Consider the following 230,686-nt stretch of genomic DNA (forward strand, 5'->3'; position numbering starts at 1 on the left):
ACTAAAACGGAAAGCAACTTGATTTTCAATTAATTCACCGCCGACAGCAACTGCTGCTTCACGCTGACCATTTTGACCAACAGTAATACGAGTTTTACCACTCCACTCATAAGTTGGTTGTTCTGTAGTAATCCAAATTGCACCCGCTAACGCATTACGCCCTTGGAGTGTTGATTGGGGTCCACGCAAAACTTCAACTTGGTTTACATCCCAAACATTAAATGCACCTTGTTGAATCATTCGATATGGAAGAACAGCGCCGTCTACATATACGCTCGTTAAATAACTTGTACCACCACCAGAAACGTTGAAAGAATTAATACCACGAATACTAAAATCACGCCCAAACTGACCTGATACATTAGGTATTTGATCCAAAACTTCGTACAAATTAATTAATTGCTCATCTTCGATTTGAGACTCAGTAATCACAGCAACACTCGTTGGTGTTTCTTGCAATTCACGATCTATCTTTTGACCTGTTACGATGATTTTTTCGATTTTTTCATCTTCTGCGAAAACATTTACTGAAAGCGCTGCGGTTGAAAGTAAACCAATCTTAATTAAACGAGCTAGATATGTAGGTTTCATTGTCCCTTCACCAATCCATATGTTAATGCGAATTATTTTCGTTAACATTATAAGATCGTTTATCAATTAAATAAATCAATATTTCATACTGTAACCATTGATTTATTTTACGACAGCGAAAAAAGTGCATTTCATTTATGGGAACTCGTCACTTTCAAAAACTTAAGTAAATTCAAATAAAAGATCATCAATTGTTAAATTTGTGTAACATTGAACTGTTTCACATAAAAATCACAATAAAACCAATAGGCATGAAATTTATGAACGCTACGAAAGGAATGTTATGGTTCGCAAGTTTGCTTTCTATAACTATTTTGCAAGGATGTGGTGGTTCCGATGATAAAAAGGAATCAAGTAGTCCCACAACTCAACCTGTCACTCAACAACCTACAGCACCTAAACTAAACATCGCTGGCGAAAGTGACTTATCAATCAGGATAAATGAATCCATACTCTTTGAAATAACAAACTCTGGAGATCCGGTCACTGATTGCTCAATTTCACCCGCTCTATCGCAGCCACTAGAACTAAGGAAAATCGGTAGTACTTGCGTATTAAGCGGAATAGCTAATTCTGAATTTGAAAAAAAGAATTTCACAGTTACGGGAAGTAATGATGTTGGGTCATCATCTGTTGAATTATCTTTAGAAGTCGTTCAAACAGTACCTGTATTTACAAGCACCCTCGAATCACTTTATCAACTACAGATTCAACAGCCTTTTGAGCTATTCATTACGACTCAATTAGCGAATGCTGAAACATGTACGACTTCACCAGAGTTGCCACCCGGTTTAAGCGTGACTAACAGCGGTGGTCACTGTGTCATTAATGGTGCTCCCACTGAAGCAAGCACAAGTACGTCCTATACCCTTTCAGCTAAAAACAGTGGTGGAACGACGCAAACTTCATTCAATATTCAGGTAGATCCACTCAGTGAATATTCAGGTGATGGACCTAACCCAAGCAATTTTGATTTTGTCTCTGAAATTAGCGAGAAAGACAACCCTAACTTAAATGTCATTGCAGTAAGAGAAGATAACTTCGACTATGACACTGTACTACGTCTCCAGAGTAATGGGTTTCCGAATATCATCCAATCTATCAAAACCAGTTCAGGATTAAATTTAACTTCGGCAGAAGATATTGCCTCTTTGTTTAAATTGCACATTGATCCGAATAGCGGTGAAGTTGAAGTACATTTAACTCGTCAGCTCAACTTTGAACAAGACGCTGCTTTTTATGAGCTTAACTTAGAGCTTGGTTCAAAACCTGTTACCTTGCTTGTTCGCCTCTTCAATGTGCAAAACGGCACTGAAGCAGAGCCGCTAACCGTCAGTAGTCTTTCTGAATTGAGAAGCTTTGCTGATGGCCAGTTCATCACAGAAAACATTGGCTTTGATGATATTGATTTAGGCGAACATACTAACCGTAATGATCAGAACTTAGCTAATTTGATCATCACCTTAGACCGAGATATTGATGCCTCAGCGTCAGCAACGTCTCCTTGGGAGGCTTTTGAGCTAGAAGGTACAATCGACGGAACTAAGCATGTTATTTTCAACTTAACGACTGCTAATAACGGCTTTATCTATAACAATGACCACAATGACTTAGCGAAAATAAAGAATATTGGTTTTGACAATGCTTCGTTTAAATCAAGATTTATTTACGTTGCAAATGGTGAGCTAAACAGTATTTATTTAACTGGAACTGCCACTCCCGATGAAAGTGCATCTCTATACTTTTCCCCGCTTTCTGCTGCAATAAACCCTATCACTCGGGTTTACACAAACCTCTATGTTGATTTAGGTGAAAACTTAACCATTAATAGAGTTGAAATCGGTGGAATATTTGGAGGAATTGGTTCTTTCTTTTATCTAGAGTCCGCATACAGTAATGGAACCATTACTGGTAGCTTTGAAAGTGTAGGCTCTAACGCACAAATAGGCGGAATTGTAGGTGCAAGTATCTTTAACTATTCAGACCGTTTTAGACCTTCACTAATTTATAGCGCAATGAAACTTGATGTCAGTGGTAATCAAGGGAGAATTGGTGTCGGTGGGCTTGGAAGTCAATACCTTGAGTACCCCGAAGGAGAGGTAAGCAGTAGCGATTATCAATGGCGATTTGTCAAAGATAGAGGAAACCCATCCATCACCAGAAATGTTGGTAATCTACATCGTGATTTAAATAATGATGGTATTGCTGATGAAAATGGTGAAGGTCCAGATGTATCAGGCTCTGGCATAACCGAAGCACAACTGAAGCTTGCTGAAACCTTTACGGGCTTATGGATAGCTGAAGACAGTCATTTTGATATACAAGATGGTGAATTCCCCGTCCTCAAAGGTATGCCTTATCCACATACTTTAGGTGCGAGCTGGCTTAATGCGGAAGATCCTGGTGTCGCTCATCAACGCGCTACTTATAACGACTATCTAACAAAGCCTTAAAGCTCTATAGCTTTTTACGAATAAGTGTCGGTAATTTCAATGGTTATTACCGACCTTTCTCGAACTGTAACTTACAAAATGTGATCGTGCATATAATTCTTCATAAACTCAACGATTGAGCAAAATAAACACTACATATGTAATAAAATTACATTTATAATCTACGGCTGTATTCTTAATTTTAGGCCGAAGAGTGTTTGAGAAATTACATTTATCATTAACTACTCCAGCATTACTATTTCCAGCAATTTCTTTGTTGTTGCTTGCATATACAAATCGATTTTTCTCATTGGCTGCCTTGATCAGAAATTTAAGCTCTGACCAAAAACCAATATTGAATGATCAAATAAAGAACCTACACAAACGGATTGCGATCATAAAGCGAATGCAAGAGTCAGGCGTAGTTGCATTCGCTTTATGTGTAGTAAGTATGATCTTACTTTACATAGGCTTTAACGAAGTGGGTTCAATCGTATTTGGTTTAAGTTTATTACTATTACTTTATTCACTAATTCTATCAGTGATAGAAATTAGAATTTCTGTAGACGCACTCAACATTCACCTTAAGGAAATAAGTAAAAAATGAGTCAATGGATTTACTTCTTTGATTTATGGGGCACAGCGGTTTTTGCACTAACTGGCGCTTTAGCTGCCGGCCACCATAGGATGGATCCGTTTGGGGTTCTCGTTTTAGCTGGTGTAACAGCTGTTGGTGGCGGAAGTATCCGTGATTTACTCATGGGCTCTACACCTGTTTTTTGGTTGCAAGATACAAATTATATTTTAGCGATTCTACTTACTGTCGCTTTAACATTGCTGTTGTTACGTTCGAATAACAACCGAAATGCACCTTGGTTCATTTTACCTGTTGCCGATGCTTTCGGCTTAGCATTGTTCACTATTATTGGAACTGAAAAGGCACTCCTATTGGGGTTAGATGAAATTTCTGCAGTCATCATGGGAGTCGTAACAGGGATTGGTGGCGGTATTCTCCGTGACGTTATTTGCAGACAGGTGCCGATGGTACTACGTACAGAAATTTACGCTACAGCTTGTATGATTGGCGCTATTTGTTATGTATTATTCCTGAGTGCTGGTTTCGATCAAAAAACAACGATGTTTATTGCTATGGGTACCACGTTATCAATTAGATTAGCCGCGATTCGCTGGCGTTTATCATTGCCTGCTTTTGATTTAAGTTTAAAGAGTTCATAGATGAGAAGTTTGTTATTTGCTATTGTATTTTTTGTTTCTTTTTCAACGCTTGCATCAAATGGAAAAATTCCACCAGAGCAAAAGCTGGCGCTGAATTACATACATGCGCTCACAAATAACGACATGAAAGAACTCAGCACCTTCTATAGTAGAGAAAGTGTTTTTCAGGATAAAACTGCCGATAAAAAATATGTTGGCCGTAGCCATATTTTAGAGTTTATCCATAGAGCTCATGAAGGTTTAATCGAGTATAAATTTACTATCGAACACATGTTTAATTCGGGCTCTTTGGTCGTCATTGTAGGAAGCTACAGTTATAGAGGGTTGGGTCGACTTTTTGGAAAACCGGGGAAGGTAATCAATATTTCTGTATCTGGGGTTACAACCTTAGATGTTGATGTAAAAAACCATAGAATTAAAAAACACGTTGATATGATTGATTACCAAACAATGAATGACCAACTAGAAGTACAATAATTCATATGCGTTATGCCCGTATATACATTTACGGGCATAACGTAAACTTTACTTCGAATCGTATTCCTTCTTTAACTTAATATATCGCTCATTAAGTTGTGAAGTGTACAAAGCAAGTAAGACAGAATAATTGACTGACTTTTTGGGTACATCAAAAAAATCAGATACTAATTCAAACATCATACAAATCGCTTTATCTAGGCTATGTTTCGCAATTGACAGCGATTTAACAAAAACCACTTTTTTATTCTGATTTATCACACACTTTACAGCCCAACCTGATTTTTTCTGAGGAGGAACAATAATAATATGTTTCAACTTACCATCAGGATGACAAAACATAGACATTAAAGAATTATTCGAAGATATTTGTTTATCTGCAAGCTCATTATCTAACTGTTTAGCTTCATACTTTTTTAACGCAAGCTCTTTACCTAAAAGACCTGTAACATTAATAAATCGGTTAAACTCTTCTTTATTTACCTTGCGATGAACGTGAAGGTACTCTCGCCCATCGAGCTCTCTATATACTACTGACATAACGCCTCTCTCAGAAGGCGCATCCTTGCTAATGTAACCTTTCTAATACTTAAAAGGCTTAAAAAATGATATTGAAGGATTTTATCAAAAGTTGTGAACCGAAAACTAGCAATCATTGTGTAAAATTTTATAAAGGCAAAATATAAACTTAGTACAATTCGATTAATTTTCTATAAACAAGCGAATTGCTCGTTATTATTACTGTTACACACGCTCTGCTTTTATAGTAAAATACCTACCTTCAAGGTAATTCATAGTCATCACGTCCCAATAACGTACTTTCTCTGAAACCCTTACTATTACTGAATTTTACCGAGGAACATCAACAAAGTGGCGTTATTAATTGATGACAGTTGTATCAATTGCGATATGTGTGACCCAGAGTGCCCAAACGAAGCAATTAGTTTAGGCGAAGAAATTTTTGAGATTGAACCTGACCTTTGCACCGAGTGCGTTGGCCATTATGACAAACCAACATGTGTATCAGTTTGCCCTATCGATTGTATTGCTCCAGACCCAAACCATAAAGAATCACAAGATGAACTCTTAGTAAAATATGGTATTTTAACTGGGAAAATTAAGGTTTAGCAGCCTGTGGTTACCGCTTGTACTGTGGCAGCGGTTGATCCTTTTGCTATAAAGTAACGGATATAGCACTCAGTATTTGAGGGTGTAACCCCACTCCCAGAGCCTGTTCCATCTTTTGATAAGACACCAAAGCCTATATCCATTGCAAGCCTTCTTACTCCGTCAGCTTCTCGCTCGCCCATTCCTTGATAAACCCAGTCGAGTTCAGTGTTATTTGCATTTACGCTGTATAACCCAATACTACCGATATCAACACTTGCAAATAAGCCTGTATTTAAAAAATTCGGATAACCAGGAAGCTTAGGGTATCCATAACTAATCTCAACATCTTTGCCTGCAATTTTTATCACCGCACTTTGTTCTTCAGCAACACCTGCGACTTCAGCTTTCATATGAACCATTGCAATGGCACTTTTTATCGAACCGGCAGTTTGCTCTAAAGTAGCCTTACGAGCATCTGATGAAAAGTCAAAAAGCTTTGGCGCAGCGATTACGGCTAAAACGCCTAAAATCACAATAACAATCACGAGCTCAATTAACGTAAATCCGTTTTGAAGTTTGCTTTGTTTATTCATTGGGTAAAGAAGATAAATGAGTTAACTTACGTATTTACTCTACAGTAACTCCAACAATAAAAATATCGATAAAATCAATATTTTTATCTGCTTATGTTTTCTTTAAGTCAAACAAATAAGAGATGGTGCTTTTATGCTGAGCAAAATATGAACTCAACTTCCTTCATAAACACTCGTACTCATATCTGAATGAACGAGCCATTTTCCATTACTTAAATTTTCCAGTGTAATATAGCGCCCACTATTTATCGTTTGTCCACCAATGTGACCAAACTATAGTTCGAACGCAAAAGTTTAGAGCATTATAGTCGGCTTTTTTATCACCTAAGAAAATGAAAATATCATCATTTTTTGTAGCTAAACTCTGAGCTTCAGTAACTTTTCTTGAGTTTTTACCAACGAAGGCTTTGGTGTGAATTCTTATTGAGACCAGTGAATCACAACTTTCACAGCCAAAGCTTGTGGTATCAGAAAAAGCCAGCAACTTAACATTGTTACCAAGTTCACTTACAACATCGACAGCTGTTTCATCGGCCGACTCCAAAGGGTTGGATAAGATTTCACCGAGGTTTCTGCCATCAGGCTCAATTGAAATTCAGGAGCCATTATCGATACTACCTGAATCATAGAGTTTACTTCCATTCCACTCTTGTTTTGGGTTATAAGAATGATGGACAGATAACGAATTATCTTTATTAGTTAGCCCACATAACTGGCAGATAGCATCAGCAAAAAAGTACCTTCATAAAAAGTTAATTTTTATTCATTGCTTGAATCGTACAGATAGCTGTTTTCTTATAAAGCTAAATAGATCAGACCTTAACGAGGTTTATTAAAAATGGAGTTGCGTAAGGCGACTTGGATATATATTGTTTTAAATTCCCTGAAAAGGTTTGAACACTACCGTCATTGTGTATAACCCATTTATCGTTACCTAAGTTTTCAAGAGTTATATAGTGCCTTAAATTAACCTTACCTGAGCCAAGGTAAAAAACAATTGTGTTTATTTTAAAATTTGCAAAAACCTTGTGATGAGAAGTTTCTGCACCTCTTTTTTTTATACCTTTTTCGCTATCAAATTTCTTTCTAAAGCTGACAGGGATACAGTCATTATTACCATACAACAATGCTTGAGCTTCTATTGGTTTTCTTACATCAGGGTAATCAACAAGTCCAATAGCTATTCTTAGAGATATATCACGCTCCAATGGACCACTAGCGATACTTTGAAATAATACAGCATCCAGCTTTTCTATTCTGTCGCCTTTCTTAACTTCGAAAGTAGAAGCCTTATCAGCCAAAACCTCATCGGATAATTCTACAGATAATGATCTTCCTTGTGGGTGAATTAAAAAATAAGCGCCGCCTCCAGATACATCTGACTGAACGGGTTTACCAAACAATTCGGACTGTTCAGATTTAATTTGATACCTCTGTCTTCTGTAGAGTAAGTTTTCGGTTTTATATAACCTGAACAATACACAAAGGCTATCAGCAAAGTCTCTTGAATCATGTTGTTGCTGTAGTTGACTTGAAAACATCAACTTCAGATTATTGTGAGCCGCTTTATCTTCAGCACTCATTGTTTTATAGTTTTTCGATGCCAATGATTGAAGCTCGTTAAAAAAACGATCATATGCTTTGGGTACATCAGATGAACAACCTTGAGACCTTCTGACTTTATAAAATGCATTCAAAAGATTAGAAAATGCTTCAGCTAATGGTTTCACATAAACAGGAACCGCTTTTACATCAATATCTTGATTACCAGGTTCTAGTATTAATTGTTTTAATGCAGCATGAGCAAAACAGCGATTAATGCCACCACTAAATCCAGGAGTTATAGCTACTATATTTTGAGTTTTTCTATCTAGGGTCGATGGGGTTGCTTTGCTTAATTTCTCAGTTTTCTTTCCTAAAATAGATGGAGTAGCTCCTTTTGAGCACTCAACTTTGTGAGTCTCTTTAGCTTTTAATGAAAGTTGTTCAACAACCCATCGTGATAACGCTTTACTTTCAGGTGTTTCGGTAATCACAGTAAAGCCATCTTCCTCGAAAAACGAAAGGAATTGCATACTCACCGTTTGGCCTTTTCCCGTATCTTGGGTATTTTGAACTTGGCATACAAGATACTGTTGTGTTTTTTCAGGTTTACCGCTTTCATTTAAAAAATTAACATTCAGTAATTTTGGGTTGATATGGCTATACTTTGAAAATAGCTCAAACTGACTAGCAGAAGCTCTGTAACCTAAGCTATTTTGATATATATAAAAGTAAAACTGTTGTCTCATCAGGGATGTTAAACTCAAACTTTGGAATTTATTTTAAACTCATTTTTTTAAATAATGATTAATCTTTATTAATGTGATGTAAGCAATGCAACATAAAAATTCCTCGCTGTAAGTCATAAAAAATTATCAAAATTGACCCTTCCGACATTTTTGTTATAAAAAATTTAAAACAACAAAAATTTAGATCTAAATCACTTTATCTAGTTAGTTTCATTGTTAATTTAGTACTCAGTAGAGAATTAGAATTTTAAAAATTAACTTTAAGTTTATAGGAGTGAGCATGGCCGCTAAATTTTTTATCCCATCTGTGAACGTTTTAGGACAAGGCGCTGTAGATGATGCAATTGGTGATATTCAAACTTTAGGTTTTCAACGTGCACTTATCGTAACTGATAAACCATTAGTTGAAATCGGTATTGCTGGCGGTTTAGTTGCTAAACTTGCCGACGTAAGTATTGAAGCCTTCATTTTTGACGGTACTCAACCTAACCCAACAATGGGCAATGTAGAAGCGGGTCTAAAAATCTTAAAAGAAAACGATTGTGATTTCGTTATCTCTCTAGGTGGTGGCTCTCCACATGATTGTGCTAAAGGTATCGCTCTTGTTGCAACTAATGGTGGCAGCATTAAAGATTACGAAGGTGTTGACGTTTCCAAGCAACCTCAACTTCCATTAGTTGCAATCAACACTACTGCTGGTACTGCGAGCGAAATGACTCGTTTCTGCATCATCACTGATGAAGAACGTCATATCAAGATGGCTATCGTTGATAAGAATACTACACCGATCTTATCTGTTAACGACCCAGAATTAATGCTTAAAAAGCCTAAAGCATTGACTGCTGCAACTGGTATGGACGCACTGACTCATGCAATCGAAGCTTACGTTTCTATTGCTGCTAACCCAATCACTGATGCTTGTGCAATCAAAGCGATTGAGCTTATCCGTGACAACTTAGCAACTGCAGTTAAAGACGGTCAAAATGTTGATGCACGTGAACAAATGGCTTACGCACAGTTCTTAGCGGGTATGGCATTCAACAATGCAAGCCTTGGTTATGTACACGCTATGGCGCACCAATTGGGTGGTTTCTACGACCTACCACACGGTGTTTGTAACGCATTACTTCTTCCACATGTTCAAGAGTACAACGCACAAGTTGTTCCTAACTTATTGAAAGATGTTGCTGTTGCAATGGGAGTTGACGTTACTGGTCTAAGTGATGAACAAGGCGCTGCGGCAGCTATTGATGCAATTAAGAGCCTTGCAGCTTCTATCGATATTCCTGCTTCACTTACAGAGCTTGGTGTTCAAGAAAAAGACATCCCAACTCTTGCAGATAACGCACTTAAAGATGCTTGTGGTTTCACTAACCCTAAACAAGCTACTCATGAAGAAATCTGCCAAATCTTCAAAAACGCTCTGTAATTCCATTCAGAGATAAGATTTTCAGGCAGCTTAGGCTGCCTGAATTTTTTTGCGTTTCAATAATCTAACTTTCATATTTGTGCTTAGTAAACCCGAAATAACAATGAGCACAAGCCCTATGCCATAAGCTGGATAAAATGGTTCGTGAAAAAAGACCATTAAATACATCATTGCTAATATCGGCGTAAAATACACAAACGGTGCTAAACAAGAAGCGTCTGATTTTCTCAACGCCCACATCCAAATCAAATCAGTCAAGCCGTTAATTACAGCTCCTACAAATATCACTGAGAACCAATCTAGTCCCTGTGGCCATACGAACCTGGATTTAATTAACACTGCAATAAAAGAGCACAGAGTCGCTACGCTAAAAAACACCACAAATAGGCTTGTTGCTTCAAGCTTTAAGTGTTTCATGCCCAAATTAAATATGGCAAAACAAAGTGCACCTAAAGCTACGAAGCCTAGTAACTTTGGATTTTGTAACGAAAAATCATCCACGCTACCTTTAGAAAGTACGATAACAACAGCACATAAACCTAATGTTGTGGCAATTACCTTTCGCCAGTTAAGACTTTCCTTAAAGAAAAACACCGATAAAAATGACAACATCAGCGGCCATGTATATTGAATGATGATGATATTAATGCCTTTGCCCTCAGAAAAACCCTCATACAAAAACAAATAATATAAAAATGTACCAACAAACCCGACACTGGTCGCCATCAACCAATCTATTTTTCGATACTTGAGAGGCGTAGATAAAGTGCCTTTCCAAAAAGAAACGGCAACAACGGCAATGAGTGAAAAAAGACTCGACCAAAATAAAAATTGAAAATGATCTAATGAGTTGTGACTCAGACGCAAAACACTTGCTGTTGAAGCCCAAACCAACACACAAAAAAGAGCAATTAAAACACCTTGTCTTTGCGCTGTCATTATCACAATCTCATAGCCAAAATAAAGAGAGGCTAAGTGTAGTAACACAAGGCGATATGCGATATTGATATATACTGATTTTTAGTATCATTTTTTGTGAAGTGTTTTACATAGGTGACACAATGGAGTTTAAGCAATTAAAGACATTCAGAACTGCTGCTCGAACAGAAAGCTTTTCAGAGACGGCTGATATTCTTTGCTACGTTCAATCAGCGGTAACAGCTCACATTAAAGCACTGGAAACTGAGCTTAATGTAAAACTCTTTGATCGGCTCGGCAGAAATGTAAAGCTTACTCAAGCAGGCATTCAACTTTATCAATATACGGAACAGTTGTTTAATTTACGTGAACAAGCTGAAACCGCCGTTCGTTCGACTCAAAGCGTCGTTGGCAAACTCAATATCTCAGCTTATGAAACGGTGCTGACTTATCGACTTCCGCCTCTCATTACCGAGTTCAGTAAACAATTTCCTGAAGTAAACCTGTTTGTTAGTTCATTAAATGTAAGAAGACTGTCTGAACAAGTCATCAATCATCAGGTCGACATCGCATTTACTTTAGGTCATGAAGATATTGCTGAGCGGTTTTCAAAATTAGCCTTAAGAAAAGAGCAAATTGTTGTCATTGCAGCACCGGAGCACCCATTAGTAACCCGAAATTCAATAACAGCGGAAGACTTTAAAGGTGAAACCATCCTTCTTACTGAGCAAGGTTGTCAATATAGGAAAAAATTTCTGACGGCTTTGAACGATGTAAAACCGGTACAAATGAAATATTTAGAATTTGTAAGTATTGAAGCAATCAAATCTTGTGTCAGCATGGGACTCGGAATTGCTGCCATTAGTCGAATTTCTGCACAAAAAGACATAGACGCAGGAAAGCTCGCCGTATTAGATTGGGCAGGACCTGACCTTTCTTTAACTTTAAATATGATTTGGAGTAACAATCGCTGGCTATCTCCTGCTGTAAAAACGTTCATAGAGTTATCAAAATCACGTTTATTTAAGCAGATTGAACACTAACTCAACAATCGAAACAATTTTAAAAAAAAGAGCTTGCAGCCCAGAACCTCTCGCTATATTATTTAGCCCGCTTTGAAGGAGACGAGTTAGAAATGACTTGATACAACTTCATCAAATGCCCGAATAGCTCAGTCGGTAGAGCAGAGGATTGAAAATCCTCGTGTCCCTGGTTCGATTCCGGGTTCGGGCACCATTCTTTAATTAAGGCTCTTTTTTATAAAGGTTTTTATTTAAGAATACGCCGACATAGCTCAGTTGGTAGAGCAACTGACTTGTAATCAGTAGGTCCCGAGTTCGACTCTTGGTGTCGGCACCATTTTTACTCTTTTAATTAAGAGCGTTAGATTTGCCCGAATAGCTCAGTCGGTAGAGCAGAGGATTGAAAATCCTCGTGTCCCTGGTTCGATTCCGGGTTCGGGCACCACTCTTCTTTTTATGAAGAGATATATTTGGAATGCCGACATAGCTCAGTTGGTAGAGCAACTGACTTGTAATCAGTAGGTCCCGAGTTCGACTCTTGGTGTCGGCACCATTCCAAATCCTCATTATAATTAAATCTAAAATCCACCAATTATAAATTCTCATTTTATTGATAATTGAAACCCCACAATTAAGCTTTATTCATCATTATTGAAACCGATAAACATTCCATTTTAGAATCTCGCCTCACATTTCATCTCACGAGATTACTTTAATGAAGCTTGTCCAATTTAAAAAGATTTTGAACAAGGCTCCAATATGCGTAGCTATTATTTCAGCTCTTGTACTCAGCGCTTGCGGCGGAAGTAATTCTTCTGCGAAAGACTCAACACCAACGATAAACAAGCCGAACGTTTCCCCAAACAAGAACACCCCCAATCCAAACAATCACTCACTCGTTACAGATTTTACTTGCCCAACAACATCACAGATAAAACAAACTTTCTCTTCTTTTCAATTCGCAGTCCCGAAAGATGAGGGTTATCTAGCTTACGACCTAAGACCCTCGAACAATCTCACTTTGACGTACATAATTGGACTCAGGCTAGCAACAGTGCATGATGAAACTACAGCCAAAAGTGAAGCCGATAAATTTTGGGCAGAAAATAACAGTAACTTTAATGAAGAACCCACCGTCATAAGAAGACCTGACCATAACGGTCATGAAACTCAACTTTGTATATACTCAGGAAGTATCAGCAACATGTCTGAGCCATTACTCTTTGTTTCAGCATTCGATACATCAAAAAAAGCAAACAACTTTAACCTGTAACCCAAAAGTTGTGAATTCATATAAGGCTTAATCAAGAGCTTTGATCGTATCGATTAGCTTTCTATTGAATTCACTATCCGTTACTTTCCCAATTTCAAAATCAAAGTTCTCGTAAAAGCTCGGTAATGAAATAGCACTTAAAACTTCTGCGCCAAAATAATGTGCTGAATTCGCAGCAACAGATAGAACACTATTTGCCCCACCTGGACCTGGTGATGTTGCTAACATGATCACAGGCTTTCCCTGAAACACTTTCATATCGATTCTTGAAGTCCAATCGAACAAGTTTTTATATGCTGCAGTGTACGAGCCATTATGCTCCGCAAATGAAATGATAATGAGATCAGCATTGCCAATCAATTTAAAAAAATCGATGGCTTGTTTTGGAGAACCTAACTCTTTCTCTCTATCTTCACTGAAAATTGGCATTTCAAACTCATTAAGATCCACTACGTTCACTTCAGCGCCTTGTACTAAGTTAGCGGAATACTTTGCCAACGTCTGATTAATAGAATTCCGACTGTTACTTGCGCCAATCGCTAAAACTTTCATTATTTTTTCCTCATAAAGTGAATATGTGAAATACTCTAATCTATTTCCTAATGGTTATTAATATGCCATTTGTGCATAGATAATTTCCATATAACACTTAATAAAGTTAAATAGTATGAAATCAAACTTACTCGATGGGATGGTAACTTTTGCTAATGTTGTTGATAATGGTAGCTTTACATTAGCCGCTCAAAATTGCGGGCATTCGCCCTCTTATATCAGTAAAGAAATTAATAGACTTGAACACAGGCTGGGAGTAAGGCTACTGCAAAGGACCACTCGCACGTTAAAATTGACGCCTGAAGGAGAGCTTTATTATCAAACCTGCAAGCAGATTATCGAAAGTGCCGAAACTGCGCAGTGTGGATTGGAAGGAAAACAAATAGAACCACAAGGCCAGATTAAAATTAGTTGTCCCGTCGGGTTTGGTATTGTTCAATTGAGCCCAATTTTTGCTAATTTTATGAAGGCTTATCCTAAAGTCACCCTAAATGTAGAACTGAATGACAGAAAAGTAGACTTAATTGCAGAGGGTATTGATATTGCAGTTAGAGCAATTCATTCCACAGAAGATTCAAGCTTAATCAGTCGAAAATTTGGTAGTTCATATACCGTAACTGTTGCAGCGCCAAAATATTTACAAGAATATGGTTCACCAAGATGCCCTTCCGAATTAAACCAACACAAAGCTATTACATATAGTAACCACAAAACGCCCAATTCATGGGGTTATACTGACGAAATGAAACACACAATCAAAGCTGAACTTAATAGTGTATTTACTGCGAATAACTTAGATATGGCAATGCAACTTTGCATTGAAGGCGTAGGTATCGCTCGACTCCCAATAGCCCTTGCAGAGCAAGCCATCGCTACGGGGCGTTTAGTGGAGCTATTCAGTCATTTACCAAAGGATAATATCGAACTATGTTTAATTTACCCAAGCCGTAAAAATGTATCTGCAAAAGTCAGAGCTTTCATTGATTTTATGCTAGAGAATTTTAAGTAGTAACTTACCGCTGAGGTAGATTACTACTACTTTGTGGTTGTTAATGTAGCTTAAGCTTAGGTCGATGCCAGCGAAGTAGTTTTTGTGCGAAACGATAAATCAAAGCAGAAAAATACCCGTACAAACTGGATAAGTGACGTTGATAAAGTGACATATACATAAATCGTGCAATGTGCCCCTCAACAAAGAATTCACCAGAGCGCAGACTGCCCATCAAGTTGCCAACTGCAGAGAAGCGGCTTAAAGAAACTAATGAACCATAATCTTTATAAACGAACTCACTCTCTGCTTTGCCTTTAAATTTGTTCACTAAATTTTTATGTAAACGGTGCGCCATTTGATCAGCCGCTTGAGCTCGCGGCGGTGACATTCTTCCATCCTGAAGCTCCATTGCCGCACAATCGCCTATTACATAAACATCTTCAACACCATCTACTTGCATAAAACGGTCAACTTCTATTTGATTCCGCTTGGTTACAGGAAGTTGTGCCAAATTTGCAAAAATTTTAGGGCCCATTACTCCGGCAGCCCATACCTTGATATTGGCGGGTATGAGGTTTCCATCATGAGTAATAAAACCATCTTTAGTCACTTCTTGAACTTGTACGCCAATATGTAATTTAACCCCTATTCTGTCTAGTAAAGACTGGGCTCTAGCACTGATACGTTCAGGTAATTGAGGTAATATTTTGGGTGAAGCTTCGATTAAGTGAACATCTAAGTGACCATCAGAAACGTTGTCATAACCAAAGTCTTTTACTGAGTCGATTACGTGGAATAATTCTGCAGCGAGCTCTACACCTGTTGCTCCAGCGCCGACGATCCCTATACTCAGCTTCTTATCTTCACTTTCACTTAGTTGCAATAAAGCATCCAACAATTTTTGATGGAAAAATTCTGCACTTGGAAGGTTATCAAGAAAAATACAGTGCTCATTGGCACCAGGTGTACCAAAAGTATTTGAAACGCTACCTAACGCTAACACCATAATGTCGTAATCAATATTACGCGATGACAAGAGAAGCTCACCATCTTCAGCGTAAACTGGTGCTAAATCGATTGTCTTATTATTAACATCACAACCCGTAAACTCACCACGAATAAAGCGGTAACCATTTTTAAGGCCATGATCTCGATACAGTAGACCATCGATAGATCGATCAATGGCACCTACTGCAACTTCATGTAATTTGGGTTTCCATAGGTGTACTGGGCTTTTATCAATCAAGCAAATATCAAACTTATCCGTTTTTCCAAGCTTACGTCCTAATCTTGATGCCAAAGCTAAACCACCTGCCCCACCACCTACAATGACAATTTTCTTTACCGTCATAGAAACCTCAAAAGTTACCGATAGGAATACTTTTACCCAACCAAATTGGTCAGACCAAATTACCAATACAATTTAGCATAAAGCGCCGTAAAACATAAGCATAAAGACTTAAACAACTAAAAAACTACATTAATAATAGTTAACAATTGCGAGAAAGAAGTATTAAGTAGACTTTTTAAATGAAAGAGAATAAAAAACCATGGGTGGCCATGGTTTTTATAAGCTAATGAGAAAACACTAAAAATTCTTAAACCGCATCTTCGTTTTCTTCGCCAGTTCGAATACGAATGACTCTTTCAATATCCGTCACGAATATTTTACCATCGCCTATTTTGTTGGTTCTAGCCGTTTCGACTATTGCTTCTAACGCTTGCTCTAACATTTCATCTTGAACAACGATTTCTAATTTTACTTTCGGAAGAAAATCAACCATATATTCAGCACCACGATAAAGCTCCGTATGCCCTTTTTGGCGACCAAAGCCTTTTACTTCCATTACCGTCATACCGCTGATGCCTATCTCAGCCAAAGACTCTCGAACATCATCCAATTTAAATGGTTTGATGATCGCTTCAATTTTCTTCATCGTTTTTCCTCAATGCAACTATTTACACTATTTCAACAACATCCAAGTCTCAGTGTTGTAAGCATAGATTATTTAAACTGCCCTTATTTTAGCCTTTAGCAATTCATTTGCATACAGTGAAATCTGAGATATTAAATTCTATCACTCCTAGTAGAAAGGGATTATTCCCTCAATTTTTTAGATCAGCTAAACTTAATGAATAATTAGGATTCAAGGATGAAACCGTGTTTAAGGTTAAAGGATTTACCTTATTGGAGCTCATGGTGACAATTGCGGTTGCTGCAATACTGCTTGTTATAGGTGCGCCCTCCCTCAATAATTTATATCAGAGCGTCCGAACTGACATGGGTGCTAAGAAGCTTCACCAAACAATTGCTTATGCAAGAGGTCAGGCTGTTTCTTTAGGCCAAAATATCACTGTATGCCATAGAAAGGAAACTAACTGCACGAATGATTGGTCGAAAGGGCTCACTGTCTTTGTTGACCAAAATAGTAATAATATATTCGACGGTGACGATATGGACCTTACTCATACTGAAAACTTTAATGAGCACGACTCCATAAACACCAATCAAACATCCATACAATTTCAGGCAGATGGAATGGCTTTTGGCAATCAAGCTACCGTCGTATATTGCCCGGAAAACTCTACCAGTGTTACACCGAAAAAAGTGGTTGTGGCACCAACAGGAAGAATCAAGATGGAAGATGCAACTTCAGCTGAATGCCCGCAAAACTAACTTAAGCACCAACTAATACTAAAGGATGATTTAAACTAATTATTTATATATACTCGACTTTGTAATTAGGGAGTTTGTCTATGTTGAGTATGAAAGGATTTACATTAGTTGAGTTAATGGTAACGATTGCAGTTGCTTCGATTCTTTTAGTTATTGGCGCACCTTCTCTTACCTCTTTATACGAAACCACCCGAGCAGACCAAAGTATTAGGAAAGTTCAGACCATCATTGCTTATGCTCGTAATCAAGCCATTAGCTATAACCAAGTTATCAATTTGTGTCCTCAAGCCAACAATGTATGTGGAAATGATTGGAAAACGGGAATCCAAGTTTTTCGACCTGCACAAGGTGGACAAGATTTAGCACAATTGCGCTATATAGAAGCCTTCAATGATAGCGATTTAATTAAGTTCGGCTTCAATCAACTTCAATTTACGCCCGATGGAAGAGTAAGTTTTCTTGCTAATGGAGCAGAAAATACAGACACTTTCTCTGCAACACTTTCTTATTGCCCGAGTGACAAAAATAATGAACACTCACAATCTATTACCATTGACTCTGGTGGTGGTACTCATATCACAAAGTCTGGTGTAAATTGTAACACCTCCTCCTAAACCATCTACTGGTTAGAAATATCAATAAACAGTATACTAGCGCCAATTAACGATAGTATTGCGAGACACTTTTTTGAACCTTTCATATATTCCTTTAGATGAATATCGTCGTAAATGGATCTTTAATCACAATGAAATTCCAGTGTGTGATGAAGACAAAGACGCTATTAAGCCTTTGACTGAAAAAAGCGCAATGCAAATTTGGAACAAGCTCATCAGTAATAAGAGCATTAGACCCGATCTTATATCAAAAGGTGATTGGGCAGCCAGAAGTAACAGCTGGAAAAAAGAAGGATTGTGGCAAGCAGCATGGGACAGCGAAGAACCTCAACTTCCTGAACCAATAGCTGAATCAATCGAATGGAATGATGACACCCAAGTCTTTTTTTGTTATGAAAAGTATCAAGTTATAGAAACTACATGGGAAGTCTTCAAACGAAATTGGAAGTGTTTCCTTTTCTTTGATGATGGCCCATTTCTTATTTCTTCAACTGAAAAACAAGCCATTTGGTTCCAACAAAATGGCGAATTTCAACTAGGGATCAGAAGTTAGACTAAACTCATGGAAGTTATTTTAGTTTTAATCAATTTATGAGGTAGTTATGAAACTTCTATCAAAATTGCTATTAATCACAATAGTACTTTTTGGCAGTCAAGCTATTGCAAAAGATATGAAAGTATCTGGTGTTTCTGTAGCCGACAACCTGAATATCGAAAGTAAGCCAATGTTACTTAACGGTAGTGGCGTAAGAAGTAAGTTCTTTTTCGATCTTTACGTAGGCAGCTTATACCTTTCAAACAAAACGAAAGATGCAAATAAAGCCATGAACGAAAAGTTTGCAGCTATTCGTTTAAATATCATCTCAGGCTTGATCACAAAAGACAAAATGCAGGAAGCTATCGTCGAGGGCTTTGAGCATTCGACCCATGACAATGTAAAGCCGATACAGCCCCAGATTGATGAATTTATGTCTCTATTTGATACAGGCATCAAAGAAGGTGATCAATTTACTTTCGTGTTTCATAAAGGGGTGGGGGTTACTGCATATAAAAACATGAATAAGTTAACTGACATTAAAAACGAAACGTTTCGAAAAGCGTTAATTGCCATTTGGCTCGGCGACAAGCCAGCACAAAGAAGCTTAAAAAAAGATATGCTTGCTCAGTGAATAAATCGTTTAATACAAGGCACCCATTAGCGTGCCTTGTATTTTAACTACACTTTATGTGCCTTTAAAAACAATCTTGCTGATTCAGCAATAAACTCTGACCGCATTTCTACAAGGTTTCCAGTCTCTAAACCAAGTTCTAATCTCACTTTCAACTCACCAAACAACATCGAACACAGTCTAATTGCGCTATCTCTGCAATTTCCGAAATGATATAAACCAATTTGCTCGACTTTAATGAAATACTCTTCAAGCATATTAAAGATGTGCGTTGGTCCTGCGTCATAAAACATTCTGGATAATTCAGGATGACTATCTGAATTTGCAATACAAGCCTTATATGCCGTAATAGCTTCGTGGCTTACTATCATCTCACCAAATTTATGCGCAAACTCAGTAATACATCGCTCTGCATCTTCTGGATCATTCAACAAACGGCCAGATAACTGATGCGCTAAGCAACGAGATTCAATTGCTGCAACGAATAAATCATCTTTAGAACCAAAGTGGGAGTAGACCGTTTGCTTTGACACTCCAGCAATTTTTGCGACTTCATCCATACTGGTATGCGGAAAACCGTGCTCACAAAATAATTGGATCGCTGCGGTTAAGATATTTAAACGCTTTTGTTCACTCTTAGAAAGTACAACTTTTTCACTCATGTTCATTTTCTTGTAAAACATTTCTGTTGAATTAAAGCACAGAATAGACTGGACAGTCTAGTTTTAAGCCTCTAAACTACAATTCTAGACTAGACAGTCTAGTTTGATGTGGAATATACCAACTAAAGCTTAGGATAACTTCATGGACGACATAACTACTTTCATAAGAAAAATTATTGCCAGCTACATTATATTAGTCATGATTTCTGCCTGCTCAAAGCCTAACGTTGAGAGTAAAACATCAAAAACGCCTTCAGTAGAAGCAATAGAAATTAAAGTTCAACCTAACTATTTTGTGCAGCGTACATTTATAGGTTCATCAGAATCCCTCAATAATTCAAGACTCGGATTTGAATTGGCAGGCAAGATTACTTATCTTTATGCCGACTTAGGTGACAACGTTTTAAAAGATCAAAAATTAGCCACACTAGACACTGCCTTGTTACAGAATCAAAAGTCTCAGGTTGGCGCTGCAATGAACCGAGTACAGCAGCAGTTGAATTTAGCGATACGTACTTTACGACGAAGTGAAACAATGAGCGAATCATCATTTGTTTCCGCACAAATCATTGATGAACAGCAAACGCAAGTATCCCAGTTAAAAGCTCAACTAAATGAGTTGTCCGCAAAACAACTATCCTTAGATATACAAATTGATAAATCAAACATAATTGCCCCTTTTAACGGCCAAGTTACAAAGAGATATCAATCAATAGGTGATAATATATCAGCAGGTCATCCTGTTTTTCAGCTAAACCAATCAGAACAACATCAAGCAATTATTGATGTACCTTCTCAACACTTATCCATATTCAATATTGGTAAGTCGTACTCTATCGAAATACAAGGTACTGAGCATAAAGGAAAGCTAATCTCTATCACCAAACAGCTCAACCAACAAACGCAAACCCACCAACTTAGATTTCAGCTACCACCAATCAACAATCATAAGCCAAATTCAATTGCTATTTTAACTGTCCATCAAACTGTGGTATCGGAAGGTGCATGGGTGCCTAACTCAGCATTGATAGATGGAATGAGGGGGCTATGGAATATTTTTGTTCTTCAGCCCGATGCAAGCGGCCAACTACAAGTCACTAAGCGTAATGTAGAAGTGATTCATACGTCTGAAAACCGATCTTTTGTTACTGGTGCTTTTAAAAACAAAGAGCTACTGATGTCTAAAGGCACGCACAAAGTCGCTCCAGAGCAATACGTTACTGCCTCTCATATAACGGAGGCAAAATGATTCGCGCGTTTATTGAAAATGCTCGCTTAAGTGCACTCATCATCGCACTTATTTTAGTTGCTGGATTAGGGGCGCTAAGTAACTTACCTCGCGCGGAAGACCCAACCGTGACCAACCGCTTTGCGAGCGTGGTAACACATTATCCGGGAGCATCAGCTGAACGAGTTGAGGCTTTAGTTTCTGACGTACTCGAAAACCAACTTAGAAGGCTTGAAGAATTAAAAAGGATCTCTTCGACATCACGTCCTGGCATTTCAGTTATCCAACTTGAACTCAAAGACAACGTCATGAAAACGGATCCGGTTTGGTCCAGAGCAAGAGATTTAGTTGCAGACAGCACACCGTTACTTCCTCAGAATACCAGTCGCCCTACCCTTGACGATCAGGTTGGTTTTGCGAGTACGGTCGTTTTAGGGGTCACTTGGAATAGCGACACTGAACCAAGAATCGACTTCATGAATCGCTACGCTAAAGAGCTACAAAGTCGAATTAGGCTTATTACAGGCACTGACTTTGTGAAACTCTATGGCGAGCCTCAAGAAGAAGTGTTAGTCACGCTTGATAAAAATAATTTAGCCGCTTTAAAAGTGACGCCTTCGAATATTGCTCAGCAAATTCAAGCCGCTGACAGTAAAGTCTCCGCAGGTGAGATCAATAACCAAACACTTAAGGCAACGATAGAAGTAAGTGGTGAGTTGGACTCTTTAAAACGCATCAAACAACTGCCTATAAACATTGGTGCCGACAAACCCATCATCAAGTTACAAGATATTGCCGACATTAAAAAACAGGTAAAAAAGCCAGAGCAAAGTATTGCGCTGATTAATGGTCAGCAAGGTATTATGGTTGCAGTCACAATGCTAGATAATGTTCGCATCGATAAGTGGCAGCAGAAAGTAAAAGTGGCCGTTGACAACCTAAGTAAAGAGTTACCTTCTAATGTCAAAATCGACTGGCTATTTGAGCAGCAAAGTTATACTGAAATCCGATTAGGTGAACTGGCAATCAACCTATTACAAGGTTTTGTACTGATTCTAATCGTACTCATGATCACACTTGGCAAGCGAAACGCAATAATCGTAGCCGCAGCACTTCCATTAACGGCTCTATTTACACTAGCTTGTATGAAGTTAGTGAATTTACCTATTCATCAAATGTCTGTTACAGGGTTAGTTGTCGCTCTCGGAATCATGGTCGATAACGCCATTGTCATCGTCGATGCAATCAGCCAGAAAAGACAGCAAGGACAAGGTCGATTACAAGCGGTAACAGAGAGCCTTAAGCACCTCTGGCTACCATTAGCTGGCTCAACCATCACGACTATTTTAGCCTTCACCCCTATTGTATTAATGCCCGGCCCTGCTGGTGAGTTCGTAGGTGGCATTGCAATCTCCGTCATTTTTGCCTTAATTGGCTCGTACATTATTTCACATACATTGATTGCCGGATTCGCAGGTCGATTCAGTGGCGGTAAAGATAAAAAATCGTGGAGCAGCCAAGGTATTTCAACACCGTGGTTGTCTGACAAGTTTTCTCGCTTGCTTTCGCTGGTATTAACAAGACCACTTGCTTCAACAGTTATTATTGGTGCACTGCCCATTTTAGGGTTTGTTGCAGCGTCTAAACTGACTGAACAGTTTTTCCCACCATCAGACAGGGATATGTTTCATATCGAAGTATTTTTATCTCCACAATCCAGTCTCGATAATACGCTCTCTACAGTAAAAGCAATGCATCGCTTCCTTGGTGAAACTCAAGGAGTGAAAAAAGTTGATTGGATGGTCGGTGACAATACACCCTCGTTTTATTACAACATGACACAACGTCAACAAGGTGCTGCAAATTATGCACAAGCAATGGTTAAAACATCCCACTTTGATGTAGCAAATGCACTCATTCCGCAATTACAAAAACAATTAGATAATAAGTTTACAGAAGCTCAAGTACTTGTCAGAAAATTAGAACAAGGGCCTCCATTTAACGCCCCAGTTGAATTCAGAGTTTATGGTTCAGATTTAGAGAAGCTGCACCTGATTGGTGACAAAATCAGGCAACGGTTGAACCAGTCTGATTTAGTCACTCACTCGAGAACAACACTATTTTCTGGGGCTCCAAAAGTTTGGGTGAATGCTAACGAGAATATCGTTAGCAAAATAGGACTAAGCCTCACAGATATAGCCAGACAAATTGAAATGTCGACGACGGGTATTTTAAGTGGGAGTGTACTAGAACAAACCGAATCACTGCCTGTTCGAGTCCGACTTACTGATGAATTCCATCAATCTCCCGATAAGCTGAATGACATCCAAATCATTTCATCAGATGGTGCTCGCATTCCGCTTTCGGCAATCAGTACCCAAGAATTCAAAGTGAGTCGAGGAGCCATAACTAGACGAAACGGACAAAGAGTGAATACCATTGAAGCCTATGTTCATTCTGGTGTCTTACCCGCAAAAGTGTTAACTGAAGTCATGGAGGACATCAATTCAATTTCATTGCCTGCTGGCTATAATATTGAGGTTGGCGGTGAAAGTGCAAAACGAAACGAAGCTGTAGGTAAATTGCTTTCAAGCGTTGCGCTCGTCATGGCATTACTGATTACTGTTGTTGTTTTATCTTTTAATTCATTTAGGTTAACGGCAATTATTTTATTAAGCGCAATTCAATCGGCGGGACTAGGTTTATTGGCCATTTACATTTTTGATTTTGCCTTTGGCTTTAATGTCATTATTGGATTATTGGGCTTAATGGGATTAGCCATTAATGCAGCCATTGTTATTATCGCAGAGCTGGAATCATCTGAACTTCCAAGAGAAGGAAATGATAAAGCCATCATAAGAGACGTAAGCAGCTGCACTCGCCATATTAGCTCCACAACCATCACTACAATCGGTGGTTTTTTACCGTTAATTCTCGCAGGAGGTGGATTTTGGCCTCCATTTGCAACGGCTATTGCAGGCGGTACTCTTTTAACAACATTGATTTCGTTACTGTGGGTGCCAGCAGTTTATAAGCTGATAATGAGACCTAGAAAAGTCAGTTTACTTGATGAAGAACATAACCATAGTGCCGCCGAAGCTTAAATCGGCGGCCAACTCGCTTAATGATCAGGTGAGTTCCATCTCTTGGATAGTTTCATAAGCAATTTCTGGACTTGTGCATTTTGGCTTTTCGTGTCTATCTGCTTTCAAATGACCTTTTCTATGTTTTAACGCAGCATCAAGACGCTTTCCGGCTTCTGTAATTGCAGGAAACATAACTTCGTTTGAACCCGAAGCTGAGATAGCAGCTCCTTCGTAATTCGTTCTTATTTCTACTTCAAACTTATGATGCTCTTTAGCAATGGTAACGTCGAGTGAAATGAGTGATGGAAAATGATTGGCTATTTTGGCAAATTTTTCGTCTATGAATTGTCTTACGTTGTCAGTGACATCAACGTGATGACCAGATAAATTTATTTTCATATATTTTCCTTATGCTGTAACTCATTGATGTAGCCAAATGAGAAAGTTTGCACTTTCAATAAAATAACTCATGACAAAAAAATTATTGGTTAATGTCAAAAGGCATTTTAACGGCATGAACGGTTTTTATATCACTCCCGCATAATTTAAGAAGTGATCTTGATCACTAGTTAATCTTTCGCTCCTAAAAGTCTTCCTAAAAATACGCTTAACCCTATCTTTGTTCGGATTTTCTCAGCCCACTTGATACCGAAGCCTAATCCTAAAGCAGCGCCTATAGACATTGTTTCAATCAATAGGCCATTACTATCACCTATCACAGCACCTATAATACCGCCGAGTAACGTTGGAGATATAGCTACGCCACACCAAAGAAGAGATAAAACAAAATATTCTATAAACTTCATAAATATCCTTATTTTTCCGTCCATAATGTTATACCGTTAAGTGAACCAATTTTGCAAGTAATAAGGTAATAACAATGAGTTTTCATACTTATATTCAATGGAATAAACAAATTAAAGAGGATGGTGAGTTCAGTCGTGATCACACAATAACTTATGGGAGTGGTCAAAAAGTTAATGCCTCTTCAGCTCCTGAATATAAGGGAAATGATACGTTTGTGAATCCTGAAGAAAGTTTACTTGCAGCATTATCTTCCTGTCATATGCTGACATTTCTCGCTATTGCTCATTTAAAACGCTTACCCGTCGAAAGCTACGAAGACAATGCCAGCGCAACGTTAAGTAAATTAGACTCAGGGAAGCTGGCAGTCACTGAAATGACACTTTCTCCCAAAATAAAATTTATAGAAGGTGTTGAAGTAGACGAAGAAACCATTCAAAAAATTCATGACAAAGCTCACGCTAACTGTTTCATCGCAAACAGTATTACCTCAAAAGTCACGATTAATCGTTAAGTTTCAATCAGTATTGCAACTTCTTTTATGAAAAAGGCCAAAGTATCACTTTGGCCTTCTTTAATATCGGGTTAATGAGTCTTCATTACTTATCTAAAATATCATCGGCCTTTCCTGTTCCAGGCAAGGGCATGGCATTTAGTTCAGCTCTTGGCTCTTTCGCCATAGCTTTCTTTAAGTAATCAATCGCTTTGTTTAACTGCGCATCGTCACCTTTAAATGTTGCTACCGGAAGGTTATCAACTTTGATATCCGGTTCAACACCATGGCCCTCAACAATCCAGCGGCCATCCATTGCATATTGTGGATACTCAGCAACTCGTGCCATACCATTATCAGAAAGACGGTTACGTCCAGATAGCCAAACTCCTGCACCTGCGGTTTGATTACCTATCACTGGCGCTAACTTTAATGCTTTAACCCCTGAGGTGAAAGTTTCACCATCCGAATAGGTAAGTTGATCAGCCAGTACTACCAGCTTACCTCTAAAGGTTTGTTGCATATTAGTACTGGCATCACCATGCGTGGGTTTCCAAAATGCCCACGCTTTACGCAGTAGTTTTTCTATAACCCAGCTATCAATGTTGCCACCACGATTACGGCGTACATCAATGATCAAACCATCTTTGTCATAGTTTGCATAAAACTCTCTGGCAAAGTTTGCCATGTCGTTACCGCCCATCGCATAAAGATGTAGATAACCAACTTTATTGTCTGTGGCCTTTTCTACTTTGGTCTCATTAGTCTCAACCCAGTCTTGATAACGCATCTTTGAGTTCACACCAGCGCTCACCGGTTTAACAACGGTAAACAACTCTTTCTCACCACGTTTTAAGGTTAACAATACTTGCTTACCTTTTTGATTACGCAGCAATTGATTTACGTCAGCAACATTACCCACAGGGTTTTGATTGATGGCAACAATGACATCGCCTTCTTCTGCATTCACACCTTGACGCTTCAATGGTGATGCCATATCTGGCAATTCAGGATCATTTTTGTAAATATCAGCAATAACAACACCGTGCTGAGTTTGCTTTAACCAAGCACCTAAGTTGGCTGCTTGAGATTTCTCAGAGTTTTTAGCGATATCTCCACCACGAACTTGTGAGTGTAATGAATCAAGCTCGGCCATCATTTGCTTGAAGACATCATTAAGTTCACTGCGATCTGTCACTCTATCGACCAATTTTTGATATTTAGCTTTGGCTTTCTTCCAATCAACACCACGCATGTTTTTATCAAAAAATTGATCACGATGCATCAACCACGCATCGTTAAAGATCTGTTGCCATTCATCTTTAGGATCGATAGCAAAAGTCCAATCTTTAATCTGCACAGTATTCTTGCTGGCATCTTTAGGCATTTTTGTAACAGTATCTACTATCACTAAAGATTTATTCGCATTCTGTACAATCAGCTTTTTACGATCAGACGAAACATCATAGCCACGAATGCCTTTAGCTACAGTGTCAACTTTTGGCTTAGCATCACCGAATGAAACAAACTTAAGATCTTTGTCTTGTTTGAAGTAAAGCCCTTTATCAGTAACATTCAAGTCAACAAAGTCGCCCGCCTTTACAGGTACTTGCCATAAGCGTGCATTGAGGCCAATCCAATCGACTTTCGTTGAGGCATCATCAGATTTATTAGGCTTTTGAGTTAATTCTGTTTTCTCTGCAAACGGAAACGTTGCGCTTTTATCTAAGGCAATAGCATAAATGAAGGCACGATCATTAAATTCAGCACCTAAATTCCTGTCCCCCCATGGGGAGCCATTCGCTAATTTAAATGAACGATTTGACAGGAAATACAACCACTTTCCGTCAGAACTAAAGCTCGGAGAAAACGACTCATATTTATCAGTGGTAAGAGTGACGGCTTTATTTTCAGCTAATGAATATAAAACTACCTGTGAACGAAGCTTACCTATCTCGGCTTTAGTTACCGCAAGAAACTCATCATCTGCTGACCATCGCACATCGGCGTAAGGACCTAAGCCTTGCCCATGAGTCATTACTTTCTTATTTTTGCCCGTTTTGGTATCGAACAACCACAGATTACCATCATAATCATCATTCGCTAGGTAACGGCCATTGTGAGATTGCACTAGGCTCATGCGTTGAGTGTGACCATCAAAAGTCATCTGCTTACTTTTACGGCTACCATTTGCTGCAAAGCGCCAAATCTCTTGTTCACCTGAAGCATCAGAAATCGCATAAACCCACTTACCATCTTCGCTCAATACACCATTTCGGCTACGGCTATGCTCAGGTGACGTCACGTTTATGGTTCTTCGATGATCAGTTGTCGCAATACCAATATGGCCACGAGCCGTAATCACTAATTTATCACCGTCAGATGAAACATTTGCGGAAGTCATATAATTAAGCGGTTTTTTCACCCACTTTTCACGCTGATGAGGTGAATCAGATATCAAATTAATGTCTAAGGTTTTGGCTTTACTTGACTCAATATCAAACAAAACGATATCAGCACCATGTTGATATACTACTTTGCCTTTATCTAAACTTGCAGCTCTGATCGGAAAGTCTTTGTAGTGAGTGTGTTGCCATAAATCATGTCCTTCTGTCGACATCGACCATAAATTATCCGTGCCACCTTTATCACTGATAAAATACACTCGGTTATCCCAATACATCGGCTGCCTCACCGAGCCTTGTTCCACTTTAGTTAGCTTTGTCGCTTCTTTATTGCTGCCAATCTTATATCGCCAAATTTCACCAACGGCTCCGCCTCGATAAACACGAGCATTATCCCCTGTCGTTTGTAAACCAAATCGAGTGAAATAGACGTTTTGGTCTTTATCATCAACACTGCCTTCAACGGCATCGGCTAACGGTAGATCTTTGGTCACTAAAGAATCAGGGTTAACTAGGCGTAATACCCAAAAATTTGCAGGACCATGAGCATTATCCGTTGAATATAAAACTTGCCCTTGCTCAGTCCAACCTTGCAGACGTACTCGGCTGTTTTCAAATGTGACTCGCTTGGCAATACCACCTTTTGTCGGCATTACATAGACTTCTTGTGTACCATCATAATCAGCAAGATAAGCGACCCACTGACCATCTTTTGATATTGACGCATCAATTTCTTGTGAAGGAATACTGGTTAAACGGCTTGCAGTGTGCTGAGACAGGTTTTGCGTCCATAAATCTCCCTCTGCGGTAAAGATAAGTTGATTATTGTGTAATGTCGGCGATCTATAATAGCCATGATGGTCATTCGCCATCACATTAAAAGAGCTGGTTACTCCCAACGCTAATAATACGCTGGCCATGCAAGAGGTGAGTTTCATTGTTTGACTTCCTGTTTTTATAGTTTTTCGAAAGTATCAAATTATTCAGGAAGTTTCAGGAGGAAATTTTAAGAAAATGTGTTTTGTTTTTTCTGATAAAACAAAACACACAAAAGTGGTGAGCTTTTGTATGTGCTCTTGTATTCCACTGTTACTCTTTTATTTATTCTATTGGTTAGCGTGATTAATACTCAAAACTTCTACGAAGTTTTTAACGTCGTAGGCTTTCTGCCCACACCCGAGGAAGAAGGGAGTTCACCAGCAAACTCCCCTCTTCCATCTCCCCATGCCGCCCAGCAAAGTTAGGCGTTATTCGTCTTACAGCAAAAATATTCTAACGTTTCCGATGGTACATCCATGTACCTCGGAAACTAGCGCAGCTTCCCTGCTGCGCTTACGATATTTTCACTGACAACTCATAACAACTTTGCCATGGGGAATCACCGTAGCCTTTAAAGGTTTTGAAAAATTAATATTGTGGTTGCCTAAACTGTAATTTTCTTCAAAGAAGTTAAATGGCTGATGGTACCCGTCGAAGCTGTTGAAGATATTGTTGAATATGAAATGACATGGGCGAGACATGGATGTCGAGCCAAGCTCTGAGGTACATGGATGTACCATCAGAGCTGTTAGGAATTTATTCAACAATATCTGAAACGCTCAGCTTCGTTAGGGCGGCACGGTGAGATCCAAGAGAGGATTTGCTGGAGAATCCTTTCTTGGTCGGGTGTGGGCAGAAAGCCCACGACTTTGCTCTTTGAAAATGAAATTCCCCATCAAAAAAATTACTTCATGATATATTGAGACTTTTTAAAAATACTTGATAAAAACACAAGGAAATAAATCGAAAAATGGATGTATCAAATAACAATACTTCTCCAAATTTATCGTTAAGCCATGTTGAACTCTACGTTAAAGATATAAAGAGCATGGAAAGCTTTTATACAAATAAATTAGGCTTTGTTGTTACAGATAGAAGCCCAAAACAAGGTGGAATGGTGTTTCTTAGTCGGAATCCAAATGAACACCATCAAATTGTTTTAAGTCCATCCCCTGATGAAAAGGAAGTGCATAGTCCTGTTGATCATATTTCATTCAGAGTTACCTCACTTTCTGACTTAAGAGCATTTTATATTTCACTTAAACCATTATTGGGTAACAAGATTCAAACAGTATCTCATGGTAGTACTTGGTCAATTTACTTCAGAGATCCTGAAAATAACCGCTTTGAAATTTTCACTGAAACGCCTTGGTATGTGAATCAGCCATGTAGGTTTGAGGTAGATTTAGAGTTGTCAGATGAAAAGTTATCTGAATACACATTAAACCAAATAAAAACTATGTCGGGCTTTACTGATGGAGCAAGGTGGAAAGAGTCTCACCAAAACAAACTACTTTGATAATTCTAAGTTTAGTCTGTTAGAAAATCGCTTATTTTAAAGTATAAAAAAGGTCAGACTTTCACCTGACCTTTTCAATCAAAAATCAAGTTACCCTAACTTAACTCTCGCATTACGGAACATGCGCATCCATGGACTATCTTCGCCCCACTCATCTGGGTGCCATGAATTTGCTACGGTTCTGAATACACGCTCAGGGTGCGGCATCATAATGGTTACTCGACCATCAGTGGTTGTTAAACCAGTAATACCATTTGGCGAGCCATTCGGGTTTTGCGGATACTGAGTCGCAATTTCACCGTGACCATTTACATAGCGCAGTGCAATAGTACCGGTAGATTCTGCATGTGCTAAAGCATCTGTGTTAGCAAACTCGGCATGACCTTCACCATGAGAAACCGCAATTGGCATTCTTGACCCTTTCATACCTTCAAAGAAGATAGATGGGTTTTCTTGTACCTCAACTAAACTGAAACGCGCTTCAAAACGCTCAGATTTGTTGCGTACAAAGTGTGGCCAATGCTCACTACCCGGAATGATTTCTTTCAGGTTCGACAACATCTGACAACCGTTACACACACCCAGTGAGAAACTGTTATCACGAGCAAAGAAAGCACTAAATTCGTCACGTGCGCGTTGATTGAACAGAATAGATTTTGCCCAGCCTTCACCAGCCCCTAAAACGTCACCGTACGAGAAACCACCACAAGCTACAAGGCCTTGGAACGCTTCTAGGCTGATGCGACCAGAAAGAATATCCGACATGTGAACGTCAACACTTTCAAACCCTGCACGATTAAATGATGCCGCCATTTCTACGTGTGAGTTAACGCCCTGCTCACGTAAAATCGCCATCTTAGGTGAAGCACCTTTTAAGATAAACGGCGCTGCAACGTCTTGTTGTGGATCAAAGCTTAAATCAACCGTGAGTCCTGGCTCGTCCGCTTTAAGCTTTAGATCGAACTCTTGCTTAGCACACTCAGGGTTATCACGCATCGCTTGCATGCGGTATGTTGTCTCAGACCATAACTTGCGCAGTGCAATACGGCTGTCTTCAAATACCACTTCTGCTGCATCGGTAATACGAATGTTATCGCCAGAAGTCAAATGACCCACTACGTGACAATCCACACCACCCGCTTGATACTGAGCTTGAATTGTTGCCACATCATCCGCTTTCACTTGAATAACGGCGCCAAGTTCTTCATTAAATAAACGCTCTAAGTGAGTGCCTTTTAGTGATGCTAAATCAATATTTAAACCCGTGTTACCAGCAAACGCCATCTCCACTAATGTGGTGAACAGACCACCGTCACTACGGTCGTGGTAAGCAATGATATTTTTACCAGCCACCAGCTGTTGCGTAGTTTCAAAGAAGTGACGCATTACCGCTGGGTTATCTAAATCAGGTGCGTTATCACCTAACTCGTTATAAACCTGAGCCAAACATGAACCACCTAAGCGGTTTTGACCTTGGCTTAAATCCAACGCTAATAAACGCGTATCGCCTTTATCACTTCGAAGCTCAGGCGTTATCGTTTTACGAATGTCTGTTACGGCACCAAATGCCGTAATCACCAGTGACATAGGTGAAGTAACGGCTTTATCTTCACCGTTTTCATTCCACGCCGTTTTCATCGACATAGAATCTTTACCTACAGGAATGGTTAAATCCAACTCAGGGCACAACTCTTCACCCACGGCTTTTACTGCTTCGTAAAGACCAGCGTCTTCGCCCGGGTGACCTGCAGCCGACATCCAGTTTGCAGAAAGCTTAATGCGCTTGAACGAACCAATATCCGTACCCGCTATGTTCATGATAGATTCAGCGACGGCCATACGCGCCGATGCACCGAAATCTAGCAATGCTAGTGGAGTACGTTCCCCCATAGACATAGCTTCACCAGTGTAGCTGTCAAAGCTTGATGCGGTAACGGCGCAATCTGCCACTGGTACTTGCCAAGGGCCAACCATTTGGTCACGATTCACCAAACCTGTTACGGTTCTATCACCAATGGTGACTAGGAAGGTTTTATCAGCCACTGTTGGTAATGTTAAAACCCGCTTAACGGCATCGTTGATTTCAATATTTGCTTGCGCAACTGGCGTACCTTGAGCTTGTTTTGATACTACATCACGGCTCATTTTTGGCGCTTTACCTAATAAAACCTCTAACGGTAAATCAATCGGCTGATTGTCGAAATGCGGATCGTCCAGAATCAAATCTTCTTTGATAGTAGCTTCACCTACAACCGCAAACGGTGCACGTTCACGCTCACAAATTTTTGTGAATACGTCTAAGTTTTCAGGCGCAACCGACATGACATAGCGCTCTTGCGACTCGTTACACCAGATCTCTAACGGACTCATGCCACGTTCGTCTGACAACACATCACGTAAGTTGAATCGACCACCACGACCACCATCGCTTACAAGCTCAGGCAGTGCGTTTGAAAGACCACCAGCACCTACGTCATGGATAAACTGAATTGGGTTGTCGTCACCCAACTGCCAACAACGGTCAATTACTTCCTGACAACGACGTTCCATTTCTGGGTTTTCACGTTGCACTGAAGCAAAGTCTAAATCTTCGCTTGATTGACCTGACGCCATTGACGATGCAGCACCACCGCCAAGACCAATGTTCATTGCAGGGCCACCCAGTACGATAAGTTTCGCACCTTCGGTGATTTCACCTTTTTGAACGTGATCTTCACGAATGTTACCAAGGCCACCTGCCAACATGATTGGTTTGTGATAACCACGAACTTCATTGCCGTTGTGGCTGGTCACTTGTTGTTCATACGTTCGGAAGTAACCCAAAAGCGCTGGACGACCAAATTCGTTATTGAATGCAGCGCCGCCTAATGGACCTTCGGTCATGATATCCAGAGCGCTAACAATGCGACTTGGTTTGCCGTAATCGCCTTCCCAAGGTTGTTCAAAACCCGGAATATTTAGGTTAGATACGCTAAAGCCCGTTAAACCTGCTTTCGGTTTTGAGCCACGACCTGTTGCACCTTCGTCACGAATTTCACCACCTGAACCCGTCGCTGCACCAGGATATGGGCTGATTGCAGTTGGATGGTTATGCGTTTCTACCTTCATCAGAATGTGCATCGGTTCTGTGTGGTAGTTGTAAGTGCCATCAGGATCTGGGAAGAAACGACCCGCTACACTGCCTTCCATTACCGCAGCGTTATCTTTGTATGCTGATAACACGCCATCTGGCGTCGTCTCGAAAGTATTTTTGATCATCTTAAACAATGATTTTGGCTGTACTTCGCCATCAATTGTCCAATCTGCATTAAAAATTTTATGACGACAATGCTCTGAGTTCGCTTGAGCAAACATCATCAATTCGATGTCATTCGGGTTACGACCTAGCTGAGTGAAATTCTCAACTAAGTAATCAATCTCGTCTTCTGCTAAGGCTAAGCCCATTTCCACATTGGCTTTCGCTAAGGCATCACGGCCTTCATCCAGTACGTTTACGCTGGTAAACGGCTTTGGTTCAGTTTGCTCAAACAAAATTGTCGCAGATTCTAAATCACTGAATACTGCTTCAACCATACGGTCATGAATCAACGCAATTAATGACTTTTCTTGTTCTTCAGTTATCGCATCAGCGTCAACGTAATACGCTACACCACGCTCTAAACGGTTTACTTTCCCAAGGTCACAGTTATGGGCGATATCAGTAGCTTTAGAAGACCAAGGAGAAATAGTGCCGGGGCGTGGAGTGATGAAGTAGAGAGAGCCTTGAGGAAGTTGAGTTTCGATTTTAGGACCATAAGTGAGCAGTTTTTTTAATTGTTGTCGCTCGTTATCGTCCAAGGCTTGGGATAAATCAGCTAAATGAATAAACTCGGCGTAAATACTCTTAACTGGAAGTGCCTGACTGTTACATGCTTGCAGCAGTTTCTGCACATTAAACTCTGAGAGTGCAGGGGCTCCGCGGATGATCTCCATCACGTCTGTTCACCTTATAGTTTGTAGGGTAGTTATGGGATATTATTTGGGCGGTATTATATTGAAAATACGCTGACAAATCATCATTTGCTGTTGTTTAAACAACCTTTTCTTGTGTTATAAAGTGGTCGGTTTTCCAAAAACTCTTTTCTCATTATCCGAACGATTTTTAATTGCTTATGAAGTTAACTTGGTGTTTCGCATGGATGATACTCATTTTATCAGGCTGTAGAGCAACAGTTGAACCCTCTATGACGCCTGAAAACCCTGAACCTATGCGGGTTTTAAAGGTTGGTACTCTTTATGGTGCTCACACTTATATGCAAACCAACAACGGAGCAACTGGGTTCGATTATGAAATGGCGCTTAAGTTTGCGAAATACCTTAAGATCCCATTAAAAGTAGAAGTGTACTCGGACCGAACTCGTTTATATCGTGCATTAAATAACGGAAAAATCGATATTATTGCCGCCGGTCAGCAAGAAACACCATCAAGAGAACGAAAATATCGCTCTAGCCCTCCTCTGTATTTTGTTGACCAAGTGTTGGTCTACCGCAAAGGCACAAAAAAAGTCACCTCACTCAAAAATATTGTTGAGCCCATCGATGTTATGGCTAACTCATCTTTTGAAGAGCAACTTAAACAATTGTCATCAAACTACCCGAACTTAAAGTGGAAAAAGCTCTTTGGGATGGATAATGAAGAATTGCTCGATATGATCAATCAAGGTGAAATTGTGTATACCGTTGCAGACTCGAATATCATAAAAGTTAATCAACGATTCATGCCTGAAATCATAAAGGGGTTAACGATTGCAGAGCATCAACCAATTGTTTGGTTTTTTAAGAAACATCATTCCAATCGCCTGTTTAGCAAGATTTTAGATTTCTGGAATACGCAAATTAAGTCGGCTACGTTCAAATTTATGCGTGAAAAGTACTTCGGCCACGTAAAAAGTTTTGACTATGTCGACACGAAAGCTTTTATCAGAGCGTTTAATCGAGTGCTCCCTAGATACCGCCCAATATTTAAAAAACACGCCAAAGAACTCGATTGGCGTAAACTGGCTGCAGCGTCCTATCAAGAGTCTCACTGGAAACCAAAAGCTCGTTCTTTTACTGGCGTGAGAGGCATGATGATGCTCACGAACCAAACGGCTAAACATGTCGGTATAGATAATCGATTAGACCCAGAACAAAGCATTAAAGGTGGCGCTATATATTTAAGAGAAATGATTGAAAAGCTGCCTGATGCAATACCTGAAAGACAACGAATGTGGTTTGCATTAGCGTCATATAATATCGGCATTGGTCATGTACTTGATGCGCAGAAACTTGCGAAACAAATAGACCTTAACCCAAATACTTGGCGAGATATGAAAAAAGTCTTACCACTGTTACAACAAAGAAAATATTATCAGAAAACAAAATATGGTTATGGACGAGGAACTCAAGCCGTGCATTATGTTGATAGCATTCGCCGCTATTACGACACATTAGTATGGCTCGATGAAAAATCACAGCACCAACAAATGAAAGAGCAACTACTGGCGAAGAATAACGTTGCTGGTATTGAAAATATGAAATAAGCCCATATGTATTATTTCTGTAACATAGTTAAGGTAAAACCTAGCTCTACACCAAACAGAAATTATCGAGGTAACATGAAAAGAAAATTCAATAACACATCTTCACGAAGACGATTGCACAATAAAACGAAACATCTACGAACCATCAAGCGTCAAAAACTGTTCTTTAACTTCTTAACAGCTGAAAATTAATCTTACCTTTCAGCTGCTTTTTTTGCTTTTTTCAACGCTTTTATTTCTTCCCTTCTACGTTTAAAAAATGCACTTAATTGCTGACTACACTCTTCTGACATTACACCCGACTCTACTTCAACAATATGGTTGGCAGATGAATGTTGTAAAACATTATGCACCGTACCAGCAGCACCAGTTTTCTCATCTTTTGCTCCAAACACTACTCTGCCAACTCGAGCATGAATGATTGCGCCAGCACACATACTGCAAGGCTCCAATGTGACATAAAGAGTAGTATCTATGAGGCGGTAGTTTTCAAGCGCTTTTCCTGCCTGTTGCAAGCAGCGTATCTCAGCATGACCACACGGGTTATGGTCGGTAATTGAAAGGTTGTAGCTAGTAGCAATAACTTCATTATCTTTAACTAATACTGCACCAACAGGCACTTCACCTTTTGCTTCTGCTTTGGCCGCCATTTCAATGGCCAATTGCATCCATTTTTTATCTGTTAAATTTTCCAAAACCAATTTTATTTTTAGACATATCATCTCTATTATATCAAATTTAGAATATATGTAATTCAATTGACAATGTTCATTTAGATTTCAATATTTCCATCTCTATTTCTACGAAGTCATCATCCGGCGTACTCTCAGTTTCTAGATCTTTAACTTCTATTTCTACAAATTCATCATCCAGTGAACTTTCTGTTTCTACACCTATAGAATCTGGAAGTACTGCCACTCCCTTTTTGAACTGCCGAGAAGAAGTATAAATTTCGAAAGCTGGTTCTTGTTGTTCATCTCTTAAACGTGGATTTGCATTTTTTTGAAGCAATAAATCCCTAATATTTATAGCCTTAAACTTTGAAGCCCAGTGTAAAGCAGTTGTTCCCGCTTTCACTTTAGGAAATGCCTTTAGAGTTTGAAAGTTGATATCAGTTAATGGCATTTTATCAATTAATAGGGTTGCAAATTGCCCCCTCAACTTTTCATCTTTTAATTCTGAAACAAACATCAAGGCTGTAACGCCACAAAAATTTTGTTGATTAAAATTATTTGCCCCTCGAGACAAAAGATAATCTAGCATTTCAACCGACCCTGACTGAATAGCATTGATAATAAGAGTGTTTTTTCCAGTTTTCTTTTCAGGGTTTACATCACTTGATTTAAAGCCACTCACGATGGGTTGGTTTAAATCAAGTGGAGAAACTTCACATAACTCTTTGACAAAGCCAACATCTCCCTCTAACACCTTTTTACTCAATAATCGATAAAAACTACCTCTTGAGATAATAGATTTTTTAAGGAACGCTTTTGCAATGGGGGCGGTTAAAAACTCTATAATGTCACAATCTCTGGGCTGAGATGTATAGTACCCCTTAAAAACTTCGTAAATATCAACCTTTCTACCAATATTTACCTTGCGGTCTAACAAATAAAGTAAGACCGTATCATCACCTGTTCTCTTAAACCTTTCAGCAGCAAAGCAAAGAGCGTTATAAAAACTTAATGGATGCCAATTGGGGTTTACTTCATGTTGAACTGTAAAATACATGCAAGTATTAACTTGAAATTTGCCGAAGCATTGGGCTATAAACTCTACACTGGCGTCTTCTGCCGCAACCATCAATAAGGTTTTACCACCATAAAATGGTTTGTTAATATCTGCACCAGAATTTAAAAGAGCCATACAAACCTCAAACTTCTTTCGTTTTGCAGCCCAACCAAGTAGTGTTGTATTAACTCTTCCATAATATTCTAAACGGTCTTCAGTTTCGATATCATGGTTTAGTAAACCTCCCGAACATTTACTCGCAATGAGCTCTACAATTGCACTGTTTCCATATTCTACGGCTCGATAAAGCAGGGCTTTTGCTTCTCTACTCTTTAAGGAGTTAGGGTCAAACTTGCTCACAAGTACAGCAACAAGGTCAACGTTTCCTTTGGTAACAGCTGACTCTAGAAAGGTATAGATTCCACCTACTGAGTCTATTGAATCTACTGAGGTTAATATCAAGCTAATGAGCTTAATATTATTATTTTTGATCGCTTTTGAGAGTAACTCTGAAGCATTAGATATCTTATAGCCTTTACTCAATAAAACCTTAACGATATCAATATTGTTTTTGCTTACCGCCAGCTTCAAAAGATCATGTAATTCTGGAACTGAGGTTACTGAGTTAAATAACATTTCAACTAACTGAACATTACCACTTTTTACTGCAGCCTTTAATATTGCTTTAGGGTTTAATACTCTTGCTCCGGCGGTCAATAACATTTGAACAATTTCGGTATTTCCTTGCTCAACGGCTAGAAATAAAACCGATTTACCCCCATCACGATAATTGACATTTATCCCACGTTCAATTTCATCATTAACTTCATTAGCATTTTTAGACTTTATAGCTTCAATGAGGGAATCTGGCCTACTGTTTAACTTTTCACGTATTTTAAAAGCACACTTATTCGCTAACTCATCCTCAACATGTTGAGCCCGACTTGCAATAGATACCAGCTCGAAATCATGTTCAGCGGCCTCTGAAATCAAATTTTGCTGATGCCCCCCTACCGCACAGTTTGTATGAAAGTAATATAGATTCCATCTTTGTGTTTTCGCAGATTCTGGGGTAATAAGCTTTAAACGGTAAACCGACCCATCACCATTCACAGCCCTTCTTACGGTAAGTTTACATTCTAGTTCTTGGCTGACTTCATTTAGGCGGGAGGTTGAAACCTGAGAATCAACATCGTCACAATTTAACGGCAATATTAATTCGATAGAGGCGACGCTGTTAGTTGCTGTCATGATATTTAAACCTGAACGCAATTCTCACACATCCAGAGAACTTAACAGGGTATGACTTTTTTATTCCGTTTTTAAACATTGATTAACGTTAAATTAATCAATAAAAAAATCAATTAAACACTTTGAGTTGTTGATTCAATCGATAAGGGCTCTACCAGCATTAACTCTCTAAAAAAGATTAACATTCAGTGTTCTGGCCCATATTCTATTTAAGTCAATATTGAGTTTTTTATATTACCCTCCCACTCTAATTCCAACATTTGCTCAAGCTCTACCTCTCATTTCAATTCTCTGAATTCATTTTTAACACAAGACCCATTTATTTATATTTGAATACTTAAGACAACTTAATTTATTAATCATTTATTAAACAAGATTAATTGGCAAGAAAATACACAGAGACCAATAATGAATTTTAGGTTTATTTAAAATAATTAACAGTAAGAGGGAATAATGGAGGCTGCAGCTAAAACGACTTTACAGATGTCACTAAAATTTATGGGGGAGAATCATGGTGACGCTTCGGATGAAAGTCTTGACGTACCTTCAAATAGAAATACCGATGTCACCACAATCTTCAAAAATGGACAAGAAATCCTAGTAACAGTACCTGAAACTTCAAAGCAATATACCGTTACCTTCAAAAACTCAACATTCGGAATTGTCGTTCCACCTTCTTGGTTTTTGGGCAGAGATAAAACAGTTTATTTAGGAGATGATTGCGAACCTAACCACCGTGATGCATATGAAGTCTTGAAGACAATGATCTTATCTAAAAGTATTTATGAGCCCAATGCTATTTCCACACTAAAAAATGTAAAAGATAGTGCTTTTATCCGTGTCTATAGAGACTTAAAAGCTGCTTCGCCAAACCAAGCAAAACTATTATTAAGAGGCTTAGAGCAAAAAAAATTCAAAAGCATTCTTACTCATGCTGATATTGACGCTATCATTGAACTTACTAATGATTTATTAACCACTGATAATACATGGAAGCCTCAAGATGAAATTAAATCTGACCAACAGCCTCATCACAAAATGTTTGTTGCTGCATTGGAAAGCAAGTTTGGAAGCTCCCCTTCTCAATTACAATCACTGTGTGAGAAATTAAAAGATAAACCTGCATTTCCAATTATCGTAAGCCTTTTATCCGATCGCTGTAAACGTACAGTGCTACCGGATTTATCTTCAAAGATGATTACAATTCTTTTTAATGCTTATCCAAAGTCTATAAGTCATTTTATGAAATGTTGTCCTGCTCTGACACTAAGTAGAACGGACTCTAAGGGTGCTACAGCAGAAACTGACGATAAGTCATTAGAAGGTATCTTAGTCCACTGCTCTACTTGTGCTGCTGCTCAAATTCTCCTAGCAAATTTTGCCAAGAATACGCAGTGGTGTCATAAAATTCTACTTGAACATAACGATACCGCTGAGCTATTTTGCGAAACATTGGCATCTTCATCTGAAACAAAAGCAGAACGAGAATTATTGAAAGAACTATTCAAAGAAGAGCTTGATACAAACATAGTTCAAGCCCAAAGAAAAATTCTTAGATTATGTGAAAGGAATGAGCTTGAAAGTTTCAATACTCTTTTAAGTTGCTGCACTAATCATCAAAAGCTAATACTACTCAGACAAGCGTCTTCACTCCCTCTTTGTAAAGCAATTGAAGAGGAATGTATTCGGGATTCAAGTTTTGTATTGGAATGTCTTGAATACAATAAAGAAAAATCTCCCGTAAAACCTTTAATTAATGAATCATTTGACAAGAAACAAGAAAGCTTTTCACAACTTCTTGTTCACTTGCCATTAAAGGTGACCATCGAAATTATCAATTGCGGTGAAATTTCGCCTGGTAATTTTGCCAATCTTTTACTTGATTGTGCGGAGAGCTCAAAGCCTAAGTTATTGTCTATTTTAAATGCGATAAATAGTGACAAGTTGCATCAGACATTTAACGCAATAGGCAAAGATGAGTGCCAAGCGTTTTTCTCGTTGTTAGAAAAAAAACAACAGGTTAGGTTGTTAGAAGAAGACTTAACTAAAACCCCAAAAGAACAAGTGTTATTGGCTTCTATTGTGCCCGATGAGCTTATTAGGCTTGTACTTGAACTCCCAAAGAAAGATCAAGCCAAACTTTGTGAACTGCTCGACTCGAGAAGTGATAGCAAATACGCTTCAAAAATCATTGTAAAAGCAAAAGAAGATGGAGAGCTCGCAAAGCTGCTTATTGAGCTACCAAAAGAATCAATCACCAAACATCTGAGTGAAATCCCTTTAACTGATCAAATCATCGCTGAAATCTCCACCTTTGCAAGCTCACAGCAACTTGCAAAAATACTGAACACATTACCTTTTGAAAACAGAATAAAGTTTTTTAATCAGCCTGAAAATAAAAAACTCTTCATTGACTGTTTAAGTGAAATGGAACCAGAAAAAGCAGCTGAAATCGTAGCGCACTTAATGAATATTGAATTTCAGAACCGAAAGGTATCAGATACTAGTTGGGCAAAAGCTATTTCAGAGATGAAAAAAGAACCTCTAATAAAGGTATTCTCATCAATTGATTTTAAGCTCACTTTATTATGCTTAAAGTACCTTAAACTTAATAAAAAAGCTGAGTATGTAACTAGACTATGCCAATTAAACCCTGAACAAGCAGGAGCTGTTTTTAAGAGATTATATAAATCCAATCCTACTGAGCTTGTTCAAATAGCAGTTAAATATGGCGACAAAGAAACTAACTCAATGCTTACGTCTTTATCTACCGATCAAATTATACAAGCTTGTATTTTTCATAACCCTGCACAGTTTGCACACCTACTGAACTCATTAGAAAAATCTACTGCTGTAGACGTTGTTTTAAAAGCGCTTGATAATGAGGCCTACAACGGCAAACTTTCAGAGGTAGATGAACAGATCGTAAGAGAAACGTTCAAGCAAGTTACTGATGACAAGAACAAAACAAAGCTCTTAGAAGAAATTCATAAAAGCGCTGTAAATTTTTTCTATTTGTTCGATTATCATCGAGATTTTATCGAGATAGCATTCCCTCATTTTAGCGATGATATGCTCCATTCAGTAGTTGCCGTGGACTCTATCCCAGACAGATTAATCATAGCTTTACATCAACGAGCAGAAAAATGTTTAAACAGTGCACAAAAGACCATTTTTTACTCAGCATTCACGGCATCAAAAATTGAGAGAATATGGAGGCAATTACCTGCCGAGCATAAAGATAACTTTCTGGATTCAGTTAAAAAGAATGGTGATCCTAAGCAAATGGAAGAGTTTCAGCAAACTGCGAAGGCGACTTAACTTAAACCTGGTATTGTTCTCTTTAATCAAGTTGTTCATTAGTGAACAATTAAAAAAGGCTTACTTTTTCAAGTAAGCCTTTATTGTTACTTTAAGACTTTTTATTCCCACTCAATCGTCGCAGGTGGTTTGCCTGAAATATCGTAAACAACGCGAGAAATACCATCAATTTCATTGATGATACGGTTTGATACCCGGCCTAAGAAATCATACGGCAAGTGTGCCCAATGTGCGGTCATAAAGTCGATGGTTTCGACTGCACGCAGTGACACTACCCAATCGTATTTTCGACCATCACCCATTACGCCAACAGAGCGTACTGGTAAGAACACGGTAAACGCTTGGCTGACTTTATTGTATAAATCCGCAGCGTGCAGCTCTTCAATGAAGATATGATCGGCACGGCGTAATAAGTCACAATATTCTTTTTTGATTTCACCCAAAACTCGTACACCAAGACCAGGCCCAGGAAACGGATGACGATATAACATGTTATATGGCAAGCCTAACTCTAGTCCGATTTTACGCACTTCGTCTTTAAACAATTCACGTAATGGCTCAACTAAACCAAGCTCCATATCATCTGGTAAGCCACCTACGTTGTGGTGAGACTTAATCACATGCGCTTTACCCGTTTTGCTGCCCGCAGATTCAATCACGTCAGGATAAATGGTACCTTGAGCAAGCCATTTAGCATTCACGCATTTCTTCGATTCTTCATCAAAAATCTCAACGAAAACATGGCCAATCTTTTTACGCTTAGCTTCAGGATCATCAATGCATTTTAATGCATCAAGGAAACGAGTTTCAGCATCAACATGAACAATATTTAGGCCAAAATGGTCACCAAACATTTCCATCACTTGCTCAGCTTCGTTTAAGCGAAGCAGACCATTATCGACAAAAACACACGTCAGCTTATCGCCGATAGCACGATGCAACAACATCGCAACGACAGATGAATCAACACCACCAGACAAACCAAGGATGACTTCATCATCGCCTATTTGCTCTTTTAATCGAGCAACCGCATCTTCGATAATCGCACTCGATTTCCAATTAGCTTCACACCCACAAATGTCTAATGCAAAGTGAGAAAGAATGCGTTCACCTTGACGTGTGTGTGTCACCTCTGGATGGAATTGAACACCGTAGAACTTCTTATCTTCATTTGCCATCGCAGCAAATGGACAAGTATCCGTTTTAGCAACGACTTTAAAGCCTTCAGGGATTTCTGACACTTTATCGCCGTGACTCATCCAAACATCAAGTAGAGGCTGACCACTCTCGCTGACTGCATCTTCAATCGCTTTGAATAACGGAGACTCAGTCATCACTTCAACTTGAGCATAACCAAATTCACCTTCGCCAACACCTTGAATAACTTTACCACCGAGTTGCTCTGACATGGTTTGCATGCCATAGCAAATGCCCAAAACAGGCACACCAGCATTAAATACGTACTCAGGCGCACGAGGAGAGTCTTCAGCAGTAACGCTTTCAGGGCCACCAGCTAAGATAATGCCGTTTGGAGCGAATTCACGAATGTATTCTTCAGAAACATCCCATGCCCAAAGTTCACAATAAACACCAATTTCACGAATACGACGTGCAATCAATTGTGTGTACTGAGAACCAAAATCTAAAATGAGGATCTTATGCTCATGAATATCGTTCATTTTTGACCTTTAAAACTGTTTGAATTGTTATAAAAAGAGCGACCGAAGTCGCTCATTAAAACTTACACGCCAGTGCGGTAGTTTGGTGCTTCTTTTGTCATGGTGACATCGTGGACATGAGATTCACCCATCCCCGCAGATGTTACTTTCACAAATTCAGCCTTAGTATTTAGTTCATGAATCGTGCCGCAACCGGTTAAGCCCATACAAGAACGCAAACCACCCATCTGCTGATGGATAATTTCTTTTAGGTGTCCTTTATAAGGAACACGTCCTTCAATGCCTTCTGGTACTAATTTGTCAGCCGCATTATCCGACTGGAAGTAACGATCTGAAGAACCTTGTGACATGGCGCCTAACGAGCCCATACCACGGTATGACTTATAAGCACGGCCTTGGTACAACTCCGTTTCACCCGGTGCTTCATCGGTACCAGCAAACATTGAGCCTGCCATAATGCATGATGCCCCCGCCGCTAATGCTTTTGCTAAATCACCAGAGAAGCGAATGCCGCCATCAGCAATAACAGGAATGTCTAAATCTTTTAATGCTTGAGCAGCGTCAGATACAGCAGTAATTTGCGGAACACCAACTCCAGTGACGATTCGAGTAGTACAAATTGAACCAGGACCAATACCTACTTTTACAGCGTTAACGCCAGCTTCAACCAATGCTAATGCACCTTCAGCTGTCGCCACGTTACCACCAACGATTTGTAATTCAGGATGTTTAGCACGAGTTTCACGAATGCGTTGCAGTACGCCTTCTGAGTGACCATGTGAAGAGTCGATAAGCAATACATCAACACCCGCTTTTACAAGTGCATCAACGCGCTCTTCATTACCTGCACCTGCGCCAACGGCAGCACCAACACGCAGACGGCCTAGCTCATCTTTACATGCGTTAGGCTTACGCTCAGCCTTTTCAAAGTCTTTAACGGTGATCAAACCTTTCAATTTAAAGTTATCATCAACCACAAGCACTTTTTCAATACGATGAGAGTGCATTAACGTTTGCACTTGATCTAATGGAGTACCTTCTTTAACGGTCACAAGACGATCTTTTGTCGTCATTACTTCGGCAACGGTATTCGTCCAGTCAGTAACGAAACGAACATCACGGCCAGTAATAATACCAACAAGTTCATTAGAACCATTGATAACAGGGTAACCAGCAAAACCGTTTCTATGGGTTAACTCTCGTAATTCAGTCAGAGTCGTTTCAGGTGATACGGTAACAGGTTGTTGAACAATACCCGCTTCGTAGATTTTCACTTTACGAACTTCTTCTGCTTGTTGTTCAATACTCATATTTTTATGAATAAAACCTAAACCGCCTTCTTGAGCCATCGCAATAGCAAGACGAGCTTCAGTTACTGTATCCATCGCAGCGGACACAATTGGCATATTCAAATTAATTTTATTTGTGAGTCGAGTTTTTAAGACAGCAGTGTTTGGGAGGACAGTTGAATGCGCAGGCACAAGTAAAACATCATCAAATGTGAGCGCTTCTTTCTTCAATCTTAGCACGGCAACATCTCCCTTATTGTGTAGGGTTAAAGGTGAAATATTGCGGCGGGATTATACTCTGAATCACTGTTGCGGTAAATGGAAAATATGAGATTTTTAAGCGTTTGGTCAGTAAAAGCAGGTAGATAAGCAAAAACAGTGTTTTCTTATTTTAGACTAATCACCTAGGATCATTAATAATAACCTAAAATATTCAACGCTATAATCGTTTTACTAATCTCCGAGTTTATTGAACACCTGATCTTACTTGAATAATTTAAAATCTTTTTTCAGCGGCCTTATGAAGTGATATAAAATGCTCTGATAATACCATTGAGTTTACGATATAAATGACAAAAACCATCTACACCGTTTCACGTCTCAACGGCGAAGTAAGGCGAACCCTTGAAGGTCAAATTGGACGAGTTTGGTTGAGCGCAGAAGTATCTAACTTTTCTTCTCCAAGCTCAGGGCATTGGTATCTGACTCTCAAAGATCATTTCTCCCAAATTCGTTGCGCTATGTTTAAGGGGAAAAATCGAAATGTCTCTTTTCGTCCAACCAATGGACAGCAGGTTTTAGTTCAAGGCAATATCAGCGTTTATGAACCTAGAGGTGATTACCAGCTGATTATCGATTCGATGCAACCCGCTGGTGATGGCTTACTTGCTCAACAGTTTGAAACATTAAAGCTTAAGTTGGCTGCTGATGGGTTATTTTCTGCCGAAGACAAACGTCCACTGCCAGATTCAATTCAAAAGATTGGTGTCATTACTTCTCCAACTGGTGCGGCCATTCGAGACATATTGCATGTTTTGAATCGTCGAGATCCTTCTATTGAAGTCATCATTTATCCTGCACAAGTGCAAGGTGAATATGCGACTCAACTACTCTGTAATGCCATTAACCTTGCCAATGAACGCGATGAAGTCGATGTATTATTACTCACTCGTGGTGGTGGTTCATTAGAGGATTTGTGGTGTTTTAACGAAGAGGCACTGGCTCACACCATTTATAACTCTGGTTTGCCTATTGTGAGCGCTGTTGGTCATGAAGTCGATACAACTATTAGTGATTATGTTGCAGATGTTAGAGCCCCTACACCGTCGGCGGGCGCCGAGTTACTTTCTAAAGATGTCAGCCATAAGTCTGAAAAAGTAATAACGCTAAACAATCGCCTAATTCATGCATTTAAACACTACAATTTGCAAAAATCTGCTGTTCTTAACCGTTTGCAAGCACAGCTTCAAAGACATGAACCAGAAAATAAGCTGATTCAATGGCAACAACGTTTTGATGAGGCTCAATTGAAGTTAGATGCACTGATTCAGCAAAAACTGCATCATGCTCAATTGAAACAACAGAACTTACAAAACCGGCTTTTGGGTCTGTCACCAAAACACAGAGTAGAGTTATCGTTGTCACAACTAGAAAAACTAGAGAGTGCTTTAAAAGACTCTATGGCGATTAAAATTACACAAGCACAGTCAACGTTTTCACATTTAGCACAACAGCTTGATATCGTCAGTCCACTCGCAACACTCAGCCGTGGTTACAGTATTACTACGGATGAAAATGACGATGTAGTTACCGACTCAAGTACACTCGAAGTCGGCAGTCATATTTTGACTCGTCTCGATAATGGTAAAGTAACGTCGAAAATTGAAAAAATCGAACACTAGGTAGAATAATGAAAAAACTGGTATTAGCGCTATTAGTAAGCGGAATGTTATCGGGCTGCGGTGACAATGAAGTTGGTGATGTATCTCTTGGTTTATTTACCATGAAAGACATTAAATTAAATACCCTCGTTGACCCTGATGTGCCTGGTGTTACCTGCCACATCGCCTCGATTGAAGCCGACTTTTCGTTATCTGATCCAAGTGACAGTTCAATCTCATGTCGTCAAACCGGAGAGATTACGCCTGAAATGATCGCCAAAATCGATAAGAGCGACTCAGGCGAAGTGGTATTTAAAAAATCGAAGAGCATTTTCTTGAAAGCAATGAAGGTAAGACGCATTTTTGATGCTAAAAATCAGACGTTAATGTACTTATCTTATTCCACCAAAGAAACGTCAGGCAGTTTCAAGCATAGCCTATCTACCGTTCCTTTGTGGGGAACGAAAGCTTACAGAGTTAGCCCTCAACAAAACTGATGGTAAAGAAAGCCGGGTTCCCCGGCTTTTTCTTTATTAAATCGACATACAAATGTATTTCGTTTCCAAATATTCAGATAGACCTTGATGGCCACCCTCTCTTCCTAAGCCTGAGGACTTTACCCCACCAAAAGGGGCAACTTCTGTAGAAATAATGCCTGTATTAACACCAACCATCCCGTATTCAAGTGCCTCTGATACCTGCCAAACCGTAGAAATATCTCGAGCGAAAAAATAGGCCGCTAGACCGAACTCTGTTTCATTGGCTTGTTTAATCACATCGTCAACGGTCTCAAATTTGAATAACGGCGCCACAGGCCCAAACGTTTCTTCATGAGCAATCAGCATTTTATTATTGGCATTTTTTATGATCGTAGGTTCAAAAAAGTTTCCGTGTTCGAATCTTTCTCCATGCATTCTTGAGCCGCCAGTTAACAACTCACCGCCAAGCTTTAGCGCATCGGCTATATGATTTTCAACTTTGTCTATGGCGGCTGAATTGATCAGTGGACCAACATCTATACCTTCAGCACTCCCTTGACCAACGTTCAGCTTCTCAACTACCACTTTCAATTTTTGAGCAAATTCATCATACACTTCTGCTTGAATATACAGACGATTAGCACAAACACACGTTTGTCCTGCGTTTCTGAATTTACAAAGGATTGCACCTGCAACAGCGGCATCAATATCAGCATCATTGAAAACAATAAACGGCGCATTACCACCAAGCTCGAGGGAGAGCTTTTTTAGCGTCTTAGCACTTTGTGCCATCAATAAGCGTCCTACGGGTGTTGAGCCAGTAAATGACAACTTCCTCACCACAGGGCTATCACATAAGGTTTCACCTATTTGTTTAGCATCACCACAAATTACATTGAATACTCCGGCTGGAATACCAGCTCTGTCTGCGAGTTCAGCCATAGCCAATGCCGTTAAAGGAGTGTCAGGCGCGGGTTTAACTATCATAGTACAACCCGCAGCTAAAGCGGCTGCTGCCTTTCGGGTTATCATTGCAGCGGGGAAATTCCAAGGTGTAATGGCTGCCGTAACACCGACAGGCTGCTTCACTACCATTAAACGTTTATCAGATTGATGAGGCGTGATCACTTCGCCGTATACTCGTTTTGCTTCCTCTGCATACCAACGAATGAATGATGCGGCGTAGGTAACTTCACCTTTCGATTCGGCAAACGGCTTACCTTGTTCTAGAGTGATCAACTCAGCCAATTCATCAGTATTTTTCACGATTAGTTCGTACCATTGCATCAGGACAGAGGCTCTTTCTGAAGCGGTCAACTTTTTCCACGGGGATAGCGCTTGGTTGGCACACTCTATTGCGACTTGAGTTTCACTTTTACCCAATTGATAGACATGAGTAATTTCTTCAGAAGTCGCTGGATTGGTTATTGAGGCTGATAAATGAGAATCATCACCTATCCACTTGCCATTAATATAACTTTTCTGACGAATCAAACCACTACTGATTAATGACATCGGGTATCTCCAAGAAATGTATACATTTTTTTTACAATTGCTCTTTTTTAGAGCTTGAATGTTCGATAATATATCAAACAGTTAGCTAAATCCCATAAGGGAATAAAATTAAAACAAGGACGCTAATCAAATGTTTGGTTTAAAAGAACTTCAATGGTTCACTTCAAAAATGACTCGCTCAGTTGTTCTCTTCGGAACAATTTTAATGAGCTTTAGCAGCTTGGCTAACTTTAACCCCGTTGAAGACCGAGTCACACTCAACATTTTTTCACTCCCTTTGGAAGTTAACGTTCCTTCAAACTGGAAGCAAATCCGCCAAGATCAACTCTCAAATATGTACTCAGCGGAGTTTCTTCCAGAAAATGAAACCATGAATCAATGGACGCAACTTATTTGTGTACAGGGGTTTAATAATGTCTCTGACTCTATGAGCCCAGAGACATTTCTCGAGTCATTTTCTTTAACCTATAACGAACATTGCCAAGGTGACATTATTTTTGAGCCATTAGGTGACATAGAAGTTAAAGGATATGAAGGTACTCACGGCCTGTTGGGATGTACCAAAATGCCTAATACTCATACCATCCAAATTGGCGAGCGACACTCATTTGTGACCAAACCTCAAGGTGAAATGGGGTATTACACTGTGTTGATGGCAGATAATAAACTCATCCTTTTCCACAAATCGATAAGAGATAAAGTCTTCTCACCGAATCACCCGCCTTTTTCCAAAGAAAACTATCAGGCTTTCGTTGGTAAAATATTTCCAAATAAACTCTAGACAAACAGACGTTTAGACGTCTAAAATGACACCGTCAACTTTGATGGTGCTTTTTGTTGTAAGGCAAAAAGATAATCGGGAAATCAGTGAAAGCCTGATACTGCCCCCGCAACGGTGATGGTTAGGAAGTTAACTGAATGAGTTTATTTCCATTAATGCTCTTTTTTAAATAAATTTAGCATTAGAAGCCTCAGTCCGGAGACCGGCCAACAAAGTGATTTCGATGATTTCGGTGGGCAGATCTCGAAATGCGATGCTAATTCTATCAGGTATGAATAGTCTTGTGACGCCTATGCCTCATTTTCCTCTAACTATGAAAATGAGAACAATGAAAAAACAATTTACTCTTTCAATCGCAGCAGTGCTAACTGCATCGTACCTTTATGCTCCATCAGTGCAAGCTGAAACTAAAGCTGAAACTAAGCCACTTGAAGTTATTGTTGTTACAGGTCGCCAAGCTAAAAATGATTTAGATATACCAAGCAACATTAAAGTTATCGACAGCAGTGATATTGAAGCGAGTGGTGCGACCAATTTAGAAGATGTTTTGCGTGGTCAATCTGGCATACAAGTTTCAGACACTAACTCAGGCGCAGTGTTTTCTATCCGCGGTTTTAATGGCGGGCAAGCGGCGAATAACACCTTAATCTTAATTGACGGTCGTCGTCTGAACAATATCGACATTGCAGCTCCAGCAATCAGCGCAATTCCTCTTAATCGAATTGAACGTATTGAAGTACTATCTGGCAGTGCTGGCGTACTTTACGGTGACCAAGCTGTTGGTGGTGTCGTTAACATTATCACTAAGTCACCAACGAATGCTGGCGGCTCAGTCTACTTAGCAGGCGGTAGTTTCGATAGCCAAGAAGTTAGAGCTGATTATTCAAACCAGATTAACGATGATTGGAGTTACTATTTAACTGCAAATCATCAAAAAAGTGATAACTATCGTCGTCATAATGCTAATGAAACAGGTTCTGTTTTAGGTCGTTTACAGTATGAGAGCGGCGACACTCGCTTCTTCGCTGAATCAAGTTATTACGACAATGATAGAGAGTATGCTGGCTCACTTACTGAAGATCAGTTAAAGCAAGACCCAAGACAGAGTAACTCAAGTACTGACTACGGGCATCAAATTTCAAAGGTATATCGTTTAGGTTATTCCCAAGCAATAAATAAGGTGTGGGCCTTTGATTCTGAACTGAACTTTAATGACTCCAACACGAATGGTTCAAGTTTTGGTTCATCTGCTACAAATAGCCGTGAATTACTCAGGTTTACTCCTAAATTCATTGCAAATTACAAGACCGATTCAGGTAATTTAAATCTGCTATTCGGAAGTGATTTAAGCCGAGGAAAATCTGAGTTTATTGGCGGTTTTACTAACGGTCGTTCAAACACTCAAAAATTAGTCAGCCTATATACACAGGCAACTGTGCCATTAACTAAAGAGCTGGATTATGTTGTTGGTGGACGTTATTCTGATATCACTGACGAAATCAAAGATCCAAACACTTTTGCTCAAGGCGCAAATTTAGACAATGACGCCCATGCTGTAGAGTTTGGTTTTAACTACCGTCCAAATACGAACAATCGTTTATATATTCGCACTGAAGACAACTTCCGTTTTGCTAAAGTTGATGAACAAGCCTACAGCAATGAAAATGGCTTAAAACCTCAAACGGGTCGCTCATATGAAGCGGGTTGGGACTTCAATAGCCAAAAGCAAAGTCTAAAAATCAGTCTTTATCAACTCGAGCTTGAAGATGAAATTGTATTTGATCCTACTGCACCGACACCTCCTGGTGGTTTTTTCCAAGGTGCCAACGTTAACGCTGATGCTTCGAAGCGATTAGGATTTGATGCTGATTGGAATCTTCAGCTGATTGAACGTTTGAATGTTGGTGCAGAATATCATTACATTGATTCAGAATTTACTGAAGGCTCCAATAAAGGTAAAGAACTACCTTGGGTGGCTAAAAATACCGGACGCATTTACAGCACTTTCGATATTACTGACTCGTTTCAATTCTTTGCTGAAGCCAACTACGTCGGTAAACGTTTCTTAGAAGGTGATAATGCCAACACTGGTGACAAACTTGATAGTTATACACTATTAAATACCGCAATTAACTATCGTAAAAATAACTGGCTTGCGAGCTTAAGATTGGATAATTTATTAGATAAAGAATATGTTAGTGCTGGCTACAGTTACGGTGCTTTCTACCCTGGTGAAGGCAGAAGTTGGAAATTGAGCTTACAGTACCAATTCTAATCAAATTTTAGCACCAATTATTATTGGTCATTTGGAGTTTTTATGTTTAAAGGACTACGTCGTTACCTGTTTATATTAGTGGCTTGCGTTGTAGTTCTTTTTATTATCAATGGTAATAAACACTCACCCATCGAGCTGAATGATGGTGCAAAAGTTTTAGCCTTTGGTGACAGTTTAACTCAAGGCATTGGCGCTTCAGAAAACCAAGACTACCCCTCACAACTTTCCAAAATTCTGGGGCAAAAAGTAATCAACGCAGGAATTTCTGGTGAAACAACATCAGAGGGTCTCAAACGCTTTGAGCAAACAATTAGTAAATATTCACCCGATGCCATCATCTTACTCGAAGGTGGAAATGACTTTATTAGAAATGTTCCTCGAAGTGTGACTCATCAAAACTTATTTCAGATGATCGACATAGCAAAAACACAAGGTATAAAAGTATTACTGGTTTCTGTTCCAGAAAAAGGCATCTTTCTTTCTGATGCTGAAATCTATCGCTCTCTGGCTAAAGAGCATAGCATTCACCTGTTAACTGACACCTTATCTGACTTACTTGGCACTCCTGCAAAGAAGTCTGATCTAATTCATTTGAATAATCAGGGTTATTTTGACTTAGCGTTGGCAATATCTAAACAATTTAACTTCACAAAATAGTTTTTTTATAACTTAATTTATCAAAGTTACTTAAATATTGAGCTGTTGTGCCGATACCCCTTAAGAATGGTTTTTTTTCTGTTAGTATGTGGCGCTATAAGGCGTGGATTGAGAAGCAATTAACAGTTTTACCTAACTAAACTTTGTAAAATTTTATAGCGTTAAATTGTGAATGCGAAAGTAGGCAAATGCTACAACAAAAAGTCACTGAGAGTACGACAGAACTTGAGCAGAAACTATTTACTCAAGTAAAGGCAATAGTATCAAACGAAGAACAAGTAATTGGTCGTCGTGGAATTCTTATCCCTTTAAAAAAGGCCATCATTGCTGATGGCGACATCCAAAATGTGATCGATATTATTGCAAGTGATCCAGCATTAGCAGCTCACTTATTGTGGCGCACAAATACTGCGCATGCCGAACTAAATACAAAAGGTAAAGCCAGAACACTAAAAGAAGCTCTGATTCGCCTTGGCCAAGTTAATATTTACCGATATTCATTTACTTTCTACTTGAAAGAGCAATTTGATGAATTACCTCAACCTTACAAAAAACTTGTAAAGGGTTATTGGGCGCTTACAGAGTCTATTGCAGAAGAAGCACTTGTTTTATTACACGAGTCAGAAAATCAATTGCTTGACGCAGACGAGCTTCAAACTCTAGCGTTATTTAGCGTATTTGGACAAATCATTTCTCTAACGGCTTTTGCATATTTAGAAAGCCACCTTAAACAAGCACTTCCACTTAAGATAGTGAAAAGCCTAATTGACTCTGAGCAGCAGCAATTCACAATGTATGCCTTTAAATCAATGGGGTTAGACAGCGAATTACAGAAAGAATTTTTAATTGCTCATGATGTAATTAGTAGCAGTAACTCTGAATCTGTTGGCTTACTTTTAAGAGAAGTTCTTTCCAAGAGAAATATCTTACTTAAATCGTAATTATTTATGTCACAGATTTATCCAATAAACTCTGTGACATTGTTTTCATATCATTGTTTCGATTAACTCTCATTACTCCTCACCGTAAATTCATTTTTCGTATTATGAAATGCTAATTAAACCTCCTTAAGGTTTCTAGTAAAATTAACTTAGCTCTGCTTTACTTTATTTAGGCTTTAGAAGTAGAAGTCTACGGAGTTAAGCATATGGGCACATTAGAATACTCACTTAAATCACTGGCAGGTCAAAGTTACTCTGCCCACCTAGATTCGGCGCCAGAAACAACAGGAAGACAAGTAACGCTTAATATATTTGATTATGCAGTAAAACAAGCCACTTCTACTCTCGATAAGTCTTTCTCAAACTTTTTGGATGCTGAACACACCGAAGTTGAACACAGATCAGAACCAAATTTACCAACATATGCTTGCTCCTCACAACGGGTGTCTACTCGTGAAAATGATTTGTTAACCTGCTTAACTGTTGAAGAACCGGTAAATTCACCTCAAAAACCAACATCATCAACTTTTACACGCTTTCTAATGCGAACTTTTGATTTTAGTAGAAAGAGTGTCAGCCCAAATGACCAAGAAACATCACCAATAAATAGTTTGACTCCAAGAGGCAATAATCGAAGTGTCCATGAAGGCACTAAATCGAACCCTTTAGAGAGCTCTCTATATCACTCAACTTTTGAAGAAAGCGCTCTTGAACGTACAGGAACTGGGTTTAAGCATGAAGCTAGTGCCTGCGATTCATCAATGGTGAAACCCTTCAAGAGCGTACCCAAACAACAATTTACAGTAGAAACTCTTGAGCAACCAACTGTTCTCATTTCGAGAAAGTATGATGAAGCTAAAAGAGATTGTGTAAAGGAAATAGCTGAACGTCATGCTCAAGAAATAATAAACTCGGGTGAAGTAAGCAGCCTTGAGTCACTCATTGACTGCGGTGTAATGAGTTTAAATGAAGGCCCTGTGACATTAGAATCAATCAAGTTTGATGAAAAAGATACAAAACTGGAGCGATACAAAAAACAATGTCACCTTTCTTGCACACCATGGCTTATTTCTTCGAAATTAGCTTTAAAAACTTTAGAGGAGCTCGTTTCAAAAGGTGAACATCCCAGTCTTTCAGATGGTTTATTAAGCCTCGATGCATTAGAACAACTAATTGAAACTAAAGAGTTTCAAGAAATGGAGTTAAATCGGCCATTTGAAGCAGCCGTAAAAATGTTTAGCCAAGATACACAAAAACCGACCCATGTTAGCGTTTCAAAGTTCTTAAATGCACTCAGGTTACAATATGAACACCAGGCAGGTGAAGAAAGCCAATTATCACATTCAAAGATCAGACTAACTTCTGCTGGACAGCTTCGCGCAGCTTCTAATGGTGGCCTTTATTACAATGCAGTTGAAGGTAGCCAACAAACAGTACCTTTAACATGTAATCACCTGTATCAGATTGATAAAAACAATAGCCTTTCTTTGCAACGAAAATTAGATATTAACCGTCAAGCAATTGAGAATACATGTGATGTAACGGAACTTTTGAAGTACCGCCATCATATTTATAACAACAGTTCCGATATCGCCATAGAACTACAACAACTTGTTGATGAAAGGCTAGAAAAACTAATTCTTCATTCAAGTGTATCTTTCAAATCAACTGATATTGATTTGCAAAAAATCAATGATATTGATCTGAATGGTTTTCCACCAAAAATTCGTGATTGCCTTCTAGAATCTGTCATCTGTGAATGTACCGAACCAGATAAGTTAACCTATGCTCTCTCCGTCATCAGATCTTCAGAACATAAATTAGGGGATGAATTACCGATAGAAACAATGTCAGAAATGATAACAAATAGATTACAAGTTGTTGAATTTAAAAAAAGAGTATTAAGCGATGAAGACTTAGGAGGATGTATTAAGCAATACTACACCTTTAAAACAGAAGAAAATCCCTTAGCTGAATCACTTTTCGGTGAACTTATATATATTTCTATCGTTCCAGAGAAACAACAACAACTTATCAAATGGATGAACTCTGAAGACGGTCGTGATTGGTTGGAACAATCTCATGAGCATCAACTATTTCTTACCGAAACGCTAAGAAAACTCTGCATTAATGTAAGTTCCGATCATAAACCTTCAGCTGTTGCTACTACAAAAACAAATGGTTCAGGACAAACTTCAGTATCCTCATCCCAAACTTCACCTGAGAGTAAATCAGTATTTGAAGAAACTGTTGAAGTTTCACACGATTACGAGTCTGATTTAGAAAAGACATTAACGTTATCATCGATTCCAGCTCCCACTTACATTAAGCCAACGGTGAGCCTTAGTGACTGTTCAAGAGAGGATTTGAATACAAAAATGCTAGAGAGCATAGCAAAAAATGATAAAGACACGTTTAGAGCAGCAATAGCCAATGGCGCCGACCTTGATTTATTAAGTCAAACATTAGATATAGATACTCAGAACAAATTGAGTCTCCCCTATATGATGATTAATGATGCTCTATGTGACTGGATGGCAGAAAATAAGCCCGCATTCTTAGAGTGCTTAGGTACGACGTCACCTAAAAGAATGCGTACTTCATCTGATGCCTATAGAGTGAACCCGCTTTTAAATACTCTATGCCGCACTGGTCAAGCTAATGCACTTGATAACTTATTGAGAAATCATATCTACAGCGTCGAGCCCGGAAGCCAAGCCGCCATTAGTATGAAAAAAAATGGAGTTCACAGCTATAAAATAATGGCAATCTTAAGCCGTCATGCCATTACATAACTTACTTAACCGTCTTAACACCTTCAGGTGTACCAACAAGAAGTACATCTGCACCACGATCTGCAAATAAACCATTAGTTACAACACCAACAATGGCATTGATTTGAACTTCTAGCTTTTTAGGCTCCATGATTTCAAGATTGTAAACGTCTAAAATCACATTACCATTATCAGTGACTACACCTTCACGATATACAGGATCGCCGCCAAGTTTAACTAACTCACGAGCAACGTATGAGCGTGCCATTGGAATCACTTCAACAGGAAGTGGGAACTTACCTAAAATATCAACTTGTTTGGTGTTATCAACGATACAAATAAATTTATCCGCAACAGCTGCAACGATTTTTTCACGTGTAAGCGCTGCGCCACCACCTTTAATCATATCCATGTGGCCATTGATTTCATCAGCACCATCAACGTATATAGACAAATCATCTACGGCATTCAAATCAAATACTGGAATCCCTAACGCTTTCATTTTTTGAGTTGAAGCCTCAGAGCTTGAAACTGCACCTTCAATGTCCGCTTTCATCGTTGCAAGCGCATCAATAAAATGATTAACCGTTGAACCTGTACCAACACCTACAATTGTATCTTTTTCTACATATTCAAGTGCAGCCCAACCTGCCGCTTTTTTCATTTCATCTTGAGTCATAACTGATTCCGATAAGACATTAATAAATTGGCGATAGTATACCTGTTTTATTTAGAAAAAATGATAAGTGGGTTAGGATATTGAGCATCAATTAGATTTAAAAGGATTTACTATGGCTGGTGCAAGCCTGCTAACCTTACTCGATGACATTGCGACTATTCTTGATGATGTTGCTGTTATGAGCAAAGTCGCTGCGAAAAAAACAGCGGGCGTATTAGGTGATGATCTTGCGCTTAATGCTCAGCAAGTCACAGGGGTGAGTACCGACAGAGAACTTCCGGTTGTCTGGGCCGTTGCCAAAGGCTCTTTTAAAAATAAGCTTATCTTAGTGCCTTCTGCGCTGCTCATCAGTTCATTTACTCCTTGGTTAATTACGCCATTATTGATGTTTGGAGGCTTATATCTGTGCTTTGAAGGTTACGAAAAAATTCATGAAAAACTGTTTCATCACGACACTACTGACAATGATGAAAGCGATCTTAAAAGTAAGCAAGCTAACTTAAGTGACGAAGAACTCATTGAGTATGAAAAAACGAAAGTAACCGGAGCAATTCGTACTGACTTCGTACTTTCGGCCGAAATCATTGCAATTACACTTGGTGTCGTGGCTCATGAAGATTTAATTACTCAGGCTTCAACACTTACCATTATCGCTATCATCATGACGATAGGCGTTTATGGCCTGGTTGCTGCCATTGTTCGAATGGATGATGCTGGCGCTTATTTGCTAAGAAAGAATGCACAAAAAAAGATAGGAATACTGGGCAAATACCTAGGGGTTCTACTGTTAAATTCGGCGCCAAAGTTAATGAAGTTTCTCACTTTTGCAGGCACCGTTGCTATGTTTATGGTTGGCGGCGGTATCATTGATCACGGCGTGCATATTCTTGATGAACCTATCCGCTATGTGAACACTCTTTGGCAGTCTGTTCCTGCCATATCAGGTTTCATGAGTGCAATTACACCAAGCTTATTACATACCGTTTTTGGGATTATTGTCGGCTCAGTTGCACTGGCAAGTACCAGCATAATTAAAAACATATTTTCATCTAAAACTTAGAAAAGCAGTCTCTAAGTCCCACAAAATGTCTGGTAATGAAGATTAAATTCGTGATCAGACATTTTGTAATTTCTTGCTAATTCAGAGTCCTGATATGGCACTTTCAAGACCTTTAAAAACGCCATCACAGAGTCCGATTTCCCCGTTGTTTCACACTCTTCGATTATGCTTTCTACAATGTAATTTCTTGGAATAATCACTGGGTTAGATTTTCGCATGAGCAGCTGAATATCAACCGCTTTGCTTTCATCAAGCTCGTCACGCCATAATGTAATCCAACCACCAAGCCTTTCTGTCACAAGCTCAAGCGCTTTGTCACACGTTAATGAGCGAGTCAACAAATCAAAGGTTTCTGTATAATCCAGTTTGTGCTCTAGCATCAAGCTTGTCAGTGTTGAAAGTAACTCATGATTTATTGTTTTCAAGCCCAGCTTCTGGTGCATCATCGCTACATAAGTCTGATTAAACTTATCAGAAAAACCATCAATTAACTCCTGCATTGGCTCAAGTAAGTCATTATCATCATTTGCGAGTTGCAGCAGTGCCTCGGCAAATCTAGCCATATTCCAGTGAGCAATTTGCGCTTGGTTTCCAAAAGCATAACGACCGTTTCTATCAATTGAACTGTATACCGTTTTAGGATCGTATGATCCCATCATAGCGCAAGGACCATAATCGATGGTTTCACCTGAAATAGCAGTATTATCGGTATTCATAACCCCATGGATAAATCCAACTCTTAACCACTGAACGACAAGTTTAATTTGCTTCTCAATTACACTCGCAAGTAACAGAGCATACTTATTTTCTGTTCTTTGAAGTACTTCAGGGTAGTGACGTTCAATCGTGTAATCAGCCAAACGCCTTAATGACTCAATATCTCCATTTGCAGCAAAATACTGAAATGTGCCCACTCTGATGTGACTTGATGCGATACGAGTAACAACGGCGCCTTCATTTTGGATTTGGCGATAAACGCTTTCTCCTGTTTTAGTTATCGCTAGACATCGAGTGGTAGGTACTCCCAAATAATACATAGCTTCACTCATAATAAACTCACGTATGGCGGGACCTAATGCGCAACGCCCATCACCATTTCGAGAAAAAGCACTTTGACCTGAGCCTTTGAGTTGCAGATCCCAGCGGTTACCTTGTACATCCAAAATCTCACCCAAAAGATGCGCCCTGCCATCACCAAGTTGTGGATTGAAGTGTCCAAACTGATGCCCTGCATAAGCCATAGAAAGTGGTTTTGAAGTAGGAAGTTGCCTGTTACCCGAGAAGTAGTGAGCTTGTTCGATCTCAGAATTAAACTCGCCGCTCAAATTTAATTGCTCTTCGACTTCTGTATTCCACAAAAACAAAGACGGATTTCTAAAAGAGGCTGGAGAGTTAAGCTCGAAAAAGCGTTCTCCGAGCTCAAAGTAGGTATGAGTAAACTGCATGAATGTATCGTTTTAAGGTATTGTTATTTCGACATTGTATCACTGATTGATTTAAGTAATATCATCAATCGGCTTCAATGGTAAATAGATATCGGTAACAATTTCGTCTATGTGTTGTACGGCTCCGGGTAATACAACATAGTGGAAAAAGCAGGGTTCTTCCGTTCTAGACTCACCACTTGCTGGAAGCCAGTCATCGATAAATTCTCTGAATGTTTTCGAGAGAGTCTCATAACTTCCGGTATGTCTGGCTTTTGCGTAGCGTCCACCAGCAATGACACCATTTCTCACATCATAATAATTTTCTGGTACTTCATGACTTACTGAACCACCAATGTCAAAGCGAAAACCTTTGTCACCAACTTCATCAGGATCTGTTACAAATATTCCGTACGAATTAGATTCTTTTATTGGTGAATATCCTGTTTCAAATCGCCAAAGGTCGAACTTAATTGCAGTATCTCCAACGTCAGCAGGTTCACCTTCATGTGGAATAAAAGCAATTGACTCTTCTTCCAAATTTACGATTTCAACATCCATCATCTACCTCGGCAGCTTAGGTTTCTCCGTTTAGTATAGATAGAAACTAAAAATTTACTTAAATTTAAAAGCTATATGTATAAACTTTTTCTGGCGTGATAATTTGTTTCAGTGGTACATCCCAAGATTGGACAGGTAAGCGCTCCACCTTTTGGCATTCAAGTGCAAAACCAGCGACTTCAATTGAGTCAGATTCATTTAAGGATGATAAAGTTCGATCATAATATCCCCCGCCCATCCCCATACGATTTCCAGAATCATCAAACGCTACTAATGGAGTAAAAATCACATCTAACTTAGAAGCTGGAATCAATTTCGTGACATCTAATTTAGGTTCAGATATCCCATAATGATTCTTTACCATGGGTGATGTTGGTGAGTATTCAATAAAAACTAAGTGACCGTCGCAGAAAGGGTGTAAAACGGGAACATAGACTTTTTTTCCTAACTCCCACAGTGCTTGAATAAGCGGCTGAGTATCAAGCTCACCATCATGAGTAAGGTACAACGCAACCTTTTCTGACTTGACGGTCTCTAACCAATTGATGGCCAATAATGAGGCTTTCGATGCAAAAACGTGTTGTTCACTCTGTGAGATTGCTTTCCTTTTTTTCCTAACGGATGTTCTTATCGTGTTTCTATCCATAAATACTCCAGGCACAAAAAAGCCGGAATTAATCCGGCTTATTAATCAGCGAAACTTAAATTGAGAAGCTAGCCCCACAACCACAAGTTGTCGTAGCGTTTGGATTGCGAACAAAGAATCGAGAACCTTCCAAGCCTGAAGTGTAATCAACTTCACCGCCCATTAGATATTGAAGGCTCATAGGGTCAACCACTAAAGAAACACCTTGTTTCTCAATCATGAAATCACCATCGTTGCTTTTCTCATCAAAAGTGAAACCGTACTGGAAACCTGAGCAACCACCACCTGTAACATAAACACGAAGTTTAAGTTCTGGGTTTTCCTCATCTTCTAGCAGTTCTTTTACCTTGCTTGCAGCTTGGTCGGTAAATTTAATTGGCAAGCTCGCATCAGCTTGATCTTCATTTTGCTCGTTTGGCTCAATTTCTTGAACGACCGCTTCAGTTTGTTCCGTCATTAAAACCTCTTACATCACACATTTGTGGAACGCGCTCAGTTAATTATTCTCATACTCATAAGTATAATTATCTAATACCTTAGTGAACTGTTCAAGTATTCTGCTCAAGAAGCTGGAACTTCACCTTTAGTGGCTTGCTCAACACCTTTTTGTTGCTTCTTCATATATTCGTCTATGGCTTGTTGAGTTTCTTGAGTTTCATCTGCAAGTAATTTCTTCAAGTCAAAAGTGCGTTCTGTTTCTTCTGCACTAGACCAACGAGTCGCAGGCACCTTGACCTTCACCTGAACTTCTTTCCAATCTGTGCCAACTGGTAATGTCAATCGAGCTTCTAACATCTGGAAAAATCGAAACTTAAACTTAAACTCATTTGAAACGAGTTTATTAATTGACTGAGTGACTTCTTTACCATCTTTTACGCCAATCAAGGTCAGCTCAGCAAAACCAGCTAGAGAACGACGACGCTTTTTTTGTTGAGTGAGGATCAAAGTCAAATCGTGTTGACCACCGACAATCGATGGTTCAAACGTTAAATCATGGATACTGACACCTTGAGCTGCTTTTTCTGGTGCCATAATACTTCGGTAAAATGCTAACTCTCTTTCTAAATCCTTTAGCTTGTTTCGTTGCTCAACAAACATCATCTCCATATTGGCATTCGCTTGTTTCTCAAGCGTAATTTCAAGATTTTTGCTGGCCAGATCCTGTAAGTGCTTGCTGTTCTCTTGCTTGAGCGTCTCAAATTGTGCTGACTTTTTCACTTTGACAGGTAAAACATCTTGATAAGCATGATAGCCAAGTGCGCCAATTAGAAACGAAATAATAATAACGATAAATAAATATCTATTGATAGGAAGATAATTACGCTCTATCACTTGCAGGCGGTTTCGCCAACGCTCATAATTTACCATTAGCTTTTGCTCAAAAAATTAAAGGATTAGGTTTATTTAGTGCATTCTACATTAAAAGCGATAATTAATTCTCATAGAATTACCAAAGCACGTCAGTACTTAACGGTTGATTTACGCAATCACCTTTCTGAAGGTAAAACGAGTATTCAACTTTGCTTGCTCGCATTACTGTTTGCACTGATCGCATCTGGCATAATTATTCTCTTCAGACTTTTATTGAATGCCTCTTTTCACTTTACAGAACTTAAACATATTAACCTCCGAGACAGTCTTTGGGATTGGCGGTATTATTTACCCATATTAGGCGCAATAGTAATATGGCTTTTGGCCCGTTATACCAGTTCGAAACGCTACAAACGGATGGGGATAGCTTATGTGATGCATCGCTATAAACTCCATTATGGAAAAATCCCACTTCAATCAGCTCCCGGACAATTTTTTCAAGCTCTCGCAGCATTAGCCTCCAATTTCTCTGTAGGTCGTGAAGGCCCAGCAATTCATTTGGGCGCAGTGAGCGCCAGTGTACTCGCAGAAAAATTTAATCTTCCAGACAATAGCGTCAGGATCATGTGTGCCAGTGGTATCGCAGCAGGTATTTCAGCCACCTTCAATGCCCCTTTAGCCGCAGTAATTTTTGTCTTCGAAGTCATTATTCGTGAATATCGCATTCACTATTTTTTTCCTATTTTATTATCCGCAGTATGTGGCGCCGTAACCAGTCGGTTAGTATTTGGTAATGTGCATGAGTTTGATCTTATTCAAGTGATTCATATTCCATTGAGCCATTATCCAGTCCTATTGATTGGTGGAGTCATGCTCGGTTGTTACTCTGCATTTTTTAATTTTTCACTATTAAAAATCACCAAATTAAGCCATGAATGGCCCTTGCATACCAAATTCCTGTTGGCCGGTGTTGTTACTACCATTATTGGATTGTTTTTACCTCATGCATTAGGCAGCGGTGATTTAGCCATAAATCTCGCCATTGAAAATAAAACCGCAATATCTTTATTGATAGCCTTATTACTTGCAAAAACACTAGCAACCGTTTGTGCTGTTGGCTTGAGTATTCCTGGAGGTCTTATTGGTCCTCTTTATGGAATTGGTGCGCTTTTAGGCGCTATATTAGCCTTGATCAGTGCGATGCTATTCCCTTCTAGCATTCCCTACATTGGCCTCTATACCGTGATTGGAATGACGGCCGTAATGGGAGTTAGCCTTAGTGCACCGCTTGCAGCATTAGTCGCACTTTTAGAACTAACAAACGATGCATCCATCATTTTGCCTGCAATGTTTGTTACCATTCCTGCTTTCTTGACTGCTTATCAATGGTTTAATTGTCGCTCAATATTTTTTAAACAATGTGAAATGATGGGGCTAGGCTACAAAGTTCCCCCTCTGAACCTAGGGCTGCAAAAAACTGGTGTCAGAGCCTTGATGGACTCTCGTTTATTAGTCGTCAAACAAAATAGCGAGTTGCTGCTTGAAGTGATGAAACGAGCCCAAGGTCGACCTGTTTTAAGCAGAACAGAAAACGGACACGTTGAAATGCTCAAGCTTGAGTTTCAAGCGGATGGTGAAAACACGGTACTGTCATCCCATCCTGTTAAGCTTTTACCTGATACAGCATCTGTTGATGAAGCTTATAAACTCCTTGCAATAAAACGAAGTGGCGAAGTGGCTATTTATCAAGGGACAAAAGATAACTTAGTTGGCCTCATAAGCTGGGCGCACTTACAACAAGAAATAAGAAAAGGCCATGTTTAGCCTCACATGAAAATACACTTAAAACATTCACCTCCATTTGGTCTCGGCTTTCTAGGTTTAACAACTGACTGAGCTTTGGTACAATTGCGCCTCAGCCAACCCTACATAATAATTTGGCAGTAATTACTGCCCCAAGCTACTGGAATACAGGCTGATGACACATTTAGAAGGACAGCACATCCTTTCGGTTAATCAACTTAACCTAGATACAATCAACACTATTTTCTCTGTCGCAGATCGTATGCAACCTTATGCATTACGTCATAGAAGAACCAATGTTCTCGAAGGTGCCATTTTAGGAAATTTATTCTTTGAACCGAGTACACGTACTCGTGTCAGCTTTGCCAGCGCCTTTAACCTTTTGGGAGGCAGTGTTTCTGAAACTGTCGGTATCGGTTCCTCTTCATTATCGAAGGGCGAGTCACTTTATGATACGGCGATGATGATGGCAACATACTCTGATGTCATAGCTATGCGTCATCCAAAACCGTTTTCAGTAGAAGAGTTCTCAAAAGGCAGTACTGTTCCCGTAATTAACGGTGGTGATGGCGCAAATGAGCACCCTACCCAAGCATTGCTTGATTTATTTACTATCAAAAAAGAACTTGAATCAAAAGCGAGAAATATTGATGGCATGCACATCGCTTTACTTGGCGATTTAAAACATGGCAGAACGGTTCACTCATTGTCAAAGTTGTTAGCACAATATGAAAATATTCATTTCAGCTTATTAGCACCGAACGAGCTGCAAATGCCTCAATATGTGGTTGATGAAATTACAAATGCTGGTCATCAAGTTTCCATCCACGATTCGATTGAGGGTCATGCGGCTGGTGCTGATATTTTGTATCAAACCCGAATTCAAGAGGAGCGCTTCCCCTCACAAGAAGAAGCAAATAAATACCGCGGAAAATTCAAACTCAATAAAGCAATTTATCAGGGTCACTGTAAAGACAGTGCGGTAATTATGCACCCTCTACCTCGTGATTCACGCTCTGACGCTAACGAGCTGGATAACGATTTAAATGACCATCCAAACTTGGCGATTTTCCGCCAAGCGGATAACGGTTTGCTTATTCGCATGGCTTTATTTGCACTCACACTGGGTGTTGACAGCCAGCTTGAGCAATACGAGCTACCGGTAAACTGGTACTCACGCAAAGGCTAACTTAAATTTTAGAAGGACAAATCAATGACCCGTTCTGATACGCTGTTTGAACAGGCTAAACAAAGCATCCCTGGTGGTGTTAATTCTCCAGTGCGTGCCTTTAATGGTGTAGGCGGTACTCCTCGCTTTATTGAAAAAGCAGATGGCGCTTATGTTTATGACGCTGATGGTAATGCATATATCGATTACGTTGGTTCATGGGGGCCTATGATTTTAGGTCATAACCATCCTAAAATACGCCAAGCAGTATTAGATGCGGTTCAGAACGGTTTATCTTTTGGTGCACCAACAGAACTTGAAATCACTATGGCTGAAAAAGTCATCGAGATGGTGCCATCAATGGAACAAGTTCGTATGGTAAGTTCCGGTACTGAAGCGACAATGAGCGCAATCCGTCTTGCTCGTGGGTTCACTAGTCGAGACAAAATTCTTAAGTTTCAAGGCTGTTATCATGGCCATGCTGATTGCTTATTAGTGAATGCGGGATCAGGTGCGCTTACCTTAGGTCAACCAAGTTCTCCAGGCGTGCCTGAAGATTTTGCTAAGCACACACTAACAGCAACGTATAACGATATTGATTCAGTTAAAGCATTGTTCGAAACATACCCTGAAGATATTGCTTGTATCATCCTTGAGCCTGTAGCGGGCAATATGAACTGCATTCCTCCTGTAGATGGTTTCTTACAAGACTTACGTGATGTCTGCGACCAATATGGGGCACTTCTCGTCATCGACGAAGTAATGACTGGCTTTCGTGTTGCGAAAGCTGGTGCACAAGCTCATTACGGCGTAACACCAGATCTAACAACCTTAGGTAAAGTGATTGGTGGTGGTATGCCTGTAGGTGCATTCGGTGGTAAGAAAGAAGTAATGCAGTACATTGCGCCGACAGGTCCAGTTTACCAAGCTGGTACGCTTTCAGGTAATCCAATAGCAATGGCTGCTGGCCTTGCACAAATGGAAGCCTTGGAAGAAGCAGGTTTATACGAAGAGTTAGCTCGTAAAACGAAATATATTGCTGAAGGCTTTAAAGCATTAGCTGATAAGCACAACATCCCAATGGCGATCAACTATGTTGGCGGCATGTTCGGTTTCTTCTTTACTGAAGAGCAAAACATCACTCGTTTCGATCAAGTAACGAAGTGCGATATGGAGCGTTTTAAAGCTTTCTACCACGGTATGCTTAACGAAGGCGTTTACTTAGCACCGAGTGCTTATGAAGCTGGTTTCTTGTCTATGGCTCATGATGACGCAGCATTAGAGAGAACGCTTGAAGCTGCGGATAAAGTTTTAGCTTCTTTGTAGTTCGTTCATTATAGTCAACTCATGCCTCGTTTTTACGAGGCATTTTTGTATTAAAACAAAAATCACTTTGCATCAATAAACTCTTATATTTCAACCTACTAAATACAACCTTGTTAAAAAAACTAAACTATAATTAACTTTACTTTCAATCGTATTGATCAATATTAAGAACTATCTAACTTAGCTATTATCTTCGCTATTTAGGAGGTCTCTCATGAGGGCTGCTCTATCAATACTCTCACTACTCGCCTGTTTTAATGCACACGCACTTACTGTAGGAAACCAAAAGCTTGATCATAAATTTGCTGCGTATGAATGCTCAGCAAAAGGAAATTCAAATGGACTAATCTGTTTGTTTAAGAAAAATCAAGTTTGTATATCTGCACCATATTCTTCAGATACAAACGGCGTTTTATTTAACGTTGTAAACTCAAAGTTTGATGACCATATCAAGGATTATACAGTTGAAAGTGATCAAAATATTTCAATAATTCAAGCCCAAAATGATACGCAAAAAAAATCGATGATTATCTCTTTAAACAAACCTTACAACGTGGTTGTCACTCCAGTATCTGATACCTGCAATTTCTATACTCCACCGAATAACTTTAATGAAAAAGCTAAATAGTATCAGTACTCATTGAAGATAACTTTAATGGAAAAAACACTATAACTAAGTGATATTTTACATCACTTAGTTTGTTTCCTCATTCTAACTGGCATGCCATTCCATAATGGTTTCATCATACTCGTCTTGTTCAACCACATGAAAATCAAAACGCTCGAAAAAACCTTTCATCACATCATGTCCTTCAACGTAACAAATCGAAATTGCGTTACAGTTTGGAATGTGCTTTATCTCTTCTAGTACAAGCCTTACAGCTTCAGTACCATAGCCCTTCCCTTGATGCTGAACATCAATCATCAACTGGTCGATAAATACCTCATTTACTCTATTATCTTTGTGATTTGGGTAATACTGAATAAAACCAACAGCTTCATCATTCAGATATACACCTCGATTAACATAATCATCATGAAATTTTGAAGCGGCAATCGACTCTGAATTTAGGGCTACATAATTTTCTTGTTCTTTAGTAATTTCAAGCTCTACCATATCAACCCAGTTATCCTTGGTGATATCCCTCAAATTTATACTCATTAATAACATCCTTTGTAATCATGAAATTAAGATATAAGGATAAATTTATACATTTAAAGTCGTCATGCTCTAATTGATAACAACTTCACGGTAGATAACACCTAAATACTATTTAAATGCTTAATTAATGGTGTTAGCTTAAATTCGATTTGCTGCAATTCGATAAAAGATTTACTCAGAGAATAGATAAAACTTTAAGGAATTATCATGAACATGGACAGCCAACTTCAAAACTACTTGAATGACCTTCCGGAACAATCTTATGCAATTCAAGTTGATATCACGGATCAACGTTGCTATGTCTTCAAGCAAAACTCTGAAGTATTTCGTATATATGATGTTTCAACTTCTAAAAATGGAATTTCTAACGAATCGGGAAGTAATGGAACACCAACAGGATATCATTATATCCACGATTGCATTGGTGAGGGCGAACCAATAGGTCGTTGTTTTAAAGGAAGAAAAGCACAACAAGAAATTATTCCTATTGATTATGTCCAGCCTGACTCTGAAAGTTCTCATGATTATGTGCTTACTCGAATATTGTGGCTAAAAGGCCTACAAGAGGGGGTTAACTTAGGAGGCAATGTTGATACTTACAATCGATTCATCTATTTCCATGGCACAAATGCTGAATATTTGATTGGCACTCCATCGTCTCACGGTTGTATCAGAATGAGAAATGCAGACATCGTAGACTTATACTCGTTCATCCAACCAGACACCCCTGTGTTTATTGGGTAATGAGCTTAATTTAACCTTTGCAAAGTTAGGTATTAGCCTTTTATAAGTATGAAAATTAAGACGAAGGGCATGTGCCCAAGATAGAGCATTTTTGGCAATAACTGCCTGAAAGTTCACTCTATCATTTGCGTTTGATGCCAAAGATTAAAGCCTTACTCATGCTAAAACATGCGTACTATCTCCCTTAGGCTCAAAGCGCACTCATTAATGCCTTAATAAAAATTATTATTGGCACAGAGAATGTGTAATATTTAAGTCAGCCTAATAATTAAATACTCGGGTGAAATATGCGATCTTATTTGTCAGAGGCTCAAATTTCAGATTACGCAGAAAATGGGTTTATCTGTCCCATTCAAGTCTTACCCCTTGCACAGACAGCTGAGTTAAGAAAACGGCTAGAATTAATAGAGCAAACTCAAGGTGGAAAATACACTCAATTTCAGTCCAATAAATCTTACTTGCTATATGATTGGGCTGACCAACTGGTTAATCTCCCTACTATTCTTGATGCCATAGAGTCCTTAATAGGCAAAGATATTATTTGCTTAATGACAAATTTATTCATTAAGGAGCCCGGCAGCAAATCGTTTGTTTCAATGCATCAGGATGCCGCTTATTGGGGAGTTGAAGCCGATGACGTCATAACGGCTTGGGTTGCCCTCAGTCCTGCCACAAAAACATCTGGCGTAATGAAAGTTGAGCCTGGTAGTCATCACCATCTCCGGAAACAAGTTAATACTTACTCATCAGATAATTTGCTTTCTCGTGGTCAAACGATTCCAGAGCAAGCTCTCTCTCCAAGTAACAACGTTTATATGGAGTTGGCACCGGGTGAAATGTCACTTCATCATTTCAAGCTTGTGCATGGTTCAGATCCGAACACCTCTAACGACAGGCGCATTGGTTTCGCAATTCGGTATATAGCAGCAAAAGCAACAGTAAGCGCCAATAACCAATCAGGGCTTTTAGTTAGGGGAACAAATAAGAGCAATATAAAACTTGAAAAAAGAATTACGCAATTAAGTCAAAGAGAGAGAATCATCGAGCACGCAAAAGCAATGAGAAAATTAGTTACCGTTATGCTTTCCTCAGGGAAAGAAACACCGTTTTTTGAGCGTGTAAGGCTTTTTATATTTCGTTGGGCTGCTATTTGTCTCACCTATTGGAGACAAATAATGTACTAATATTTTTAGGTATCCCTAAGAAGCTACGCCTTTTGTTGCTGTGCCTGATAATTGAATATTGAGGTTACAGTATGAGTTATCCCTCTAATAAACTTGGTAAAAAAGAATAACCCTCTATCGCCACCAAGCATATATTCTTCAGCATAGAGAAAGTTTTTAGGGAATTCGATATCTACAGGATTATTGTTTGAGTAGACTTCTGTACTTAAATGCCCTCTAAGAACATCTGCTGAATATGAATCACTCTTTATATGCTCTTCACTTTTAGGATAATTAGGGTTTACTCTGAACTCTTCTTCATCTGTCTGTTTTGCTGACCAGTAAACTATTTCTTTTGCCGTTTTAGTAAAGTAATTCTCATAATCCTCATCAGAGAGTTGAAGAACTTTTTGTAATGATAGATCATAGTCATTGAAATAACCTTGTATTAATAAGGTCATACATTTTTCTAAAATTTCTCTGACCTCTTTGCAAGATTGAGGGTTTTTATAGTGATAATTAGGGTTTCCTCTCATAAATCGAGCCACTAAGACTTGCGAGGCAAATAATCCTTGAGCTAAGAATTCTCCAAACAGTAACTGTTCTTGAATATCATCCGGGTGAATGTCTGAATTTAAATCAAACGCTTTAAATTCTTCTCGAATTTTACTGAATAAAACGCTATCTCCAATGTCACGTAAACCATCATGACCAATATCCGGCTGGTCAGTTGCTTGAGCCAACCACGTTGTTAGCACCCCTGTATGAGTAAATTGGGTATCCCTTCCGTATAAAGAGTGGAACATCAACAACCTTCTATCTTCAGTAACATTATGAAAAGCAGGAATAACACTGGTAAATACAATGCCTAAGGAAGCAAAAACACCAATATCATGTATTGCATTGTATATCCCCTCAAGCCCTTCAAAACCTTCTTTTCCTTTGGCTGCATTCTCAGGAGCCTTAACTTTAAAAGCAGGTAAACCATATTCTTTTGAAGCAGTGTAATGAAATACTTGATAATACTGTTTACCGTCTACTTCTATCTTTTCTAAATCATCTTTAAATTGATGTCCTTGAGCATCTAATACCTCACATGGAATTTTGAATAATCCTTTAAATTTTGGATAACGACTTTTTAGCCTCTGCTCAAGCTCAGGGGTCTTACTCAAAGTATCATAATAACCAGCCTCTCTTGCCAAATCTTCGAACTTTTCACCCTTTCGAAGTATCTTTAAGTGATGGCATTGGTCTTCTTGTTCTGCTCGCAGAGTTCTCCCACTTATCACTTTATAATCTACTTGGCTTTCAGGAAGCTCAACTCTTATTTCTCCTGAAGCCGAAGCAATAAACTGCTCGACCTTAGTTTCAAATTTTTCTCCTTGGTTAAAACAACTTGGCTCAAAACCTGTATTTTTGTAGCAAGATAATAACAGCTCAAGTACAAAAGGATTATGAGTCTCACGCTGAAATCTAGCTTTTAATAATGGATTAACTTCATCATAGAGTTCGCTTGCTTCAACATTACAATTTGGCATTTCATCAGGCCTGAATAGAAAATTAGCCACCATTTCAAACTCTTGAGGAGTCAGAAGGTCTCCAAACCACTCTTGGTCATCCTTATAGTCATTTTCTAGGAACAAATCGAATACATTTGCTTTTGAAGTCATAACAATAATTTTTATCAGACTTTTCCTAATTTCTGGAGAAGTTACGATTTTAAAGAGCTTTAATTTTTCGCTATCATTGAAATAAATAAATGATTCAAGAATACTTTGTTCAACTAGCGCTTTATTTTGTGTTTCCGCAAGTTGATGAGACTGCTCAAGATCAGAATTTTTAATACAGCGAAGTAAAAAGTAGCGCTTAGCTTTTGTATCTAATAACTGGCTTCTATCAGCATCAGGTAAGTCAAGAATAAATTGAGCGATAACTTTTGCATTTTTAGCAACACCAACGGATTGCAGGTGCACTGTTTGCATAGAGACCCCATTTAAATACGTACTCAAAAATTCAGTATTTAAACTGGAAGGGCTAACCTCACATATTTTATCTCTGTTCAGTAAACATGCTTTAAGCTCAAATTGCGCTACGGTTAAATCTACATCTTCGAGCGTTTTAAAGATTTTCACAACTTCAGTTAATGATTGAATATCCCCACGACACAGCCCTAATAAAATTTTAGTGGTTAATTTATTCTTAGGAATTTCATCAAGCTGAATGTAACGATTACAAGTGACCATTTGCAGATAATCTTCTGAAGACCACCTATTTTTTATAACTTCTGGTACATATTTTAGTGGGCTACTGACTTCTCGATAACCATCTTTCACACTTACGAAGTGAATTTGAGGCCTTAAGCAAAGCGCTTTGCATACTTTTTCGGTTCGTTCAGCTTCACTGAGTCTTAGAAATAATGTGGGGCATAGAGTCACAGCCTGAGTAACTACGTCTTCATTTTTTAAATGGTTAGGAATGATGAGTTTTTCTGGCTGATAAATGCTGCTACACGCCACGAATAGCATTTCTTTTGTTTGATAAGATATTGGTAAACTTGAAAAAGCACTTCCCTTCAATCGGCATAATTTATGATAAAACGCCTCTTGTGCTCCATCTATTTTGGCTTCTAATGCTGCACTCCCAATTAGAGAGGCGTCTTTTCTACATGCATGTAATAGCAAAGCTTCATATGCTTCGCTTTTTTGTATTTTATCAGGCAATACAAAAACACTTTCTGGAGAAACTCCGACGAATACTCTTGCCAGTTCTATATCAATTAAATCTTCTCTTTCAGCTAAAATTTTAGCGACTAAATCAGTCTCTGCTCTGCTTTTTTGTAAAGCCCTCTTACATGTTGATGTATACCAAAGTGAACTTGGAATATCAGTTAACGGATTAAACTTTTCAACGTAAGCTATTTGAAGTTCTTCTTTTGCCTTTAAATCATCATCTAACTTGAGAAAGTGTTCAGAATTGTTTTCTATCAAGCTGACAAGCTCTTTCGTGCTCATACTTCTATAGTCAACTGGTTCTGTATTGGCCTTTTCGTGTTTATCTACATTAAATTTATTTCTTGATTTAAATGGTTCGTTATAAAGAAAACGTCGTGGAATTTGACGAAATAAAGTCCTACCAAAATAACTACGCAAAGCTTGAGTTTCTTCTTTACTTAAAGGCTCAATCTTTTCAAAATAACTTTTACCTTTTAATTTAGACAAATGGATTAAAGCATTTCGAGTTTCTTCGGAAATGATGGAGGGACGCTCTGTTTTGTCAGATTCTTTTTTACTTTCAACTCCAGTAATTTGATATTTTTGTTTTATCGATTTAGCAGCTCCTTCCGTTTGCACTAAAGGGGGAGTAGTTTTGATAAATTGAGCAAGTTTTATAGGATCACTTTCACTCTGTTCAACTTTTAGTTTTACTCCCACAGCTGAAAGTGTTACCGGAGCTTCTTCTTCAAATGTACAACTATAATCGACAGGTTTTATATCTGCTTGTTCAGTTTTTAGAGTAGACATAGCGCTCTTGGGGTGCTGTATTTCCTTCCAAATTAGCACCATAGAGCTTTAATAAAATGATGATTAATAGAGGTTAACTTGAATTAAATATATAAAATTTAATTCATTTTTTTGCTTAAAACACTTTAGTTCACAGTCAATTGATTTGTAATTTACCCAAATTGATTTTAATTAAAAATATTTGATTTTGTTATCACTTCACCGAATATTTTTTAGGTTAATGTTCAAAAAAATGCTTTGAACAAATGGCATTTGATATCTTAATATCTATTCAAAATAGCCATAAATATACCAAATGCCAAAATACTAATTATCAATAATTAATTTTTAAAAGCCTAAAGCTGCAGCTCCTGGCCTTCTAGGATCTGCTGAGCCATAAAAATACCCGTCTTTAAACATAATCGACTGAGTACTGCCCATTGAATTTTGCGAAGTTACAACCTTATGTCCTTTGGCTTTTAAAAGCTCAATTGTGTCACTATTAAGCCCTGGCTCTACAAGAATTTGATCTGGTAGCCATTGATGGTGAACACGAACAGCATGTGTCGCTTCTGCAATATTCATATCATGATCTACCACATTCAAAATCACTTGCATTACCGTCGTGATAATTCGGCTACCACCAGGGCTTCCTGTAACCAAAAACGGTTTACCATCTTTCATCACAATGGTTGGCGTCATCGAGCTTAATGCACGTTTTTTGGGCGCAATAGCATTGGCCTCACCTCCAACTAAACCATAACCATTTGGCGAACCCGGTTTAGCCGAAAAGTCATCCATAACGTTATTCAATAAAATACCGGTACCTTTAGCTACAATGCCTGAGCCATAAGAATAATTAAGCGAATAAGTGTTAGATACCACATTGCCAAACTTATCCATCACTGAGAAATGAGTCGTATCAGGACTCTCAGGTAATGGAGGTGTTCCCGGATTCACATCTTTTGAGGTGCGAGCTTTAGCCAATGAGATTTGAGCAACAGTTTGCTTGGCATACTCATCACCGGTTAACCATTTTATAGGAATATTATTGAAATCAGGATCGCCCAAATGCTTGCTTCTATCAGCATAGGCTTGACGCATAGTTTCACTCATCAAGTGAATCGTCGCAGCAGTATTGTGCCCCATGTTTTTCAAGTCGAATTGCTTAAACACGTTGAGCATTTGTGCGATGTGAACACCGCCAGAACTTGGTGGAGGCATAATCACTAAGTCATGGTTTCGATAGCTTGTTCGAACAGGTTCGCGTTCAGCAACGACATAGCTTCCCATATCAGCTTGAGTAACCAAGCCACCACCATGTTTCATGTCAGTAGCAATTCGTTTAGCAATTTCACCTTTATAAAAAGCATCAGGCCCTTTTTTTGCAATTTGCTCAAGCGACCACGCTAAATCTTTTTGATACAGGGTTTCGCCAGCTTTTAACGGTGTACCATCTTCGTTAAAGAAGATTCGTTTTGCTTCAGGATCTTTCCCTAAGCGTTTTGAAGCATAAACCAGTGAGAAAGCTAAATCATCAGTCACTTTAATGCCGTTACGAGCCAAATCAATCGAAGGTTGTAATACTTCAGCAAGGCTCATGGTGCCATGCTCTTTTAATGCTTTAGCAAAAGCTGCAACCGTACCCGGTACACCAAACCCTTTACGAGTGTAACGCACAGTATGTTTGTCGACACTACCATCTGATTTGATATACATGTTACGGCTCGCCGCAGCCGGAGCCATTTCTTTGTAGTCTAAAGCAACAAATTTATCTTGCTCTGCTAGATAAACCAACATAAAACCGCCACCTGCAAGATTACCTGCTCGGGGTAAAGTGACTGCCAACGCGAACCCAACTGCCACAGCCGCATCAATGGCATTCCCACCACGCTTTAAGATATCGACACCCACTTGGGAAGCTAACACTTCTTGGCTGGCCACCATGCCATTACGCGCAATGACAGGATGAACAATGCTGCTGTATTCCAATAATGGCGTAGCACTTTGAGAAGACAGTGTTATAGCTGATGAAGCCAATTTATTGTTTGATTCAGCAATGGCTTGGCCTGCTGAAAGAAAAAAAACAGCACTTAATATTGATACCGTTTTTTTGAATCCTCTATTGATAAACACCAACTTCTCCATTTTTAACGACTCAGTAACTTTTACTTTGAAAAATAAAAATGCCAGAGACAAGCTCTGGCATTCAACATCATCAGCTTAAAAACTGTTTAATACTTATATTTAGCTGTTAAGTAATAATAACCGCCATTGAACCCAAATGGCGCATTCGCCTGTGGGTATACAAAGTTACCGAAGAAGCGGTTATCTTCAGGACGCTCATCAGGGTATGTATCAAATAGGTTTTGAATGCCACCAGATAAACTTAAGTTATCAGTAAGTTGATAATTAGCGGCAATATCCATAGTCCACTTTCCACCAAACTTCACGTTTCCAGCTGAATAACCAATGATGTAAGAACCAAAGTAGTTAGCTCTAACCGTTGTAGTTAAATCACCATAAGAGTGAGTAAAACCAATGTTACCTGTGTTTGCCGGGGTCGCTTCAGTCATTCTTACACGTTCACGACGGTCAAATAAGTCATCTTCTGTACCGCTAAGTACTCCCGGCAAGTGAATGCTATCAATCTCAGTTTTCTTATATGAATAAGCTAAGCTGAAATCAAATTCACCAAGACTTTGAGTTTCAACCTTTTGAGAAGCTACAAGCTCTAAACCTTTAGTTGTAGTATCTACCCCATTAACAAAGAAACGCGCATTTTCTGCAGCCGTGTTTGCTAAAATAGCGGCAACTTCAGGAGATGTTTCATCGTTAACAGTACCAGAAAGTACAATACGATCTTCTAGCTTAATTTGATAAGCATCTAGCGTCACGCTAAAGCCATCATGGTTATTAAATACAATACCTGCAGTTACTGAGCGAGACTTCTCAGGATTTAAATCACCACCACCGAGTGCATGGGTGATGTCACTAACAGTATTAAACGTACCAGTCTCTTGTGGTTCAAGAAGACCAGTAGCAGGGTTTAAATTGAACTGCGTAGAAATACTGGTGTAGTAAAGCTGCTGAACACTCGGTGCACGGAAACCTGAATCAACCGAACCACGGAATGCTAAAGAGTCAGTTAAATCATAACGTGCAGAAAGCTTAGCGCTGGTGTTTGAACCAAAATCAGAATAGTTCTCATAACGTAATGCTGCAGTCCAATTAAAGTCATCCGTTAATTGGTTTTCGGCTTGTACGTATACACCTTTGTTGTTACGGCTTTCATTAACTTCAGATTCTGGGGTAAAACCAGTGAAGCCCTGGCTTCCACCAGATTTACCTTGATAATCACCTCTGTCATACGAACCTAGCTCGCCGGCTTCAATTTCATAAGCATTACGACGATAGCTAACACCTACAGCTAAACCAAGCTCAGAATCGTTGAAAAAATCAAAGCTGTTTGATGCATCAACGCTAATGTTTGTTTCACGAGTCGCTAAAGTACCAGCGTAAAACTCGTTAGGGCTTGATGGACCATATGAAGCGTTAATGGTTTCTGCTACATGATATTCAAATTCATTAGTGCCGTGACCAATAGAAACATCGAAGTCCCACTCTGCCGCAGTAAATTTAGTTCCAACGTAAAGTGAAGCATCTAATACTTCAGGCTCAAGTTTTGGTAAGAAACCATCTGGGTAAACTTCTAATACGTTTCTGCTATCTGCTGGACGACGGAAGAAAGCGCCAGAACTAGTCTTACGATCACTCACGCCACCAAACGCATATAAAGATACGTCTTCAGTTACTGAGTATTCACCGTTAAGCATAAAGGCGTAGTTTCTGAAATCAGCATCACCAATTTCGAATACGTCTTTGTTTACTGTTTCTTCGCGAGGGTCTGGGCTACCATCCGCTAATTCAGGATAAAAATCACGGTTATAAACGCCTGAGCGATCTGTTGCAGCTTTATCATGGATTTCAAGGCTAGTATTGATAAAGCCTTTACCACCTAAGTCAAAACCTTGGTTCCAGCCAAAACGAACTTGCTCACCGTCACCTTCATAAGTTTGACCCGTAGTTAGTTCTAACTCACCACCTTGAGCGTTATCTTTTAATACGATGTTGATCACACCAGCAATAGCATCTGAGCCATAAAGTGCCGCTGCACCATCACGTAATACTTCAATACGTTTGATTGATGTTAAAGGAATTGCGTTTAAGTCTACGCTAGAAGAACCTTTACCCACGGTACCGTTAGTGTGAACTAAAGCACTGCCATGGCGGCGCTTACCGTTAACCAAAACTAATGTGTGATCTGGAGATAAGCCACGTAAGCTTGCAGGACGAACAGCATCAGTACCATCTGTAATTGCAGATGTTGGGAAGCTAAAGCTTGGTACTGCATATTGCAGAGCTTTAGAGGTTTCAAGAAGACCAGTAGCTTGAAGCTGTTCACCGCTAATTACATCTACAGGAAGTACCGTATCCGTTTCACTTCTTACGGCAATTCGAGAACCAACAACAGTAATTTTTTCAATTGAAGATGTTTCGTTGGCTGCCATAGCACTTGGCAGAGAAACGAAACCTAGGCTAATAGCCATTGCTAAAGATGTAACGCGCATGTGACCCCAGAGATAAATTTTGGTTATACGTAAAAATAGGGTGCGATACTAACAAATACGTTTTTATAACAAAAAGTACTAAAAAGGATTTATTATATAAAAATGTTTTAAAAATAGAGCAAATGTCAACCAAATAAACATTGATTAATTAAAAGAGACTTTTTTGATACAAAACGTCAGCACTTTTTTAGTAAGGATTTAGCACAGTTATCCCAAATTCTTCTCGTAACTGCCAAAGCGGTGTGTCCAAATAAGGTTCTGGCTCAAACCAAGCCCACTTCTTTTTCATTCTAATTCCACGAGACACAGCAAGAATGCAAATTGGAATTAATGAAACCAATCTTAGATATACTCTAAACTTGCTTTTGTATCGTTTTACATAGCTATTAAGCACGACATCATAATCAACGAGTTCAAAAAATTTTAAGTATTTTTTTATCGTCATATCCGTACCAAATAACGTCAGCACGTCATTAATTGATTCGCCTCTAAGTTGAAATGGAATGGTGCCAAAAATAACGTGGGTGCAGTCATGGCAATAAAACCAACGGCTGGCTTCACTCTCACCATCATTGTTATTTAAGTGTTCGTAACCAGCAGTATACTCTTCAACCCCTTGCCTTAGGGTTAATTCGCTGTTTTGTTGAAGATATTCGAAATTGCGTTTCATGAGTGCACCACTTGGAATTGATGATCTATAAATATAGTCCGATAAGTGTCGAACAAGTAGTGCATTTAATAGGTCTTTTCTATGTATATTGAAGGCATTGGAATATATTTTTATAACACTGTATCTCCCTCGGTAAGGGCAGATACTATTTCAAACTCACTTATAGAACGTTCTTGAAGAGACACAGAAAACACTAAATTTTGTCTTAATGATTCCATAAACTTTCTATATTCAGGGTTCTTACTAGACTCTTTAGCTAATTGAATTACATCTTTTCCATCAGAGTTTTTAATTTTCAAAAGTTGAGGTAATAAACCTACTTTTTTTGCATGTCCGATTATCAATCGAGCACAGGTAATATGCCCATATTGTGCAGTGTTTAAAAGAGGAGAATTATTTGGTCCATTATTAAGAATCTTGGCATTTTTACTTAATAAACACTCCAGGATTTGTATTCTATTATAACCTGCAGCCAAATATACTGCAGACCACCCATTTTTATCCTTAACGTCTATATCACCTGATTTATCAAGAACCTGCTCAAATATATCAAAATCACCCAAACGAATGGTTTCCATTAAAGGTGTGTTACCACTTTTGTCAGCAACATCAAGCTTTACTCCTGCCTCAATCATCATCTCAACAATGTCTTGATCCTTAGATTTTAATGCTAAAAGTATCGCAGGGACACCTGCAGAATTTTTAACATTTAAATCTATACTTTGTTGTATGAACAATCTAATCAGATTAGGTGCAGGACTTTTAAGTGCTAACGCTAAAGTTAAAGCAGGTGAGCCATCTGAATCTTTAACATTTACACTTGCTCCATATTTCAATAATAATCTAATTAGATTCGGGTCAGGGTTTTCTGATTTTAGCGCTAATATTAGAGCTGTAACACCTGATGAATCTTTAGTATCTACATTTGCACCACTTTTAATTAACAGCCTTGCAAGGTTTTGATCTTTAGCTTTAGTAGCTAAAGTTAAGGCTGGTGTACCTGCTGAATCTTTAACATTCACATTAGCCTGCAAAGCAATTAACTTTTCAGCTAAATACCCCCATCCTTGCATAGTGCACACTTTTAACAGGCATTTAGTTGCGTCTTTAGGTAACAAGCCAGCTTCTAAAACCACTAGTGCCATCTCTAAATTTTCCGATTCTATGACCGCATCTAGAAAGGCATCACTTGTCATACAAGTTGTACGAGTTACACATCCAGCTTTTAGTAGACGACTAAAAGTAGCAGACTCTCCTTTTTTACAAAGCTTTAAAAGATCTTGAGGGGCATTTAACTTATTTTGCACATCATCTATCACACAATCGATTTCCAATGATCCAAAACCTTTGCCTTGTAGATGAAATGAAACTATTGAGTCATTACGAGAAAGTTTTGCTACGTATGTTCGTGAGCTGTCACCTAAAGTTCCGCCGACAACACGAAACTCCACAAGCTTTCCTGAGCCCAATTCGTATAGTCTATTTAAATCGAAACTATGAAGTATAACTTTCGAACTCGCCTCTAAGCCCACATCAACTTGCAACATAAATATAACGTCTTAAAATTACATAATAAAATGATACATGAGGCAATTGATTGAAATATATGAAATTAATTAATTCTAAGTTAAGATTTATTAATCTAAACCGAATTAAGCTCCTTAACCATTGTTACCAATTGCCCTTCTTGTAAGGTTTCTGCGCCACGAATCACCACCTTATTTTCTGAAGATAGCTCACCATTTACCGCAATCCATTCTCCATCACCGTCACCAAGTTCGACGGCTACTTTGTGAGCTTTATTATCAGCATCAACGATAAATACAAAAGCACCATTCGAACGTAATACCACAGCATCTCTAGGTACTAACGTGGTGAGCGCTTTCGGTGCAATGGGTAACGCTAAAGAAATCAACTCACCGACACTGAAACTGTCTTCAATACCAATGGGTAGATCCATGCGAATCTCAAAAGTTTGAGAACGAACATCGGATACAGGTATTAAACTTCTCACTGTTGCGACAAAATCACCACCATTATGGTAAACCTTAAGTTCATCACCTACCCTAACTCGTTTACTGTAGCGCAAAGGAGCATGTAGACGAGCTTCGAGTCGATCAGGGTCAGTTATCGAGACAATTGATGTTGCACGATTAATATCTTCCCCTGCTTGTCGTAAACGTTGTGTGATAATGCCCGAGAATGGTGCTCGAAGTTCGGTTCTGCGAATGTCATCTTCAATAACATCCAATTGGAGTTTTGTTAATTTGAGGCTAGCCAGTGCCAGATCTCGTTGTGATTTAGCATCATCCATTTGAGTTTCTGAAGCATGATTACTTTGATTCAGTTTTTCTAAACGTCTGTATTCACGTTCTAACCTTTTTAATGACACTTGATCATGCTCAATTTGTGCTTGTTGTTTTGCTTTATCGAGCAATAATCTTGCTTGTTCGATACGAGCGACAACGTCACCTTTTTTGATGATAGTACCTGCATCTTGCACCCACTCAAGCTTACCTTCTATCCCTGCGGTCAGTTCAGCACTCTGGCGTGAATACACTGAACCAATGATATTGATCTTTGGTGATAATGGTCGATTTTGTACTTCAACAATACTGACTAACTTTGCAGGTTGCTCTGCAGTAAATGCTGAGGGAGCTAACAATAACCCCACAAGTGCGATTGTTTTTAATTTCATAACTCACTCCTTGTCGTACTTGGCATCCAAGGTAAAAATGAAAAATTTAAGGTGTCGGTCAATCTTAATAAGCTCGGCATTAATATCAGTGTAAATAAGGCACTGAACGTCATACCGCCAACAATAACCGATGCTAAACCTCGATAGATTTCACTGCCTACACCAGGCACTAACATTAACGGTAACATGCCAAAAATCGAGGTTAAGGTACTCATATAAACAGGGCGAGCACGAGTTCGAACAGCTAATTGAATGGCGTTGTCGATATCCAAACCACTTATGACGCCTTGACGTGTTTGATCTACGAGTAAGATAGCGTTATTAACCACCAGTCCAAGTAAGATAATAAAGCCGATCATGGTCAACAAATCTAAACTTTGAAAACTGAACACATTTAATAAACGTAAACTTAATACCCCACCACAAATTGCTAATGGCATTGAAAGTAATACCAGTAAGCTATCTTTTACCGACTTAAATAGTGCCGCCATCAATAAAAATAGAATGAGCACAGCCAAAGCAAAATTGGTGCTCATTTGATGTATGGTTTCAGCGAGTTTATCTGAACTACCTCTAAACTTAACAGAGCTACTATCCGGTAATTCTGATCTAATTTTAACCAGTGCTTTTTGGTTTAAAATCTCTAAAGCTTGATCCAATGACATATCTGCTGGCGGAAAAACTAATAAACTCACGCTGCGTTTTCCATTTACTCTTTGCAACTGCGTCGGCCCTACCGTTCGTTTTATGTGTGTCAGTTCGCCAATAGTTTGAATTCCCGCTGCGGAAGTATAAATTGGCGTAGCCGATAGCTGCTCCGGATAATCCCAATCAGGCCCTTTTAGCAACACATCCATGCGCTCGTTACCGTCAAAATACTCGCCAACAAACAACCCTGATGTATACGCTCTTACTGCACTTGCAACTTGCGCTTTATCTACACCTGCTTGGGCGAGTCGTCTTTCATTTGGAACTAACTGTAATTCGGGCTGTGAAAGAGAAAGACCTGGGATAGGCCGAACGACCGAGCCCGGTAGCGCTTCGTTGACATGCTGCATGCCTGAAGCTGCGGCAGTCATCAAGGCTTCCATATCCGGTCCTTGTAAATCAATATTGATTGCGCGTCCGCCGTTGAATCCGAATTGTAATAATGAACCTCGGTTTGTGAATGCTTGAGTGTCTGGTAAACCCACTAAAATTTCATTGTTGAGCAGATCTATCATTTCATCAGCTTGAGTAGGATCTTCCGGGTAAATAAATAAAACGTTAAATGCTGAAAACATCGAAAAGTTATAACCTTTGATAAAAGGCTGTTTTTTCTTTTCATAGTACGGTTTCAAACGCTCAATAATCGGTTCGCCCACCTCTTTTTCAAGCGTGGCAACGTTGGCTCCTGGTGGCAAAGCAAAAAAGGCAAAAATACCATCTGACTTAGCTTGAGGTAAAAAGTCAGGACGAGGCATCATCAAAAATGTAAGTACTGCTGTACCGACAATAAGCAAAGCACACCAAATGGCGGCTAATTTTTTCGTAGAAGTCAGCCCCTGAATTTTATTGGTAAGGGAATCCCAAAACACACTGTCTGATTTAGACTTTAAGGAACCTAATTTTAGCCACAATAAGCTGAATACAGGCAGCAAAGTGACGGCACAAACAAACGATGAAACAACCGCAACAGAAAGTGTTAACGCTAAGTCAGCGAACAATTGCCCTTCAACACCGTTCATAAATAGAATCGGCAAAAAAATCGCAACAGTGGTCGCAGTAGATGCCATTAATGCGCCGCTGACTTGTGATGTTCCTTCTAACACAGCTTGCTTTAAAGGTTTACCTTGTTGCAGCATACGAACAATATTTTCTTGCACAATAATCGCAGCATCGAGCACTAAACCAACAGCGAAAGCTAGCCCAGCCAGTGAAATAACATTTAACGTTCTTCCCAATGCCTCCAATGCGATAAATGCTGCCAATAATGCTACCGGTATGGTTGAAGCAATCATCAATGTTGCAGGAAAGCTTCTCAAAAAAAGATACAGCACAACTAAGGCCAACAGCACACCAATAGCAAGGTTACCTTTCACTAAGGCAATCGCCCGCTTAATGTGAATTGAAGCATCAAATGAAAGATCCATCACTAAACCGGCTTCAGCTAACGGTCCCTCATTCAATTCTTTTATTGCTTTATTAACACCTTCCAATACCGAAACTGTATTAGCATCAAATGTGCCTTCTAAAGTGATATAAAAAGCTGGATAACCATTTCGCTTGGTAAAACCTTGCGGATCGGCCGACGAAATTTCAACATCGGCGAGTTCATTCAAATAAACAGGGCGCCCATTATTATAAGTAAGAATGAGTTGGCCCAAATTATCTGGATGATACTGGCCAACAAAGCGAACCGTATATTGCCTTCGCCCGACATTAGTTGTTCCGCCGGAAACATCAGATGCTCTTCGAAGTACATTTCTAAACTGATCAATGGTTACACCCAGTGCCGCTGCTCGATAAGGGTCAAAACGAATATGGAGTTCTTTAGGTAGTCGGCTCTGTAGGTTGACATTAGCGACCCCCATTATCTGTCTAAGCTTAGGCTCAACAACATCGTCTATCAGTTTTTGATAACTACCAAAATCGGTATTTTCATTGTCCGGAGCCGTTCTAATAAGAAGTGAAGCGAGGTTTGGCGCACCTCTGCCGCCGCCGACATTGATAAACGGTTCATTAGCATCAAGAGGCCTTGGAGGGGTTTGATTTAAAGCATTGATGACATTAATCATCGCCTCTTGCATATTACTGCCAACTTCAAATGTAAGCGTGACGCCACCAAACCCTTGAGATATGTTTGATTGCATTTCAATCACACCCGGAACTTGCCTCAGTACATTTTCTTGTGGTTCAACAATATTTGACTCCATTTCTTGTGGAGCGGCGCTGCGCCAATTATTAAATACAGAAATTTGAGGTTGTTGAATATCGGGAAGTAGTTGAATGGGAAGTTTTGAGGCGGCTAATAAGCCAAAAACGGAGATAAGGAGTAAAGCAACAATAGTACCTGCAATATTTGAGGTAGCAGCTTTAGTAAGATTCACGCTTCGTCCTTGTTGGTACTTCTATATTGACGTGTATCTTACTCTTTTCATTTAAAAAAGCTTTTGCAAAGTGTTACAAAGGTTTTCGATTGTCTTAACTATAAAGTTTACACTAAACCAAGACCATTAAACTGTTGGCGTCTATGCAAACTTTCTGGAGTTAAAAAGTCTCTAACAAGCCTATCAAAACTAGCCCCTCTATCAAGTTCTGCGGCAACCCAAACTTTCGTTTTCGGATCAATCAATTCACTTGCAAAAAAATCTTCCATAGAAGCGAGAGCGAGATCAAGTTCGGCTTCCATTTCTGGTTGCATATGGAATGAGCCTACCAGCATTCCAGCAAAAATTAGCTGAGGATGCTCTTCATCATTTCTTCGATAGCTTCTTCCACCGAATCGAACTTCTCCACTTTGAGCTTCTGTTTGAATCTCATTATTGAAGATTTGAGGATGGAGGTCAGCACTAAAAACATGACTATTAGTAATATTAAATCCCACCTTCTGCCCTCCTCTTTACCTAATTTTAAAAATACCTAACTTAAATTATAGTTGATTTACATTAACTTCTGAGAGGTACGTCAACTAAATCAAACTCTAAGACTTGTTTTAAGATCGGGTTCACCTTTTCCATAAATTCTGTGATGACCTTAAAGCCTTTCACTCCAGCTCTTTTTGCGAAACCGCCGTCATGTTTTTCTTTAAGTTCATTAAGCCCCGAAACAAAATAAGCATTAATAAGTGGCATGCTTGCAAATGGAGCGAATGACTCTAAATGTTCGACTTGCTCAATGAGCATGTTCATATTGTTATTATAGCTTGAATCATTGCCTGCATCTTTCTTACACACGTGTTGACCGTTTACTAATAATGATGAAGTGGTAGCGTTATAACGGTTCATAATAATTTCGCCTAATTCTGAGTGACTACATGCTTAAGTATATACATCACATGTAAACTCGATATTTGCGCGAGATTAACCTTGATTAACGATGAAGAGTTCAACAATTGGGAATTAGAAATATGAATTTTATCTAAGGCCTTAAAATGAAGATTAACGATAATTAATACACTCAAAAAAACCTCATAACTAACTGTTAATTAACTATAACTATGTTCTGTTGAACATTGCCATTTTTACAGTTTCGTTGAACATGAACAGATAGTATGTTCTTATTCATCAGATTTTAATCTTCGACACGAAGTCACTCAAATTCAAGGATTTAACCTACACTAAAATCAACATCAAGACTATTTTTTAAAATTGGCGGAATCGCATAATGTTCAACATATTCATGATTGCTTTAGCTGTTATTGCCTTAATCACCATTATTTTCGAAGACATTACCGGAATAAATAAAGCAAAAACAACTCTATTTCTAGGATGTTTTTCCTGGGTTTGTTTATTCGTAGCAGCAGGCACACCTCAAGAAACACAAATCGTCTCAAAAGAACTCAATGAAAACTTACTTGAAATCGCCACACTTTGGCTTTTCTTAATGTCGACAATGACTTTTGTGGCTTACTTAAACTCAAAAGGGATGATTCAGGTTATTGTTCAAAAGATATTCCCAAGTCAAATCACTGTAAGAATGCTGATGATTGGTGTTTCTCTGTTTGCACTTATCCTGTCAACTTTTTGCGATAACGTAACTGCTTCTCTGGTCACTTTAGGGCTAGTTAGCACGTTCAAATTGAGTTCAGAAATAAAGCTGAAAATGGCCGTTCTTATTATTTTTGCGGTGAACTCTGGAGGTGTTGCGCTGATTACAGGTGATGTAACCACGCTAATGATATTCTTGAGTGGTCATGTAAAAATGTCAGAACTCGTCACTCTTATTGTTCCTGCTGCTATAAGCGTTATTCTACTATCGTTCTTATTTTCTTATAATATCAAAGGCACAGTCAGTACAGAAAAAGTCGAACGCACCTATAACACAGTCGATGTCGTTATTACGGTACTTTTCTTTAGCACTATTGTATTAACAATGCTGCTTAATATTCTTTTTGCCATTCCACCGGTGTTAACTTTCTTAACTGGCTTGTCAGTGATGTTTATGACTGCAACACTTGCACACCCAAACCGCAGCGAAGTGAAGATATTAGAGTATATTCGTCAGGTTGAATTTGATACTTTGCTTTTCTTCTTGGGTATCTTGTTGATCGTGGGCATGCTAAAACAAATTGGAATGCTTGACACTTTAGCTCAAGTCTACAGCCAACATAACCCTAACTATTCTAACTTCTTTACTGGTATGTTTTCAGCTCTACTCGATAATGTGCCGCTCACAGCTGCCTTATTGAAGGCTGACCCAACACTTACTACGGCTCAATGGTTAGGCCTGACATATGGCGTTGGTGTTGGTGGTTCGCTACTCGTTATCGGAAGCGCTGCAGGGGTAGTAGTAATGAGCCGAGTAAAAGAGCTGACTTTTGCAAGCCACGCAAAGTTCTTCCCGCTTCTGTTTATCTGTTATTCAATTGGTTATGTACTTTCTGTTTACGTCGGTCATTATATTTTCGGCTAAAGATCAACACTAGTGTCATAATTAAAATATAGGGTGATATGCAGTTTCACCCTTTTTTATTTCAAGGAAGAACAATGAAACCCATTTGTGTGCAAACCATTTACGTCAGTGATCTTCAAAAATCTTTAAGCTTTTATCAACAGGGGCTTGAGCAAAAAATTGGGGAACAATATGGAGATTGTATTGTACAGTTGCAAGGTGAAGGCGCAGCGCTAATTTTACAGCAAATTGAACTAGGTACACTACCAACAAAGCCGCAGACTAAACTCGCTTTCCAATCAAATGACATTTATGCCGATATCGAACGCTTAAAAGCTACTGGTGCAACCGTATTACATGATCAACCTCAGTCATGTCCTGTCGGCGTTTATGTGGCATTTGAAGATATAGATGGCATTGGGTTTGAACTGCTTCAATTTGAGTCGTGATACAGACCAATTCATCACTAAGCATATCTAAAGTCTTGTTGAGTTTTACTGGCTCAGGAACAAAATTCACGACTTACATAGCAGGTACTCTAAATTTCTCACCAGCTACTTCTAGAACTACATCTCTAGGGCGAATTTCAAGGATTTTCAACTTGCCCCTAATCTTATCCCCTTCTTTTAACTCTTGCCCATTAACACTTAAACGACGCTGTGAGGGAATAGACGAATACATGTGAGCGTTGATATTGAACTCAGGTACTTGTAACTGAACGCCAGCAGGCAGTTCACCATAACTCGGTACGTTTGGATACTTTGTTTGTGGTAGTCCTGTCATCATAGAATCTTTTTTATCAGACGCTCGAATGGATTTTTCACGCTCAGTATTTCTTAACTTTGCATCAATCTCTTTTACTAATTCATCTTGATGATGCTGATTTTGTGTTTTTAAGCCTACATCGGTTGCGGCTGCATCAATTTGACGTTTCAAAGCTTCCAGCGACAGTTTTTGTTGCTGTTGATTCGTCAATGTTGACTCAGTATCTGAAGAAGCTGGATTTGATTTCGTATCAGCATGAATTCTTGCTAACTCATCTTCACTTGGCTGACGCCCTAAAATTATTGGTTTATGAAGTAGAGGTTGCCCACTCGAACTGTTTTGTTCGTTTGTCGATACATGTTGCTGCTGTATAGCTTGATTAGAAGGTACATTAATCGAAGCTGAACCTTCACTCGTAGCAACAGTATTATGCGCAGTTTGAGCATTTACAGGCTTTGGTCTTGCTTGCACAGTCGTTGGTGAGTAGACCTGAGAAATCGGTAAAGCAGACTTACCGGCGATTTCGACATTCTTAATTTTAGCTTGAGCGGGTTCAACTTGAGTGTTCTTTGGCAGAGTAGGTTTAACGGCCTCTTTTACTTGAGGCTTTTGCATTTGCACAGTTGCCGTACGGTGTGATGTAGCCAACAACCACGCAGCAACAATTGCCAAAAACAAAACTAAGACACTGACACCTATCTTGATGGGTAAATTGTCGTTTTTATGCAGTTCGGCGTATTGTTGCCTTGGTGTTAAAGCGGGATCGATTACATCGGTTTGTTGCTGCTTACTCTTAGTAACTGCATCTAATAAAATTGACATAACTGACTACATCCCCGCCGCATTGGTTAATCTTGGACCTTCAGAACTTGCATAGAGGTTGAGCTGTACAAACGTTTGTCTTCCTACAATTCCGTCTGCTTTTAATCCATGACGTTGCTGGAACTGCATGAGCTCTTTCTTTAAATTAACATCGAAATAATCCACCATTCTTGGTGCTCGATGATTAACTTTTGCCAATTGATTTTCTAACCATTGCACATCTTCAGAAGACGCATTCTGATTAATCTCACTCTGCGTCACTTGTGGTTTATGCCATAGTAATTCGAAAGTTCCGGCATAATGTTGTTCAAACCAGCTTCTGGTGATCCAAATTTGCTGCTCTGCAAACTGAAGCTTCAATCGTTGGCCATCACGTGCGATAACCGCACCATAAAAAGGTTTATCATCAATATCTCTAAAGTACAACAATGCAGGGTAATTAATGGCAGTAAGTACTTGCCAGCCACCCTGTTGTTGATGGCAATCTAGCCCTTGTAATTGTGCACCCTGACACGGTGTTAGGTTTTGGTATGGCACTTTGCCCCACAAACCAAATAAAACCGCAAAAGACGTTTTGATATCACGGCTATTATTAATGGCTTGAGTTAAAATTTCTGAGTTTTCATCAAAACTTTTTTGCTGCTTTTCAGACTCAGTTTTAACCAGTGTTTGTGTTTTTACCTGAGGCTGGCTCTCTTCTGCTTTAATTTCATCTTTTGCCGTAATCACTTTTTCAGGATCAGAGTCATAACTGAAAAATGCATATGTCGCAGCAAAAATAAGTCCAAATAACCCAACAGCTCCCAAGTAAGGTAATGTTGAACGTTTTTGTTCAAGCTCTTCGCCTAAGACTTCTGCCGACGCCAACATAATCATTTTATGATCAATTGGTGTCTTAGATTGGGCGTATCCGGCCATAAGTGCACGTTCACAAAGCAGGTTAGTTAGCCGAGGAATACCGCCACTTTGGCGATGTAAATACTTAATAGCTTTACGAGTAAATAGTGGCTCTTCTCTGCCAGCCACCTGCAAACGATGCTGAACATACAAGGCAATTTCTTGCTCTGAAAGTGGCAGTAAATGATAACGTGCAGTGATTCGTTGGGCTAACTGCCTAAGCTCACGACGTTTCAATAATATTTGCAGTTCTGGCTGACCGATTAAAATCACTTGCAGTAGCTTTTTAGTATCCGTCTCCAAATTAGTCAGTAACCTTAGCTGCTCTAATACCTCGGCTTTTAAATGTTGAGCTTCATCGATGATTAATAAAGTATCACGGCTTTTTTTATGATTGTTGAGTAAAAAGGCACTTATTTTATCGGTCAACTGCTTTAACGAGGGATTCTCTTCATATTCAATTCCAAGCTCGTCACAAAGTGTCGCTAAAAGCTCTAATTCTGTTAATGCTGGATTTAAGATGAATGCTGTATCAGTGTTTTCAGGTAATTGCTTTAATAACGATCGAGAAACCGTTGTTTTACCTGTGCCGACTTCCCCCGTTAACAGGACAAATCCTCCGGTCTCACCAAGACCATATTTTAGGTGCGCTAACGCTTCACGATGGCGATCACTTAAAAATAAATAATGAGGATTAGGTGCAATTGAAAACGGGCTGTCATTTAATCCGTAAAACGACTGATACATATAAAGTTGAACCTTATCATTTTGAACTGCCAACAAGTTAAGGCTAAGTCCTTTTATTGTCAAAGTATTATCTTAAAAAATTAGGGATTGTTTAAGTTTTTATGCCATTTATACAAGGATAAACTCGTTATTTAATGCAGAACAAAGCTTGTGCAGTTTTCGATACCAATGAGCGTACTCTTCTCTGTGTTATAAGCCACTAATTTAGATTATTAAATTTTACTGTTCATGCTTCAAATTAATAATCGGTCAGCAAGCACAACATTCAATCCTGAAAGATAAACAGCCCCTGACAAACAATGATAAACTTAACAATATTGAAATTCTAAGCTTAGAGACAGATGAACATTTACTTGGTTGGCGGAGCCGTTAGGGATGCCTTATTAGACTTGGAAGTCAAAGATAAAGATTTTGTCGTAGTTGGTAGCACCCCAAAACAAATGCTCGAACTTGGTTATCAGCAAGTCGGTAAAGACTTCCCTGTATTTTTGCATCCAAAGACTAAGCAAGAGTATGCTCTCGCAAGGACAGAGCGAAAAACTGGGGCTGGTTATATTGGTTTTACTGTTGATGCGTCCAAAGAAGTTACTCTTGAAGAAGACCTACTCAGACGCGATTTAACCATTAACGCTATAGCAAAAGATGAACATGGCGAGCTTGTAGATCCTTATGATGGCCAACAAGATCTCAACAACAAAATATTACGACATGTCTCAGATGCTTTTATTGAAGACCCATTAAGAGTGCTTCGAGTCGCTCGGTTTGCAGCTCGCTTTTCCGAACTGGGGTTTACCATTGCACCAGAGACACTCTCCTTGATGAAAGAGATATCAACGTCAGGCGAGTTAACAGAGTTAAGCGCTGAACGTGTCTGGGTAGAAACAGAAAAAGCGCTCAGTTATAGCCAGCCTCAAGTCTATTTTCAAGTATTAAAAGATTGCGGTGCGCTTAACGCATTATTCCCAGAAATTGATGCTCTTTTCGGTGTACCACAACCTGAGAAATGGCACCCTGAAATTGATACAGGAATTCACACTCTACTGGTATTAGAGCAAGCAGCAATGCTGACTGAAGATAAGCAAGTTCGCTTCGCTTCTCTTGTTCATGATTTGGGAAAAGCTGTTAGCCCGAAAGCACATTTACCCAAACATCACGGTCACGGTCAAAAAGGCGTTTCGATAATAAAATCGCTCAGTCAAAGACTCAGAGTGCCGAATGAGTACCGTGATCTTGCGATTATCGTCAGTGATCTGCACCAGAATATTCACACAGCAATGGAATTGAAGCCTGAAACTATTCTAAAAATGTTTGATAAAATGGACGCCTGGCGCAAACCTCACCGCCTAGGACAACTGTTACTTTCATGTAAAGCCGACATTCGGGGAAGAACAGGGTTTGAAAATCATGAATATCCGCAAATGGATTACATACAAAACTGCTTTAATATTGCCAATGAAATAGACGTCAAAGCCATTATTAATGCAGGGCTGAAAGGGGCACAAATTAAACACGAATTACAACGTCAACGAGAGCAAGTAATTTCGCAATTTAAGGCAACAAAAAATTACAGCTAAGAAAATGAAATGTAAAAGTATTTAAGATTATATTAAAAGAATAGATATTATAAGTTCACAACGAAAAGCTAGCTTGCAATCAAGCATTTATTGGTTTAGTTTTAGCCAATCTGATTAAATCATGGCAACTTAGATTGTTTATGACATAATTAGTTCGTTACGGTTGCAACTTTTTGTAATCGAAGCATTTAATCCAACCTCCATGTAAGGGATTTTTTCCATGAACAAAAAAGTACTGACAATCGCTGGTCTTGCACTTACTGCTCTTTTAAGTGGCTGTGCAAACACTTCTGCTCTACAAGAAAGCGTTAACAACCTAGGCAACAAAGTTGACCAACTTACTGCTGAAGTTAACTCTCTAAAATCTGATCAAGGCCAATTGAGCTCAAGCAGCCGCGATTCAAAAGCAGCAGCTATGGATGCTCACGCTGAAGCTAAGCGCGCTAACGACCGTTTAGATAACATGGCTACTCGTTATAAGAAGTAATATGTCATGCTTAAAGGAGCTGTCCCTAAATAATTTCCACACTATGCTGTAGTGTATTTAGGGACAGTTCCTCGTGTGACAACCCTCATGTTGTCACCATAAATATTTCAAACTCTTACCCTAACCAAATGATTCCACATAACACTGCACCTAACACCAGACGATAGATTACAAACGGTGTCATCCCCATACGGCTGATGAGCTTCAAAAAGTAATGAATGCACACATACGCAGAAACAAATGAAACCGAAGTTCCAAGAGTTAATGCATGCCAATCAATAGCATGACTGGTTTCAGCAAAATCTTTAGCTTGGAAAACAGCAGCGCCAAAACCAACTGGAATAGCCATTAAGAATGAAAATCGCGCCGCAGCTTGTCGACTCAACCCTAAGAATAAACCTGCTGTTATCGTTATACCTGATCTTGAAGTGCCTGGGATCATCGCAAGAGCTTGAGCAATACCAATGATTAGCGCTTTCTTCCAACCAGTTTGATATTCCGTCAAATCTTTATGTGTAAGCTTATCAGCCCACCATAGCAGTAGACCAAAAATGATGGTAGTTGCAGCAATCACTTCGATACTTCGAAATACGGTTTCCACATAATCTTTGAACAGCAGAGCAAACCCCACAGCCGGTATAGTAGCTAAAATAATCCACCAGGCTAATTTACTGTCTGCTGAATGTTTTTGCTTAAAAACACTGGCTAACCAAGCCGTTAATAATTGCCAGACTTCTTTCCTGAAATAGATAATCACAGCCAATAGTGAACCTGTATTTACCGCAATATCAAACGACAAACCTTGATCTTGCCAACCAAGAAGTTGTGCAGGAAGAATCAAGTGTGCGGAACTTGAAATGGGTAAAAATTCGGTAAGCCCTTGGATTAGAGCAAGAATAATAACTTGAAAGGTATCCATAAAAATCCTAATCGTCCCAATTAAACGTTATTGGACGTAAAACTTGCGCTGATTTGTCGTATTTATTCCATAACGACGACATGCTTTCGTTAAGTTCTGGATGAATAACATCGGGAGCAATCTCAGCAAGTGGCCATAAAACAAAAGCATTAAATGCAATTTCTGAACGTGGCAAACGCACAGGCTCTTGGCAAATTACATCATCATAAAGTAGTAAATCGAGATCAAGCGTACGCGAACTGAACTTAACTGCATTTGGTAAACGGCCGTTTGCAATTTCTACTTCTCGAAGTGCCGAGCTAGCATCTGCAATTGAAGCTGTAGTCTCAGCGCCAATAACAAAGTTATAAAAATCGCCACCATCAAAGCCAATAGCTTCACTCAGATAAATCGAGGATATTTCAAGCTCTTCAAATAACGCCCGCAATTGCCGAACACCTTGCTTGATATTTCTTTCAGGCTCAATATTACTGCCAACACTGATATAAATCTTTGCCATTATTACAAATTCTTAGTACGTATAATTTTTACGCCAACGTTAGCAGCTTGCTTAACTGCACCGGGCTTGTTTACGGTAACCATCACTTTAGATACATGGAATTCGTTCAGTAAACAGTGAGCAACTAACTCAGCTACTGTTTCTATGAGTTCTATTGGCTTTTCCGAAACAAGCTCAATGAGACGGTTCGATACGGTTTCGTAACAAAGTGCATGCTGATAGTCATCACTTTTTGCAGCAAGTGAAATATCCCAATCCATCTCTAAATCTAAAAATAAACTTTGTTGGATCTCTTTTTCCCAATCATAAACACCAATAACCGTATCAACTTGCAATTGATTTATAAAGACTTTATCCATTAAAACTCCTTCTACACAGAGGTCTAATAAGACATCTGGATATTTTTGGTTATACTGCTGCCGTTTATTAAAAGAATTGCTATTTTATTGCCCTTTATATAAAAAACATTTTGTGCTTTCTACTCATTAAAAACACGAGTAGGATAATGAGCCAAATGGTGTTAAAACAGAATAAAATGCTTTTTAGTCTTAAAAATGAGCTTAATTTTGCAAATTCATCGTCAGCAGCGAAACTTCACCACATTTTTGTGGCGTGATAATACATTAACAAGCGTAAGGAAACCATGTTGAGTGTAATCGCCGTAACCCTATGCATGCTTATTGCAGCCTACCTCCTTGGCTCAATATCATCTGCTGTATTGGTGTGCCGATTAAAAGGTCTGCCAGATCCTAGAACTCAAGGCTCAGGAAATCCTGGTGCTACCAATGTCTTACGCATAGGTGGAGCAAGCTCTGCGGCAATGGTTTTATTCTGCGATATGCTAAAAGGAGCTTTACCAACCTATATTGGCTACAAGCTGAATATTGATTCAATATCATTAGGATTAGTTGCCGTTGCAGCGTGTCTTGGGCATATTTTTCCCATTTTTTTCGATTTTAAAGGTGGGAAAGGAGTTGCAACAGCTTTTGGTGCAATGGCACCGATTGGTGAATATTTAGCGCTCTACTTAATGGCAGCTTGGTTAGTCATGATATTAATTACTCGCTATTCTTCTGTAGCCTCTTTAACGGCCGCCTTACTTGCTCCGATTTTGACTTCTATGCTTGATGATAGATTTACTATTCCAGTATCTATGTTGAGCTTACTTATATTTATTCGACATAAAGACAATATTATCCGCTTATTTAATGGGACAGAGTCACGGTTTACGCTGAAGAATAAGTTAAAGAAAAATAGATAGCCGATGACCATTAAGAAAATTTAACACAACAGCCTTTTCGTATTTGACTATACTCAGAAACTATTCTCTTAAAGAATAGGAATAGCCTATATGAAACTTGTAAAACCAATAGCATCTTCATTGTGCATAGCTAGCCTTGCTTTTTTATCTGTAGGCGCACAAGCAGTACCAATTATTAAAGCTACAGGTAGCGGCACATCAGATTCTCCCTACAAAGTTGAAATTCCTAAAAATATTGAGTTTCAATCCAATGAAGAGTCTCTAAACCCGATATCACTACCAAATATACCCAAGGACGCAAAAAATGTGTATTTGATCATTCATGTTCCAGAAGGTATTTCTACAAAAATAGAATCTATGTCAATAGCTTCGACTCAAGTTCTACTCGATGATGGAAATATTATGTATGGTCAATTTACTGGTGATAATTCAGATGCTAATGGTTATCCCGATAAAGGTTCTGTGAAACTACATATCTCTAATCAGTGTGTAGGAGAAGTTGCAGCTACTGGACAAACATGTGAAATAGTTAATCACAGTCCTATCGAGCATGGTCATTTTACGACTTACCCGTTAAAGTCAGGTTATTATAAAATGAATTTTGCAATTTCTAAAGCGCTTCCGGATTCAATTTACATAGGAGCGGCTTTTAGAGCCTTTGCTAATAAAGCAAATAACTTCAACGAAAAATAAAATACTGAACCAATAAATAAAAATAAGGCTCAGAACACTCTGAGCCTTATCGATTACTTACAAACTAATCTTTCTTATATTCATAGTACGCTTCACCTTTGGTCAACCATTGAGGTGCAGGCGCTCCTTTTAAATAATGATCAAAGTACTGCTTCATCTTGATGGTGTAGTCCAATTTATTTGAATACTTCTTCAAATGATGAGGCTCATCTTGATATTGCAAAAACACAACATCTTTACCTGCACGGCGCATCGCTAAATAAAGCTCAATACCTTGCTCCCACGGTACCGCATCATCTTTATCACCAAACATAATCATCATTGGCGTATGGATACGTTCAGCATAAAATACTGGAGAGTTTTCAATGTACTTTTGTGGTGCATCAAATAAGCTTTCACCAATACGGCTCTGACCTGTTTCGTATTGGAACTGGCGTGCTAATCCACTACCATGACGAATACCACTATAAGCACTGGTCATATTTGATACTGGCGCACCAGCGACTGCAGCTTTAAAAATATTAGTCTGTGTGACAGCATAAGCAGTCTGATAACCACTCCAAGAATGGCCTTGAATACCAATGGCCTTAGGATCTGCAATACCCAGATTGATCAGGTGTTGCACACCTGAAACAAGCGCTTGTACTGATGATGGCCCTGGGTATCCAACTTCAAAACGGATATCAGGTAAAAAGACCGCATAGCCATTCTCTACATACCATTCAAAATTAGGTCGATGGTTAATTTTCATTTGTGGAAAAGCATGCAAACGCTGACTCATAAAACGATAGTAATATACTAAAACAGGTAAACGCTGCCCTTGTTTATAGTTAGCAGGCTTAATCAATACACCATCAAGCGGTTTTCCGTCACCATTTGTCCAATGAACTAACTCTGCTTGCCCCCAATCAAACGCTTTCGTCTGTTTATTTAAAAACGTCTGTTGAGTCGCTTGCTGTGGTTCTAAATAGTTAGAGGTATAAAGATCTGGGAATAAATCATAGCGCTCTTTTGAGTAAATCAATCTATCGCTGTCTTTTGCTCTTGCAAGGACTTTAATCTTCACGGGTTCAGAAGTCAGCTGCTTGACACCACCAGCAAGGTTCAAACGATAAAAATCATCCGATTTTGTACGTTCGTTATATCCTTTCAAAAGTACTGGCTGATTTGCCACTAATTGTACTGGTTGGTCTTTTTTGGGTAATCCAGTAACTCGATACTGCACGCCATGTTTACGACCTTGACCTTTCGTAAGGTTCGTCATTTTTCCCGTTTCAGCATTAAGCTTCCAAACGTCATACTTATCGTAAACTAAAACGGAATTTTCGCCCTTAACCCAAGGACCAAAGCCATAACCAGGTGCCGCAGACGGATAGTCGTGATCTTCATTTGCAAAGCCTACGCCAAGCTTTTCTGACACGTTCTTACGAGTTTTACTTGCAACATCATATAGGTAAATTTGACCTTGACGATAGTAAGCCATGTATTCGCCATTTGGCGAAAGACTTGGTTTCCAATACGTTGGATACTGAGTCAGGACTCGACTCTTTTCACCGGTATTTTTATCAACAAGATAAACATCTCGGTAAAAACCCGCCCATGTAATCATTTTTCGGTATGGCAGATTAGATTGACCAAGAGCAATATTAGAAGAGTTAGTAACCTCTACGTCTGGTACTGTAAAGTCAGCGATTTGAGTTACCTTCATAGCTGACACATTCAAACTCGCTAAATAAGTTCGTTTTAGTTCTTTTTTGTATTGTTTAACTTCGTTTGGCTTAATCAGCGGGTCTTCACCATTCCAAACTCTTAGATCTCGCTGCCCAGTGATGACACTTTGACTGTATAGATCTTTAGTATCCTTTACTTTAGGCACAGAAAGTTGCTGGCTAACTTCTGGCACACGCCCAAATAAAAGTTGCTCACTGTTTTTTGAGAAGTTCAGCTTAGAATATCGGTTTAATTTCCACTTGCTAGAATTAGAAACTCTATCCGCTTGTTTTGTTTTTAAATTGAATAGGTTTAAGTGATACTCACGACCATAAGGCGCATCTTCTGCAATACCTGTCGTATAAGCTAACCATTCACCGTTATTAGCAACGGCTGTTTCGCCAATTTGCATCGCATCTGATGAAAAGATTTTGCTAGATTGGTCTGTAGCTAAATCGACAAAAGTAAGTTGGTGTGAGGCCGATTTTATATCATTTTCAGCAACCACAAATCGTTTACCATTTTGGCTAAAATGGAAGTTAGTTACCTGCTTAAAATTCTTTTCTGCATTACTAGAAAGAGTTATCAAACGTACAGGGAAACCTTTATCAAACTTATCAACTTTTACGTCTGATTTAGATTTCTTATTTTCGTTCTTGTCAGCTTTCTTATCCTTCTTGGATGAATTATCAAATTGAATAACAAGGTGGCTACCCATTTCGTTAAAAGTAAACGATTTTACCTTTTCGAACGTTGTTTCTTCACCCGTTTGAGTATCAAGTAAAATAAGACCAGCTTTTAATTTTTTCTTGTCTTTCTTGCTCGCCTTTTCAGAGTTTAACAATGGCACACTTTTAACCATTGCCACAAAGCGGCCGTCGGCACTTACTTTAGGTTTAGACGTATCTTTAACATCAAACGTCTTATCGCTATTTAAGAGCTTAACAATAACTCTGCTATCACCACGATCTGGTGCAGCTTCTACTGCTAGAGTTGAACCGTTATCAGCTATAACTGGCTTTTTGAGTGATTCAAAATGCATGATATCAGTTAATGATATCGGTTTCGCAGCTTGAGTTGAGGGTACTGCAGTAATAGACGCTGAAATCAATATCGCAGCGGCAAGACTAGTGAGCTTCACCTTATCCTCTCTTATAATTTTCCATGTGGAGTCAGGTGATTATACATATTCGGCTATATAGAAGTAATGATGAAGTTAGCGATATTTTGTAAGTTAATTTAATCCAAAGGATTTGCGACTTCCTGGCATATAGCATCAAGAGCTTTAAGCAACTTTCTGTTGCCTTTTAAAAAGTCATGGCTCTGTATAACTGCTCTTAACTTTTCCCAGGAAAAGTCATTCGTGTGATTTTCAATTTCATTGAGTATAAGTGCTAAGCATAGATAATCATTATTTCCAGATTCTTCCTTTAAGTACTGCGCTTTTCGATCTGAAATCCCCCATGCAATCGCAATTGATTTTGCCCAAGGCTTCAATATTTCGAGTACATTAATACGCTCTCGACGATTTCTTTCATCTTTTATTTCTACGGAGACCAACTTACTTAGCTCAATTGACGGCGTGTTTCTTCTGAATATTGGAAGGTTCCCTTTGGATGTGTCTGGAGGTGATAATTTAAAGTTGATGCCAAGCTTATTAATAGCTTGTTGTACATGAATACTTGGCTTTCCACTTAGCTCTAAAATGTAAAAAAAATCAGCACAATTTAATTTTTTTCTATCGCACAAGTAAGAATATCAAGCATAACTCCATTATTATCATCAGATTTAAACCTGCCAGCTTTACTTCTCGCAATGATGTCTGAAGTCGGAAGTCCTAATAATAAACCTAGATACAAGAATCTATCGCATAATGAAGTTTTACCATCATCTTCTTTTTCTGATAATAAAAATTCAAAGTGAAAGGGTTGTACTTGCATATCTTCCGGAAGCAATGGGATTGTTTTTCGTTCAAAATAATCTCTAGGAGTAATCTTTGCTCTAGGGGGGACTGAAAGCAATTTATGCAAATGAGCTTGGCGTTCAACAACGCTTCCTTTTAACTAGTTTTCTCTTGATACATCATTTATTTCGAACTTCTTCGACTGTTCACCACCACAAGCGGAGCCGTCTGAACTATTGCATTGATGTTCAACAATCCTTCTATTAGATGCTGGGTAACAATAGCTACGTAATTGCTCTGACATTTGATGGGATAACTTCCCACCAAAGCAAAACATTCGAGCGATAAAAGCTTTAAATCCTGCTCGTCTAACTCGAATCGAGCCATTAGCTTGATTTTCAAAGGTAATCTTATATACCTTATTTTTTGTTGTAGTATTAGTCTTACACGAAAATGAGAACTCTAAAGTAGTATGAGTATCACCTGCTCTTTTAGCTCTCTCTAAAGCGTCCTTCACTTGAAGTTTTATAGAGTTACCCATCTCTAACACTTTAGGGGTTCTACTGCCTGGAGAGTCCCATTTTAATGTACCTACAATTGATTGCGGAGGTATAAATAATGGCATAAGTAAACCTTTAATTTTCTTATACAAATTCAGTTTCAAGAATATTTACTAAATAAACAAGTGAATTTCATTAAGCTTTGTTTACCTTTATAGCCTTTGATAAAGCGCAAACAAAGCTCAAAAAAATCATTAATTATTCGATCTTGCTCACTATCCTCTATATAAAAATGTGAAATTTGTTTACAATACGTGGTCATACCTCAGGTACAAGCTCAGTAGAGATACAGATAAAAAAATACGGGGTCGATATTGAGCATAAAAGTAGTAACGACAACGTTGTCCAAGGATTTTAAATGTCAAAACGTACGATTACCGTAATTCCAGGTGATGGAATTGGCCCTAGCATTATTGATTCAGCGCTGAAAATTTTAGACAAAGTTGGCTGCGACTTTGAATATGAGTTTGCTGATGCTGGTTTAGTTGCACTTGAAAAGCACGATGAACTATTGCCACAACAAACACTTGATTTAATAGAAAAAAACAAAATCACACTTAAGGGTCCTTTGACGACTCCAGTCGGTGGTGGCTTTACTTCTATTAACGTAACGCTTCGTAAGAAATTTTCACTTTATGCAAACGTGCGTCCAGTACTTTCTCTGAAAGGTACTCAAGCTCGTTATGAAGATATTGATATCATCACAGTACGTGAAAACACTGAAGGCATGTACTCAGGCCTTGGACAAAAAGTTTCTGAAGATGGTTGCACAGCTGAAGCAACAAGTATCATCACTCGTGAAGGCGCAGAAAAAATCGCAGTTTTCGCCTATGAACTTGCTCGAAACGAAAACCGTAAAAAAGTAACTATCGTTCATAAAGCAAACATAATGAAATCAACTTCAGGTCTATTTTTGAAAGTAGCTAAAGAAGTTGGCGAGCGTTACCCTGATATCGAAACTGAAGAAATGATCGTTGATGCAACGTGCATGAAATTGGTGATGAATCCTGAGAATTTCGATGTAATTGTTACAACGAACTTATTCGGTGATATCCTTTCTGATTTATGCGCTGGCCTTGTTGGCGGTTTAGGTATGGCCCCTGGTGCTAACATCGGTAAAGATGCTGCAATCTTTGAAGCTGTGCATGGTAGTGCACCTGATATTGCAGGCAAAAACTTAGCAAACCCGACTTCTGTTATCTTAGCTTCTATCCAAATGCTTGAGCATTTAGGCATGGCAGATAAAGCTGATAAGATCCGTAGTGCTGTTGCTGATGTTATTGAATCAGGCGACCGTACAACCCGTGACTTAGGTGGTACTCATGGTACAACTGATTTCACTGATGCTGTTTTAGAAAGGCTGTAAGTCAATCTGAAATAATTAAGCCCAGTTTACATGCTGGGCTTTTTTGTATCTTGCTCATAAAAGCTCATATCCCTGCCAAATGTCTCTTTGAGATAACACCAAGAAATAACAGCTAAAACCAAACATATCGTCATCAACATTGTGACTGTCGGTAAAATGCCAATCACCGGCTTTAAGAGTTGATAGCCGGTGAAGTAAAGAATCAAAACACCCCTTACAAAATTAGGTGCAGAAACGGTTGCCGTCGCTCGATATTCTGTACCAAATGTCTCAGCCGTTGTTAACCAACATAACGCCCAGTACCCAGCAGCAAAACCACTGATCGCAGCTAACCAATAGTACTTTGTGGCAGTATCAAAAAAGCCCATCAACGCTAAGCCTGCCAGAATGAATAACCCGCACATGTAAATCGCTACCGCTTTCTTTCTTGAAAACAATAGTTGGCTTACCGGCCCACTTAATATGTCGCCAACACAGTGTGCGAAAAAATACCAAAATACACACTTCCCGACTGATACAGTACCTGTCACTCCAAGCGCTTTGGTTACCTCATTAGAAAAAAACATAAACATACCGAAGAAAAGCTGAATCGGCATTGAGATACCAAGACAGCAAACAAAACGTTTCATCATTGACCGGTGTGTAAAAAAGGTAAGCAAATTACCACGTTGTGAAATAGGTATCTGTTGTGAAGCACTCGTGTAGACTTCAGAATCGAGTAACTTTTTACGTGCGAATAAAAGGCAGAAGCCTGCAACACCACCCACAATAAAAGCTTCTCGCCAGGTCGTATAATCAACAAGAAGAAAAGCCGTGCACCCTCCTAATAACCCAAAGCCACTAACCAGTGCAGTAGCATAACTCCGGTGTGACTTCTTGACGGATTCAGAAACGAGCGTCATTCCTGCACCAAGCTCTCCAGCTAAACCTATACCTGCAATAAAACGGCATAATGCATATTGTTCGACATTCCCAACAAAAGCGTTGGCTAACGAAGCAGTTGAATATATGAGAATTGAAATTAATAGAATTTTTTTACGGCCGATTTTATCTCCAAGTGTGCCGTAAATGATGCCTCCAATGATTAAACCAGCCAATTGCATGTTAATAATTAACGTGCTCGTCGTGGATATTTCTGCAGCGCTAAGCCCCATTTGTTGCAGACTTTGAATGCGTACGACACTAAAAATTACAATATCATATACATCAACAAAGTAGCCGAACATGGCAATAAAGACAGGGTAGCTCAATAAGCTATATTCACTGGATTGCTTCATAACACTGATAAAATAATTTACGCATTATCAATGTATAGCAGTTATCTCCATCCCCAACAAAATAATACTGTAATTTAACTTATTCACATTTATTGTAGGTTAAGGAATTGATTACTTGCTTCATTTTCGCCAACTCAAGATAGCCTCTTTTCTTTCCTAACAGAGCGCCCGATGAGTCAAAAAATAATGTAGTCGGTGAAGCTTGAAACCCACCTACTTGCCTTAAAAATTGTGTAGTTGATTTATACGCCGGAATATTTTGGTGATAATGATTTAATTCACGTTTCAGCTGATTATGACTTCCTTGTGTGCCTACTAAAGTAAAAGTGAATAATGAAGAACAAGAAGTATGTATCACAGATAATGTTTTCTCTTGCTTTTTACACCAGCTGCAATCTGGCTGAAACAGCATAACCACACTCGGCTTACCCGTAGGATTTATCACTCCTGATTCATTTATCCTTAAGCTTTTTAAAGATAGCGCTTGCCCAACAGCTTGGCTTGAAAACAAGCTGGCACTCGCTAATGCAAGTACCAGCTTTAGCTTGAAAGTCATCCGCATTAAAGCTTAACTTCTACGCCAGCGTACATTTCACGACCATGTAACGAGCCATAAATATAAGCTACGTCATAGCCACCATTCGCATCATAAAATAAAGGAGAATCGCCTCGATCAATTTGTGTCTCTTCAAAGATATTTGACATGCCGGCGTAAATTTTGGTCGACTCCGACAGCTGATATTGCACTTTAATATCAGACATCGAAAATGCCGATCCCGTCATTGCCTTACGTGATGTTAGGTCACCTAAACGATCATAACCTTCATAACCGTATTCGCTTAAGTCTTTGCTACCAAACCATACCGTAGACCAAAACACTTTCAAATTATCGTTCTGATACTGAATTTCAAAACTTGCTCTTTCTTCAACTGGTGCGATGGCATAAGAGGACTTAAACGCATCATCATAAACAAATTTTTCTGCGCTGACGTTTACAGTCCAATTATCGTTGATTGTATAACCTGCTGTAATATCAACTGTAGTAACCGCTGCACTATCATCCAATTGAGTAAGAAGTGGAACACCGCCTTCTGTTTCTTCAAGACTAGCAAGATTATCAACTTTTGAATAAGCCACTGAACCAGTAATCGCTATGTCATCAGAATCATAACTCAACGAGTAACTGGCCGATAACGACTCTTCCAGTGAATCAATATCTATTTGGTAACCCATTTCAGCATCAAGGATGCCGTGATCCGTTTCAAAAAACGACAAGGGGGCACGATACCCTCTCCCAGTAGAGAAACGTGACGTTAATTCATCACTGTGCATATAACGCATGTCTAAACGAGGAGCGATAAAGGTTTCATCAATTTCCGTCCCTATTTTTTCAGGGTCAACAAAATCTGCGACAACCTTGTCGATACGTACAGCAAATGCGATTTCTAAATCATCATTAGGTGTCCAAGTATCTTGTACAAAGATACCTTTAGTATCGTAATCAAACGCATCACTCTGGTACGCTTCTAAGCTTTCTAAAGCATCGGTTGCAGAGCGCATTTCTTCTGTACGAATATCGACACCATAAGTAATAAAGTGAACATCACTCAGTTCGGTATCAAACTTAGCTCTTGCATACCACATTTTATCTTCGGCTTGATAGTCAATCCCCTCATAGAAAGAGTCTTGAACGTGCCTGGCATGACTTACAGCAAACTCCGCTACCGTTGAATTATTCAATTCAATAAGATACTTGATATACGCTTCGTCACGAGAGGTTTCAATCCATTCTGTGGTTTCCCAAGCTTTTCCAATGTATTTTTTAGTGACATCATCATCTTGAAATAAGTGTTCTGATGCTTTTCCATCAAAACTTGAAAGCGCTTCACCTATCGATCCGATATTGTCACCAATCACAGGACCACCAAAAATTTCAGACTGAACTTTAGAAAGTCTTACTTGGATATTGCTTACATCCGATAAATCATGGCTCACTAACGCTGTTAAAGACTGATTTTCAATAAACGGCGCTTCACTCACACCGTTGCCATCATGATCTTCCTGATCTTGCTTGTCGTACTGACCAATTAACGTAATACCGGTTAAACCATCATCTGAAACCCCTGTGGCCATACCTTTAAAAGCAGTAAAATCATGTGAGCCTTTAGCAAAATCTACTGCGACACTATCTTCATAGGCTTGCTTAGTAATGATATTAACCGTTCCACCAATCGCCTCAGGAGCAATTAAAGATGCACCCGCGCCACGTGCAACCTCGATACGTTCAACCCCTGTAGTCGCAATAGCATCCACAGCGTAGAATCCTGAAATCAAGGTGTGAGTTGGTAAGTCATCGACTAAAATCGTGGTATGTTCACCTTTCATACCATTGAGCATAATGCGTTTAACACCGCACATCGAACACTCATTTGAAACATTAACACCAGGCTCATTATTGATTGCAGCTGTTAGGTTTAATGCATTTTTATTTTCAATCATTAACGCATCTAGCACTTCAGTGTGCTGAATGACATCTTTTAAGCGACCAGCTTGATCAAGTGTACGACGTACACCTTGAACTTGAATAGCTTCTACATCTTTATCAGCTGAATCTTCAGCAGCACTTGCTATTGGTGAACTTAAAAATAGAGGTGTTGCCATCATGGCAAGGTATAGAGGCGATAATGATTTCATAGACAACTCAGCTTAGAAAAATAAACGAGTGCTAATGTAATCCATTATCATTAAGATTGAGATTGATCAAAATCAACTCAGGTGTTTAATTAATCTTTATTGTTTGAATAAGCAGCAATAAATAATTAACTTTGTGATGAGGTTATCATAACCGTTTCTTATGCTTATTCTTCCAGCACCTGCTGCTCTTTTTCCCCCCAAGGTAACAGTCTGTATTTTTTTAATACAACACCAGTAATGATTAGCGTAGAGATGGCTCTTACCGACCCCGTAGCTAGTGCAGCACCTTCAACATCAAGAATAGGGATAAGTACGATATTTAAGATGATATTAGCAATGAGCGAGACCACTAAAATCTTAATCACAAGCTTTTGATCATCAGAATATTGTAACCAAATCACAGATAACCCAAAAATTGCATCAACCATATTGCCCAGCGTTAAGAATTTTAATGCGTATTTTGTTAATTCAGTGTCATGCCCGAACCAAACCAAAATACTCTCTGCATTAAAAACAATAATCAACGATAGCGGTAAAGCCGTCGATATAAGTAATTTGAAGTATTTACGACTCAATGTTTGCATAGCTGCTTCATTACTTTTTAACGCTATCACAACAACAGGGGCGATAAAGGCATAAACTGAGTTTTTAATCGTCATAATGAGATTAGCGGTAGTTTGAGCAGCGGCAAAATGGCCTACAGACGTTTCTCCGCTCATCCATTCGAGCATGTAAATATCAACCTGACTCATCAATATTTGAATGATGATGATAAACATCAATGGGATTGACGTTTTAAGCCAAACTTTCTGATCATCTGCGATACTATCACCAGAAAGAGAAATTAAGTCTTTTTTTAACGCTTGCCTAAACTGAAACGCAAAGATAATAAGCGCTGCCAAACTCATCAAAAATACAGCCGTCATATCGCTCAGGCTTCCCGCAATGATGAAAACTGCACCACACAAGATCATTCTTAGTAGCGGAAAACCGATTCGCCAAGGCGCAAAAGACCAAACTAATCGTTTTGATATGAGAAATAAACAACCAATTAATGCCGAAGCAGCTGAAAAAGGAATGGTTAATGAGGCAAGTAAAATAGGATGATAGCTGCTCCCTTCAAAAATCGAAATATGTAAGTAATGGCCCAATATAGATAGGAAAAAAATTGCAACCGATGCGACAATAACAACTTTCAGATAAAACCAAACATAGGTCCAAACCTTTCTGGAATTACCCCCTATGATATCTTCAGAAAGTAATTTTGCAGCTGCCTTTGAGCCCCCCATCAATGCAATGATAGAGCCAAGACCTACAAAAGCTTCAGCAACTTTATAGTTACCATAAGCATCAGGAGCTAAGATTCGTGCAAGTAAGATATTAAACAAGTAACCAACAATAAACCCACCGATATAGGTAGATGTAGCGATTAAGGCACCTTTGTTTAAATTTTCAGAATTAGTGCTCATCCCAACTCGTCACTTTAAAATTCTTATTTAAATGATTTAAAAAGTATAGATGATGAAAAGTGCAGTGTTAGAACAAAAGCTATAGAAAAAAGCGCTAACAAATTACTAGCGCTTATTAAAATCTTGATCAGTGCATTCCCGTTTAACTAAAGTTCCATGGGTTGTTAGGGTTCAACCATAAATGGACAGTCACTTCATCACGATCGTGATAAAGATGCTTACACTGAATTTTAAAGTCTTCAATACCATTCTCACGAAGTACTTCATCCATGGTCGCCAAAATTTGCTTAACGTCTTTAAATCGGCTTTTCATTGGTAATTTAAGGTTAAATATGGCTTCTTTAAACCAACCTTGGATGGCCCAATGTTCCATTAATTCAGCGACACGTGCAGGCTTTTCAACCATATCACACACGAGCCAATAAATATTTTTACGGTAAGGTTCAAATTTAAACCCATCTTCACGATAGTGCTTAATTTGTCCTGTATCCATAAGCTTTTCATTCATCGAACCGTTATCTACAGCCGCAACAAACATGCCTCGTTTAACTAACTGATAAGTCCAACCACCAGGGCAAGCGCCTAAATCTACAGAGTTCATACCGCTTCGTAAGCGCTCTTCCTGTTCTTCTGGGGTTAAGAAATGCTTAAAAGCTTCATCCAATTTTAGCGTTGAACGACTTGGCGCATCAGAAGGATATTTTAGCCTTGGTATCCCCATAAAATATGGTGAAGTGTTGTTGCTTAACGAATACCCTGCATAAGCTTTACCAGAGCCAATAAAACACACATGAATGATAGGCCTTCTTGGGTTTTCTTTGTTAAGTAAGCTACCTGATTTCTTTAGAGCCTGACGGAGAGGTACTGTAAATTTACGGCAAAATGTAGACAATTCTTTTGCTTCATTGGTGTCTGGCGTTTCGACTCGAATCTCACCTGCTTTTTCCACCTCTGATAGAGCTTCCACAATTGGTGACGCCCTATCACTCTCAGGTAAATCAGAGAGGAGTTCGCTAGCAGCAAACATTTGTCTCGCAAAGACAAGGTCGTTGAGCCTTATTTTCTTTAATAAAACATCTGCCCCGTTGTCTTCGAATGTTTGATAAACCACATAGGCATCATTATTGTTAGCCTTAACAAAGCCTGCAACACCAACTTCTTGAGCTCGAAACTGAATTTCTGCTGCACAGTCTTTTTCATAACCCGCACGGCAAAATAAGAATAGATTTTTCATGAGAATGAATTAGAAATATAAAATTGGCGACAGTATAGCGGTTTTACATACTCTCGCACTAGAGGACGCTCTCAATTAACTCTTTTGTTTATCCTAGATCTCTTTGTATGAGTATCGATTAAATGGAAGAAAGAAGACCTTCAGTATTACAGTTAATCTAAACTTTTGTTTCCATTCTGTTTTGCCAAACGGTTGCTGCAAGTAATAACCAACCAATCAAGAAGCACATCCCACCAATTGGTGTGATAATGGCGACGAGCTTAGTTCCAGTAAGTGCATAAGCGTATAAAGAACCAGAAAAGAAAATGATACCAATAATAAAGGCATATGCTGAGTAATCTAAACGTTTGGAAGGAAGCCATTGACCAGCAATAGCAGCGCCCATAATGGCAAAGGTATGATAAAACTGGTACTCAACACCCAAGTTGAAAATCTCAATCATTTCTTTAGTTGCAACGCTTTTTAGCCCATGTGCACCAAAAGCACCAAAGGCCGTAGCTAAAAAACCAAAGAAACATGCGATTAAAAAAAGTCCTTTACGCATTTTTTCCTCCAATGAACGCCATTATTTGATCAATCGACAAATCCAAATTTTGCTCCAAATTATGCCCAGAGCGCTTCCTAGGTTCAAAGCTGTGGTCACCATCAGGCACCCAGCTAAAAGTAACGTAACTTGGTAAAATCCAGTCTCGTATTTGCTGCTGGCTTCCAAAACGATCTCTGTCACCCTGAATAATATGGACAGGTACTTGACACTTTTCTAGAGGCTCAAGCCGTGGATTCCCACCTTTTATTGAAATAAAAGGGTAACCAAGACAAATCACCCCTTTAATATCGAAACTCGATTGCTCACAGAGAATAGTAGCAACTCTCCCTCCCATCGACTTACCCATTAAATATAGATGCTTAGGTTGATATTTTGCGACAACTTCGGCAATCAGCTCTTCAAAGTGGGCTATCAGCTTAGGCATTCTTTCTGGGGGACGTCTTTTCCCTTCATCCTTGTTGATCTGCATATAATTAAAGTTAAAACGGACAACCTGAACTTTTTTTGCAGCTAACTTCGCAGAGACTTGCTGCATGAAATCAGAATCCATCCCTGCACCCGCTCCATGAGCAAATATAACCAAAGTATCATTTACATCGCCATCAACTTCATACGCAATCATATTATTTATCCTGCCAGTAATTCGTTTTTCGACTCTTCAGCAAACATTTCTTGCATCCAATCTCTAAATGCAGAAACTTTCCCTAAATCTGCTTGGCTTTCAGGACATACGAGATAATAAGCGTTAGGACTTACCAAGACATCTTGAAATGGAACAACTAACCGACCGGCTTTGATATCTGGCGTAGCTAACACACTATAACCGAGTGCAACGCCTTGTCCGTGTGCAGCAGCTTGTAATACAAGAGATGAGTGACTAAAGATGGGGCCTTGATTGACATTTATACCAGAGACACCACATTGTTTAAACCACATCTGCCAATCTGTTCTCGACATATCATGTAATAAGGTAAAGTTTTTAAGGTCTTCCGGCTTTTCTAAAGATTTGGGACCATTAAACAACGTAGGGGAACAAACAGGGATAAGCACTTCGTTGCGTAATTTATCTACCCGTAAGTGTGGCCAATTACCTTCACCATAGTAAATCGCCACATCCACATCATCAGTTAAATGATCGACATCTTGATCGACAGCTTTAATACGTACATCAATCTCAGGGTTCTGTTCACTGAACTTTGAAAGACGTGGCACCAACCATTGGATAGCAAAACTCGGTGGCATACTTACAGTGAGTGAACCAATGGCACTTCTTGCTAATAGTCGTTCTGTTGATTCTGCAATTTGACTGAAAATATCTTTGATATCGAGAAAGTAACTCTGACCTTCCTCTGTTAATAACAAAGCTCTATTTTTTCGCCTAAATAATTTTAAGCCTAAATAATCTTCGAGGGCCTTAATTTGATGGCTAACAGCAGCCTGAGTAACGAATAATTCTTCAGCTGCTCTAGTAAAGCTTAAATGGCGAGCAGCAGCTTCAAAGGCCTTTACAGCGTTTAATGGCGGCAATCGTCTAGGCATAAAATTTCACTCTTATTCTTTTTATATTCACTAATAATCACAATCTATTCTGACCACATTTTAACATTAGTTTTTCTAATCCGTATAGTTACTTTTAATCGTTTGTTATCTGTACACTGGTCGATTAAATTACGCACCATCAAATAGGGATTCAGATAGGCCTAAAGCATTAACTAATCAATAGTTTGGCTAAGTCTGAGATAGCAGCGACATTTTTTAAAGGCAAACATCATGAGCAAACTACTTTCAGCTTTAGGCATTACATTTTTTGGTTCATTTTCTGCTGTAGCTTTTGCTGAACCAACAACAGAATTAGAATTTGATAAAAAAGAAATTAACCAAGAAATTCAAATAAGCCTATCACAGTCTATGGAAGAATTGATGATTAATCTATTTAACGAAGATCATCAAACATTTCTTGTTGCTAAAAAAGAAGACAAGCCAGCTGAAAAAGATCAAACGGCTGAAGATTAATTTCAAACTTAATATCTTATTTTCTTTATAAGGCCGCATTTTATGCGGCTTTATGCTTCTATAATCACACCCATTCCAACGCACTTTCCTCTAAGAACATAAAACCGTTACAATAATAGCTAAATATCAGAGCAAAGGTCTGTCCAATGGCTTATTCCTGCGAAACCATTTTATCCAGTGCTTTTATAAAAACACTCAGTAAAATTGAGGTTGATGGGAAAACCCACGGCATAATGTCTGTGCATGATAAAGATTTTGCTATTACTATTATTGACCATAAGATTGTCGGTGCAGTTCGATTAGACAGCCCCTGTTCTTCGCTAAAAATATTTTGGAATCAACTTACAAGAACAGGAAGTTGTGTAAATATAGTGAAGGCTTTTAGAAATATCCACATAGATCAAATAAGCAGAACACCACGACTAATCAAAGACGGCTATTACTGGTTAGGAATAAAAGAAACTGAGACCAATATAGATCTTGTTTTTGAAGAGTTCTCCCTATCACCTTCCCAATCTGTCATTGATGGCCTCTGGAATACTCAAGGCGATTCAAAACAAATGATAAGCTGTACTGATGATGAAACATCGGAGAGTAGTTCAATTTCTCATTATTCAGTCAATTCAGCAACACACCTTTACTTTAGCTTTAAAGGTAGCACTCCTACTCAGAATGATGATAGTGGTTTTGATGATAGTTTTGACGATATAGTATTTAGGAATGGTTATGTGAGACTACCATTTTAGGCTGCTAGCTGAGTGTTTTCACTCAGCTAGCACCAAACAGGCTATGGGCGATAAACCTTAACGTTCGTATGGCCCTGTTCCATCAAATAAAGCGCTTGTAGCTTACTCATGACACCACGATCACAATACAGTAAGTAAGAACGGCTTTGATCTAAGTCAGTAAATTGAGTGCCGAGTTTAAAGAAAGGAATATGAAGAACTTCAACACCGTCAAGCTCTAGTGGCGCAGCTTCTTCTTCTTCAGCTGAACGAATATCAATCACTACTTCTTCAGAAGATAAATCTTGAACTGTTTCAGTCTCTGTTACTTGAGCATCCATCTCTGCTGCGATATCACGAACGTTCATGATGATCGCTTTCTCAGCAGTTTTAGCAACAAGCTCTTCAGTGAACTTCTCTTCTTCTGATAAAATTTTAGACAATACCGCTTTCACTGTTGGCTTTTGTGAAATAACACCGCAATATTCTGGAATTGATTTGGCAAAATCTTCTGTACCAATGACACGAGATTCATCAATAATGTCTTGCTTATCCATAGTAATAAGTGGACGCAAAATGAGTAAATCAGTACTGCGGTCAATCACATTTAAGTTGGTCAACGTCTGGCTAGAAACTTGGCCTAAACTTTCACCTGTTACAAGCGCTTGAATTTTAAGACGATCTGCAACTCGTGTTGCAACTTTCATCATCATACGCTTTAAAATAACACCCATTTGACCGTTATCTATACGCTCTAGGATTTCAGTAACAACATCTTCAAATGGAATGGTAATGAACTTAACTTTGTGCGACTCGCCGTACTTCTTCCATAAGTGATACGCTACCTGCTTAACGCCAATCTCATGCTGAGCGCCACCTAAGTTAAAGAAGCAATAGTGCGTTCTTGCACCTTTTTTAATAAACTGGAAGCTGGATACACCAGAGTCGAAACCACCAGAAATAAGCGAAAGTACGTCTTCTTGAGTAGCAATCGGGAAGCCACCTAAACCGTCAACACGATCAACGACCATATAAAGTTTATCTTGGCTGATCTCAAGGTTAATCGTCATATCAGGATTTTTAAGTTTTACACCTAAAGCTTCAGTATGTTGATTTAACCCGCCACCAACATAACGCTCTACGTCGTTAGACTTAAAATCATGCTTGCCGTTTCGCTTCACACGAACACAAAAGGTTTTGCCGACGAGTTTGTCTTTATACAAGGGTAATGCATGCTGATAGATATCATCCATTGTTTCAAAGCTGAACTCTTGAACTTGCAATGAATGAGCAATCCCAGGAATACACCCTAGGCGTTCACTTACCGCAGCAACTAATTCGTCTGAACCATTAGGTACATTTACTAAAATTTTATCCCACTGACGTTGAACCGCTACCCCATCATCCACACGCTTTAGAACATTACGCATATTTGATTCAAGCATTTTGGTAAAGCGAACCCTTACCGAGCGGCTTTTCATCATAATTTCAGGGTATAACTTAACAATAAACTTCATTGGGTTTCCGCAGTAACAAAGATTGAACAAAAAAGTGGCGCAAATTATACAGTGTCGACACTAGATTGCATAATCTGAGTTGCAAGTTTTATGCGATAGATTTGATTAAACCCATTTCGAACCATGCTTGTAACGCTTGTAGCACTTCAATAGGTGCTTGTGATTCATCAAAATATTCAAGCATAGCTTCACATTGCTGAGCAAAATTAGCCCCCCGAATAAAGCCCTCAATGAGTTCAAGTTGATATGGCATGATTGAAGTAAATTCGGTGAGCCTCGATTCACCACGCCATAATAACCAATGACGCTGATGCTCGAGATCTGGTTCTGGCGGCATTTCTTCCGCTTTCACTGCTTGCCATATTTCAACCGCATTTGACTCACAAGTGAACAACTGCACACTGGGATGAAAACGAAGCTGAGCTTCAGGCCATTGCTCTGCTGGCAATGCCTGTAAGTCAGAAAAATTGGCTCGTTCAGTATCACTCGCATCAAACGAGTTTAATAGTCGTCGTTCAAAACGTGCGATTTCAGCCATTTGTGGATAATCACTGAACGGCTCAGTTTGCGATAAAAATTCTGGTAATTCATCACAAAATTGCCTGAGTGACTTAAATTTAGACGGCTTTGAATTAATATAAGCACGCACCATATCTTCAAACCAATCATCCCCTAGATAATGAGCAAGGATGTCATGATCGGTTTCGATAGTTGAGCGTAATCTTGCATAATAAGCATTAGCGTAAATCACTAACCGTGTATTAGCGCTGATATTACCCTGCTCAACAACGTGTTGATTGAATGAGTGTGCTTCCAAATTATTGTTAGCTAAATTGGCTTCTAAAATGTAGTCAAAAAAGCCTTCTTGTAATTCTCGTAACTGACTCATACTGCTACCTTATCAAAAGTCTGTGCAGCAATTTGTCTTGCTTGATCGAGCTCAGCCACTAATTCATTTAATGGTGGGATGTTATCGTCACGCTCTATCATAGTGCTGACCATACCATAACGCTTAAGCGTGTAGGCATACAGTTCCCACACACTCTTGGGTACATCATGATCATGAGTATCAATGACGTAATCCCCAAAATCACTGTGCCCGGCCAAGTGGAACTGCTGCACTCGTCTTGGGTCAATATGATCGATATATGCTTTAGGATTAAAATCGTGATTTCTACTGCTTACATAAATATTATTGATATCGAGTAAAATCAAAGAGTCTGCTCTATCAGCAACTTCTTGTAAAAACTCCCACTCACTCATTTCAGATTCTTTGTAAGACATATAGCTAGAAACATTTTCAATCAGTATTCGACGACCTAAAAAGTCCTGAACTTGAGCAATTCGATTTGCTACATGATCGATAGTTTCTTCAGTGTAAGGTAACGGCAAAAGATCATGACTGTTTAAGCCATGAATGGAGCTCCAACAGATATGATCTGATATCCACTTAGGATTAATTTCATTTGCTAATGTTTTTAGCGATTTTAAGTAATCCATATCTAATGGGTCAGTGCTACCGATAGTCATTGACACACCATGCATTACGACAGGGTATCGCTCAGCCATTGCATGTAAATAATATTTGGGCTTACCACCTGCAACCATATAGTTTTCAGACAATATTTCAAACCAATCTACGTTAGGAGATTGGTTTAAAATATCTTCAAAATGATTGGTTCTTAAACCTAATCCAAAACCAAGTGAAGGGTGAAGTAAACTTTCAGAATTCATATCAGACATGAGCACACTTTCTTAAAAGAAAGGTTGCGATGCATCGCAACCTAGATAAGCAAACAAAAGGTGATTAACCTTTTTTACCACCGATGTCAGCACACGATTTAGCTGGTGCGTTAACAAAGCCAGTACCTTTACAGCTTGCGTGACCACCACAAGCGTTCTTATCAGTCTTACAATCGTTGTGACCTTTACATACGTTCACACCGTAGCACTTAACTAGATCGGCCTTAGCAACAGTACCTTTCCACTTATCTTGTATTGAACCACCAACGTCTTTACAAGACTTGCTTGGCATCGCAACAAAACCTGTGCCTTTACAACTAGCATGACCACCACAAGCATTGCTTTCAGTTTTACAGTCATTATGGCCTTTACAAACATTAACACCATAACAATGAACCAAGTCTGTACTAGCTGAAGAACTACCTGCTGGTGCAGCTTGAGCTGTTGAAGTTAAACCAGCCATAGCTAGTGCAAGAGTAGCGCCTGTGATTGCCGATTGTGCTTTCTTATTCATTCGAATTTCCTTTGCATCTTTATAAGGGTTATGTCTATGAATGCGCTGTGCAAAATCGGCTCCCCCCTCTCATGCACATCATATTCGCAAACAAAGACCTGCTCCTGCCCAAGAAAATTTCAAAAGCCCTCAAAAAATCAAAAAACTCTTAGTTTTAGTTGTTAAATAATCGAGATTTTTAACAAAAAAAATGATCGTGTACGCAATATTAAACGTGCTTAATAACAGGTTACATACACAAAAAAAACACGATAATACCAGCGACAGGCAAACCAATTACCTGGATATAACAATGACAAGCTTAACTACACACACTTCGAACACGAGCAAGTACTACTTGGATATAACCCAAGCAGGCGTAAATAAACTAGTCACCATTGCTGATGATGCCATTGACCATAAGGATAGCTGGCAGTCGTTTACCATAAAGAGCCCTACAGGTAAGATAAAAAAATTCCAAATTAAGTTTTCAACTAATGAAGATGGTAGCCACAAAGAGGTAGCATTCAGGAGAAATAACTTGGCTTCAAAACTTAGTAGAAGCCAATTTTTCAGGCGCTTTATTGCGGATCAATCGACTAAAGAGACCAAAGAGACATTAAAATTCGGCCAAGCTAAAGCAATATTACAACGCTATGTATTAAGTCAACACTCTATACGAAATAACTCTTTCGTAGGCAATAACACTAATGCCGTAAAACCAGCTCATCAACACCTACTCTCACCAGCACAACTCGAAAAAACAGCAGAACCATTTAAGACATCAAGTGGCATTACTCACGTTATTGCACCATCAAAAGTCGTCAACCAAATACTACAAAACACACAGGCAAATGACCACTCAGCGATTGTTATTGGGCTTGAAGGCACTTTATGCCGCTCTAAAGGTATTGATTCTGCAGCGGAACAGGAACGTCCTCTGGATTCTAAATTGCCTGAAGCTATCAAAAAGCTAAAGCAACAAAGACCTGATATGCGCATTATCCTTAGTAGCCAAACGCCATATACTCAAAAACAGGATGTTTTGGATAAGCTTAATAAATTTGGACTTTCTCCAGATGATTTCCATTTCATTCATTGCGATGGAGATCCTGAATTTGAATATGAGCATCCAATTTCACAAGGGCAATTAGTCAGCTCTAATGCAGCAGCAGGAAAAAAAGAATGCCTTCTATCCTGTTTAAACAAATTAGAAGATGAACCTTGGCTTCCAAGCCGAGCCATTATGATTGATCAATCAAGTGAAGAACTTAAAGATGTTGCAAAATCATGTCGTGACTATGGAAGAGAAGGAATACCTTTTCAAGCTTATCAAACTCATTTAGATCAACACTTAGCATTTCTAAGCGAAAATTCACAAGCTAGCGCATCTAATAATAGACAGGGAGCAAATGAACCATATCAGGCACAGCAAATTTCTTGGGATGAAAACCATCTTTACCATGATGAAGATCCAAGTGGTGACTCAATTACTCCTAGCACTAACATTAGTGAACAAGAGACACATTCATCAATTGAGGTAACCACCCCACACATCAACACTATTGAACAAAGCTCATCGGCAGAAGATGAGCCAATTACACTAAATAGCGAGGTTACCGAGCTAGGCTTACTGGAACGAGCACCTTTCACCGCTCAACATTACTATATGATGTTAAGAGGGTAATATTAATCGCTATATAAAAGTGTCATTAAGGCTTTAAAGGAATAAGGCCTTGGTATGAATCAATAAAACTCATCGTTCTAAAACATTAAATTAAATTAAATATTTACAGATAGTTAAGCTTGTTTAATATAGCGTTCTTTATCAAGAAAGAACCAAAAAGATAAGCCATAATGTAACTATAGAGATGACAATAATAGGAGGGGTAATATGATTACTTTACAATCACCCCCGACAAACAGTGGTCAAGCAACAGACACTAATTATCACTTAGACTACGCACAAGAAAACAATTTACAAGGACTAAAAAAAATTGCTTCGAAAGCTGCGGACAGTAAAAACAACTGGAAAAGTTTTACTGTTAAAACTCCTGACGGCTCTATAAAAAAGTTCCAAGTAAAACTGATTATCAAACGAGGTGAAGAAACTAAAGTTGATATAAGAAGAAGCGGCTTTAAAGCGTTTTGGGCAAGGCATGGTTTTGGTAGTCTTATCAATACTACGGCAAGAAAAGCTGAAACGGAAAGTTACACCAGTGCTTTTAACGATACCCTGAAGCGTTACACAGTAAGTGCGAGAAGCATTAAAGCGGACTCAAAAACTGAAAAGGCAGCCAATCAGCATTTCCTTAACACAACTGAATTACAAGCTGTAGAGCCCTTTAAAAACAAAGATGGTTATACTTCAGTTATGGCTCCATCAAACGTTTTAAAAGACTTAGCTGAAGGTAAAGAGAGTGATGAGCATATTGCATTAGTTTTCGATTTAGACAGCACCTTATACACTGAGGGAGACTACATTTTTGATAGCACAAAAAACGTTAAGTCACTAGACCCTGAATTGCCAGAGATGCTAAAAACACTAAAATCAAAACACAAAAACTTACGTATTTTCATTAATACTCAGACCCCCAAAGACAAAGAAGATTTAATGAGGGAGAAGCTCATCCAATCTGGTTACGATCCAGATTTATTTGACTTTAGACTTATGAAAAAAGATAAAGAACGGATGTATAATGGGGAGATGGCTAGTAACAAATGTGAGAGTTTACTTTCAGCATTTGAAGATTTAAAGGCTCTAGGCTGGAAGCCTGAAAAAGTTAAGTACTTCGATGATAGTCCAATGGAATTGAAATGTATGAAAAGAGATTTAAATACAAAGAATATTCCACTCGACTGTTACCAGGTACACGCTGCTAAACATTTTACTGATTATGGAAAAATAGTCGGAATGGGTGCGGAAGATACTGTAAAACGCAGCCATTCAGAAACTCAAATAAAGTGCGAAGACTTAATAGATAAAGCTAGGGATGATACTCAACATTACTATTACATGCTCAGGGGCTAAGCTCTTCATATATTTAAGCAAAAGGCGATATTCAAAACACTATCGCCTTTCCAATTTTTGAACAACTGAAACCTAAGGCTCAATCCTAATCTCATCACTTTCGTGCGGCTTACCTTGCTCAATAGCAATTTCCACACGACGATTTCGAGCACGATTAATTGGATTGGTATTTGGCACTAAAGGGGACGTTGATGCTAATCCGACCACCTTTAACCGCTGTTCATCAAAGCCATCAGCTTTTATCATTTCATGTGCCACTGAAAGTGCACGTTTACTCGAAAGCTCCCAGTTTGAGCTATACAGTTCATTACTGACTCGATAATCATCCGTGTGACCAGAAACCGTAATGATCCCTGGCACATCCTTTAGTAACGAGCCCACTTTACGCATAATTGGTCTAAAACGAGGTTGTAGGAACCCCGATCCTGAAGCAAAAGCACCTTTTTCACGGATTCGAATGATAATCTGCTGCCCTAAAGACTCTAGCTCAATCGCACCGTCTTCAATTTGCTCTTCAAGTTGTTTAGCTAGCTTCTTAAGCTGCTCATTGATTTGCTCTTGATTCGCTGCTGAATCTGCCGTTTCTTTCTTTTCAGCTTCTTCTTGTGCAGTAGATGATGCATCACCACCACGGCGTTCACCACGCTGATCTTGTACACCGCCTGCACTGTCTGACTCGCCTTCTTGGAAGTTCAGCATCGGCTCTGTCATTTCGCTGGTTTGTTGGTTAATCACTTCAATTGGTGTTGGATCAGGTCTACCCGGGCGGAACTCAAGCGCAATGACAGATGTACCTTTGGGGATGTCTTTTACTTCAATTTTATTTTGCACACCAAAGGCATACTTCATTGAGCCTGAAAGTTGCTTGAACTTAAGCACGTCCATTTCTGAAAACGCTAACAGCAATACGAAAAAGCACATTAGCAGTGACATTAAGTCAGCAAATGTTGCCAACCACATTGGAGCGCCCGGTGGCGGGCAATCGCACCCTTTTTTAGCCATGGGTTACTCCTCAGCGCTGCCTTCGCCGCGTTTTTTTTCTGCCAGATAACTTTTAAGGAAGCCTTCTATCACACGTGGATTTTGACCGTCTTGAATGGCAAGTACCGCATCCATGATCAGGCTGCGATTGCGCATTTCTTCATTCATACGCAAAGCAAGCTTATCGGCAATTGGAATGGCAACCATGTTCGCCACCATTGCACCATAAAGGGTCGTAAGGAGTGCTACAGCCATTGAAGGTCCAATGGATTTTGGGTCATCCATATTTTGCAGCATGGCGACTAGACCCACGAGAGTACCAATCATTCCCATCGCAGGTGCAACATCACCTAAGGCGGTGAAAATTTTAACACCCGATTTATGGCGCTCTTCAGTAAGCGCAATGTCTTTTTCTAATGCTGCACGCACTACTTCACCATCATGACCATCAACTAACATATCGACGGCTTTTTGCATAAATGGGTTTGTTATCGTTGCTTCTTCTAAAGCTAAAAACCCCCCTTTACGAGCAGCATCAGCCATCGTTACTGATTGTTCAATCAGATCTTCAGGCTTATCCAACTTAAAAATAAAGGCTTTAATTGCAATTTTAATTGCGCCCAAAAACTGCCCTAAATTGAACTTCATCATTACTACGAATAATGAACCAAATAGAACAATTAGAATCGACGCTACATCAACGAACGCCCCAATGCCACTTTCAGTGGTCGCCATTGAGCCTAAAACAAAACCAAACGCGCCTAAAATTCCAATTAGTGTTGCTAAATCCACAACTTATCCTCGCCAAAAACTGCGTAACTTCCTTTTGTCTCACCTTACGTTCGACTAATAGAACCACAAAAAACTGCAGCGTATTGTACTTAAAAGCTCACCGCGAGTCTCAACTAAAAAACAACTCCATGTTCACAATTTGTGCAAACAGTTTACAAATCACGCGATTACTATTGTTTTAACTAATTTCGCCTATCAATCATTTATCGGTCAAAATAACCTCAAGTTTAGGTAAAAATCGTTAAAACAGCTTTTTTTTCTTTTTTACCTCATTTTGTGATTAAAATTTCTGCGGCTAAATTTGACCCTAAGCACTCGCTGATATACTTTGTGCATCGCATACCATAAGGAAACTTCACCGTGGCAAAGAAAACAGAGAACTTAAGTTTTGAAGAGTCAATTTCTGCACTTGAGCAAATTGTTGCTGAACTAGAAAAAGGCGATATTCCACTCGATAAAGCACTGTCCCAATTTGAACAAGGTATTGCGCTTGTCCGCCAAAGCCAAAGTAAGCTAGAACAAGCACAACAAAAGGTATCTGTTCTGCTTCAAGAAGATGGCGAAGCTAAATTAAAGCCATTTATCGAAGAGGAATAATTTGAGTGGCTGACGCAGAATTAAAGATTTCACTGGCATCTTACCAACACCGTGTAAATCAGATCATTGAATCCCATATCAATGCTTTACCGAATCATGCGACAAAACTAAAAGAAGCAATGAAATATTGCACTGTACTTGGCGGTAAACGCATTCGCCCTTTTTTGGTATACAGTATTGGTGAAATGTTGAATGTTAAGCTCGAACAACTTGACGCTTGTGCTGCTGCGATTGAATGCATTCATGCCTATTCACTTGTGCACGATGATTTGCCTGCAATGGATGACGACGACTTAAGACGTGGCCAACCAACGGTTCATATTGCGTATGATGAAGCAACAGCAATTCTGGTCGGCGATGCACTGCAATCCCTCGCTTTTGAAGTACTTAGCCATGATGACAGCGGGCTTTCTGCATCTCAACAACTCAATATGCTAAAAGTTTTATCTAAAGCTGCTGGCTATTCAGGTATGTGTGGCGGCCAAGCCATTGATCTGGCTTCAACAAATCAACGTATTGATTTGGAGAAACTTACTGAGCTGCATGCATTAAAAACTGGCGCTTTGATATCATGCTCTGTAGAGCTGGCCTTAATTGCATCAAACGCAGACATAAATACCAAAGAATCACTGAGAACTTTTGCTAAAAAAATAGGTTTAGCCTTCCAAGTACAAGATGATATTTTAGACATCACATCAACAACAGAAGAGCTGGGTAAACCTCAAGGTTCTGACACTGACGCAAACAAAAGTACCTTTCCGTCACTATTAGGTTTAGAACAAGCAAAACTGACAGCAGAACAATTAATTAATGACGCACTATCAGCGTTGGCTGATTTGCCCTACAATAGCAAAATTATTGAAGATTTTGCCCAATATCTCGTGGTGCGTCGAGTATAAAAAAGTCAAAGACCCTTTATATGAGTGTGGATATCAATCAATTTCCAGTATTAGCAAAAGCAAATACTCCAGAAGAATTAAGACAGCTTCCTAAAACACAGCTGCCAAAACTTGCGGATGAATTACGTGAGTTTTTATTAAAATCTGTAGGTAAATCCAGTGGTCATTTCGCCTCAGGTCTTGGAACCGTCGAGCTGACTGTTGCTTTGCACTATGTTTATAAAACACCTTTCGATCGCCTAATTTGGGATGTGGGGCATCAAGCATACCCACATAAAATCCTTACCGGTCGCAGAGATAGAATGCACACCATTCGTCAAAAAGATGGACTGCACCCTTTCCCTTTCCGTGAAGAAAGTGAATACGATACTTTTAGTGTTGGTCATTCAAGCACTTCTATCAGTGCCGCTTTAGGCATGGCTATCGCAGCAGAAAAAGAACAAGCAGGACGTAAAGTTGTTTCTGTTATTGGTGACGGCGCAATTACTGGTGGCATGGCGTTTGAGGCCATGAACCACGCAGGTTCATTACACAACGATATGTTAGTTGTGTTGAATGACAATGAAATGTCAATTTCTGAAAACGTTGGTGCGCTTAACAATCACCTTGCTCAAATCATGTCTGGTCGCTTTTATGCCAACATTCGTGAGGGAGGAAAAAAAGCCCTTCAAGGCATGCCAATGGTCAAAGAAATGGTTCGCCGTACTGAAGAGCACCTCAAAGGTATGGTTGTTCCAGGAACGCTATTCGAAGAACTTGGATTTAACTATATTGGCCCAATTGACGGTCATGATGTTGAAGCGCTGGTTGAAACCCTCAGTAACATGCGCAACCTCAAAGGTCCTCAGTTCTTACACATCATGACCAAAAAAGGTCGTGGTTACGAGCCTGCAGAAAAAGATCCTATCGGCTGGCATGCCGTGCCGAAATTTGATCCAAGTGAATTTAAAAAACCAGCTTCAGCACCTTCAAACCCTACGTTTTCACAAGTTTTCGGTAAATGGTTGTGTGACGTTGCTGAAAATGATGAAAAGCTACTAGCCATTACTCCCGCAATGCGTGAAGGTTCTGGCATGGTTGAATTCTCTCAACGCTTTCCTAAGCAGTATTTCGATGCCGCAATTGCTGAACAACATGCCGTAACCCTAGGAGCAGGATTTGCTACTGAAGGATATGGAGCAGTTGTCGCCATATACTCCTCCTTCTTACAGCGTGGTTATGATCAGCTCATTCATGATGTAGCCATTCAGAATTTACCTGTTTTATTTGCCATCGATCGTGGTGGAATTGTTGGTGCCGACGGTGAAACTCACCAAGGAGCATTCGACTTAAGCTACCTGCGCTGTATTCCAAACATGGTAATCATGGCTCCATCAGACGAAAACGAGTGTCGTCAAATGCTTTACACGGGCCACTTATACACTGATGGACCTACTGCTGTACGCTATCCGAGAGGCAGTGCTACAGGTGCAGAACAAGTTACGGAAATGACGACATTAGCAATCGGTAAAGGCAAAATCGTACGAAAAGGTCAAAAGATTGCGATTTTAAACTTCGGTACAATCTTAGCTTCCGCTATGACTGCAGCAGAAGCGCTGGACGCCACGGTTGCCGACATGCGCTTTGTAAAACCGCTTGATGAAGAGTTGGTTTCTCAGCTTGCGTCAGAGCATGACGTATTAGTCACAGTTGAAGAGAACGCTATCGCGGGCGGTGCAGGTTCGGCAGTTTTAGAGTTTTTAAATAAAAATAAAACTCTCAAGCCAGTATTACAAATTGGTATCCCAGACGAATTTATTAAGCACGGTGCGACTAATCTAGTGTTAGAAGAGTTGAAACTCGATGCGAAAGGCATTCAGCAACAAATCACTGATTACCTAGCTTAAGTTAATATATAGAAAAGCCTAGTCTTTGATTCTAGGCTTTTTTATTTCTAATTTTGAACAAATTCTGACTACCTCGTAAGCAGTTGATTCTATATGCTGAAAATCTCGCCAATTCAGGGATGACAACTTAAAGTAAACTTCGTATACTTCAACTCGCTTCGATAATTCATTATCAAAGTCGGCCCCTTAGCTCAGTTGGTTAGAGCATACGACTCATAATCGTCAGGTCCACAGTTCAAGTCTGTGAGGGGCCACCACTTATTCAATACATAAGAGCCTGCAATAGCAGGCTTTTTTGTTATCTGGCGTTTAATTTCTCAGTTATTTTAATAACCTAAATAAATAATTGCCTATGTTTACATTTATTCAAATCGCCATACAAGACATCTTTAATTTGTAGCTAAAGGGTTAGAGCTAAGCGTACCAAATAAAGCTATAACCCAAACAAATAGAGTTTTATCATCTTGATTCAAGACTTAAGTCAGGACTTTGTTTTACAGGAGTCTATTCAACTACTCTCTGGTCAGCGACTTCAGACGAAAATATGCCCCTCTTCCACCAGCTTGTTTCGGACATATTCAAGAACTGTTAACTCACAATTTAAAACATGTACCTACTTTTATAAAGCAATACGTTTATCATTAAGGTGACCAGAATTTACAACTCGTATCATTGAGCTGGTGAGCTTGCTGTTTTTCTCTTATATCTTGATTAACTCCTAACCTCCTTAATTCGGTATTTACGAATAAAAAGATTAACGTCAAATTAAGGTTTATTCACCATTCTGTTATGGGTTCTAAGTCTCCTTTATCATCGAGTTCCCATTTTCAGTATTTCATACCTTAAGAGAAAGTTATATGTCATTGACTATTATGAGTGCACAACATGCAGTTACTGTGAGTGGTTTTATTCAAGAATAATCAGCACCATGTAAACTCAATAGTACCGGCAATGGATGATTCACCTCCAGCCAAGAGACATGAGCATAATCATTAAATATAACTCTTATTGACTTAAGTTGTGCTTCGTAAAGCGATTTAAATTTTAAAGATTACTTTTATTCATAAATCACATTCAGGCAGGTTCTTGATGAAAAAAATTCTCATCTTATTATTTACTCTACTTTTTTCCTCACAGGCATTTGCATTTGGTGAAACTGGACACAGGATTGTTGCAGAAATCGCACAACGATTATTAACCCCTACAGCTAAACAGGCCATTTTAAAGATCACTGAAGGCTACCCTTTAGCTAAGCTTGCAACCTTCCCCGATGACGTGCGCCCCTCTCCGGCTTGGGAACATACGTTTATTTGGCACTTTATGAGTGCAAGAGATGCTTCCAACATATATCAACAGAAAGCCAATGGTGAACCTGCAAATATTATTCAAGCACTTCCATATTTCGAAAATAAGTTAATACACCACAACGAATTAACGCCAGAGCAACGTTGGCAAGCTTTGGCCTTTTATGTTCACCTTGTTGGTGATATTCATCAACCGCTTCATGTTGGATATGCGTCAGACAGAGGAGGAAATGAAATTAAAGTAACTTTTTTAGGCAAGCCAAGTGAACTTCATCGTGTTTGGGACTCTGGAATGATTGATGCTCAAAAATTATCGTATGAGGAATATGCTACTTTTCTAAAACCAACGAGTAAAGACATCAAAAAATGGAGTGATTCTTCCTATGTAAATTGGGCAAAAGAATCTGTAGCTTGCCGCTCCATTGTTTATGGAAAGTTACCTCATAAACAGCATGGAATATACGAATTGTCTTTCACATACATGTATCAAGCTTTACCTTCCTTAAACCAACGAATGCAACAAGCTGGTGTTCGATTAGCTTTAAAACTGAATAAAATTTTCGGTTAACATTTTACGTTTTCACTCGATGAAATAGAAATGACCCACTTTGGTCATTTTTTCTTCACCCAAGCATCATTTTAGCTAAACATATTTGCAACAAATCTCCCCTAGACTTGCCGCCGTTGATAATAATTAATTACCTGGTGGGGAGAACCATGCCTTCAACATTCGCAAAATCTGTTTTGGCTAGTGCCGTTTATTTCGCTTTATCACCTCTTACTTTTGCTGATGATGTTGCAAAGCAAGATGATGATTCTCAGATAGAAAAAATCACCGTTGCAGGCAAACGTATTGCTGTAGCAAATAATAATGCAAGCCAAGTGATGATTGAACAAAAAGCACCGATTTCAAGTGTACTCGATACCATTAACAACTTACCCGGTATCAGCATTAATCAAGGTGACGCTTTTGGCGGAGACGATTGGTCAACGACCATTACCATGCGTGGTTTCACTATCGACAGTAATCAACAGCAAATTGGTATGACTATCGACGGATTACCAAATGGTAACTCGAATTACGGTGGTGGTGCTAAAGCAAACCGTTACATTGGAATTCAAAATTTAGCGACAGTTGATGTAACACAAGGTACTTCAGATCTTTCTTCCGCATCGCTGGAGGCACTAGGTGGCACGTTTAATTTCATCTCGAAAGATCCTTCAATGGAGCGTGAGACGACGATTGAATACACAACTGGCAGCCACGACGCAAAACAATACTTTGCCCGTCATGAAACAGGTGAAATCCTCGAAAACACCTACGCCTACATCAGCTATGCAGATACAGAAACTAAACGTTGGATTGGTAGTGGTTCAAACGGTGGCTTCAAAAATCAACATGCCGAACTTAAATTTGTATCAGATATTAGCGACGACTTTACATTAACTGGCCGTGTGTCTTATGACGATGTGCATGAAGATAATTACAACAGCGTCAGTGTTGAACAGTTCAATCAAACTCCTGATTGGGATCAGCTAACTTGGAATTGGACTGGTGTGCCACATCTTGATCAAATGTTCGCAGAAGGCTGGTCAACACTGCGTGAAAACACTTTTGCTTATTTGAAATTTGATTACCAAGTTACAGACGATTTTTCGATTCAAGTAACACCTTATCATCATAGAAATAAAGGTCGTGGTGATTGGATCCCTCCTTATCTCGTTTACGCTGTTGACGAAAACGGCATTCAAACTGAACGATATGGCAGCATTGAGTCCACTTATGGCTTCACAGATGGTTCGGGTAACCCGTTATCACCTGCTGCGGGTTGTACAGCTAACTACGAGTGGCCTTGGAACTCTGGACCAGGATTACACCCTGCTTGCTACTCAAGAGATGCGGTACCAGTAATGTCGTTCCGTCATACTCATTACAAAAAAAATCGTAATGGTCTGACTGCAAACGCTGAGTTAGAGCTTGATAATCATGCACTAAAAGCTGGTATTTGGTATGAAGATAATAAACGTGATGAATCACGTGACTGGCACAAAGTGATTGATGCTCGTGTTTATCACCATTTTGACCAAACACCATATTGGACTCAATACGCACTGACTTTTGATACCACAACATTTAAGTGGTTCTTACAAGATACCATGACATTTGGCGACTTCACGATCAATCTGGGTGTCCAACAATACCTCGTTGACCTAGAAAAGTACGACTACTCGGCTCGCCAAACAACTGCAAAAGTAAATAGTGACTCTGACGTTTTATTCAGTGGTGGTATTTTGTATCAAGCAACCGATGAAGTTGAATTGTTTGGTAGTTATAGCCAAAACTTTGCGGCTATCAAAGATACGGCATTAGAGAGAGATGCTTCAGCACTGACGGATATTGAGCCAGAAACGGCCGACAACATTGAATTAGGTTTACGTTATCGTGCAGATAACTTTAACCTTCAAGCAACGCTTTACCATATTGAGTTCGACAACAGAATTACCTTCTTAGCGCCTAATGCAAACACAGGTGGTATCGATTACACGATTGGTACAAATGGTAGTTACTTAAACGTGGGTGGTATTGAGTCTAAAGGCCTTGAAGTCAGTGCCAACTGGGATGCTACTGAAGATTTAAGTTTCTACGCTTCTTATACGAACAATGATTCAGAATATGTTGGCAATGCACCTGGCTTTACTGAAGGCGAGCGAGTTATCGATTCGATAGAAGAAATGTGGGTTGTTACAGGTACATATCACATGGATAACTTGACCATTTCATCCTCTACAAAATACACAGGCGACAAAGGTGCAGCAGATGATTATACATTGTCTGACTTACGCATTGCCTATGCGATGGAGTTCTCAAGTAAAGCTGTAGATGCCGTAAACCTATCATTTGTTGTAAATAACTTATTTGATGAGCAATACCTAGCGGCAGGTACGGGGAGTGGCGAAACATTCTTTATCGGTGCAGGTAAAACGGCTGCATTAACTTTGGATGTTAAGTTCTAACTCTTATATGCCTGCGCCATAAAAGCGCAATACTTTTTCCCTAGACTTTGGGGCAAGGATGTTTTCTTGCCCTTTTTTTATTGTTCAAAAATCAAAATAAAGGAATGTAGAGATGAAACGCTATCTTAGCTTAGTTTTGTGCTTAATAAGCTTCCATTCGATTGCGCAAAACAATTTGATATTGGTCACCATTGATGGCTTGCGTTGGCAAGAGGTGTTTAGAGGTCCACAAGCAGAAATCGCCAACGATAAAAACGCCACAAAGCACCAAACAAAGTTAATGAAGCATCTGCTCACTCAATCCCCCAACAAAGCACGTGAAACCTTGATGCCTTTTTTGTGGACTCAGCTTGTACCGCATGGCGTCGTTATTGGTAACCGGGATAACAACTCTCATATGTCCGTTGCGAATCAGTGGAATTTTTCTTACCCGGGCTACAGTGAAATATTCACTGGTATCACTAACCCTAAGCTGAATTCAAATAAAAAAGTGAATAACCCTGAGATCAGCTTTTTAGAATGGTTACAAAATAACAGAAACTACAAACATGTTGCCGTATTTGGAAGCTGGGATGTATTTCCATACATTTTGAATACTGAGCGCAGCAAATTGCATGTCAATTCAGGCTTTGCCAGTGCAACAGGTTACGATTTAAGTGATAAAGCTGCATTTCTTAATGAAATTCAAGCTCAAACACCAAGTCCATGGGAGACGGTTCGACTCGATACTTTCACCCATAATTTCGCAGTTGAGTATTTAAAAAAGCACAAGCCTAAAGTAATGGCGATATCTTATGGTGAGACAGATGATTTTGCTCACGATGGACGCTACGACCATTATATTGAAGCCACTCGTCGCACCGATCGATTCATCAGTGATTTATGGCAACTGTTGCAATCGATGCCTGAATATAAAAACAAAACCAATCTATTGATTGTGACTGACCACGGCCGTGGTTCGAATTTGAATGATTGGCAACATCATGCCTCTAAAAAGTCACTATCTGGCTATATGAAAGCCCTACAATCAGAGTTTCCTGAAGGCATTGTTGGTTCTGAACATATCTGGATGGCAGCGATAGGACCTAACATCAAACAGCTTGGTCAGATGAAAACGTCTAGTGAATTGAAGCAATCGCAGATCGCTGCAACAGCGTTAACACTTCTAGGAGAAACGCCAATGAGGTTTAATCCAAAAGCAGATAAAGCCATTGTCGAAATAATAAAATAGCTATTGTAATAAAACGGTTATAGTCACGGATTAAGCTGTCGCTAATTACCTGTGACTATAACCAGAATAATGAAATTCAGTAATCTCCTTTATACCCTCTTAATATTCAGTTTTATTTCTTTGTCTGTACATTCGAAAACTCAAAAAATTTATTTCGGATCTTGTGCAAAGCAATACAAGCCTATGCCCATTTTTGAGGCCATTAATCGTGATAAACCCGATGTCTTCATCATGCTTGGAGATAACGTTTATGGCGATACTGAGGACATGAAAGAGCTAAAAGCAAAGTACGCTATGCTTGGGGAAAATCATGGTTTCAAGACATTAAAACAACAATCAGAAGTGATTGCCATTTGGGATGATCATGACTTCGGCGAAAACGATGCGGGTAAAGAGTACCCTCAAAAAGAAGCGTCTCGAAAAATCATGCTCGACTTTTTTGAAGAACCTAAAAATTCAGCCAGATACACTCAAAAAGACGGCATTTACACTTCTTACTCCTATGGTAAACCTGATCAAAAAGTACAAGTAATTTTGCCTGACTTGCGCTGGAACCGAGACAAGCTGCACTCAGTCAGTAAACTGGACTATGCAACAAAACGAATCCCAAAAAATATGGGGCCGTATAGCGTATCTCCTGAAAAATCAGCCAGTATGCTGGGTGAAACTCAATGGCGTTGGCTTGAGCAGGAATTATTAAAGCCTGCCAAAATCAAAATCATTGGTTCAAGCTTACAATTACTTCCTGAATTTACAGGCTGGGAATCATGGGCGAATTTCCCTCATGATAGAAATCGATTGCTCGCTTTTATCCAGAAACATCAAATCAATGGGGTATTGCTCATCAGTGGTGATACTCATTGGGGTGAAGTTTCAAAACTTAATCCCAGAAATGCATACCCTCTATGGGAAGTAACAAGTTCAGGTTTAAGTGAAAAATGGAAAGACGTTAGCCCAAACAAACACCGCATTGGCGACTTTACTAATAATGTGAATTACGGTTTTATCGAAATTAATTGGAATAAACCAGATCCTATCATTGAGTTTGGACTAAAAAATAAGTTAGGTAACTTGGTCATCAAACACCAACTTTCCTTATCAGAATTAAGTTTTAATTAGTTTTATCAGTCCCTTTGGTTGGCTGGAAGTGCAAAAATAAACCACGGCTTCCAGCCAATCCCCCAATGCTCACTCAACTTAAATACCCCGAGGAAGTCTGTGTTGTTACATCGACTATGTTTAATTCATCAAACCCTACGACAGCAGAACCCAACCCATCACTTGCAGAAAGAACGGTTTCTTTAGGTTTTAGATTTCGTGTAGGTATCGGTGGCGGCCTTTTCATAACAACTTCACTGTCTGACACATTTCTCATCCTAGTTTGAGTATTCACTCTTGGCTCATTGAAAAATGTCGAAACAGGTAAACTTGCTGAGGTTTTAGTAACCAAGCTACTTGGTATTACATCATCATATTCCCCAGAATCAACAAGGAGAGTTTCAACAGCTGTTTTGTGTATAAGTAATGGTGATTGACGAGGTGGTGGAAGACGCCCGCCCCGTCTTACTGTATCAGGAGTTGAATTCATACTACTAACCCCGGAATCGGACTCTGATCCGCTGTTATGAAAGCCTTCTAGATTCTGGCACCACTCACCAATGCTGTTATAGCAGTCATTTGGTTTAAGTTGCCACTCATCATCAATATAATCATATTCATCATCTAATGAGGCTGGAACTGTAGTTTGATAAACTATATTCGCTTTGGGTTTACTATTATCCTTAATGGTTAAAATTAATTCCTCAGCATTTTGTCTTGATTCGCTTTTTATCAAGTTAGTCTTATATTCTTGAGGTAGTAACTTTTCCAAAGAATTAAAGATTTTAAGTTGTTGTTTCGGTTCTGATGCTTGGGCTAGATCGTGAACTGCACCATAAATAACGCCCTTTAACTTGATAGGCAGATTAGATTCAATCTTATGATAAAAACCCTCTAACTGAACCCAATAGCTCATGCTGCTTCTACCATGCATCGCACTCTGAACCATACTATCTGTATTTGCTACTGCCATATTTTGAAGCCTATAAGTCATACAATAGATTCATAAAATGCAAAATACGCAGCAGAAACAATATAAAAAAATGCTTATAGTGATCTATATCACTTTTTCGTGATTACCATTTATTAATGAAAAAGGTTTTATATTCCAATAAATTATTCAGAATTATTTTTCTATGCGATTATTTCGTCATTTTGGAGGTTTCATTAATACCTTCAAGCGTTGAATAATGGATAAATTCTTTTGGCTAGCATCCCAAATCATATCTCTCCACTCGATAAAACTTACCGTTAATGGATTAAAACTATTAACAGGCTTGGTAATTCCGTAGCGAACCGTTTCTTTTTCAGGTACAAAGGTGCCAAATAATTTATCCCAAACAATAAATACACCAGCATAGTTTTTGTCGATATATTGTGGATTTACACCGTGGTGAACTCTATGGTGTGACGGTGTGTTCATAACCCATTCTAACCAACCTAATTTCCCAACCATTTGTGTATGAACAAAGAATTGATAACCCAGACTCAATAAAACGGTAAATACGACCCACTTTGGATCAAACCCTAGAACAATAAGCGGTAACCAAAACACCCACATGCCGGCCAATGGGTACATCAAACTTTGGCGAAACGCTGTAGTAAAATTCATATTTTCAGAGCTATGATGAACAACATGTGCCGCCCACATCCAACGGATTCGATGACTTGCCCTGTGGAACCAGTAGTAGCAAAAATCCTGGGCCACCAGCAATAATACGAAGGTCCAGACCGTCATTTCGATATCAAAAAATCGAAAACCAAAAACACTCAAGTACAATTGCGCAATAAACAAACCAGCGAGCAAATCCGTCACTTGATGAAGTCCTGCTAAACTGAAGTTGCACAGCACTTCTGGTAATTTATATTGTGCATTTTCTGGCAATTTATTTTTTCTAATGCCTAAAAAGTATTCCAATAAAATACATAAGAAGAAAATGGGTGCTAATACCACCAACAGCCATTCTGGGTGGTTAATCAGGTTTTCAACACTCATTACGACAATCCTTTATTATTGTTGTTAAAACCAAGCTACCATTTAGCATAGTGATCTTCTGTGAGCCCGAGCACGTTCGATAATCGATAAGTTTTACCCGAGTTATCGTGAATCACACCATTAAAATCACCGATAAATTGTCTGAAATTACTCTTCAACAAAATGAGATTAAGTCTCTCACTACGCACATTTCTAGGCGTAAAATAAAGATCAACTTGTCCGTTCTCTGACAAAATATGCCATCCGTCTTTATCGCCATTATGGCGACTAAAGATAAACTGTGTCGCTCCAAGCAAATGGCGCTCACCATTTATCCAGAACACATTTTCGGAGTTTCCAGTTTCGTTGACACCTGCTGCCAAATTTAGCCCTATAACTCCTTGTTCAATTTCAGCGTTCAACGAAGCCCAACGCCAACTCGTTTCACGACGCATAAAACCGGCAGAAAAATCATAACTCGCCAAAGCATGATTGAGTGGCTGCTGTTCTTCGTTAATCGTTAATTGACCGACAGGTTTTATTCCATTGTGTTTTTGGGTATATGTCCACCCACTGTATGAAGTTGGACTGCACATAGACATTGGTAAGCTGAGTGCAAGTGGCTCCAGCCGTAAATTCGCACTGATCTTTTTAGAATTAATTTTTAAATGCCATTTACCATCAATGATCTCAAGACGGATGCCATTTGGCTTGCTACCGATCTCAGTAACACCATTCATAGGAGAACGACCTACCGTATAACTTAACCCTAACGGCCGCAGCCAAGTCGTCTCTACCAGCTTATTTTTGTGGATATCATAAACATAACAAAAGCTACTTCCGACATAACGAATGTCCGCAATAGCAACGCCAATGACATAATGAGGTGTTATGACTGAAACAAATTGAAACTGCTTATAATGAAAATACTTCTTCAAAGTGCTCATAGGTTTATCCATCACATTAAAATAATTAAAGTCACGGATATTTAAATCTGAAACAATGCCATCAAACTGACCAAATATTGGTTCACCGTGGCAATCTATCAATTTTTCTGGTGCGATTTGGGTGTGCTTTTTAAAATCAAACATCACATTCTTCTGTGGTACGACCTCACATTTACTGTAACGGTAACGAGAGGTAAGTTAAAGAGAAACTTTACAATTAGTTAACAAGGTATTCTGATATACTCATTCACATAAATTACTTGCAAGATTTACTCATGGAAAAACACGCTTATCTCGATGCAATGGAGATCTCTAGATGGCAATTGGCGACATCAGCAAGCCAACAACCTGAATTTTTAATCTTGCATGATGATGACGATACACCTCCTTCTGCAGAGTTTATAGAGCAAATATTATCTTTAATGGAGCTTTCTGATATTGAGTACCATTTAACAGAGAAGCCAATTAAAGGTGCTAAAGTTATTTGGGATATGAGAAGCCGTAAGACTCGCCCACACGTTGCTTGGATTGAATCACAACCAATGAAGCTGCTGCTCAATGGCAGCAGCGGTAAAAGACAATTGTGGCAGAAAATTTGTGACCATTTGAAAGATAAAAAATAACACCTCATGAAGATAGAACAGAATGCTCTACGCTTTGTTGAGCTTTGCGTAGATGATAGCCAACATATTGCAACCATCGAAAACTTAGCCCACTCTCACCCCATGTCAGTAAAGAACATCCAGAGCTGCTTTGGGCGTTTGTATCACAATCTTGGAATTCAGCTAGACCAACAGCTCGTTGCTTTTGCCATCGTTCATCAAGTTGTTGATGAGGCTACGTTGATGGATATTTGTGTTGCACAAAGCGTTCAAGGACAAGGATTCGGAAAAATTCTGATGGCTGAACTCATTCAAGCTGCAAAACAAAGAAAGGCCGCTTTTTTACAGTTAGAGGTTAGAGCTTCCAATCACAGTGCGATTCAGCTTTACATCAAGTCAGGGTTTGCAGAGACAGGAAAGAGAAAAGATTATTACCCCTCAGAAAAAGGGCGTGAAGATGCCATTTTGATGGAGCTAAAATTATAGATAATGCGGAGTACGTTACTTCAGCCATTAAAAAAGCCGCAATTGCGGCTTTTTTATTAAAATAAAAAGGCTAAGTGCTTACTTAACTTCTTTACCCATCGCTTGTAAGTCAGCATGATAACTTGAGCGAACCATTGGACCGCACGCAGCGTGAGTAAAACCAATGTCATCAGCAAACTCTTTAAGCTCATCAAATTCTACTGGCGGCACATAACGTACAACTGGCAAGTGGAACTTAGATGGTTGTAAGTACTGACCTAATGTCAGCATTTCAACATTGTGCTCACGAAGGTCACGCAGTACTTGCATGATCTCTTCATTGCTTTCACCTAGACCCATCATCAAACCTGATTTAGTAGGTACATCAGGGTGGCGCTCTTTAAACTGCTTAAGCAAGTTTAATGACCATTGATAGTTCGCACCAGGGCGCGCTTTACGGTAATGTGCAGGCGCTGTTTCTAAGTTGTGGTTAAACACATCAGGCGGGCTTTGTGAAATGATATCAAGTGCAGTATCAATGCGACCACGGAAATCAGGCACTAAGATTTCAATCTTAATATCAGGGTTAAGAATACGAATTTCACGAATACAATCTGCAAAATGTTGCGCACCACCATCACGTAAATCATCGCGGTCAACAGATGTGATCACGACATATTTAAGCTTCATGTCTTTAATGGTTTTAGCAAGCTTCACTGGTTCTTCAGCATCAGGCTTTAACGGACGACCATGAGCAACATCGCAAAACGGACAACGACGAGTACAAATCGCACCTAAAATCATAAAGGTTGCTGTACCGTGGTTAAAACATTCAGATAAATTCGGGCACGATGCTTCTTCACATACTGAATGCAGGCCATTTTTACGGAGTGCTTGTTTAATTTCAGTAATGCGCTGGTTTGATGCAGGCAATTTAACACGCAACCAGTCAGGCTTACGCAACATTGTTTCACGTTCAGAAGGAACGATTTTCACCGGGATACGTGATACTTTGTCAGCATCACGTAACTTCACACCGGGCTGTAGTCTTTCAGGTCTACTCATTGACTTCTGCTAATCCTTGATGATGAACTTGTTGTTTATAATCTAATAAACGTCCCAAGTTCTGAATAAGTTTATCGCCTGCTTCCTGCACCGATTGCGGGCCACCAAGATCACAACATTGCACCATTTGTAATCCTGCATAACCACATGGGTTAATTCTATGAAATGGCTCCATATCCATATTTACGTTTAACGCTAAACCATGGAAAGAACAACCTTTTCTAATTCTTAAGCCTAAGGAGGCTACTTTTGCTTCATTAACATACACACCAGGTGCATCAGCTTTAGGATATGCTTCAACGTCATACTCGTTAAGCATATCAACAATACTTTGCTCAATGGTATTAACCAGCTGACGAACGCCTATCTTAAGCCTTTTAATATCAAGAAGTGGGTAGACCACTAATTGACCCGGACCGTGATACGTCACTTGCCCGCCTCTATCAACCTGAATGACAGGTATATCTCCGGGCATTAAAATATGTTCCGCTTTACCTGCTTGGCCTTGGGTAAACACGGGCGGGTGTTCTACAACCCATATTTCGTCAGCACTTTCAGAATCACGGTTATCCGTATATTCCTGCATGGCATGCCAAACGGTTTCGTAATTTTGTCGACCCAGTTGCCTAATGTGCAGTTTTCCGTCTTGCAAAAGCTTTTCTCCTAAATCACGAGCTTAGAGTACTCGTTTCACACCTTCAATTTTAGCAAGTTCCACATAAAGCGTTTCTACTTGAGCTTTACTTGTTGCTTTAATTCGAATGGTTACAGAATGATATGTCCCTTTACTTGATGCTTTAGTAGAAGGAGAGTAATCACCAGGAGCATGCTGTTGAACTACAGCAACAACACGATCTTCTAAAGTGTCACTTGCATCCCCAACAACTTTAAACGGGAAGGAGCAAGGAAACTCCATTAACTCGTCAAACTTTGTATCTAACATCGAATATACCTAAAATAAAATCATAATTGATGCATATATTGTGACGATTATACCTAAATCAAGGGCAAGTTTCTGCTCTTTCACATTAGGAATATTTATCTATTAACCCTTAATAGAGAATTAATGTTCTTTAATAAGCATTCACAATTTGAAATTGATTTCTAAAATGGGCATTACGGCAATCAAATGAGTAAAATAGTTTGCTACCAGTATCCCCAATACCAATGACGAATACGTTTGCCTATCCCTCTCTGGATAGTGGAGCTACGTTTACTCAAGAACGGTTTGTAAAATTATTAGAGGATGCTCCTGATTGCTTTCAATTAAGTTATAACCGAAAACCTAGCAGTAAAGAGCTCCAAAAATTAAAGGAATTAAGCAGGCTTAAAAGCAATTTAGATTGTTGTCACTATGCCCCTTCATTAAGTTCTTCAAACTTGATAAAAAGATTCCATATTATTAGACAGTTCCTTCCCGAGTCTTCTCAGAAACACCTGCAAATTCAATTTGTAAAACCTGCATATAATGAACATGTCGAAGTCAGGTTTATTTATAATGGGAACGTGGTAAAACAGTTTAGCACTGAGAATTTGGCTTCGGTTGTAAGAGCACACAGTAAAGGGGTAATGTCTCCTTATATCCAGTCACCACCAAATTGCTCGGCGGATATAAGGAAGTGCATTCAAACATTTGTAAATTTATTAAAAAAATTGGAAGTATTAAACGTTCACTTAACACTTTCAGAAAAAGAAAATACGATTCCTGACACAGAAGAACAGAAAGCATTAGAAAAAAGAATGTTTTTCAAAACCCTTCCTCAACTTATTAACCTTACTGAGGAGGAAGTTAGCGAGATAGAAAATTTAGATTATTACAGAGACTCGAATGCTTTAACTTGTTGGCGACGTTTGGAATTTGGGAGTTGCCGTATTGTCAATTTTCAACCTCTAGTCGCTGAGTTACGCTTCTCGGATGAAAACTTCTTTATCACTCCTAACTTTGATGTTCCCTTACCTACACCGACATCAAACTGTAACGAAGAGTTAATTGAAGATTACACCGAATACATGGATAAAATTTTTACTGGCGAGTTTTTTGATTACCGTAATTTCCGTGAATTTTTGCAAGGCGTACTTTTACTATCATCTGGAGCATCTGGAGCATCTGGAGCATCTGGAGCATCTGCGTCAAAGGAATCAATTCCAGTTTTAGCGACAACGCCTACCATGCAAATCTTCCCTCAGCTAATCAGTAGCACTAAAATACTAGATACCGATAACAGGTCAACTTTTCATGAAGTAAAACTAGAACTCGAAAAAGCAACACTCTGTGGAGTACCGATGTCTGAAGTTCTCAAATATTTTTTCCCTACTAAATTTCCTCGAAATGCTAACTGACTAATTAAGCCTGAATATAAATTGACCGCTTTTTTTCTCTCGATTACACTCGGTGAATCTTGCTGTTAGCGGAAAACATCATGTTTGAATTAGAAAAAATAAGTTTAAAGGGTAATGTTTCTGAAGAAGAGTGGCAGCTTAGAGTCGACTTAGCGGCTTGCTATCGTCTAGCCCAACATTTTGGTTGGGATGACACTATTTACACTCATATTTCTGCTCGGTTACCTGACAAAGATGAGTACCTTGTCAACGCATACGGTTTGGCATTCGATGAAATTACAGCTTCTAACTTGGTAAAGGTTAATCTTAAAGGAGAAATCCTAGATGATACGCCTTTCAAAATAAACCCTGCGGGTTTTACTATCCATAGTGCGATTCATGAAGTTCGACATGATGCTCAATGTGTTATCCACTTACATACTAATGAAACTATTGTAATTGCCACAATTGAAGACGGTTTATTGCCAATATCTCAGCATTCTATGTTCTCTATTAATCAAATGGCTTATCACGGCTATGAAGGGCTCGCCGTTAATCACGATGAAAAGCAACGTCTACAAGAAGACTTAGGTAAAGCAAACATTCTAATGCTACCTAACCATGGGGCATTGGCGCTTGGAAGAACTGTTGGTGAAGCGTTTATGCGCTGGGCTGATTTACAAAAAGCTTGCGAGATTCAAGTCATGGCGCTATCAACAGAGCAGCCTTTGATTCCGATAAAGCAGCACGTGCTTGATACGGTTAAAGAGCAACAACAAAAAGTGCATATGGGCGGAACTGGTGGGCAAATGGTTTGGCCTGCCATGCTGAGAAAAGCCTACCGACTTGATCCAACATTTGCAGAATAACTTCCCATTAAAGGAATGAATATGAAAATTACTCACGTTGAGATCTTTGACATCCATTGTCCCAAGAGACCCGCATGGAATCCTGTTTTTGTCAGAGTCCACACAGATGAAGGTATTACAGGTGTTGGAGAAGCTGGTCTTGCTTATGATTTAGGGCATAGTGCTGCTGCTAATATGACTAAAGAGTTTTCTGAAGCATTCTTAATTGGCTTTGACCCATTTCAAACTGAGAACCTTTGGTCACGTATGCTACGAGAGAGCTTTTGGGGGCTAGGTGGTGGACCTGTAGTTTACGCTGCAATGAGTGCCATCGATACGGCACTTTGGGACATCAAAGGTAAAGCGCTTAACCTACCGGTTTATCAATTGCTCGGTGGTAAAGTGAACACTAAATTACGTACTTACGCTTCACAACTTCAGTTTGACTGGGATAAAGAATTTAAAGCGTTAAAAGCACCTGAGGAATACGCTGAAGCGGCACTGAAAGCCCTTGATGAGGGTTATGACGCAGTGAAAGTCGATCCTATTATGTATGACAAAAATGGGAATACTTACTACGACCGTACCAAGCTTATCTCTAAGGCCGAAATGAAACTGTACCATTCTCGAATGGCCGCAATTCGTCACGCTGTTGGTGATGAGGTCGATATTATTTTTGAATGTCATAGTTTGCCAGGCGCAACAACAGCCATTCAGTTAGGTGAAATAGCTGAAGAATACGGATGCATGTACTATGAAGAACCTGTGAATTATCTTAATCCTTCTCTTCACTCCAAAGTAGCGGATAAAGTCAATGTTCCTATCGCAGGTGGAGAGCGCTTGTACAACCGCTGGCAAGTTCGACCATACCTTGAGGAGCAAAGTGTCGACGTACTTCAACCTGATATTGGGTTATGCGGTGGCTTCACTGAAACGAAAAAGGTTTGTGATTATGCCGACATTTTCGATGTACGCATTCAAGCCCATGTTTGCGGTGGTCCTGTTGCTACAGCCGCCTCACTTCATTTGGAAACCGCTATTCCAAACTTTTTAATCCATGAGCATCACACTTATGCTATAAAACAATGGAACCGAGAATTGTGCATGCAAGACCCACAGCCTAAAAACGGTTTCTTTGAAGTTTCTGAAGCAGCAGGGATAGGGATAGAACTCAATGATGAGGTTGTAATGAAGTCACCTAGAATTGTAATTAAGTAAGATAAACCCTCTTTGCATTTTCGTAACTCAGCTTACTCCAAACTTCAGGCGTAAGCTGCATTTCGGAATACTCTTGCCAGACTTGTTGATAACTTTTTTGAGTCAAACAAAGCGGAAAGTTACTGGCAAACATTACTCTATTCTCTGAAAAACTATCAAGCAAAGTATCAAGTACCTTCTGTTTAAACTCACCAGTTACAGATTGGCTGAGCATTTCAAAACCACAAAATTTCATATAAACATTCTGACATTGGGATAGCTTTTTAATCCCGTGACTCCAACTTTCATAATTATCTGGTAACACAAAACCACAGTGGTTAATCACTATTTTCAGCTTTGGCAGCTCCCGAGCCAGTGAATCAAAAAGCTTTACGGCATCATGATTATCAAGATTAAACTGTGCCTCAAAAATCAGTTTACTTCTCTCTAATAACGTTAAGTTCGTTACAACAGAATCAGCTTTTAGCCTTCGAAAGTCTTCATCTTCAGAAATGTCTCTAATTCCAATGAACTGTTGAAACAGCATAAATAACGACAATTTCCTTTCGAAAATTATAGGGGCTGTATCCAACGCTAAGTATGCAATTAATGAGGCTTTCTTCGAGACGTTAGATACAAAAGACAGCTCTCTTTCTGGATGTGTATTATCAAAGCCTGCCTCAACATGAGTAAGACCTTCAAGTTCAAATGGCGGAAGTAGCGTTAAATCTTCAACTGAGAAGTTTTTCTTTATTTGATTAACATTTTTAAGCCAACGCTCATCTGCATTTCGTAACCAATGGTAATGACCTTTGGTTAAATCAATAAAGTGAACATGTGGGTCAAAAATAAGTTGTGGCATAAACACTCACAAAATTGCTTTCTAGCCAACAACTCAATAGCTATACTGGGATTGTTTACTATATAAGCAGATTAAATGGATGATGTAAATGAACCATCATGACGTTCTTAAATTCTGGTATGGAGAAATCGAGGACGGGTTTTCTTCTCCCGAACATAATAAAGTTTGGTTTCAAGGTGGAACTGACTTTGATGATAAAGTTAGAGATAACTTCGGTGAGCTTCATGAAAAGGCAATGTCCCAACAACTCGAAGACTGGGCTCTACACCCACACCCGACGCTAGCATTAGTTATTACTCTTGACCAATTCTCTCGTAATATTTATAGAAAAACAGCAAAAGCCTTTGCTGGAGATCTCCTCGCTCAACAATACACTAAGCTCGCTATTAACAATAATTGGGATTTACAACTTCAATTTGTTGAGCGCATTTTTTTATACATGCCACTGCATCACTCAGAAAATTTGGCCGATCAAGCGTTCTGTTTAGAACTCTTTGACAAAATATATAGTGAGGTGGATGAGCTGCATAAAAGTGTTATAGAAAACTACCTCAGTTATATAAGAGAGCACAAAGAAGTTATCGAACGATTTGGGCGATTCCCACATCGTAATAGAGTATTAAAAAGAGAGAGCACCAAAGAAGAACTTCGATATTTAAATCAAGGTGCTCCCAGTTATGGGCAATAACAATGTTAAAGCCCTATAATTAGAAGCTATAACCTAAACCTAAATTAACTAACTTTAAAGTGAGAATATCCATATCTTGGTAGTCATAACTAACCCCCAGCAAGAAACCACTATCAAATTGGTAACGCCAGCCAACTTTTGCCATGGCAGCTATACCATCAGTGTTTGATTTCAATAAGACTTCATTTTTGCGATTTACTAAACGGTGCTTAACGTCGTAACGTTGTGCGCCAAGCGTAAAAATCAATTGATTTCGCTTTGATAAATGAGCAGTATAGCTACCCGCAACTCGAAACGAACTTAAATCATCTAAAATAAGTTCATTTTCAAGTCTAAAAATATTGCTAAATAGCTCACCGAATGGCTCAGGTGATATGTCTTTGTAGCCAACTTCCAGTGACCAACTATCTGTATAGTGGTATTGATAAGCTATATCATAACCAATCATGCTACTATCATTTTCAATATTTTGACCAGACTTATCATTACTTCCACCTAAAGAAAGTGAAGCTTGAGTCGTATGTTTAAAATAATCTTCAGCAGAGACCGTTGTAGACAATAACAATGGAATGAGTAGCGCTAACTTCTTCATATTACTTCCTTATATTTTTTAGCGCTCGCAAATGTACTTTAAAAGTTTATTCTCGTAAATAAAAAGCTGGAATTTTTCCAGCCCAATCAATACGGAAGTAGTATGTCTTTTAAAAACTAAATCCAATAGTCAAATTACCTGTTCCTATATCTAAAACATCTAAATCTTGGTAGTCGTAACTTAGGCCGAGCAAAAAGCCACCATCAAACTGATATCGCCAGCCTACTCGGGCATAATAGCTAAAACCGTCTTTATCGAACTTAGATAAGGTTTGTTCAGCAGAATTCCTTAGTCGATAAGTAACATCATAACGCTGTACACCCAAAGAAAAGATTAATTGATTCCGTTCGGAAAGTGGTGCCGTGTATTGCCCTGCTAACCTAACCGTATCAACATCATCCAAAACAATATCATTATCGAATAAATCATTAATGATGCTGGTAAACACATCAGGGGAAACCGACTTATAACCCAGCTCGACGCCCCAGTTATTATCGATGTGATATTGATAGGCAACATCGAACCCTAGCATGACATCATCATTCTCAACATGATAATTCGATTTATCGGCGCTGGTGCCCATCGTAAATGACCCAGTCAAACTGGCATCGAAGGGCTTTGCAACAGCGGAAAGAGAAAATAAAGCGAATGTGATAACAAGAAATCGTTTAAGCATTGTCTCTGGCCTTTTATTGATTGAAACCAGAGACAATTATAGTCATGATTTTACAGGTTACTTATACAAAGAAGGATCTGACTTATTCGGTCTAGTTTTAAAGCGTCTATGTAACCACATATATTGTGAACGATTTCGATCGATTAACTCTTCGATAATATGATTACCTCTGGTCGCATCACTTAACTCATCTTCACCAGGGAAGTTATCCAATGGAGGGAGAAACTCTACGTTATAACCATCATCATTTTCATTACGCTCAACAAATAGCGGGATTACTTTGGCTTTTCCTAATTTAGCCAGCGTAGTACCACCAGTGATAGTTGCGGCTTCATTTACCCCATAAAACGGAATGAATACAGCACTTGAACGGCCAAAATCTTGATCTGCTGTGTACCAAATCATACGGCCATTACGTAAGCAACGTACCATTTTACGTAAATCACGTTTTGGCACTAAGCCATCATTAGAACGTAAGCGCCCTTTAACCTGTAAATACTCCATAACAGGGTTATTATGAGGCCGATAGACACCAACTCCTGCTTGAAACTGTCCGATAATGCGAGCGCCCATCTCTAGAGGCAAACAGTGAACAGCAAATAAGATTACACCTTGACCAGAATCTAGCGTATCTCGGATGTACTCTTTGCCTTTGATATTCATATGCTGTTGAATGCGACGATCTGACCACCACCAAGCATTTACTGTATCAAAAATGGCTTTACCTGTTTCTTCAAAGTTTCGATGCAGTAATTCCGCTTTTTCTGAATCAGACATATCAGGAAAACAAAGCTCTAGGTTTCTTCGAGCTGTTTTTTCTCTTTTTTTAATCAATTTCTTAGCAAAAGAACCTAATCCTGCTCCCAGTCGCATTTGAAATTTTAACGGTAATAGAGTTAACAGGCGCATAAGTCCAATCGCTAACCACATTAACCAAAACTTCGGATGCAGTAACTTATAAGAAAATGTTGCGTTTTCTACCACGGATCACTCACAAAAAATCTGAATATCCCAATATTCTAACGCAAAAATTAACAGAATTAGGTAGAATCCCGTTTAATTAATTATTTTTCAGACGAATTAAGATGAAGGTTTCTCTTCCGGCTTTTGAAAATGCCAAAGTTCTTGTTGTTGGTGATGTAATGCTCGACCGCTATTGGGCTGGTTCTACGGGGCGAATTTCTCCAGAAGCACCAGTACCAGTAGTTAAGATTGATCACAATGAAGACAGACCCGGTGGTGCCGCCAACGTTGCTTTAAATATTGCGAGTCTCGGTGGCCAAGTTCAATTAGCTGGCATTGTCGGTAAGGATGAAACGGCGACTGCATTAACGAAAAGTTTGAATGCACAGTCGGTTGAACCTAAGTGGTTACAAGTAGAAGATAAACCTACTATCACTAAGTTACGCGTACTTTCAAGAAACCAGCAACTGATTCGTTTGGATTTCGAAGATGGATTTGAAATTCAAGAGAGCGAGGCCCTTTTAGAGCAAACTAGCCAGCTTCTTGATAATACTGATGTGGTCATTTTATCTGACTATGCCAAAGGTGCCATTCAACAACCTCAGGAATTTATTAAACTCGCAAGAAGCAAGGGCGTAAAAGTTCTTATCGACCCTAAAGGTAGTGACTTTTCAAAATATCGTGGAGCAAGTTTATTAACACCTAACCTTTCAGAATTTGAAACAGTGGTAGGGAAAGTTGAGTCAGAAGCCGACCTTCAACAAAAAGCTCAAAAGTTACTGAAAGACTTTGAAATCGATTCAATTTTGATCACTCGCTCAGAGAAAGGAATGACATTGGTCACTCCAGATGTAGCTGAATTCCACATTCCAACTGTTGCACGTGAAGTTTATGATGTAACTGGTGCAGGCGATACTGTTATCTCATCATTGGCAACTTGCTTAGCCGCTGGTTCTGATATCAAAACTGCTTGTGCCATTGCCAACACAGCTGCAGGCATTGTTGTCGGTAAATTGGGTACATCGAGTGTTTCTCGACTTGAGCTCATCGAAGCATTAGCTCTTCATCATGGCGAATCTGGTTTAGGTGTTGTTACAGAAGATCAACTTGTGATCACACTTAAGCAAGCAAGAGAGAAAGGTGAAACCGTTGTTATGACTAATGGTTGTTTCGATATTCTTCATGCAGGACATGTGAGCTATCTGAAGCAAGCAAGGGAGCTTGGTGACCGTTTAATTGTGGCCGTTAACGACGATGATTCAGTGAAGCGCTTGAAAGGTGATGACAGACCCATTAATCCTGTTGACCGACGCATGGCGGTCTTAGCTGGACTAAGCTCTGTAGACTGGGTTGTGCCATTTACTGAAGACACACCCCAACGTGTTATTGCCAAATTATTACCTGACTTATTAGTAAAGGGCGGCGATTATAAAATTGAAGATATTGCCGGCGGTAAAGAAGTGATGGCCGCAGGCGGTGAGGTTCGAGTTCTTTGCTTCGAAGATGGCGTATCAACAACAAAAATCATCGAAAACATCATGGCTAAGCAGTGATTGAAGCACTGCTTCTAGCTTCATCTTATTGGGTTGATATCAACAGTAAACGAGCTTTAGTGTGCGATATCAACCAAATTCAAAATTGTTTAAAAGTACTACCTCAATCTGCATTAGACCATTTGCCCCCAAAATTACATCGCTATCGGGAAATGATGGGGCTTCGCCATGCAATGGTTATCCCGCTTCAAGCACCTAAGACATCAGGGCTGATTTTAATCAATCCCAGTGAGACGCCAGCAGAAGCGTTTGCAATTGTTAGAAATACCCCATTAAAGTTACATTTGAAGCAACAGCGACGATTATCTTTATGGCATGAGGAAGGACATCTTTTTAATAACGACCTTCCTCCAAAGTTTCGTCCAAAAAATCAATTTCAACATGAGTGGCAAGCAGACTTATATTTACTGTGGCGCAGTGTAAAAGAAACGCAACGAAGTGATCTTGCATGGCAACAATTTCATAGAAGAAACATTGATGTTATCAATGACCCAATTAATTTGAATCACTGGAGCAGCCCAATTCTGCTTCAGGTTTTGTCTCAGTACTCTGCACTGCACATTAATAGCTTTAAAAGCTACTTAGAATTTATCAAGGTAATACATCCACACATACACGAGCTAAAGGGAGATGAAAAGCAAGAAACCTACAATTTAATTCGCTTCTTATTTGATGATAATTCAACCAGAGATTTACCGAATTATTTATACTGGCGACGCCCCAAACTTGCCCACTTTCTAAATCCCACTTTTAACTATTTACTGGGGCAAAATAAAGCAAATGAGCTCATAAAAAAACTCCATTTACCGTCTCAAAATCCAAAAGAATAATAACGTAACGATAACTCATGCTTTCACCCTGACGGTAAACTGAATCTTGCCTGAACAATTTGATTTATTTTAAGAATTTAGCAAATGCCTTTGGTAATATTTTCAGCATAAACACACTTATGGGGTAGTCTTTTTATGGCTAAGCGTTCAAAGTCTCAAACCGAAGTTACAATCAACCAAATCATGGACGAAGCCTTTAAACAAATATTATCCATTGGCTTTGAAGCCATGTCTTATACCACGCTCTCAGAAGCTACAGGAATTAGTCGTACAGGCATCAGCCATCACTTTCCTAAGAAAACCGATTTTCTCGTGAAACTTGATGAAAGAATTGGCGAGCTTTTCGTGCAATCAATGAACTTCAACTCAGTTAGCGCACTTAAAGAATCATGGTCTTCAACTTTAGCAAAACCAAGATACAAAGCTGTGATGAGGCTATTTTTCAGTCTTTGTGGGTACAACGATAATCGCTTGACTCAATTTCGAGCTGTCGAAGACTTAGAAAACAATGCGCTTAACGCTCTAGGTGAAGAAGGGAAAAATACCGTTCATCAACTGATTGGTGAAGCTTCAGTTCAACTATTAAAAGAAGAAGCACAATAAAATTTGAAAAAGAAAACCTTCCAAGGATGGTTATTTCTTCTCTCTTGCAATAAAAATCGCTACACAGTTCTCAACTTCAATTTCAACATCCTTAAAACTTTGTTTCAAAGCCTTTTCAAGCCCTTCTAAATCATCTTCTAGGTTATCAAAAACGCCTTTACGATTATAAAAATCCATTAATACACGTGCGCTGAATCCTTTTTCATAGCCTTTTCCAAGAATAGTACTTCCAAAAAGTACACCATCTTCGTTTAGCCACTGCGCAAGGTTTTTAAATACTTTCGCTTTACCCTTCATGTCTCCAGGCAAACAATGCAATAGATAATTTAAACTGATCGAGTCAAATTTCTCACAATTGAGTTTCAATGGCTCAAATACATTGCCTTTGTATACTTCTGGTTCAAACCTTTGATTTCTAGACGCACTTTCACTAAGGCTATTATCGTTTAGATCAAACAAGGCGAGTCTTCTTTCGCTATCATCTAAGCATTTATCTGGGTAATAGCCTGTGCCAACACCGACGTCTAAGTGATTGGTACTGGCATTATCTTCAAATATTTTTCTTAGCTTTTTGGTCGAACAATTCCACACAAATGAGTTAGATAAACCCAGAACAAGGATATCGTAAATAGAAAGGAGTCGTTTCGTGTATACTGCTTGCCCAGCTTCAACTGCAGCTTTGTTCGTTGGATCAGCCATAAAATACTACTCGTATCAATAACTCAGATATAAATTGAACACTTAGTACACCATTACTGCAATACAATGCACAACATTGAAAGCTTGAATAGCATAAGATATTGATTCAATTCGAAGATATTTAAATTGTAGCTTAAATAAACTGAATATTAGTTGAAGCTAACGTTTTTGAGATATGTTTATTGAATGTGCTTATGAATATAAGACTTATAAGATGGTACGGGAGGAGAGACTTGAACTCTCACACCTTACGGCACCAGAACCTAAATCTGGCGTGTCTACCAATTCCACCACTCCCGCATAGACAAACTAACTTTTTACAGAAGTCATTAACTGTTTTTATCGTTAACCCGTAAAGATTAACTTAATTAAGATGGCTGGGATACCAGGATTCGAACCTGGGAATGCCGAGATCAAAACCCGGTGCCTTACCGCTTGGCGATATCCCAATCTTAATTTTGTATTTTTTAAGTATAAAACTTAAAAAATGGTACGGGAAGAGAGACTTGAACTCTCACACCTTACGGCACCAGAACCTAAATCTGGCGTGTCTACCAATTCCACCACTCCCGCACGGAGTTTTTAGTTTTACATCTCACTCTTTATTACAAGAATAGATGGTAGCTATGGCGGGACTTGAACCTGCGACCCCAGCATTATGAGTGCTGTGCTCTAACCAGCTGAGCTACATAGCCAATGGCTGGGATACCAGGATTCGAACCTGGGAATGCCGAGATCAAAACCCGGTGCCTTACCGCTTGGCGATATCCCAATCGTCATATTGACACAAGATTAATAAGATGGCTGGGATACCAGGATTCGAACCTGGGAATGCCGAGATCAAAACCCGGTGCCTTACCGCTTGGCGATATCCCAATCTTAAATAATCTTATTGACTTATCTAAATAAGTCAATGGTACGGGAAGAGAGACTTGAACTCTCACACCTTACGGCACCAGAACCTAAATCTGGCGTGTCTACCAATTCCACCACTCCCGCACGGAGCCTCTATGTTTTACATCTTAGAGAAGATGGTAGCTATGGCGGGACTTGAACCTGCGACCCCAGCATTATGAGTGCTGTGCTCTAACCAGCTGAGCTACATAGCCACTACAGTGTCCCGTCGTCGGGAACGGGGCGTATTATGCTTATTCGCCTTATTAAGGTCAACCGCTTTTTTCGTAAATTTCGGCTTGCTGCTCTCAAGCGGTTAGGATTTCAGCAAGCCGAGTAAAAATCGTATCAATTACGATTTATTAAGCCTAAAAATTAAACGTTAAACAAGAAGTGCATTACATCGCCATCTTTAACTTCGTAAGTTTTACCTTCTACACGTAACTTACCTGCATCCTTAGCGCCATTCTCACCTTTAAACTCTACAAAGTCATCGTATGAAACGACTTGTGCACGAATAAAGCCTTTTTCGAAATCAGTATGGATCACACCAGCAGCTTGCGGAGCACTTGCACCAACTGAAACAGTCCAAGCACGTACTTCTTTCACACCAGCAGTAAAGTAAGTCTGTAAGTTTAATAACTCATAGCCCGCACGGATAACGCGATCTAATCCGGGCTCTTCTAAGCCAAGTTCAGCTAAAAACTCTTGTTGCTCTTCTAAATCCATCTCTGCCAACTCAGACTCGATTGCAGCACAAACAGCAACCACGACAGCATTTTCACCTTTAGCAATTTCACGAACAGCATCTAGATGAGGGTTATTTTCGAAACCATCATCAGCAACGTTAGCAATATACATCGTAGGCTTTAATGTTAAAAAGTTAAGGTATTTAACTGCCTCTAACTCTTCTTTTGTAAGCTCTAATGAACGTAGCATGCCGCCTTCATCAAGAATTGGGCGCATTTTCTCTAAAACAGTAAGCTCAAACTTTGCGTCGGCGTCACCGCCTTTGGCTTTTTTCGTTTGACGAGTAACTGCACGCTCTAAGCTATCTAAATCAGCAAGCGCTAACTCAGTATTGATAACTTCAATATCTCCAGCAGGGTCAACTTTATTGGCAACGTGAACAATGTTTTCATCTTCAAAACAACGAACCACATGACCGATAGCATCTGTTTCACGGATGTTTGCTAGGAACTTGTTACCCAGACCTTCACCTTTAGATGCACCAGCAACCAAACCAGCGATGTCCACAAATTCCATTGTAGTAGGAAGCACTTTTTGTGGATTTACAATTTCAGCTAATACATTTAGACGCGTATCAGGTACAGGAACAACACCAGTATTTGGCTCAATTGTACAAAACGGGAAGTTAGCCGCTTCGATGCCTGCTTTAGTCAATGCATTAAATAGTGTGGACTTACCCACGTTAGGAAGGCCGACAATACCGCACTTAAATCCCATAGTTTTTTTACCTTTATATATTCACTAGCTTTCTTTGCCAGACCTGCTTATACAGAAATGACAAGTATAAATGTTCTTTAAATTTACTCAGCTTTGAAAGAATGTAATCTTTGCATCGCTGCCGTTAAATCTTGCTTGAACCAGACTTCAGTTGAACGCACAGCCTCATCGACTGTCGCATCCATAAATTGCTGATCGGTTGGGCTGGCCTTACTTAACACATAATTACTCACTAAGTTTTTATGACCAGGATGCCCAATACCAATTCTTAAACGATAGAAATTTTTATTATTAGCAAGCTTGGCAATAATGTCTTTTAAGCCATTGTGCCCACCATGGCCTCCACCGAGCTTAAATTTAGCTACTCCAGGAGGCATATCTAACTCATCATGAGCGACAAGAATTTGCTCAGGCTCAATTTTATAAAAATTGGCTAAAGCGCCAACGGCCTTACCGCTTAAATTCATATAAGTAGTAGGGATCAACAAACGCACATCTTTACCATGCAGTGTCGCTCTAGCCGTCAATCCAAAATATTTACTGTCCATAGCTAAGTTAGCACCGCTAATTCGAGCTAACTCTCGTACATACCATTCGCCCGCATTATGACGAGTTTTGGCATATTCAGCCCCTGGATTTGCTAAACCGACAATTAATTTAATGTCGCTCATTCCTACCCTTATTTATCTAACCCATAAAATAAAAACGACGAATTTTAACACTGACATTAATAGAGTGAAAGCAAAGGAAGGAATTTGTTGAGCTCTGAAGTTGTGCGCTCGTTATAACCCGAGCGCATATTTAAGAACTTGCTTCTTAATTGGCGAGTCAATATTCGCAACTTTTAATGCAAGGTTACGTATCGCTTTTATTGGCGCTAAATCATTACTGAAACTTTTATAGAATACATCCATACCTGTTTGCATTAGTAAATTATCTTTGTATCTAGCTTCCTGATATCGCTTGAGCACATCTTGACTAAACCATACTTCATTGCTTCCCAACGCCTCAGATATTGAAGTTAATAAAGCATCAACATCTTTAAAACCTAAGTTTACGCCCTGTCCTGCAAGCGGGTTAATCGTATGCGCTGCATCACCGAGAATTACGATATTATCTTTGAAATACTCATTAGCATGGCGACGAGTTAAAGGGAATGCACCTTTGTCTAGTACAGTAAAATGAGGGTCTAACCGACTTGGAAAGTGCTGTCGAATTTGCTCTGCGAGCTGAACGGGGTTTAATTGCATCAATTGTGCAATAACTTTGGGCGAATCATACCAAACCAATGAAGCATGATTGCCAGGTAAAGGCAGTAAACTTCGAGGGCCACTAGGTGTAAACTGCTGCCAAGTCACTTCTTGTTGAGGCACTTGGGTTTCAATATTGACGAGCATGGCTGACTGTTTATAGTCCCAGCCAGTAATCCCAATTCCAGCCCAATCTCTTACTTTTGAATTTGCACCATCACACCCAATGAGCAGGTGAGTATGAAAGACTTCACCTGACTCCAAGGTAACGGAAAGTGTCTGTTCATCAATTCGTGAATAGTTAAGTATGCTGGCAGGGCAAATAATATTTACTTTGTCATGAGCGTTCAATTCTTGCCAAATGCCAAGCTGCACATTACGGTTTTCTACAATATGTCCAAGGTGTGGTATATCGAGCTGATGATGAGAAAACTGAGTAATGAAGCCCTCTAACTCCCAAGTTTCTAATCCTAAATATGGCACATTACGCATCGCAGTTATATTTTGCCAAACGTTTAATCGTTCTAGGAGTTGTTCAGACGCAAAACTGATCGCTGAGACTCTTACATCAATAGACGATAATTCGTCATATGGTTTAGGTTGTTTATGTTCAAGCACTGTTACCGTGAGGCCCAACTGAGCTAAGCCCAGTGCGGTTGCTGCGCCAACCATTCCACCGCCCACGACGACTACATCACTGAATTTAAATTTAATTGACTCGCTCACAAGAAACCTTTAACTGCCCACTGTTCGACGAATTCAATATTAACATAATTTAATTATCATATTTTAGAGAGCTGTGCTGAAATTGTTTGTAAACGTTTAACTTTGTCAAAATAATGTCTAATCCATTAACTATCCCTTGTACTATTCAAAATGAACTTCCGTCAGCTTTAACAGTTATCAATTTCCAGTCCATGGAAAAAATAGCAACAGAAGGTGGTGCTCCGGTTATTTTTGAAGATGGTCCAAATAAATATAGAGTGTTAGTTAAAACTTCAGGAAACTCCTTTTTCTTAGCCGCAGATTCAAGTATCCCTGAAGGGCAGCTAAACGGATCAAAATATTTAAAATTAGATATGATCAATTACTTAATTCAACATCCGATTTCCAAAGACAGTATTGCCCCTCCAAAACCAAGCGAAGCCTCAAAACAAAGAGCTCTCGAATCATTTAAAGAAATGGAAGCCCAAGAATCAACCAAAAGACTTGAAGCTTTATCTGGTATGCTCAAGAGCTCAAACATAGGAGTTAATGCTGCCAAAATAAAACATCTAGATGAGTTAAAGCAACTCACTGATGTTATTCTAAAATTCCAAAAAAGACAGCAGTAGATTAATAACCTACCGCTTGCCCATCTTTACGAGACTCAGAAGCACCTATGTAAACTTGGTTGTCTTCATCCCACATAATGGCTTGATACCCACCATAACCACCTACATCAAAACCTATTTTATGACCTCGCTTAATTAATTCACGAACAGCCTCATAAGGGATCCCTGTTTCGAGCATGAGTTCACCACCATCAGTTAAGGTTTTACCTTTCGCTTCCGTAGGCTCCGTAGATCCATAATGTTGCCATCTTGGCGCATCTCCAGCTTCTTGTAGGTTCATGCCAAAATCGATGATATTTGTGAGAATCTGAACATGACCTTGCGGTTGCATTGCACCACCCATAAGTCCAAAGCTCATAAACGGCTTCCCGTCTTTTAGTACGAATGCAGGAATAATGGTGTGAAATGGGCGTTTATTGGGTTCATAGACATTCGCATGGGTTTTATCCATAGAGAACAGCTGCCCACGATCTTGAAATACAAATCCAGTTCCGGGCACGACAACACCAGACCCCATGCCTCGATAGTTACTCTGAATCAGCGACACCATATTGCCTTCTTTATCGGCCGTAGTTAAATAAATGGTGTCTCCTTGATAAAGGGCAGGGTTTCCTACATCAACTCGCTTTGCGGACTTATCACTGATCAACTCATTACGCTTCTTAGCGTACTGTTTACTTATTAAACCTTTGAGCGGAATGTCGTAAAAATCAGGGTCAACATAAAACTTAGCTCTATCTTCAAAAACGAGTTTCTTAACTTCTGTCATTAAATGCAGGGTTTCTTCTGTTCCAAACCTTAATGCAGCTAAGTCAAATTGCTCCAACATATTGAGCATTTGCAGCGCAGCAATTCCTTGACCGTTTGGCGGCAATTCAAATACATCATAACCACGGTAATTGGTAGATACTGGCTCTACCCAAGTTGACGTATGAGAAGCCAAATCTTGATAGCTAAGGTAACCTCCGTTAGCTTTCATGAAAGTATCGATAGTTTCAGCAATTTCGCCCTTATAAAATGCATCTCGTCCACCTTTTGCAATTAATGACAATGTATTCGCAAGATCTGGATTCTTAAAAATTTGCCCTTTTTCGGGCGCCTTGCCTGCAATTGTGAACGTTTTCGAGAATCCCCCAACTTGAGGAGCAAGTTTAGGCACGCTTCGATTCCAATAATAGGCAATTAACTCACTGACAGGAAATCCCTTATTGGCATAATCAATGGCGGGTTGCAAAACCTTCTGCATTGGCATGTCACCAAATTTATTATGCAGTTCAAACCAACCATCTACTGTCCCTGGAACCGATATTGGCAACATTCCATAAGGTGGAATTGATGATAAATTTTGATTTTTTAGCTCTTGTTGTAACTTGGCATAGGTTAACGATTGTGGCGATCGGCCGCTGGCATTTAAGCCGTACAGTTTCTTTGACTTCGCATGCCATACAATGGCAAAAAGATCTCCTCCAATGCCATTACCTGTTGGTTCCATTAACCCAATAGCCGCATTAGCTGCGATTGCCGCATCAATTGCATTCCCCCCTTGTTTTAATACATCCAGTCCAACTTGAGACGCCAAAGGATGGCTTGTTGCCACCATACCATTTGGGGCAATAATCTCTGAGCGAGTAGCAAAGTTTTTACCTGTAATTCTATCGGGGGTTGCATTAACCATAGACATTGTAAAACCTAAAATTGAGAAACCTAAAGCTAACTTTTTACTGACAATTACCGACATTCCAATTGCTCTTTTTTTGTTCTTATTGCACATTTAATAACATAGATGCCTCTAAATACAAAATATGAGATGTTATGAAGCAATTCTTTAAAGTTTCCTTAGTATTAGCAATTGGTGCTTCGCTAATTGGCAGTTTTCTATCACAGTATCATTTAGGCCTTATTGCGCTTACCTGTGCTTTGTTGACCTTATTTTTTCTGTTACCGACGGATTATGATGTCAAAGCAATGGTTATAGAAAAAGCTAAACAAGGGATTAACGTATGGCAATCACCTATTCCTTACTTTGCAGTCATTTCAAGCATCATTTTTATCTGGGCTTGGGTAAGGTAAGTAACACGTTAATAAAACAAAAAAGCTCTTTGTTATCGAACAGAGAGCTTTCAAAGAAGTTTATCAATAAATAATTAGCGAGTTAGCGTTGCACTTCGGTACGTAGCACGAAGGTATTGGGTTGTAATTCGAGCTGCACTTGCACGATTTTCAGTGACTTCACCTAACGACAAGGTCACAGAAGCATTTACCTTTCTGCCACCATTACCTGCTTTCGTACCACCACGGCTTGAAGTTGACCCTAATACTAAGTTATCACCTTCAACACTCCACGTTTGTCCACGACCAGTAGTTAAGCGTGACAAATTCGTTTCAAAACTGCCGTCTTCGTTAAGCTGAATATAACCTCGAGTCAAAAGTGGGAAACGGTAGCCTTGCAATGAAACATTCCAGTTACCAACTAACTTACTCTCGATTGTCTCAGTTTCTTGTGGTACATCTGTCGATACCAGCTGAATATCCCATCTTGCACCAGAGCGGCCCCCAGTAGTAAATAAGCCTAAGCCTTCAAACCCTAGTAATTCAGCAAGCTCTTCTGGATACTGAGCAAAAGATATATCATCTTCACTGTCACTGAAGTGGAACATTCCATTGTCATCTTCTACATTACCGTTCGCTAAACCATTGCGAATTAAGAATGGGGAGTTGGTTTTATAGCTTCCATCTGCAGCAACCGTTACTTCAATTTCCGTTGTGCCTGTAGGTCTTGACTGATTGGTTCTGAAATCGGTCACGGTTGCAGTTTCTACACCACTATAAACACCCGGTTCAAGTGCTAAAGAAGAAAAGCTGGCAAGTAATGCCGAAGATAATGCTGAATATTTAATTATTTTATTGAGTTTCATAGGGTGCTCCGTCTATAAACGCTTTGCTTTAAATTCGTTTAATTTAAGTAAAATTAGTGTGAAGAAATTAAAACATTCCAAAACAACCGAAACCACTGAAAATATATACAACTATAAAATATTACATATTCAATTTGACTGAAATAAAAACAAAAATCATAACCACATGTTTTAAATAATTAATAAGGACATGACGATAACCATAAGTAAGAGAAGTATCGTTTTCGGTTAGACTTTTTTAAGATAACGAGTGTCGTTTTACTGCTTAAAAAATATAAAAATAGTTGAAATTTTTTAACACTATAAATAATGCGTCAATGTTCAGTGTTAATAGCATTTTATTGACATGTTTAATTAAGAAAATAAGCGTTCATAAATTTGATTTAAATCCATATAAAAAATAGGTCTACACCGTTTTGCTGAACAAATCACACATCCCTAACGACAAAGGCTAGTCAGGCTCTTATTATAGGGGTAAAATGTGCCGCTATTTTTTATCCACCCGGTACAGAGTGAACCAAACTGATGAGTAAAAAACTTCACATCAAAACCTGGGGCTGTCAAATGAATGAGTATGACTCAGCAAAGATGGCCGATTTAATGGACGAGTATGAGGGTTATACCTTAACAGATGAGGCTGAAGAAGCTGATGTTCTGCTACTTAACACCTGCTCGATTCGTGAAAAAGCACAGGAAAAGGTGTTCCATCAGCTAGGTCGCTGGAAAACCTTAAAAGATAAAAACCCAGATTTGATCATCGGCGTAGGTGGTTGTGTTGCGACACAAGAAGGTAAGCATATTAAAGAACGTGCTCACTGCGTTGATTTAATCTTTGGCCCACAGACTTTGCATCGCCTTCCAGAAATGGTTGATCAGGTGAGAAAAGGTGAAAAAGCGGTTATCGATGTGAGTTTTCCTGAAATCGAAAAATTTGACCGCCTCCCTGAGCCAAGAGCCGATGGCCCAACTGCATTTGTTTCCATTATGGAAGGCTGTAGTAAATATTGCTCCTTCTGCGTAGTGCCATATACACGTGGTGAAGAAGTCAGTCGTCCTTTAGATGATGTCATTCTTGAAGTTGCGCAATTGGCAGAGCAAGGCGTACGTGAGGTTAATTTACTTGGTCAAAACGTAAATGCTTACCGTGGTGAAACGTTCGAAGGTGACATTTGTACCTTTGCAGAGTTACTTCGCTATGTTGCTGCAATCGATGGTATTGACCGTTTACGCTTCACCACCAGCCATCCGATTGAGTTTACACAAGACATTATTGATGTTTATGAAGATACTCCTGAACTCGTCAGCTTCTTGCATTTACCAGTGCAAACCGGTTCAGACCGTATTTTAACGGCAATGAAACGTGGCCACATGGCACTGGAATATAAGTCGATTATTCGCCGTTTACGCAAAGCGCGTCCAGGCATTTTAATCAGCTCTGATTTTATAGTCGGTTTCCCGGGCGAAACCGCACAAGATTTCGAAGACACCATGAAGCTGATCACTGATATCGAATTCGATCACAGTTTCAGCTTTATTTACAGTGCTCGACCAGGAACTCCAGCTTCTGACTTACCAGACGAAGTGCCATTGACTGAGAAAAAAGAGCGCCTTGCCAGACTTCAGCATCAAATTACGCAATATGCAATGCGCTATAGTCGTCATATGATGGGTACAGTTCAACGTATTTTAGTTGAAGGCCCTTCAATTAAAAATCCAATGGAGCTTCGCGGCCGTACTGAAAATAACCGCGTAGTGAACTTTGAAGGTCAACCAAAACACATTGGTCAATTTGTTGATGTTGAAATCGAAGACGTTTATACCAACTCGCTACGTGGTAAGTTTATCCGTGGTGAAGATGAAATGGATCTACGTCGCAATCTGCGCCCTGAAGACATTGTTGCTAAACATAAAACTGAAGATGATTTAGGTGTGGGTACTTACACTCCATAATTTTCAGTTATAATTATAGAACTAAGTAGCTATCGATAAGTATAGAGAATTATGGGAAGCTACTGAGATTAAGGGTAGCTTTTAAAGCTGCCCTTTTTTAACCAATATTGTTAATATCATAAACGTATTATTTTGTTGATTTGGAGCCCTGATTGTCCAGTAAACTAACTACAATGAACTTGTACCTAGAGCCTGCTGAGTCTCGCCGCCTTGCCGCACTTTGTGGCCCTTTTGATGACAACATTAAACAGTTAGAACGTCGAATAGGGATTGAAATCAGCTATCGCGATAATCATTTTACTATTGTTGGCCAACCTCAAGCTTGTTTAACTGCAAACAACCTACTTAAAGATTTGTATGTCGAAACGCAACCTGTAAAAGGAAGCACACCAGACTTGGAGCCTGAGCAGGTTCATATCGCAATTCAAGAAGCAGTATCTGTTGAAGCTTATGACAGCACTGGCGATAAAGAGTTGTTTATTAAAACACGTCGTGGTGTTGTTAAACCTCGAAACCCAAATCAACGTCAATACGTCGCAAATATTGTCCGTCATGACATTACGTTTGGTGTCGGCCCTGCTGGTACAGGTAAAACCTATCTTGCTGTTGCAGCAGCCGTTGATGCTTTAGAACGCCAAGAAGTTCGTAGAATCTTATTAACTCGCCCTGCTGTCGAAGCTGGAGAAAAGCTTGGGTTCCTGCCCGGTGATTTAAGCCAGAAAGTCGATCCATATTTACGTCCACTCTATGATGCTTTATTTGAAATGCTTGGTTTTGAAAAAGTAGAACGCTTGATGGAAAAGAACGTCATCGAAGTTGCACCACTTGCCTATATGCGTGGTCGAACGTTAAATGATGCCTTTATTATTCTTGATGAAAGCCAAAATACCACAGTAGAACAGATGAAAATGTTCTTAACCCGAATTGGTTTTAACTCTCGTGCGGTTATCACTGGTGACGTGACTCAAATCGATTTACCGAAAAGTACAAAATCGGGCTTACGCCACGCCATAGAAGTGTTGAGTAAAGTTGACGAAATCAGTATTAACTTTTTTGCTTCACACGATGTTGTACGACACCCTGTTGTCGCAAGAGTCGTCGAAGCCTATGAAGAACACGACATGCAAGTTCAAGCTGCAAAAGCTCGACGTGAACAAGCGATAAAGAAAGCTCAAGAGGGCAATACTGATGAAGCTTGATTTAGATTTACAAGTTGCATCTGAAGCATCTGATTTGCCCTCTCAGTCAGACTTTGAACTTTGGGCGTCAACAGCCCTCAAAGATCATAGAGACACGGTAGAATTAACGATTCGTATCGTTGAGAATGATGAGAGCCAAGAGTTGAACTCTGCCTACCGTGGAAAAGACAAACCAACAAATGTATTGTCTTTTCCATTTGAGGCGCCTCCTGGCATTGAATTACCACTTTTAGGTGATTTAGTCATTGCTGCAGACGTTGTTGCTGCTGAGGCTATACAGCAAAATAAAACCTTGAAAGCCCACTGGGCTCATATGGTTGTACATGGCTGTTTGCATCTGCTAGGGTATGACCATATTGAAGATAGCGAAGCCGAAGAAATGGAATCGCTAGAAACCCAATTAATTGAAAGTTTAGGATTTGAAAATCCATATAAGGAGCAATAATTAACTATCTCTAAATCCATTAGAGTTATGTTAAGCGAAAAACTATGAGTGACGACATCCCCCCGAGTAGCAGCGCCCATAAGAAAGGCTGGTTTGATAAAGTAACCCAGATGTTTCAGGGCGAGCCTCAAAATAGAGAAGAATTAGTAGAAGTCATTGATGACGCAGAACAACGCGATTTAATCACTGAAGATACCCGTGAAATGATCAAGGGTGTTTTAGAAGTATCCGATCTTAGAGTTCGAGATATCATGATCCCGCGAGTTCAAATTGTTACCTTAAATATTGATGACTCAATTGAAGCACTTCTCAATACAGTCATTACTTCCGCCCATTCACGTTTCCCAGTTATCAACGACGACAAAGACCATATAGAAGGTATTTTGTTAGCAAAAGATCTATTGAAATTCGGTTTTAATCAAAACGATGAGCCATTTTCAATTGATAAAGTAATTCGTCCAGCAGTTGTTGTTCCTGAAAGTAAACGTGTTGATATTCTCCTAAAAGAATTCCGCAGCGAACGTTATCATATGGCCATTGTTGTCGATGAATACGGCGGAGTTTCTGGCCTCGTCACCATTGAAGACATCCTTGAAGAAATTGTGGGTGAGATTCAAGACGAATTCGATCACGAGAGTGAAGAAGAACTTGAAATCCGCCGTGTAAACAATACGGTATATTTAGTCAAGGCACTCACTGCAATTGAAGATTTCAACGAAGAATTTAATACTAAATTCAGTGATGAAGAATTTGATACCGTTGGTGGATTAGTTTCTCATGCGTTTGGTCATCTACCTGAGCGAGATGAAGAAATTACCATTCAAGGGGTTGAATTTAAAGTCACCAACGCAGATACTCGCAGACTAATTCAATTACGAGTGAAATTGCCCGAAGAGCATGTCTAACATTTTTAGAACTGAATCTGAAAACGGCCACAAGTTTATGCACTTAGTGGCCGCTTTTTTAGCTGGTGCCAGCTGCACGTTATCCTTTGCGCCTTATAACATTTGGATAATCCTTCCTTTTGCCTTTGCATTTTCACTCTGGCAATCAAAGTCTTTTTCGGCCAAATCGAGTTTTAAGTACTGGCTTAGCTTTGGCTTTGGCTATTTTGCTGTGGGGATCAGTTGGGTTCATGTAAGCATGTCTGAATACGGTGGCATTCCACTGATTGCTTCGATATTCTTAACGTCACTGCTAGCCTTATATTTAGCAATTTTTCCAGCCCTCGCAGGCTATTTAACCCAAAAGCTTGCAGCGAAACAAACGTCTGTGTTTAAAACCTTACTGCTTTTCCCTGCACTATGGACAACTTTTGAATGGTTACGTGGGCTTGGTGCTTATGGCTTTCCTTGGCTTTGGGCTGGTTACTCTCAAACTGAAGGACCACTTTCACAGTTAGCGCCAAGTATCGGCGCCCTCGGTCTTAGCTTTACATTAATATTGGTGGCAGCTTGTATTGCCTTATTATTTCAAAGAAAACTGATACCGCTTGCTGTCACTTTGCCAATCGTTGCTCTACTCACTTGGTTCTCACCATCACTGTCGAATATTCATGAAGATGGCAAATCATTTAAACTAGCCATGGTGCAAGGCAACATTGCACAAAGCACTAAATGGCGCCCTGACGCACTTTGGCCAACCATGATTAAGTACATGGATTTAACCAGAGATAACTTCGATGCTGATGTGATTATTTGGCCTGAAGCAGCGGTTCCTGCGCCACAATTAGACCCAAATGTTACTCAGTTCTTAGCGACGGCAAATGAAGCTGCAACGTTGAATAACAGCGCAATTATTACGGGTATTATTGGCCTAAAGGACCGTGAATTTTTCAATCAAATGATTGTGCTTGGAAACAGTGAACATAAGAAACAAACACATGGTGATTATGTTGCGCATGGCACAAACCAATACAAAAAACATCATCTTTTACCAATTGGTGAATTTGTACCTCTGCAGAGCATACTGAGACCCATTGCACCTTTATTTAACCTACCAATGTCATCTTTTAGTCGTGGTGATTATGTCCAACCAGATTTAACAGCTTTAGGTTACCACTTCACGACAGCAATCTGTTTCGAAATTGCATTTCCTGAGCAAGTGAGAGCAAACTTAAAAGCTAACAGTGATGTGTTACTTACTGTATCTAATGATGCTTGGTTCGGTACCTCAATCGGCCCACTACAACATATGCAAATCGCCCAAATGCGAGCGTTAGAATTAGGTCGACCACTCGTTAGAGCCACCAATAATGGTGTAACAGCCGTGGTAAATGAACACGGAAAGATTACTGAAAAGTTGCCACAGTTTGAAACTGGGGTTTTAAGGGCAAAAATAAAGCTCGTAAAGGGTGAAACTTTATTTTATCGATTTGGACAATGGCCTGTTTTGGTATTTTGTGGTTTGTTGATTTTCATTGGTATTCTAAGAAAATTAATCAGGTAGTAAATTAGTCTAATTGACAATATTCATTATTTAACTAAAAGTAGAACACAGAATTAACCGAAATGGATGTGTATGAAAAAAAGGATTTTTATACCGCTGATTTCTATCTCCATTTTTATAGTTGTTTTATCTTTATATAAAGATAAAGAAGTCGAGCTAAATCGTGTAACCAAGGCAGTTTCAAATAAGCTTTTTGAAACCTCAAAAAGCTTATTCCCCCCCTCAACAAACATTCAAGCCATTGAAACACATGCACCTCCTCTTCTGTCAGACAAAGATGATAATGAGTGTTCTGCGAATGCTAAGGTTGTCTGCGCTCAAACTAATAGTGTTAGAAAACAAAATCAAACCACTTACTGTTTAGAAGAAACAGAATTAGGCCATTGCGCTATCTTCACTCTTAGCCCAAACTTCGAACAAATTTTTTACGATGAAACAACCAATGCAACGCTTTTGAAGCCGATGATTGCACTGTTATCTGCTGAAAATTTCCATGAAGTAATGTTAAACATGCATTCTTTGAATACCAATAACGATATTGTCACTTTAGAGAACAAGCTCAATGAAACCCTTCAATCAGTTATTGAATGTGGAGCAGCAGTAGATGCCCAACCTGTGAGATGTGGTAACTATTTATGTGCAGTAGATTTGGGTGATGTAACAACTGAAACTTCTGAATTAATCCTCTCATTACTTCACAGTGCAGACTCTAGACTAGGCAATATATTTACGAGCGGTAGTAAAATTATATTTAGCCTCGATAAAAGCCAAAGCGTTGTTGCGTATTCAGCAAAATAAACCCTAAAACTTAATACGAGCTTACAGCATTTCATACTTTTCCGTTCAAGCAAAACAAACCTGTTAGACTCTGTTTTTATTAACATTCAGAGTATTTAGTGTGAGCAGTCATACCCCTAATTACCCACTAAGTCAGGAAGAGTTAGTAGAAAACTTTCAAGACATAAAGCCCGCTTTATCCAACTATCAAGCAAAAATCGAAGCCAATCGTTGCTTGTATTGTGAAGATGCACCTTGCATTTCAGCTTGTCCGACAAAAATCAATATACCTTCTTTTATCCAACGAATAGCTGATGGTAATTCAAACGGGGCTGCGATAACCATTCTTAATTCTAATATCCTTGGTGGCAGCTGCGCTCGAGTGTGTCCAACTGAAATTTTATGTGAAGGTGCCTGCGTACGAAATCACGCTCCTGAATTATCCCCAATAAAAATTGGTAAGTTGCAAAGATATGCGGTTGATCAATTAACCCCACAGCCTCACCCTTTTAGTCGGAGTAAATCGACAAATAAGCAAGTTGCAATCATTGGCGCTGGCCCTGCTGGCTTAGCTTGTGCACACCAGCTCGCTCAATTTGGTCATCACATTACCGTATTTGATAAGCACCCCAAAGGTGCTGGCCTGAATGAGTATGGCATTGCCAAATACAAACTCGTTGATGACTATGCCCAAAAAGAACTCGAGTTTATTTTGGATATCGGTGGCATTGAATTAAAAACAGGTTTCCAGCTAGGTAAAAACATTCAACTAAATGAACTTAGGCAACAGTTTGATGCTGTATTTTTAGGTATTGGCCTCTCCGAAGGGAACCGCCTCAACATTGAAAATGAAAACAGTGGAGGTGTGTTCGACAGTCTCAATTTCATTTCAGAGTTAAGGCAGGCCGAAGAGTTAACCCAGCTTCAAGTCGGTAGCAATATTGTTGTGGTTGGCGCAGGAAATACTGCAATTGATGTAGCCTGCCAAACGAAACGATTGGGTGCTAAAAACGTCACACTCGTATACCGCAAGGGCACAGCACAAATGTCTGCAACATCAAAAGAGCTGGCTTTCGCTAAACAAAACGGTGTAAGAATAGTTACTTGGGCTCAGCCACACGAGCTTCACATTGAAAACAACCACGTTAAAGCCATTGAATTCGAAACTACCGAACTTGATGAAAAGGGTAAACTCAAAGGAACGAACTCTTACTTCAAAATCCAAACAGATGCAGTCTATAAAGCGATTGGTCAATCGTTTGATGATGCATGTTTCCATGGCAATCAATTCCCTCGAATAGAGCATGGAAAAATCTATGTTGATGACAACTTAAAAACGTCACTTAACGATGTTTGGGCTGGGGGAGATTGCATTAATCTCGGCAACGATTTAACCGTCCAGGCGGTAGCTCAGGGTAAACAAGCAGCAATTTCAATCCATGAATCACTGATGGCTAACCTAGGAGGCTAATACAATGGCTGATTTAACCAATAACTTCTTAGGTATTAACTCTCCAAACCCTTTTTGGCTGGCCTCAGCGCCACCAACGGACAAAGCTTATAACGTGTACCGTGCATTTGAAGCTGGCTGGGGGGGCGTTGTATGGAAAACCCTTGGTGAAGATCCAGAGCCTGTTAATGTAAGCTCTCGTTATTCAGCTCATAGAAGCAGGTCAGGCGAAATCCTGGGGATCAACAATATTGAGTTGATCAGTGACAGACCATTGCAAATCAATCTTGATGAAATAAAACAGACTAAAATTGATTGGCCAAACAGAGCGGTTGTCACTTCATTGATGGTGCCGTGCGAAGAAAAAAGCTGGCAAGACATTTTAAGAAAAGTTGAAGATACCGGCACCGATGGTATCGAATTAAACTTTGGCTGCCCACATGGTATGCCAGAGCGTGGAATGGGCGCTGCAGTAGGTCAAGTACCTGAGTACGTTGAAATGGTGACATCATGGTGTAAAAAACACTGCGATATGCCAGTAATTGTAAAGCTAACGCCTAACATTACGAATATTTTATTGTCAGCTACGGCAGCCAATAACGGTGGTGCTGACGCCGTTTCACTCATTAATACCATTAATTCAATCACACAAATCGATCTTGATAATATGACAGGAGCCCCTACCGTCGGCGGTCAATTTACCAGTGGTGGATACTGCGGTTCTGCGGTCAAACCCATTGCGTTAAATATGGTTGGGCAGATATCAAGAAACACTGAAACAGCCAAGCTCCCAATATCCGGCATTGGTGGTGTTACCACCTGGAAAGACGCCGCTGAGTTTATTGCACTTGGTGCAGGTAATGTTCAAGTGTGTACTGCAGCCATGCTCTATGGATTTAAAATTGTTGAAGACTTATGTGATGGTTTGTCAAATTGGATGGATTCGAAAGGCTATAAAACAACTGAGGACTTTCGTGGTAAAGCAGTGCCTCAACTAACAGACTGGAAATATTTAGATCTCAATTACAAAATTATCGCTGATATTAGTCAAGATGCTTGTATCGAATGCGGCCGTTGCTATGCAGCTTGTGAAGATACCGCCCATCAAGCCATTTCAATGACAAATCACTCAGATGGAAGCCGGAGATTCTCTGTCATTGAAAAAGAATGCGTAGGTTGTAATTTGTGCCAAATTACATGTCCTGTCGAAGGTTGCATCACTATGGTAAAACAAGATACAGGTAAATATTATTTAAACTGGACTCAACATCCTAAAAACCCGTTTAAGTAACAAAGTGGTGTATTTCTATAAGATAAAGAATAAATGAAACGGTCAAAAATGACGTTATAGTGCCAATAATAACTGTACTGACCGATTCTTCAATCAGCACATTATATTTTTGAGCGAAGAGCGGCCCTAAAACGGCTGAAGGTAAAGCGCATAATAAAATAATTTCTACAGCGAACTTTTCAGGTACATTAAATAGCAACACAAATAGAGTTGCTATCATTGGATGCAGGATATTCTTAAAAAAAATATTGTTCCAAACTATCCTGTTTAAAGTCACTTTATAGCTAGAAACAATCACCCCTAATGTAAACAAAGAGACACCCGCAGTGGTGTTGCCAATCAACTCTAGTGGCTTTTGTACAATATCAGGTACATCTATTCCCGTTACAGCAAAAATAGCCCCTAGGATAGGAGCAACAACCAAGGGTTTAGATAAAATATGCTTTACATGCTCGCCAATTTTAATTGAGCTATTAGGGTTATTCGCTGCAATTAAGGTAATGGTAATCGGAATTATCAAGACGCTCATAATGATATTACCAATCGCAACACTGATAATACTTTGCGCTCCCATAACAGCTGCAAGTAAAGGGATTCCGATAAAAGCCATATCGGGAAGAGAACACAGGAATGCACTTTGAGTACTTTGTCGAGAAGACAAATTAAACCAACTACGCACGGTAAAAAAGCTCAAACAATAAAGTCCTAACAAGCTGCAGGTAAAAGCTAAAACAACTTTAATATTGAGCAATATTGATACATCGCTTTTGGCAGTTACAAGAAAAAGCAAGAGTGGAGATGAGAAATTAATGACAAAACTAGCAAAGCTGTCCCTATGCTCTCGGTTGATTATATTAAATCGACCTGCAAACCAACCGAGCAATATGATAATAGCTAGAGGAATCGTAGCTTCAATAGTCGTATAAAACATTTTTACTCAATCTGAAAAGTATTATGTTTATTGATAGTCGAAAACAATGATTTTCTCTAGCTTAAAGCCGAAAATTACGGATTCAACGATTCCCGACTAAATTCCTCACCATCACATTCAGGGCAACTTGAAATTTCAGATGCAAATTCCACTTTCGTTTCATGACCACACCCATTGCACACCATCCTTCCCTGACTAACAATCTCGCCAGCCTGGTAGAAACCATGATGTTTAAACTCATTAGCAAGTTCATGCCACTCGACTTGGCTCCTGTCAGAAATCTCGCCTAACCAATGCCACAACGTACTTTCAAACGCTAAGACTGTAGGACTTGCTGCGAGATTTTTATCATTTTGTTGATTGAGAAACGTAGCGATATCTCGTTTAAGAAAGTCTTCGACGAGGTTGAGCTCTTGTTCATCGGCATCCGCTTTCAGCGTAAGAAACTGCTTACCTTGAGCTACCGATTGATAAAGATCTTTAGCGGTTAATGAATTGTCCTTTTCGTACTCAGCTTTTACTTGTGATATTAAGTCTTGGTAAAGCTCCAGTAATGCATTGCTTCTTTTGCTCATACTCGTTACTCCACATTCAAATGATTCATCAAGAAAACACGAATTTATAGTTCAAGCGTAGCCTCTTATAGTTTATCCTATGCCTATTTCCTAGACCTATCTAGGGTCTAGATCAAATTTACAGCTTTCGCCGGAAGAAATCATTGATGCAAGAGCAATATAATCATTTAGAAATCGAAGCTAACGTGCAACAGCACTGGGCTGACAAAAAAACCTTTGAAGTCACTGAAGATGCAAACAAAGAGAAGTTCTATTGCTTATCTATGTTTCCTTACCCATCAGGCCGACTGCACATGGGGCACGTACGTAACTACACCATTGGTGATGTAGTTGCTCGCTATCAACGCCTACAAGGTAAAAATGTTCTGCAACCTATTGGTTGGGACTCTTTCGGTCTGCCCGCTGAAAACGCTGCGATCAACAATAAAACAGCTCCAGCACCTTGGACTTATGAAAACATCGACTACATGAAAAACCAGCTAAAAATGTTGGGTTTTGGTTACGATTGGAGTCGTGAAATTGCAACTTGTACGCCAGAATACTACCGCTGGGAACAATGGTTCTTTACTAAGCTTTACGAAAAAGGTTTAGTTTATAAGAAAACGGCTTCTGTAAACTGGTGTCCTAATGACCAAACGGTACTTGCAAACGAGCAGGTTCAAGATGGTTGCTGCTGGCGTTGTGACACACCAGTTGAGCAAAAAGATATTCCGCAGTGGTTCATTAAAATCACTGCTTATGCTGAAGAACTATTGAATGATTTAGATAATCTTCCAGATTGGCCAGATCAAGTTAAAGCTATGCAGCGTAACTGGATTGGCCGCAGTGAAGGTGTTGAAATCACATTTGATGTTGCTGACAGTGATGAGTCTTTTGACGTTTATACCACTCGTCCAGACACATTAATGGGCGTAACTTACGTTGCGATTGCAGCGGGTCATCCACTTGCTGAAGCAGCAGCAAAAGATAACGCTGAGTTAACCGCATTTATCGAAGAGTGTAAAAACTCATCTACCTCTGAAGCCGATATTGCGACTATCGAAAAGAAAGGCGTATTCACCGGTATTTATGCGACTCACCCTATCACTGGCGATCAAGTTCCAGTATGGGCCGCAAACTTTGTACTGATGAACTACGGTACAGGCGCAGTGATGTCAGTACCCGCTCACGATCAACGCGATTATGAGTTTGCTGGCAAGTATGACTTACCACTAAAAGGCGTAATTAAGCCCGCTGAAGGTGAGTTAGATATTTCTGAAGTCGCTTACACTGAAAAAGGTGATTTGTTTAATTCAGGCGAATTTGACGGTTTAGATTTCGAGAAAGCATTTGATGCGATTGCCAGTAAGTTAGAAGCAGTAAACAAAGGTCAGCGTAAAGTTAACTTCCGTTTACGTGACTGGGGTGTTTCTCGTCAGCGTTATTGGGGTGCACCAATCCCAATGGCCACGCTAGAAGATGGCACAGTAATGCCAATTCCAGAAGAGCAATTACCACTGACGCTTCCTGAAGATGTGGTAATGGACGGTGTTCAAAGTCCAATTAAAGCCAACACTGACTGGGCGAAATTGACCATCAATGGTCAAAGTGCAATGGCTGAAACCGATACCTTTGATACCTTTATGGAATCAAGCTGGTACTACGCTCGTTATTGCTCACCGCACGCTGACCAAATGCTTGATCCGGCTAAAGCGAATTACTGGTTGCCAGTTGACCAATACATCGGTGGTATTGAACACGCTTGTATGCATCTGCTTTATTTCCGCTTCTTTCACAAGCTACTGCGTGATGCAGGCCTTGTAGACTCTAGCGAACCAGCGAAGCAATTGCTTACTCAAGGTATGGTATTAGCAGATGCTTACTACTACACCAACGAGAAAGGCGCTCGCGTTTGGGTATCGCCACAAGATGTTGCGGAGCTAGAAAAAGACGACAAAGGTCGTGTGACCAAAGCTATCGATAAAGACGGAAACGAGCTGGTTTATACTGGCATGAGCAAGATGTCTAAATCGAAAAATAATGGTATTGACCCACAAGTCATGGTAGAAAAATACGGTGCTGATACCGTACGTCTATTTATGATGTTTGCTTCACCACCTGAGTTAACGCTTGAGTGGCAAGAGTCTGGTGTTGAAGGTGCGCACCGCTTCTTAAAACGTTTATGGAAACTGGCCTCTGATCATACAGCAGCTGGTGACACACCGGCAGTTGATAAGTCGGCACTTAATGCTGACCAAAAGAACTTACGCCGTGAATTGCATAAAACGATTCAGAAAGTAAGCGATGATATTGGTCGTCGTCAGATGTTCAACACAGCGATTGCTTCAGTTATGGAACTGATGAACCACCTGACAAAAGCTAAGAAAGAATCTGAGCAAGACAGAGCGATCATCGGTGAAGCACTTTTAGCGATTACTCGATTGTTGTACCCAATCACACCTCATATGAGCTTCCAGTTATGGCAAGAGCTGGGCAATGAAGGTGCAATTGAAGACAGTCGTTGGCCAGAAGTTGATGAATCAGCCTTGGTTGAAGACAGCAAATTGATCATCGTTCAAGTAAACGGTAAGTTACGCGCTAAGATTACCGTAGCAGCTGATGCGTCGAAAGAAGATGTTGAAGCACTTGGCTTAGCCGATGAAAACGTGATGAAGTTCACTGATGAAAAAACGGTTCGTAAAGTGATTTATGTTCCGGGTAAGCTTCTAAATATCGTTGCTAATTAACAAGGAAACCGAATACGTATGCTAATCAAACGCATCGTTTTGGCCCTAATGGCACTGAGCATTATGCTCAGTGCTGGTTGCGGCTTTAAATTACAAAGTAGTTACTCAATACCCGCTGATTTCAGAAACATGAACTTGACCAGTCAGGATCAATACTCTGAACTTACCCGCTTGGTTAAAGAAAGGCTGCGCTTCAACAACATTACGATTGTTGATGATTTAAAAGCCGCACCCAGATTGAATTTATTGAAAGACAGTCTTGAACGCTCCACCCTCTCGCTTTATCCGACAGGTAACGTGGCTGAGTATGAGCTTATTTATCATGTTAGGTTTACTATTGCCTTTCCTGAAAAAGAAGCGGTTCCTTATGACGTAGTTATTCGTCGCGATTATCAAGATGATCCACGTACTGCATTGGCAAAAAGCCGAGAAATGGATTTATTGGTTAAAGAAATGCGTCAGCAGGCTGCGGATAAAATCATACAAACCATTGCGTCTGTTGAATAGGAATTTAGCCCATGAAGCTATTTCCTGATCAGCTCTTTAAGCACCTCACACCTGTCAGGCAATGCTACTTATTGTTTGGTGATGATCCGTGGCTGATCGACAGCAGCAAACAACAAGTACTAAAAGCTGCTCGTGAGCAAGGCTTTGAAGAACGTATTCAATTACATCAAGAAACAGGTTTTAATTGGACTGAGTTATTGAGTGAGTGGCAAGCCATGAGCTTATTTGCCAGTAAGCGAATCATTGAGCTGACCCTGCCTAACTCAAAGCCTGGTACTGAAGGCGCAGCTATGTTGAAAGAGCTGCTTACTCAACCTAATCCTGATATTTTGTTTATTGTATTAGGCACTAAAGTCACAGCAGAACAAACCAACAGTAAATGGTTCAAAAACCTTGATAGTCATGGTATTTATTTACCTTGCAACACACCTGAAGGTCCTCAATTCCAACGTTGGCTGGATGACCGCATCAAGTTTTTCGGTTTGCATCTACAGCCCGACGCAAGAGCAATGCTCGTAACGCTTTATGAAGGTAATTTGTTGGCGGCGGATCAAGCGTTGCAGTTATTGCAATTGCTATCACCAAAGAAACCAATAACTGTTGAAGAGCTTAACGCCTACTTTGATGACCAATCTCGCTTTAATGTCTTTCAACTCGCCGATGCACTGTTGGCCAATAAAAAGAATAAAACCATTCATATTTTGTCTCAACTAAAAGCAGAGGATACGGCTTTGACCATTATTTTGTGGTCATTGTTTAAAGAACTCAATGTGCTTTCTAAGCTTAAGCGTGCTCAACAAAATCGTGAAAACTTAAGTCCGCTGTGGAGCAAATTTAGAATTTGGGATAAACGTAAGCCACTTTATCAAGATGCGTTAAACCGCCTCAGCTTATCTCAGATTGAACATATGCAGGCAATGACCTCTCAGATTGAATTGAACCTTAAACAACAAGGTATTGAGGACTGGACATCCCTCAGTCACCTATGTTTGTTGTTTGATCCTGTTGCCCATGATTCGCTGTCACATATTGAGCTATGAAGAATAGCGAAGTGAAGCGTATCGGTATTTTAGGTGGGACATTTGATCCCATTCACTTTGGACATATACGGCCTGCTTTACAAGTTCAACAAGCCCTAGAACTCGATAAAATCTGGTTGATGCCGAACCATATCCCACCACATAAAAATCGTGACATTACAACAACAGAGCATCGTTTGAATATGGTGAAATTAGTTTGTGATGAATACGCTGATTTTGAACTGTGCGATATTGAAATTAAACGCGATACACCAAGTTATACAGTTACTACACTCGAAGAGTTGACCAAATTACATCCAGACATTCAATTTACCTTTCTAATGGGCATGGATTCATTATTATCATTGAACAAATGGTATCAATGGCAAAAACTATTCGATTTATGTGATATTGCAGTAATTCACCGCCCTGGCTATCAATTGCCAACAACCTGCGAAATGGCACCAATTTACCAAAAACATTTGTCTTCAATATTTAACGCTCAACAAGTTAAAAAAGGACGAATCTTTGATATTGAAATTCAGCCGCAGGATGTGTCTTCTACTGAGCTTCGCAATACAATTTCCAACAAAAAATTGCCTGACTCGATTATAAGTTACATTTATCAGAATAAGCTGTATCGCTAAAATTGCTATTCTGATACCAATCCAATAATTCTCTAAAGTGATCATTTACACAGTCTGGATGAGCCAGCATGCCTACATGATCATAATCTTGCTTATTTCCCTGCTTTTTGCCAAGAAGGGTAAACTTAGAGTCCTTAGCACCTAGTTCATCAAGGCTATTTTTTACATCACTTGGGTTGCCTAATATAGGATCGTTTTGACCAGCAAAAAACCAACATGGTGGTAAATTAGCTACCGAAATCTGAGCTTGATAGTCAAAACCATCCATAGGATCTACCCAGTCTTTACTCAACCATGGAATTTGGTTTTTTATTGAAAGCTCGCTTTCATTGTCCATTCCAATTCCATAACGATCGGCCGCTAAATACCCCTGTTTCTTGATCATTAATAAAGAAATATGTTTCCAAAATATATCAATGACCCAGATTTTTTTCAGAGATTTAGCACGAAGCAGCCTCTTAGTACCAAAACCCACCAGCGTTTTTACTTGTTTTTGAATATCAGGGAAGCGGAGCAAAGCAGCAGACATTAATACTCCGCCCCAAGAGTGGCCTACCCAATTAACTTTTGTCGTACTAGGGTGCTCAGATAAAATGAACTGTTGCACTTGTGGAATAACATCAACAATGATTTCAGTTTGCGAAGGGTTCACCCCTCGAGATAATTTAGGCTCGCTCAAACCTCGCCCCGGCATATCAATGATGTAAGACGTGAATCCATGCATGGCAAGGAAACACGCAATTCCCTTACCTGAATCCGAGTAAAAAACTTTTCCGTTAGATAATGTGCCATGAAGCATCATCAGAGGCGTATTATGACTTTCTTGTGAAGGCGATATTCTTCTTACATGCAGTTTACCCATTTTATAAGGTAGAAATATCGAATCTTGCTGAATTTCATTATTCACGTTTCACATTCCACTGTAGAGTTTTTACTCAACCACATTGCCAATTTCACATTCAGTTATCAAGTTTTAAAACTATTAAGCATCTCTTTTTATAACTGACATCTATTACTCCATGAAGAATAACCTTTGAATGATATTTCAATGATCAAAATAATTAGCTTCAAAATTTGTCCGTTTGTGCAGCGTGTAACTGCAGAACTTGAAACTGAAAATGTTGCCCATGAAATCGAGTTCATAAGTTTAAAAGATAAACTAATATGGTTTCTTTATGTATTACTCAATGGACAAGTTCCAGTTTTGATTACAGAAAACCAGTTACCATTATTGGAACCCAACTCCATCATTGAATACATAGAAAATGAATATGGTGAGAAGCAAACATTTCGAATGAGCAACGAGCTTTGGATAGAGCTTAGAGTTACCTCGCCAGTATGAACTACCTTGCTCAGTGCAGTATTATGCGAAGTAAAGATGAGCTAACGTTTATCGAACGTCTATCCAAACTTCGTTCAACTTTTGAAAAGTAGAGCAACCATTAGACTCAAGTCAAAAGCTCTTTAAGTCTAATGAGTTATCCAATGTTGATATCGCTTAGTTACCCTAACTTCACAGAACAAGCATAGTACAGCAGCGTGTTGGTTATGGCTTGCTCGATAATTTTCCAAAATGAAAGCGTGGCAGACGAATTTATTGGCTTTACCTTTCGTGAGTAAAACGGTTTACCATGATTTTGAAACACTATTCAGTAATTTCTATTTTACTGATACGTTTTTAGCTCAATACGAAAGTGAGAAAATAAATTCAAATTGCTGTGGCGTGTCTTTATGCTGCTAACATAATAAATTAGCCGCGACTAAAACGTGGCTTTTTCACCTTCATTCAGAATATAAAGCTTAACCTTTGAATTTAACGCTTTCTGCATATGCAACAATCTCAACAAAGGACCGTAAGACGATCGATCCCCCATTTGCCAGCTGTACTTTCCATACCCCCAAGGCACCATAACTTTACAATTCAACTCTTCAGCAGCAGCAAGTGCATCTTCTGGCGTTAAATGAACATAACGATACCAGTTGCCATTTTTGGGGTGATGATAAGATGCTATCGGCATCAGGCATACATCCATATCACCATATCTTTTTTGAATATCTTTAAAGTGATCAGAATAGCCTGTATCACCAGCAAAAAAGAGTTTCTTACCTTGGTTTTCAATAACCCAACCTCCCCATAAAGAAGTATCACGATCTTCATAAATATAAGGAACCAAAATTCGGTCGCTGAAATGATTAGCCGGAACAAAGTTAATACTGGTTTCACTTAATTGAGTAGAAGAAAACCATGCCATTTCATTGATTTTGTAGTCATCATTTTCAAAGTGATCTGCGAACCCTAATGGCACCAAATATTGAATATCACGACTCATATCATCGATGTCAGATTTATTGAAATGATCGTAATGGGTGTGGGAATACATGATTGCGTCCACATCATTAAGCTCAGTATCCGAAAGCCAAGATTCTGGCTCGTTACGATACTTACCCCCGAATGCCCAAAGTGCAAAACCTACTGGCCAATCAAACTGTTGAGTGACAGGATCAAATAATAAACTTGTGCCACCTTCAGTCTTAATATGAAAACTTGCATGACCAAGCCAATGAACATCAAACCCTGTATTAGTATTTGGCGCTATCTGTTGCCCAACAAACTGACAGTTTTCTTCTTTTAATGCGCACTGGAGTTTCTCTGAATCTGGGTAACAATCTTGCTCACACGTGTAAGGATAAACACGATCTTTTAATTTTTGTACCGGATACAAATTAGAAAAACGCTTCTTCGCTTTTTCATTATTTTTATCTATGTCTCGATACTTAATAATTGAATCACTATCAACGATTCGTTGTACTTGATTGGTATTCGTACACCCCATGACAGTAATAAGAAACAGCAAACTGACTAAAAATCGCATTTTATTTATATCCATATCTCTTTTAAGTAATTCTATTGTTTTAATGACATAGCTTCTATCACGAAGATGTTAGCGAGTGTTTCTGTCAAAGATAAAGCTTCATCTTGTTGCAAATATAAAAGCGTTCATGATATAAAACCAACCACCAATCGGTTTTAAACCGTTTTTGAAAGAAACAGAGGATTAAATGCAATTAGGCGATCTTGAAAAACAAGTGTTGCATTACCTGTGGCAGTACAAGCCAGCTGATGCTAAGCAAGTGTTTGCTTACTTTGAAAGTAAACGTGGTGGTACATTGAATACAATCCAAAGTACTTTAGACCGTTTATTTAAGAAAGGGTTACTTACTCGTCATAAAGTCAGTTATGCATGGCAGTATGAGCCAAAAATCGAAAAGCATCAATTGATTGCACAACTCATAAAATCGGTAACCAGTGACTTTGTCAATGATGAAGAGAATAGCTTGGTTGCAGCCTTTTCATCGATTTCACAAGAGTTAAATGAAGATCAATTGTTGAAGCTAGAAAGCTTAATTGAAAAGCAAAAACGTAAACTGCAACAAGAGAAGTAACTATGTTTCAAGGTGATATTGCAATTTGGCTAAACATTTTCACCATTGCGATTATCAGCTTTGGGTTAGTAAACCTTGTGGTGTCCACCATTTTTGTTTTTCTGCAACACAGATTGTTCAGTATTGCACCTAAGAATCGCCGTTTAATCTTATGGTTAATCGCATTAGCGCCTTGGGGGACTGCGTTATCTGTTTTTGCAGATGTTTCTGTCGCTATGCTCCAGAACCAAGATATGGCAGGCTCGTTTATCAGCCATTGGCATCACGTTGACAACTTTTACTTTGCCAGTTGGCACGGCGCTCTACTGATCTGTTGGTTTGCAGCTGCCAGTTATATAGTGTTTTCTAAATCGTTTTCTTTGCTTACACATCTAAAGCAAATGTCTACGCTCGATGCGCTTGCTAGTCACGCGTCAGATAACGTTTATCATTTGGAGTCTGACTCTGTCAGTGCATTTACCAGCGGGATGCTTACGCCGAAATGTTATATATCAAATGGTATGCTCAACGTAACCTCCGAAAGTGAGCAAGACATTATCGTTAAACACGAACAAGCTCATGCTATCAACCGAGACCCAATAAAGAAATGGATTTTCAGTGTGTTAGCAAGCTTCTTTATTACTTTTATTTCAATACGTTTAAAACTTCATATGTCATTAACCATGGAGCAAATGGCCGATGATAGTGTTGCAAAAGCAACCAATAAAAATACAGATATTGCCTCTACACTTGTCAAAATCACCCGTATTAACCAAAGCATCAATGCAAAGTTACAACAAGAGTGCATCACTAACTTTGGTGCTAACGTTTTGGAGCAACGCGTGCTTTTTTTACTAGGTCAATTAGAAAATAAGCCTGTAAGGAAATCTATTTCATTCACAATATTAGCGATTACTATCGTGTGCTGCCTGCTATCTATAGATAACATTCACCATTTAATAGAAATCATCTTTAAGCATTAAATCTCTTTTTAAAAACCTTTAAAACCGACTAACTCTCGGTTAAATGAATAGCAACACTAACAGAATAAAACCGACTCACTATCGGTTTAAAAACTTAACAAACAAACCGATGACAGATCGGTTTTTAATGCGGAGTATCATTGAGATGATCCAATACAATCACTTATTACCCAGTCGATGGCGTCGCCTCAGTGTTTTGCCCGTCATGACAATCGCCTCTTTCTGTTTCTCTGGCTTTAGCCAAGCAACAACATTGAACTTAACCCAAGCGATTAAGTTAACGCTTTCTAACAGTCCTGAACTGCAAACATACGCTTATCGTGCTGACGCTGCTAAAGGCATGGTTGAACAAGCTGCTATCGGTACTTCTAAAAAAATCGATATTTCTGTAGAAGATGCCTTTGGCACAGGTCAATTGTCTGGCATCAAAAGTGCACAAACTAATATTCAATTGTCTTGGCTACTTGAGCAGCCAGTCCTTGATTCAAGAGTCAGTGTTGCTAAAAGCAAAACCAACATCAATCAACTTGAGAAGGATACTAATGCGGTAAAAGTTGCGACTGAAACTGCAAAATTATTTATTCAAGCACTATCGCTTAAAGAACAAATGAAACTGGCAACACTTTCTGAACAAAAAGCTCGTCAAGCATATGAGCAGATCAGCTTACTCGTTAAACGTGGAAAATTAAGCGCAATCGATGCACTACGTGCGAAAGCCAACCTCTCAAAAAAATCGCTATTGGTTGAAGATATCGAACACGAAATCTTAGTCGCGAAGAACTATTTAGCTGCGCAATGGGGTGGTAATGCTGATTTCGTTTTAACGGGTAACTTGTTGACGATTCCGCCTGTAGCCAACTCGGCAGCATTAGAAAACCGATTACTGAAAACACCCAGCTATAAATTGTACAGCGTTAAACAAACTATCGCCGGTCGTGAAATTCAGCTGGCCAAAATTAGCGCTAATCCGTCATGGGAAGTAAAAACTGGTATTCGCCGCAATGAAGTACTTGACGACTATGCTGTCACGGCTGGCATCAGCATTCCTTGGGGTAGTGCTGACCGCAACAACGGAAAAATTGCGTCGTTAAAAGCAGATCAATTAAGTCAACGTTCATTAGCCAACGCTTGGTTGATCAAGACAAAAGCTCAAATTTTTCAAGTTAATGTGCAATACAAACACTTTGAGCACGTTATTTCTGCACTCAATAACACCACAATTCCAGCGCTGGTTAAAGCAAATAAAGAGGCACAAAAAACGTTTCAGCAAGGTCGTTTTAGCTATAGCGACTGGTATCTGATTCAACAAGAGCTTATCGACACACAATTTGAGCTTATCGATGCTTATACCAATGTTCATCTAAACCAAATTCAGCTAGAGCAGTTAACTGCTTCTTTTATAAATTGAGGCGAGTGAGAAAATTATGAAATTAAAACCTATATTAGCAGCCATACTGGTCAGTCATTTACCTATTGTAGGTAATGTATTTATTACCCCTTCTTTTGCTGTTTCAGCCGAGAAACCAGTCGAAGAAGTTGAAAAAGGGCCTAATCGTGGTCGTATGTTACGTGATGGCGATTTTGCGATTGAACTGGCTATTTTTGAAAACGGTGTACCACCAGAGTTTCGTGTATTTACGACTCAATCAGGCAAACCGATCCCAGCTAAGGACGTAAAAGTAAACGTAAAACTTACTCGTTTAGGCAATGCCATCGACGATATCAACTTCAAAGCCGAAGGCGGTTATGCTCGTGGCGATATGGTGATTTACGAGCCGCACTCTTTCAAAGTTAACCTAACAGCTACATATCAAGGCAAACAGCATCAATGGTCATACGATAACTATGAAGGTCGTATTGAGATTAAAGATGACGTCGCCAATGAAATGGGGGTAACCATCGAAAAAGTTGGTCCGCAAACGCTGCATAAAATTGTTGATGTTTACGGTACATTGAAACCAGCACCTAACGCAGTACGTGATATCAGCGCACGCTTCCCAGGTGAAGTAAAAGGCTTATACGTTACTTTAGGTGATAGAGTCGCTAAAGGTCAGAAGCTGATGACCATAGTCAGTAATGATAGCTTGCAACCTTATACTTTATTTGCCCCAATCAGCGGTATTGTCACCCAGCAAAATGTGAATGCAGGTGAACAAAGCGGTGACATGAGTCTGCTAGAGCTGACTGACACCAGAAAGCTGATCGCAGAGCTTAATGTATTCCCACAAGATCAAAACTTGGTAAAACCACACCAGTCTGTTGCGATTAAAGCCGTTCAAACTGGTGTGAAATACCAAACTGTCATCAAAGATAGCCTCTACCAGCTCACACCAGAGCAAGCGAAAGTATTCCGTGCTGAAGTTGATAACTCAAACGGCCAACTCAATGCTGGCCAATTTATCAGTGCAAAAATTGAAACGGCCTCATTTAACGTGCCGTTAGCGGTAAAAAAAGTAGCACTACAGGGCTTTAGAGATTTCACCGTCGTCTTCACCAAAGTGGCCGAACAATACGAGGTACGTATGCTTGAGCTTGGCCGTGAATCAGGCCCTTGGGTTGAAGTATTAGGTGGCATTAAAGCAGGCGCTAATTATGCCGTTGGCAACAGCTACCTTATCAAAGCCGATATTGACAAGTCTGGTGCATCGCACGATCACTAAGGAAGCCGTATGTTAGATAAAATATTAAGATTTTCCATTCAGCGAAGTAAGCTGATTATGGTAATAGTGCTAGCCGTTGCCGCACTGGGAATATGGAACTTTAGTAAGCTTCCTATTGATGCCGTACCTGACATCACTAACGTTCAGGTGGTGATAAATACTGAGGCAGCTGGCTATACGCCACTAGAAGTAGAGCAACGCATTACTTACCCGTTAGAAACCACATTGGCAGGGTTACCTGGGTTAGTTAATACTCGTTCCGTTTCTCGCTATGGTTTATCGCAAGTGGTTGCGATTTTCAGTGACGATACCGATATTTATTTCGCTCGTCAGCTAATAAACCAAAAACTGGCAAGTGCGAAAAATGAATTACCACAAGGCCTACAGCCTGAAATGGGGCCGATTGCTACAGGTCTTGGTGAAATATTTATGTTCACTGTCGACGCCAAAAAAGGGGCTAAAAATCCTGATGGCAGTGAGATAACCCCTACGCAGTTACGTACCGTTCACGATTGGATCATTCGACCGCAACTAATGCAAGTTCAAGGTGTGGTTGAAGTAAATCCAATCGGTGGCTTTAAGCGTGAAATCTTAATTGCATTTAATCCTGAAAAACTGTTGGCTTATGGCCTATCGCAGCAAGATGTAATAAAAGCCGTCGGCACTCACAACCAAAACCGCGGCGCAGGCTTTATTGAGTACAGTGGTGCTCAGTATCTGGTTCGTATTCCAGGACAAGCAAAAGATTTAGCTCAACTTGCTGATATTCCTGTAATCAGTAAACCAGGTCGAGTTATCCGCATTAGTGACGTTGCCGAGGTAAAAGAAGGCAAAGAGCTTAGAAGCGGCGCTGCCACTCAAAACGGCCACGAAGTTGTGATGAGTACCGTGTTCATGCTGATTGGCGAGAACAGTCAGAAAGTGGCGAAAGCCGTGGGTGACCGCCTGCAAGAGATCAATAAAAGTTTACCGAAAGGCATTGAAGCAACCGCGGTTTATGACAGAACCAAACTCGTTAATAAAACCCTAAAAACGGTTGAAACTAACCTGCTTGAAGGTGCCATTTTAGTTATGGTTATCTTGTTCTTATTGCTGGGTAACGTTCGTGCCGCATTATTAACGGCTGCGGTAATTCCGTTTGCTATGCTAATGACGATTACCGGTATGGTGCAAACCCGTGTCAGTGCAAACTTAATGAGCTTAGGTGCATTAGATTTCGGCTTACTGGTTGATGGGGCTATCATCATTGTTGAAAACTGTATTCGTAGGTTAAGCCAAGCATCGCAAACTGAGTCACTACCACTGAAAGAACGAATGGATTTAGTGTATCGTGCGACCAAGGAAGTGATTCGCCCTGCTCTATTTGGTGTATTCATAATTACTGCGGTATACCTGCCAATCTTCGCCCTAGAAGGTGTCGAAGGTAAGATGTTCCACCCGATGGCGATTACGGTTGTGATTGCACTGCTGAGTGCAATGCTACTGTCGGTCACCTTTGTTCCAGCAGCCATTGCCTTGCTGTTCAAAAAACCTGTGCAGGAAAAAGAAACGTTTATCCTTAAAGCCTCTTCAAAAGTCTATAAACCACTATTAGCCCTTGCGTTAAAAGCTCGTGTTGCAGTACTTATGGGGGCTGTAGGGCTGGTTGTGCTTGCAATTGTAATGGCAACCAGAATGGGAAGTGAGTTTGCACCAAATCTTGACGAAGGTGACATTGCGATGCATGCCTTGCGTATTCCAGGGACATCACTCTCGCAATCTATCAAAATGCAGGAAGCACTAGAAAAGCGCATTAGAGATTTACCTGAAGTTGAACGAGTGTTTACCAAGATTGGTACGCCCGACGTGGCAACAGATGCGATGCCACCAAGCGTTGCTGATGTCATTATTATTTTAAAGCCAAGAGAGCTGTGGCCAGATCCTAAAAAACTAAAGTCAAGCATCGTTGAGGAGCTTGAGGTACAAGTCAATCAAATTCCAGGAAGTCGCTACGAATTCTTGCAACCGATTCAAATGCGATTCAATGAATTACTAGCAGGAGTTCGCTCAGAACTAGCGATTAAGATCTTTGGTGACGATTTTGCAACGCTGCAAAAAGTCGGTAGTGAGATTGAAAAAGCCATTGCCAATGTTGAAGGGATCAGAGATGTTCAGCTTGAGCAGACAACAGGCTTACCAATTTTAACCGTTGTGCCGAAAGACAATGCACTTGCTTTATACGGGCTTTCAAAAGCGGAATTACAAGATCAAGTTGCCGTTGCCATTGGAGGCGAAAACATTGGTAAGTACTATCAAGGTGACCGTCGCTTTGATATTGTCGCCCGCCTTGATGAACCACTGCGCAGAGATATCGACAGCCTATCAAAACTACCGATCTTGCTCGATAACGGTAAATATTTACCGCTGTACGAAGTTGCTGATGTTAAAACTGTTTTAGGTGCTAACCAGATCAACCGTGAAAAAGGCAAACGTCGTATCGTAGTGACGGCTAACGTTCGTGGTCGTGATTTAGGGAGCTTCGTTGGCGATGTTAAAGCGTCTATTCAATCTAAAGTTGATGTGCCATCGGGTTATTGGGTTGAGTATGGTGGTACTTATCAAAAACTGCAATCGGCCTCTAAGCGCTTAAGCATTGTCGTACCTGTTACATTAGTTTTGATATTCGGTTTACTGCTTTTAGCTCTAGGCTCATTCAAAGATTCATTCATCATCTTTACCGGCGTGCCGTTAGCACTAACAGGCGGTATTTTTGCACTGCTTTTACGGGATATTCCGTTTTCGATTTCTGCGGCAGTTGGCTTCATCGCCCTTTCGGGAATTGCAATTCTAAATGGTCTTGTCATGGTGTCGTTCATCCGTGAATTACGTCGTGAAAAACTACCTTTAGATCTAGCAATCACTCAAGGGGCACTTACTCGATTACGCCCGGTAATTACCACTGCACTTGTTGCCTCACTCGGCTTCATTCCAATGGCATTAAATACTGGTATTGGCTCTGAAGTTCAACGTCCATTAGCCACAGTCGTCATTGGTGGTGTAATTTCATCAACCATTCTCACTTTATTTGTTCTGCCTGCGTTGTATCGCATTTTACATGGACGCTCAGCTAAAGAAGAACAAACATCATAGTTAATAAAAACTAATGTCATGCCTGCTATTGCAGGTATGACGTACGTTTCATAAATGAAGTAGTAAAACCAAGGAAAATTCATGCAAAGCAACACAAAGTGGTCGTATTTAAGCTACGTTTTGCTGGCACTATTTGCATTCGTTTCGTTTGAAACTTTTGCTCATGGTGTCGATGACAATACACGAGCTTTTTTACAAAACAATACTGGGGTGCAATTTATCCCGTTTATGTACATTGGTGCTAAACATATGGTAACGGGTTACGACCACTTACTGTTTTTGGTCGGTGTTCTATTCTTTCTGTTCAAAACAAAAGACGTATTGCTTTACGTCAGTATGTTCACTCTTGGCCATAGTTTGACCTTAATGGCTGGGGTGATGTTTAACATCGAATTTAACGCTTACATTATCGATGCGATCATCGGCTTGTCTGTCGTCTATAAAGGTTTTGATAACCTTGGTGGCTTTAAAAAGCTGCTTGGCTATCAACCTGCCCCAAAAAAAGCAGTACTGATCTTTGGTCTATTTCATGGTTTCGGGCTCGCCACTAAAATCCAAGAGTTTCAACTGCCAACGGATGGTCTGTTTACCAATATGATTGCTTTCAATATCGGAGTTGAGCTCGGTCAATTCTTAGCTCTGATGTTCATTCTACTGGCGATTAACTTATGGCGTCAGCACAAGAGCTATTTACAATTTGCAGCAGTAACCAACACAACATTAATGGCAGGAGGTTTTATGTTGATTGGCATGCAGGTAACCGGATTTTTCGTAAATTAAGTTTTAGAACATAATTAGATATAAGAGATTTTTTACAATGAATGCACACTTAAATACCAAATCACTAATCAAAGCAACATTGATTTCAATGTTCGTTGCTACTATCACTTTAGTGTTATTTATCTTACCTGCAGAATACAACATTGACCCAACAGGCATCGGCCAAAAACTTGGACTGACTGTTCTCAACCCAAAAGCAGAAACTAAAGCTGGATCAGCTCCAAAAGCAGCATCTGCTGCGGGTGAAGAGATTGTAACCCTAACCGTACCAGCAGGTCGTGGCATTGAGTACAAACTTGCCATGGCGCAATTCCAGAAAGTGAAATACGAATGGCTCACCGATGGTGCTGATGTTTATGTTGATCTTCACGGTGAACCACGTGGTGATACTACCGGTTATTTTGAAAGCTACACCATTGCGACCACACCAGACATGCAAGGTAGTTTTACAGCTCCATTTGCAGGCTCACACGGCTGGTATTTCAAAAATAAAACCAATAGCGATATTCACATTCAACTGACTTTCAGCGGCGACTATGTCATTGAAGGCTTGAAGTAATCACCACTTAAATTGAACTTAAAACACAATAAGGAAAACTCTATGCGCTTATTATCAATCATTGCTACAACAGCAGCACTTTTAATCGCTCAACCAAGCTTCGCTCACGGTGATGGGCACGGCAATCAACCACCCCTCTCTGCAAATGGTGCAGTTTCTGTAGCCGCTAAAGCTGCAAAAAAAATGAGTTTTAAAGATATGGGATTAGCTATCGGTAAGTTAGATAGTACTTGGGCGAAAGTAAGCTCTGAAAGCTTTAAAGTTGTCGAGCGTAATGCAATGGGTTACATCGTTGTTGCAATGAACGAAGCCAACAAGGAGACCTTAGTGTTTACGGTTTCGAAAGAAGGTCGCTTAGTTGATGTTGAAAGCCGCCAAAAATTTACTAAAAAACACGGCCACAGCCATTAATAAAATGTTCTCAACCAAAAAGGTCGGCAAATGCCGACCTTTTCATAATAGGAAAACTATGAATTAGTTTTGAATAACAACTGCTGAATTACTTGTGCCCGCCTGAGTCACATTAATGCTATTTACTGAGCCAGTAGAAGAACCTGTTACACTGTTCAAGTCACCCGTCTGGCTAATGTTGATGATGTTATCAGAGCCCGTTAATTGAAACTCTTCATTCACATCTTCAAGACCTGAAATATCATTAGATGTTCCTGATTGAGTGAGCTCAATAGCATTGTTATCACCAACCGTTAAGATATCAATCATGTTGATGTCGCCAGATTGACTAGCATTGACTGCATTCTCATTGCCGGATGTATTAATGCGCGCATAATGGCTGTTACCATCTTGAGTAAGCGACACTGTATTAGCATCCCCAGTGACAGTCATATCTGTACTATTCGTTACACCATACTGTGTGATGCTGACTTCATTACCATCGCCGTTAAATGAAGCTAGGTCATCACCACCAACGTTGTTACGATCACCGTATTGATAAACACTGATGTCGTTATTATTTCCACTAACGTCCTGCAACCTAGAAGTGTTGCGGTTATCAATTTGAGTCACACTAAAACTGTTAGTATGACCAACAGTACCTTCAATGTATGATGAGTTTGAATAACCATCTTGATCAAGATTAAAGGTGTTGTCATCAAAATTCACATAATGGATATGAGAATTATTGTATTCGCCATTTTGTGAGATATTCGCTTCATTACGATTAGCTTCTTGGAATGAATAGAAATCACTGTAGTTGCCTGTTCCAGTCTGCTCTAAAGTATGTCTATTTTCATCGCCACTGAAGTAATAATAACTACCGTTATATTGACCGTCTTGTGTGACAAAGTTTACGTTTAAGTCACCACGAGTCGTATGATAAGACGAGTTTAAAGTACCAGACTGAGCAACACTATTGTTATTGCTATCACCCGTTACTTGTACATTGTTTCTGTTTGAATCACCAGCTTGATTTATATCTTGATAGTTACCGTAATTACGTGAAACTACTGTTGACTCATTAGCGTCACCGTCTTGAACAACGTTTGTCTCTTGATTATCACCAACTTGCTCAATCGAACTTTGGTTGTTGCTACCAAATTGCAAAGCTAATACTGACTGCCCTTCATTAGTGTTAGCTGTTGCATTTTCTTGATTAATTGATATTTGGTTATTATCACCAGCTACAGCAGAAAAACTGATTGCAGAACTTATAGCAATTGCAACTAGCGACATCCTTGTTTTATTACTCATTGCGCTTCCCTTTTTTATTAAAAATAACATTGAATTCAATTAACGTTTGAATATTGTATAAACTCTGCACTAAGTTACTGTTTAGGAATAATTTAACAATTAGAAAAAGGTATAGACTTGGTAACGTCATAAAAATAAAAGAAAGTTGAAACAGATATATAAGCTATTGTTTTGCAAAAATTTAAGTCGAAACGAAAAATAAACTCCTTAAATTATAAATAGAGACTATCAGCCAAAAGTATTATTCTATTTTCTATAGTACTTTCAGCTAAACCTGACTAATGAGATCCATTGACTAAATTTACTAGCTTTTCAGCATTAAGTAATTCATAACCAGATTGAGTTTTTTGCAGAATACCACCCACTACAAACTCTTTAATGACTCTTCGGTAAACCCTTTCTGAACACCCAAATCGAGCAGCTTCATCTACTTGCTTTTCAAAGTGACAAATTGGTTCTCCAGCTTGATAACGATGCAAAATATCTGATGCGACATTAAATGAAAGCGGATTCAAGATAAAAGAAAATGATTTATCAATAACTTCTTTATAACGCTGAGTCATGACATAGCTATACCACAATGCAATTTCATTATTATTTTGCATTAACTCCAAAAACACTCGAGTTGGGACTACTTTCAAAGCTAAGGGTTTAGTTGCTATTACGTCAAACCAATATGCATCATTCATTAAAGCTTCTATTTCACCATAAAGACGGTTTTGCTCTTGAGTTGCAGGAAGAATCAAGCTCCGACCATTTTCGACAAAATATTGAATGGAAATATCTGCTGCTGAAGTTGACTCCCAGAAAAAGTAATTACGTTTCTCACCTTTACGAATAATGTAGTCGCCACTGTTAAACATCTGTTGTTTAAGATCTAATAATGCTAGCGATTCAAACAATTTTACTTTTCCAATCTCACTCACATTTTTCAGCATAAAAACTCAACAACATATAGAAGAGGACAATTGTCCTCTTGTTCTTATCTTAAGCCCTCTATTATGACCTGAAACCAAATGAGGAGAAACATCATGACCCCACATATTAATGCTAAGCAAGGTGATTTTGCTGAAACTGTTTTTATGCCAGGCGACCCACTCAGAGCTAAATACATTGCTGAGCACTTTTTAGATGACGCTGTCGAAGTATGTAATGTTCGAGGCATGCTTGGATTTACCGGATACTACCAAGGAAAGCGAGTATCTGTAATGGGTCATGGAATGGGGATCCCATCAGTATCTATTTATGTGCATGAGTTAATTAAATCCTATGACGTAAAAACCATTATAAGAATTGGTAGTGCAGGCGGAATAGCTTTGGATGTAAAAGTCAGAGACATTGTTGTTGCCACTGGCGCTGGTACTGCGTCATTAACAAACCGCAGCAAATTTGCTGGATACGATTGCCCTGCAACCCCTACCTTTGAACTTGCACTTCGTTGCCACGAAAAAGCGAAGGCACTTAATTTAGAAACTAAATTTGGCAATATATTCACTAATGATTTATTTTACGGCAGTGATAAAAACCTCATCCCTGCACTACAGAAAATGAACATTCTTGGTGTTGAGATGGAAACAGCAGCACTTTATACATTAGCTATGGAACACGGCATTAACGCATTGAGTATTCTAACAATTTCAGACCACGTAATTACTGGAGAAGAAACCACAAGTGAAGAACGCCAGAATGGCTTTAATAATATGGTCAAACTCGCACTGGAAACTGGAATATAACTTTTAGACTTGCTCAAATTACGTTCTCAACCTTGTGGAGGATATCGTATATTTAAGCTCAAAGTTTTGCTATTATGTTGGGCTATTTTAAAACAAGGGGTAGCTCAGCGTGCAAGGCGCCGAATTAAGAGATTTTATCATCGACAAAGTTGATGATCTAAAAGCAAAAGATATCATTTCACTTGATGTACAAGATAAATCAACTATCACAGATTACATGGTGATCTGTTCAGGTACGTCAAAAACTCATGTTAAGTCTATTGCAGAATATATTGCATTAGAGACCAAAAACGCAGGATTTCCACCAGTAGGCATCGAAGGCCGAAGTGGCAGTGAATGGGTTCTTGTCGATATGGGTGATGTTATCTTGCATGTGATGCAAGACCAAACTCGAGACTTTTATCAATTAGAAAAACTGTGGTCTGATAATCACGCTTAATGGGTTGTTCTCTATCAGCCTTATTACATGAGAACAATTTAATATGAAATTACAATTGATTGCAGTTGGCACTAAAATGCCATCTTGGGTTACTCAAGGTTTTCAAGAGTATCAGAGGCGATTTCCACGAGATATGCCGCTTGAATTGCTTGAAATCCCAGCAGGGAAACGTGGCAAAAATGCAGATATTGCACGAATCCTTCATAAGGAAGGCGAGCAAATGCTTGCTGCAATTCCCAAAGGCAATCGTATTGTAACTCTTGATTTACCTGGAAAAAATTTAACGACTCCTGCCCTTGCAACTGCCATGAATAAATGGCAACTTGATGGTCGGGATGTCAGTTTATTGATTGGCGGACCAGAAGGACTTGCACCAGCCTGTAAACAAGCTGCTCAAGAGAGTTGGTGTTTATCAGCACTTACTCTTCCTCATCCTTTGGTTCGTATTGTTGTCTCTGAGAGCCTTTATCGGGCTTGGAGTGTAAACAATAACCATCCTTACCACCGAGAGTAACAATATAATTACCTACAGTTAGCTAGGACTGATTTCGGAGAAACATCAGTGTCGCCAAAAAAGCGAATGACCATACATGATCACGCCGCTGAGGCGTCACTGTTTAAACGCAGAGCATTTTTTACCTTTACTTGTGTTTTAGTGATGATAGGGATATTGCTCACTAATCTTTATCGCCTACAAATTGAAGATTTTAAAGACTTCAGCACTCGATCAAATGATAACCGAATTAGAGTTGTTCCTGTCGCACCAAGTCGCGGCTTGATTTATGATCGTAATGGTCTGCTTCTGGCTGAAAACCGCCCTTTTTATACTCTTCAAGTACTTCCAGAAAAAGTAAAAAACATAAATGAAACTCTGGAAAATTTAAAAAAAGTCATTCCAATATCTGATGATGAAATTGAGGATTTTAAAAATTCATTAAAATATCATCGCCGTTTCAAGCCACTCTCACTCAAAAATCGTTTAACTCAAGAACAAGTTGCTGAGTTCAGCGTGAATCAATACAGGTTTCCTGGTGTGTATGTGGATGCGGGCTTAAAACGTTTCTATCCGTACGGTTCACTGCTGACTCATGTATTAGGGTATGTCGGAAGAATTAACCAAAAAGATCAGGCTCGTCTTGAAGCAAACGATGAGTGGAAAAATTATGCGGCCACCAAAGACATTGGTAAACAGGGAATCGAACGCTACTACGAATCTTTGTTGCATGGTAAACCAGGTCACCTAGAAGAAGAAGTTAATAATCGCGGAAGAACCATTCGAACACTAGAGAGCACGCCGCCAGTTCCAGGGCAAGATATTTACCTGACTATCGACTTGAATTTACAAGCAAAAGCAATGGAGCTGCTTAATGGTCGTCGTGGAACAGTTGTTGCAATCGATCCAAAAGATGGCGGTGTTTTGGCTATGGCTTCCAGCCCGAGTTACGATCCGAATCAATTTGTTCATGGTATTTCCAGCAAAGCTTACCGTGGTTTACTCAATGATGACGCTCGCCCATTAATTAATCGTGCAACTCAAGGACAATACTCACCTGCCTCGACCATCAAACCATTAATGGCATTGGCGGGACTGGAGGATAAGGTGGTCACTGAACAAACGCGTATCTGGGATCCTGGTTTTTGGCAAATACCAAATGTTGAACACAAGTACCGTGACTGGAAACGCTGGGGGCATGGCTGGGTAGACGTTCATGATGCAATTATTGACTCCTGTGATACTTACTTTTACGAGCTTGCGTACAAATTAGGGGTAAATCGTATCGCCCAATTTATGGCCCCTTTTGGATTTGGTGAAAGTACAGGCATCGATATTTTCGAAGAATCTACGGGTAACTTACCTGATAAAGATTGGAAACGAATCAAATACGAGCAACCTTGGTATATTGGCGATACGATTTCTGTCGGAATTGGACAAGGTTACTGGACTGCGACACCAATGCAACTTGCTAAAGCGATAACGATCATTGCTAATAAAGGTGAGCGATTTGTTCCACACTTTTTAAAATCACTCCAAGATGATACCTCTAAAATAGATGCTCCGATCGATGAATTGCCGCCAATAAAACTGTCTAACCCACACAGTTGGGATATCGTAATTGATTCAATGTATCGAACTGCTATGAAAAAGCGCTTTACACATTCACCTTACATGGCAGCAATGAAAACAGGTACAGCCCAAGTTATTGGTATTGCACAGGACGAAAAGTACGATGCAAAATCCATCAGCAAGAAACACCGAGATAATGCTCTGACCGTTGCCTTTGCCCCCGTAGAAAACCCAAAAATTGTTGTTGCAGTTGTTTTAGAGAATGCAGGTTGGGGAGGAGATAATGCCGGCCCAGTAGCTAAGGGAATGTTAGATGCTTATTTGCTTAATTCAGATGGGAGTTTAAAACAATGAATTCAAGGCACCATCGCCCTAACATATGGCGCAGACTACACATTGATCTCCCGCTCTTAGTTGGTTTATTAGCTTTAATGACTTTCAGCATTTTTGTCATTTATTCAGCAAGTGGTGGCAGCTGGGCGATGATTGAACGTCAAGGAGTCCGTATTGCTCTATCACTTTTTGTTATGTTTGTGGTGGCTCAAATTAACCCAGAGATATTGAGGCGCTGGGCGCTTCCTATTTACTCAGTTGGAATCGCTTTGCTTCTCGGCGTTCATTTCTTTGGAGAGATCAATAAAGGCGCACAGCGTTGGTTAAATCTAGGTTTTGTTGAATTTCAGCCTTCAGAGTTAATGAAGCTCGCCTTTCCGATTACGATGGCTTGGTATATCAGTAAGTTCCCACTTCCCCCTAAAAAACGTTACTTAGCAGGTGCAGCTGTTCTTCTGATTGTTCCAACGTTACTTATTGCTAAACAACCTGACTTAGGCACATCTATTCTTGTAGCAGCCTCAGGCGTTTTTGTATTGTTCTTATCAGGAATGAGTTGGTGGATTGTCGGCGGCATCATAGCCGCAGGCTTGGCTTTTTTGCCCGTGTTATGGTTTTTCTTAATGCACGATTATCAGAGAACTCGGGTACTTACTCTATTAGATCCTGAAAAAGATCCTTTAGGCGCTGGCTATCATATTATCCAATCAACCATTGCAATTGGCTCTGGAGGTCTTTGGGGTAAAGGCTGGTTACAAGGTACTCAATCACAATTAGAATTTTTACCCGAACGCCACACTGATTTTATTTTTGCTGTAATTGGTGAAGAGTTTGGCCTTATAGGCAGTCTTTGCTTACTTGCTCTGTATCTATACGTTATCGGGCGTGGACTTGTGATTGCATCAAGAGCACAAACCAGTTTTGCAAGATTATTAGCAGGAAGTATCACACTGACATTTTTCGTCTATATTTTTGTAAACATTGGTATGGTTTCAGGTATTTTACCCGTGGTCGGTGTTCCCTTGCCATTGATCAGTTATGGTGGTACTTCTATGATGACATTGATGATTGGTTTTGGGATATTGATGAGCATTAATACTCATCGACGCTTTATTGATAGATAACAATATGGAATTTCTATGTCTTTATTAAAAGGGTTTGCTGCTGCCAGTATTCTTGTGTGCTTTAGCTTTTCTTCCACAGCAGTAGTATCAGAAGCACCACCAGCTCAGCTCAAAGCTGAGTTTATAAAAAAGCAAGTAAGTGATGGCATGCCAGAACAAGAGGTCAAAGCCTTATTGGCCAAAGCTCAGTATCGACAAGAAGTGATTGATGCGATCACTCGGCCGTGGGAAGCAAAACCATGGCATCAATACTACCCAATATTTCTAACCGAAAAGCGTTTAACCAAAGGCTTAGCGTTTTGGAATACCTACCAAAAAGATATTGACCGAGCAGCGAAACAATTCAATGTCGATCCACAAGTGATTGTTGCCATCATTGGCATTGAAACTTTCTATGGCGGCTATTTAGGAAAATATTCTGTGTTAGACGCACTCTATAGCCTTGGGTTTTATTATCCACCTAGAGGCAAATTTTTCCGCAGTGAGCTAGGACATTTATTCCACCTCATTGACGAAGAAAACCTCGACATATCAAAATTAAAAGGCTCTTATGCTGGTGCAATGGGTTACGGACAATTCATTCCATCAAGCTATCGTCATTACTCGGTAAATTTCGATGATCAACATGGCCGAGATCTTATCGAAAGCCCTGTAGATGCTATTGGTAGTGTGGCTAACTATTTACATCAACATGGTTGGCAAAAAGGTAACCCTATTGCTTTGCAACTCGTCACCAAGACAACGCCAAAAGCCAACGTTTGGTCTGGGGAACGATTGAAATTAAAAGTTTCAGATATTTTATCGCCTTCTGTGTATCTTAAGGACAATGTTGATTTGGATGTTTCGCAACCAACAATGCTCATAAAACTTAAGCAACCAGAAGCCACTGAGTATTGGCTGGGCTTAAAGAACTTCTATGTAATAACTCGATACAATCGAAGTCCATTATATGCAATGGCCGTTTACCAATTTAGCCAACAATTAAAGCAGGCACATGAAAACCAATAACCTGTTACGCCTTGTCGTTTCAATATCCATTTTGACCTTATCAGCTTGTAGCTCTTCAGGTGGGCGCTATCACCTAAAAGATGATCGCGCACCTGTAAACCCACCTGATTTATCAAAAGTTGAAAATGCGCAACCAAGATATGAGCCGTACTCTAAGCAAGGCAATAAACCTTATGAGGTTTTCAACAAACAATATCGTGTACTTCAAACAGCTAAGGATTATGTAGAAGAAGGTAAAGCTTCCTATTATGGGGCGAAATTTCATGGCTATCACACCTCTAATGGTGAGGTTTACGATATGTACTCGATGTCAGCAGCTCACAAAACGTTACCTATTCCTAGCTATGCTAAAGTAACAAATATGGCGAACGGAAAGTCTGTCATTGTTAGAGTTAATGACCGTGGCCCTTTCCATTCGAATCGAATTATCGACTTGTCTTATGCGGCAGCATACAAACTCGGCATGCTGAAACATGGTGTTGCAGATGTGCGTGTAGAAGCCATTCACTTCGACGCCCCAACCCAAACGTATCAAAGCAAAACGATTAAACCTAAAACAACGCCTGTTGCATCTGGCCACTTTATTCAAATTGTTGCTTCAAAAGACAGAATAAAGCTCTCAGTCATTGCGAATCAATTGGAACAGAAATACAAAGTCAATTCTCGGCTAAAACATGCAGATGGCCTTTATAAATTGCAGATGGGCCCTATTTCGCAAACTTTACTCGCAAATGAATTACTTGAATCAGTCCGTAGAAATGGTTATCCACAGAGCTACTTGGTCAAAACTGATTGATTTTTATATAACAAAGGAACTTTATGACTTATGGAAAGTCTAATCGCTGATGTTATACTGTTTCTTATTTTCTAATTTAACTAAAATGTGCCTTTTTGATGATGAATCTTTTTAAATACTCTTGTAAGACTGCGCTTCTTTCCTTAGTTACCTTTTCTTCTATCGCAGCACCTGTAATCATTCCGGAAGCTCCAAAAGTAGCTGCCAAAGCTTATGTATTAATGGACTACAATACTGGGCAAATCATTGCTGAAAATAACGCTTACGAACAACTAAATCCCGCTAGTTTAACTAAAATGATGACCAGCTATGTGATTGGTACAGAAATTAAAAATGGTAACATCAGCCCTACTGATGAAGTAACCATTTCTAAAAAAGCGTGGTCTAAGAACTTCCCTGATTCATCAAAAATGTTTATTGAAGTCGGTAAAAAAGTCACTGTTGCAGAACTTAACCGCGGCATCATTGTTCAATCAGGCAATGATGCATGTGTTGCAATGGCTGAGCACATTGCTGGAACGGAAGATGGCTTTGTTGCATTGATGAACTCTTGGGCAACTCAGCTAGGAATGAAAGACAGCCACTTTGAAAATGCTCATGGATTAGATTCAAATGCTCACAAAACAACGGCCTATGATATGGCGCTTTTAGGTGCAGCACTCATTCGTGATGTTCCTGAAGAGTATCGAATTTATAGTGAAAAATCGTTTACTTATAACGGCATTAAACAATACAACCGTAACGGTTTATTGTGGGATAAAAGCATGAATGTGGACGGTATTAAGACCGGACATACTTCAGGTGCAGGCTTCAATTTAGTGGCGTCGGCAACCAAAGGCAACATGCGACTTGTTTCTGTGGTAATGGGTGCGAGAAGCTCCACAGCACGTAAAGCTGAAAGCAAAAAACTGCTTAATTTCGGGTTCCGCTTTTATGAAACAGTAGTTCCATATAAGTCGGGCGATAGCTTTGTAACTCAAAAGATTTGGTTTGGTGATAAGCCAACGATTGATTTAGGTGTCAATACTGATACTCCAATTACAGTGTCTCGTTCTCAAGCAAAGCAACTTAAAGCACATTTTGAGTTAACTAAAGAGATCGAAGCACCGATTGCTAAAGGTGAAACCGTTGGTCGTATTTACTTTCAATTAAATGGTAAAGACGTTGCCGAGTACCCACTGGTAACGCTACAAGAAGTGAATGAAGGTAGTTGGTTCAGTAAGCTTACTGATTATTTCAAAAAGAAAATTGCTGAATTTTAATTATTCGCTAAAACTAAAAATATGACACATAAAGAAGGGGCTATTTAGCCCCTTCTTTACATTCGCCTCTAATCTCAACCGTCTCATGTAAAACAGTACGATTAAGTTCATAAAAACCATTCTTGCAATAACCTGTTTGTTTTAGCGTTCTTTCCAACCCTAACTCAACAGCTAACTCCCAATCCTTCTCTCGCTTTTTATACGCTTCATACTCTTTTTTAAGTTGGCGGCGAGATTTTTTACGATTAGAAATTCGATTTTCATGCGGTAAGGGATGTGCCAGAGCATTTTGTTCTCTGACTTTCCATGCCTTATAGGTGAACAGCTTTAGCCCATTATCTTTAACCTCGGTACTAAAGCTGTCTTTGACTCTACCTCGAAGTGACTCAGTTTGCTCTTCAGCAGTTTTTGTTGAACTGCACCCTGCGATCAAAGCTGCAGTTACCACAAGTAATAACGCCTTACAGCCGCTCCTTGGTAGCATACCCCTATCCTTTACTAATATTGACGATTGATTTACTTAGCTTCAATAATAAGCTCTTCAAGATAATTAATGACGTCGTTCGATTCGTATAACCACTCTACTTTACCGTCTTTCTCAATGCGTAGACATGGCACTTGAACCTTACCGCCATTATTCAACAATTCTTGGCGATTATCCGCTTGTTTTGCGTCGACTAATTTAATATTCAATCCTTTACGACGAATATCTCGACGTACTTTCACGCAAAATGGGCAGGCTGCAAATTGATACAACTGTAGGTTACGAGTCTGCTCATCTAACTTAGCTTGTAATTCATCAGAGTGATTAGGTCTTTTGGGTGCAAAAATAAAATCAAAAAAAAGAATGATTCGACCTAAAACCCAACGAATAATAAACATAAACTACCTCTATTAACTAATTGTGTGAGCAGTGTAACGAAATATTAGCTGTGCTCAAAGCTGAAAAATGAGCGAGATGAAAAGAACTGACCGAAAAATCTGCACTTAGTCGTAATGATTTGAAAAAGTCCTTTACCTTTTAGATCGCTTTTTGCATAATGCGTTTCGTCGACAGGGGTGTAGCTCCAATTGGTAGAGCGCCGGTCTCCAAAACCGGATGTTGTGAGTTCGAATCTCTCCACCCCTGCCAAGATTTCGAAAGCCTTGCATTTAATGCGAGGCTTTTTCGTTTCTGGTTCTAACTGTTATACCCATTCTAATTCTAAAATTTCTGACTGTCGTGTGTCCTTTCTCTTTTAACTTACTCTCTAGCTGTAAATATTATCCGTGAATAAAGTCGTTAAACGATGAAATATAAATTTTATAATAAATTTGTTTTTTTAATACCGCCCCATTTAATCTAAAAATCAGATTACAACGATAGCTTTTATCCGTTATACATAATCATGAGTTAGCCCTATTATTTGAATCAACAAAACGAAGCATGAAAACAAACATCATGCTGATGAAATTCAAAATACATAATGGAGCTTACAATGAGCCAATCAATCATCAACACTAAACTAAAACCATTCGCTGCAACTGCTTTTCACAATGGTGATTTTGTTGACCTAACTGAGCAAGACCTTCTAGGCAAATGGTCTGTTGTTTTCTTCTACCCAGCTGACTTCACCTTTGTTTGCCCAACTGAATTAGGTGACATGGCTGACCATTACGCTCAACTACAAGAAATGGGCGTTGAAGTTTTCGCAGTATCAACTGACAAACACTTTACTCATAAAGCATGGCACGATACTTCAGACACCATTAACAAAATCAAATTCCCAATGATTGGTGACCCAACAGGTGCAATTAGCCGTAACTTCGGTGTACTTGTTGAAGAGGATGGTGTTGCACTTCGCGGTAGCTTTGTAATGAACCCAGAGGGTGAAATTAAAATTGCTGAAGTACATGACTTAGGTATTGGTCGTAGCGCATCAGAACTTCTTCGTAAGATTCAAGCAGCACAGTATGTCGCAACTCATGACGGTGAAGTTTGCCCAGCAGCATGGACTCCAGGTGAAGAAACATTAGCTCCATCTTTAGATTTAGTAGGAAAAATCTAAGTTCAAAATAATAAAGTCGTCTTCGTAAAACGATTATCCAGTGACTTTTCCTCTTTCCTAGAAAGTCACTGGATGCCTACTTTCGCAGGCATGACGATACAAGAAAAATATTAAGTCGTTATTTCCACAAGGAGTCATCATGTTAGATTCTAATTTAAAAAATCAATTGGCCACATACTTACAAAATTTGAAGCGTCCGATTGAGCTACACTTGAGTCTTGATGATTCAAAATCCGCTCAGCAATTAGATCAACTTGCCGTTGATATCGCTTCACTATCTGAGCTCATCACAATAAAACATCAAGCAAGTTCACGACTTGTAGAAATGACGATTTTCGAACCAGTCAACAATACTCGAATTCAATTTGCAGGGATTCCAACTGGGCATGAATTTACTTCATTAGTATTAGCCCTATTGCATTCTGGCGGTCACCCAATCAAGCTCGATGAAGAAACCATTGAGCAAGTTCGTAACCTTGAAGGCTCTTTTCAATTCGAAACCTTCATATCTTTGAGCTGCCAAAATTGCCCAGACGTTGTGCAAGCACTTAATATGATGGCTGCTATTAACCCAAACATTACAAGTGTCATGATTGATGGTGCGGTATACCAAGACGAAGTTACTGAGCGCAATATCATGGCCGTTCCATCAGTTTTCTTGAATGGCCAAGAATTCAGCCAAGGTCGTATCAGCTTAAAAGATATTTTGTCGAAACTTGACTCTACATCTGACGCTAAGCAAGTTGAAAAACTGAATGCAAAAGAAGAATTTGACGTTCTGGTTGTTGGCGGAGGCCCTGCTGGAGCCAGTGCTGCGATTTATGCTGCTCGTAAAGGCTTAAAAACAGGTATCGTTGCCGACCGCTTTGGTGGGCAAGTGAGTGAAACAGTTGGCATTGAAAACTTTATTTCAGTAAAAGCCACTGAAGGGCCAAAGCTCGTAGCAAGCCTTGAAGAACACGTTAAAGACTATGATGTTGATATCATGCAAGGACAAAAAGCCAAGTCGCTGACCAAAAACGGGAATATTTCCGTCGAGTTAGAATCAGGTGCAACACTTTCCAGTAAAACCATGTTAATCGCAACAGGCGCTCGCTGGAGAGAAATGAACGTCCCGGGTGAACAAGAGTATCGCGGTAAAGGCGTGGCGTATTGTCCACATTGTGATGGCCCATTATTCAAAGGTAAACGTGTTGCAGTAATAGGTGGAGGCAACTCTGGTATTGAAGCTGCGATCGACCTAGCTGGTATTGTGGAACATGTAACTGTTTTGGAATTCGACTCTAAACTTCGAGCTGATCAAGTATTACAGGATAAAGCTCACTCAATGGGTAACATTGACATTATTACCCAAGCACAAACGACAGAAGTATTAGGTGACGGAAAAAAAGTGGTCGGCTTAAGTTACACGAATCGTTCTACAGGTGATTCTCATAACATCGATTTAGCCGGAATTTTCGTTCAAATCGGTTTATTACCAAATAGTGAATGGGCGAAAGACGAGTTGCTAATGACCAATCGCGGCGAAATTATTGTCGATGGTCGTGGCCAAACTAATATTCCTGGAGTGTTTGCAGCGGGCGACGTTACTGACAGTGCTTATAAGCAAATTATCATTGCTATGGGCAGCGGTGCAACGGCATCCCTCGGCGCTTTTGATTATCTAATTCGTAATTCAGAACAAGAAGTTACAGAAGTAAAAACTGAACAGGCAGCATAATCTAATTTAATCATCTCCATCCCCCCTTTCGCCCTAAATCTGATAACAAGTTTAGGGCTTTTTTGTGTGCTTAATATCCTTAAATACAAGCACAAATAACCAAAAGTAATGAATGAGTCAAAATCCATAACCGACTCAAAAATATACTAGCTGTTTTAGTTATATAAAAGTTTGCAATAAAACATTTAACCAACAGGTTTTTAACCTTGTGCGCACGACAAAATAACAAGCCTTTTAGACATTGAAATTGATTTCATTGGCTATGGGTAACCTATGACACAACAATAAATTTGAGGTGCGTATGTCTGCATACAATCGTTCAAGATTAACAAAATCAATAAAGAGAGCATTATTATTGGGTACGGCAGCCACACTCCTGTCTCCTGTAACGTTAGCTGAAGAGAAGAGTGATGAAAACCAGATTGAGCGGATTGCAGTCACAGGCTCTCGTCTAAGTTCAGCTGAATTTGACTCACCAACCCCAATTACCAGTATAGACTCCAGTGAACTTGCTAAATTTGGTACTCAAGATCTAGCGAGTATTTTAAGTGAGTTACCAGCCGTTGGTGCAACAGATACATTAGTCGGTAACAATAACAGTAATTCCGCAGCAGGTTTAAGCTCCGCTGATTTAAGACGATTAGGTTCAAACAGAACTCTGGTCCTGGTAAATGGTAAACGTCACGTTGCTGGTGCCGAAGGCTCAGCTCAGGTTGATTTGGGTACTATTCCTGCCAACATGATTAAACGTGTTGAAATTATTACTGGTGGTGCCTCTGCAATTTACGGTTCAGATGCTGTTTCTGGTGTAGTAAACGTGATCCTTAAAGATGATTATGAAGGATTTGAATTCAATGCGACCGGAACTACATCAACTGAAGGTGTAGGTGCTGAAAACTCAAGTATCAATATTCTTGCAGGTACAAACACTGCTGACGGTAAAGGTAACGTCACTTTCTTTGCCGGCGTTGATCGTTTCTCTGAAACCCTAAATACAGATATTCGCCAATACAGCAACTACGGCAATGTCGACAACCCTTTAAATGGTGACGGTGAAGCAGGCGAAACCGATGGCATCCCTGATCGTCTTACCGTACGCAACTCTTTTTCTGAACGTATTGACGAAAATGGCGTTTTAAATCCATTCGGCGGACCAGGTACACTGTGGGCTTTCCAAAATGACGGTACACCCGTAGTACAACAAACAAGGGATAAGACGGGTAGCTTTGCGTTTGGTAACTTCCCTGATGGCTGTGATTACTGTTTCGAACCAGAAGATTATGAAAACTTTCAACCAGGCATCAAAAAAGTATACGTTGGCTCAGCAGTAAACTATGAGTTAACTGAAAATATCGAATTCTATTCTGATTTTAAGTATGTTCGTTCTGATATTTTGCAGCAATTCCAGCCATCTTTTAGATTCGGAAATGTAAGTATTAATGTCGCTGACAATGCGTTTCTTGATGAAGGCTTACGCTCAACATTTCTAGATGACGGACAGTCGAGTGTCGCACTTGCTAAGTTTTTCGATGAGTTAGGCCCAAGAACTGCGGATAATAAGCGAGAAACTTTCCGTTTTGTTGGTGGATTTAAAGGCGACTTCACCTTAAGTGATACAGCTTTTGATTATGATCTTTTCTATGTTGAAGGCCAAACAACTAATCGAAGAAAGACACTTAACTCCCTCGTCGTTGGCAATTTAACTGCTGCGTTAGATTCAGTTGTTGACCCAACTACAGGGCAAGCTGTTTGCCGAAGTCAGTTAGAATCAGCTCAGGGTGAAGGCTACGTTGACCCTGCTACTGTAAATGGCGATCAGTGTGTCGCTTATAACCCGTTCGGCTTTAACCAAGCTTCTAATGCGGCAAAAGATTTCGTTTCGGCAGATGTTACTCGTGAAGACAAGATCACTCAAAAAGTGATTGGTGGTTCTATAGTGAGTGATACCTCTGAGTTTTTCGAACTGCCTGGTGGAGCTGTAGAATTTGCTGCTGGTTTTGAATACCGTGAAGAAACATCAGAAAGTTCAACAGATGAATTTACTAAAGCAGGATTCTTAGCTAACGCAGCTACTCCAGATTCATTTGGTGAATACGACGTAACCGAATATTTCGCAGAAATAAAAATTCCACTGTTGGAAGGTTTATTCCTAGCCGATGAGTTAACACTTGATGCAGCATACAGAACTGCTGATTATTCACATGCAGGTAGAGCAAATGCATGGAAGGCAGGCTTAGTTTACGCACCAATTGAAGACGTTCGATTAAGAAGTACTTATAGCGTTGCGGTTCGAGCACCAAACATTACAGAAGCATTTAGTCCAATATCACCAGGCTTCGCTAGTATTACTGATCCTTGTGACGTTGATAGAATCAACAATGATCCAGATAGAGCAGCAAACTGTGCAGCATTAGGTATTCCAACTGGATTTCAAGCCAATGACAATGTAAGTATCGATTTACTCTCTGGGGGTAATCCAGAGCTTAAATCTGAAGAATCAACCTCTTATACTGTAGGTGTAGTTTGGGAACCGACACAGTTTGAGAACTTCTCTGTGGCAATTGATTTCTACGACATAGAAATTGAAGATGCTATCACTTTCATTGATGCACAAGACATTATTGATAACTGTGTTGATGCTACAGGTAGTCCTGATGCAGGGTTCTGTTCTCAAATTACTCGTAACCCAACAACTCTAGATATCGATCAAGTTCAATCGGGATACTTAAATGCTGCGGCTCTGGAAACACAAGGTATCGACTTTAATGTTAGTTACTTCACCTCTCTAGAGAATGTTAATCTACCTGGTGAGCTAAATTTAAGCCTTGCAGGTAACCGACTTCTTGAGCTTCAAGAATTCCAATTTCAAGATCGACCAGATGAAATCGATGTTGAAAATGGTGAAGTAGGAGATCCTGAGTTACAACTACGTTTATCAGCAGTTTATACCTACGATCAGCTAGCCGTTTCATGGGTTTCTAGATACGTAGATCGCTCTGCCCGCTTTGACGTATCACCAGGAGGGGACATCCCAGAAGATATTTCGCCATCATACGTTGGTTCAATCACGACGCATGACATTAGTTTTGCTTACAACGTAAATGACAATTTATCTGTGAATGCTGGTGTAAGAAACCTATTAGATAAAACGCCTCCTGGTTACACCTCTAATGCCCTTTATGACTTAATTGGTCGCAGAGCATTTGCTGGAGTATCTGTTAAGTTCTAACCAATTGTAGCTGAAACCCAGTGCACAAAGGCCCGAAGCTTCCCTCCGGGCCTTTTTATTTGTCATAACCTCATAAATATCGACACTCTTAATATCGATTTTTTTCACAAAACTTTTACATAATATTGAGCCGATACTGTTGTCGCTCTTTCGTAGAAAAGGTGTTCAGCGTCTTTTTATTATTTTAGAAAATCCACTGAATACTTGCCTTTAACTCCAGCAACAACTTCACACAAATTAACAAAAAAAATATTAAAAATGGAATACATGCCTTGTAAAATCTTCCGCTTATCGTCAAATTTGTTAAAACTTTACGAAACAAATTTAAATTCATGATGTACTTCCAAAAAAATAAGATCACAAACCAAGAACACGGCCAAATTTAACAGATTAGTTAATCAAAAATAACTTCACAATCTTGCCCTACTTTAAATAATGCATTAAGTGCATCATTATTTTCTGGCATCGACTAACAAATTAGACATTCGACTAAACTCTTTAATATTTAATAATATTTCGTTATTAATAGCCGCAACATATTCCGGAAACTATTATACCGATCAACATCTTCTTAAAAGTGACGTGGCATTACTACAATATTAACAAAACCTCAAAGATACACTAATTTAAAACTAAATCATTGTTCAAATATATCATTCCAAAAAAAATACATTTTATTATTTACAATTAAAGTTTGCACCCCATAACAAGTAACACCGAAAATAAGACTAACTAAACAACAATTATAAATTTGTTCACAAAAAATAATTAAAAAATAAATACCCCTTAAAAACATATAGTTAAAGTGAGAGCAAACCATCAACCATTAACCATTAACCATTAACCATTAACCATTAACCATTAACCATTAACCATTAACCATTAACCATTAACCATTAACCATTAACCATCAACCATCAACCATCAACCATCAACCATCAACCATCAACCATCAACCATCAACCATCAACCATCAACCATCAACCATCAACCATCAACCATCAACCATCAACCATCAACCATCAACCATCAACCATTAAACAAAGATCTTTTAGACATATAAAAACCACCAACCCAAACAAATAACCATATTAATGTAATCATTCTAAAAAACGTAAAACACAAAGTCACCTTTATTCAAACAACAAAATTAAATAACAACTAGAATATTAACGCTAATTACTGACCGTAAAACCATCCATTTAAAACATTAACTCTAATTAAATTAAATATTCACTTATGGTCGGACTTCCATTATTTTATTATTCACATAAAATAAACCAAATAATAAACAATAAGCAACTTACATAAATCACTAAGTTTTTAAGTTAATACAACTTTACTTTTTAAATTAACAACCACTGTTAACTTAACAATAAATTTAATGATCGTTGCGCCTTTATGCTAGGAATAAAAAATGAAAAAAATAATAACGCCGCTTATCACTGTAAGCATGTTTTTGGGGTTAACCTCTGTACAAGCGCAAACTCCAGAAGAATATTATAAAGAATCTGGCTGCTACCATTTTTATGACGTAGAAACACAGCAAACTCAACTTAACGGTACAGATACTGACGGCAATAAGTTCCATTGCCTAAATGGTGATTTATTTGCAGATTTGCCGGAACCACCACTACCAAGTTACAGCCTAACAAGAGGCGTTACTTTTTTTGAGCGAGGAAATAACAAAGTATTCATGCAATTGGGTCGTAAAGGTCTAGGTAAGCCGTTAGATAGCTTAAAACATGAAGCGAGGTTTAACGGCATCATGGATACTGGAGGTACTGGACTACACAATAGCGTCTTAATGTCTCTTACACGCACTCAATATGGTGATATTACTCGTGATGAAGTATTAGTTTTAGCACCGTGGGGCGACAGAGTTGAAGAAGTTGTAGGCTTTTTTGACAATCAAGAGTTTATCAATGTTGAGGGGCATAGTGGCTTAGCAGCTTACGTTAATAATGACGCCTTCATCAATTTCTTTTACCCTGTTGTAAAAGAATCGTTTCTAACTGAGAACCTAGCTTTAAATAAACCCGTTAAAACTAACTTTGACCGCGGTCAATTCAATGGACCTCAGTTTGCTGTTGATGGCGATAGAGTAAGTAAATCAAGTCGCTGGTTAGCAAGAGGTGACACGGGTGTTGCTAGTGAATACTTAGAAATTGATTTACAAGGTGAACACCCTGTTTCGAGAGTCAACTTTTGGACCGGGTATGATGGTTACAACACAGCAATCCCTGAATATTCAATTGAATATTACTCTTCAACGAAAAGACGCTGGGTGACTCTTGTTCACAATACGCAAAATGATAAAGCAATCGTGACAGAGAATTTTGATACTGTTTTAGCTACCAAGATCCGCTTTGCTGGACGTGGTTACATGCGTGTGTATGAAATCGAAGTCTATTAATAAGATTAAGTTTTTACTTTCTTTGTAAGCATTTAGAGCTCTTAATATTAAGTTAGGAGCTCTTTCATCAATATTAAAGATGTTGAAAAGAAATACTCTCAAAAAACAATTAAGCCGTAACATTAATTGTATGACCACTATTACCGACAGGCTTAGCGACATTAGTTGCGGCCTCAATCAATTGCATAGCCATTTCACCTTGCATTTCTTGATGCTCTTTTGCCTTTACTAGCATCTTTGTATTTGCTGTTTCATTAGAGACGTTTGTCTGAATGTTCCCACTATTTACATTCATAATCACTTCCTTCACTTCACTTCATTTTACTTTTCATCGGCACTACCGCTTAACTTCTTTAAGTTTTTTTTAAATAAAAGTGAACCTTTACCCTCTTCAAACAAGCTCGTAACCTAATGAATACAAGGCATTCTTAATCACCGTTTAAAAATCTTTTTTAGATATCGAAAAACACGATCTTGATCAAATTATTTACCGTATATAGTGCCAATATGGAGGTAGGAAAAGTTCTAATCTTCTACTCAAAAGGAAATGATAAATGCGTAAAAATGATCCAATTTCTAAAATCGTGTCTTCTGATATTCACGCTATTCAAGATGGTCAAAACCTGAGTGATGTTAGGCATATTATGTGCAATTCTAGCATCCACCATGTACCTGTTTTAAGTGGCAGAAAGCTTGTGGGGCTGATCAGCTTTACCGATATGATGAAGTTGAATTTAGTGACAGGACAAGCTAACGAATATACGGCCGATGCTATCATTGACCAGCAGTTTACTGTTACTGATGTAATGTCTAAAGACTTAATAACGATAACCAGTAAAGATAATATTCGAACGGCTGCGAAATTACTTTCAGAAGGTGATTTTCATTCTCTACCAGTGATTAATGAAGAAAATGAATTGGTTGGAATCATCACAAGTACAGATTTAATTAAATATTTATCAGAACTATATTAAACCTGATTAATATATGTAGAGGCTTCGGCCTCTTCGTGTTTAAATTATTGAACATGCTTTTAAGAGAAGGTCGCCCATCATGCTTGCTCGAGCATCGACCATAAAACAAATTTTTTTAAATAGTTTGATGGCAAACACAACAAAAGCCCCAGTTATTCCATTTATTATAAATGGCTATTACTTCGAAGTTACAATTAATAAAAATAATGAACAATTTCAAAGCTTTCATGTGAAGTCGCCTAATAGACCTAATTCTTTGCCTAATGATCAACCTTCAACAGTTATTTCTAGACCATCTTGGATATCAAACTTAAGATGTTCACAAGTTCATTCGGCAATTTCTAAAAGTATAAATAACGATTTTTCTGCAGTACAACGTGCAGAAAAAGATCCTTTTACAGATTTTGATGATCAGTATGGCAACGACGAATATGTGCATGTCTTACGAAAACCCACACAAGCAAAAGACGCTCCAGAAGAACTTTTCTACTCAACTTCATCTGGTTAAAATAAGACTACAGTTCACTATAAGCTATACTCGACACCCTATCTATCCCTTACCAACCCTTTTTCTACCGACTTTATAACTCGATTGGTTTTACGACTAATACTATCAATCTCACTTTCAGATTTTATAGCTTGTTGCTCTAGAGCCCAATCAATATGCTCAAACACCATTTCATCAACTTCTTCTGATAATTTTCGTTGTTTTAATTGTTCAACAATCTCTTCAGAATATGGAGCGTTACCTAATGCTATTGCGATATTTCTGAGCCATAACTTATGCCCAATTCGACGAATTGCACTGCCTTGCATTCGCTGTAGAAATTCAGCTTCTGACCATGAAAATAAATCCAGCAATTTAGGTAATTGAAGTGGCTCTCGAATATGAAAGTCTGTTTCATTAGTTAAAGGAGCTTCACTGTTAACGGGGCACACTAATTGGCAATCATCACAACCATAAATGCGATTTCCCATTAATGACCGTAATTCCTCAGGAATTGAACCTTGATGCTCAATCGTCAAATATGAAATACAACGTCTTCCATCAACCACATAAGGCTCAACAATAGCACTAGTTGGGCAAGATTTAATGCATGCAACGCAGGTATTACAGCCTTCTTCTATTGGCGTATCAACTGGTAATGGAAGGTTAATTAAAAGCTCTCCGAGAAAAAACCAGCTACCTGCATTCTTGTTAAGAATGAGCGAGTGTTTACCCGTCCAACCTATTCCTGCTTTTTCTGCTAACGGTCTTTCTAAAATTGGAGCTGAATCAACAAATGGGCGATAATCAGGTAACTCCTCCCCTAAAACTTCCAATTCTGCGGAAATTTTATCCCCGAGTTTTTTCAATTTATTACGCATCAGCTTGTGATAATCACGTCCACCAGCGTATCTGGAAATATAAGCAAGATTAGGATCTTTTAAGTTGGTAGCAAAACCTGCTTGAGGTGGTAAATAATCCATACGAGCGCTGATCACTCGCAAGCAACCAGGGTGAAGTTCATGTGGTCTGGCTCGCATCATGCCATGATTAGCCATATAGGCCATTTCGCCATGATAGCCTTTATCTAACCATTCTTGAAACTTAGGTTCTTCAGCAGACAAGTCAGTATCGCAAATACCAATATGGGCAAAGCCAAATTCTTTGCCCCAATCTTTAATCTGATCAGTAAGCTTTTGCAGTTGTTCTGCAGATAACATGGAACATCACTCTCATAAAAAATCGGGTCAATGATACCACTGAACCCGATTCTACTTTTGGTTTACGCTAACGCTTAGAAAGAAGTACGTTTATACTGACGATATTCAGGACGCCAGAAGTTCTTCTCAATGGATCTAAGTAAAACTTCTTCTTTCATTTCTAAAGCAACACCATCAGCAATTGCAGCTTGTGCTACAGCAACTGCGATTTTCTTACTGACAAGATGAATATCTTCTAATGGAGGTAATAACTGCCCTTCTCCATCTATAGCCAATGGAGAGCACTCAGCTAATGCACGACTGGAAGCCATCAACATAGCATCAGTAACTCGTTTAGCTTTAACAGCGATTACACCTAAGCCTATGCCTGGGAAAATATAACTGTTATTGCACTGCGCAATTTCAAATGTTTTATCACCGACAACCACAGGTTCGAAAGGGCTGCCTGTAGCAACAAGCGCTTGACCGTTTGTCCAATGAAGCACATCTTTTGGTGTTGCTTCAACACGGCTTGTAGGGTTCGATAATGGGAATATTATCGGGCGTTCACAATGCTTGTGCATGGTTTTGATCACTTCTTCAGTAAACAAACCTGGTGCACCTGAAACACCAATCAATACGGTTGGTTTAGCATTGTTAACGACATCTAATAGTGAGATGTTGTCGCCTATGCCTTCCCAGCTTGATGTTTTATCCGCTTTTTGAGCTAGCTTAGCTTGGAATGGTAATAGCGTAGGCATACTATCAAGTAATAGTCCCCAGCGATCTACCATATAAACTCGACTGCGAGCGTCTTCATCAGAAATGCCTTCTGATATCATTTGAGCCACAATAGCTTCAGCAATACCACAACCTGCACTACCTGCACCTAAGAAGGTAACACGTTGCTCGCTTAACTTCGTACCTGCTGCTTTACAAGCCGCCAATAGTGAACCAACTGTAACAGCAGCCGTACCTTGAATATCATCATTAAAGCAGCAATAACGATCTTTATAGCGCTCAAGTAATGGCATAGCGTTCTTTTGTGCAAAGTCCTCAAACTGAACAAGTGCATCAGGCCAACGTTCTTGAACGGCTTCCATGAATGCTTCAACGAACTCGTTATACTGGTCACCGCTAATACGAGGATGGCGCCACCCCATATACATAGGATCTTCTAATAACTGCGGGTTATCCGTACCAACATCTAATGTAATTGGTAAAGCATGAGCAGGGCTAATGCCACCACAACTGGTATACAGCGATAACTTACCAATTGGAATCCCCATTCCACCAATGCCTTGGTCACCTAGACCTAGGATACGTTCACCATCAGTTACCACAATAACCTTAACTTTACGACGTGTTGAGTTATTGATGATATCCCTGATTCTATCTTTACTCGGGTATGAGATAAATAAACCACGGTTTCGGCGATAGTTTTTTGAGAAACGCTCACACGCTAAACCAACGGTCGGCGTATAGATGATCGGCATCATCTCTGTAATATGTTCTTGCACTAAACGATAAAATAACGTTTCGTTGGTGTCTTGAATATTACGCAGATAAATGTGCTTATTTAAGTCATTATCAAAGCGCTTATATTGCTCATAAGCTCGAGAAACCTGCTCTTCGATCGTTTCAATCGCAGAGGGTAATAAGCCCTCAAGGTTGAAGAAGATACGCTCTTCTTCAGTGAACGCAGTCCCCTTGTTAATTAGCGGGGCTTCTAAGATCGCTGGACCAGCAAAAGGAAGATACAGTGGGCGTTTTTTATCGTCCATGGGCAGACCTTTATTTAATTCTGTTGCAATTAATAGAGAAGATTACTTCCCTTGATATTTTAAAGATAGACCTTTAATGAAGTTTCGAAGTACCTGATCGCCGCATGGCTTGAAGTTTTTATGATCAGGATTTCTAAAGAAAGCACCAAGCTCACCTTTGGATACACGTAAGTCAGCTAACTCTAATACGCTAATGATATCTTGCTCTTTCATTTCAAAAGCAATACGTAACTTTTTAAAAATAAGATTGTTATTTAATTTTGTCGGCTTAGGAATTTCAGCACCTTCACGTAAGCCACGTTTGTCGAGAATTACACCATCGAGGAAATGACATAGTGCTTTATCTAAGCAAGGGACAAACTGAACATCATCTTCTTTTCTTAGAAGGTGGTGCATATCAACATTCGAAATTTCTAGACCTGTTTTAGCAAAGATCTCAAGCATTTTTGTATCGTTATAATCTAAGACGAAACGTAGTCGACGCAAAATATCATTATTATTCATCTGGAGTTCAAAGGTTAGCAATTTAGGAGCGCATTATAGCTAAAGTTATATAGAAAATCGCAATTCTTTCGATTCGTTTTAAATATAAAAACAGCTATGTGTTTATTGATCACTTGCTCGTTGCTTCATCACCATTTCTGGATCGAGTAAAATACTTGAATCCACGACAGTTGAACGACTTCTCAGCAAACTATCTGAACTATGTTTTTGAGATACTCGACCAGTATTATCACGGGTTCGAACTGTTCTAGAGGTTAAAACGGTTTTTCTTCTTTCGTTATGTTCAGGAGGTTCCCCGTCATAATCATATGTGAATGTAAGCCTTCTAGGCAACTCTGGTGGAAATGCATTTAATTTGCTATAAAAGCCTGCGCTCTCTTCACTTCCCTCTAAAGGTAACACCCCAAAATGCTTATGGAAAAACACATCTGCATTAGCATCATTACTTTTAATATCTAAAAAATCGATATCTTCAAAATTTTCAACCTTCAAATTTGATACTCCCGTGATATCTACATTTTCAAAGGTTGAGTCACTAAATTTAACTGTAGCTAAGTTGCATCCTTTAAATGAACACCCTATAAACGTACAACCTTCAAAATCTACGTTATCAAGATCCACTCCTTCAAAGTTAACATTAACAAATGGTGTATTTCTCCATTTTAGATTTTTAAGCTTTAGTCCTTGAAGGTTATTTTTCGGCAATTGAGTATTATCCATCTCACAATCATCAATCGTAAGATCAAGCTTTCTACATTCACCGAATTGAGCATTCGTTAAATTTAGCCCTGTGAAAACACAACCATCAAATTTAGAGAGTGTAAACTGAGCTCCAGTTAAATCACCTTTAGTCCAAGTTGTATCAATAAACTGATTATTCATAAGCTTGGCAGCTTTCGCAGAGCACTCGTCAAACTTAATTTTTTTCACTTTTGAATTTGTCAACTGACAAGAATCTAAACAGCACTTTTTCAGGTTTACACGATCACCTTCTCCACCCCATTGAGTTTGAACCATCTTTGCATCAGTCAAGTCAAGAGCTGAAAATTTAGGTTCAAAGATAATAGCTTGATTCAAATTAGCTCTAGATAAATCCCCTCCTTCCCATGTTAATCGGTCTAAGGAGGAACCTTTCAAATTAACTTCGACTGCAGAAGTACTTCTTATTTTAAGCAGAGTTAATTTTGATTTCTGTAACTCACATCTATCAAATTTTGATTCAGTAATTTGAGCAGCACCGGTATCTTTTTTTGTAACGTCATCTTCGCTGATTTCAGCATCCTTCATTTTTGAATCAGTAAAGTCTACTTTGTACCACATAGGCGAAATGATAATTGAACCATTAAGGACTGCTTCGACAAAGGTGCTTTCACCAATTGCAGTATTGATAAATTTTGCTTTTTTAAATTCACAACAATTAAAATTTGAAGCACTAATTGAACACTCTCTAAAAACCACTGAATCAGACTCTGTAGCCATGAAGTTCGCCCTGTTTAGGGAAGTAGTTTCAAGGGTGAGGCTATCGAAAGAAGAGGAGTGTCCGTCTAAAACAATAATATTTACTTTGCCTAGTTGAATATTTTTCTGCACCTCTCCATTCAACTTAATATTCGTAAATCGGTATTGAGAATCAGGTAAATATGGACCTTCCTTTGTTTCTAACGCCAATGCTTCCTTATAATCTGATATTGCTACTGTTTGTTTAGCGTAAGCTTTTTTTAGGTCTTCACAACTAAAAACTGTTAGCTCAATAGATTGTTCATCATCTTGTTTCAAAAAAAACTGCATTACAGATTCATTAGCTGAAGAACCTCTTAAAAAACAATACAGCTTAGCTTTATACAAAGGCGCATTGGAAAAAGAGCTACCTTTAAATTGTTGTAGACGTTGCAGCCAATCTTGTTTGAGTATCTGGCATTCAACTTTTTCTGCATCGTAACCATTCAGGGTGCCACATGGCTCAGCAAGCCAAGTTGGCTGCTCCAGATTTAACCTATGTTTACAACCACTGTCGTGAACGAACACCAAGCTAAAAGAGATGGCGTCACCTCAAAATAAGTAAATGTTATACTTTTCACACTACCTATTTATATCAGTTATATAAATAAACATTAATAAAATGTAATCTTTGAACGCTAGAGGCCGTTCCCAATTAACGATTTCGATTTGCTGTTGTAGATTTTTTGTTTATTCAATACGACGAATGTGAGGTGTAGTTGCTCTACATAAGCATTCGGCAACACAGAAGAAACGAAAAATATACACAGCCCTTCGGGTTACGCCTAAAATTGGCAAACTCTTCGTTACTCATCTTTCATTTAGCTCACTAAACTTCTATCTTCGTGCCTTGAGTTTGCCAATTTTAGGCAGTAACAAATCGAAATGACTAATTGGGAGCGGCCTCTAACCATTCAACTCAGTTACATATTTTTTCAATTCTCATTTTGCAATTTCCTCTCCTCAAAAGTAGGCTACTGGCAAAAGGAGAATACAATGAACAACAGAACCTCAATAGCCTTCGCTATCTCATTTGGCGTCGCTTTATTTACCAGCCCTATTGGCTTAGCGTCCACCAAACCTGAAGCCAAAGTGACTCAACCAGAAACATTTAAAACTACTTCATCGGTAAAAGTTAACGGTGATAAAGTTTCATATAAAACGATTGCTGGCGGCACTCTTCTAAAGAATGACAAGCAAGAGCCTGTGGCAAATATGTTTTCAACAACGTATTTGCGAACTGATGTGAAGAACACAGGAAAGCGACCAGTCACATTTGTTTTTAACGGCGGTCCTGGTTCTGCATCCATTTGGTTGCACCTCGGCATATACGGCCCAAAACGGGTTGAAGTTCCCGCTGGCGCCAAAGATGACGGCGCAGCACCATATAAACTGGTAAAAAATGAGTACTCACTATTAGATGTAACTGATTTAGTGTTCATTGACCCTGTTGGAACGGGTGTAAGTCATGTTGTTGGAAAAGGTAAAAATGAAGATTTCTGGGGCGTAAAACAAGACGCACAATCTATTGCCCAATTCATTAAATTGTGGCTAACAAAGCATAACCGCTGGAACTCTCCTAAATACCTTGCTGGCGAGAGCTATGGTACTGCCCGTGCAGCTGCTGTCACTCAAGAGCTTCAAGGTGGGTGGACGGATGTATCACTCAATGGTGTGATGTTAATTTCATCAATTCTTGACTTCACTCATGCTCGTTATCAACCAGGAAATAATCAACCTTACCTCGCATTTTTACCAACTATGGCCGCAACAGCGTTTTATCACGGTAAAGTGTCAATGGATGATAAAAAACTAGGGTTAGAAGCGTTTGTTGAACAATCACGTCAATTTGCACTTAATGACTATGCAACCGCCCTTGTGAAAGGAAACCGCTTACCTTCAAACGAAAAAACACAGGTTATAAAGGAGCTTGCTCGTTTCACGGGCTTAAAAGAATCCTACTTGAATGCTGTGAACTTAAGAGTAAATGCCTTTCGTTATGAAAAGGAGCTGTTAAGAGAACAACATAAAACAGTCGGTCGCTTGGACAGCCGTTTTATCGGTAACGATTACGATTCTGGTGGAGAGCGTTTTGATGCAGATCCTTCAGGCTACGGTATCGATGGCGCTTATACTGCGGCGATTAACCATTACTTAGCAAACGATTTGAACGTCAAATTAGAACGTCCTTTTACAGTGCTTTCGAGTGATGTTTTCCGAAAGTGGGATTGGAAGATTGGAAGAAGCATGAGCTTTGTCAATGTTGCACCTTACCTTGGAAAGGCTCAACGTGAGAATAGCCAGTTTAAGATTTTTGTTGCTAACGGTTATTACGACTTTGCAACGCCATTCTTTGGTACTGAAAACACCATATCTAGCAATGGCATCGATCCAAGTCGAGTTGATATGAAATACTATGAAGCAGGCCATATGATGTACATTGAACCAGCTGAACTAAAACAACTTTCTGAAGACTTACGCGCATTCTACAAATAGCCTACGTTATTTTTCAGAGCTTTTAGTTTAAAAGCTCTGAAAAACCTGCTTAATAACAATTTCAGTTATATTAATTTCTTATTTCTACTTTGAGTTTTCCGAGCTTAGAACCTAGTCTGAGTATGAGGAGAACTTTATGATTACACGTAAATTAACTGCATTAGTTTCACTGTTTATCTTGCTTGTTTCACCCATTTCTTTTGCACATGACAAACCTAAGGTCAAAGCGCCGATTGCGAGCCCTGTCATGGTAACAACTCAGCACTCGGCAAAAATACATGGTAAAAAAGTAGAGTACAAAGCCATCGCAGGCGGCACGATTTTAAAAAATGACAAGTTAGAGCCCGTTGCAAATCTATTTTCCACAACCTACCTTCGAACCAATGTAAAAAACAAATCAAACCGTCCAGTAACATTTATCTTTAATGGTGGTCCTGGCTCTGCCTCTCTCTGGTTACATATGGGGTTATTTGGCCCTAAACGAGTTGTTCTCCCTGCTGGAGGAAAGAACGCTGGGGCGGCTCCCTTTAAAATGGTCGACAATCAATATTCATTATTAGATATGACCGATATGGTGTTTATCGATCCCATCGGCACCGGTGTAAGTCACGTTGTCGGCAAAGGGAAAAATGAGGATTACTGGGGTCTTCAACAAGATGCGAATTCGGTAGCCAAATTTATAAAACAATGGCTTACTCAAAATAATCGTTGGAATTCTCCCAAGTACCTTGCTGGTGAAAGTTACGGGACAACTCGTGCAGCCGCAGTAACTCAAGCTCTTCAAGGTGGCTGGCAAGGTGTTACCTTAAATGGTGTCACCCTGTTATCTACGGTTCTTGATTTCAATCAGCTTCTCTATCAACCAGGCAATAATTTACCTTACATAAATTACCTACCTTCAATGGCCGCTGCCGCTTTTTACCATGACAAAATTTCGCCTGAAGATAAAAACATGGGGTTAACGGCTTTTGTGGAAAAAGCACGTCAGTTTGCCATTACTGATTACGCTCTTGCTTTAATGCAAGGTAGTCGTCTCGAATCCAACAAGAGACAACGTATTATCAGTGATCTTGCACGTTTTACAGGTTTAAAAGAAAGCTATGTTGATGCCGTAAATTTACGAGTCAGTGCTGATAGATATGAAAAAGAGTTATTAAGAAGCCAACGGAAAACCATCGGACGTTTTGATAGCCGCTTTGTAGGTACTGACTATGACGCAGGTGGTGAATACTTTGACAATGACCCTTCAGCTTACGGCTTGGTTGGTGCTTTTACTGCGGCATATAATACCTATTTGACCAACGATCTTAAAGTGAACTTAAAAAGACCATTTGTGGTGATTTCTGAAAAGGCCAATGTTCAATGGCAATGGAATAATCCTCACAATCCGCAGCAAAACGTAAATGTTGCGCCCTACATCGGTAGAGCTCAAAGGGAGAACAGCCAATTCAAACTGTTTATTGGTAATGGCTATTACGATTTTGCGACACCATTTTTTGGCACCGAGAACACCATTGCTGACAATGGCATTGATATGAAGCGAGTTGAAATGAAGTATTACAATGCAGGCCATATGATGTACATCAATCAGCCATCTCTCATCCAACTCACCAAAGATTTAAGAGCCTTTTACAAGAAATAATCTTGGCGACCTTCATTTGCTTTATTCTCTCATAGCAAATGGAGGTCTACTTGTTATAATCGGCTTCTCTAAAAACAAATAATTATCTTTTTTATGTCTTTTTCAGTTTGGATTGGGCTTTTTGCCATTTGCTGCTTGGGAGCCATATCTCCAGGCCCTTCTCTGGCAATGGTGATCCGACATACAGTCGGTGGTAGCCGTTTACATGGTATTGTGTGTGCGTGGGCGCATTCTTTAGGTATTGGCATTTATGCATTATTGACCTTATTCGGCCTAGCCATTGTTTTAAAACACTCTCCAATAATATTTAACAGTATTGCAATTTTTGGTGCCCTTTACTTAGCATGGATGGGAGTCAAAGCGATACAGTCGAAAGGAGGCATGCAGCAAAAGCTAGCTGGCGGTGATAAAACAAGCCTGTGGAAAGCAGCAAGAGATGGCTTAGCAATATCTTTATTTAATCCTAAAATCTTACTCTTCTTTTTAGCACTGTTTAGTCAATTCGTTCGAGATGCCAGTGACCATACAGGTCAAGCACTCATTGTATTAACCCCTTTAGTAACAGATGGGCTTTGGTACACCATTATTGCTGTCGTGCTATCACACTCCGCTGTATTACCTAAATTACAAGCCAAAGCTTCACTCATTGATAAGCTTTCCGGTCTCGTTTTATTGGCTCTTGCAGCCCGTGTGATTCTAACTTTGGAGTTTTAATCATGCCTACAAACTCGTGGAAGCCATTCATTCAACACGAAGCTGAGCAAACGTATTACCAAGAACTACAACAGTTCTTACAACAAGAGCATTCAGCAGGGAAAGTCATTTTCCCACCACAAGACGATGTGTTCAATGCATTCAAATTAACAGCATTAGAAAATGTAAAGGTAGTGATCTTTGGGCAAGATCCTTATCACGGCCCTAATCAAGCGCATGGCCTATGCTTTTCAGTCAATAAAGGTGTAAAAACCCCGCCCTCTTTAGTGAATATTTATAAGGAACTCTCAACAGATATCCAAGACTTTGAGATCCCTGATCACGGTGACTTACGCTCTTGGGCGCAACAAGGTATTATGATGCTCAATACAGTGTTGACGGTTGAACAATCTAAAGCTCATTCTCATGCGGGAAAAGGCTGGGAAACTTTCACTGATAAAGCATTGGAAATGCTTAACCAACAGCAGCATCAGATTGTATTTTTGCTCTGGGGCAGCCATGCCATTAAAAAAGCTGCAAAGATCACAAATCCTGTGCATAAAATCCTGCAAGGTCCACACCCTTCGCCGCTTTCTGCCTATCGTGGCTTTTTTGGTTGTCGTCATTTTTCACAAGCTAATCAATTACTCATTGAAGCAGGACAACAACCGATAAACTGGCAAGTCTAAGTTTATATTTCAGCTAAAAAGGCAAACTAGACATATAGCTTGCCTTTTTAATCACAACGCTCTCCCAATTTGCCACCTAACATTCTCACTCTTGGCGTTTTTCCTTTCGCAATGTCATCTAAAAAGCACTGTGCTTGATGTTTTAATTCTGAATACTGAAAAAACACATAATGGCCTGATTTATTTTTGTCTTCGGGTAAACGTATTTCAATGTTTGTTTTGCCATTACTCATGTTGGCTTCTGCAGGCAAAGATGTAATATTTCCGCCGTAGAGATTTATCGTCGGCAAATAACGATTCGATTCAGATAACCCTGAAATATCCTGACCACCTAAATCAGGCATCAATGCCCGTAAATATTTTTTCTGTGCATCCATTTGCACGTTATCGTCATAGAAACCGTTAAAGCTCAATGTACTAGGTAATGCACCATACTTTTCCGGTTGTTGTCTTTTATCAGCAAGCCCATATACAAAGTCAGCACTGCTCATCACGCTGGAACTCAGTGCATATAAAGGGTGAAAGGGGTTATTAGTAACCGCACTCGACTTAGTCCAAAAAAACAGAGGAGCCAGTTTTTCACCGAGTTCTTTTTGACCTGACGTAGCGGCATATCCCATTGCGGTAGTTAGCCCAACACTTCCAACACCAGAAGGAATATAGGCACTAAATGGTTTAGGATCAGCTGCGACTTCCATTCCAGTGATAAAAGAACCTAATGATTGACCTTGAGCAACTTGTTTATCTGAATCAAAGAATACGTTGCTGACATGCTCATCAAGACCATTGTCATTGCACAAATTAGGTGAGATCGTTAACTTGCTTATCATCCTGCGAAATAGAATTTGCTCCATCATCATTTGATTCAAATTATCTCGCATGGCTCTCGGATTAAGAATATTGTATGTCGCAAGATTAAGTGTAAGGCCTGAAAAATGTTTAAGAACCTTATTGATAATCGGACGGCTGGCTTGATCATCAGCTCCCATATGTCCACCCATTGAAGCTGTAGCCCAATGAGCCATACCAGCTATTTGAGCAACATTTCCTTGTCGAGTTAACTTACCGCTTTTATCTGTGTAGCCACGTTTGTATACCTGTGAAGCCTTTCCACCAGTACCATGATCATAAAATACAATTGGGTATCCCGATGCTGGCATCTCAGATTTTGGTATTGTGATGTAAAAAGGCGTTTGACGATAATGATCAATAACAGGTTTACCATCATTATCAAACGTTATGGTACCGCCATTGAGTGCTAACACATATGGAAATAAGCCACTTTGGAACTCTGGAACATTCCACGTTCCTTTTAAAATACAAACGTTATCAGCGCTCTTAATAAAAGATAAGTTGCCATTAGATTTGGGCGTTGGCAGTTCACTGACTTTTTTAGCTAGGTATCTCATTTTGGATGCTGGATCGCCAGTCGTCCAAACCGTTGCTCCAAGAATAGTATCGTACTCAACAGACTTATCTTTTAAATAGTTGGCTAGAGCACGATATGAACGAAGAGCTTTATATACTCTATCTTGATCTAATGTTGTTAATTCAATTTTGGGGATTTTCCCATTCAAAACTTCTTGCAATAGTTGATCATGGCTCACTTCATCATTTGAGTTGATATCTTTTGTGACGATCAATGCGTATTTTGTATTTGCAGATAGAAACTTACCCACTGGTAAAATTTGTAAAAGGTTCTTAGGTCGGTAAGCATCATTCTCTGTCGTTATTTCCACTTTAATGGGCAAATGAAGGCCATAATCCGGTGAGTTCTTATCAATATCGATTAACTGCACACTCGAAGCACTTTTTAAACTGTCATTGGCATCTGTCGGCAATCGCAGTGAGTTCGACGCAACATCACCAATAAGATGCATATATATAGGCATATCTGGAGTAAATCCAAAATCAGCTTTATCAGCAGACTTGACATACTCACGTACAATGGGATTTAGCTGCATTGGAAAGTCGTCAAAAGACACATTGCTTCCTTGACGGTTAATGTCGTTTGGAAAACCTACATCGTAAAAAGACCAGTGCGACTTATGCTTTGATAAATCAAAAGCAATTTGAGCTTGTGCCCAAGAAGAGGAGCTAAAAGCTAATAAGATAGTTGCTAGAACCAATGAGCGCATAGATAAACCGATTAATCTTGAATAAGATTCAAACAATTTATCTAAAAGTGTTTTAAGTTAATAACAAAAAAAGAGGGAGATTCAACTTCTATTAAGCTTGGTAGATCGGTAAAAATACTGATCTACCAATAAAAGGGCATTACTTCTTACGATTCGCAGACATTTTAGCTAAACCTAATAATGCATCTTTATATTCACTCTCTGGCACTATTGATAAAGCTTGTATCGCTTTTTCAGCTTCTTCTTCTGCACGTTTTTGTGTGTAATCAAGCGCACCAGTTCTCTCAAGTGCAGCGAGTATTTGATCGATCACTTCCGTTCCGTCGGCATTTTCGATCACACCTTTAATTAACGCTTTTTCTTCATCATTACCATGAGCCAGTGCGTAAATAAGTGGCAATGTTGGCTTACCTTCGGCTAAATCATCACCGATATTTTTCCCTAGCTCGTCTGCATCAGCGGTGTAATCCAGTAGATCGTCTGCGATCTGAAACGCTGTTCCTAAATACTTTCCGTACTCACCAAGTGCTAATTCGATCGATTCGTCAACGTCAGCCAAAACGCCACCAAGTTGAGTCGCAGCTTCAAATAAACGTGCCGTTTTACAGTAAATGACACGCATATAATTATCTTCACTGGTATCAGGCTCGTTCAAATTCATTAGCTGCATCACTTCGCCTTCAGCAAGCACGTTTGTGGTATCTGCTAGAATTCTAAGAACTTTTAAACTGTTCAACTCTGTCATCATTTGGAATGAACGAGTATAAAGGAAGTCACCGACCAATACCGACGCACTATTACCAAACATTGCATTTGCCGTTTGGCGACCACGGCGCATAGTTGATTCATCGACGACATCATCGTGCAATAAAGAAGCGGTGTGAATAAACTCAACGATCGCAGCGAGCTTTAAATGATCGCTACCTTTATAGTCTACCGATTTAGCCGCAAGAACGGATAAAAGCGGTCTTAGTCTTTTACCGCCACTATTGACAATATAAAACCCAAGTTGATTTATTAATGCGACATCTGATTCTAATTGTTTATAAATCAGCTGATTAACATTTTGCATATCAGCGTCAGTTAAAGCACGAATGGCGTTCAAATCCATAGTAGACTCTGGTTATTTGAGATAATTTTGTGATTACCTCGAGTTAAAACATAAATTAACAAGATTTTACCTAAAAATAGCCAAGTTAACAGCATTTGCTATGTATTCATTTCAACTCATCAGATGTTTTGTATTCTTTGCTATTTAATACTTGCCAGTATCTCATTCTTAGCGTAGAATCCGCGCCCATTGTCATTAAAAATTTTTGTAGCACTCGCACGCAAAATATATGCTGTGATGTGTTAAAGATCTCGGAGTGAAATAGCTATGTACGCTGTTTTTCAAAGTGGCGGAAAGCAACACAGAGTTGCTAAAGGTCACGTTGTACGTTTAGAAAAATTAGAAGTTGCTACTGGCGAAACAATCGAATTTGATAAAGTTCTTTTAGTTGCTGATGGTGAAAATGTAACAGTTGGCGCACCTTTAATCGAAGGCGGCAAAGTAGTTGCAGAAGTAGTTAACCATGGTCGTGGTGAGAAAGTACGCATTGTTAAATTCAAGCGTCGTAAGCACCATGAAAAACAGATGGGCCACCGCCAGTGGTTCACTGAAGTTAAAATTACTGATATCAACGCTTAATAAGGAGTCTGACTCATGGCACATAAAAAAGCTGGTGGTTCTACCCGTAACGGTCGCGATTCAGAAAGCAAACGCCTAGGTGTTAAGCGTTTCGGTGGCGAATCTGTTCTAGCTGGTAACATTATCGTTCGTCAACGTGGTACTAAATTCCACGCTGGTGTTAACGTTGGTATCGGTCGTGACCACACTCTATTTGCTTTATCTGACGGTAAAGTTAAATTTGAAGTTAAAGGTCCTAAAAACCGTAAATTTATTAGCATCGAAGCTTAATACGCTCGACCGCTTATAATAAATTTAAGCCCTGCCATTGGCGGGGCTTTTGTTTTTCTGACGAAAGAGAATGTATAATCGCTGAACTAACTGTTAAGTTGGTGATGATTTAGCGATTCAGGAGTTAATATGAAATTTGTCGATGAAGCAATCATCAGGGTCGAAGCCGGTGATGGTGGCAGTGGTTGTGTCAGCTTCAGACGTGAAAAGTATGTCCCTGACGGCGGCCCTGATGGTGGCGACGGTGGTGACGGTGGTAGCGTTTATCTTTTAGCAGACGAAAACCTAAATACACTGATTGATTTTCGTTTTGAGCGTTTTCATCGCGCAGAACGAGGCAACAATGGTAGAGGTCGTGACTGTACAGGCGCAGGTGGTGAAGACTTAATACTGAAAGTACCAATAGGTACTCGTGCGACTGACGAAGATACAGGCGAAGGCTTAGGTGATCTTACCCATCACGGACAAAAACTTCTGGTTGCTAAAGGCGGTTTCCACGGTTTAGGTAATACTCGTTTTAAGAGTAGTACTAACCGTGCTCCACGTCAGAAAACATTAGGTACCCCTGGCGAAGTACGCAACTTACAGTTAGAACTTATGTTGTTGGCTGACGTTGGTTTACTAGGTTTGCCTAATGCTGGTAAATCGACTTTTATTCGCTCAGTATCCCGTGCAACACCTAAAGTCGCCGATTATCCTTTCACGACATTAGTTCCTAACTTGGGTGTGGTCAATCCACGTGCAGGTCAGAGCTTTGTGATTGCGGACATTCCAGGCTTGATTGAAGGCGCAGCAGATGGTGCAGGGCTTGGTATTCGCTTTTTAAAGCATTTAGAACGTTGCCGAGTATTACTCCACGTTATTGATATTGCGCCGATCGATCAAAGCGATCCCGTTGAAGCTGCGACATCAATATTGGCGGAACTCGATAAATATTCTCCAAAGTTGGCGTCTAAGCCACGTTGGTTAGTTATCAACAAAACTGATTTAATGTTAGAAGAAGAGCTGGACGAACAAATTCAGCGCCTCACAGATGCATTAGATTGGGATGATAAAGTTTATAAGATCTCAGCTTATAATCGTGAAGGCACATCTGAACTTGCACTGGAGCTTTTGGACTTCATTCAAAGCTTACCTGCAGAGGAAGAAGCACCAGATCCTGATGCTGAAGTTGAATTCAAGTGGGATAACTACCACAGTAATACTTCAGCCGACGATCTTGATGACGATCTCGATGACGAAGATTGGGATGAAGATGAATACGACGTAGAAGTTTTCTACGAACGTTAATCACCGTTATTTAACTAAGAGAGCTATTCAGCTCTCTTTTTGTTTCAAGAGCAGTAACCTTGGAAAACCAAACTCATATTACCCGCCTAACAGCACGTGTAGCGCAGCTGCTGCTTGCATATGGTGCAGAGTCAGAACTTGTTGAAGAGATAAGTCAGAGACTCGGTATCGCACTTGGATTGAGCAGTGTCGAGCTCTCCATTTCATCAAACTCACTCGTACTCACCAGTATTGCAGACGATAATTGCATTACCACCACACGTCGTATGCGTGCTCATGGACTAAATATGACCATCGTCTATGAGCTACAAAAGATCTGTATTAAGGCCGAAAGAGGCATTTATGGATTGGTTCACGTAGAAAAGCATTTGAATAAGCTTAAAGTGAGATCGTATCCATCTAAAGTTTTGATCCCAATGATCGGTTTATCTTGTGCTTGCTTTTGCCATTTGTTTGGTGGTGATTTGGGTGCGACGATTATGACGTTCTTAGCGTCTTCAGCAGGAATGGCTTTAAGAGTATTTATGGCCAAAAAGCATTTCAATTTATTGGTCAATTTCCATTTCACAGCGTTACTTATCACTGTTGTCGCTCAACTTGCTAATATTAAGGGGGTCAGCAATACCCCCGAGCTTGCAGCCGCTGCGAGTGTTTTACTCTTGGTTCCGGGCTTTCCGCTTATCAATGCTATGTCTGACATGATTAAAGGTCATATGAATGTAGGTATTGCCCGCTGGGGACAAGCTACCATCTTAACGGTCTCTTCCGTGATAGGCATTACTATTGGTATTCAAATCGGTCAGTTTATCGTGGGGCTAGCCTAATGGAATTAATCGTAGACTTACTGGATGATGCATTTTTCTCCGCCATTCCTGCCGTTGGCTTTGCAATGGTTTTTAATGTACCAAGACGCTTTTTAATCCATTGTGCATTCACCGGTGCTTTTGCTCATGCACTTCGTACGTTTTTACTGCATCAAGGCTTAGCGATTGAATGGGCAACCTTTGCTGCTGCGGCTTTTATTGGTTTTACAGCCATAATATTCGCAAAAAGACATTTCGCCCCACCTCTTATGCTGGCCGTAGCGGCCAGTATTCCTATGCTACCAGGTGTTTTTGCTTTTAATACTGTTACGGCACTCATACAACTCACGGCACAATCACAGGTCAGCCATGAGCTAACAGACTCCGTTATCACTAATGGCCTGAAAACTGTTTTCATCGTTGCTGCTTTAGCTGGCGGACTAGCTATGCCACAATTACTCTTTTTCCGTACTCGACCAATAATCTAACAACAGGGAAATTATGAAGATCTCAATGATTGCCGCCATGACAGTAAACCGCGTGATTGGCAAGGATAACCAAATGCCGTGGCACTTACCCGAAGACTTAAAGCATTTTAAAGCATCTACGATGGGTAAGCCGATTGTAATGGGTCGTAAAACATTTGAGTCTATTGGTCGTCCGCTTCCCGGTCGTCATAATATTGTAATTACACGTCAGCCTGAGTTTTCAGCGGAAGGAATAACAACAGTTTCAAGTTTTGAAGAAGCTAAAAATGCAGCGGGAAAAGTTGAAGAGATTGCCGTCATTGGAGGTGGTCAACTTTATAAGCAGTTATTGCCAGTTGCAGACAAACTTTACCTCACATTAATCAATATTGATGTTGTTGGTGACACTTATTTCCCTGATTGGGACGATGGCTCTTGGCAACAGGAATGTTGCGAAAATGGTATAAGTTCTAACGGAATTGAATATAGCTTTATCAATTATGTAAAAAAATGTTAAATTAACACTGTTTTTCTGTCGCTATATTATAAAAATATCTTATAAAACCATCGGAAAGGAGCATCAGATGCGAAGCCTTATTCTCGCAGGAACAGTTCTGATTGCCACATCAATTGTGGTCCCTACAAAAGCCCAAGCTAACGAACAGCTTTTTATCAGTGTTTGCGGGTATGTTAAAGCAAACGATAAAAGTAAATTACGTAAGAAGTTAAAAGAGGGTCGTGTGACTCTTCGTAACATCTACACAGATCTTAAATGTAACGGTGAAAACTTACTGCAAACTGCCTATACCAGTAGTGCAAATGAAGTAGGAGAATTCATCGTTAAACGCGTTTCATCAAAAGCACTTAAAACAAGTGGCATTTACGACTGGGCTAATGGCAATGGCCACAGCTCAAGCCCGATTACAGTCGCATTAAAGTCAAAATTAAAGCTGTAAGTAAATTCTAGGGGCTGTTGATCTTTCGTGATTATTTTTGCAGCGATAAATTGGTTATTTTATGCAAGGCAGAGCTTGTGCGGTTTGGTTATTACCGACATATAAAACTGTCGTTACTTCGTTTCCAAATAAACAAGCGATAACGCAGTAGAAATGACCAATTTGCGCTGTCTTCGATGCTTTTTAGCGTTCACTGTTCTGTGTTGTGACCAGCTTACTTAGATGACTAAGCTTCACTGCTCACGCCTGGAACAGGTAAACGCTAAAATAGCACAAAATTTAATCCTGAAAGATCAACAGCCCCTAATAATGCCGCTTATTATAGCGGCATTATTGTTCTCATTATTCATCGTTCAAGCTGGTTCAGCTGTACCTACTCATTAACTGCTCAACATCAGACACCATTTCTTTATTTTTTATTTGTGGCACTTTTCCAGGTGCAATCTGAGGTTTCACGATGGCAATTTTTTCACCTTGAGGCGAGACTAGCGTCATCGTCGCACTATGGGTGATTTGATAATTTTTTCCTTCACCAATTAACGAATAAGCCATCCCTAAGTTTCGAGTTAGAGGCAATAATTGTTTTTGCTCCCCTGTGACGGCAATAAACTTTTTATTGAAGAACGAAGTGTATTGCTTGAGCTTATCTGGTGTATCCCGGTTTGGATCCACTGAAATAAAAACGACTTGGAAGGGTTCATCTTTGATCAGTTTAGGATAAGCAGCAGCAAGCTTTGTCATTGCCGTTGGGCAAATATCTGGACAAGATGTGTACCCAACAAAAAATAGTGTCCATTTCCCTTTTAGGTTCGAATTATCAAATTTATGACCGTATTGATCTGTCAGCTTAAAAGGAATGACAGGTGTCTTATTCGGATATTCTGCAGTAGTCAACAAATGTAACGGTCGATGCTGATAGTAATAAGATGCATAGCCACCGAAGCTCGCAAAAAGCACTAGAGTAAGAGTAAATAGTATCGATTTTTTCACAGCAAAATAGCTCCTATTGTTAAATACTTAGGCACTCACATTAAACGTAGTGATCCACCAGCAGCAAAACAAACAGCAACATCAAATGGTAGATTGAGAAAGTAAATACTTTCATTGCACGGCCTTCTGTATCTGCATATTTTAATAGCCAAGCTTGATAGAAAAATAATGCACTGAGGACGGATGCCCCAACCAAGTAAATATCACCTGACATTCCCACCGCTACAGGCATTAAACACGCAAGTCCAAGAAGCACGGTATACAGTAAAATATAAGTTTTCGTGAATGCTTCACCGTGAGTAACAGGTAAAACAGGAATATCGGCTTTAGTGTATTCAGATTTTTTAGCGATAGATAGCGCCCAAAAATGTGGCGGTGTCCAAAGAAAAATTATGATGACTAACAAAAATGCGTTGTTGTCTAAGTGCCCCGTAATTGCGGTCCATCCTAATAATGGTGGCATTGCTCCAGCCAGTCCGCCAATGACGATATTTTGTGACGTCGCTCGTTTCAAGTACATGGTGTAAATCACCGCATAACCAATCAAACTGAAAAGCGTAAGCCAAGCCGTTAATGAGTTAACCCACTCAAATAAAATAACAAAACCTAGGATTCCAATCGCAAATGCAAACGTGGTCGCTTTTATAGCGGATATTCTATGGTTAGGTAACGGACGACCGCTCGTTCGCCCCATGATAGCGTCGGTTTTTCGGTCTATCACATGATTAAACGTCGCTGCGGATGCAGACATCAATGCAATACCAATGAGTCCCAGTAGTAAAGCTTGAACAGGCAGTGCTCCTACAACGGACAAACACATACCGACCACAACAGTAAGAAGCATGAGCGCAACAACTTTAGGCTTGGTCATTTCTAAATAATCACGCCAGACAAAAGTCACAGGTTCAGTTAACGTAATCTCTTTACTCACGATGCGCTCCGAAGCTTAAAATTGATAAAAACCATGATTAACAGCAACAATACGGCACCACCGTTATGTGCCACTGCTACAAAAAGAGGTAATTGAAATAGAATATTGCTCATGCCTAACGAAACTTGCAGCAATAAACACAAACTCAGCCCTATCGCCATTATTTTGCTGCTCGATATATCAAGCCGCCATAAACGATAGCTCAGCGACAACAGCATTACGCTAGTAACCATCGCCCATATGCGATGACACACATGAATTGTCGTACGAGCATCTGCACTTAGCACTCCGAACTCATAGGTTTGATGTTGTCCTTGAAAAGGATTAAATGCTTGCGCAAACTGCAGATGTTGATACCAGCTCCCTTGGCAAATGGGTAATGATGTGCATGAGAGTGCAGCATAGTTTGTTGATGTCCATCCACCAAGAATAATTTGAATAATCAACGCAACTAAAGCCAGTATTGCATGCACTTGTATGCTTGAGTCTACTTTCTCTTCGAAACCGTTAATGGGTGATGTTTTTTGCCGTTGAACGAGATAAATCAATAGTAATAATGCAATCACGGTATAACCGCCTAAAAGATGCGACATCACCACTATCGGCATCAGCTTCATGGTCACCGTCCACATTCCTAGTGCAGCTTGAAATACCACTATCACCGTAAGCAACAAAGCTAATTTTTTAGAGGCTGCCTTGCTTGCCCAAAGATAAATTAAAATAGCAAGTATCAAAGTGCCCAAAGTGCCTGCGAGATAGCGATGGATCATCTCTAACCACGCTTTAGCAGGTTTAACAATTTGACCATTAAACTTTGCCTCAGCTTGTTTAATCAAACTGGGCTGGCTCGGTACAGTGACCTGTCCATAACAACCAGGCCAGTCTGGACACCCTAATCCTGCATTAGATAATCGAGTATAAGCGCCCATTAAGATCACAACGAAAGCAAGCAATATGGCAGCTCTTATAAACCAAGCAAACCGCATTATCCTACCCTCGATAGTTTCAACATTTTGTGTAAATCATTGAGTAACGCACGGCCTTGCATCACTTGTTCATGCTTGTCAGACATTAAATCGTAGCGGGTTACCAGCTTCCCTAACGGATCGACGACTATCATCTGTTGTCTATCCATCTGTTTCGCTATCAATTTGCTGGCAACAGCTTGTGTAAATTTGTATTGACTCATAGCCAAAGCATCTGCACCTTGGTGATGCAAAACGACTGGCGTTACTCGATTTTTGTCTTTGCCCAGCGCCAAGTAGCTCTGGTTGAGAACAAAGAGTTGCTGCTGACACGTTTGTGTGCATTCATCTGGCATCATATAAATCACTTGCCAATGATGAGGTGCAGGGTTTTTCATATTAAGACTTTGGTAAGTCATCGAGTCTGGTAGTAGCTGCCCTTTGTTGGTCACCCCACCTTGATACCAATGCATAGCCAAAAAGAGTTTTGCTAAAACAACAGGTGCAATAAATACCAAAGCCAAAACTAACAACACTCGGGAATTATTTTTTCTTGCTAATTCCAACTTTGCGTCTCCTTATTACTATAAATAAACCAATTACAGCCAGTACTGTTGCCATCGCAAACCACTGAGCGGCATAACCAAAATTTTTGGTTGATGACATCGTTATAGGTCGCCAAGGCTTTAACATCTGCCGACCATCATCAGAATGAAATACTCGCTGTGGCTGCAATGAAAAATCAAAAACTTGATGCCCAAGCAATTGACTGAGTTGCTGATAATTTAAATTTTGAATGCGTAATGGATTACCCTTTTCAGGCAATAATTTATGGCTGAACGGATTTTTTGACGTATGATAAACACGCCCCGAGAAAACCCCTTGCTTATTTATTTTTTGAATTTTTGGTAATCGATTTCGTTCGGCGTAAGCCGTGATAAATCCTAACTCGACAAGTAACCATGGCTGCTTTGGTGATACCTGCATCAGTTGATAAACCATGTAACCCACTTTCCCTTTAACGGTTTGATTATCTAAAAAAATCAAAGGGGTTTGAGTTATCTTTAGCTGTACTTTTGTTTTGCTTCCAGTGAGTGTTTTTGGATCTTTATTTAATATGAGCTGATTAAAATCAACGGTTTGCTGCTGGCGAGTGTAATAAGCTTGCTCAAGCTGCTGTCGCTCATGCCCTCTCGCTAATTGCCAAAAACCTAACCTTACTAATACGCAAAATAGGCCAATGAACAATACATAGCCTGTAAATGGTTTAACGCATCCTTGCCAATGATTCCGTTTTATAATTGCACTAACGTCAGAGCACATATACAAAAACAAACAAACACAGCCACACTACGTCCACAAAATGCCAATACCAACTCCCGGCTTGAAAAGCAAAATGCTGTTCGGGCGTAAAGTGTCCTTTTAATACTCGACAAAACAACACGATGAGAAAAATAGTACCAAGCGTGACGTGCAATCCGTGGAAGCCTGTCAACATAAAGAAAGTATTGCCATAAACGCCGGATTGAAGCGTGAGTCCAATTTCGGTGTAAGCATGGATATACTCTTTCGCTTGAAAAAATAAAAAGCTCATGCCTAGTAAAATGGTGCAGCCTAAACATATAGCCAATACCTTTCGCTTTTTTTGCTCCAAGCTGACATGTGCGAAATGTAATGTAATAGAAGAGGTCAACAGAATAACGGTGTTAACTAAAGGAACACCTAACCAAGGCATCGCTTTGGTTGTTGTGCCCTTTGGCGTCGTTGTTAGCGGCCAATGAGCATGAAACGTTGGCCATAAAACTTGATGTGTCATGGTGCCATCAGCACCACCAAGCCATGGTACAGAGAACATTCTTACAAAAAATAGTGCGCCAAAAAACACACCGAAAAACATGACTTCAGAGAAAATGAACCAACTCATCCCCTGACGAAAGGAAACATCCATTTGCGCAGAATATAAGCCACTCATGGACTCATGAATCACATGCCTAAACCAACCTGTAAGCATAAATAGAATGGTAAAAATACCTGCAACCAATAAATAGATACCGTTATTGGGAGTATGCTTATCCAAACCAATAACAAAATGACCTGCGCCAAATGCAATTAAAAATAAACCCATTGCACCAATGATCGGCCAATGGCTTTGCTCAGGAACATAATACTTCGCATGTGCACTCATCAAATACTCCTAGCTTTTATATTCTGATTCTGGAACTTTATGACTGCCTTGATGTGACTTAATAAAATTTGGGTCTGCATATTCAGGGCTATTCTTTAACACCTCTTTGGTAACGTCGTACAAGGTGTAAGATAATGTAATGGTGTGAATGTCTTTCGGTAATGCCGGATCAATAAAGAAGACAACGGGTAAGTCTTCTTTTGTGTGCCCTTGCAAGGGTTGTTGAGTAAAACAAAAGCACTCCGTTTTATGAAAGTACAATGAGCCTTGCCCAGGTGATATCGATGGAATAGCTTGGGAAATAATTAACTTGTCCGAATTATTTTTAGCATAGAACTTCGCATGCTCCAGCTCGCCGGGATGAACGGTTAGCGTTTTCGTTACCGCAGAAAAGTCATATGGAACGCCAGGGCTAACTTGTGCCATAAACTCAACGTTAATGTTTCTGCTTTTATCAACAACCAGCTCTTTCTCGTATTTCTCAGGTAAGTTAGAGCTGTGACCGTTGATACCAAGCTGTTTGCACATCACGTTATAGAGAGGCACCAAAGCAAACCCAAACCCAAACATACCAATCGCACCGAAGATCAAGTAAATCATCAGTTTTTTGTTGGGACTCATCTTTGAGGTCATATTATTCGACCTCTGGTGGCGTTGTGAAAGAGTGATAAGGTGCTGGGCTTGGTAATGTCCATTCTAAACCCTCTGCACCGTCCCAAGGCTTAGCAGGAGCTTTCTCCCCGCCTCTAATGCACTTGATAACAAGCGCCAAGAACAGTAATTGAGATAAACCAAAGGCAAAGCCACCAATAGAAACGATCTTATTCAAATTCGCAAACTGCAATGCATAATCAGGGATACGTCTTGGCATTCCCGCTAAACCTAAGAAGTGCATCGGGAAGAATAAAACGTTTACCGAGATCACTGAGCACCAGAAATGCCATTTTGCCAAAGTGAAGCTGTACATATTTCCGGTCCACTTTGGTAGCCAATAGTATGCGGCCGCCATGATCGAGAATACCGCTCCCGTAACCAACACATAGTGGAAGTGAGCAACCACAAAATAGGTGTTGTGGTATTGGAAGTCAGCAGGGGTAATCGCTAACATCAAACCAGAGAAGCCACCAATAGTGAACAAAATAACAAACGCTATGGCGAACAACATTGGAGGCTCAAATGAAAGTGAGCCACGCCACATGGTCGCCACCCAGTTAAAGACCTTAACTCCTGTTGGTATTGCAATGATCATGGTGCAATACATAAAGAAAAGCTCAGAGAACAATGGCATACCCGTGGTGAACATGTGATGTCCCCACACAATGAACGATAAGACAGCGATGCTACTTGTCGCATAAACCATTGAAGAATAGCCGAATAATTTTTTACGGCTGAATGCCGGAATGATCGATGAAATCACACCAAAGGCAGGTAGAATCATGATGTAAACTTCTGGATGCCCAAAGAACCAGAAAATATGCTGGAACATAACTGGATCGCCACCACCAGCGGCATCAAAAAAGCTCGTGCCAAAAAACTTATCCGTAAGTACCATGGTCACTACACCCGCTAGAACAGGCATCACTGCAATTAATAAAAATGCTGTAATCAACCATGTCCAAACGAACAACGGTAACTTCATCCAGCTCATACCCGGCGCACGTAAGTTGAATATGGTTACAATGACGTTCATTGCCCCCATGATCGAACTTATCCCCATAATATGAATCGAGAACACAAATAAAGCGGTACTGTCACTGCTGTACTTTGTGGAAAGTGGTGCATAGAAAGTCCAACCAAAGTTAGGACCACCACCCGGCATAAATATGGTACTGAGCAGAATGGCGAATGCGAAAGGCAGAATCCAAAAACTCCAGTTATTCATCCTTGGCAATGCCATATCCGGTGCACCAATCATCATCGGAATGAGCCAATTCGCCAAGCCAGTAAAGGCAGGCATTACAGCGCCAAACACCATGATTAGCCCATGAATCGTCGTCATTTCATTGAAAAGATTCGGCTCTAAAATCACCTTACCAGGTTCAAACAACTCTACCCTGATCAGCATAGCCATTGTGCCGCCAATCAAGAACATGATGAAGCTGAACCAGAGATATAACGTACCGATGTCTTTATGGTTGGTCGTCAAAAACCAGCGCATGATGCCTTTTTTAGGTTGATGAGAATGATGCTCGTCATGATCATGCGATGAAGAGTTAATCGTTTCATTCATTTGTGGATTAAGTGTCGTCATAGCAGCCCCTTACTTCTGTACGTTATGGATATCAGCCGCTTGTACGGCATCACCCATATTGTTACCCCATGAATTCCGTTCATAGGTGATTGCTGCAGCAATCTGCTCGTCCGTTAGCTGCTTACCAAAGGCTTGCATTGCGGTTCCTGGGCGACCAAATTTCACGGTATGGATATGGTTATGTACAGGGCCTGTAGCGGTCTTACTGCCTTTCAAAGCAGGGAACACCCCTGGTAGGCCCATTCCATTTGGCTGATGGCATACTGCGCAATGTGCGGTATAAACATCTGCCCCTTCTTTCATCAGCTGCGCTTTAGTAAGCGTTTTAGACAATGATGCCTTTGCTGCTTGTGCCGCCTGAGATTCAGCCGTCTTCTGAGCCTTAAGCCATTCATCGAACTTCTCCCCCGATACCGCTTTTACGACAATAGGCATAAACCCATGCCCCTTTCCGCACAATTGTGCGCATTGACCACGATAAGTTCCTTCTTGGTCAATTCTGGTCCATGCTTCATTAATGAAACCTGGGTTGGCATCTTTTTGAATAGCAAACGCAGGCACCCACCATGAATGGATCACATCTTCTGAAGTCACGAGAAATCGAATTTTTCGGTGTGTGGGTAACACCAAAGGCTTGTCTACCTCAAGTAGGTAATGCTTACCTTTAGGTTTTTTATTATTTATCTGATCTTGAGGTGTTTTGATAATACTGTAAAAACCGACACCTTTATTAAAGTAGTCATAGTGCCATTTCCATTGAGATCCTGTAATTTTCACCGTTAAATCAGCATTACTGGTGTCATCCATCGTTACCAAGGTTTTGGTTGCAGGTATCGCCATTAAAACCAAGATAACAAAAGGAATAATTGTCCAAGCTAACTCAACTTTCGTACTTTCATGAAAGTTTGCTGCTTTATGACCTTTTGACTTTCGATGATTTAGCATTGCGTAAATCATCACACCAAATACACCTACGCCAATTGCACAACATATGTAAAAAATGGTCATATGAAGCTTATAAATGTCATGGCTAACACCTGTGACACCTGTCGTCATATTCAGTTGTGTAGTTTCAGCAAATATGGAAGATGAGAAAAAAATAGCTAACAATGCGTACCACTTTTTATTCACTCAAAACTCCTTCATTTGTCGGTACAAATAAGGTTAGTACCTAATTTATATTCAAAATTAGGTATACAAATTTAAAGTCCATTGAAAAACTAAAGTGAAGATCCGGAATACTTTAGAAGCATGTGAAAGAAGTGAAAATGTTAGTGTTTGAGACATTAAGCAGATTAAAGTCCCAAAAACCAACATTCTGCGATCGAGCTCACACCGCTCGCGCAGAAGATTACTGGAACTTGATTATTATTTCCTCAAAAAATTGCAAAGATTAACAAGGTTTAATCTTGTTAGATAACATGTTGAAAAACCGTTAATTGTATAGCTTATTCTATTCTTGCTTGATCATTTAAAGATTCTGCAACTAGAGCGGCCAAAGCTATAGAGTTTACTTTAATTTGATAGTCATCGGCTCTCGATGTCACAATCACAGGAGCTGTTGCCGAAATTAAAACACCTCCCACATTACAATCAGCGGTATACGTTAACGTCTTACGCATAGGGTCTGTTGATCTTTCGTGATTGTTTTTGCAGCGATAAATTGGTTATTTTATGCAAGGCAGCGCTTGTGCGGTTTGGTTATTCCAAATAAACAAGCGATAACGCAGTACTTTTTATTTTGAAAGAGCGACCAATTTTCGCTTTCTCTTTTTTCGATGCTTTTTAGCGTTCACTGTTCTGTGTTGTGACCAGCTCACTTAGATGACTAAGCCTCACTGCTCACGCCTTGAACAGGTAAACGCTAAAATAGCACAAAATTTAATCCTGAAAGATCAACAGACCCTAATGTTTCCTGCTTCAATATTTGGCATGAGTAAAATATCTGCATGTCCAGCAACTTGACTATCAATGCTTTTCTGTTTTGCTGCTTTCTCAGATAAAGCATTATCAATCGCAAGTGGTCCATCAATAATGCAATCTTGTATTTGTCCCCTTACACTCATCTGTGACAGGATCGCTGCATCTAAAGTTGGTGGCATATTGGGATTAATGACCTCGACAGCGCAAATTGGGGCAACTTTTGGCAATGGATTACCTAATGCCTTTGCCATGGTTACTGCATTATTAATGATCTCAATCTTATCTTTCAAATCTGGATATTTATTGACAGCTGCATCAGTCACTAAT

At 39.5% G+C, this 230,686-nt stretch carries 207 protein-coding genes, 14 tRNA genes, 1 pseudogene and 1 riboswitch (2 of these 223 only partly in view); of the genes and pseudogenes, 114 read left to right on the forward strand and 108 right to left on the reverse strand.

Features of this window, described 5'->3' with window-relative positions:
* Window positions 1-639 carry the beginning of a TonB-dependent receptor gene (locus tag AC1EU2_RS02260; RefSeq protein ID WP_480296379.1) on the reverse strand. It extends 1,728 nt beyond the left edge of the window, so 639 of the gene's 2,367 nt are visible here — the first part of the coding sequence; its start codon is at window positions 637-639; its stop codon lies beyond the left edge, outside the window.
* A gap of 212 nt (window positions 640-851) precedes the next feature.
* Between AC1EU2_RS02260 and AC1EU2_RS02265 the strand changes: the two genes are divergently transcribed.
* The 4 genes from AC1EU2_RS02265 to AC1EU2_RS02280 all read left to right on the forward strand — a co-directional run bounded on the left by AC1EU2_RS02265 (window position 852) and on the right by AC1EU2_RS02280 (window position 4,736).
* Window positions 852-3,044 (forward strand): hypothetical protein, encoded by a 2,193-nt coding sequence (locus tag AC1EU2_RS02265; RefSeq protein ID WP_480296380.1) that lies wholly within the window; start codon window positions 852-854, stop codon window positions 3,042-3,044.
* Window positions 3,045-3,237: 193 nt separating this feature from the next.
* A complete protein-coding gene (locus tag AC1EU2_RS02270; RefSeq protein WP_129948082.1) occupies window positions 3,238-3,630 on the forward strand; it encodes a DUF2721 domain-containing protein in 393 nt (130 codons plus the stop codon).
* Window positions 3,627-4,259 (forward strand): trimeric intracellular cation channel family protein, encoded by a 633-nt coding sequence (locus AC1EU2_RS02275; protein ID WP_480296381.1) that lies wholly within the window; start codon window positions 3,627-3,629, stop codon window positions 4,257-4,259. Before AC1EU2_RS02270 ends, AC1EU2_RS02275 begins: the two co-directional genes overlap by 4 nt.
* Entirely contained in the window at window positions 4,260-4,736 is a 477-nt protein-coding gene (locus AC1EU2_RS02280) for a nuclear transport factor 2 family protein (protein WP_480296382.1), read from the forward strand.
* A 48-nt stretch (window positions 4,737-4,784) separates the two neighbouring features.
* Here AC1EU2_RS02280 and AC1EU2_RS02285 read toward each other — a convergent pair whose 3' ends face one another.
* Window positions 4,785-5,276, reverse strand: a complete 492-nt coding sequence (locus AC1EU2_RS02285) for a hypothetical protein (RefSeq protein ID WP_480296383.1) — start codon at window positions 5,274-5,276, stop codon at window positions 4,785-4,787.
* Window positions 5,277-5,606: 330 nt separating this feature from the next.
* On the opposite strand from AC1EU2_RS02285, the gene AC1EU2_RS02290 reads away from it, so the two are divergent.
* The gene (locus tag AC1EU2_RS02290; protein WP_480296384.1) at window positions 5,607-5,864 is read left to right on the forward strand and encodes a YfhL family 4Fe-4S dicluster ferredoxin; all 258 of its coding nucleotides are present in this window, start codon (window positions 5,607-5,609) and stop codon (window positions 5,862-5,864) included.
* Here the strand turns inward: AC1EU2_RS02290 and AC1EU2_RS02295 are convergent.
* The 3 genes from AC1EU2_RS02295 to AC1EU2_RS02305 form a co-directional block, all read right to left on the reverse strand.
* Complete coding sequence (locus tag AC1EU2_RS02295; protein ID WP_480296385.1) at window positions 5,861-6,439, reverse strand: type II secretion system protein; 579 nt, start codon at window positions 6,437-6,439, stop codon at window positions 5,861-5,863. The two genes, AC1EU2_RS02290 and AC1EU2_RS02295, sit on opposite strands and share 4 nt — an antisense overlap.
* 241 nt (window positions 6,440-6,680) lie before the next feature.
* Window positions 6,681-6,983: a hypothetical protein gene (locus AC1EU2_RS02300; RefSeq protein WP_480296386.1), complete on the reverse strand. Its 303-nt coding sequence runs from the start codon at window positions 6,981-6,983 to the stop codon at window positions 6,681-6,683.
* 268 nt (window positions 6,984-7,251) lie between these two features.
* Window positions 7,252-8,730 (reverse strand): hypothetical protein, encoded by a 1,479-nt coding sequence (locus tag AC1EU2_RS02305; protein ID WP_480296387.1) that lies wholly within the window; start codon window positions 8,728-8,730, stop codon window positions 7,252-7,254.
* Window positions 8,731-9,010: 280 nt separating this feature from the next.
* Between AC1EU2_RS02305 and yiaY the strand changes: the two genes are divergently transcribed.
* Window positions 9,011-10,159 (forward strand): L-threonine dehydrogenase, encoded by a 1,149-nt coding sequence (yiaY, locus tag AC1EU2_RS02310; protein WP_480296388.1) that lies wholly within the window; start codon window positions 9,011-9,013, stop codon window positions 10,157-10,159.
* Between the two features lie 30 nt (window positions 10,160-10,189).
* Here yiaY and AC1EU2_RS02315 read toward each other — a convergent pair whose 3' ends face one another.
* Window positions 10,190-11,098 (reverse strand): DMT family transporter, encoded by a 909-nt coding sequence (locus AC1EU2_RS02315; RefSeq protein ID WP_480296389.1) that lies wholly within the window; start codon window positions 11,096-11,098, stop codon window positions 10,190-10,192.
* A 122-nt stretch (window positions 11,099-11,220) separates the two neighbouring features.
* Between AC1EU2_RS02315 and AC1EU2_RS02320 the strand changes: the two genes are divergently transcribed.
* The 6 genes from AC1EU2_RS02320 (at window position 11,221) to AC1EU2_RS02345 (ending at window position 13,372) form a co-directional block, all read left to right on the forward strand.
* Window positions 11,221-12,120, forward strand: coding sequence for a LysR family transcriptional regulator (locus AC1EU2_RS02320; protein ID WP_480296390.1), 900 nt, complete (start codon window positions 11,221-11,223; stop codon window positions 12,118-12,120).
* A gap of 117 nt (window positions 12,121-12,237) precedes the next feature.
* A tRNA-Phe gene (locus tag AC1EU2_RS02325) sits at window positions 12,238-12,313 on the forward strand.
* 47 nt (window positions 12,314-12,360) lie between these two features.
* Window positions 12,361-12,436 (forward strand) — tRNA-Thr (locus tag AC1EU2_RS02330).
* A 32-nt stretch (window positions 12,437-12,468) separates the two neighbouring features.
* A tRNA-Phe gene (locus tag AC1EU2_RS02335) sits at window positions 12,469-12,544 on the forward strand.
* A gap of 32 nt (window positions 12,545-12,576) precedes the next feature.
* Window positions 12,577-12,652: transfer RNA gene (locus tag AC1EU2_RS02340), tRNA-Thr, on the forward strand.
* A gap of 162 nt (window positions 12,653-12,814) precedes the next feature.
* Window positions 12,815-13,372, forward strand: coding sequence for a hypothetical protein (locus AC1EU2_RS02345; protein ID WP_480296391.1), 558 nt, complete (start codon window positions 12,815-12,817; stop codon window positions 13,370-13,372).
* A 27-nt stretch (window positions 13,373-13,399) separates the two neighbouring features.
* On the opposite strand, the gene AC1EU2_RS02350 is transcribed toward AC1EU2_RS02345, so the two are convergent.
* The gene (locus AC1EU2_RS02350) at window positions 13,400-13,924 is read right to left on the reverse strand and encodes an NADPH-dependent FMN reductase (protein WP_480296392.1); all 525 of its coding nucleotides are present in this window, start codon (window positions 13,922-13,924) and stop codon (window positions 13,400-13,402) included.
* 115 nt (window positions 13,925-14,039) lie between these two features.
* Here AC1EU2_RS02350 and AC1EU2_RS02355 point away from each other — a divergent pair, with 115 nt between their 5' ends.
* Window positions 14,040-14,933 (forward strand): LysR family transcriptional regulator, encoded by an 894-nt coding sequence (locus AC1EU2_RS02355; protein WP_480296393.1) that lies wholly within the window; start codon window positions 14,040-14,042, stop codon window positions 14,931-14,933.
* Between the two features lie 40 nt (window positions 14,934-14,973).
* On the opposite strand, the gene AC1EU2_RS02360 is transcribed toward AC1EU2_RS02355, so the two are convergent.
* On the reverse strand, window positions 14,974-16,266 hold the full coding sequence (locus tag AC1EU2_RS02360; RefSeq protein WP_480296394.1) for an NAD(P)/FAD-dependent oxidoreductase: 1,293 nt from the start codon (window positions 16,264-16,266) through the stop codon (window positions 14,974-14,976).
* Between the two features lie 247 nt (window positions 16,267-16,513).
* A complete protein-coding gene (locus AC1EU2_RS02365) occupies window positions 16,514-16,852 on the reverse strand; it encodes a P-II family nitrogen regulator (protein ID WP_129948053.1) in 339 nt (112 codons plus the stop codon).
* Window positions 16,853-17,076: 224 nt separating this feature from the next.
* Between AC1EU2_RS02365 and AC1EU2_RS02370 the strand changes: the two genes are divergently transcribed.
* From AC1EU2_RS02370 to AC1EU2_RS02385, 4 genes are all read left to right on the forward strand, one after another.
* Complete coding sequence (locus tag AC1EU2_RS02370; RefSeq protein ID WP_480296395.1) at window positions 17,077-17,592, forward strand: GspH/FimT family pseudopilin; 516 nt, start codon at window positions 17,077-17,079, stop codon at window positions 17,590-17,592.
* An 80-nt stretch (window positions 17,593-17,672) separates the two neighbouring features.
* A complete protein-coding gene (locus AC1EU2_RS02375; RefSeq protein ID WP_480296396.1) occupies window positions 17,673-18,206 on the forward strand; it encodes a GspH/FimT family pseudopilin in 534 nt (177 codons plus the stop codon).
* A 73-nt stretch (window positions 18,207-18,279) separates the two neighbouring features.
* Window positions 18,280-18,759, forward strand: coding sequence for a DUF2947 domain-containing protein (locus AC1EU2_RS02380; RefSeq protein WP_480296397.1), 480 nt, complete (start codon window positions 18,280-18,282; stop codon window positions 18,757-18,759).
* A gap of 49 nt (window positions 18,760-18,808) precedes the next feature.
* Window positions 18,809-19,375, forward strand: coding sequence for a chalcone isomerase family protein (locus tag AC1EU2_RS02385; RefSeq protein ID WP_480296398.1), 567 nt, complete (start codon window positions 18,809-18,811; stop codon window positions 19,373-19,375).
* A 47-nt stretch (window positions 19,376-19,422) separates the two neighbouring features.
* Here the strand turns inward: AC1EU2_RS02385 and AC1EU2_RS02390 are convergent, their stop codons facing one another.
* Complete coding sequence (locus AC1EU2_RS02390) at window positions 19,423-20,043, reverse strand: TetR/AcrR family transcriptional regulator (protein ID WP_480296399.1); 621 nt, start codon at window positions 20,041-20,043, stop codon at window positions 19,423-19,425.
* A gap of 136 nt (window positions 20,044-20,179) precedes the next feature.
* Here AC1EU2_RS02390 and AC1EU2_RS02395 point away from each other — a divergent pair, with 136 nt between their 5' ends.
* A complete protein-coding gene (locus tag AC1EU2_RS02395) occupies window positions 20,180-21,286 on the forward strand; it encodes an efflux RND transporter periplasmic adaptor subunit (protein WP_480296400.1) in 1,107 nt (368 codons plus the stop codon).
* Entirely contained in the window at window positions 21,283-24,369 is a 3,087-nt protein-coding gene (locus AC1EU2_RS02400; RefSeq protein WP_480296401.1) for an efflux RND transporter permease subunit, read from the forward strand. The genes AC1EU2_RS02395 and AC1EU2_RS02400 overlap by 4 nt, the downstream gene beginning before the upstream one ends.
* Window positions 24,370-24,393: 24 nt before the next feature.
* Here the strand turns inward: AC1EU2_RS02400 and hpf are convergent, their stop codons facing one another.
* Both hpf and AC1EU2_RS02410 read right to left on the reverse strand, forming a co-directional pair.
* Window positions 24,394-24,750 (reverse strand): ribosome hibernation-promoting factor, HPF/YfiA family, encoded by a 357-nt coding sequence (gene hpf, locus AC1EU2_RS02405; RefSeq protein WP_129948045.1) that lies wholly within the window; start codon window positions 24,748-24,750, stop codon window positions 24,394-24,396.
* A gap of 170 nt (window positions 24,751-24,920) precedes the next feature.
* Window positions 24,921-25,181: a hypothetical protein gene (locus AC1EU2_RS02410; protein ID WP_480296402.1), complete on the reverse strand. Its 261-nt coding sequence runs from the start codon at window positions 25,179-25,181 to the stop codon at window positions 24,921-24,923.
* 50 nt (window positions 25,182-25,231) lie between these two features.
* On the opposite strand from AC1EU2_RS02410, the gene AC1EU2_RS02415 reads away from it, so the two are divergent.
* Window positions 25,232-25,669: an OsmC family protein gene (locus AC1EU2_RS02415; protein WP_480296403.1), complete on the forward strand. Its 438-nt coding sequence runs from the start codon at window positions 25,232-25,234 to the stop codon at window positions 25,667-25,669.
* An 85-nt stretch (window positions 25,670-25,754) separates the two neighbouring features.
* Here the strand turns inward: AC1EU2_RS02415 and AC1EU2_RS02420 are convergent, their stop codons facing one another.
* A complete protein-coding gene (locus AC1EU2_RS02420; RefSeq protein WP_480296404.1) occupies window positions 25,755-28,991 on the reverse strand; it encodes a S41 family peptidase in 3,237 nt (1,078 codons plus the stop codon).
* An 851-nt stretch (window positions 28,992-29,842) separates the two neighbouring features.
* On the opposite strand from AC1EU2_RS02420, the gene AC1EU2_RS02425 reads away from it, so the two are divergent.
* Window positions 29,843-30,391 (forward strand): VOC family protein, encoded by a 549-nt coding sequence (locus AC1EU2_RS02425; protein ID WP_480296405.1) that lies wholly within the window; start codon window positions 29,843-29,845, stop codon window positions 30,389-30,391.
* A 90-nt stretch (window positions 30,392-30,481) separates the two neighbouring features.
* Here the strand turns inward: AC1EU2_RS02425 and purL are convergent, their stop codons facing one another.
* On the reverse strand, window positions 30,482-34,363 hold the full coding sequence (purL, locus tag AC1EU2_RS02430; RefSeq protein WP_480297063.1) for a phosphoribosylformylglycinamidine synthase: 3,882 nt from the start codon (window positions 34,361-34,363) through the stop codon (window positions 30,482-30,484).
* Window positions 34,364-34,569: 206 nt separating this feature from the next.
* On the opposite strand from purL, the gene mltF reads away from it, so the two are divergent.
* Window positions 34,570-35,952 (forward strand): membrane-bound lytic murein transglycosylase MltF, encoded by a 1,383-nt coding sequence (gene mltF / locus AC1EU2_RS02435; protein ID WP_480296406.1) that lies wholly within the window; start codon window positions 34,570-34,572, stop codon window positions 35,950-35,952.
* A gap of 194 nt (window positions 35,953-36,146) precedes the next feature.
* Here the strand turns inward: mltF and tadA are convergent, their stop codons facing one another.
* Window positions 36,147-36,674, reverse strand: coding sequence for a tRNA adenosine(34) deaminase TadA (gene tadA, locus AC1EU2_RS02440; protein ID WP_480296407.1), 528 nt, complete (start codon window positions 36,672-36,674; stop codon window positions 36,147-36,149).
* 46 nt (window positions 36,675-36,720) lie between these two features.
* Window positions 36,721-38,934, reverse strand: a complete 2,214-nt coding sequence (locus tag AC1EU2_RS02445; RefSeq protein WP_480296408.1) for an ankyrin repeat domain-containing protein — start codon at window positions 38,932-38,934, stop codon at window positions 36,721-36,723.
* 453 nt (window positions 38,935-39,387) lie between these two features.
* Between AC1EU2_RS02445 and AC1EU2_RS02450 the strand changes: the two genes are divergently transcribed.
* Window positions 39,388-42,255 carry a hypothetical protein gene (locus AC1EU2_RS02450; protein ID WP_480296409.1) on the forward strand — a complete coding sequence of 956 codons (2,868 nt, stop codon included), beginning with the start codon at window positions 39,388-39,390 and terminating at the stop codon, window positions 42,253-42,255.
* A 101-nt stretch (window positions 42,256-42,356) separates the two neighbouring features.
* On the opposite strand, the gene guaA is transcribed toward AC1EU2_RS02450, so the two are convergent.
* Both guaA and guaB read right to left on the reverse strand, forming a co-directional pair.
* On the reverse strand, window positions 42,357-43,934 hold the full coding sequence (gene guaA / locus AC1EU2_RS02455; protein ID WP_480296410.1) for a glutamine-hydrolyzing GMP synthase: 1,578 nt from the start codon (window positions 43,932-43,934) through the stop codon (window positions 42,357-42,359).
* A 62-nt stretch (window positions 43,935-43,996) separates the two neighbouring features.
* A complete protein-coding gene (gene guaB, locus AC1EU2_RS02460; protein WP_480296411.1) occupies window positions 43,997-45,463 on the reverse strand; it encodes an IMP dehydrogenase in 1,467 nt (488 codons plus the stop codon).
* Window positions 45,464-45,792: 329 nt separating this feature from the next.
* On the opposite strand from guaB, the gene xseA reads away from it, so the two are divergent.
* Both xseA and AC1EU2_RS02470 read left to right on the forward strand, forming a co-directional pair.
* Window positions 45,793-47,124, forward strand: coding sequence for an exodeoxyribonuclease VII large subunit (xseA, locus tag AC1EU2_RS02465; RefSeq protein WP_480296412.1), 1,332 nt, complete (start codon window positions 45,793-45,795; stop codon window positions 47,122-47,124).
* Window positions 47,125-47,132: 8 nt separating this feature from the next.
* The gene (locus tag AC1EU2_RS02470) at window positions 47,133-47,600 is read left to right on the forward strand and encodes a CreA family protein (protein WP_480296413.1); all 468 of its coding nucleotides are present in this window, start codon (window positions 47,133-47,135) and stop codon (window positions 47,598-47,600) included.
* A gap of 36 nt (window positions 47,601-47,636) precedes the next feature.
* Here the strand turns inward: AC1EU2_RS02470 and AC1EU2_RS02475 are convergent, their stop codons facing one another.
* Window positions 47,637-49,097, reverse strand: coding sequence for an NAD-dependent succinate-semialdehyde dehydrogenase (locus AC1EU2_RS02475; protein WP_480296414.1), 1,461 nt, complete (start codon window positions 49,095-49,097; stop codon window positions 47,637-47,639).
* Between the two features lie 130 nt (window positions 49,098-49,227).
* Here AC1EU2_RS02475 and AC1EU2_RS02480 point away from each other — a divergent pair, with 130 nt between their 5' ends.
* From AC1EU2_RS02480 to AC1EU2_RS02500, 5 genes are all read left to right on the forward strand, one after another.
* Entirely contained in the window at window positions 49,228-49,878 is a 651-nt protein-coding gene (locus AC1EU2_RS02480; RefSeq protein WP_480296415.1) for a hypothetical protein, read from the forward strand.
* A gap of 27 nt (window positions 49,879-49,905) precedes the next feature.
* Window positions 49,906-50,103, forward strand: a riboswitch (cobalamin riboswitch).
* Window positions 50,104-50,197: 94 nt separating this feature from the next.
* Window positions 50,198-52,153, forward strand: coding sequence for a TonB-dependent receptor (locus tag AC1EU2_RS02485; RefSeq protein WP_480297064.1), 1,956 nt, complete (start codon window positions 50,198-50,200; stop codon window positions 52,151-52,153).
* Window positions 52,154-52,195: 42 nt separating this feature from the next.
* Entirely contained in the window at window positions 52,196-52,810 is a 615-nt protein-coding gene (locus tag AC1EU2_RS02490) for a GDSL-type esterase/lipase family protein (protein ID WP_480296416.1), read from the forward strand.
* Between the two features lie 188 nt (window positions 52,811-52,998).
* Entirely contained in the window at window positions 52,999-53,751 is a 753-nt protein-coding gene (locus AC1EU2_RS02495; protein WP_480296417.1) for an HDOD domain-containing protein, read from the forward strand.
* Between the two features lie 206 nt (window positions 53,752-53,957).
* Window positions 53,958-56,546, forward strand: coding sequence for a hypothetical protein (locus AC1EU2_RS02500; protein WP_480296418.1), 2,589 nt, complete (start codon window positions 53,958-53,960; stop codon window positions 56,544-56,546).
* Between the two features lies 1 nt (window position 56,547).
* Here AC1EU2_RS02500 and rpiA read toward each other — a convergent pair whose 3' ends face one another.
* The gene (gene rpiA, locus AC1EU2_RS02505) at window positions 56,548-57,204 is read right to left on the reverse strand and encodes a ribose-5-phosphate isomerase RpiA (protein WP_480296419.1); all 657 of its coding nucleotides are present in this window, start codon (window positions 57,202-57,204) and stop codon (window positions 56,548-56,550) included.
* Window positions 57,205-57,316: 112 nt separating this feature from the next.
* On the opposite strand from rpiA, the gene AC1EU2_RS02510 reads away from it, so the two are divergent.
* Complete coding sequence (locus AC1EU2_RS02510) at window positions 57,317-58,264, forward strand: DUF808 domain-containing protein (RefSeq protein WP_480296420.1); 948 nt, start codon at window positions 57,317-57,319, stop codon at window positions 58,262-58,264.
* Between the two features lie 11 nt (window positions 58,265-58,275).
* Here AC1EU2_RS02510 and AC1EU2_RS02515 read toward each other — a convergent pair whose 3' ends face one another.
* The 5 genes from AC1EU2_RS02515 to AC1EU2_RS02535 all read right to left on the reverse strand — a co-directional run bounded on the left by AC1EU2_RS02515 (window position 58,276) and on the right by AC1EU2_RS02535 (window position 62,263).
* The gene (locus AC1EU2_RS02515; RefSeq protein WP_480296421.1) at window positions 58,276-59,709 is read right to left on the reverse strand and encodes a protein adenylyltransferase SelO; all 1,434 of its coding nucleotides are present in this window, start codon (window positions 59,707-59,709) and stop codon (window positions 58,276-58,278) included.
* Window positions 59,710-59,760: 51 nt separating this feature from the next.
* Window positions 59,761-60,249 carry an AraC family transcriptional regulator gene (locus AC1EU2_RS02520; RefSeq protein ID WP_480296422.1) on the reverse strand — a complete coding sequence of 163 codons (489 nt, stop codon included), beginning with the start codon at window positions 60,247-60,249 and terminating at the stop codon, window positions 59,761-59,763.
* Window positions 60,250-60,313: 64 nt separating this feature from the next.
* Complete coding sequence (locus AC1EU2_RS02525; RefSeq protein WP_480296423.1) at window positions 60,314-60,895, reverse strand: 5-formyltetrahydrofolate cyclo-ligase; 582 nt, start codon at window positions 60,893-60,895, stop codon at window positions 60,314-60,316.
* 55 nt (window positions 60,896-60,950) lie between these two features.
* Entirely contained in the window at window positions 60,951-61,352 is a 402-nt protein-coding gene (gene erpA, locus AC1EU2_RS02530) for an iron-sulfur cluster insertion protein ErpA (RefSeq protein WP_129948016.1), read from the reverse strand.
* A gap of 104 nt (window positions 61,353-61,456) precedes the next feature.
* Window positions 61,457-62,263 (reverse strand): DUF6776 family protein, encoded by an 807-nt coding sequence (locus AC1EU2_RS02535; RefSeq protein WP_480296424.1) that lies wholly within the window; start codon window positions 62,261-62,263, stop codon window positions 61,457-61,459.
* Between the two features lie 39 nt (window positions 62,264-62,302).
* Between AC1EU2_RS02535 and AC1EU2_RS02540 the strand changes: the two genes are divergently transcribed.
* The 4 genes from AC1EU2_RS02540 to AC1EU2_RS02555 all read left to right on the forward strand — a co-directional run bounded on the left by AC1EU2_RS02540 (window position 62,303) and on the right by AC1EU2_RS02555 (window position 67,131).
* Complete coding sequence (locus AC1EU2_RS02540; RefSeq protein ID WP_480296425.1) at window positions 62,303-64,030, forward strand: chloride channel protein; 1,728 nt, start codon at window positions 62,303-62,305, stop codon at window positions 64,028-64,030.
* Between the two features lie 154 nt (window positions 64,031-64,184).
* Window positions 64,185-65,198: an aspartate carbamoyltransferase gene (locus AC1EU2_RS02545; RefSeq protein WP_480296426.1), complete on the forward strand. Its 1,014-nt coding sequence runs from the start codon at window positions 64,185-64,187 to the stop codon at window positions 65,196-65,198.
* A gap of 24 nt (window positions 65,199-65,222) precedes the next feature.
* On the forward strand, window positions 65,223-66,503 hold the full coding sequence (gene hemL / locus AC1EU2_RS02550) for a glutamate-1-semialdehyde 2,1-aminomutase (protein ID WP_480296427.1): 1,281 nt from the start codon (window positions 65,223-65,225) through the stop codon (window positions 66,501-66,503).
* A 214-nt stretch (window positions 66,504-66,717) separates the two neighbouring features.
* Complete coding sequence (locus AC1EU2_RS02555; RefSeq protein WP_480296428.1) at window positions 66,718-67,131, forward strand: hypothetical protein; 414 nt, start codon at window positions 66,718-66,720, stop codon at window positions 67,129-67,131.
* A gap of 84 nt (window positions 67,132-67,215) precedes the next feature.
* Here the strand turns inward: AC1EU2_RS02555 and AC1EU2_RS02560 are convergent, their stop codons facing one another.
* The gene (locus AC1EU2_RS02560; protein WP_480296429.1) at window positions 67,216-67,665 is read right to left on the reverse strand and encodes a GNAT family N-acetyltransferase; all 450 of its coding nucleotides are present in this window, start codon (window positions 67,663-67,665) and stop codon (window positions 67,216-67,218) included.
* Window positions 67,666-67,872: 207 nt separating this feature from the next.
* Between AC1EU2_RS02560 and AC1EU2_RS02565 the strand changes: the two genes are divergently transcribed.
* Both AC1EU2_RS02565 and AC1EU2_RS02570 read left to right on the forward strand, forming a co-directional pair.
* Window positions 67,873-68,409, forward strand: coding sequence for a L,D-transpeptidase (locus AC1EU2_RS02565; RefSeq protein WP_480296430.1), 537 nt, complete (start codon window positions 67,873-67,875; stop codon window positions 68,407-68,409).
* A gap of 287 nt (window positions 68,410-68,696) precedes the next feature.
* Complete coding sequence (locus AC1EU2_RS02570; RefSeq protein WP_480296431.1) at window positions 68,697-69,593, forward strand: phytanoyl-CoA dioxygenase family protein; 897 nt, start codon at window positions 68,697-68,699, stop codon at window positions 69,591-69,593.
* A gap of 23 nt (window positions 69,594-69,616) precedes the next feature.
* Here AC1EU2_RS02570 and AC1EU2_RS02575 read toward each other — a convergent pair whose 3' ends face one another.
* From AC1EU2_RS02575 to AC1EU2_RS02615, 9 genes are all read right to left on the reverse strand, one after another.
* Window positions 69,617-73,093, reverse strand: coding sequence for a hypothetical protein (locus AC1EU2_RS02575; protein WP_480296432.1), 3,477 nt, complete (start codon window positions 73,091-73,093; stop codon window positions 69,617-69,619).
* Between the two features lie 327 nt (window positions 73,094-73,420).
* On the reverse strand, window positions 73,421-75,208 hold the full coding sequence (gene ggt, locus AC1EU2_RS02580) for a gamma-glutamyltransferase (protein WP_480296433.1): 1,788 nt from the start codon (window positions 75,206-75,208) through the stop codon (window positions 73,421-73,423).
* Window positions 75,209-75,306: 98 nt separating this feature from the next.
* On the reverse strand, window positions 75,307-77,703 hold the full coding sequence (locus tag AC1EU2_RS02585; RefSeq protein WP_480296434.1) for a TonB-dependent receptor plug domain-containing protein: 2,397 nt from the start codon (window positions 77,701-77,703) through the stop codon (window positions 75,307-75,309).
* Between the two features lie 187 nt (window positions 77,704-77,890).
* On the reverse strand, window positions 77,891-78,373 hold the full coding sequence (locus tag AC1EU2_RS02590) for a hypothetical protein (RefSeq protein ID WP_480296435.1): 483 nt from the start codon (window positions 78,371-78,373) through the stop codon (window positions 77,891-77,893).
* Window positions 78,374-78,483: 110 nt separating this feature from the next.
* Window positions 78,484-79,920 carry an ankyrin repeat domain-containing protein gene (locus AC1EU2_RS02595; RefSeq protein ID WP_480296436.1) on the reverse strand — a complete coding sequence of 479 codons (1,437 nt, stop codon included), beginning with the start codon at window positions 79,918-79,920 and terminating at the stop codon, window positions 78,484-78,486.
* Window positions 79,921-80,015: 95 nt separating this feature from the next.
* Window positions 80,016-81,071 (reverse strand): efflux RND transporter periplasmic adaptor subunit, encoded by a 1,056-nt coding sequence (locus AC1EU2_RS02600; protein WP_480296437.1) that lies wholly within the window; start codon window positions 81,069-81,071, stop codon window positions 80,016-80,018.
* A complete protein-coding gene (locus tag AC1EU2_RS02605) occupies window positions 81,068-84,160 on the reverse strand; it encodes an efflux RND transporter permease subunit (protein WP_480296438.1) in 3,093 nt (1,030 codons plus the stop codon). The genes AC1EU2_RS02600 and AC1EU2_RS02605 overlap by 4 nt, the downstream gene beginning before the upstream one ends.
* A gap of 107 nt (window positions 84,161-84,267) precedes the next feature.
* Window positions 84,268-84,657: a hypothetical protein gene (locus tag AC1EU2_RS02610; RefSeq protein ID WP_480296439.1), complete on the reverse strand. Its 390-nt coding sequence runs from the start codon at window positions 84,655-84,657 to the stop codon at window positions 84,268-84,270.
* A 61-nt stretch (window positions 84,658-84,718) separates the two neighbouring features.
* Window positions 84,719-85,057, reverse strand: a complete 339-nt coding sequence (locus AC1EU2_RS02615) for a hypothetical protein (RefSeq protein WP_480296440.1) — start codon at window positions 85,055-85,057, stop codon at window positions 84,719-84,721.
* Between the two features lie 379 nt (window positions 85,058-85,436).
* On the opposite strand from AC1EU2_RS02615, the gene nhaD reads away from it, so the two are divergent.
* Both nhaD and AC1EU2_RS02625 read left to right on the forward strand, forming a co-directional pair.
* Window positions 85,437-86,684: a sodium:proton antiporter NhaD gene (gene nhaD / locus AC1EU2_RS02620; protein WP_480296441.1), complete on the forward strand. Its 1,248-nt coding sequence runs from the start codon at window positions 85,437-85,439 to the stop codon at window positions 86,682-86,684.
* A 74-nt stretch (window positions 86,685-86,758) separates the two neighbouring features.
* A complete protein-coding gene (locus AC1EU2_RS02625) occupies window positions 86,759-87,112 on the forward strand; it encodes a VOC family protein (RefSeq protein ID WP_480296442.1) in 354 nt (117 codons plus the stop codon).
* A gap of 73 nt (window positions 87,113-87,185) precedes the next feature.
* Here AC1EU2_RS02625 and AC1EU2_RS02630 read toward each other — a convergent pair whose 3' ends face one another.
* Window positions 87,186-88,250: a general secretion pathway protein GspB gene (locus AC1EU2_RS02630; RefSeq protein ID WP_480296443.1), complete on the reverse strand. Its 1,065-nt coding sequence runs from the start codon at window positions 88,248-88,250 to the stop codon at window positions 87,186-87,188.
* A gap of 6 nt (window positions 88,251-88,256) precedes the next feature.
* Window positions 88,257-89,894, reverse strand: a complete 1,638-nt coding sequence (locus AC1EU2_RS02635) for an ExeA family protein (RefSeq protein WP_480296444.1) — start codon at window positions 89,892-89,894, stop codon at window positions 88,257-88,259.
* A 341-nt stretch (window positions 89,895-90,235) separates the two neighbouring features.
* On the opposite strand from AC1EU2_RS02635, the gene AC1EU2_RS02640 reads away from it, so the two are divergent.
* Together AC1EU2_RS02640 and AC1EU2_RS02645 are read left to right on the forward strand one after the other, a co-directional pair.
* Window positions 90,236-91,468, forward strand: a complete 1,233-nt coding sequence (locus AC1EU2_RS02640; protein ID WP_480296445.1) for a multifunctional CCA addition/repair protein — start codon at window positions 90,236-90,238, stop codon at window positions 91,466-91,468.
* Window positions 91,469-91,688: 220 nt separating this feature from the next.
* Window positions 91,689-91,955, forward strand: coding sequence for an Lpp/OprI family alanine-zipper lipoprotein (locus AC1EU2_RS02645; RefSeq protein ID WP_480296446.1), 267 nt, complete (start codon window positions 91,689-91,691; stop codon window positions 91,953-91,955).
* 115 nt (window positions 91,956-92,070) lie between these two features.
* Here AC1EU2_RS02645 and AC1EU2_RS02650 read toward each other — a convergent pair whose 3' ends face one another.
* Genes AC1EU2_RS02650 through folB form a run of 3 tightly spaced genes read right to left on the reverse strand, consistent with a single transcriptional unit; the run spans window position 92,071 to window position 93,732 of the window.
* The gene (locus AC1EU2_RS02650) at window positions 92,071-92,874 is read right to left on the reverse strand and encodes an undecaprenyl-diphosphate phosphatase (protein ID WP_480296447.1); all 804 of its coding nucleotides are present in this window, start codon (window positions 92,872-92,874) and stop codon (window positions 92,071-92,073) included.
* Window positions 92,875-92,881: 7 nt separating this feature from the next.
* Complete coding sequence (gene folK, locus AC1EU2_RS02655; protein WP_480296448.1) at window positions 92,882-93,373, reverse strand: 2-amino-4-hydroxy-6-hydroxymethyldihydropteridine diphosphokinase; 492 nt, start codon at window positions 93,371-93,373, stop codon at window positions 92,882-92,884.
* Window positions 93,374-93,375: 2 nt separating this feature from the next.
* Complete coding sequence (folB, locus tag AC1EU2_RS02660; protein ID WP_480296449.1) at window positions 93,376-93,732, reverse strand: dihydroneopterin aldolase; 357 nt, start codon at window positions 93,730-93,732, stop codon at window positions 93,376-93,378.
* A gap of 287 nt (window positions 93,733-94,019) precedes the next feature.
* Between folB and plsY the strand changes: the two genes are divergently transcribed.
* Together plsY and AC1EU2_RS02670 are read left to right on the forward strand one after the other, a co-directional pair.
* Entirely contained in the window at window positions 94,020-94,634 is a 615-nt protein-coding gene (plsY, locus tag AC1EU2_RS02665) for a glycerol-3-phosphate 1-O-acyltransferase PlsY (protein WP_480297065.1), read from the forward strand.
* Window positions 94,635-94,724: 90 nt separating this feature from the next.
* Window positions 94,725-95,327 (forward strand): hypothetical protein, encoded by a 603-nt coding sequence (locus AC1EU2_RS02670; RefSeq protein ID WP_480296450.1) that lies wholly within the window; start codon window positions 94,725-94,727, stop codon window positions 95,325-95,327.
* Window positions 95,328-95,391: 64 nt separating this feature from the next.
* Here AC1EU2_RS02670 and AC1EU2_RS02675 read toward each other — a convergent pair whose 3' ends face one another.
* From AC1EU2_RS02675 to AC1EU2_RS02690, 4 genes are all read right to left on the reverse strand, one after another.
* Window positions 95,392-98,178, reverse strand: coding sequence for a S9 family peptidase (locus tag AC1EU2_RS02675; RefSeq protein ID WP_480296451.1), 2,787 nt, complete (start codon window positions 98,176-98,178; stop codon window positions 95,392-95,394).
* 98 nt (window positions 98,179-98,276) lie between these two features.
* On the reverse strand, window positions 98,277-98,786 hold the full coding sequence (locus tag AC1EU2_RS02680) for a hypothetical protein (protein WP_480296452.1): 510 nt from the start codon (window positions 98,784-98,786) through the stop codon (window positions 98,277-98,279).
* Window positions 98,765-98,977, reverse strand: coding sequence for a hypothetical protein (locus AC1EU2_RS02685; protein ID WP_480296453.1), 213 nt, complete (start codon window positions 98,975-98,977; stop codon window positions 98,765-98,767). Before AC1EU2_RS02685 ends, AC1EU2_RS02680 begins: the two co-directional genes overlap by 22 nt.
* A gap of 123 nt (window positions 98,978-99,100) precedes the next feature.
* Window positions 99,101-99,565 (reverse strand): hypothetical protein, encoded by a 465-nt coding sequence (locus AC1EU2_RS02690; RefSeq protein WP_480296454.1) that lies wholly within the window; start codon window positions 99,563-99,565, stop codon window positions 99,101-99,103.
* A 293-nt stretch (window positions 99,566-99,858) separates the two neighbouring features.
* Between AC1EU2_RS02690 and AC1EU2_RS02695 the strand changes: the two genes are divergently transcribed.
* Window positions 99,859-100,866: an isocitrate dehydrogenase gene (locus AC1EU2_RS02695; protein WP_480296455.1), complete on the forward strand. Its 1,008-nt coding sequence runs from the start codon at window positions 99,859-99,861 to the stop codon at window positions 100,864-100,866.
* Between the two features lie 26 nt (window positions 100,867-100,892).
* On the opposite strand, the gene AC1EU2_RS02700 is transcribed toward AC1EU2_RS02695, so the two are convergent.
* The 8 genes from AC1EU2_RS02700 to AC1EU2_RS02735 all read right to left on the reverse strand — a co-directional run bounded on the left by AC1EU2_RS02700 (window position 100,893) and on the right by AC1EU2_RS02735 (window position 109,626).
* Entirely contained in the window at window positions 100,893-102,143 is a 1,251-nt protein-coding gene (locus AC1EU2_RS02700; protein WP_480296456.1) for an MFS transporter, read from the reverse strand.
* A 79-nt stretch (window positions 102,144-102,222) separates the two neighbouring features.
* Entirely contained in the window at window positions 102,223-102,705 is a 483-nt protein-coding gene (locus tag AC1EU2_RS02705; RefSeq protein ID WP_480296457.1) for a thioredoxin fold domain-containing protein, read from the reverse strand.
* Window positions 102,705-104,837, reverse strand: coding sequence for a TonB-dependent receptor plug domain-containing protein (locus AC1EU2_RS02710; protein WP_480296458.1), 2,133 nt, complete (start codon window positions 104,835-104,837; stop codon window positions 102,705-102,707). The genes AC1EU2_RS02705 and AC1EU2_RS02710 overlap by 1 nt, the downstream gene beginning before the upstream one ends.
* 164 nt (window positions 104,838-105,001) lie before the next feature.
* Window positions 105,002-106,306 carry an oligosaccharide flippase family protein gene (locus tag AC1EU2_RS02715; RefSeq protein WP_480296459.1) on the reverse strand — a complete coding sequence of 435 codons (1,305 nt, stop codon included), beginning with the start codon at window positions 106,304-106,306 and terminating at the stop codon, window positions 105,002-105,004.
* Between the two features lie 142 nt (window positions 106,307-106,448).
* Complete coding sequence (rlmM, locus tag AC1EU2_RS02720; protein WP_480296460.1) at window positions 106,449-107,540, reverse strand: 23S rRNA (cytidine(2498)-2'-O)-methyltransferase RlmM; 1,092 nt, start codon at window positions 107,538-107,540, stop codon at window positions 106,449-106,451.
* Between the two features lie 157 nt (window positions 107,541-107,697).
* Window positions 107,698-108,084 (reverse strand): DUF423 domain-containing protein, encoded by a 387-nt coding sequence (locus AC1EU2_RS02725; RefSeq protein ID WP_480296461.1) that lies wholly within the window; start codon window positions 108,082-108,084, stop codon window positions 107,698-107,700.
* Window positions 108,077-108,709: an alpha/beta fold hydrolase gene (locus AC1EU2_RS02730; RefSeq protein ID WP_480296462.1), complete on the reverse strand. Its 633-nt coding sequence runs from the start codon at window positions 108,707-108,709 to the stop codon at window positions 108,077-108,079. Before AC1EU2_RS02730 ends, AC1EU2_RS02725 begins: the two co-directional genes overlap by 8 nt.
* A gap of 5 nt (window positions 108,710-108,714) precedes the next feature.
* Window positions 108,715-109,626: a transcriptional regulator GcvA gene (locus AC1EU2_RS02735; protein WP_480296463.1), complete on the reverse strand. Its 912-nt coding sequence runs from the start codon at window positions 109,624-109,626 to the stop codon at window positions 108,715-108,717.
* A gap of 231 nt (window positions 109,627-109,857) precedes the next feature.
* Here AC1EU2_RS02735 and AC1EU2_RS02740 point away from each other — a divergent pair, with 231 nt between their 5' ends.
* Window positions 109,858-110,100 (forward strand): hypothetical protein, encoded by a 243-nt coding sequence (locus AC1EU2_RS02740; RefSeq protein ID WP_480296464.1) that lies wholly within the window; start codon window positions 109,858-109,860, stop codon window positions 110,098-110,100.
* 146 nt (window positions 110,101-110,246) lie between these two features.
* Entirely contained in the window at window positions 110,247-110,846 is a 600-nt protein-coding gene (locus AC1EU2_RS02745; RefSeq protein ID WP_480296465.1) for a hypothetical protein, read from the forward strand.
* A gap of 41 nt (window positions 110,847-110,887) precedes the next feature.
* Here the strand turns inward: AC1EU2_RS02745 and thiI are convergent, their stop codons facing one another.
* From thiI to bufA2, 4 genes are all read right to left on the reverse strand, one after another.
* On the reverse strand, window positions 110,888-112,342 hold the full coding sequence (thiI, locus tag AC1EU2_RS02750) for a tRNA uracil 4-sulfurtransferase ThiI (protein ID WP_480296466.1): 1,455 nt from the start codon (window positions 112,340-112,342) through the stop codon (window positions 110,888-110,890).
* 88 nt (window positions 112,343-112,430) lie between these two features.
* Window positions 112,431-113,231, reverse strand: a complete 801-nt coding sequence (locus tag AC1EU2_RS02755) for an HvfC/BufC family peptide modification chaperone (protein ID WP_480296467.1) — start codon at window positions 113,229-113,231, stop codon at window positions 112,431-112,433.
* Window positions 113,228-114,076: an MNIO family bufferin maturase gene (gene bufB, locus AC1EU2_RS02760; RefSeq protein ID WP_480297066.1), complete on the reverse strand. Its 849-nt coding sequence runs from the start codon at window positions 114,074-114,076 to the stop codon at window positions 113,228-113,230. The genes AC1EU2_RS02755 and bufB overlap by 4 nt, the downstream gene beginning before the upstream one ends.
* Before the next feature lie 73 nt (window positions 114,077-114,149).
* A complete protein-coding gene (gene bufA2 / locus AC1EU2_RS02765; RefSeq protein WP_480296468.1) occupies window positions 114,150-114,599 on the reverse strand; it encodes a BufA2 family periplasmic bufferin-type metallophore in 450 nt (149 codons plus the stop codon).
* 292 nt (window positions 114,600-114,891) lie between these two features.
* Here bufA2 and AC1EU2_RS02770 point away from each other — a divergent pair, with 292 nt between their 5' ends.
* Both AC1EU2_RS02770 and AC1EU2_RS02775 read left to right on the forward strand, forming a co-directional pair.
* A complete protein-coding gene (locus tag AC1EU2_RS02770; protein ID WP_480296469.1) occupies window positions 114,892-116,265 on the forward strand; it encodes a hypothetical protein in 1,374 nt (457 codons plus the stop codon).
* A gap of 207 nt (window positions 116,266-116,472) precedes the next feature.
* A complete protein-coding gene (locus tag AC1EU2_RS02775; RefSeq protein ID WP_480296470.1) occupies window positions 116,473-117,609 on the forward strand; it encodes an HAD family hydrolase in 1,137 nt (378 codons plus the stop codon).
* Between the two features lie 72 nt (window positions 117,610-117,681).
* On the opposite strand, the gene AC1EU2_RS02780 is transcribed toward AC1EU2_RS02775, so the two are convergent.
* Window positions 117,682-118,611: a flagellar motor protein MotB gene (locus tag AC1EU2_RS02780; RefSeq protein WP_480296471.1), complete on the reverse strand. Its 930-nt coding sequence runs from the start codon at window positions 118,609-118,611 to the stop codon at window positions 117,682-117,684.
* A gap of 3 nt (window positions 118,612-118,614) precedes the next feature.
* Window positions 118,615-119,382: a flagellar motor protein PomA gene (pomA, locus tag AC1EU2_RS02785; protein ID WP_129948167.1), complete on the reverse strand. Its 768-nt coding sequence runs from the start codon at window positions 119,380-119,382 to the stop codon at window positions 118,615-118,617.
* 360 nt (window positions 119,383-119,742) lie between these two features.
* Here pomA and xseB point away from each other — a divergent pair, with 360 nt between their 5' ends.
* The 8 genes from xseB (at window position 119,743) to AC1EU2_RS02825 (ending at window position 129,433) form a co-directional block, all read left to right on the forward strand.
* Window positions 119,743-119,979, forward strand: coding sequence for an exodeoxyribonuclease VII small subunit (gene xseB, locus AC1EU2_RS02790; RefSeq protein ID WP_480296472.1), 237 nt, complete (start codon window positions 119,743-119,745; stop codon window positions 119,977-119,979).
* A 5-nt stretch (window positions 119,980-119,984) separates the two neighbouring features.
* Window positions 119,985-120,878: a (2E,6E)-farnesyl diphosphate synthase gene (gene ispA / locus AC1EU2_RS02795; RefSeq protein WP_480296473.1), complete on the forward strand. Its 894-nt coding sequence runs from the start codon at window positions 119,985-119,987 to the stop codon at window positions 120,876-120,878.
* A gap of 20 nt (window positions 120,879-120,898) precedes the next feature.
* Window positions 120,899-122,764: a 1-deoxy-D-xylulose-5-phosphate synthase gene (gene dxs, locus AC1EU2_RS02800; protein WP_480296474.1), complete on the forward strand. Its 1,866-nt coding sequence runs from the start codon at window positions 120,899-120,901 to the stop codon at window positions 122,762-122,764.
* A gap of 180 nt (window positions 122,765-122,944) precedes the next feature.
* Window positions 122,945-123,021: transfer RNA gene (locus tag AC1EU2_RS02805), tRNA-Ile, on the forward strand.
* An 832-nt stretch (window positions 123,022-123,853) separates the two neighbouring features.
* Window positions 123,854-124,636: a S1/P1 nuclease gene (locus AC1EU2_RS02810; protein WP_480296475.1), complete on the forward strand. Its 783-nt coding sequence runs from the start codon at window positions 123,854-123,856 to the stop codon at window positions 124,634-124,636.
* Between the two features lie 149 nt (window positions 124,637-124,785).
* Entirely contained in the window at window positions 124,786-127,083 is a 2,298-nt protein-coding gene (locus AC1EU2_RS02815; RefSeq protein WP_480296476.1) for a TonB-dependent receptor domain-containing protein, read from the forward strand.
* Window positions 127,084-127,195: 112 nt separating this feature from the next.
* On the forward strand, window positions 127,196-128,314 hold the full coding sequence (locus AC1EU2_RS02820) for an alkaline phosphatase family protein (RefSeq protein WP_480296477.1): 1,119 nt from the start codon (window positions 127,196-127,198) through the stop codon (window positions 128,312-128,314).
* A 69-nt stretch (window positions 128,315-128,383) separates the two neighbouring features.
* The gene (locus AC1EU2_RS02825; protein ID WP_480296478.1) at window positions 128,384-129,433 is read left to right on the forward strand and encodes an alkaline phosphatase D family protein; all 1,050 of its coding nucleotides are present in this window, start codon (window positions 128,384-128,386) and stop codon (window positions 129,431-129,433) included.
* Window positions 129,434-129,506: 73 nt separating this feature from the next.
* On the opposite strand, the gene AC1EU2_RS02830 is transcribed toward AC1EU2_RS02825, so the two are convergent.
* From AC1EU2_RS02830 to AC1EU2_RS02840, 3 genes are all read right to left on the reverse strand, one after another.
* The gene (locus tag AC1EU2_RS02830; RefSeq protein WP_480296479.1) at window positions 129,507-130,385 is read right to left on the reverse strand and encodes a hypothetical protein; all 879 of its coding nucleotides are present in this window, start codon (window positions 130,383-130,385) and stop codon (window positions 129,507-129,509) included.
* Window positions 130,386-130,562: 177 nt separating this feature from the next.
* Window positions 130,563-131,408, reverse strand: a complete 846-nt coding sequence (locus AC1EU2_RS02835) for a sterol desaturase family protein (protein ID WP_480296480.1) — start codon at window positions 131,406-131,408, stop codon at window positions 130,563-130,565.
* A 35-nt stretch (window positions 131,409-131,443) separates the two neighbouring features.
* Window positions 131,444-132,478: a DUF2804 domain-containing protein gene (locus AC1EU2_RS02840; protein ID WP_480296481.1), complete on the reverse strand. Its 1,035-nt coding sequence runs from the start codon at window positions 132,476-132,478 to the stop codon at window positions 131,444-131,446.
* A gap of 131 nt (window positions 132,479-132,609) precedes the next feature.
* On the opposite strand from AC1EU2_RS02840, the gene AC1EU2_RS02845 reads away from it, so the two are divergent.
* Together AC1EU2_RS02845 and rimI are read left to right on the forward strand one after the other, a co-directional pair.
* Window positions 132,610-132,957: a hypothetical protein gene (locus AC1EU2_RS02845; RefSeq protein WP_480296482.1), complete on the forward strand. Its 348-nt coding sequence runs from the start codon at window positions 132,610-132,612 to the stop codon at window positions 132,955-132,957.
* Window positions 132,958-132,963: 6 nt separating this feature from the next.
* Window positions 132,964-133,422: a ribosomal protein S18-alanine N-acetyltransferase gene (rimI, locus tag AC1EU2_RS02850; protein ID WP_480296483.1), complete on the forward strand. Its 459-nt coding sequence runs from the start codon at window positions 132,964-132,966 to the stop codon at window positions 133,420-133,422.
* 78 nt (window positions 133,423-133,500) lie between these two features.
* On the opposite strand, the gene lipA is transcribed toward rimI, so the two are convergent.
* From lipA to ybeD, 3 genes are read right to left on the reverse strand one after another with little or no spacing between them, the layout of a single operon-like run.
* Window positions 133,501-134,466: a lipoyl synthase gene (lipA, locus tag AC1EU2_RS02855; RefSeq protein ID WP_480296484.1), complete on the reverse strand. Its 966-nt coding sequence runs from the start codon at window positions 134,464-134,466 to the stop codon at window positions 133,501-133,503.
* The gene (gene lipB / locus AC1EU2_RS02860) at window positions 134,459-135,118 is read right to left on the reverse strand and encodes a lipoyl(octanoyl) transferase LipB (RefSeq protein WP_480296485.1); all 660 of its coding nucleotides are present in this window, start codon (window positions 135,116-135,118) and stop codon (window positions 134,459-134,461) included. Before lipB ends, lipA begins: the two co-directional genes overlap by 8 nt.
* 24 nt (window positions 135,119-135,142) lie before the next feature.
* Complete coding sequence (gene ybeD / locus AC1EU2_RS02865; protein WP_129948181.1) at window positions 135,143-135,409, reverse strand: DUF493 family protein YbeD; 267 nt, start codon at window positions 135,407-135,409, stop codon at window positions 135,143-135,145.
* Window positions 135,410-135,633: 224 nt separating this feature from the next.
* On the opposite strand from ybeD, the gene AC1EU2_RS02870 reads away from it, so the two are divergent.
* The 3 genes from AC1EU2_RS02870 to AC1EU2_RS02880 all read left to right on the forward strand — a co-directional run bounded on the left by AC1EU2_RS02870 (window position 135,634) and on the right by AC1EU2_RS02880 (window position 138,851).
* On the forward strand, window positions 135,634-136,806 hold the full coding sequence (locus AC1EU2_RS02870) for a hypothetical protein (protein WP_480296486.1): 1,173 nt from the start codon (window positions 135,634-135,636) through the stop codon (window positions 136,804-136,806).
* 80 nt (window positions 136,807-136,886) lie between these two features.
* Window positions 136,887-137,654, forward strand: a complete 768-nt coding sequence (locus AC1EU2_RS02875) for a class II aldolase/adducin family protein (protein ID WP_480296487.1) — start codon at window positions 136,887-136,889, stop codon at window positions 137,652-137,654.
* A 21-nt stretch (window positions 137,655-137,675) separates the two neighbouring features.
* Window positions 137,676-138,851, forward strand: a complete 1,176-nt coding sequence (locus AC1EU2_RS02880) for a mandelate racemase/muconate lactonizing enzyme family protein (protein WP_480296488.1) — start codon at window positions 137,676-137,678, stop codon at window positions 138,849-138,851.
* On the opposite strand, the gene AC1EU2_RS02885 is transcribed toward AC1EU2_RS02880, so the two are convergent.
* Window positions 138,844-139,692, reverse strand: a complete 849-nt coding sequence (locus AC1EU2_RS02885; RefSeq protein ID WP_480296489.1) for an amidohydrolase family protein — start codon at window positions 139,690-139,692, stop codon at window positions 138,844-138,846. The two genes, AC1EU2_RS02880 and AC1EU2_RS02885, sit on opposite strands and share 8 nt — an antisense overlap.
* An 88-nt stretch (window positions 139,693-139,780) precedes the next feature.
* Here AC1EU2_RS02885 and AC1EU2_RS02890 point away from each other — a divergent pair, with 88 nt between their 5' ends.
* Window positions 139,781-140,380: a DUF924 family protein gene (locus AC1EU2_RS02890; protein WP_480296490.1), complete on the forward strand. Its 600-nt coding sequence runs from the start codon at window positions 139,781-139,783 to the stop codon at window positions 140,378-140,380.
* A 19-nt stretch (window positions 140,381-140,399) separates the two neighbouring features.
* Here the strand turns inward: AC1EU2_RS02890 and AC1EU2_RS02895 are convergent, their stop codons facing one another.
* The 3 genes from AC1EU2_RS02895 to lpxL form a co-directional block, all read right to left on the reverse strand.
* Complete coding sequence (locus AC1EU2_RS02895; protein ID WP_480296491.1) at window positions 140,400-140,972, reverse strand: outer membrane beta-barrel protein; 573 nt, start codon at window positions 140,970-140,972, stop codon at window positions 140,400-140,402.
* A gap of 109 nt (window positions 140,973-141,081) precedes the next feature.
* Window positions 141,082-141,648 carry an outer membrane beta-barrel protein gene (locus AC1EU2_RS02900; RefSeq protein ID WP_480296492.1) on the reverse strand — a complete coding sequence of 189 codons (567 nt, stop codon included), beginning with the start codon at window positions 141,646-141,648 and terminating at the stop codon, window positions 141,082-141,084.
* Window positions 141,649-141,705: 57 nt separating this feature from the next.
* Complete coding sequence (gene lpxL / locus AC1EU2_RS02905; RefSeq protein ID WP_480296493.1) at window positions 141,706-142,632, reverse strand: LpxL/LpxP family Kdo(2)-lipid IV(A) lauroyl/palmitoleoyl acyltransferase; 927 nt, start codon at window positions 142,630-142,632, stop codon at window positions 141,706-141,708.
* Between the two features lie 101 nt (window positions 142,633-142,733).
* Here lpxL and hldE point away from each other — a divergent pair, with 101 nt between their 5' ends.
* The 3 genes from hldE (at window position 142,734) to AC1EU2_RS02920 (ending at window position 145,597) form a co-directional block, all read left to right on the forward strand.
* Window positions 142,734-144,164 (forward strand): bifunctional D-glycero-beta-D-manno-heptose-7-phosphate kinase/D-glycero-beta-D-manno-heptose 1-phosphate adenylyltransferase HldE, encoded by a 1,431-nt coding sequence (gene hldE / locus AC1EU2_RS02910; RefSeq protein ID WP_480296494.1) that lies wholly within the window; start codon window positions 142,734-142,736, stop codon window positions 144,162-144,164.
* On the forward strand, window positions 144,161-144,994 hold the full coding sequence (locus tag AC1EU2_RS02915) for a hypothetical protein (RefSeq protein WP_480296495.1): 834 nt from the start codon (window positions 144,161-144,163) through the stop codon (window positions 144,992-144,994). Before hldE ends, AC1EU2_RS02915 begins: the two co-directional genes overlap by 4 nt.
* 135 nt (window positions 144,995-145,129) lie before the next feature.
* Entirely contained in the window at window positions 145,130-145,597 is a 468-nt protein-coding gene (locus tag AC1EU2_RS02920) for a TetR family transcriptional regulator (protein ID WP_480296496.1), read from the forward strand.
* Window positions 145,598-145,627: 30 nt separating this feature from the next.
* Here the strand turns inward: AC1EU2_RS02920 and AC1EU2_RS02925 are convergent, their stop codons facing one another.
* The 12 genes from AC1EU2_RS02925 to AC1EU2_RS02980 all read right to left on the reverse strand — a co-directional run bounded on the left by AC1EU2_RS02925 (window position 145,628) and on the right by AC1EU2_RS02980 (window position 150,633).
* Window positions 145,628-146,296 carry a class I SAM-dependent methyltransferase gene (locus AC1EU2_RS02925; protein ID WP_480296497.1) on the reverse strand — a complete coding sequence of 223 codons (669 nt, stop codon included), beginning with the start codon at window positions 146,294-146,296 and terminating at the stop codon, window positions 145,628-145,630.
* Between the two features lie 215 nt (window positions 146,297-146,511).
* A tRNA-Leu gene (locus tag AC1EU2_RS02930) sits at window positions 146,512-146,596 on the reverse strand.
* Window positions 146,597-146,670: 74 nt separating this feature from the next.
* Window positions 146,671-146,745: transfer RNA gene (locus AC1EU2_RS02935), tRNA-Gln, on the reverse strand.
* Between the two features lie 39 nt (window positions 146,746-146,784).
* Window positions 146,785-146,869, reverse strand: a tRNA-Leu gene (locus AC1EU2_RS02940).
* A 45-nt stretch (window positions 146,870-146,914) separates the two neighbouring features.
* Window positions 146,915-146,991, reverse strand: a tRNA-Met gene (locus tag AC1EU2_RS02945).
* A 2-nt stretch (window positions 146,992-146,993) separates the two neighbouring features.
* Window positions 146,994-147,068, reverse strand: a tRNA-Gln gene (locus tag AC1EU2_RS02950).
* Window positions 147,069-147,097: 29 nt separating this feature from the next.
* Window positions 147,098-147,172: transfer RNA gene (locus AC1EU2_RS02955), tRNA-Gln, on the reverse strand.
* A gap of 38 nt (window positions 147,173-147,210) precedes the next feature.
* Window positions 147,211-147,295: transfer RNA gene (locus tag AC1EU2_RS02960), tRNA-Leu, on the reverse strand.
* Between the two features lie 33 nt (window positions 147,296-147,328).
* A tRNA-Met gene (locus AC1EU2_RS02965) sits at window positions 147,329-147,405 on the reverse strand.
* Between the two features lie 160 nt (window positions 147,406-147,565).
* Window positions 147,566-148,657, reverse strand: a complete 1,092-nt coding sequence (ychF, locus tag AC1EU2_RS02970; RefSeq protein ID WP_480296498.1) for a redox-regulated ATPase YchF — start codon at window positions 148,655-148,657, stop codon at window positions 147,566-147,568.
* 83 nt (window positions 148,658-148,740) lie between these two features.
* Window positions 148,741-149,328 carry an aminoacyl-tRNA hydrolase gene (pth, locus tag AC1EU2_RS02975; RefSeq protein WP_480296499.1) on the reverse strand — a complete coding sequence of 196 codons (588 nt, stop codon included), beginning with the start codon at window positions 149,326-149,328 and terminating at the stop codon, window positions 148,741-148,743.
* A gap of 111 nt (window positions 149,329-149,439) precedes the next feature.
* Window positions 149,440-150,633 carry an FAD-dependent oxidoreductase gene (locus tag AC1EU2_RS02980; RefSeq protein ID WP_480296500.1) on the reverse strand — a complete coding sequence of 398 codons (1,194 nt, stop codon included), beginning with the start codon at window positions 150,631-150,633 and terminating at the stop codon, window positions 149,440-149,442.
* Between the two features lie 113 nt (window positions 150,634-150,746).
* Between AC1EU2_RS02980 and AC1EU2_RS02985 the strand changes: the two genes are divergently transcribed.
* Entirely contained in the window at window positions 150,747-151,241 is a 495-nt protein-coding gene (locus tag AC1EU2_RS02985) for a hypothetical protein (RefSeq protein WP_480296501.1), read from the forward strand.
* A gap of 1 nt (window position 151,242) precedes the next feature.
* Here the strand turns inward: AC1EU2_RS02985 and ggt (AC1EU2_RS02990) are convergent, their stop codons facing one another.
* The gene (gene ggt, locus AC1EU2_RS02990) at window positions 151,243-152,922 is read right to left on the reverse strand and encodes a gamma-glutamyltransferase (protein WP_480297068.1); all 1,680 of its coding nucleotides are present in this window, start codon (window positions 152,920-152,922) and stop codon (window positions 151,243-151,245) included.
* A gap of 131 nt (window positions 152,923-153,053) precedes the next feature.
* Between ggt (AC1EU2_RS02990) and AC1EU2_RS02995 the strand changes: the two genes are divergently transcribed.
* Window positions 153,054-153,311: a hypothetical protein gene (locus tag AC1EU2_RS02995; protein ID WP_480296502.1), complete on the forward strand. Its 258-nt coding sequence runs from the start codon at window positions 153,054-153,056 to the stop codon at window positions 153,309-153,311.
* A 74-nt stretch (window positions 153,312-153,385) separates the two neighbouring features.
* Here the strand turns inward: AC1EU2_RS02995 and AC1EU2_RS03000 are convergent, their stop codons facing one another.
* Window positions 153,386-154,156, reverse strand: coding sequence for a hypothetical protein (locus AC1EU2_RS03000; RefSeq protein WP_480296503.1), 771 nt, complete (start codon window positions 154,154-154,156; stop codon window positions 153,386-153,388).
* 525 nt (window positions 154,157-154,681) lie between these two features.
* Here AC1EU2_RS03000 and miaB point away from each other — a divergent pair.
* The 8 genes from miaB (at window position 154,682) to preA (ending at window position 163,716) form a co-directional block, all read left to right on the forward strand.
* A complete protein-coding gene (gene miaB / locus AC1EU2_RS03005; RefSeq protein ID WP_480296504.1) occupies window positions 154,682-156,106 on the forward strand; it encodes a tRNA (N6-isopentenyl adenosine(37)-C2)-methylthiotransferase MiaB in 1,425 nt (474 codons plus the stop codon).
* Window positions 156,107-156,258: 152 nt separating this feature from the next.
* A complete protein-coding gene (locus AC1EU2_RS03010) occupies window positions 156,259-157,305 on the forward strand; it encodes a PhoH family protein (protein ID WP_480296505.1) in 1,047 nt (348 codons plus the stop codon).
* On the forward strand, window positions 157,295-157,750 hold the full coding sequence (gene ybeY / locus AC1EU2_RS03015; protein ID WP_480296506.1) for an rRNA maturation RNase YbeY: 456 nt from the start codon (window positions 157,295-157,297) through the stop codon (window positions 157,748-157,750). The genes AC1EU2_RS03010 and ybeY overlap by 11 nt, the downstream gene beginning before the upstream one ends.
* 44 nt (window positions 157,751-157,794) lie before the next feature.
* Window positions 157,795-158,655 carry a CNNM family magnesium/cobalt transport protein CorC gene (gene corC, locus AC1EU2_RS03020; protein WP_480296507.1) on the forward strand — a complete coding sequence of 287 codons (861 nt, stop codon included), beginning with the start codon at window positions 157,795-157,797 and terminating at the stop codon, window positions 158,653-158,655.
* Entirely contained in the window at window positions 158,648-160,198 is a 1,551-nt protein-coding gene (gene lnt, locus AC1EU2_RS03025; RefSeq protein WP_480296508.1) for an apolipoprotein N-acyltransferase, read from the forward strand. The genes corC and lnt overlap by 8 nt, the downstream gene beginning before the upstream one ends.
* 72 nt (window positions 160,199-160,270) lie before the next feature.
* Window positions 160,271-160,996 carry a hypothetical protein gene (locus AC1EU2_RS03030; RefSeq protein WP_480296509.1) on the forward strand — a complete coding sequence of 242 codons (726 nt, stop codon included), beginning with the start codon at window positions 160,271-160,273 and terminating at the stop codon, window positions 160,994-160,996.
* Between the two features lie 100 nt (window positions 160,997-161,096).
* A complete protein-coding gene (locus tag AC1EU2_RS03035; protein WP_480296510.1) occupies window positions 161,097-162,446 on the forward strand; it encodes an NAD(P)-dependent oxidoreductase in 1,350 nt (449 codons plus the stop codon).
* A gap of 4 nt (window positions 162,447-162,450) precedes the next feature.
* On the forward strand, window positions 162,451-163,716 hold the full coding sequence (gene preA / locus AC1EU2_RS03040) for an NAD-dependent dihydropyrimidine dehydrogenase subunit PreA (protein ID WP_480296511.1): 1,266 nt from the start codon (window positions 162,451-162,453) through the stop codon (window positions 163,714-163,716).
* On the opposite strand, the gene AC1EU2_RS03045 is transcribed toward preA, so the two are convergent.
* Window positions 163,709-164,647 carry an AEC family transporter gene (locus tag AC1EU2_RS03045; protein ID WP_480296512.1) on the reverse strand — a complete coding sequence of 313 codons (939 nt, stop codon included), beginning with the start codon at window positions 164,645-164,647 and terminating at the stop codon, window positions 163,709-163,711. The genes preA and AC1EU2_RS03045 overlap by 8 nt on opposite strands.
* A gap of 74 nt (window positions 164,648-164,721) precedes the next feature.
* On the reverse strand, window positions 164,722-165,222 hold the full coding sequence (locus AC1EU2_RS03050) for a zinc ribbon-containing protein (RefSeq protein WP_480296513.1): 501 nt from the start codon (window positions 165,220-165,222) through the stop codon (window positions 164,722-164,724).
* A gap of 146 nt (window positions 165,223-165,368) precedes the next feature.
* Here AC1EU2_RS03050 and leuS point away from each other — a divergent pair, with 146 nt between their 5' ends.
* The 4 genes from leuS to nadD are packed head-to-tail and all read left to right on the forward strand — an operon-like array spanning window position 165,369 to window position 170,121.
* Window positions 165,369-167,948 (forward strand): leucine--tRNA ligase, encoded by a 2,580-nt coding sequence (gene leuS, locus AC1EU2_RS03055; protein WP_480296514.1) that lies wholly within the window; start codon window positions 165,369-165,371, stop codon window positions 167,946-167,948.
* Window positions 167,949-167,966: 18 nt separating this feature from the next.
* Window positions 167,967-168,455: an LPS-assembly lipoprotein LptE gene (locus tag AC1EU2_RS03060; protein WP_480296515.1), complete on the forward strand. Its 489-nt coding sequence runs from the start codon at window positions 167,967-167,969 to the stop codon at window positions 168,453-168,455.
* Between the two features lie 11 nt (window positions 168,456-168,466).
* Window positions 168,467-169,495 carry a DNA polymerase III subunit delta gene (gene holA, locus AC1EU2_RS03065; RefSeq protein WP_480296516.1) on the forward strand — a complete coding sequence of 343 codons (1,029 nt, stop codon included), beginning with the start codon at window positions 168,467-168,469 and terminating at the stop codon, window positions 169,493-169,495.
* The gene (nadD, locus tag AC1EU2_RS03070; RefSeq protein ID WP_480296517.1) at window positions 169,492-170,121 is read left to right on the forward strand and encodes a nicotinate (nicotinamide) nucleotide adenylyltransferase; all 630 of its coding nucleotides are present in this window, start codon (window positions 169,492-169,494) and stop codon (window positions 170,119-170,121) included. The genes holA and nadD overlap by 4 nt, the downstream gene beginning before the upstream one ends.
* Here nadD and AC1EU2_RS03075 read toward each other — a convergent pair.
* The gene (locus tag AC1EU2_RS03075; protein WP_480296518.1) at window positions 170,084-171,028 is read right to left on the reverse strand and encodes an alpha/beta fold hydrolase; all 945 of its coding nucleotides are present in this window, start codon (window positions 171,026-171,028) and stop codon (window positions 170,084-170,086) included. The two genes, nadD and AC1EU2_RS03075, sit on opposite strands and share 38 nt — an antisense overlap.
* 141 nt (window positions 171,029-171,169) lie before the next feature.
* Between AC1EU2_RS03075 and AC1EU2_RS03080 the strand changes: the two genes are divergently transcribed.
* A complete protein-coding gene (locus AC1EU2_RS03080; protein ID WP_480296519.1) occupies window positions 171,170-171,463 on the forward strand; it encodes a glutathione S-transferase N-terminal domain-containing protein in 294 nt (97 codons plus the stop codon).
* Between the two features lie 418 nt (window positions 171,464-171,881).
* On the opposite strand, the gene AC1EU2_RS03085 is transcribed toward AC1EU2_RS03080, so the two are convergent.
* The gene (locus tag AC1EU2_RS03085) at window positions 171,882-173,009 is read right to left on the reverse strand and encodes an MBL fold metallo-hydrolase (protein WP_480296520.1); all 1,128 of its coding nucleotides are present in this window, start codon (window positions 173,007-173,009) and stop codon (window positions 171,882-171,884) included.
* A gap of 172 nt (window positions 173,010-173,181) precedes the next feature.
* Between AC1EU2_RS03085 and AC1EU2_RS03090 the strand changes: the two genes are divergently transcribed.
* The 8 genes from AC1EU2_RS03090 (at window position 173,182) to AC1EU2_RS03125 (ending at window position 182,066) form a co-directional block, all read left to right on the forward strand.
* A complete protein-coding gene (locus AC1EU2_RS03090; protein WP_480296521.1) occupies window positions 173,182-173,565 on the forward strand; it encodes a BlaI/MecI/CopY family transcriptional regulator in 384 nt (127 codons plus the stop codon).
* Window positions 173,566-173,567: 2 nt separating this feature from the next.
* Entirely contained in the window at window positions 173,568-174,527 is a 960-nt protein-coding gene (locus tag AC1EU2_RS03095) for a M56 family metallopeptidase (protein ID WP_480296522.1), read from the forward strand.
* A gap of 145 nt (window positions 174,528-174,672) precedes the next feature.
* Window positions 174,673-175,935 carry a TolC family protein gene (locus AC1EU2_RS03100; protein ID WP_480296523.1) on the forward strand — a complete coding sequence of 421 codons (1,263 nt, stop codon included), beginning with the start codon at window positions 174,673-174,675 and terminating at the stop codon, window positions 175,933-175,935.
* Window positions 175,936-175,951: 16 nt separating this feature from the next.
* Window positions 175,952-177,187 carry an efflux RND transporter periplasmic adaptor subunit gene (locus AC1EU2_RS03105; RefSeq protein WP_480296524.1) on the forward strand — a complete coding sequence of 412 codons (1,236 nt, stop codon included), beginning with the start codon at window positions 175,952-175,954 and terminating at the stop codon, window positions 177,185-177,187.
* 9 nt (window positions 177,188-177,196) lie between these two features.
* The gene (locus AC1EU2_RS03110; protein WP_480296525.1) at window positions 177,197-180,316 is read left to right on the forward strand and encodes an efflux RND transporter permease subunit; all 3,120 of its coding nucleotides are present in this window, start codon (window positions 177,197-177,199) and stop codon (window positions 180,314-180,316) included.
* Between the two features lie 81 nt (window positions 180,317-180,397).
* Entirely contained in the window at window positions 180,398-181,096 is a 699-nt protein-coding gene (locus tag AC1EU2_RS03115) for a HupE/UreJ family protein (protein ID WP_480296526.1), read from the forward strand.
* A 37-nt stretch (window positions 181,097-181,133) separates the two neighbouring features.
* Window positions 181,134-181,655 carry a hypothetical protein gene (locus tag AC1EU2_RS03120; RefSeq protein WP_480296527.1) on the forward strand — a complete coding sequence of 174 codons (522 nt, stop codon included), beginning with the start codon at window positions 181,134-181,136 and terminating at the stop codon, window positions 181,653-181,655.
* Window positions 181,656-181,697: 42 nt separating this feature from the next.
* A complete protein-coding gene (locus AC1EU2_RS03125) occupies window positions 181,698-182,066 on the forward strand; it encodes a DUF6488 family protein (RefSeq protein ID WP_480296528.1) in 369 nt (122 codons plus the stop codon).
* 63 nt (window positions 182,067-182,129) lie between these two features.
* Here AC1EU2_RS03125 and AC1EU2_RS03130 read toward each other — a convergent pair whose 3' ends face one another.
* Entirely contained in the window at window positions 182,130-183,362 is a 1,233-nt protein-coding gene (locus AC1EU2_RS03130; RefSeq protein ID WP_480296529.1) for a hypothetical protein, read from the reverse strand.
* 278 nt (window positions 183,363-183,640) lie between these two features.
* Window positions 183,641-184,300: a Crp/Fnr family transcriptional regulator gene (locus AC1EU2_RS03135; protein ID WP_480296530.1), complete on the reverse strand. Its 660-nt coding sequence runs from the start codon at window positions 184,298-184,300 to the stop codon at window positions 183,641-183,643.
* A gap of 93 nt (window positions 184,301-184,393) precedes the next feature.
* On the opposite strand from AC1EU2_RS03135, the gene deoD reads away from it, so the two are divergent.
* From deoD to AC1EU2_RS03175, 8 genes are all read left to right on the forward strand, one after another.
* Window positions 184,394-185,095: a purine-nucleoside phosphorylase gene (gene deoD / locus AC1EU2_RS03140; RefSeq protein WP_480296531.1), complete on the forward strand. Its 702-nt coding sequence runs from the start codon at window positions 184,394-184,396 to the stop codon at window positions 185,093-185,095.
* Between the two features lie 109 nt (window positions 185,096-185,204).
* Window positions 185,205-185,534, forward strand: a complete 330-nt coding sequence (gene rsfS / locus AC1EU2_RS03145) for a ribosome silencing factor (protein ID WP_129948229.1) — start codon at window positions 185,205-185,207, stop codon at window positions 185,532-185,534.
* A gap of 43 nt (window positions 185,535-185,577) precedes the next feature.
* Window positions 185,578-186,048 carry a 23S rRNA (pseudouridine(1915)-N(3))-methyltransferase RlmH gene (rlmH, locus tag AC1EU2_RS03150; protein WP_480296532.1) on the forward strand — a complete coding sequence of 157 codons (471 nt, stop codon included), beginning with the start codon at window positions 185,578-185,580 and terminating at the stop codon, window positions 186,046-186,048.
* Window positions 186,049-186,096: 48 nt separating this feature from the next.
* Complete coding sequence (mrdA, locus tag AC1EU2_RS03155) at window positions 186,097-187,953, forward strand: penicillin-binding protein 2 (RefSeq protein ID WP_480296533.1); 1,857 nt, start codon at window positions 186,097-186,099, stop codon at window positions 187,951-187,953.
* Window positions 187,950-189,056 (forward strand): rod shape-determining protein RodA, encoded by a 1,107-nt coding sequence (gene rodA, locus AC1EU2_RS03160; protein ID WP_480296534.1) that lies wholly within the window; start codon window positions 187,950-187,952, stop codon window positions 189,054-189,056. The genes mrdA and rodA overlap by 4 nt, the downstream gene beginning before the upstream one ends.
* A gap of 15 nt (window positions 189,057-189,071) precedes the next feature.
* Window positions 189,072-190,064 (forward strand): lytic murein transglycosylase B, encoded by a 993-nt coding sequence (gene mltB, locus AC1EU2_RS03165; protein ID WP_480296535.1) that lies wholly within the window; start codon window positions 189,072-189,074, stop codon window positions 190,062-190,064.
* On the forward strand, window positions 190,051-190,860 hold the full coding sequence (locus tag AC1EU2_RS03170) for a septal ring lytic transglycosylase RlpA family protein (protein ID WP_480296536.1): 810 nt from the start codon (window positions 190,051-190,053) through the stop codon (window positions 190,858-190,860). Before mltB ends, AC1EU2_RS03170 begins: the two co-directional genes overlap by 14 nt.
* A gap of 98 nt (window positions 190,861-190,958) precedes the next feature.
* Window positions 190,959-192,122, forward strand: coding sequence for a serine hydrolase (locus AC1EU2_RS03175; protein WP_480296537.1), 1,164 nt, complete (start codon window positions 190,959-190,961; stop codon window positions 192,120-192,122).
* Between the two features lie 40 nt (window positions 192,123-192,162).
* Here the strand turns inward: AC1EU2_RS03175 and AC1EU2_RS03180 are convergent, their stop codons facing one another.
* Together AC1EU2_RS03180 and AC1EU2_RS03185 are read right to left on the reverse strand one after the other, a co-directional pair.
* The gene (locus AC1EU2_RS03180; protein WP_480296538.1) at window positions 192,163-192,606 is read right to left on the reverse strand and encodes a hypothetical protein; all 444 of its coding nucleotides are present in this window, start codon (window positions 192,604-192,606) and stop codon (window positions 192,163-192,165) included.
* Window positions 192,607-192,638: 32 nt separating this feature from the next.
* Window positions 192,639-193,004 carry a glutathione S-transferase N-terminal domain-containing protein gene (locus AC1EU2_RS03185; RefSeq protein WP_480296539.1) on the reverse strand — a complete coding sequence of 122 codons (366 nt, stop codon included), beginning with the start codon at window positions 193,002-193,004 and terminating at the stop codon, window positions 192,639-192,641.
* A gap of 173 nt (window positions 193,005-193,177) precedes the next feature.
* On the opposite strand from AC1EU2_RS03185, the gene AC1EU2_RS03190 reads away from it, so the two are divergent.
* From AC1EU2_RS03190 to AC1EU2_RS03210, 5 genes are all read left to right on the forward strand, one after another.
* Window positions 193,178-193,254 (forward strand) — tRNA-Trp (locus tag AC1EU2_RS03190).
* 346 nt (window positions 193,255-193,600) lie between these two features.
* Entirely contained in the window at window positions 193,601-194,170 is a 570-nt protein-coding gene (ahpC, locus tag AC1EU2_RS03195; RefSeq protein ID WP_480296540.1) for an alkyl hydroperoxide reductase subunit C, read from the forward strand.
* A gap of 139 nt (window positions 194,171-194,309) precedes the next feature.
* Window positions 194,310-195,890, forward strand: a complete 1,581-nt coding sequence (gene ahpF, locus AC1EU2_RS03200; RefSeq protein ID WP_480296541.1) for an alkyl hydroperoxide reductase subunit F — start codon at window positions 194,310-194,312, stop codon at window positions 195,888-195,890.
* A 301-nt stretch (window positions 195,891-196,191) separates the two neighbouring features.
* A complete protein-coding gene (locus AC1EU2_RS03205; RefSeq protein WP_480296542.1) occupies window positions 196,192-199,119 on the forward strand; it encodes a TonB-dependent receptor plug domain-containing protein in 2,928 nt (975 codons plus the stop codon).
* 1,417 nt (window positions 199,120-200,536) lie between these two features.
* A complete protein-coding gene (locus tag AC1EU2_RS03210; RefSeq protein WP_480296543.1) occupies window positions 200,537-201,535 on the forward strand; it encodes a discoidin domain-containing protein in 999 nt (332 codons plus the stop codon).
* Window positions 201,536-201,644: 109 nt separating this feature from the next.
* On the opposite strand, the gene AC1EU2_RS03215 is transcribed toward AC1EU2_RS03210, so the two are convergent.
* Window positions 201,645-201,830, reverse strand: coding sequence for a cytoplasmic protein (locus AC1EU2_RS03215; RefSeq protein ID WP_480296544.1), 186 nt, complete (start codon window positions 201,828-201,830; stop codon window positions 201,645-201,647).
* Between the two features lie 259 nt (window positions 201,831-202,089).
* Between AC1EU2_RS03215 and AC1EU2_RS03220 the strand changes: the two genes are divergently transcribed.
* Window positions 202,090-202,509: a CBS domain-containing protein gene (locus AC1EU2_RS03220; protein WP_480296545.1), complete on the forward strand. Its 420-nt coding sequence runs from the start codon at window positions 202,090-202,092 to the stop codon at window positions 202,507-202,509.
* 79 nt (window positions 202,510-202,588) lie between these two features.
* Window positions 202,589-203,017 carry a hypothetical protein gene (locus tag AC1EU2_RS03225; RefSeq protein ID WP_480296546.1) on the forward strand — a complete coding sequence of 143 codons (429 nt, stop codon included), beginning with the start codon at window positions 202,589-202,591 and terminating at the stop codon, window positions 203,015-203,017.
* 38 nt (window positions 203,018-203,055) lie between these two features.
* Here AC1EU2_RS03225 and queG read toward each other — a convergent pair whose 3' ends face one another.
* From queG to AC1EU2_RS03245, 4 genes are all read right to left on the reverse strand, one after another.
* A complete protein-coding gene (gene queG, locus AC1EU2_RS03230; RefSeq protein ID WP_480296547.1) occupies window positions 203,056-204,216 on the reverse strand; it encodes a tRNA epoxyqueuosine(34) reductase QueG in 1,161 nt (386 codons plus the stop codon).
* A 74-nt stretch (window positions 204,217-204,290) separates the two neighbouring features.
* Window positions 204,291-205,979, reverse strand: coding sequence for an NAD-dependent malic enzyme (locus AC1EU2_RS03235; protein ID WP_480296548.1), 1,689 nt, complete (start codon window positions 205,977-205,979; stop codon window positions 204,291-204,293).
* Window positions 205,980-206,021: 42 nt separating this feature from the next.
* Window positions 206,022-206,483, reverse strand: a complete 462-nt coding sequence (locus AC1EU2_RS03240) for a YehS family protein (RefSeq protein WP_480296549.1) — start codon at window positions 206,481-206,483, stop codon at window positions 206,022-206,024.
* A gap of 102 nt (window positions 206,484-206,585) precedes the next feature.
* A complete protein-coding gene (locus AC1EU2_RS03245) occupies window positions 206,586-208,259 on the reverse strand; it encodes a pentapeptide repeat-containing protein (protein WP_480296550.1) in 1,674 nt (557 codons plus the stop codon).
* 717 nt (window positions 208,260-208,976) lie between these two features.
* On the opposite strand from AC1EU2_RS03245, the gene AC1EU2_RS03250 reads away from it, so the two are divergent.
* The 4 genes from AC1EU2_RS03250 to ung all read left to right on the forward strand — a co-directional run bounded on the left by AC1EU2_RS03250 (window position 208,977) and on the right by ung (window position 213,500).
* Complete coding sequence (locus AC1EU2_RS03250) at window positions 208,977-210,476, forward strand: S10 family peptidase (RefSeq protein ID WP_480296551.1); 1,500 nt, start codon at window positions 208,977-208,979, stop codon at window positions 210,474-210,476.
* A gap of 136 nt (window positions 210,477-210,612) precedes the next feature.
* Window positions 210,613-212,118, forward strand: a complete 1,506-nt coding sequence (locus AC1EU2_RS03255; protein WP_480296552.1) for a S10 family peptidase — start codon at window positions 210,613-210,615, stop codon at window positions 212,116-212,118.
* 93 nt (window positions 212,119-212,211) lie between these two features.
* Window positions 212,212-212,832: a LysE family translocator gene (locus AC1EU2_RS03260; RefSeq protein ID WP_480296553.1), complete on the forward strand. Its 621-nt coding sequence runs from the start codon at window positions 212,212-212,214 to the stop codon at window positions 212,830-212,832.
* A 2-nt stretch (window positions 212,833-212,834) separates the two neighbouring features.
* Window positions 212,835-213,500 (forward strand): uracil-DNA glycosylase, encoded by a 666-nt coding sequence (ung, locus tag AC1EU2_RS03265; protein WP_480296554.1) that lies wholly within the window; start codon window positions 212,835-212,837, stop codon window positions 213,498-213,500.
* Window positions 213,501-213,547: 47 nt separating this feature from the next.
* On the opposite strand, the gene AC1EU2_RS03270 is transcribed toward ung, so the two are convergent.
* Both AC1EU2_RS03270 and ispB read right to left on the reverse strand, forming a co-directional pair.
* Complete coding sequence (locus AC1EU2_RS03270) at window positions 213,548-215,638, reverse strand: hypothetical protein (protein WP_480296555.1); 2,091 nt, start codon at window positions 215,636-215,638, stop codon at window positions 213,548-213,550.
* Between the two features lie 139 nt (window positions 215,639-215,777).
* Entirely contained in the window at window positions 215,778-216,749 is a 972-nt protein-coding gene (gene ispB / locus AC1EU2_RS03275; protein WP_480296556.1) for an octaprenyl diphosphate synthase, read from the reverse strand.
* A 267-nt stretch (window positions 216,750-217,016) separates the two neighbouring features.
* On the opposite strand from ispB, the gene rplU reads away from it, so the two are divergent.
* From rplU to AC1EU2_RS03310, 7 genes are all read left to right on the forward strand, one after another.
* Window positions 217,017-217,328: a 50S ribosomal protein L21 gene (rplU, locus tag AC1EU2_RS03280; protein WP_480296557.1), complete on the forward strand. Its 312-nt coding sequence runs from the start codon at window positions 217,017-217,019 to the stop codon at window positions 217,326-217,328.
* A gap of 15 nt (window positions 217,329-217,343) precedes the next feature.
* The gene (rpmA, locus tag AC1EU2_RS03285) at window positions 217,344-217,598 is read left to right on the forward strand and encodes a 50S ribosomal protein L27 (RefSeq protein ID WP_129948260.1); all 255 of its coding nucleotides are present in this window, start codon (window positions 217,344-217,346) and stop codon (window positions 217,596-217,598) included.
* Window positions 217,599-217,727: 129 nt separating this feature from the next.
* Window positions 217,728-218,888, forward strand: a complete 1,161-nt coding sequence (gene cgtA, locus AC1EU2_RS03290) for an Obg family GTPase CgtA (RefSeq protein WP_480296558.1) — start codon at window positions 217,728-217,730, stop codon at window positions 218,886-218,888.
* A 59-nt stretch (window positions 218,889-218,947) separates the two neighbouring features.
* On the forward strand, window positions 218,948-219,712 hold the full coding sequence (locus tag AC1EU2_RS03295; protein WP_480296559.1) for a threonine/serine exporter family protein: 765 nt from the start codon (window positions 218,948-218,950) through the stop codon (window positions 219,710-219,712).
* Window positions 219,712-220,179 (forward strand): threonine/serine exporter family protein, encoded by a 468-nt coding sequence (locus AC1EU2_RS03300; RefSeq protein ID WP_480296560.1) that lies wholly within the window; start codon window positions 219,712-219,714, stop codon window positions 220,177-220,179. Before AC1EU2_RS03295 ends, AC1EU2_RS03300 begins: the two co-directional genes overlap by 1 nt.
* 13 nt (window positions 220,180-220,192) lie before the next feature.
* Window positions 220,193-220,675, forward strand: a complete 483-nt coding sequence (folA, locus tag AC1EU2_RS03305) for a type 3 dihydrofolate reductase (RefSeq protein ID WP_480296561.1) — start codon at window positions 220,193-220,195, stop codon at window positions 220,673-220,675.
* Window positions 220,676-220,742: 67 nt separating this feature from the next.
* Window positions 220,743-221,114: a DUF3718 domain-containing protein gene (locus tag AC1EU2_RS03310; protein WP_480296562.1), complete on the forward strand. Its 372-nt coding sequence runs from the start codon at window positions 220,743-220,745 to the stop codon at window positions 221,112-221,114.
* A 363-nt stretch (window positions 221,115-221,477) separates the two neighbouring features.
* On the opposite strand, the gene AC1EU2_RS03315 is transcribed toward AC1EU2_RS03310, so the two are convergent.
* From AC1EU2_RS03315 to AC1EU2_RS03365, 11 genes and pseudogenes are all read right to left on the reverse strand, one after another.
* Window positions 221,478-222,104 (reverse strand): SCO family protein, encoded by a 627-nt coding sequence (locus AC1EU2_RS03315; RefSeq protein ID WP_480296563.1) that lies wholly within the window; start codon window positions 222,102-222,104, stop codon window positions 221,478-221,480.
* Between the two features lie 40 nt (window positions 222,105-222,144).
* Window positions 222,145-223,035, reverse strand: coding sequence for a heme o synthase (cyoE, locus tag AC1EU2_RS03320; RefSeq protein ID WP_480296564.1), 891 nt, complete (start codon window positions 223,033-223,035; stop codon window positions 222,145-222,147).
* On the reverse strand, window positions 223,032-224,021 hold the full coding sequence (locus AC1EU2_RS03325) for a COX15/CtaA family protein (RefSeq protein ID WP_480296565.1): 990 nt from the start codon (window positions 224,019-224,021) through the stop codon (window positions 223,032-223,034). Before AC1EU2_RS03325 ends, cyoE begins: the two co-directional genes overlap by 4 nt.
* Window positions 224,021-224,566 (reverse strand): hypothetical protein, encoded by a 546-nt coding sequence (locus tag AC1EU2_RS03330; protein WP_480296566.1) that lies wholly within the window; start codon window positions 224,564-224,566, stop codon window positions 224,021-224,023. The genes AC1EU2_RS03325 and AC1EU2_RS03330 overlap by 1 nt, the downstream gene beginning before the upstream one ends.
* A complete protein-coding gene (locus AC1EU2_RS03335; protein WP_480296567.1) occupies window positions 224,544-225,323 on the reverse strand; it encodes an SURF1 family protein in 780 nt (259 codons plus the stop codon). Before AC1EU2_RS03335 ends, AC1EU2_RS03330 begins: the two co-directional genes overlap by 23 nt.
* Window positions 225,313-226,185: a cytochrome c oxidase subunit 3 gene (locus AC1EU2_RS03340; protein WP_480296568.1), complete on the reverse strand. Its 873-nt coding sequence runs from the start codon at window positions 226,183-226,185 to the stop codon at window positions 225,313-225,315. The genes AC1EU2_RS03335 and AC1EU2_RS03340 overlap by 11 nt, the downstream gene beginning before the upstream one ends.
* Window positions 226,186-226,194: 9 nt before the next feature.
* Entirely contained in the window at window positions 226,195-226,818 is a 624-nt protein-coding gene (locus AC1EU2_RS03345; protein WP_480296569.1) for a cytochrome c oxidase assembly protein, read from the reverse strand.
* Between the two features lies 1 nt (window position 226,819).
* A complete protein-coding gene (gene ctaD / locus AC1EU2_RS03350; protein WP_480297070.1) occupies window positions 226,820-228,415 on the reverse strand; it encodes a cytochrome c oxidase subunit I in 1,596 nt (531 codons plus the stop codon).
* 45 nt (window positions 228,416-228,460) lie between these two features.
* Window positions 228,461-229,567 (reverse strand): annotated as a pseudogene (gene coxB, locus AC1EU2_RS03355) (cytochrome c oxidase subunit II); the annotation flags it as partial.
* A 317-nt stretch (window positions 229,568-229,884) separates the two neighbouring features.
* Window positions 229,885-230,058, reverse strand: a complete 174-nt coding sequence (locus AC1EU2_RS03360) for a hypothetical protein (RefSeq protein ID WP_480296570.1) — start codon at window positions 230,056-230,058, stop codon at window positions 229,885-229,887.
* 273 nt (window positions 230,059-230,331) lie between these two features.
* Window positions 230,332-230,686, reverse strand: the end of a protein-coding gene (locus AC1EU2_RS03365; protein WP_480296571.1) for a phosphate acyltransferase. 410 nt of this gene lie beyond the right edge of the window; only the last 355 of its 765 coding nucleotides appear in the window; its start codon lies off the right edge, out of view — the gene reads right to left on this strand; its stop codon occupies window positions 230,332-230,334.

The sequence above is a fragment of the Parashewanella sp. 2304DJ23-3 genome, from assembly GCF_056591695.1.

Bases quoted from the DNA above. Each gene is read 5' to 3' on its own strand.
- AC1EU2_RS02650 (WP_480296447.1), bottom strand. From the start codon at position 92,874: ATGGATACCTTTCAAGTTATTATTCTTGCTCTAATCCAAGGGCTTACC.
- AC1EU2_RS02265 (WP_480296380.1), top strand. From the start codon at position 852: ATGAACGCTACGAAAGGAATGTTATGGTTCGCAAGTTTGCTTTCTATA.
- AC1EU2_RS02645 (WP_480296446.1), top strand. From the start codon at position 91,689: ATGAACAAAAAAGTACTGACAATCGCTGGTCTTGCACTTACTGCTCTT.
- lipA (WP_480296484.1), bottom strand. From the start codon at position 134,466: ATGAGTAGACCTGAAAGACTACAGCCCGGTGTGAAGTTACGTGATGCT.
- AC1EU2_RS03325 (WP_480296565.1), bottom strand. From the start codon at position 224,021: ATGCGGTTTGCTTGGTTTATAAGAGCTGCCATATTGCTTGCTTTCGTT.
- rlmM (WP_480296460.1), bottom strand. From the start codon at position 107,540: ATGAAAAATCTATTCTTATTTTGCCGTGCGGGTTATGAAAAAGACTGT.
- bufB (WP_480297066.1), bottom strand. From the start codon at position 114,076: ATGAATTCTGAAAGTTTACTTCACCCTTCACTTGGTTTTGGATTAGGT.
- AC1EU2_RS02640 (WP_480296445.1), top strand. From the start codon at position 90,236: ATGAACATTTACTTGGTTGGCGGAGCCGTTAGGGATGCCTTATTAGAC.
- AC1EU2_RS02560 (WP_480296429.1), bottom strand. From the start codon at position 67,665: ATGAGTATAAATTTGAGGGATATCACCAAGGATAACTGGGTTGATATG.
- AC1EU2_RS02350 (WP_480296392.1), bottom strand. From the start codon at position 13,924: ATGAAAGTTTTAGCGATTGGCGCAAGTAACAGTCGGAATTCTATTAAT.
- AC1EU2_RS02615 (WP_480296440.1), bottom strand. From the start codon at position 85,057: ATGAACCGTTATAACGCTACCACTTCATCATTATTAGTAAACGGTCAA.
- AC1EU2_RS02520 (WP_480296422.1), bottom strand. From the start codon at position 60,249: ATGGATGTTGAAATCGTAAATTTGGAAGAAGAGTCAATTGCTTTTATT.
- AC1EU2_RS03175 (WP_480296537.1), top strand. From the start codon at position 190,959: ATGATGAATCTTTTTAAATACTCTTGTAAGACTGCGCTTCTTTCCTTA.
- AC1EU2_RS02450 (WP_480296409.1), top strand. From the start codon at position 39,388: ATGGAGGCTGCAGCTAAAACGACTTTACAGATGTCACTAAAATTTATG.
- AC1EU2_RS02485 (WP_480297064.1), top strand. From the start codon at position 50,198: ATGAGAACAATGAAAAAACAATTTACTCTTTCAATCGCAGCAGTGCTA.
- AC1EU2_RS02830 (WP_480296479.1), bottom strand. From the start codon at position 130,385: ATGGCAGTAGCAAATACAGATAGTATGGTTCAGAGTGCGATGCATGGT.
- ctaD (WP_480297070.1), bottom strand. From the start codon at position 228,415: ATGAATGAAACGATTAACTCTTCATCGCATGATCATGACGAGCATCAT.
- mltB (WP_480296535.1), top strand. From the start codon at position 189,072: ATGTCTTTATTAAAAGGGTTTGCTGCTGCCAGTATTCTTGTGTGCTTT.
- AC1EU2_RS03090 (WP_480296521.1), top strand. From the start codon at position 173,182: ATGCAATTAGGCGATCTTGAAAAACAAGTGTTGCATTACCTGTGGCAG.
- AC1EU2_RS02825 (WP_480296478.1), top strand. From the start codon at position 128,384: ATGAAATTCAGTAATCTCCTTTATACCCTCTTAATATTCAGTTTTATT.
- guaA (WP_480296410.1), bottom strand. From the start codon at position 43,934: ATGAACGATATTCATGAGCATAAGATCCTCATTTTAGATTTTGGTTCT.
- AC1EU2_RS02770 (WP_480296469.1), top strand. From the start codon at position 114,892: ATGACAAGCTTAACTACACACACTTCGAACACGAGCAAGTACTACTTG.
- AC1EU2_RS02475 (WP_480296414.1), bottom strand. From the start codon at position 49,097: ATGTCATTAATCAGTAGTGGTTTGATTCGTCAGAAAAGTTATATTAAT.
- AC1EU2_RS02355 (WP_480296393.1), top strand. From the start codon at position 14,040: ATGAAATCAAACTTACTCGATGGGATGGTAACTTTTGCTAATGTTGTT.
- AC1EU2_RS02725 (WP_480296461.1), bottom strand. From the start codon at position 108,084: ATGCGTAAAGGACTTTTTTTAATCGCATGTTTCTTTGGTTTTTTAGCT.
- AC1EU2_RS03235 (WP_480296548.1), bottom strand. From the start codon at position 205,979: ATGGACGATAAAAAACGCCCACTGTATCTTCCTTTTGCTGGTCCAGCG.
- ybeD (WP_129948181.1), bottom strand. From the start codon at position 135,409: ATGTTAGATACAAAGTTTGACGAGTTAATGGAGTTTCCTTGCTCCTTC.
- nadD (WP_480296517.1), top strand. From the start codon at position 169,492: ATGAAGAATAGCGAAGTGAAGCGTATCGGTATTTTAGGTGGGACATTT.
- AC1EU2_RS02585 (WP_480296434.1), bottom strand. From the start codon at position 77,703: ATGCGCGTTACATCTTTAGCAATGGCTATTAGCCTAGGTTTCGTTTCT.
- AC1EU2_RS02625 (WP_480296442.1), top strand. From the start codon at position 86,759: ATGAAACCCATTTGTGTGCAAACCATTTACGTCAGTGATCTTCAAAAA.
- AC1EU2_RS02315 (WP_480296389.1), bottom strand. From the start codon at position 11,098: ATGACAGCGCAAAGACAAGGTGTTTTAATTGCTCTTTTTTGTGTGTTG.
- AC1EU2_RS02375 (WP_480296396.1), top strand. From the start codon at position 17,673: ATGTTGAGTATGAAAGGATTTACATTAGTTGAGTTAATGGTAACGATT.
- AC1EU2_RS02885 (WP_480296489.1), bottom strand. From the start codon at position 139,692: ATGCCACAACTTATTTTTGACCCACATGTTCACTTTATTGATTTAACC.
- AC1EU2_RS03125 (WP_480296528.1), top strand. From the start codon at position 181,698: ATGCGCTTATTATCAATCATTGCTACAACAGCAGCACTTTTAATCGCT.
- nhaD (WP_480296441.1), top strand. From the start codon at position 85,437: ATGTTCAACATATTCATGATTGCTTTAGCTGTTATTGCCTTAATCACC.
- AC1EU2_RS03135 (WP_480296530.1), bottom strand. From the start codon at position 184,300: ATGCTGAAAAATGTGAGTGAGATTGGAAAAGTAAAATTGTTTGAATCG.
- AC1EU2_RS02755 (WP_480296467.1), bottom strand. From the start codon at position 113,231: ATGAGTCAGTTACGAGAATTACAAGAAGGCTTTTTTGACTACATTTTA.
- AC1EU2_RS02570 (WP_480296431.1), top strand. From the start codon at position 68,697: ATGCGATCTTATTTGTCAGAGGCTCAAATTTCAGATTACGCAGAAAAT.
- AC1EU2_RS03255 (WP_480296552.1), top strand. From the start codon at position 210,613: ATGATTACACGTAAATTAACTGCATTAGTTTCACTGTTTATCTTGCTT.
- AC1EU2_RS02670 (WP_480296450.1), top strand. From the start codon at position 94,725: ATGAAACTTGTAAAACCAATAGCATCTTCATTGTGCATAGCTAGCCTT.
- rlmH (WP_480296532.1), top strand. From the start codon at position 185,578: ATGAAATTACAATTGATTGCAGTTGGCACTAAAATGCCATCTTGGGTT.
- AC1EU2_RS02740 (WP_480296464.1), top strand. From the start codon at position 109,858: ATGAGCAAACTACTTTCAGCTTTAGGCATTACATTTTTTGGTTCATTT.
- AC1EU2_RS03240 (WP_480296549.1), bottom strand. From the start codon at position 206,483: ATGAATAATAATGATATTTTGCGTCGACTACGTTTCGTCTTAGATTAT.
- AC1EU2_RS03120 (WP_480296527.1), top strand. From the start codon at position 181,134: ATGAATGCACACTTAAATACCAAATCACTAATCAAAGCAACATTGATT.
- AC1EU2_RS03030 (WP_480296509.1), top strand. From the start codon at position 160,271: ATGAAAAAAAGGATTTTTATACCGCTGATTTCTATCTCCATTTTTATA.
- AC1EU2_RS02545 (WP_480296426.1), top strand. From the start codon at position 64,185: ATGACACATTTAGAAGGACAGCACATCCTTTCGGTTAATCAACTTAAC.
- AC1EU2_RS02535 (WP_480296424.1), bottom strand. From the start codon at position 62,263: ATGGTAAATTATGAGCGTTGGCGAAACCGCCTGCAAGTGATAGAGCGT.
- AC1EU2_RS03000 (WP_480296503.1), bottom strand. From the start codon at position 154,156: ATGAAACTCAATAAAATAATTAAATATTCAGCATTATCTTCGGCATTA.
- AC1EU2_RS02900 (WP_480296492.1), bottom strand. From the start codon at position 141,648: ATGCTTAAACGATTTCTTGTTATCACATTCGCTTTATTTTCTCTTTCC.
- AC1EU2_RS02385 (WP_480296398.1), top strand. From the start codon at position 18,809: ATGAAACTTCTATCAAAATTGCTATTAATCACAATAGTACTTTTTGGC.
- AC1EU2_RS02280 (WP_480296382.1), top strand. From the start codon at position 4,260: ATGAGAAGTTTGTTATTTGCTATTGTATTTTTTGTTTCTTTTTCAACG.
- rodA (WP_480296534.1), top strand. From the start codon at position 187,950: ATGAATTCAAGGCACCATCGCCCTAACATATGGCGCAGACTACACATT.
- AC1EU2_RS02305 (WP_480296387.1), bottom strand. From the start codon at position 8,730: ATGAGACAACAGTTTTACTTTTATATATATCAAAATAGCTTAGGTTAC.
- AC1EU2_RS03080 (WP_480296519.1), top strand. From the start codon at position 171,170: ATGATCAAAATAATTAGCTTCAAAATTTGTCCGTTTGTGCAGCGTGTA.
- AC1EU2_RS03270 (WP_480296555.1), bottom strand. From the start codon at position 215,638: ATGCGCTCATTGGTTCTAGCAACTATCTTATTAGCTTTTAGCTCCTCT.
- rimI (WP_480296483.1), top strand. From the start codon at position 132,964: ATGAAGATAGAACAGAATGCTCTACGCTTTGTTGAGCTTTGCGTAGAT.
- AC1EU2_RS02920 (WP_480296496.1), top strand. From the start codon at position 145,130: ATGGCTAAGCGTTCAAAGTCTCAAACCGAAGTTACAATCAACCAAATC.
- AC1EU2_RS02600 (WP_480296437.1), bottom strand. From the start codon at position 81,071: ATGAAATTAAAAACAATCGCACTTGTGGGGTTATTGTTAGCTCCCTCA.
- AC1EU2_RS02875 (WP_480296487.1), top strand. From the start codon at position 136,887: ATGTTTGAATTAGAAAAAATAAGTTTAAAGGGTAATGTTTCTGAAGAA.
- AC1EU2_RS03340 (WP_480296568.1), bottom strand. From the start codon at position 226,185: ATGAGTGCACATGCGAAGTATTATGTTCCTGAGCAAAGCCATTGGCCG.
- AC1EU2_RS02690 (WP_480296454.1), bottom strand. From the start codon at position 99,565: ATGCCATTATTTATACCTCCGCAATCAATTGTAGGTACATTAAAATGG.
- ahpC (WP_480296540.1), top strand. From the start codon at position 193,601: ATGAGCCAATCAATCATCAACACTAAACTAAAACCATTCGCTGCAACT.
- AC1EU2_RS03300 (WP_480296560.1), top strand. From the start codon at position 219,712: ATGGAATTAATCGTAGACTTACTGGATGATGCATTTTTCTCCGCCATT.
- AC1EU2_RS02400 (WP_480296401.1), top strand. From the start codon at position 21,283: ATGATTCGCGCGTTTATTGAAAATGCTCGCTTAAGTGCACTCATCATC.
- miaB (WP_480296504.1), top strand. From the start codon at position 154,682: ATGAGTAAAAAACTTCACATCAAAACCTGGGGCTGTCAAATGAATGAG.
- AC1EU2_RS02780 (WP_480296471.1), bottom strand. From the start codon at position 118,611: ATGGCTAAAAAAGGGTGCGATTGCCCGCCACCGGGCGCTCCAATGTGG.
- ahpF (WP_480296541.1), top strand. From the start codon at position 194,310: ATGTTAGATTCTAATTTAAAAAATCAATTGGCCACATACTTACAAAAT.
- AC1EU2_RS02810 (WP_480296475.1), top strand. From the start codon at position 123,854: ATGAAAAAAATTCTCATCTTATTATTTACTCTACTTTTTTCCTCACAG.
- AC1EU2_RS03310 (WP_480296562.1), top strand. From the start codon at position 220,743: ATGCGAAGCCTTATTCTCGCAGGAACAGTTCTGATTGCCACATCAATT.
- holA (WP_480296516.1), top strand. From the start codon at position 168,467: ATGAAGCTATTTCCTGATCAGCTCTTTAAGCACCTCACACCTGTCAGG.
- AC1EU2_RS02345 (WP_480296391.1), top strand. From the start codon at position 12,815: ATGAAGCTTGTCCAATTTAAAAAGATTTTGAACAAGGCTCCAATATGC.
- AC1EU2_RS02565 (WP_480296430.1), top strand. From the start codon at position 67,873: ATGAACATGGACAGCCAACTTCAAAACTACTTGAATGACCTTCCGGAA.
- corC (WP_480296507.1), top strand. From the start codon at position 157,795: ATGAGTGACGACATCCCCCCGAGTAGCAGCGCCCATAAGAAAGGCTGG.
- AC1EU2_RS02890 (WP_480296490.1), top strand. From the start codon at position 139,781: ATGAACCATCATGACGTTCTTAAATTCTGGTATGGAGAAATCGAGGAC.
- AC1EU2_RS02745 (WP_480296465.1), top strand. From the start codon at position 110,247: ATGGCTTATTCCTGCGAAACCATTTTATCCAGTGCTTTTATAAAAACA.
- AC1EU2_RS02555 (WP_480296428.1), top strand. From the start codon at position 66,718: ATGAGGGCTGCTCTATCAATACTCTCACTACTCGCCTGTTTTAATGCA.
- AC1EU2_RS02415 (WP_480296403.1), top strand. From the start codon at position 25,232: ATGAGTTTTCATACTTATATTCAATGGAATAAACAAATTAAAGAGGAT.
- AC1EU2_RS02590 (WP_480296435.1), bottom strand. From the start codon at position 78,373: ATGAAACGCAATTTCGAATATCTTCAACAAAACAGCGAATTAACCCTA.
- AC1EU2_RS02575 (WP_480296432.1), bottom strand. From the start codon at position 73,093: ATGTCTACTCTAAAAACTGAACAAGCAGATATAAAACCTGTCGATTAT.
- AC1EU2_RS03130 (WP_480296529.1), bottom strand. From the start codon at position 183,362: ATGAGTAATAAAACAAGGATGTCGCTAGTTGCAATTGCTATAAGTTCT.
- AC1EU2_RS02515 (WP_480296421.1), bottom strand. From the start codon at position 59,709: ATGCAGTTTACTCATACCTACTTTGAGCTCGGAGAACGCTTTTTCGAG.
- AC1EU2_RS02510 (WP_480296420.1), top strand. From the start codon at position 57,317: ATGGCTGGTGCAAGCCTGCTAACCTTACTCGATGACATTGCGACTATT.
- AC1EU2_RS02925 (WP_480296497.1), bottom strand. From the start codon at position 146,296: ATGGCTGATCCAACGAACAAAGCTGCAGTTGAAGCTGGGCAAGCAGTA.
- lnt (WP_480296508.1), top strand. From the start codon at position 158,648: ATGTCTAACATTTTTAGAACTGAATCTGAAAACGGCCACAAGTTTATG.
- rplU (WP_480296557.1), top strand. From the start codon at position 217,017: ATGTACGCTGTTTTTCAAAGTGGCGGAAAGCAACACAGAGTTGCTAAA.
- AC1EU2_RS02775 (WP_480296470.1), top strand. From the start codon at position 116,473: ATGATTACTTTACAATCACCCCCGACAAACAGTGGTCAAGCAACAGAC.
- AC1EU2_RS02820 (WP_480296477.1), top strand. From the start codon at position 127,196: ATGAAACGCTATCTTAGCTTAGTTTTGTGCTTAATAAGCTTCCATTCG.
- AC1EU2_RS03085 (WP_480296520.1), bottom strand. From the start codon at position 173,009: ATGGATATAAATAAAATGCGATTTTTAGTCAGTTTGCTGTTTCTTATT.
- hpf (WP_129948045.1), bottom strand. From the start codon at position 24,750: ATGAAAATAAATTTATCTGGTCATCACGTTGATGTCACTGACAACGTA.
- AC1EU2_RS03185 (WP_480296539.1), bottom strand. From the start codon at position 193,004: ATGTTTATTATTCGTTGGGTTTTAGGTCGAATCATTCTTTTTTTTGAT.
- AC1EU2_RS03205 (WP_480296542.1), top strand. From the start codon at position 196,192: ATGTCTGCATACAATCGTTCAAGATTAACAAAATCAATAAAGAGAGCA.
- AC1EU2_RS02985 (WP_480296501.1), top strand. From the start codon at position 150,747: ATGTCTAATCCATTAACTATCCCTTGTACTATTCAAAATGAACTTCCG.
- AC1EU2_RS03050 (WP_480296513.1), bottom strand. From the start codon at position 165,222: ATGAGCAAAAGAAGCAATGCATTACTGGAGCTTTACCAAGACTTAATA.
- AC1EU2_RS02895 (WP_480296491.1), bottom strand. From the start codon at position 140,972: ATGAAGAAGTTAGCGCTACTCATTCCATTGTTATTGTCTACAACGGTC.
- AC1EU2_RS02630 (WP_480296443.1), bottom strand. From the start codon at position 88,250: ATGTCAATTTTATTAGATGCAGTTACTAAGAGTAAGCAGCAACAAACC.
- AC1EU2_RS02870 (WP_480296486.1), top strand. From the start codon at position 135,634: ATGACGAATACGTTTGCCTATCCCTCTCTGGATAGTGGAGCTACGTTT.
- rpiA (WP_480296419.1), bottom strand. From the start codon at position 57,204: ATGACTCAAGATGAAATGAAAAAAGCGGCAGGTTGGGCTGCACTTGAA.
- AC1EU2_RS02880 (WP_480296488.1), top strand. From the start codon at position 137,676: ATGAAAATTACTCACGTTGAGATCTTTGACATCCATTGTCCCAAGAGA.
- ung (WP_480296554.1), top strand. From the start codon at position 212,835: ATGCCTACAAACTCGTGGAAGCCATTCATTCAACACGAAGCTGAGCAA.
- AC1EU2_RS02490 (WP_480296416.1), top strand. From the start codon at position 52,196: ATGTTTAAAGGACTACGTCGTTACCTGTTTATATTAGTGGCTTGCGTT.
- AC1EU2_RS03215 (WP_480296544.1), bottom strand. From the start codon at position 201,830: ATGAATGTAAATAGTGGGAACATTCAGACAAACGTCTCTAATGAAACA.
- AC1EU2_RS02845 (WP_480296482.1), top strand. From the start codon at position 132,610: ATGGAAAAACACGCTTATCTCGATGCAATGGAGATCTCTAGATGGCAA.
- AC1EU2_RS02285 (WP_480296383.1), bottom strand. From the start codon at position 5,276: ATGTCAGTAGTATATAGAGAGCTCGATGGGCGAGAGTACCTTCACGTT.
- AC1EU2_RS02275 (WP_480296381.1), top strand. From the start codon at position 3,627: ATGAGTCAATGGATTTACTTCTTTGATTTATGGGGCACAGCGGTTTTT.
- AC1EU2_RS03110 (WP_480296525.1), top strand. From the start codon at position 177,197: ATGTTAGATAAAATATTAAGATTTTCCATTCAGCGAAGTAAGCTGATT.
- bufA2 (WP_480296468.1), bottom strand. From the start codon at position 114,599: ATGAATAAGAAAGCACAATCGGCAATCACAGGCGCTACTCTTGCACTA.
- AC1EU2_RS02715 (WP_480296459.1), bottom strand. From the start codon at position 106,306: ATGAGCACTAATTCTGAAAATTTAAACAAAGGTGCCTTAATCGCTACA.
- AC1EU2_RS02420 (WP_480296404.1), bottom strand. From the start codon at position 28,991: ATGAAACTCACCTCTTGCATGGCCAGCGTATTATTAGCGTTGGGAGTA.
- ggt (WP_480297068.1), bottom strand. From the start codon at position 152,922: ATGTCTATGGTTAATGCAACCCCCGATAGAATTACAGGTAAAAACTTT.
- AC1EU2_RS03180 (WP_480296538.1), bottom strand. From the start codon at position 192,606: ATGCTACCAAGGAGCGGCTGTAAGGCGTTATTACTTGTGGTAACTGCA.
- AC1EU2_RS03060 (WP_480296515.1), top strand. From the start codon at position 167,967: ATGCTAATCAAACGCATCGTTTTGGCCCTAATGGCACTGAGCATTATG.
- AC1EU2_RS03170 (WP_480296536.1), top strand. From the start codon at position 190,051: ATGAAAACCAATAACCTGTTACGCCTTGTCGTTTCAATATCCATTTTG.
- AC1EU2_RS03220 (WP_480296545.1), top strand. From the start codon at position 202,090: ATGCGTAAAAATGATCCAATTTCTAAAATCGTGTCTTCTGATATTCAC.
- pth (WP_480296499.1), bottom strand. From the start codon at position 149,328: ATGAGCGACATTAAATTAATTGTCGGTTTAGCAAATCCAGGGGCTGAA.
- preA (WP_480296511.1), top strand. From the start codon at position 162,451: ATGGCTGATTTAACCAATAACTTCTTAGGTATTAACTCTCCAAACCCT.
- mltF (WP_480296406.1), top strand. From the start codon at position 34,570: ATGATACTCATTTTATCAGGCTGTAGAGCAACAGTTGAACCCTCTATG.
- AC1EU2_RS03045 (WP_480296512.1), bottom strand. From the start codon at position 164,647: ATGTTTTATACGACTATTGAAGCTACGATTCCTCTAGCTATTATCATA.
- AC1EU2_RS02995 (WP_480296502.1), top strand. From the start codon at position 153,054: ATGAAGCAATTCTTTAAAGTTTCCTTAGTATTAGCAATTGGTGCTTCG.
- AC1EU2_RS03095 (WP_480296522.1), top strand. From the start codon at position 173,568: ATGTTTCAAGGTGATATTGCAATTTGGCTAAACATTTTCACCATTGCG.
- queG (WP_480296547.1), bottom strand. From the start codon at position 204,216: ATGTTATCTGCAGAACAACTGCAAAAGCTTACTGATCAGATTAAAGAT.
- yiaY (WP_480296388.1), top strand. From the start codon at position 9,011: ATGGCCGCTAAATTTTTTATCCCATCTGTGAACGTTTTAGGACAAGGC.
- AC1EU2_RS02705 (WP_480296457.1), bottom strand. From the start codon at position 102,705: ATGCGGATGACTTTCAAGCTAAAGCTGGTACTTGCATTAGCGAGTGCC.
- AC1EU2_RS02735 (WP_480296463.1), bottom strand. From the start codon at position 109,626: ATGCCTAGACGATTGCCGCCATTAAACGCTGTAAAGGCCTTTGAAGCT.
- AC1EU2_RS03345 (WP_480296569.1), bottom strand. From the start codon at position 226,818: ATGACCTCAAAGATGAGTCCCAACAAAAAACTGATGATTTACTTGATC.
- cgtA (WP_480296558.1), top strand. From the start codon at position 217,728: ATGAAATTTGTCGATGAAGCAATCATCAGGGTCGAAGCCGGTGATGGT.
- AC1EU2_RS02365 (WP_129948053.1), bottom strand. From the start codon at position 16,852: ATGAAGAAAATTGAAGCGATCATCAAACCATTTAAATTGGATGATGTT.
- folK (WP_480296448.1), bottom strand. From the start codon at position 93,373: ATGGCAAAGATTTATATCAGTGTTGGCAGTAATATTGAGCCTGAAAGA.
- AC1EU2_RS03225 (WP_480296546.1), top strand. From the start codon at position 202,589: ATGCTTGCTCGAGCATCGACCATAAAACAAATTTTTTTAAATAGTTTG.
- ybeY (WP_480296506.1), top strand. From the start codon at position 157,295: ATGAAGCTTGATTTAGATTTACAAGTTGCATCTGAAGCATCTGATTTG.
- AC1EU2_RS02730 (WP_480296462.1), bottom strand. From the start codon at position 108,709: ATGATTGCGTATGAAGTTGATGGCGATGTAAATGATACTTTGGTTATA.
- ychF (WP_480296498.1), bottom strand. From the start codon at position 148,657: ATGGGATTTAAGTGCGGTATTGTCGGCCTTCCTAACGTGGGTAAGTCC.
- AC1EU2_RS02525 (WP_480296423.1), bottom strand. From the start codon at position 60,895: ATGGATAGAAACACGATAAGAACATCCGTTAGGAAAAAAAGGAAAGCA.
- deoD (WP_480296531.1), top strand. From the start codon at position 184,394: ATGACCCCACATATTAATGCTAAGCAAGGTGATTTTGCTGAAACTGTT.
- AC1EU2_RS02295 (WP_480296385.1), bottom strand. From the start codon at position 6,439: ATGAATAAACAAAGCAAACTTCAAAACGGATTTACGTTAATTGAGCTC.
- AC1EU2_RS02710 (WP_480296458.1), bottom strand. From the start codon at position 104,837: ATGAAATCATTATCGCCTCTATACCTTGCCATGATGGCAACACCTCTA.
- AC1EU2_RS02835 (WP_480296480.1), bottom strand. From the start codon at position 131,408: ATGAGTGTTGAAAACCTGATTAACCACCCAGAATGGCTGTTGGTGGTA.
- folB (WP_480296449.1), bottom strand. From the start codon at position 93,732: ATGGATAAAGTCTTTATAAATCAATTGCAAGTTGATACGGTTATTGGT.
- AC1EU2_RS02685 (WP_480296453.1), bottom strand. From the start codon at position 98,977: ATGCAAGTACAACCCTTTCACTTTGAATTTTTATTATCAGAAAAAGAA.
- AC1EU2_RS02320 (WP_480296390.1), top strand. From the start codon at position 11,221: ATGGAGTTTAAGCAATTAAAGACATTCAGAACTGCTGCTCGAACAGAA.
- AC1EU2_RS03100 (WP_480296523.1), top strand. From the start codon at position 174,673: ATGATCCAATACAATCACTTATTACCCAGTCGATGGCGTCGCCTCAGT.
- AC1EU2_RS02410 (WP_480296402.1), bottom strand. From the start codon at position 25,181: ATGGACGGAAAAATAAGGATATTTATGAAGTTTATAGAATATTTTGTT.
- hemL (WP_480296427.1), top strand. From the start codon at position 65,223: ATGACCCGTTCTGATACGCTGTTTGAACAGGCTAAACAAAGCATCCCT.
- xseA (WP_480296412.1), top strand. From the start codon at position 45,793: ATGACAAAAACCATCTACACCGTTTCACGTCTCAACGGCGAAGTAAGG.
- purL (WP_480297063.1), bottom strand. From the start codon at position 34,363: ATGGAGATCATCCGCGGAGCCCCTGCACTCTCAGAGTTTAATGTGCAG.
- AC1EU2_RS02445 (WP_480296408.1), bottom strand. From the start codon at position 38,934: ATGACAGCAACTAACAGCGTCGCCTCTATCGAATTAATATTGCCGTTA.
- AC1EU2_RS02700 (WP_480296456.1), bottom strand. From the start codon at position 102,143: ATGAAGCAATCCAGTGAATATAGCTTATTGAGCTACCCTGTCTTTATT.
- hldE (WP_480296494.1), top strand. From the start codon at position 142,734: ATGAAGGTTTCTCTTCCGGCTTTTGAAAATGCCAAAGTTCTTGTTGTT.
- AC1EU2_RS02500 (WP_480296418.1), top strand. From the start codon at position 53,958: ATGGGCACATTAGAATACTCACTTAAATCACTGGCAGGTCAAAGTTAC.
- rpmA (WP_129948260.1), top strand. From the start codon at position 217,344: ATGGCACATAAAAAAGCTGGTGGTTCTACCCGTAACGGTCGCGATTCA.
- AC1EU2_RS02815 (WP_480296476.1), top strand. From the start codon at position 124,786: ATGCCTTCAACATTCGCAAAATCTGTTTTGGCTAGTGCCGTTTATTTC.
- ispB (WP_480296556.1), bottom strand. From the start codon at position 216,749: ATGGATTTGAACGCCATTCGTGCTTTAACTGACGCTGATATGCAAAAT.
- dxs (WP_480296474.1), top strand. From the start codon at position 120,899: ATGAGTGTGGATATCAATCAATTTCCAGTATTAGCAAAAGCAAATACT.
- tadA (WP_480296407.1), bottom strand. From the start codon at position 36,674: ATGATATGTCTAAAAATAAAATTGGTTTTGGAAAATTTAACAGATAAA.
- AC1EU2_RS02395 (WP_480296400.1), top strand. From the start codon at position 20,180: ATGGACGACATAACTACTTTCATAAGAAAAATTATTGCCAGCTACATT.
- AC1EU2_RS02390 (WP_480296399.1), bottom strand. From the start codon at position 20,043: ATGAACATGAGTGAAAAAGTTGTACTTTCTAAGAGTGAACAAAAGCGT.
- AC1EU2_RS02470 (WP_480296413.1), top strand. From the start codon at position 47,133: ATGAAAAAACTGGTATTAGCGCTATTAGTAAGCGGAATGTTATCGGGC.
- AC1EU2_RS03260 (WP_480296553.1), top strand. From the start codon at position 212,212: ATGTCTTTTTCAGTTTGGATTGGGCTTTTTGCCATTTGCTGCTTGGGA.
- AC1EU2_RS02840 (WP_480296481.1), bottom strand. From the start codon at position 132,478: ATGTTTGATTTTAAAAAGCACACCCAAATCGCACCAGAAAAATTGATA.
- AC1EU2_RS03335 (WP_480296567.1), bottom strand. From the start codon at position 225,323: ATGTGCTCTGACGTTAGTGCAATTATAAAACGGAATCATTGGCAAGGA.
- AC1EU2_RS02425 (WP_480296405.1), top strand. From the start codon at position 29,843: ATGGATGTATCAAATAACAATACTTCTCCAAATTTATCGTTAAGCCAT.
- AC1EU2_RS02595 (WP_480296436.1), bottom strand. From the start codon at position 79,920: ATGTTGCAAGTTGATGTGGGCTTAGAGGCGAGTTCGAAAGTTATACTT.
- AC1EU2_RS03210 (WP_480296543.1), top strand. From the start codon at position 200,537: ATGAAAAAAATAATAACGCCGCTTATCACTGTAAGCATGTTTTTGGGG.
- AC1EU2_RS03115 (WP_480296526.1), top strand. From the start codon at position 180,398: ATGCAAAGCAACACAAAGTGGTCGTATTTAAGCTACGTTTTGCTGGCA.
- AC1EU2_RS03105 (WP_480296524.1), top strand. From the start codon at position 175,952: ATGAAATTAAAACCTATATTAGCAGCCATACTGGTCAGTCATTTACCT.
- leuS (WP_480296514.1), top strand. From the start codon at position 165,369: ATGCAAGAGCAATATAATCATTTAGAAATCGAAGCTAACGTGCAACAG.
- thiI (WP_480296466.1), bottom strand. From the start codon at position 112,342: ATGAAGTTTATTGTTAAGTTATACCCTGAAATTATGATGAAAAGCCGC.
- erpA (WP_129948016.1), bottom strand. From the start codon at position 61,352: ATGACGGAACAAACTGAAGCGGTCGTTCAAGAAATTGAGCCAAACGAG.
- AC1EU2_RS03360 (WP_480296570.1), bottom strand. From the start codon at position 230,058: ATGCGTAAGACGTTAACGTATACCGCTGATTGTAATGTGGGAGGTGTT.
- AC1EU2_RS02695 (WP_480296455.1), top strand. From the start codon at position 99,859: ATGTCAAAACGTACGATTACCGTAATTCCAGGTGATGGAATTGGCCCT.
- folA (WP_480296561.1), top strand. From the start codon at position 220,193: ATGAAGATCTCAATGATTGCCGCCATGACAGTAAACCGCGTGATTGGC.
- AC1EU2_RS03250 (WP_480296551.1), top strand. From the start codon at position 208,977: ATGAACAACAGAACCTCAATAGCCTTCGCTATCTCATTTGGCGTCGCT.
- AC1EU2_RS02360 (WP_480296394.1), bottom strand. From the start codon at position 16,266: ATGACGGTAAAGAAAATTGTCATTGTAGGTGGTGGGGCAGGTGGTTTA.
- AC1EU2_RS02480 (WP_480296415.1), top strand. From the start codon at position 49,228: ATGTTTGGTTTAAAAGAACTTCAATGGTTCACTTCAAAAATGACTCGC.
- AC1EU2_RS02635 (WP_480296444.1), bottom strand. From the start codon at position 89,894: ATGTATCAGTCGTTTTACGGATTAAATGACAGCCCGTTTTCAATTGCA.
- AC1EU2_RS02495 (WP_480296417.1), top strand. From the start codon at position 52,999: ATGCTACAACAAAAAGTCACTGAGAGTACGACAGAACTTGAGCAGAAA.